This window comes from Brevundimonas sp., assembly GCF_051858995.1.
GTDB lineage: Bacteria > Pseudomonadota > Alphaproteobacteria > Caulobacterales > Caulobacteraceae > Brevundimonas.
This window is the reverse complement of the sequence record NZ_JBHYGN010000013.1, coordinates 55,207-217,943: the sequence shown is the minus strand read 5'-3', so window position 1 is coordinate 217,943 and position 162,737 is coordinate 55,207. Positions and strand designations below refer to the sequence as shown.

The following is a 162,737-nucleotide window of genomic DNA, read 5'->3' as shown; positions in this document are numbered from 1 at the left end:
CCTACTGCCTACTGCCTACTGCCTACTGCCTACTGCCTACTGCCTACTGCCTACTCCCTACTCCCCCCCTGCTGCATTCCGCCGCGCCCACTGTCACAGAACCCTGACCGACACCCGCCATAAGCGCCGCAGTTTCCCGCCTCCGGAGTGCCTCCCCATGCGTCTGAACCGTCGTAACCTCATGGGAACGGGCGGCGCCGCCCTCGCCTTCACGGGTCTGGCCCGCCACGCCTCGGCGCAAGCCGCCGCCCCGGGCGAAGAAACCTACGTCAACCAGATCCACGGCTACGGCCCGCTGAAGGAAGACCCCAACAAGCTGCTCGATCTGCCCGAGGGTTTCACCTACCAGGTCATCGCCCAGGGCGGCGACACCATGGACGACGGCCTGTTCGTCCCCGGCCAGCCGGACGGCATGGCCTGCTTCCCCCTGACCGGCACGCAGGTGGCGCTGGTCATGAACCATGAGCTCAAGGGCTCCAGCAGCCTGCACCGCAACCTCGGCCCCGGCGGCCTGCATCAGGAGCGGCTGGGCCGGCTCGACGCCTCAAAGGCCTTCGACACCTACAAGGACGGTCGTCCCCTGCCCGGCGGCTGCTCGACCCTGATCTACGATCTGGCCACGCGCCAGTCGGTCAGCCATCGCCTGACTCTCGCCGGCACCTCGACCAACTGCTGCGGCGGCCCGACGCCCTGGGGCAGCTGGCTCAGCTGCGAGGAGACCATCGAGACCCCCGCCGACGCCGACGTCACCAAGGCCCACGGCTGGGTCTTCGAGGTCCCCGCCACCGCCACCGGCCCGGTCGATCCCGTGCCGCTCAAGGCCATGGGCCGCTTCGACCACGAGGCCGTCTGCATCGATCCGCGCACCGGCGTCGCCTATCTGACCGAGGATGTGAACGACAGCCTCTTCTACCGCTTCATCCCCAACGTCCCGGGCAAGCTCATCGAGGGCGGCAGGCTGCAGGCCATGGCGTGGAAGGGCGCCCCCTCCGCCGACACCCGCAACCAGGACGGCCAGCGCAGCTGGGCCGTCGGCGACTGGCGCGAGGTCGAGTGGATCGACCTGCAGGATGTCGAGGACCCCGCCGGCGACCTGCGTCAGCGCGGCCACCGCGCCGGCGCCGCCCTGATCGCCCGCGGCGAGGGCATCTGGTGGGGCGACGACGAGATGTATTTCACCGCCACCTCGGGCGGCCCGATCCGCGCCGGTCAGGTGATGCGTCTGGTCCCGGGCCTGAACGGCGCCGCCGACCGCCTTCAGCTGTTCGTCGAGAGCACGGACAAGAAGGTCGCCAACATGGCCGACAACATCACCATCGCGCCCTGGGGCCACCTGATCCTGTGCGAGGACAACTACTCGTCAGAAGTCCGCAACCACCTCAAGGGCGTCACCCCCGAGGGCCAGATCTATGTGATCGCCCGCAACGTCTTCCGCGGCAACTCCGAGTTCGCGGGCGCCTGCTTCTCGCCCGACGGCGAGGTGCTGTTCGTCAACATCATGTACCCCGGCATGACCCTGGCCATCCGGGGACCGTGGGAGACTGTGCGGGGGTGAGCTAAAGCCCTCCCCCCTCGAGGGGGGAGGGTTGGGTGGGGGTGGAGGCAGGCCAGCTCAGGACGACCTCGCAAGGCTCCATCGACCTCTCCCAACGCGCCTCTCACCTCAACACCGCTCCCTCACCCCCATCCCCGACCCTTCCCCCTCGAGGGGGAAGGGAGACGATCCGATCTAGAACAACCCCCGCACCCGCGGCCCCGACATGAACAGTCGGGGCTGCGACCGGCGGACCAGCCACAGGTTCACGGTCGCCAGCGCCAGCACCACGGCGGCGCCCGCCTGATGCAGCCCGCCCAGCCACAGCGGCACGGCATGCATGAGGGTCACCACCCCCAGCACCGCCTGCAGCCACAGGGCCACGGCGACCATCACCGCGCTCGCGCCCAGCCCCTCGGCCAGCCGCCAGCGCCAGGCCTGCACCGCATAGGCCGTGCCGCCGATCAGCAGGCCATAGGCCCAGATGCGGTGATTGAACTGCACCAGCGCCTGGTCATGCAGGAAGGCCAGCGCGCCCTTGCCCCACTCCACCGGCGGGAAGACGCCGCCGTTCATCAGCGGCCAGTCGGTATAGACGAAGCCCGCCTTGGCGCCGGCCACCAGCCCGCCCAGCAGGCATTGGATGAAGACCGCGCCCAGCAGGATCGCCGCGCCCCGGCTCCAGCCCTGCGGCGAGCGCGAATGCTCCTCGCCGTTCCAGGCCTCCAGCCCGGTCCAGATCAGGCCCATGAAGATGATCAGGGCCAGGCCCAGATGGGTCGCCAGCCGCTCGGGGGCCACATCGACCCGCTCGCTCAGCCCGCTGGTCACCATCCACCAGCCGATCAGCCCCTGCAGGCCGCCCAGCGCCAGCAGGATCACGCAACGCACGATCAGCCGACGCGGGATCTTCCGCAGCACCAGGAAGACCGCGAACGGCACGGCGAAGGCCAGGCCGATCACCCGCCCCAGCAGCCGGTGGAACCACTCCCAGAAGAAGATGCCCTGGAACTCGGCCAGGCTCATGCCCGCGTTGATCTGCTGGTACTGCGGGATGGCCTTGTACTTTTCGAAGGCGTCCATCCAGTCGGCGTGGTTCATCGGCGGCAGCGCGCCCATGATCGGCTTCCACTCGGTGATCGACAGGCCCGAGCCCGTCAGGCGGGTCACGCCCCCGACCACCACCATGGCGAAGACCAGCGTCGCCGCTGTCCAGAGCCAGATCGCCACCGACCGGCTTTGATCCCTGCCGCCCAAACGCTTCATTCGACGCCTGCCGTTCCGACCGTTACACTACCGTTCACGATACTCGTCGCGCCCGGACCTGTGCGGTATGCCCGTGCAGGACGGCGAGAGCGAGTCGCTTTTCGGCGTCCCGACGCCGCACGTTGGAGAGGCCGTTGCAGTACGCCGACATCGTCACCGCCGTTCTGGGCGCCTTCGTGCTGGCCTGGCTGGCCGATCAGATCACCGGCCGTCGCGGCCTGTTCGCCACCAGCCTCGTATCCGGCGTCGGCGCCGTCGCCGGCTGGTTCCTGGCCGTGCGCGTCTTCGCCGTCTCGACCATGGATGAATGGGGCTGGGTGCTGTGGGCCATGGTCGCCTCGGTCCTCGCCCTGGGCGCCTTCTTCCTGTTCCGCAGCAAGCGCTGATGGGCAACCGCACCCGTCGCTTCCTCGCCATGATCGGCGTGCTGGTCTTCCTCGCCGTCTGGATCTGGGCCGTCATCGCCCTGCGCGGCCTGTTCGGCCCGAACATGCTGCTGGACCTGCTCTTCTTCGCCGTCGGCGGCATCGGCTGGGGCGTGCCCCTCTACCCGCTGTTCAAATGGGCCGAAGCCGGCAGGGACTGACGGATAGCCCAAATGCAAAGGGGCCGTCCGAAGACGACCCCTTCAACCAACCGTTTTCTTTCGAAAATGGTCGGAGCGACAGGATTCGAACCTGCGACCCCTTGACCCCCAGCGGCCTCCAATGCCTTTTCAGGACTGTTCAGGACTGTGCTAACGCGCTGTTTTTAGAAAGTTTTTGAATTCACCGCTCATCATCGCTATGCTCCGAGTTGCTGCAATTTGCTCCCCATTTGCTCCCCAAAATCGGGGCGCTTCGAACGAGGATTCAGATGGGCGCGACACGACTGACAGACCGGAGCGTCGCCGCGCTCAGACCGACTGACGAGCATCGTCTTGAGCTCTGGGATACGGACCTGAAGGGCCTCTATCTGCGGGTTTCGGGGCACTCGAAAGTCTGGGGCTTTCGTTATCGACGGCTGGATGGAAGTCAGCCGAGAGTTCGGCTCGGTCGCTATGTTCCGCCGGATCAGGCGCTGGGCGACGCCGCGGCGCTGACGGTCGCGGGGGCCCGCGCGAAGGCGAGGAAACTTCAAACCGATATCGACGCCGGCCGCGATCCGGCGACCGAAATGCAGGTCATCAAGGCCGAAGCCAGGGCGCAACCGCTGAGGACGTTCGACGACATGGCCGAGGGCTACTTCAAGGCCACCGAGAGCGGAGAATATCGCCCGAGCAAAAAGCGCAAGCGCGCGCCGACCATCCTGTCCGAACGAAATCTCTACCGGAAGCATCTCCGCCAGATTGCGGGCTTGCGCATCGAAGCGGTGACCAAGGACGTGGTCCGCAAACGCCTTCGGGAAATCCTGCAGGAAGGCAAGGGCGTCACGTCCAATCGCGCCCGGAGCCTGATCAGCCAGATTTTCGCGTGGGGTATTTCGGAGGACCGGGTGCTCAAGAACCCGGCCCAGCAGCTCGACGATCTCGCGGAGGAAACCCCGCGGACGCGCGTCCTCAACGATGTCGAGCTACGGGCGCTCTGGCGCGCCCTTGAGGACACGACCGGCTACCGTCGTCCCTTGCCGAAAGGCCGGGACGAGGCGCTGATGGTGGGGCGTCCGATCCGGATCGCCATCCAGTTGGCGGCGCTTCTTCTGCAGCGACGCGCGGAGATCGCGGAGATGCGCGTCGCCGAACTCGATTTCACCGAGCGCACCTGGACGATCCCCGCCGGTCGCACCAAGGCGGGACGCACCACCGTCGTTCCCTTGGGCGAGTTCTCGATCTTCCTCATCAAGGAAGCCCTGGCGCTCCGGTCGAAGCCGGCGGAGGGCGCGGAGCCCTCGCCGTTTGTATTCGTCGGTCGCGGCGAAGTCCCCGGCGCCATCCATCCCTCGGCGATCAGCCACGCCATGCGCGACATCAGGGCCGCGATCGACATTCCGGACATCACGGTCCACGACCTGCGCCGCAGCGGGGCGACCCGACTGGCGCGAGCCAGGACAAGCCCCTTCATCCTATCCAAGCTGCTCAACCACGCGAACGAGCTGGGCGGCGGATCGTCCATCACCATGTCGGTCTATGTCCAGCACGACTATCTCGAGGAGAAGCGGGAAGCGATCGAATGCCTGGAGCGACTGATCCTCGCGGCGGTTCATCCCGGCACTGAACTCCGGCCTCCCCCTCCCCCGGCCCTGCCCGCTCCCGCCAGATTGCTCTTCCACGAGCCCGCTTGACTGTGGAGGGGCCAGGATAGTGTCGGGCAAGCCGTCGACCTGTGCGATGGACGGCCAAGAGCCGGAGACCGGGGAACGCCAAGCCTGCGGGTCCAATCCGTGATAGACCGGTCGGCGAGCCGCCGCACTCGCAATCCGGAGGCCGGGAAGGTGATCCGGCGCGACCATCTCAGCTCCACGCTGGAGCATCGGCGCCGCTTGATCAGACGACGCCGTAGTCGAGGACCGTCGATGACCTTCCCACCTGCCGAATGGCATCCGCAGCGCCATCCCGACTTCGACGACCGAATGGCCGTCGAAAGCGCGACGCTTTTCGAAAGGCTGCGGACGGACCCCATCTATCGGAGGGCCTGCCTGGACGATCCGCGCGGTCTTCATCGAGACCTCTACTCCGCCTTCGCCCCGCCAACCCATCCGGAATACGCCGGCGGCTATCGCGGCGTCCCCGGCACATCCCTCGCGCGGCGTGTCATGGGCGGTCCGAGCGTCATCGTCGAGGGTCAGACGTTCACTTTCATGGACCCGCCGGACGTCCCTTCGGCCATGCAAAGCCTCGTCGGGACCGTACGCGCGCGAATCGACACCTTCGTCGAGCCGTGGGACCAGTTGGTGACGCTCTCTTATCTCTTCAGCCAGTTCGGCTTCATCCATCCCTTCCTGGATGGAAACGGGCATGTGCAACGGTCACTCTTCGCGGCTGCGGCCCTGGAGATGAACCTGCCGCTCTCCAACAGGTTCGCGATCCATCCACGACCGTACGACTTCCTGCTCGCCCATACGCTTGAAAACTACAGTCGCCGCCCCGCCCAGCGACCGCAATGGTTGAGCGCCGTGGCGGAGTATCTGGTTCAGTGGCTCCAGGGACCGTTCGACGCGCCGGGCATGGGCATGGCGCCCTTGGACCGGGAGGATGGCTGACGGAGCCGAAGGGCGTCCATCTGGCCCGGCCGCCGCCCCGGCGCACTGTTCCGATCGCCGTCCAACCCCGCAGCCTGTCTCCTGGCTCCGTCATTCGCTGTCTGCGACGCAGGAATGAACTGGCGGGCTAAGGTCGCCGTCTTCCGCCTGCCTCACTGCGGCGGCGAACGCGCCGGCGCGCCTGCAGGGCCTCCAGCAGGGTTCCAGGGTTGCCTTTTCAGACCTCATCTTGGCAGGTTCCGACGACCAAGGTCGTAAGCTGTCCGCAGAGGTCGCGGCATAGCGCGCAGCATCTCCGCCCGGACGGCGTAGATGCAGTAGCGGGTCTGTCCGCGTCGTTCGTAAGGCACGATCAGTGATCCGTATCTTGCACAGTGAGCGGCCGCGGTGAGGTCCACACGCTCGACCAGCGCCCGCAGACCGGCCGGGGTGTCGAGCGCCAAGTCACGATAAGCCAACCGGATCTCGGGGAACCGCTCCTCGTCTGCGGCCGACACCGGAGCGGCGAAGCCGAAGGCGAAGAACAAGACGACCGCCAGACCGGATCGGCGTGGGGCGCGTCGGGGAGCCAGGGTGAAAGGGGGCGTCATGATCTTCTCCCGTGTGTGAAGGGGAAGACGGGGCGTTCGGCCCCGTTGGATGCAGCCAAAAAATATTCTGGACGGGCGCCTCCAAGACCGCCGCGGCAGGCGTCCTATCAGGTGACGCCATGAGAGCGGGATGAATCTGACCGTGCTGCTGTTCCTGTTGTTCCTCACCATCGTCGCCCTGTCGGCCACCTGGTCCGACTATCTTTCCCGTCAGGCGGCCGAGACCACGATCCGGCGCGCGATCGACCAAGGGGTACTTCTTGACGCCGAGCTGATCACGCGTCTCCGCGCGCCGTACAGGCCGCGGTGGCATGTCCGTCTGGTGGTGGGCGGGCTGATCATCACCTTCGTCGGCGCAGGCGTCGGCCTGTTCGGCGTCCTGTTAGGCGTCGACAGCCCCAAGGCGCTTTTTCCGGTCCTGGCGATCGGCGGCGGGACGTTCGTCATCGGGCTCGGCGTTCTTCTCGGCGGCCTCTGCATACAGCGCTTTCCGATCAACTGACGGTCGTCGTGGGACCGCGACCGTGACCGATCCGGCCGATGAGCAGATCGTCCTGCTCGCCATGACCGGCCACGAGACCAGCTTTGCGGAACTGGTGCTCAGACATCAGGGCTGGGTCCGAAGTCTGGTCCGCCGCAGTCTCCCGAGCGCGACTGCCGCCGCGGACGACGTGGCGCAGGAGGTCTTTATCAAGGCCTGGCGAAAACTTCCCGGGCTGCGCGACGCGCGCGCCTTTCACGGATGGCTGAGACGGATCGCCGTTCACGCCATTGTCGACCAGGTTCGGCTGCGCCATGATCTGGAAGACGCGGCCACAGACGACGAGGCGGAGACGCCAGTCGACTTGCGAGCGGAAGACCGGATAGACCTTCAGGCCTGTCTGTCCCGTCTGACGCCGGGTCAGCGGCTCTGCGTGCTGCTCGTCCATGGCGAAGGCCTGACCCATCGGGAGGCCGCGGAGGAAACCGGCCTGCCGATCGGCACTGTAAAGTCCCACCTGGCGCGGGCGACGCCCCTGCTCAGAACCTGGCTCGCTGCATCGGACCCCTGCCCATGACCCCTCTCCCTGACCAGAACCTGCGCGACCGCCTTGCGACCCCGACCGTACCCGAGCGAGACTTGGCGTTCTCGAGACCTGTGCTCGGCAGACTCGGGAGAGACCGGCGGCGAGGCCTTGGCGCGTCTCTCGCGTGGGCGATGTTCATCGCCGCCGTCGCAGGCCTGCTCGCGGCCGCAGCCTACATGGGCGGGGAGTTCATCATCGAGCTGACCATTCGCGCTATGGCCGCCGGATAAGCGCATCGCCGAGACCTTCGACCGTTAGAGCATCACCCATCTTGTGAGGTCGCATACGACCCCGAGACTGTCGACCCGATGGGATAGGCGCCAGCACCCGCGCGGAGATCGGGCTACGCGCCACTGGCCGGGTCCGACGTTCGATCCTCTGGCTGTGCGATAGGCCGGGATATCCAGAAGATGGGCGTCGCCGTCCGTTCGAGCCCCCGCGACGATCACCACGCCGTCGCCGAACTCGATCACTCAGTTCGATCCCTGCGGCGGGTCGTCAATCACCGAGACAACCGCGCCCGGATTAGGATGGCTCCTGGAGAAGCGAAAGCGCACTCGCCGTCTACGCCCGCCGCGCCGTGCGGTTCCCGAACCCTGAACTTAGGGATATGGCCGCGTGCTCGCGGCCTGAGCCCGACGATTGACCGATCGGGCATCTGATCGGCGAACAGCCGAGCCGCGCCCAGTTGCACATAGATCGGTGATGCGCCCTTCAGGCGACCGGGCGATCGGAACTCACGCCCGGCTGCGCCGGGGGTCGCCGCGGCGGATTGAGCCAAGCTTGCACCGGTCCGTCGAAGCCGTATCGGAACACCGCCGCCGCCGCAAAGGCGGAGGCCACACCCAGCGCCCAGACGCCCCAGCGAACGGTCGCCGGCCAGGCCGCCTGGCCAATGGCGTCGAACGCGCCAAACCAGACGATCCGGGTCACTTCGTTGGTCAGGAACATGGCGAAGGACATAAGACCAAGCTGCTCGACCAGCCGCGAGGGCCGCGCCACGGGCAGGGCTCCGGCGGCCCAGATCATGACGGTGAGCAGGAGAAGCGAAATCAGGGCGAGATCGGACACGGCCTGGGCCGCGATCAGACCCGCGAAGGCGGCGAGCCCCATCCATGCCGCACGGACCGGCGGGACCCAGACGCGCGCGCCCAGGATCGCGGCCGCGACGCCCAGCAGGAACAGGGGCAGCGCCCGGATGAACCCGTGACGGAGCGGAAGCCGGTAGAGGGGGTCGCCCAACCATGCCCGGCTCGCGCCATCCGCCGCTAGGAGTAGGACTACGACGCCCGCAACCACGAGCCACGGCCGGACGCGCCAGAGCGCCCTGCAGATCCACGGCAAGGCCAGGTAGCAGCCCAGCAGGGCGGACAGCGTCCAGGTCGGGGCGTTCCAGCCCTGCCCGCCCGGGACGCCGTACGCCTGGACGAGGAAGACCTGGGCCGGAAGCTCGGGCCAGGCGAACCATTGCGGGTTGCTCGGACGGATGCCGACGGCGGCGGCGGTCGCGACGAGCAGCGCGAGCGCGGCGATGACGACGAGATGAGAGGGCGCGACGCGGAGAAGCCGCTGGCGCGCATAGCCTGGAAACGGAAGAGTGCGATTGGCGAAGCCCTCCCCGTAGATGCGCGCGAGGACGTAGCCCGAGTCGATGATGAAGAAATTCGTCAACAGGTAGCCCCGGTCGAAGACTGGATGAACCGCGCCGAGCGCCACCGGGGCGGCCTCGCGGAAATGGTAAAGGATGATCAGGGCGGCCGCCACGAAACGTAGAATGTCGAGCCATCCCCCCCGCGCGATCCGGACGGGAACCCGCGCAGTGGCCTCCCCGGCCGTCATTGGCCGGGCCTGACGGAAGCGGCGGCGTCTGGAACGGCGTGCCTGTGGGGCGGCGTGAGCTTGATCTGATCGCGTCCGACGTACAAGGCGGCGGTCCCGAGAACGCACACCAGCGCCAGGATGGCGGCCAACATCCGGCCGGCTGGGTCCTTCGCCGCCATCCGGAAGGTCAAGGCGGTCAACAGCAGCATCAACCCGCCGAACGCACCGTACAGGGGAATCCGGTAGGTCGTCGCCAAGGGCGCCGCCACGCAGAAGACGACGAACGCGGCCGCGAGGCCGGCCCCGACTGCAATCAGGGTGTCCCGAACCGGCCGGAACGGCGCCGGCGGACGCGGGCGCCGGGACCGGCCCCGGGCGCGGTATTTGCCGTGACGCCAGCGGGGCGCCCGGCTGTGGATCGTGGACCGCTTCGAGCCCATCGGCCTAGTTCGGCCGGCTCTCGCGGGTGGCCAGCCACACCCGCATGCGGACGATCTCCGCCTCCTGGGTCCGGATGACCTCCTGGGCGAGGCCGCGTACCTCCGGATCGGAGCCGTGCTCGAGCGCGATCCTGGCCATGGCGACCGCGCCCTCGTGGTGGGCGATCATGCCCCGCATGAAGTCGACGTCGGCGTCGCCGCTGTACTCGATCTCCATGGCCGAATGCATCCGTGCGTTGGCCTCCTTGTAGGACCGGGTCGCCGGGCTGTCGGCCGCCGCGTCGCTGTGGCCGGCGTGTTGATCGATCGGCCGGGCATCGACCACCGGGGTCGCGGACGGTCTCGCGGCCTGGCGGGACAACACGCCGAAGCCGAACACCGAGACGAGAAGGAAGAGCGCGATCACGCTGACCCATCCGATGCGTTTCATAGGGGTTCTCCTGTGCTTGGGGTTTGCGAGTTCACGCAGCCTCTCGCGGGCTACGCCAGGCGAGCAGACGCAGCGCATTGAAGACGACCAGCAGCGTCGACCCCTCGTGGAGGGCCACCGCCGGACCGATGCCGAGCCCGAAGATCGTCGCCGGAACGAGGAAGGCCACCACGCCGAGGCTGACGAACAGATTCTGACGGATGATGCGTCGGGTCTGCCGGCTGAGGCCGACGGTGAACGGCAGCTTGGACAGGTCGTCGGCCATCAGGGCGACGTCGGCCGTCTCCAGGGCGACGTCCGAACCGGCCGCCCCCATGGCGACGCCCACGGTCGCCGTCGCCATCGCCGGGGCGTCGTTGACCCCGTCCCCGACCATGGCGACCTTGGCCTCCGCCCGCAGTTTCTTGATGGCCTCGACCTTGTCCTCCGGCATCAGGTCGCCCCAGGCCTCGGTCAGGCCGACCTGCCCGGCGACCGCCTGGGCGGCCTTCTGATGATCGCCCGAGATCATGATCATCCGGCGGATGCCGAGCGCGCGCAGCGCCGTCAGCGTCTCGCGCGCCGTCGCCCGGGGCGTGTCCAGAAGCCCGATGACGCCGAGGTCCTTGTTCCCCTGCCGCACCACCATGAGGGTGCGGCCCTCGTTGCGCAGGGCGGCGACGGCGATCTCCGTATCGGGGCCGAGCGGCGCGATGCCGTCGGTGCCGAACATCTCCGGCTTGCCGATCCAGATCTCCTCCCCCTCCAGCCGGGCGGTGACCCCCTTCCCCGTCAGGCTGCGCAGATCGGTCGCGGTTCGCGCGGGCGCGGTCGCCAGGCGCTGGCTCCCATCCCGGACGATCGCCTCCGCGAGCGGATGGTCGCTGAGCCGTTCGACGGCGACGGCGATCTTCAGCAGTTCGTCTTCGGTCGTCTGGCCGAAGGGCACGACATCGGTGATCCGCGGCTTGCCTTCGGTGAGGGTTCCGGTCTTGTCGAAGGCGATGGCGTCCAGCGCGCCCAGGTTCTCCAGCGGCGCTCCGCCCTTGACCAGGACCCCGGCCCGGGCCGCCCGCGCCACGCCGGACAGAACCGCGCTGGGCGTGGCGATGGCCAGGGCGCAGGGGCTCGCCGCCACCAGCACGGCCATGGCCCGGTAGAAGCTGTCGCGGAACGGCTCGTCGACGACCACCCAGGCGAACAGGAGGACGAAGGCCAGACCGAGGACCAGCGGGACGAAAACGCGCTCGAAGCGATCGGTGAAGCGCTGGGTTGGCGACTTCTGGGTCTCGGCCTCGCTGACCATCCGGACGACCTTGGCCAGGGTCGTGTCATTGGAGCGCCGCGTCGTCTCGATCTCGATCGCGCCGCCGCCGTTGATCGTGCCGGCGAAGACCACCGACGCCGCCGCGACCGATGCGGGCCGGGCCCGCGCCTCCTCGGCGTCCGCGACCGGCTGCTTGTCGACCGGGATGCTCTCGCCGGTGACCGGCGCCTGGTTGACGCTGGACGTGCCCTTTATCACGAAGCCGTCGGCCGGAAGCCGCTCGTTCGGGCGGACGACGACCAGGTCGCCGATCTCCAGCTGCTCCACGGGCAGTTCGACGACCTGATCGCCGCGCCGCACATGGGCGGTGCGCGGCGCCAGGGCGGCCAGCGCCTCGATCGCCTTCTTGGCGCGGCCCATGGCGTAATGCTCGAGCGCGTGCCCCAGGCTGAACAGGAACAATAGCAGCGCCCCCTCCGCCCAGGCGCCCAGCGCGGCCGCGCCGGCGGCCGCCACCAGCATCAGGGTGTCGATCTCGAACCGCTTGCGCCGCAGGTTGCCGATGGCTTCGCCGACGGTGAACCAGCCGCCTAGGCCGTAGGCGATCAGGAAGAGCGCGAAAGGAAGCCATTCCGGCAGGCCCGGGACGAATTTCTCGATCAGCCAGCCGACCGTCAGGGCGACGCCGCTCCCCACGGCGAAGATCAGCTCCGTGTTCGGCCCCAGCACCCCGCCATGGCTATGGTCATGGCCGTCGCCTTCGGAATGGCCGTGGTCGTGTCCATCGCCCTCGGCGTGTCCGTGATCGTGGCCGTCGTCCGGACCATGACCCGACGCCGCGTTGGGGGCCGCTTGCGGCGCCGGACCCACAGCCGTCGATGGGCCGGCGACGGCCGACGTCTCTGTCAACGTGAGACCAAGAGACGCCAGGCGCTCGACCAATCTCTCGCGGCTCGTGGCCTGACGGTCGAACTCCAGACGCAAGGCGCCCGCCGGATCCAGCGCGGCTTCGATGACGCCGGCTTCATCGCCCAGCTCGGCCGCGAGCGTGCGGGCGTGGCGCGCGTGCCGGACGCCGTCCGCCCGTCCCGTCAGGTGGCCGAACCGCTCGCTGACCTGCGCGCCCGCCTGACGGGCCCGGCGGCGAACCTGGGCGAGAGACAGGACCTCGGGGTCATAGTGGATGCACAGCTCCGGCCCGTCCTCGCCCTCCGCCAGATGGACTTCGGACACGCCCGGTTCGGCGCGCACCAGCGCCACCAACCGGCCGACGCAGCCGTCCTGGGCGTCAGGCGCATGGGGAAGCAGAACCGGAATATTCAGTCTGACGGTCTTGGGCATGATCGGGGTCCTCAGGAGAGGTCACGGGTAAAATCGGAGCGATCCGGGATTAAGACGCCGGCGCGCTGGGCGACGACGCCCGCCGCGAAGGCGGCCAGGGCGAGGATCGCGCTGAGCAGGGTGACCAGGCGTTTGCGATCCATGGCGGCGCTCCCTCAGGGCAGGGAGATGACGGCGTCGAGCCAGCCGAGGTTCTGGAGATGCTCCAGACCCTCGAACACCGGCAGGGCGAGGAGGAAGACGAGCCCGTCGCGCACGGTTCGCAGGAAGAACGCGGGGCGGATCGAGAGCTCCGTCTCGTCGCGCCACAGTCGCGGATCCGGCAGGAAGCGCGGGGTGCGTTGGAAATACGTCCTGTAGGTCTCGCCGAAGGCGGTCCCCAGATAGGTCTCCTCGCGTCTCGCGACGATGAGGAAGACCAGCCAGCACGCCAGGGCGAACGCGAGGCCGACGCTGAGGCTTCCGGTCTGGGCGCCGACGCCGAAGGCTCCGATGAAGCTGAAGACGTAGAGCGGATTGCGGCACAGCGAATAGGGTCCGCTGGTGACGATCTCCTGCTTTTTGCGTCCGCCGATGTAGAGCGAGCACCAGGCCCGTCCGAGGACGCAGGCCATGATGGCCACCAGGCCGAGGTGTTCGACGGGATGTTCGAGCCAGGGCTGGGCCTTGACCAGGGCGGTCCAGGCCAGCAGCGCGAACAGGCCGGCGGCGATGAAGAGCTTGCGCCACTGCTGGACGGACGCGATGTCGATCGGGTTGGGGCTCATGGATTTGTGTCCGTGGCGGCGCGCCGGGCGTCCCGGGCGTCGCGAAGAATGTCGAGGCCGCCCTTGGCGGCGATGGCGGCGACCAGAACCCCGACCAGCAGGTCGGGCCAGGACTGGTCGAGCCACATCACCAGACCGCCGGCGACGAGGATGCCGCCGTTGGAGGCGAAGTCGTTGAGGCTGAAGGTCTCCGCAGCCTTCATGTTGACGTCGCCGCTGTGCTGGCGACGGATGAGCAGAAGACAGATCAGGTTGATGACCGCCGCCACGACGGCGAGGACCATCATGGTCGGACCGACCGGCTCGGTCCCGGTCAGCGTCCGACGCAGGGCGTCGAGCAGGACCAGGACCGAGAAGATCAGCAGCATCACGCCGGAGGCCTGTGCGGCGCGGGTCTTCCAGATCAGCGCCCGCCCGACGGCGAGGAAGCTGATCAGATAGACGGCCGCGTCCGACCCGTTGTCTACGGCGTTGGCCAGCAGAGCGCTGGAGTCGGCGGCGAGGCCGCCGACTCCGAGGCCCACGAACAGCAGAGCGTTCAGAACCAGCACCACAAGCAGGAGACGGCGCTGGATCTGCTCCGTGTCGTGGGCCCCGCTCATTCCTCCAGTCCTTCCGCGGTGCGGTGCTTCACGGCCTTGGCCGCGAAGGTGGGCAGGACCAGGAGGGTGAGGGCCGTGGCGGTCAGAAGACCGCCGATGACCACGGTCGCCAGAGGCTTCTGCACCTCCGCGCCGGCCCCGTGGGCGATCGCCATCGGAATGAAGCCAACGATCGCCACCAGGGCCGTGGTCAGAACCGCGCGAAGACGGCTGGAGGCGCCCTCAATGGCGGCGACCATGGGTTCCGCCCCGCCCTGGAGCCGTTCGCGGATCGCCTGCATCAGGACCAGCCCGTTCAATGTCGCCACGCCGGAGACGGCGATGAAACCGACCGCCGCGGACACCGAGAAGGGCATGCCCCTCAACAGCAGGGCCAGCGCTCCTCCGACCAGGGCCAGAGGCACGCAGGCGAAGACCAGTCCGGCCTCCGCGAACGAGCCCAGGGCCATGAACAGCAGGATGCCGATCAGGATGAAGACGACCGGGATCACCAGACCCAGCCGCTGCTCGGCCCGCTTCAGGTTCTCGAACTGGCCGCCCCAGGTCAGGGAATAGCCGGCCGGAAGTTGGACCTGCTCCTGAACGCGCGCCTGGGCGTCCGTGACGAAACCGCCCAGATCGCGTCCGCGCACATTGGCCTGGACAACCATGCGCCGGCTGCCGTCGTTGCGGCTGATCTGGTTCTGACCTTCCGCGATCTGGATGCGGGCGACCGAGGACAGAGGCACGGTGATGCCGGTCGTCGTCGTAATCGGGAGCGCGGCGAGCGCCGCCGGATCGTTGCGGGTTTCATCCGCCAAACGAACCACCACGTCGAAGCGACGGTCTCCCTCGAAGATCTGCCCCGCCTCGGCGCCGCCGATGGCTGCGGAGACGGCGTTGGACACGTCCGCTGCTGACAGGCCGTAGTTGGCCGCAGCGAACCGATCGACGCTGACCGTCAGGGTCGGCAGACCGGAGGCCTGTTCCACCCGCACATCGGCTGAACCTTCGGTGTTACGCAGGACATTGGCTACCTGGTCGGCCGTGGCCTGCAACTGGGTGAAGTCATCGCCGTAGACCATGACCGCCAGATCGGTCCGGACGCCCGAGATCAGTTCGTTGAACCGGAGCTCGATGGGCTGACTGAACTCGAAGCTGTTGCCGAGCTGGGCCGAGGCCAGTTCCTCGAACCGGGCGATCAACTCCTCCTTCTCCAGCCGCGGATCCGGCCATTCCTTGCGGTCCTTCAGGATGATGACCGCGTCGGAGATGTTCGGCGGCATGGGATCGACGGCCGCTTCGGCCGTGCCGGTCCGGGCGAAGATGGTCTCCACCTCCGGCTGGGCCGCGATGGCGCGCTCGATCGCCATCTGCATGGCGAGGGATTGTTCGAGCGAGGCCGACGGAACGCGCAGCGCCTGCATGGCGATGTCGCCCTCGTCCAGGGTCGGGATGAACTCCCGGCCCAGGGTGGTGAAGGCGACGCCGCCCACCGCCAGCGCGCCCAGCGCCGCGATCAGAACGATCTTGGGACGGCCGACCGCCGCCCGGATCGCCGGTTCGGCCCAGCGGCGGACCCAGCGGATGATGAAGGTCTCGTGCTCGTGCGCGTGACCGTGCTCGTCCACGTCGATCTTCTTCGGCTCGCGCACCAGCAGCGCCGTCATCGCCGGCACGAAGGTGAAGGAGAAGATGAAGGCGCCGACCAGGGCCAGCATGACGGTGGCGCCCATGGGGATGAAGGTCTTGCCCTCGACCCCTTCGAGCATCAGCAGCGGGGTGAAGACCAGCAGGATGATCAGCTGACCGAACGCCGCCGGCTTGACCATCTTCATCGCTGCGGCCGCGGCGACGCTCAGGCGCTCCTTGCGCGTCAGCGCCCGACCGACCTCGATGCGCTTCTGCGACAGCATCAGCAAAGTGCTTTCAACGACAATGACCGCGCCATCGACCAGAAGGCCGAAGTCCAGCGCGCCCAAGCTCATCAGGTTACCGCTGATCCCGAACCGGTTCATGCCGATAATGGCGAACAGGAAGCTGATCGGGATCATCAGCGCGGTGATGCTGGCGGCGCGAATATTCCCGAGCAGCAGGAACAGCACCACGATCACCAGCAGCGCGCCCTCGGTCAGGTTCCGAGCCACAGTCGCGATGGTCTTGTTGACCAGGGCGCTGCGGTTCAGGACCGGCTCGGCGACAATGCTCGGCGGCAGGCTGGCGCCGACTTCCTCAAGACGTTCGGCGGCGGCCTGGGCGACCGTGCGGCTGTTGCCGCCCGCCAGCATCAGGGCCGTGCCGATAACCGCTTCGTGGCCGTCGCGGCTTGCGCCGCCGAGACGGGGCGCCTGCCCCACCTCGACGGTGGCGACATCGGCGACGCGGACGACCAGACCGTTACGGTTGACGACAGGGGCCTGGGCCAGATCCGGAATGGTCTGTGCCAGGGCGTCGGTGCGGACGGTCAGGGCTTCACCCGAGCGCTGGACATAGCCGGCGCCCGCCTGGGTGTTGGCGTTCTCCAGCGCCAGGATCAGATCGCTGAGCCCCAGACCATAGCTGGCCAGCTTCGCCGCGTCGGGACGGACCGCGAACTCCTTCACATAGCCGCCGTTGACGTCCACGCCGGCCAGACCAGCCGCCGTGCGCATGCGCGGGGCGATGATCCAGTCCTGAACGGTCCGCAGATAGGTCGCCCGCCCCTGCGGTGTAGTCAGCAGCTCGCCTTCCGGCGTCAGATAGGCGCCGCCGGCCTGCCAGCCGGGCTGGCCCGGTTTGGCGAGGTTCTGGGAGTTGAACGGCTTGTAATCGACCGTCCACATCAGCACCTCGCCGAGACCCGTGGTGATCGGAGCCAGACCCGGCTCGACCCCTTCGGGGAGATTCTCACGGGCCTGGGCCATCCGTTCGGCCACCTGTTGGCGGGCGAAGTAGATGTCCGTCTGGTCGGTGAAGATGACCGTGACCTGGCTGAAGCCGTTGCGGCTCAGGGACCGGGTGCTCTGCAGGCCGGGGATGCCGGCCATGGCGGTTTCGATGGGATAGGTGACCTGCCTTTCCATCTGCTCGGGCGCGAGCGCCGGGGCGATGGTGTTGATCTGGACCTGCCGGTTGGTGATGTCCGGCACGGCGTCGATGGGCAGCTTGGTCAGCTGGAACAGACCCCAGGCCGAGACGAGGGCCGTGGCGAGGACCACGAACCATCGGAATTTGACCGAGGCTTCGATGATGAATTTGAACATGCGATCGCCCCCTTAGTGACCGTGCTCGGCCTCGCCCTTGGCCAGTTCGGCCTTGAGCAGGAAGGCGTTGGCGGAGGCGATGCGTTCAGAGCCGGTCAGGCCGCGCAGGATTTCGGTGCGCCCGGCGGCCTGACGGCCGGCGAGCACCTGGGTGGCCTGGAAGCCGCCCTGGACCTGCACGAAGACCACGGTATTGCCGTCGACGGTCTGGACCGCTTCGGACGGCACGGTCATGCCGCCCGAGGTCGCCTGACCGGTCACCACCGAGCCGGACACGGCGGACCCGGCGGGCGGCAGGGTTCCCGAAGACGGACGGGCGCGGATGACGGTCGCTCCGCTCTCGTTCAGACCGGCGTCCGCGGCGACCCCGGTGACGACCGCGTCGAACTCGCCGGACGGCCCGGTAACCCGCATCGTCGCACCTGGACGGACGTTGGCGGCTAGGGCCGGCGGCGCGTTGAACACCATTTCGACGCGGGCTGGATTGGACACCTCGGCGACCACGCCGCCCTGGGCGACGAAGCCGCCCGGTCCGACCTGCACATTGCTGACCACGCCCGAGATGGGGCTGGTCACGCTGAGCCGGCCTGACGCGTTCGGCGAGCCCGCGGCCGCAGAGCGCGCCCGCGCGGCGCGGGTCGCCGCCTCTGCGCTGAGCAGTTCAGCCCGGGAGGCCTCGACCTCCTGTCGGGCGACCACCCCCTGTTCGGACAGGTTGCGGTTCCGCTGATAGGCCTGACGCGCGGCCTCGGCGGAGGCCGCCGCCGCATCGGCGTCGGCGCGGAAGGTTGCGGCTTCGCCGCTGACGACGCTGACGAGCGGCTGTCCGGCGCGAACCGACTGACCGGGCGCCACAAGCACCCGCTCGACCCGGCCGCCGACCGCGGCGGCGACGGCGGCGCGGGAATCAACCATCGGCTCGACCCGCCCGGCGAGGCGCGTCTCGGCCCCGCCGCCGGCGGTGACCCCGACGACCGAGATGCCGGCCGCCTGGATCTGCGCGGCGGTCAGTTCGACGCGGCCTTCTTCGGCCTCGCCCTCCTCGGCATGACCGGCCTCGCCTTCCGCATGCCCGCCTTCCTCCTCGGCATGGCCGGCTTCGCCCTCGGCGGCCGCCGGGGCCGGCGGCGCGTCGGAGCCTCGCGTGGCGAGATAGAGCCCGCCGCCGCCAAGGACGACGAGGGCGGCGACGCCGCCGATCAACAGGGTCTTGTTGGATGTGCGCTTGCGCATCACTGGGCTCCTTGGAAGGGGGCGCGGCCGTCCAGGCGCGCGAGATCGATTTCGGCGCGGACGCGCGCGAGGCGGGCGTCGACGGCGGCGGACCGCGCGTTGACGAGGGCGGTTCGGGTGACGCGCAGCTCGACCTGGGAGATGCGACCGGCCTCGAAGCCGATGCGCGACAGCCGGTAGGCCTCCTCGGCCGCGGTGACGCCGGCGTCGGCGGCGGACACGCGGCTCACCGAGGCGGCCAGGCGCGCCACCGCGGCGGCCCGGTCGGCCTGGGCCTCCTGCCGCGCCGACATCAGGCGGGCGTCGGCCGCCCTGAACTCGGCCTGCGCCGCCTCGATGTTTCCCCGGTTCCGGTCGAACAGCGGCAGCGGCATGCTGATCCCGAAGGTAAGCGCGGTGGCGTCCTCCGCCTCGAAGCGGCGAATGCCCACGCTGGCGCTGATGTCCGGGCGGGCCTGGACACGTTGCACGTCGATCCGGCGTTCGGCGGCCGTGCGCTCGGCCTCGGCCACGCGCACGGTGGGCGCGTCGTTGATCGCGGAGCCCACCCCGGACGGCGCCTCGTCCAGCAGACTGACGTCGATGCGCGTCACGGGCGACGGGATCATCGCCACGGCGGTGAGGCGAGCGTAGGCGGCGTCCCGTTCGGCGACGGCTTCGTCGAGGGTCGCCCGGGCCGACGCGGCTTCGGCCTCGCCCTGGATGCCGCGCAGGAGCGGCTCGCGCCCCTCCTCCACCAGCGCCAAGGCGGCGCGGGCGTCGGCCAGGGTCAGGGTCAGGACTTCGTCCGCCAAGGCCGCGCGGCGCTGCGCCGCCTCGGCTTCGGAATAGACCAGGGCCAGGCGACCGGCGGCGTCGATCACCGCAAGATCGCGCTGCAGGCCGACGGCGCCGGCCTCGGCGCGCGCGGCGGCGATGCGGCTCGCGCGACGTCCCCACAATTCGAGGTCCGTGCTCAACGCGAGGGTCGTATCGGCGTTGTCCATCCCCGAGAAGGGGCCGGAGCCGTACGCGTTCTCGACATCGAGCCCGAGCACGGGGTTGGGACGCACACGGGCCTGACGCACGCGGGCTTCCGCGGCGTCGAGGTTCGCGCCCGCCTCCAGGGTGGCGGGCGTCTGGCCGAGCTGCGCGAGCAGTTGGGCGTAGGTCGGGGCGGGGTCAGCCCAGGCGGGACTGACCAGAGTCGCTGCGATCGCAGCAACCGCGCAGCCGACCGCGAGACGCGGTCGCCGGCGAGATGTGGGAGACATGTTCCATTTCCAGATTTCTGATCACGAAGAGGCGCCCGCAAGGGCGCAGGCCTTCGGTCAGACTCTGGGCGGTCGCTTCAGGCCGTCGGGCGTGACCGAGGCCAGGACGTCGTCGTGGCGGCCGCTTTGCAGCAGCAGTTCGCCGAACGCGGGTGCGATGGCGTCGACGCCGTGAGTGCGTGCCGTGGAGGTATGGTGGCAGTGTCCGTGCGCGCAGATGCCATGGCTTCCGGACGGGTCGCCGTGGTCGCCGTCGTCGGGATTGTGATCGACGAACGCGTGCGCTGCTGGGGGCTCCGGCATGCAGGTCGCGGCGTCGACGGCGGGCGCAAAGAAGAAGGCGGCGAAGACAAGTGTCATCACCGCGATCAGCTTGGCCCATGTCGTCATCGACGAGGTCATCGCGCGTTCGTTACTTCCGTTCTGCGGAGGTGGCAATCTGTTACAAAGTCCACGGGCCTGCCAACCACCCTGCCAGCGGCGACGTGTCGCGTGCGCGGAGCCGGCGTGCTGCTAGGATCAGGTCCGTCCGCCGGAGCCGTCATGTCCTCTCCTCGTCTCACCCGCCGCGCCGCGCTTGTCACCGGCCTGGCGACCGCCGCCCTCCCGCCCCTCGCCCAGGCGCAGACCGCCGGCCGGGGCGCGCGGCGTATCACCGTCTACAAGACGCCCTGGTGCGGCTGCTGCGGCGGCTGGGTCGCGCACATGCGCGACGCAGGCTGGACGGCGCGGGTGGTCGATCTTGATGACCTCGCCCCGATCCGGGCCCGTCACGGGATACCGGACCGCCTCGCGTCGTGCCACACCGGCGTGGTCGGCCGCTACGCGATCGAAGGCCATGTGCCCGCGTCGGATGTCGAACGGCTTGTGCGTGAAGCGCCCACCGCGCGCGCCCTGACCGCACCCGGCATGCCGGCCGGATCGCCCGGCATGGAGGCCGCCGGCCGAGAGCCCTATGTCACTCTCCTGATCCTCGCGGATGGCTCGACGCGCCCCTTCGGACGACACAACGGCGCTTAAGGCGGCCGCGCCACCCGATCCCATCCGACCAAGCGGGATCAGCTTCACGGGGCGGACAGGGAGACCCAGCTCGAGCCGTCACCTGGAGGCGCTCTCAGGGCGTCGAGGACGCAGCAGGCTTCGACCGTCGTCCGCCCACACTGGTCGAGCACCGAGACAAGGGTCTTTTCCAACCGCCGAAGATCCGAGATCTTGACCCGCACCGCATCCAGATGCGCCGCCGCCACGTGATCGACCGCCTGGCACGGACCGGCGGCAGGCCCGGTGGACAGCGTCAACAGGCTGCGGATGTCGTCATGCGAGAAGCCGAGATCGCGGGCGCGCCGGATGAAGAACAGCCGGTCCAGATGCGCCCGTTCATAGACCCGGTGGCCGCCCTCCCCGCGTTCCGGCGCGTCCAGCAGACCGATCTGCTCGTAGTAGCGGATGGTGACCACCTTGCAGCCGGCGCGCCGCCCCAACTCGCCGATAGAAAATCTCTCTGTCAAAGGCCTTGAACCTATAGGGACTATAGATCGTATATCGGCGGCCGACACGTTTCCGGCAAGGCTCGCTCCGATGAAAGACTGCTGCTCCCCTCCGACGTCCGACGAGGTCGGACCGACCTGTTCAAGCCGGAACGTCCTGGAGCCGGTGGCCGCCCCGGCAGAGGCGGGGTGCTGCGCCGGACCGAGCCCCTGCGCCTCCAAGCCGTCCTTCGTCACGACCGCGCCCATCGTCCCGGCCCATACCCACTTCGCGGGCGATGACTGCTGTTCCGCCAAGGGCGACGAGATCGCCGCGCTGGGTGAGCACGCCGACGTCCGGCGCGTGCTGGTCATCGTACTGACGATCAATCTGCTGATGTTCTTCGCCGAGTTCGGGGCGGGTCTGTTCGCGCGGTCCACTGCCCTGATGGCCGATTCCGTCGACATGCTCGGCGACGCCCTCGTCTACGGACTGAGCCTCTACGCCCTGAAGCGCAGCCTGCGCTGGCGCGCCGGAGCGGCGCTCGTGAAGGCCGCCGTCATCGCCGCCTTCGGCGTCTGGGTCTTCCTGGAAGTGGTCCGCAAGCTGATGGGCGACATCACCCCGACCGCCGAGACCATGGGCGTGTTCGGCGCGATCGCCCTGGTCGCGAACCTCGCCTGCCTCGCCATGCTCTACCGGTTCCGGAACCGCGACGTGAACCTGTCGAGCACCTTCGAGTGCTCCCGCAACGACGTCATCGCCAACACCGGCGTGCTCATCGCGGCGGGCGGGGTGGCCTGGTCCGACGCCGGCTGGCCCGACATCCTCGTCGGCGGCGTCATCGCCCTCCTGTTCTTCCGCTCGGCAATCAAGGTGCTCGGCGAAGCCTGGCCCCAGTTCCGCGCCGCGCGGCCGCAGGCCGTCGCGCTCGACTAGAGCGGATCGCGCGCAGCCGAGGCGGCGCAGTTGGAAACGACGAACCCGCTGTCTGAAAGCGCCAGTCGCAGGTCAGGACCCCGGCGAGGTCTCGGGGTCGTCGCCGGCCTCCCGGCCGAAGCTTGTCTGCAAGGCCCGAAGCCGGCTGGCGATCTCCTCGTCTGAAACTTCCACCTTGAGGTGGTCCTGGATGTACTGGAGCCGGGCGTCGCATTCGCGGAGGATTTCGCCCCAGCATCGCACCCACACCGTATAGTTGGGCTGTCGCACCGCGATGCCGATCTCGCGTCCTTCCTGGGTGATCGCCTGTCCGACGATGTCGTCGTATTCGCCCACGACCAGGAAGAAGTTCCACCGCGTGTCGGTGTGCCGGAAGTCGGGCGCGCCGGCCAGGGCCAGGGCGTAGTCGGAAATCTGGTTGAGCATCTTGCGATCGGCCTTGGCCGAGGGCCGCTTGAGCTCCACGATCAGATACTCCCGCTTCTCTTGATGGGGCCCGGGGATGCTGCGGCCGAGCAACTGGTCGACCCGGCCGGTGCGACCGTCCGGCTTGGTGACCCGCCCGCCGGCGCGCTTCCCGCCCAGGTCCTCCGAGACCCGTTGCATCACCTTGGTCAAGCCCGCTTCGGGAACCGCGAGGTGAAACTGCTCGCCGAAGATCCAGGTGTTGTCCCGCACCAGCAGGTCCAGGCCGCCGCGTTCGCGGATGACCTTCTTGCCGTCCGTGTCGAACACCGCCTGGCGCAGCGTCTGGAGGAAGGCGATCCGGTCCGCGATCAGGCTGGACGCCGCGATGATGTTGGACAGCTCGGTCTTCTTGAGCAGGGCCGAGAACTGGTTCTGCCGCTCCTTGGGGAGCCCCACCACGGCGTGCAGGATCTGGGTGAGCGAGTCCGGATTGTGCCGCAGCGCCTCACGCAGCAGGGTCAGGGTCATCCGCTTCAGGCCGGTGTCGGCTTTGCGGAACTCCTTGGAGTAGTTGGACACGGCGTAGGTCGCCATGTCGAACACGTCCCGCTCCCGCTGCTGAAGCGTATCGGTCGGGTCCCCCTCGTAAGGATAGGCTCCCGCGGCCTTGAGCTCCTCGATCAGGCGTCCGGCCCGCTCGTGGCCGCGTCGGCGGAAGTGCGCCTGCGACTGATCGCGGACCGCCTCGACGACCTTGGCGAAATCGCCGTCGGTCAGCTCCAGTTCGAGCAGGTTGTCGGCGGCGAGTTCGACGAAGAAGCTGGAGGTCGCGTAGATCGAGAAGGCGAAGTCGGGCGCATTGATCCGCGCCGGCTGCGAGCCGAGTACAATGCCATTGTCGCCGCAGAAGTGGATCTTGCGGCTGTCGATCGGCGTCGACCATTCGACGATGTCGAGCTTCACGTCGCGGATCGTCCGGTCCTTGCCGACGATGGGCGGCAGGACGACGGAGACGGCGTCGGCGATCGCCGTCGACGGATCGATCCGAGCGCCGTCGTACCACAGCTCCAGCTGCGGGTAGAGCTTCAGATACTGGGCGAAGATGGCGGTGAACTGCCGGCGCTGCTCGTCGGTGATTAGGGCGTCGAGGTTCTGCTTCAGCGGATGCAGCGACACCGAAACGCCCGGGGCGCCGATCGCCGGCTCCGGATCGCCGATCTCGGCGGTCTCGATGGCTTCGGCGCGGATGTCGATCGACAGCTGTTTGAGACCGTCCTCGCTCGCGTACCGCGAGGTCCAGCGGGCGCGGTCGGCCAGGGAGAAGAACCGCAGCCGACCCCGTCCCTCCTTGCCGTGGTAGGCGCGGCCGCTCGGCGCGGCGGAGCGTTTCCAGGATTCGCCGAGTTGTCCGAAGTCCCGGTCCGCCCGGTCCGCGCTGATCCCCTCCCCGTCGTCGTTGACGATGATCTCGTCGACGCCGCCCAGCGCCGTGCGCCGAAATTCGACATGGACGCGCGTGGCGCCCGCGTCGAAGCCGTTCCACACCAGTTCGGCGATCGCGCGCAGCGGCTCCGTCGTGCGGACGACGGTCTCGATATGGTCCTGCTTGGCCTGAAGCTGAACGCGATGGGTCGCCATCAGGCCGCCAGCGGCCGCGACGCCAACCAGCCCTTGTCCTGCAGGACGTCATAGGCCAGTCGCACCTGCTCGGGCGAGAACTGACGCTTGCGCTCGCCCCAGGCGTAGGTCTCGGACACCGCCGCGTCCGCGCTCCCGGCGTCCAGACGGGTCGCGACCCAGTGCACGGTCGCCAGAAGCTCCAGGCCGAACGGCGACTCGAAGCCCCCGACCAGGTCGGTCACGCGCTCGAAGCGCGCCTGGGTCTCGGGGGCGTCCTTGAGCTTGGCCTGGGCGTCGACGACCGCGCCGGGCACCAGCTCCAGCCGCTTGGTGGGCGCGTCGCCGCCATCGGCGTAGCCGGACAGATAGTGGCTTTCGACCTCGCGCAGGACATGCCGGAGGTTCTCGGCGTAGGGCCCGTAAAAGGCCTGGGCGTAGCGCAGCTTCAGCGGTTCGCCGGCCTCCTGCATGAAGTACATCAGCTTGTGAACCTCGAGCAGGCTGACGAACGGGTCCAGCAGGCCGTTGAGATATCGGTCGACCAGCCCGACCAGCGCCGCGCGGCCCGGCGACATCGCGGGCGCCGCGCGCGCCCTCGACATCGCGTCGGCCGCGGGCGCGCCGCCCGGCTCATAGACGATGACCTCGACATCCGGGACTGCCTCCAGGGCTTGCTCGATGCGCGGCCGCACCTGACGCCAATCCAGCCCGCCCAGGCCGCTGCCGAGCGGCGGAATGGCGATCGACCGGATCTTCCGCTCGCGGATCACGCGAACCAGGTCGATCAGGCCGGCGTCGATGTCCTCCATCCGGCTCTTGCCGCGCCAGTGGCGTTTGGTCGGGAAATTGATGATGAAGCGCGGCGTATCCAGGCGATGACGCTCATAGACGAACATCCGGCCCGGCTGGACCTCCTGCGCTTCGCACGCCCGCGCATAGGCCTCATAATTATCCTGGAACGCGTTCTTGAATTGCAGCGCGACGCCCCGGCCCATGACGCCGACGCAGTTGACGGTGTTGACGAGCGCCTCGGCGCCCGACTTCAGGATGTCGCCGCTGGTGAATGTGATCATCGCTCCCCCCTAGTAATACCACGTCGGCTGCAGATCGACGCGCGGCGCGTGGGCGGCGCCCCGCAGCCCGGCCTCCACCGCCAGCTTGACCGGCTGGTTCAACACCCCGATCCGCTCCACGAGGTCCCACGGGACGCTGTCGTGCAGGAGGAACTCGGCCTGCTTGCCCTCCCGGACCTCGGCGGCGGACCAGGCGTTGGACATCACCGCGTCCCACCGGATTTCGTCGAGCGCCTCGAGGCTGTCGCGAAACTCCGCATAGTAGGCGCCTGCATTCGACAAGGTGAACGCCCAGCGCCGCCCGTGAGCCTGCGCCCAATCCACCACCGTGCGAAGGTCGGCCTCCAAGTGGACGATTGGTTCCTGGCCGCCGCGGTAGTTGACCTCGGGATGATTGCCCCGGTGTAGCAGATAGAGCATCACCGATCTAGAACAAAAATAGAACGGGACATACTGGCCGACCGTATCGCCCGGATGGCAGCGCACCGGAGGTCCAGGCGCCGCGCCTTGATCGAGGCCATGCCGATGGCGGTGACCGGGCCGCCGGCGGCGATCATCCGGGCGTCGCTGAACAGCCCGCCCTGGCCGATGATCGTCGGCAGGTTGTCCATGTGGGTGATGTGATAGATTTTCGGGCGTGCCGGCGCAGGCATGGCGTGCGTGGTTCCCCCCGAGAAATGCGGCAAGTCCTTTGTCTGCCTGATTCGGACGATTGTCGTGCAGAAGCCGCCAGGGAGCAATGCGCGACCCCTTGCAAAACGCCGGCAAGCCTGCCGACCTGCCTGATCGGTCGCCCCCTCGACCGGACGGGCAGGCGCTGCCGGTCAAGCGCGTCTCAGAACCCGAAGTCGATCTGGGCCCCGGGGTCAGCCGGCCGACGCCGTGGCTTCCTGGGCGCAAGCGCAGGGGCCGCGACCGGGAGGCTCGGCGTGGGCTCCGGTCCGGAACTCGGACGCGGCATGGAGCGCGGCATGCCCGGCAACCTCGGCGCGCGGGCGCCCTTGCGCGGCGGGGGCGGCGGGACCTCGCCTGACCGGCTCCGCTTCCACTGGGTCAGTTCGCTCTCCCACCAACCCACGCGGCCCGGCGACACGCGGACGCGGCGCGGGAACGCGCCATCGCGCTCCATGCGCCAGGCGGTCGACCGGCTGATGCTGGCGATCCGTTCCACCTGATCCCAGGACAAAAGACGGTCGTCCCTGCCGCCGACGTCCGGCGCGCCCTCATCCACGGTCATCACAGATCCCCGCAAGCCTCTGGTCCGCCTCGTCTTCCAGGAGATCCCGCAGCAAGCGGGCGTCGTTCGCCGCGTCGATCGGGTCCCGCCGTCGCCAGGCCATCAGGACGGCTTTCAGGGCGAAACTCGCCGCAGGGTCGGCGAGACCCTGCGCCGCTGTGACATCGGCCCTAGCCACGACGCCGCCCCCGAGCGGCCGTCGGCGCCCCGGTTCGAACGTCGGTGATCTGGCTGCACGCCCAGTCGCGCAGCAGCCCGCGGGGATAAAACGGCTTGGAACGGATATGGCGGCATGGCGGTCCGTTCGACCCCGTCGACCAGAGCCGCGCGAGGCTCGCCGGCTTCAGCTGGATGCCGAGCTGCGACAGGAAGGCGGAGGCTTCAGCGCGCGTCAAAAGGTCGTCCGCGTCACCGGCGGCGCCCGCCTCCTGCCCGACCCCGAGCCCGATCATGGGTGTACACGCGGGCGGCAATGGCGGCTGTTGCGCGGGGCCTGCCCCGCCGTCAGCGCCAGGTAACAATCGATGACCGCGATCACATACGCCTGGGTCTCGGCGATGTCCGGAACCCGGCCGAGCCGCGCGACGCGGCCGGGCCCGGCGTTGTAGGCGCCGAGCGCGAGGCGCAGATCGCCGAAGCGCAACAGTTGTCGGGCGAGGTAGTCCGCGCCCCCGCGAAGGTTCTGGATCGGGTCGAAGCGATCGTCCACCCCGAGCTCGCGCGCCGTATCGGGCATAAGCTGGGTCAGTCCGCCCGCGCCCGCCGGGGACAGGGCCGCGGGTTGGTAGGCGGACTCGGTCAGGACCAGGGCGTGCAGCAGCTTCTCGTCCAGTCCGTGCGCCGCCGCCGCTCGCGCGATCTCGGCCTGGAAGGGCTGGCTGAGCGCGGCCAGGCGGGGCACATCCCCCTCCCCGGCGTCGGCCGGCGCCGATCCGGCCTCCGCCGTCGCTCGGCCGAACAGATCGCCGCCCGCCGCGCGCCAGTCGACGGTTTGGGCGGAAGCCGGCGCGCCCAGGGCGAGGAGCGCCGCCGCCCAAAGGATCGATCTCACCATCTCAGCACCTCCTGATAGACGCCCAGCACCTCAGAGCGCGCCACGGGCCCGAAATACCGGCTGTCGAAACTCCCGGCCGTGTCGCCGAGCAAAAAGAGTTCGTCCGGCGCGAGCCGTCGGCATCCGGACCAGCGCGGCAGGATTGCGCCGCCCCGATCACGGGAGCGGACCGTCCAGACGCCGTCTGGCGTCAGCACTTGCGCCCCTTCCACGCAGACGCGGTCGCCGCCCGCCGCGGCGACCCGTTTGATCAGCGCCACGTCCCCCGGCATGCCCAGATCCCCGAGATAGGCCCGCGCGGCGGCCGGTTGGGGGATGGCCACGACGACGCCGCGCTCGATCTCGGCGCCGAACCGCCGGGCGTACAGCCCCTCGGGCAGGCTCGGGCTTTCGTTGACGAGGGCCAGCGCCGGGACGTGTTGAGCGACCAGCGCCAGGCAGCCGAGGGCGAAGACGGCGACGCCTGTTACGCACCAGCGGTTTCCATTATCGAGCGGGCTCATGGCTGGTACGGCTCAAGGATAAGGTCACGGGTGATCATCACCCGCACGGGCGCGCCCGCTCGCAGCCGGATGGACGGGCGGACCTCCAGCTCCCGGTCGATCAGCCGGCCGCCGACGCGGGCGCCCTCGATGGCCGCCGCGTCGCCGGCGTCGCCGAGAAGGCCGCCGCCGCCCTCATCGTCGCGGGCGATCTGCCCGAGCGTGGTGATGGCCCCGGCGAACAGCGTCCCGACCAGCAGGGGAAACAGACGACGATCGACCGAACCCCGAACGCCGACGGCGCCCTGGGCGTCGACGCCGGGCTCGCCGGTGAGGACCAGGCTCTTGCCGTTGGGCAGGATGAGCCGGTCCCACGTCAGGAAGGCGCGCCGGTCTCCGTAGGCGCTCTCGCCCTCATGCCGCCCGATCAGCCGCGTTCCCTGCGGAAGCACCAGGTGGCGGCCGCTGACCGTGTCGTAGACGTTCTGGGTGACCGTGGCGATCACCGGGCCCGCGCGGGCAGTGTCGACCGCCGTCAGCAGGGCGGCGGGGATGATCGCGCCGGCCTTCAGTTCATACGGCGACAGGGGCGCGGTCAGGACGTGGCCATTGTAGGTGGCGCCGTAGTCCGCGCTGGCCGGAGGGACGCCGGTCGGAGCCCGGCGCTCGGCGCCCGCCGGGACCGCGGCGGCCGCCGCACCGTCGCGAACCTCGGCGAAGAACAGGCCGGACCGGCGCGCCAGATCTCCGGGCGCGGGTCCCCGCGGTTCAGACACGGGGCGATAGACGGGCGGGGCCGCCCGAGGCGGCGGTTCGGAAAGCTCGGCCGGCGCGTCGTCGACCTCGCTCGGCTCCGCCGATGAACGCGGCTCCGGCAGGCGGTCATAGGTGGCCGGCTGCTCGGTGACGACCTCGGCCGGGCGGACCACGCCGCGGGCCTCGTCCTCGCGTGCGGCCTCGGCGCGGGCGCGAGCGCCCTGCCGCAGTTCCGGCTGTACGACGAACGCCCAGGCCAGAGACCCGGAGATCAGGACCACGCCGCCGATGACGATGATCTGGACGACGGATTTGCGCAGACGCACCGCGCTCGGACGAGGCGCCCGGCTGGCGAGCTCCGGGGCCGGAGACTTGGGCGCGCGGGGCCCGGCGCCGTCGCCCGGCGTCAGCCCGGGGGCGGGTTGCGGGGGCGTCTCGATCATGGGCGGACTCCTTGAAGACGACGAATGCGGACCACCTGCGGCCTGCGATCGCCCAGTCGCAGTTCGGCGCGATCAAGCACGCGATCGACGATGAACAGGCCGCCGGCCTGCCGGTAGTTGACCAGCTGCGCCTCGCCGTCGGGCGCGATGGCGAACAGGGCGGGCGCCTCGTCGACCTGGAGGTCGGCGGGGAAGGCGATGAAGGTGCGCCGGCCGTCGTGGAACACGGCCGAGGGGGTCCATCTCGGACGCCGTCCCTGGGGTTCGAGCCGGTAGCGGGCGTCGAGCGGTCCGTCCGGCATTACGACCGGGTCAGGCACCCGCACGGCCGGTTGCAAGGCGACAGCGGCCGGCCCTGCGTCGACGCCCCCGGTCGGCGCGCTGTCCCAGGCGACGGCGGCGTTGAAGGCGTCGGCGGCTCCGCTGCGCAGATCCACCAGGTAGACGCGCTGGTTGGTGGTCAGGACCAGGTTGGTCTCCAGGCCGCGTTCGAGCGGCTTGATCAGGACATGGACGCGACGGTCCGGCCCCTCCCCCGACGCGACCTCGCCGATCTGCCAGCGGACGGTGTCTCCCGCCGCCTTGGCGATCAGGCTTTCCCCCGCGCCGAGCGTCAGGGTCGTCACCCGGAGCGGCGCGGTCCACACCTCGAACACCCGGCCGGGCTCCCAGGCGAAGATCTGGACGCCGCCCTGGAAGCGGTCGGACCGGGACGGCGCGCTCGCCGCGCTGTTGGCTTCGGCGATCGCCCTGCGGCCGGTCAGCGCCGGGAGCGCCGGCGCCGCGTCCACGGCCGGTCGCGGCGCCGTTTCCATGAGATAGGGCCGCGCCGCGTTCGCCTCCGGCGCCAACGCCAACGCCGCCGGCTCCGGCTCCGGCTCCGGCTCCGGCTCGTCCGCCGTGGTCGGCGCCGGCCCGTCCAGAGCGATCGGAGCCAGCGGCAGGGCGGACGCCTGGCTCAGGCTTGCGGTGGACGCCGCATTCGGCGCGACCGCGTCTCGCAGGATCGCGCAGCCGGACAGCAGGGCGCTCGAAAGCGCCAGGATCAGGACGCGTCGGGGGTCCATGACACATCCTCGATCTTCAATCCCAGGGGATTGCGCAGGAGTTCGGCCTCCGTGCGCGGCGGTTGCAGGGTGGTGGTGATCAGCGCGCGCCAGCGCTCCGAGCCGGCGGCCTGGCCGTTGACGAAACGGGTTTCGCGCCATTGCAGATCGAAGGTGCGGCCGGAGCGGCGCACCACATTGAGGATCTCGACGTTGACGGCCTCGCGCCCCGCCTCGGCGAAGGGGTCATGGGTCTGCGCCCAGGCGTTCAGGAAGCCCGCCGCCTTCGGCGTCAGAAGATCGTAGGCCCGCAGCCAGTTCTGCCGGATGACGATCGGATCGATCGACTTGGAGCGGACGTCCCGGACCCAGCCGGCGAGAGCGTGGGCGATCTGCGCCTCGTTGGGCTCGTACCGGCCGCCGATGGCGGTGATCCGCTGGGTCTCGCCATAGTCCGACACCTCCACCACGAACGGCTTCACCACGGCCCGCTCGGCCTGGACCCACCACCCCGCGCCGAGGAAGCCGGCCAGGGCCAGGTTGGCGACGGCGATCCGACGCCAGTTTCGGGCATGGGCCAGCGACAGGCCCATGCGGTCGTCCCACATCTGGCCGGCGCGACGCCACGGGGTCGCCTCCGGCGCGGCCGCCAGGGCCCGCTTCGGTCGGAAGAACGGATGCATCTCAGGTCTCCTCTGTGCGGAGGTTGGGGGACAGGACGCCGCTGGTCTCGCCCGCGGGCATCAAGGTTCGTCCGGCGTTGGCGACGAAGAAGGCCTGGAGCGCCGCCGCCCGCCCCGGCCGCCGCCCCTGTGCGGACGCGGAATCCGAGACGGCGATGGCGCGCTGGAAGTCCGACCGGGCGGCCCGGGTCTCGGCGTCGCGGACCGAGGCGGGCCGGCTGGCTCCGCCGCCCGGCGTTGCATCGCCCGACGCTGGATGGTCGGAGCCGATCTCGGCCTCGGCGGCGCCCGGGTGATGGGACCACGCCCGGGCCGGCTCCGCGACCCCCGGCCCGGAAGACGGAGTCGTGCCCGCCGGACGGACCGTCCCGGCGCTGCGCCGCGTCGATCCGTTGTCGTTCGAGGCCGGCGGCGTCGACGGCCCGCCGCTCCCTGGACCCGGCCCGACCGGTGGCGACGAGGGCGGCGCCCGTCCGCCGGTCGCACCGGCGGCGGCGCGCGCCGGTCCCGCAAGCCGCGCGGCGCCGCCGCCGATCAGGGCTCCGGCGCCCGCGATCCCGGCCGCGCCCAGGGCCCCGGCCCCACCCACGGCGAGCGCGCCGGTCAGGGCGCCGCCCGCCCCCAGAGCCGGGCCCCCGGTCACGAGGGCGGAAGCGAGGTTCGGGATGAACATCGCCAGCATCGCCAGGAGCATCGAGGCGACGAGGATGGTGAGGGCCTCGTAGATGTCCGGGTTGGTCGAGGGCTGGAGCTGATCGAACACGGTCCGCGCCCCCGAAACGACGATGGCGAGGGCCAGGACCTTGAGACCGGATGAGACGACGTAGCCGAGCGGCCTTTCAGCCAGGAAGGCGGATTTCGACCAGATGCCGAACGGCAGGAGGATGAAGCCGCCCAGGGTGACGATCTTGAACTCCAGCAGGGAGACGATGATCTGCAGCGCAAGGATGGCGAAGGCGAGCAGGATGCCGATCATGGCCAAGCCCAGGATCAGGGCGTCGGCCATGTTGCCGACCACGTCCAGGGGGTTGTCGACCGGCGCCGGGGTCTCGCCCAACGCCTTGACGATCTCCCAGCCCTGCTGGAGCACGGCCCCGGGGTTGAGGAACTCGGCCCGAGACAGCGAACCGCCTCCGGCGATGAGGCCCAGCTCCAGGAAGCCGGCGTAGATCGTCTCCGATAAGGCCTGCCAGTCGTTGATCAGCCAGGCGAAGACGCCGATGAGCAGCACCTTGCCGAAGCCGGCGGCCAGCACCTCCCGGTTGGAGGAGAGCGCCCACTGGATTCCGGTGAGGGCCACGACCAGCACGATCAACAGGCCGAACACGCCGTTGACGGCACCGGACAGGGCGTCGAAGCCCGCCGAGACGGTGTTCGAGAACACCACCATCAGATCGTTGGGCGTGTCCATGCTGACCGGGGCCATGACGATCAGTGCCGGGCGCGGGCGAACGGGTCGAAGGACGGCGCGCCGGGGACCGCGCCCGCGCCGGCCCAGCGTTGGCGGCGGGCCGCGTCGCCGGAGGCGCGGTCGGCCGCCTCCCGCGCCGTGGCCTCCGCCATCAGCCGCGACTGGGCCAGCATCAGGGTCCGCAGGGTCGCCAGGTCCTCGGCCAGAACCGCGAGCAGCTGATTGGTCGACTGCACGGCCGCGGTCTGTCCCGCAGCCGACTGGCTGGCGCCGAGCGCACCGGCCACCCGGGCGTCGCGGGTCCCGCCCAGCCGTTCCAGTTCCGCCGCCGTCCGCGCCAGATCCTCGGCGGTCCGCCGGGCGTTCGCGGTGCGCGCCCCGCTCTGCTCCAGCAGGCGCAGAACGTCCGCGCCGGCCAGATCGTCGGGATAGTAGGTCTCGAACTGGCGCTCCAGACCGCTGACCGAGGTCGCCAGCCCGCGCGCCGTGCGCGCCAGCTCGGCCATATCCCGCAGCGACTGGCTGCTGCCCGCCAGATGGCTGTAGGGCGAGGCGGCCAGGCTGCGGGCCTCGTTGGCGAGGCTCTCCAGCTGGCGGGCGGCCTGCAGCGCGTTCTCCAGGTGATTGCGGGGGTCGAACACCACCTGCTGGGCGCCGGCCGGAACCGGCGCCGCCAGGGCGAGGAAACCGGCGACGGCCAGGCCGGTCGCCCTATTCCGCCGCGAGCGGCGGGTCGAAGGCGTCGAAAACGGAATCCACATTCTGCACTCCCTTGGCTTTGAGGAATTCGCGGGCGAAGGCGGCCTCGCCGGATCGGGCCAGGACGTCGTCGATGAGGGTCTGGTCCTCGGGCGTCCCGGCGCCGCACAGAGCCAGGGCCACGCCCGTCAGGCGCAGGTCGAACAGCCGACGGCCCCGAGGCTGCCGCCAGTAGTAGGACCGCTTGGGCGGGGCGAAGGCGATCAGCTCCAGCTGGCGCCGGTTCAATCCGAAGCCCCGGTAGAGCGCGGCCGAAGACGGCTCCATCGCACGCGGGTTCGGCAGGAACACCTGGGTCGGGCAGCTCTCGATCAGGCTGGCGGCGATGGCGGAGGCGGCCACGTCGTCGAGGCTCTGGGTGGCGAACATCACCGCCACCCGCTTCTTCCGCAGGGTCTTCAGCCACTCCCGCATCTTCGCCGCGAAGGCCGTCTCGCCCAGGAACAGCCAGGCTTCGTCCAGGATCAGCAGGGTCGGCCGGCCGTCGAACCCCTGCTCCAGCTCGCGGAACAGGGCCGAGAGCACCGGGGCCACCGCTGACGGCGTGGCCATCAGCGTCTCGAGCTCGAAGGTGTCGAACCGGCTGGTTCCCAGCGCCGCCCCCTCCCCGTCCAGCAAGGCGCCGTGCGGTCCCTTCAGGGTGAGGGGTTCGAGGGCGGCGGCGACGGCGCGATCCTGCACCAGGGCGCAGAACACCGTCAGGGTCCGTTGAGACACCGGCGCCTCGGCGAGGGCCGCGAGGGCCGCCCAGATTTCCTCGCGCACGCGGGGCGTGGGTTCCAGCCCGGCCAGCCGCACCGTTTCGGCGAGCCATTCCGAGGCCCAGGCGCGCGCGTCGTCGCGATCGATACCCGCCAGCGGCTGGAGCGAGAGGCCCGCGCCCGGCTCCATGGCGCGCCACCGCCCGCCCGCCGCCAGGGTCGCGGCCCGCGCGGAGCGGCCCTTGTCGAAAAAGACCACGCGCGCGTCCGGATACCGGAACCATTGCAGGGCGAGGAAGGCCAGCAGCGCGGACTTTCCCGAGCCGGTCGGTCCCACGACCATCGCATGACCGACGTCGCCGACATGAAGCGCGAGGCGGAACGGCGTCGATCCGGTTGTGCGCGCCGTGGCCAGGGGTGGGCCGTCGAGGCAGGCGTCCTCTGACGGCCCCGCCCAGACCGCCGAGACCGGCAGCAGGTCGGCCAGGTTGAGGGTGGACACCAGCGGCCGGCGGATGTCCGCATAGGGTTCGCCCGGCATCGATCCGAGCCAGGCTTCCACGGCGTTGAGGTCTTCGATGCGCGCCATCAGACCCTGGGCGTTGAGCGCGGCTTCGATCGCGCGGGCCTTGGCCGTCGCGCCCTCCTCGGTCGCATCGAGGACGGAGACCGTCAGCGTCAGATAGCCAAAGGCGCAGCTTTCCGCGCCCAGCGCGGCGAGCGCGCCGTCGCACTCTTCGGTCTTGGACGCGGCGTCGGTGTCGAGGAGCGGCACCTCCTCCTTGGTGATGGCCTCGCGCAGCAGCACGCCGACGCCCTTGCGCTTGGCGAACCAGCGCTTTCGCAGTTTGACGATCTCGCGCTCGGCCTCGGGCTTGTCGAGCCCGATCCAGCGCGCGGTCCAGCGGTAGTCGAACGGGAGGGCGCCCAGGGCGTCGAGCAGACCCGGCCGGGTGACGGACGGCAGCCCGCGCACCGAGACCACCTTGAGCCACCGATCGCCGAGCCTGGGCGCAATTCCCCCGGTCAGGTCCGCGTCCGCCAGCCAGCCGTCCAGGAACATCGGCGTCTCCGGCGGGCGGACCTCGAAGGACCGGGGGGACACGCAGTCATGGAGCCAGGAGAGAAGACCGGCGTCGTCGAGCCGGCGGATCTCCGGCAGGCCGTCCGACAGCAGGTCGAAGACCGCGTGTGCCTCCCGGGTGAAGGCGTCGAGCGCCACCCGCCAGTCGGCGCCGCTCCTGGCCAGACCGTCGAACAGCCAGCGCTCAAGGCGTCGGGTCTCATCGGCGGGCGGCAGCCAGGTCAGCGCCAGCCGGTGGTCGGTCTCGAAGGCCGGATCGGCGGTTTCGAACCGGCTGCGGCGTTCCTCGTCGAGCAGCCAGGCGACGCCGAGGTCGAAGTCGCTTTGCGGATAGGGCGCTGCGGCCCGGCGGTGCGCCTCGACGTGAAGGCACCAGCCGGTGCCCAGCCGGCGCAGGGCGTTGTTCAGGCGCGCGCGGACCGCCATCAACTCCTCCTCGGTGGAGGATTCCAGGTCCGGCCCGCGGAAGCGGAAGCCCGCCAGGAAGGAGCCGTCCTTGTTCAGGACGACGCCGGGGGCGACGAGGGCCGCCCAGGGCAGGTGGTCCGCGAGGGCTGCGGGCCGGCGCCGGTATTCGTCGAGAAACCGCATCGCCCCTCACCCGTCCAGATGGCCCGGCAGGGCCAGATGGCGCCGCAGAACGTCGAAGAAGCGCCGATCCGACCGCGCGGCCCAGAGGCCGATGGCGTGGGCGACCGCCCACCACAGAAGACCGAGCCACCAGATGCGCAGCGCCAGACCCAGCACGACGGCGATGGTGCCCATGGCGATGGCGTAGTCCCGCGGCATGCCAGCCATCAGGACCGGCTCCGCCAGCGCCTGGGCCACGGGCAGGTCCCAACCCTCGGGGCGGTCTTCGGACCACGACGCCATCACCCGATCTCCACCCCTCCGGCGAAGCCGAAGAAGTCGAGGAAGAAGGTGGAGGCGGCGAAGGCGATCGACAGGCCGAACATGATGCCAAGCCCCCGGCGCATCGAGGAGCCGTTCTCGCTCATGGCGATTCCGGCGCCGAAAATCACCACGGCGACGACGGCCGCCGCCTGGACCACGGGTCCGGTGATCGACTGGACCACCTGCTGGAGCGGCCCTTCCCAGGGCATGCCCGATCCGCCGGCCAGCGCTGGTCCGGCGACCGCCAGGCCGAGCATCATCGTCGCGCCGAACAGGCGGCGCCCAAGTCTCCGTCGCATGATTTGCCTTCCTTGTGTTCAGCGCGTTTCACCGCGCTTCGACTCATTGCAAGCAAAACTATCCAGCGACTGTCAACAGTAAAATACACAAATAATTCACGACTTAACAATGACTATACATTAACTCAGACTGACTTAAATAGTAACTTGGAACGACTTACTGTGCTGACGCCGCGACGACTTGGTTTGACTTAAGACAAGTCGTCACAACCCCCTGATTTATCTCCACTTTTCCGAATCCGTCATTGGTGACGCCGTTCGAGGCGCCGTCATGCCAGACCTTCGACGGCGTAGCCCGTGTCCGAAGCGCCGTGCACCGCGATCACGGCCTCAAGCCGCCGCCCCGCCGTCGAGCGACGGATATGGGCGATGACGTCCACCGCCTGGCCGATGGTGCGACGCGGCGGCGCCGCGGCGATCTCAAGCGCGAGATCCTCGATCCGGCGCAGCGCCTCCTCGGCGGAGTTGGCGTGGAGGGTCGACAGGCCGCCCGGATGGCCCGTGTTCCAGCTCTTCAGCGTTTCGAGGGCGGCCGCGCCGTCGCGCATCTCCCCCACGACGATCCGGTCCGGACGCATCCGCAAGGCGTTCCGCACGAGCTCGGCGACGCCGATGGCGACGGGGGCCCGGCGCGTCAGGACCGACACCGTGTCCCAGGCCGAACATTGCAGCTCGGCGGTGTCTTCGATGAGAAACACCCGGTCGTCGGCGAAGGCCGGCTCGGCCAGGATGGCGTTGGCCAGGGTGGTCTTCCCTGACCCCGTGCCGCCGGAGATGAGGATGTTACGCCGCTCGCGGGCGGCCTGGGCGAGGACATCGGCCTGACGGGCCGTCATGACGCCGTCGCGGACATAATCCCCCAGGGTCCAGATCACGGCCGGACGCTTGCGGATGGAGAAGGCCGGCGCCGGCGACACTGGCGGAAGCAGGCCCTGGAAGCGTTCGCCGGTGGCCGGCAGCACGCCCGACAGGCGCGGATCGTCCCGGGTGACCACTTCACCGACATAGTCGGCGATCAGACGAATGGCGCGTTCGCGCCCTTCCACCGACAGACGCGCCCCGGTGTCGGCGCGGCCTCGGCCGGCGCGATCCAGAACGATCCGGCCATCGGGGTTGGCGAGGATTTCCACCACCTCCGGATCGACGAGCGCCGCCAGCACCACCTCGCCCAGGGCGTGACGCAGCGCCTCCAGCTTGCGTTCCGCGATCAGGGGATGAGCCGTCATGTCAGTTCGCCGCCCCGAACGACCGCTCCTCAGCCTCCCGGCCGTGAGGGTCGTGCTCGGCCCGGCCCGAGACGATCCGCGCCGCGGTGTCGTCGAGCATCCGCTCGATGCGCCGGTCGACGGCGGCCTGCACCGTGGGATCCTGGTCGCCGACGCCATCCGGGAGCCGGACGAACAGCGCCCGCGCGACCTCCACCACCAACTCCTGAATGATCTGCATGTCCTGCCGGGTCGACCGCATATGGCCCTTCAGGGATTGCTCGAGCGCCAGGAGCCGGTCGTCGGGGTCCGCCCTCGGGTTTCCCTGAAGGCCCCGCGCGATGGCGTGTCCGGCGGCCTGACTGATCGACACGCGGCCGGATCTCGCCTCACGGCTGAGACCGGCGATGATCTTGGGATCGCTGAGATAGACCTGAACGCGGCAGGTCTGCACCGGCGCGCGCCTAACCATCGCCCTGGCCTTTCAGATGATCCAGGACGGCGTCCTGCGCCGCCATCTCCTGAGCCACGCGGCCGTAGATGTCCGCAGCGCGCGCGGCGACCTTCTTGTCGTCCATCGCCGCAACGATCTCCTTGAACAACGGGAGGGCGGCTTCGGCGTCCACGCCGAGGCTGCGACGGCCGGCCCACGGATGGGGCGCGGGCGTCGGCGCGTCGACGCCGGCGGCCTGATCGGGCGGCGGCGCAGCGGCTCTCTCCCGGAATGGCCGGCGGCGATCATACTGGAGCTTGCGGGTGCGCAGTGGGCGTTGGCCCGCCGCGAAAATGAGCTGGAGGTCGTCGGGCAGAGCGCGCACCTCGCCCGGCTCGAGCAAGGGGCGGTCAATCTGGGACCGTGATACGGTGCTTCGTCCTGCCGCCAGGCCGGCGGGCGCGCTGCGGCTCTCACGGGTCTCTCCGATCGTGCCGGTGAGTTTGGAGACCTTGTCCTGGGTCAGCGGATCCAGCGCCGAAAAGGCTGTGTAGATGGCGCAGTTGTCGAGGATCGTGTTGTTGGCGCCGTAAGTCTCAATGATGTCGTTCAGCGACTGGGCGACGAACATCACCTTCACCCCATAGCCGCTTAGCAGCCGCAAGGATTTCTCGAAGAAGCTGACGCGCCCCAGCAGGGGAAACTCGTCCATCAGCATCAGGAGCCGGCGGCGCTTCGGCCGCCCCGCCGCATCCCGGGCCTCGTCCACGGTGAGGGCCTGGGCGGCGGCGTAGAACAGGAGCCGCACCAGAGGCCGAAGCGCGGCCGCATCCGCTGGCGCCACCTGGATGTATAGCGAGACCGGCGCCTCGGCGCACATCAGGTCGCCCAGGTTGAAGTCCGAAGCCGAGAGCGCGCGCTCGACGTCGTCGCCCGCGAGCCACTTCAGATAGGATCGGGCCGTGCCCTGCACCGATGTCCGGAACCGATCGTGCATGGCGGCATAGCCCCGCACGGCCGTTCGGATGAAGGGGTGGGTTTCAGGCTCGCCGTTCGGACCTGGCCGGTGCAGCGCCTTGACCATCACCTCGGCCGTGTCGTCGAGGTCGGCGAGCAGTTCGCGCGCCTTCAGCAGCGTCTTCTCGGAATCCTCGGCCGTGTAGAGGACATGCAGGATCACCGCCTCCAGGATTTCGGAGGCCGCCTTGTCCCAGATGGCCTCGTCATCCCGAACGCCCCCGGGGTCGGCGAGGATCGAAACCAGCCGCTGGACCTGGGCGAGTTCTCCCGGGCCGGGTCGGATTTCCGCGAGGGGATTCCAGCGGGCGGATGCCGGATCGCGCGGGTCAAAATAGAGCGCGTGGGAGAAGCCCGACCGCCAGCCGGCCGTCTCGCGCCAGAGCTCCCGCTTGGGATCATGGACCAGCACGCTCTCGCTCCACAGCAACAGCGTCGGCGTGACATGGCCCCTCCCCTTTCCCGAGCGCGTGCCGCCCGTCACCAGGGTCGGCCGCATGTCGACGGTGGCGAGAAGCCGCCCCTTCAGTTCCCCGAGAGCGCATCCCGCGCCGGCGAGCAGGCCGGCGGCCCGGGCCTCGGCCAAGCCGCCCCATCCCCGGATGCGGCGACGCTGTCCCTCCCCACGCGCGAGCATGCCTGCGCCCAACCCGCCCATCACCCCGAGCAGGATCAGGAAGGCGCTCGACGAGAAGGCCTCCGGCTCGGCCCCGCCGAACTGCCGTCGCCAGCTGAGAATGCGCCACGGCGGATAGATCCGGACGTCTTCGGACACTGTCCATCCGTCGCCCAGGACGGGATCGTGGCGATAGGTCCAGGCGAAGGTCTGGGTGGCCAGCTGCAGGCCGGCCGCCAACCCCGCCAGGAGCAGGATCAGGCGAAGGATCATGGTCGCTCGTCCTCGCCGCCCTCCCCGCCCGGATGACCCGCGACATCCATCGACAGGAGCGCCGCGGAGCGGCCGCGGCGAAAATGGTAAGCCCGCAGGCCCTCGCGCAAATCGCCATTGGTCCGGGTCGCGGCCAGCTCAAGAAGATCGTCCGCCTCGGCGTCGAGGTCCGCGAAAATCCGGCGCTCTGCGCTCCGGAACGGCGTCAGCTGGCCGTCGACGCGATGATAGGCGTCGAGCAGGGCGCCGTTGCCGGTCCGGCGCACCAGGCTCTCGAACAAATCCACCAGGTCGGTGACGGCCGCCCCGTCGCGCGGGGGCGATCGTCCGTAGGCGGGCAACCCAGCGGTCAGATCGAGTGCGGCCGACAGATAGGCCAGGCGCAGATCGTAGCGATCCCGCACCGCCCCGGCGTCCAGACGGGCAGCGAGAAACCCGCCCGCCGGTCCCCGCTCGATCAACCCTTCCCCGCAGAGCCAAGCCAGCGCCTCACGCACCGGCGTCGTCGACAGGTCGAGACGACGCGCCTCCTCGACGATGACGATCGACTGACCTGGCGCGTAGCCGCCGGCCCGCGCTCGCTCCCGAATGTTGTCGAGGGCCTTGAAGAAGGGGTCGCGACTTTTCGCCATGACGGTCTCCGGCTCCCGCGCGCCCGACGCACGCGGCATATAACCGCTCGCCAACAAGTTGCGTGGTGTACGGATGCAGACTCGCCCCATATCGGCGGTCTCGCCGCCGCAAAGCGGCGGAATTTACATTGGAACAGACAGGTGATCGCCGTTCCCTCGGCGACGGGATACGCTCAGCATACGGAAAGGTCAGGCCAGTGAAGTCCAGGCGTGTGCAGCCGCAGCGCGATAACGATGTGCTCTCCCAGGCGCTGAAACTAGTTCGGCGCCATCGTGGCATGACCGCCGCTGCGGTCGCCGATGCGATGCGCATGGCGCTGCGCACCTACCAGCGCTTCGAGGCCGGCGGCAGAAGCCTGAACCTCGACTACATCCACCGGTTCGCCGCCGCGACCCGAAGCGACCCACAAGCGATCATCATGGCGGTGGCCATCGGCTCGCCCGATCTCGCGTGGCGCTGCGCCGACAACAAGCTGGTCACCGCCCTGACCATCGGGGGACAGCGCTTCAACGCCCTGCTCGGCGACGATATCGCCGGGCTCGAGGCGCGGCCCATCATCCTCGCGGTCTGCGCCATGTACGACGCCTTGCTGGCCGAGAGCGACCGGCAGCAGGCCGCCACACGCTGGCTGGAGAACGGCGTCACCGACCTCGCGCAAGTCCGCCCCACGCCCGGCCGGTAGAAATATATTTCGAATATAGTTTTGAGACTTCGGCATCCGGGCGCTGACTGTGTTCGCCACACTCGTGGCGAACACTTGATGGAGAGACTGAGATGAAGAAGACCACTCTGCGCCTCGTCACCTTCGGCAATGCGAAGACGCTCACGCGTGACGGGCTCGGCACCATGTTCGAAGAGGCTGGCGTGAAGATCGGCCGCTACCCTTCCGAGGGCTGAGCGAAGGCGGGCGGCTGGTGACAGCCGCCCGCCGTTCGTTTCGGCGACGTTTATGACCCAACTCCTGTGGTGTGCGCCTGGCGTCTTCATGAGCCGTGTGGATGACGACGTGGTCATTCTTGATGTCGAGAGCGACGCCTACCACTGTCTTATAGGGGGTGGAGCAGAAGTTCACTTCGCTCCTCAAGGCTCGCTTCGAATTACCGACCCCGATCTCGCCACTGAGCTTCAACTCGCTGGCCTGGTCAAACCAGATAGACCGCCGCGACTTCCTTCCTCTCCAATTGCAGCAACGAGAGAACTGCCACTTCCAGCACGAACGTCGGCATCTGAAGTTCTTTCGACCGGCTTCAGTTGGGCTATCGCTGCCGTGAGATTTCAACGGAAGTCGTTAAGGCAACTGCTTGCGATTGAGCAGGCCGATGGGCTTCAGCGGTATAGCGAAGACAGGCTTTCCCTGCTGGTGGGTGCGACACGGATCTCGCGCACATGGGTTCCGGGCGAAGGCGAATGTCTCCAGCGTTCGTTTCAGCTCCGGCACGTGCTCGCCGCGCGGGGCGTCCGTGCAGATTGGGTATTCGGCGTACGGACCTGGCCCTTCAATGCGCATTGCTGGCTTCAGATCGGCGATCTCGTCGTTGGCGACAGGCTAGCCCGCGTGCGCCGCTACACACCAATCATGCGGTCTTGAGGATGGGCGATTATCTGCTGATCTGCCGCGCGCCCAGCGACCCCCGAGCCTCAAGGCTCTTCACCGATCTGCGGGCCAGGGCATCGGCAGAGGGATATGTTGTCACTCCGATCAATGCCCACGCTTGGCTAGGTGTCCGCGGCCCCTGTCCGCCAAAGCGTGTGGACATTGGAGGTTGGGTGCTCATTGGAGATGTATTTGATCGCCGGTCACCCCGTCTCCCCTACGTTGACCCACAAGATCAGTGGGCTTTCGAGCGAAAGCTCGTCGCCCGCGTGTGGGGACGGTATGCAGGAGTTCTCTTTGGCCCCAAGGACCAACCGGCAGCCTTTATCAGAGACCCGTCCGGCGCCCTGGAATGCGTCGCTTGGACCCAATGCGGATTGACCGTGGCGTGCTCGGCGGCCGACGACTGGCTCGTCCGTTGTCTTCGTCCCCGCTGGCGCATCGACTACGACCGCGTCGCCGAGGCGTTGCATAGTTTGGTTGCGGGAACCGGCGCGTTGCTCCTTGACGGCCCGCACGCCCTTGAGCCCGGCACGGTGCAGCCGACGCCGCTGACGGTCCCCCCGATAGCTGTGTGGACCCCGCGCCAGATCGCGATGCAGAGCCTTGACCAGCCCCCCGCAGCCCAGGCGGAAGTCAGCATTCGCTCGGCGGTGGACGAGGCCGTGTCCCGCCTTTCAAACCTCGCCGGGCCGCTCGCGGCCGAGGTGTCGGGCGGTCTGGATTCCAGCATCGTCGCCGCCGCTCTCGCGAAGGTCGCGTTGGAACCTGTCAGCTTGTGGATCAATGCTTACGGCGCCACGCCAGAGTCCGATGAGCGGTCCTATGTTGAAATCCTTGGCGATGCTCTCGGCTTCAAGCCTTACTGCACCCCCCATGCCGTCGGTCCCCTGACATCGGATTGGCTCACCGCGCTCGCGGGTGGGTTCCGCCCGGGGTTGAACGCGCTCGATCATCCTCAAAACCTGCGCTGGGCCAGCCTTCTACACGACCACGGAGCTAAGGCGGTGATGACGGGAAAAGGGGGTGACAGCATCCTGTTTCAAGCCGCCACGACGGACGTCTTCACGGATCAATGGCTGGCGCAAGGATGGCGAGCACTGACCTGGCCCGATCTCACCGAGCTCGCCGCCGCCAATGAGCTCTCGGTCTGGTCAATGGTTCGGACCGCCCGCCGATATGAACCTGGGAAACCCGATCCCCTCCTCCGCGATCATCCCATTCTCGGATCGCTTGATCGACAGCCTCCGCCACATCCTTGGCTCAGAGACCTTGAGGGCTTCGGACCGGCCAAATGCTTTCACATCGCAGGGGTCGCGGACAGCATTTCCCATCACAACCCCTCGTCGCTCACGCAGGCGGTCGACGTTCGCCATCCCCTGTGCGCGCAGCCCGTCGTCGAGGCCTGCCTCGCCCTTCCCACCGCTCAGCTCTCGGTCGGCGGCAGAGACCGGGGCCTGGCGCGAAGGGCGTTTCGCAACCGATTGCCGACCGCGATCGTCGATCGCCGGACGAAGGGCGAGATGACCCGGATTTACGGACGAATGGTGTCGGAAAATCTGGACACCCTCCGACCGTGGCTGGCCGATGGCCGGTTGGCGTCTTGCGGGATTATCGATCGGGAGAGAGTCTTGGCCGAGCTATCTCCGGAAGTCTTGATCTGGCGCGGGCAGCACGCGGCTGTCCTCACGGCGGCGGCGTTTGAAGGATGGGTTCGCCTTTGGGAGCGTCGGCTGACGTAGTCTCAGAACCAGCATCATCGAGTGTGAGCGCCAACCAATCGAAAATCTGCTGGTAGCGATCGCGGATGTTGGCCGGGCTCCATGTCAGATGCTTCTCGCCCCAATAGGTCACGATGCGGGCGTGTCCGTGGTTGCGAAGAATGGCGCTAAACATTCTCTCGGCTTGTGTGGCCGGCGTGAAGTCGAGATCAGCCGTCAGGAACAGGATCGGCCTCGTTATGTGATCGGCCCGAAGAAATGGACTGGAGGCGGCGTAATCTTCCGGCGCACGCCACGGCGGATCTTGGAGCGCCCCCTGACCGGTCTCGGTCCAACCCTGGTTGAACCTGAAGAACATGCCGTTTTCCGGCTGTATGCGCCCTAAGGCGTCGAACTCCCCCCAGACACCAAGCATGTCACTGTAGGCGGACGAAGCGATGTAGGATCTGAACCGGCCCGAGCGCGTCGCGATCTCGAGGGCTGCATAACCGCCAAAGCTGTGTCCCCAAAGGACCATCCTGTCTGAAGGAAGCTCCGGAAAGGCGGCCAACGCCGCATCGACGGCGAGATCGACGCTTCGGGCATAAGCATCGCCACGCTCCCTGACGGGTAGATCCCCAGGGACGGATGGGCTCAGGACGGCATAGCCGGCTCCAACGAACACCTCCGGCCGAAAACTGTACGTCATGGTGAGCGGGTCCAGCCGCGCCAGATTGTCAGCCCAGCCCGGGTAAGGGTTCACGATGACGCCTCGGGGTTCGCCGTTCGGCAGAAACAGCCAGCTTTCCGTTTCGCGACCGTCGAACCCCAAGTGGCGGATCGGCCTGGGCTCGGTGACGAACATGTTCGCAAGGGTCGAGTTGACCTCGGCTATCGCTTCAGTCGATCCCAGTCTGTGATGCAAAAGGGTATCTGCGAGCCCGCGCGGACGGAGTGTCAGCACGGCCTCCGGAGAAACGGCAAGTGTCTTGTCGAGGTCAGCGCCGCCGCCCCCCAACGTCGGCGCCGCGCCGTCCCTCACCAACCTCACCTGGCCTTCGCCATCAATGGCGATCGACCAATCTCTGCGCGGCGCCTCGTTGCTTTTCGGGCGACGTCCCATGGTGAGGTCGAAGATCATGGCCTCCCGGAGGTTAAGGTTGGGTGGCGAGAGCGCATGGGCTCCGTGCGCTGTGATTTCCCAGTAGCGGCCGTCCGCGAAGGCGAGCAGGCCCTCCGGCCCGGATGCAGCGATGCGCGTCGGAGCCACAACCAAATCGCCCGTCAGGGATTCTGGGAGACCGTGCTGAGACAGCAGATACCAGTCCCCGCGCTCACCCTCCGTCGGTCGTGCGTACATGACCGGGGTGAGACCCAGCCAGTCGGCTTGCACGCCGGCGACAACAACGCTGGCTGACGCGCCGGCACGCAACCCGCCGCGGTTGAATGGGTCGGTCGACTCAAAACTGGCGCTCACCAGCGTTCCCTCGTCCCACCGAGCGCCGTCTGGGCGGGCCCAAACGAGGACGGCCGTCGAGTCGGGTGACCATCGAAGAAGGTGGGGCGCGATGTCCAGCCCATCGACTCGCAGAGGCACGCGCCCTGTCCTGAGATCGATCAGAACAAGCCGGCGCCTTCGATCATCCTCCATGTGGAGAAGCTGCGGATCTCCCAATGGGATCGACTCCTCCCTCATGACCACGGCGACGCTTCCGCCGTCAGGCGAGACGGTGAAGTCGGCAAGCCATCCCTCTTGCAAGGTCGTGATCTGCAGCGTGTCCCGTTCCAGCCGAACCAAGGCTTGGCGGGGCTCGGGGCGCTCCGGAACGAGCACGCCCCCCCGTGCGTCGATGACGGTCCTGGAGGGTTCGCGCCCTTCGGCGGTCCGCTCCCACGCCTCGGCGCGACGTCTCGTGCTTGTACGATCGTACCCGAGAGCCAGCGGAAGACTGTGGTCGGGGCGCGCTGGCAGCAGCAGCGTGTTTGCAGACGCCCATGTCGCAATCGCTCCGCCCAGGGGAAGATCGGGCGTCAGGCCGGTCCATCGGACGGATCGGTCGACTAAGGACACGATCCCGTATTCGAATCCGTCGCCTTGAAGCCTCGTGATGAGGAGATGATCCGAGGACGGCGACCAGGCGGCGAACTGCAGCCCCAAGCCTTCGTGGGGAAGTAACCTTTCCTCGGGAGAGGTTGGATCGCTGAGATCAACAATCCAGAGCTCCATGATTTGCCAGGTGGAACGGCCATTCGCTTCGATCCGGGGCATGGTGTCGTAAGGACCGCGCCTCTCGTAAATCGCCCAGCGGCCGTCCGGAGAGATGGCCGCTCTTCCGAACGCCTCCAACCCCAGCAAATCATCAACCGTAAGCGATCGATCCGCCTCGAGACCTTGGCCGTGCGCGGCCCCCGCCAAGCAAGCCGCTGCGATCGCCGTTCCGACGACGCGACAGATAAGCGTCCACATTTCGGATACTCACCAGCGTCGCGTCAGTTGCAGGGAGATCACGCGTCCCAAGATGCTGGCTTGACCGGGATCGAACCCCAAACCAGTCGGGGCGTCGTAGAACGGCGGCGCTTCGTTGAGCAGATTTTGGACGGCAAGCTGAACCTGGAAGCCGGGCGCGCCGGCCAGGTCCGAAGTCCACCCGGCCGTTGCGTCAATCGTATTCCAGGCCGAGAGGCGGTTGCCGGCCCGATCTATGCTGCCGGCCACGTGGTTCCAGTGAAGCCCGACCGCGACGCCGTCATGCGACCAAGTCGCACCGGTCCGCGCTCTCAGGTCCGTCGGGTAACCTACGAGACCGGCGACCTCCTCAATGGGCGCTGTCGGCGTCGTCTGGCTTTCGTAGTCCAAAATCCAGGACGCTGTCAGGTCGAGCGCGAGACGACCGTTGCTGATCTCCCAACCGTGACCTGCCTGTACGTCCAGACCGCTGACACGCACCGCGCCTGTGTTGACCCAGCGTGTATCCACCACAGCGCCGTACGCTGTGACCGGGAAGAGGCTGGAAAATCCGGGAGCGTCCGAGAAGCTCTCGATGAGTGCGCGGTCGGCGGAGCTGTTGACCGGATCGACGAAGGTCACGAAGGGACGGAGCGTGGGGTCGATGAGCGCCCCGTCGAAGTTGGCGTTCACGGGCTGCGCGATGCGGTCATCGAAGCTGGTCGTGAAAAAGTTGACCCCGAGCCTCGGCCCTCTGGTGGGGCGATAGTCGAAGCCGAGCGTAAAGGTTTCGGAGGTCTCAGGCTGCAGATCGGGGTTGCCACCGTACAGCATGAGGATCAACGCCTCCGACCCATCGGCCCGATCCAAAAAGGCCGGGGACACGCCGAACTGGTCGAACAGCTGCGTGAGCGCTGCGGCGCGGAAGGACGTCCCCCAAGATGTCCGCATGGTGATCTGCTCGTCCGGCGACCAGATCAAGCCAAGCTTCGGATTGGTTGTCGAGCCGAAATCATCGTAGTCCTCGAACCGGGTCGCGACAGAAAGCTCCAGGCGCCGGATCCCGGCTCTTTCATTGTCCGGTCCCACAATCGGAATGCGCGCCTCGGCGAACACTGCGGAGATCGCTCGAGATCGGTCGGGGCTGGAGATAAAACGGGGCGCGGCTGCCGTCAGGAAGGTCTCGCCCTCGGTCTCAAAGGCCTCTCGTCTCGCCTGGCCTCCGACAGCCAACGAGATTTCACCTCCCGGAAGACGCCAAAGAGGTCCCTGCACAAGCAAGTTCGCCGAACTCGCGCGGCTACGATTCCGGACAAGCCCGTAGCCGCTGCCGATGAAGTCCAACACAGCCTGGGCGTTGGCGCTGCCGTCTCCGAAGAGGTTGAAGTAACCATCTACCGCAGCACGGAAGGGCGTTGCCGGGTCGTCTGGGATGTTCCCCAAGGCTTCCGACAGGAACCGCGTGTTGACGCGGTTGCTTACGCCGAAGTCCGCCAGTTCCCAAGCGTCGGCCACGTAGACCTCGACCGACCAAGTCGGCGAAACGTCGTAACGCGCACCGATAGTCAAGCCCAAGCTCTCGGATTCGGTCGAGCTCCGCGCTGGCCCTATATCCCGAAGGAAAGAATACGCCACGGTATGCGATGAAGCGCCGTTCGGCGACACGAACCACGGATTGGCTTGTGTGACATTGAAGATCCCCGCGGCGGCCGCCGTTGCCGACTCCGTCGTTCGAAGGCTGTAACGGACGTCCCCGGTCAACTCGAGCCGTTCGCCTATCGATTGCCGGATGCGCGCGTACGCGCTGTGGCGTTCGAGTGCAGGCAGAAGATCGATACCGGCGAGCGGGGATTGAAGATTGCTCTGGCCTGCCGCGAAGTCGCCGGGGGTCTGCGCCGTTCCACCGGTCGGTGGGCGGATCGCAAACTGGACTTCGAACGCAGATGTCGCGGGGTTGAGCGCGAGAATATTGCCGGGCGCGCTGTAGAAACCACGGCGGTCACTCCCACCGAAGGGTCGCAGATCTCCATCCGCCGTGACGCTTCGGTCCGAACCGCTCAATGCGTTGGCGGATTGATATTCATAGGCCAGGTACGCTGCGCCCGATCCCCAGTTACGACCTATGAGGTGCGAGACTTGGACGTCCTCTGCACCGCCTTCCGCAGCCGAGACGCGTGCTCGTGTCTCCTGTCCGTCCACGGATCGCCGCATGATCACGTTCACAACGCCCGCGACCGCATCGGATCCATAAAGCGCGGATGCGCCGTCCAGAAGTACATCGACTCTGTCGACGGCCGCCGACGGAAGGGCCGAGACGTCGGCGAACTCCGCACGAGACCCGGTTCCTGCGAGGCGACGACCATTAACGAGAACCAGCGTGGACGCCGCCCCGAGACCGCGAAGGTTCACCCCGGTGGCGTAGACATCGTTCGAGGTGCCGGCATCGGCGAGCGTGGCTTGGCTCACCGGCGTGGATGTGCCGGCGTAATTCTGAGGTAAGGAAACGAGAATGTCGGCGACAGTCCCACGGCCGGTTCCATCCAGCGCATCCCGGTCCAGTTGCACCACGGGCGATGCCAAATCTCCCGACGACCGCAGCAAAGTTCCCGTAACGATGACCTCATCGATCTCGACCGCCTCGTCGATACTCGCCATGCTGGCCCGCTGCACCGCAAACACGCCCGGCCGGCTCTGCGTCCAGGTCAGGCCGGACCCGGACAGAAGCCGGTCCAAGGCCGCCCCTGGCTCCAGCCGACCGCTGACGCCGGGCGACCGCAGGCCCGCCACGGTGTCGGAGGTGAAGAAGATCTGGTGACCGGACTGCCGCCCGAAGGCCGTCAACGCCTCGCTCATCGGTCCGGGCGGAATCCGAAACTCCCGCACGGACTGAGCGCACGCGGGCGAGCTGGCGGCGACGATGCAGGCGACCGCGGCGGCGCCGGACAGCAGATAGGAACGGCTCATAGACTGGTTTCCCCTCGACGCCCCCAGTGGCGCTGAAGAGAGAGACCATCGAGACCGGGGCTAACCCTCTCGGCGTCCCGAATTAATTTCTGCGCCGGGAGAGCCCGACCGATCCGTCCGCCTTTGGAACAGCCCGTAATCCCATGACATCCGAAGACGCGGCCACGAAGGCGTCGCGGTCGCCGGTGCGGAAAACGCCGTTGACGGCCACCGACCGGATGGCGGGGTCGTCGATCTCGAGCTTTTCGGTCAGGTAGCGGTTCATCTCCGCCACCGCCTGCGCCAGCGGGATGTCGGTGAAGACCAGTTGGCCTGTCGCCCAGCTGGTCTCCGCCTCGACGTCCACCGCGCGCGTGTCGACCTCCCCGCCGGAGACCCGCGCCTGCTGGCCGGCGGCGATCCGACGTGGCGGCGACGACGCCTCGCTGGACTGGACGTCGATCGCGCCGGACACGAGCGTGACGCGCACCCCCTCCCCTGCCCTGCGAACGTCGAAAACCGTTCCCACGGCCGTGACCCGGGTCTCGCCGGCGTAGACCACGAAGGGCCGCACGGCATCGTGCGCCACATTGAAGAGCGCCTGACCTTCCACAAGATCGATCCGACGCTGACGGTCCGTGAAGCGGACGCGCACCCGTGAATCCGTGTCGAGGCTCAGACTCGATCCGTCGGCGAGCGGGATCAACCGCTGCTCGCCGACCCGGGTGGCGAAAGCGTTCCTGTCGTTCCAGAACCAGGAACCGCCCACCATCAAGGCCACCGCCGTCGCCACGGCTAGACCGCCAAACAGAACGGACCGCCGACCGGACGCCGGGCTCACCCGGCTTCGGCGACGGGCTCCCTCCAGGGCGTCGGCGAGCGCGGGGTCGGGTCCAAGACCTTGGCTCTCGCGCCAGACACGGTCGACCCGGCTGTACGCGTCGGCGTTGCCGGGCTTGGCCCGCCACTCGAAGAATTCCTCGATGGTGCGTGTTTCGATCGAGGTCGTGCCGAGGCGGACGTGCCACGCCGCCGCCTCCTTCTCCGCCGCTTCAACCCGCATCGTCGGGTTGGCCATGTCGCGCCCCATCCTAGCGCCGGAGCTGGGCGGCGCAGTGGGCCAAGGCCCGGGTCATGCGCCCTTCCACAGTCTTGGGGGAAATCCCCAGTCTGTCGGCGATCTGGGCGTTCGTCAGACCGTCGATCCGGGACAATAAAAAGACATCTCTCACGGATTCTGGCAAGCTGAGAACGATCTGGGCGAGCATCACGTGGGCGGTTTGATTGGCGTCGATGCGATCTTGGCTTGCCGCAGCTGCAGTTTCGGCCCTCATCGCCAGTTCACGCCGCCGGCGTCGATTAGACACAAGGTTCATCGCGATCTTCAGGAGGAAGGCCTTCGGATGACGAACCTCGCCGAGGGACTTTGTCGATGTCATCCGTAGCCACGTGTCTTGAACTATCTCCTCGGCATCTTCACGACCGTACCGACGCTCGATGCGCTCTTTGAGCCATCCAGCATGTTCATCGTAGAACAGGTCCAAGCTAGGCAGTTGGATGAGATCATCGGTCTTGTTGGACAACTGAAACGCCCGCCTGCGAAATCACCTGGCAAATCACTGCCAAGAAAAATGACACGTCTAGGGGACAGCGAAAAGTTCGCGAGGGCGGCTTTGTGCTGCGATGGACATTGTCGTTCGTCTCGGAAAACGTGTGCGGGAGCTTCGGATTGCAGCCGGCTTTTCCCAGGAAGAACTCGCGTTCCGAGCTGACATGAAGCGTAGCTACGTCAGCGACTTAGAGCGAGGAACGAGAAATCCGAGCGTCCGGGCGCTCGAACGATTGGCGATCGCGCTCGGTGTCGCCGCATCGGCGCTTCTCGAAGATTAGCTGCCCCCTCGACCGGCTCCCCAACGTCAACAAAATCCGCGACCACGGCAAAAATGACACGATTAGGGGGCGGTCATTTGGGCCGATATGTCCGTCTTAGAGGGGGATGGACGTTGTCATCCTCTTTGGAAAGAACGTACGCGCGTTGCGTGACGAAGCGGACCTCTCTCAAGAGGAGCTCGCGTTTCGCGCTGGTATGAAACGGGGATACTTGAGCGACTTGGAACGCGGCACGCGAAATCCGACTGTTCGCTGCCTCGGTCGACTGGCAAAGGCGTTGAACGTGCCGCCGGGCCGCCTTCTAGAATAGGCACTCGGCACAACTGGACGTGTCGCGTGATCAGTTGCCATGGACCTGAACGTCCCGTTCTCCGACAAGGATGAGGCCAAGCGACTTGGCGCTCGATGGAATCCGGCCCGGCGGACCTGGTACATCCCGCAAGGGCGCGACCCCCAGCCCTTCGCCAAGTGGCTGCCCGGAGGCGAGGTCCAGCGCCCCTACGGCGTGTTCGCGTATGAAGGCTACCTCGTAACCGCACAGGAGTTTTGCTGGCGGTGCAGAGATCCATTCAAAGCCATCGGTTTCCTGTTGGCTCCCGGTCTCGTCATAGACGACGGCCCGGAGAGGGGGCGGGAAACCCTGAAGGATTGGGCCTTCATCGAATATGCCACGAGGCTCTCGCAGGACGTCGCGCGCTTCGCCCAGCAGGTTCAGCCTGCGTATCGCGAAGGCTACAGCCGCACCACGAACAGCCGTTACTGGGCCAATCATTGCCCCTCGTGCCAAGCGCTCCAAGGCGACTTCCACCTCTATTCGGAGCCGGATGGAGCTTTCTGGCTCGCCGACCGCGACGACGCGGCGCGGATGCGCGCCCAGCGCCTTCCCTGCAACTTCGCAGCGGATGGACAGATCGCAATGGGCTCGGGCCCGGCTTGGGCGATCGCCGGCGTCCGTCAGACAGAAACGCCCAGCCGCGCGACGTCTCCGTCCACTCAGACGTCCCCGCTTCAAGCGCTCTGCCCGGATGGTTGCGATGGCTCAGGGGCCGTTCGTAGTCCGTCAGGCGACTGGGCCACGAACGGCTAACCGGTTGTCGTCACTCCGTCTCGGGGCGACTGGACATCGCTGCCGACCGTGGGAGCAGACAACGCAACAAGTCCCGGATCAGCCGCTGTTGATCCGGACCCAGGTGCGCGGCCAGGCGCTCGATCGACAGGGTGAGCCTCGTGGCGGGAGGCCCCCTCGTCTCCGCTGTCGCCCCATCGGTCTGCGCCAGGCCTTCAAAGAAATAGCCCACCGGCACCCCAAGGAAGCCCGCCGTTTCCCAGAGCTTGGACGCGGAGACGCGATTGGCGCCGCGCTCGTATTTCTGGATCTGCTGAAACGAGAGGTCGAGCGCCCGAGCAAGGTGGCTCTGGCTGAGCCCCAGACTGCGCCGGCGATAAGCGATCCGGCCGCCGACGTGAACATCCACGGGGTTGGTCCGGCGATCGCCGTCGCCCCTCTCCAGAAATTCCCTATCGAACATCAGGCTCCCCGGTGTTCGCGCTCGAAACTCACAGCTCCATCCATCCCGCAGCGACACGGAGTGACCCGACAGCGTTCGGGATCATCATGTCAGCGTTCGAGGGCTATGCAAGCCATCAGCCCAGGCCGGAGCATCGCCGGCAAAGCCATCACAGCCCAGAACGCGGACGGCCGCGGCCACTCAGGCGGCCTTGTCCAGCAACGCCGTCACCTTGTGCGCAGTCGCCTTCGCCGATCCCGGGTTCTGACCTGTGACCAGCAAGCCGTCCGCGACCACATGAGGCCCGAAGGGCAGCAGTCCCTTCAGGTAGATCGCGCCCCGCCGCCTCATCTCGGCTTCGGCGTTGTAGGGCATCCGGCCCGCGACGCCGGCCAACACCTCCTCAGCCCACGAGAAGCCAGTGACCATGCGATCCATGACCAGCAGTCTGCCGGTCGTCAGGCGCGTATTGAGCAGCGCGCAATAGCCATGACAGACGGCCGCGACGATCCCGCCGCGCTCCCACACGGCGCGCGTCAGAGTCTGCAAGCCCGGACTGTCCGGAAAGTCCCACATCACCCCGTGACCGCCGGTGAAGAAAAGCACGTCGCAGTCCAGCGGATCGATGTCTTCGGGCCGCTGCGTCGTCTCCAGCCGCGCCATCTGTCGAGGATCACGCAGCCAGGCGTTCGCCGAGCGGTCCAACAGAGGCCACTTCAACGCGCGCGGCTCCAGCGGCGACCGGCCTCCGACGGGACTGATGATGCGCTGATCCAAGCCGCGCTCCGCGAAATGATCCCAGGCATGGGTCAGTTCGGAGAGCCAAAGTCCGGTGGGCGCGCCATCCTCATAGTGGTCGACATTGGTGACGACGTGAACAACGCGCTTGTCCATTACCGGAGCACTTCGGTCGTCAGTTCACAGCGCTGGTTAATACAACTCAACGCGACGGATAACACAACCGGAACGGTCACCGTTCCAGCCCGGTCCCGCGCCCGCTCATCACCTGCGCCACGCCGGCGCCGGTCGGGGCCAGCACCACGGTCTTGCCGACCTCCAGTCTGATCGTCCCTACGCGTAGCCGTGCATAGTGTTCGGCGCCGTCGCCGTCCCGCACGATCACGAACGGATGTGCGCCCAGCTCGTCGTGGAACCCGGTCCTCACCACCCGTCCCTTCACCGGCGACGCCCCCATGGGTTTCACGTCCCGCCCGGCCTCAAGACGCCGCTGGTTCAGGGTGCGGATGATGTCGCGGCGCGCCTGGAGCGTGCGGAGCTTCGTCTCCATCTCGGGATCAAGCCGGTAACGCCGCCCGGCGCGGACCGCGAGACCCAAGCCTTCCAGATGACGGAGGCGGCCTCGGGTCAGGGCGTTCCAGGCGTCGCTCCGTCCCACGCCGTCTTCAACCATCCCGCCCGGCTCCGCCGCCGCCAGGAGCCTGCGATCAAGGCCTGTGAAGCGATCCGCCGACGTCTCGCGCCAAACACGCTTTTCGGCGTCGACCCGGGCCAGGTCGCCGAGTCTCTCCTGTGCGACCTCCTGGGCGCGGGCGCGGAAACCGTAGGCGATATAGTCGCGCGGGATCACCAGGTCCCGCCCGTCCCCACGGCGGCCGCGCACGAGCACATGCGCGTGCGGCTGGTCCGTGTCGTAATGACAGGTCGCGATCCAGGTCAGCTGCGGCTCGCCCAGATCCGCCGAGACCCGCGCCATGACCTCGCGGACATAGCTGCGCAGGTCGTCGATCCGGTCACCGTGCTCGGGCGAGAGGATGAAGCGGAAGTGGTGCCGATCGTCGCTCCAGCCCCTCGTTTCGACGGCCGCCTGAACGCCGTCCTGATCCCGTTCAAAGAACTCGGGTCGGGCGCCGTCCGCACCGGCGCCGGAGCGACCGAGATAGGCGACGTGCGCCGCGAGCGCCGCGCCGCGCTCGGCGCCCTTGCCGGCGTGGCGGGACACCAGAGCCTTGACGATGACGCGCTGCCGCACATCGAGGCGGAAGGCTCGTCCCGACCGGTTCTGCGCCGCGCGAAGAACGCCAGACCGATTTCCGAGGGCGAACATCCGGGAGCTGGCGAGGCGCTTCATCATGCCGAGACGGACCGGATCGCGGTCGGTCTTCAGTCGCGTCGGAAGCCTCACGCCGACCGGGGCGTCCTCGACGCCGCCGCGTGTCGACAGCCTGGTTTGAATAGCCTGGTGAACAGACATGATCCGCGCTCCGGCCCCGGAAGATCCGCCGAGGAACGACAACTCAAAGCAAGTCGTCGATCCGGGTCGACCTCTCCTCCAAGATGCTGAAAGCATAAAGAAAGCCGGCCAAGCCCAACACTCCCTTTTATCTTGCCCTCAGCCGAAATTTGAAGATTTCCGAACAGCGGCATCATACTTGATCTAACCCGATCAACAGTCGCCAAAGGTCGGAAGGCCGGCCGGACGACAGAAAAAATCCCGCCCGGCCGAAGCCGAGCGGGTCCAGTGTTGAGGCGGGTCTCAGGCGGCGCGGGCGCGGATGGCGACGTGCCGGACGCCGTGCTCCATCGCCTTCTCGCCGAGGTTCATCGCCGGGCCGAACGGACGATCGCCCGAACCCCTGCCCTCGCCCAGGGAATGCGCCAGGGTCAGGCAGCAGGTCGGCTCGAGCGCGATCAAGTCATCGTTCGCTCGGAAGGGAGCCGCCTTGCCGTGGGCGTCGAAGTCCGCCCGCGCCAGGATCAGCTTCACGCCCTTCTGCTGGGACCATTTGATCGCCAGCTTTTCGGAGCCCTTCGCCCCGGTCGTGGCGAGCGCCATGTCGGGCCATTCCGCCAGCGCCCAGTTCAGGGCGTCGAAAATCCGTCCGGCGTCCTCCGCGGTATCGGCCGAGGGCGCGCCCCGGAAAGCGATCACCGGTCCGCCCGGATCCGCCTCGCCGGACTTCCGCGCGCGGAGACTGCGGATCGCCTGCTTCGCCTCCAGCTGGGCCGCCGTCAGGAAGTTGCCCCGGCGGCTGCCGCGCCAGGCCGTCCAGACCTCGCCGGTCGAGACCGTCCAGCAGTGGGCCGCCGCGTCGCGCACCAGCTCCGTCGCCAGGGCGGCGGCGTCTCCCGCGCGGGCCTTGGCCGTCGCCTCCTGAAGCTCGACATCGGCCGCCTCGGAGCCGTCGAAGTCGCGGTCCAGGGCGCGCATCGTGTCCCGGGCCCGGTCGGCGTCGCGCTCGATCCGCCCCGCCGCCGAATGAAAGGCGCCGATGAGCGCCTCGCCCAGGATGGTCTGGTAGTCTTCCAGAGCGGTGTCGGCGATCACGTCGAGCAGCTCGGTCATCAGGGCGTGCCCCAGCTGGAGCAGCGCCTCTTCCGTCGGGTGCGGGCGAACCTCGCCGAGGGCGGCCGTCTGGTCGTCGAAGGCGGAGGCGGACTTGATGAAGGAAGAAGAAGTGAAGGGTCGCATCGGGAACATCCTTGAAGATGTCGAAGCGCCCCATGCGCAACGACCCCGCTCTTGGCCACGTCGGGGTCCCCGGCAGTCACCGGAGCGGAGGACCGCTTGTCCTGCGCGGAGGGGAACGGCGAAGCCGTTGACTTCCGGGGTGACGTGACAAGATCGGAGGGCGTTGTGTGGGGGCATGTCCTCGCCCCCTTCGGGCGAGGACCCAATTCGGCGCCGTCGCGCCGAGACCGCCTGAAGAGACGGTCGCCGCCCGTCCCGTCGTCGTCGGCGGAGCCGGCGACGGTCTCTGACGTCGTGTCCAGCCGGTCGTCAGGCCAGGCCGGCGAGCTGCATCAGCGCCTCGGCCGACTGCGGCCTGCGCTGGTAGGCGATCTCCGCGTGCGCGGCGCAGAAGACGCCGCGCGCGACCGGACGGCCACAGAGGCGGAACGCCGGCGCGCCGGGTTCGCCGTAAGGGAAACGGCAGTCGCAACGGCGGACGCTCAGGATGGTGGCGAGGCCGAACGCCGGCGCCTCTGGCGCGACGCCGGACCGGGCGCTGGTCCGCACGGGCGCCGGCCGGCCGGAACGCCCCGACGCGCGGCGCGGACCTTCCGGCGCCGCCACAGCCGGCCCCGCCGGCGAGACCGGCGACCGGCCGACGGACAGTTTCATTCGATGCACCTTGCCGAGCACGGCGCTGCGGGTCACGTCCTCGCCCAGGGTGTCGGCGATCCGCTGGGCGCTCCACCCCAGAGACCAGAGCGTCTTGAGTCTCGCGATACGGTCTTCGGTCCAGACAGACATGGTCAGGCTCCCTCGCCTTTCGAGCCCCATCGGCTCGCCTGTCCGTCCCCGCCTTCTCCTCCCGGTCTCAGCACAAGAAGGGCCCGGCGCGCGAAGCGTCCGGGCCCTCCCGCCTGTCGCGACCTCCCCGCTCAGAACGGGATGTCGTCGTTCAGATCGTAGCCGCCGTCGCCTTCCGGCGACCCGTCCGCCACGCCGCCGACGGACGCCTCCATCGCGGCGCGGCGGTTCTTCAACCGGATGTCGCTGACGACCAGGCGCAGGTCGTAGTGTTCGACGCCGTCCTTGCCCGTCCAGGTGTCGTTCTCGACATGGCCTTGAATCACGACGCGGCTGCCCTTGCGCGCGTAGGGCTGCAGGTAGTTCTCGGTCGTGGCCTCGTTGAAGCAGATGCAGTTGAAGCCGGTCGTCCGTTCGCCGGGCGTGCCGTCGGCGCGCCGGAAGCGCGTGGTCTCCAGCACGCGGAAGCTCGCGCGCTTCTTGCCGCTGCCCTGGGCCGACAGGATCGAGGGATCGGCGGCCAGATAGCCTTCAAGGGTCAGGGTCTGCATGGTTCAATCTCCTAGGAATGAGGGGTTGATGGATGTGCGGATCAGGCCGCGACGCGGTCTTCCGCGACCTGGTCCTGCCGGTCTTCCGCCCAGTCGAGAACGGTCAGCCGGTTCACCACCAGCTCCTTGGCGGTGCGCTCCTGGCCATCCCGTGTGGCGTAGGCGGTGTCGATGAAGGCGCCGACGACCACGGCCTCGCAGCCCTGCGCCAGGCCGCGGGCGATGACCTTCTCGTTCAGGCCCTTCGACCAGCTGACGCAGTTGACGCCGACCAGCCGGGGCTTGCCGGCGCTGTCGGTCCCGCGTTGCTCGAGCAGCCGGAAGACGGCCTTGCCGAAATCGTCGCTGATCTGGGGATCGGCCGCGAGGCGGCCCGTGAACACCATGGTCTGCATGTCAGTCTCCTGTTGATCCGAAGCCGTCCGGGGAGACGATCTCCCCGATCCCGCTTCATCCGAGACCTCCCTTCCTCCCGACTTCCTCCGGTCGGGCCTCCGCCCGACCGGGACGCGGATCACGCAGCTGCGCCGTCGAGGACGGACTGCACGGGGTGACGCCGCAGCACCGCCTCCACCACATCGGGCCGATCCACCGGCACGAAGAGCCTCGGGGTATAGGCGATGATCTCGACGAAGCAGCCGAGCGCCACGAGCGCGTCCCGGTCCATCCGTCCGCCCACCACCTCCAGCCGCCAGCGATCCATCACCCGGGCGCGCTTCAGCCACAGTCCCCCCGCCAGCGCGAGTTGCACGTTGCGGTCCAGGAGCGCGGCCGCCGATCGCGCGCCGTCGGCCCAGGCGTCGCCTAGGGACGTGAGGCCGAGCGCGGCCTTCAGGGACGACGCCTGGACCTCGTCCAACACCCGGCCGAGCCAGCGCCGACCGTCCGGCGCGTGGACACGGCGCACGGCGCAACCCTTGGCCGGCAGCCGTCCCCAGATCGGCAGGAGAAGTCCGGTGGCGAGCGTCAGCCGGCGCGTCCGCCACGGATCCGCCGCGGCCACCTCGGCGTCCCAGATCGTCCGCCACGTCGCCGCGTCCGCCTCGGTCCAGGCGGATTCCGCGAACGCCTTTTCCAGCATGACCCCGCGTTGGTCGGGCCGCACCAGTCGCACGGCGGGCACGAGACGATCGTCGTCGGTCGTCGTGGTCAGGCCAAGTTCCGCCACCGCCGCCCGGCCCGAGCGCGGGTTGACGACGAACCGGCAGGCTCCCGCCTCCGCCCCAGCGGACGCCGCGTCGGCGGAGAGCAGCTCCCGCGCGACCTTCAGGTCGAAGGTGACGAGCGCCGTCTCGGCGCCGGTGGCGACGTCGGTGCGGATGGTTTCGGCGTCGATCACCTCCAGCGCCTCCGCCTCTATGTCTTCCAGTCCGCGATCGAGCTCACCCGACGCCGCGGCCCGCTCCAGAATGCCGGAGAGGATCGCGTCGAAGTCCGCGAACAGGGCGTTCTGGTCGGCGATCCGCAGGGCCAGAAGTCGGTTGAGGAAGGTGTGGATCGGCGGCAGGTCGTCCGACGGCTTCAGGCCGCCGTCGGCGTCGCGCAGCTTTAACCCGGTCTTGCTCTCGAACGTCTCCAGGTCCATCGCCGCCAATTCCCCGAAGCCGAGCGCGCCGTAGAACACCAGCAGGGCCCGACGCGCCCACGGGCTTTCCAGATTGTCCTCGGCCCGGAACAGGCCGGCGCCGGCCGTGCGGCGTTCGCCCTGCGTCAGCGCGCCCAGAGAGTCGAGCCGTCGTGCGATGGTCGAGGTGAAGCGCTTCTCGCCGTGGATGTCGGTGACCACGGGCCTGAACAGCGGCGCCGAGGCCTGGTGCGTCCGGTGGCTCCGCCCCAGCCCCTGGATGGCGGCGTCGGCGCGCCAGCCCGGCTCGACGAGATAATGGACGCGACGTTGCTGGTTCTTGGCCGACAGGTCGGCATGGTAGCTCCGCCCCGTGCCCCCGGCCTCGGAGAAGACCAGCACCCGTTTGCGGCCCGACATGAAGGCGTCCGTCTCGGCGCGCGCGGCCGACGCACCGCGGCGCTCAACGACGCGACGACCCTCCCGTCGCACCACGCGGCGCGACCGTCCGGTGATCTCCGCCACATGGTCGGTCCCGAACGCGTCCAGCAACGCATCCAGCGCGCCGGGCGCCGCGGGCAGGCCGGCCAGACGGCCGATCAGGAAGGCGCGGCGCTGGAGCGCCTCCTGGCTGACGGCGGACCGCCCATCAACCAGGACCGGGACCAGCGTCACGCCGCCCTCCCCGTCGTCGATCGCCTCCATCAGATGCACGGGAAAGGCCTCGCGCAGATAGTCCAGGACGTATTCGCGCGGCGTGAGGTCGATCGAGAGGTTGTTCCACTCCTCTGGCGGAACGGACGCCAGGCGGCGTTCCATCACCGCCTCGTTGGTCGATACGATCTGGACGACGGCGGATCGCCCCTCGGCGAGGTCTGTCCGGATGGCGGCGGCCAAGGTCGGCGCCTTCAACCCGGCCAGCAGATGACCGAAGAAGCGCAGCTTCGCCCCCTCGAACGCCGAGTGGGCCGCCGATGCGGCCATCGGGCTTTTGGCCTTGCCGTCCGCATCCGCCAGGCCGGTCGCCTTCAGCGCTTCGGCGAGATGAGCGTGGATCATCTCGAAGGCGTCGGCCCAGGCGTCCCAGATAGCGACGTCGTCCTCGGTCAGGGTGTGGGCGAGCGGCGCGTATTCGACGCCCTCGAACGACAGGCTGCGCGCCACATAGAGGCCGAGGGCCTTGAGCTCGCGCGCGACCAACTCCATGGCCGCGACGCCGCCCTTGTCCATGGCGTCGAGGAAGTCCTCGCGGGTCGTGAACGGCGCCGCCGGTCCGCCCCACAGGCCCAAGCGGGACGCATAGGCCAGGTTCTCGGCGGTCGTGGCGCCGGTCGCCGAAACATAGAGTATGCGGGCGTTCGGAAGGCGGTTCTGCAGAGCCAGGCCCGCCATGCCCTGCAACGACGCCTTCTTGGCGCCGCGCGCGCCCTTGCCGCCCCCGGCGGCGTTGGCCATGGCGTGGGCCTCGTCGAAGGCGATGACACCGTCGAAATCCTCGCCCAGCCAGGCGACGATCTGGTCCAGCCGCGACATCTTCGCGCCGCGCGCGGGTTGCCGCAGGGTGGCGTAGGTGGTGAAGACCACGCCACGATCGAGCCGAACGGTCTCCCCGAGCTTCCAGCTGTTCAGCGGCGTGAGATCCGAAGCGACCCCGCCGATGGCCGTCCAGTCCCGGCGGGCGTCCTCCAGCAGAGCGTCGCTGCGGGACAGCCAGAGCGCGCGCATGCGGCCCTGGGCCATGTTGTCGGCGATCACGGCGGCGATCTGGCGGCCCTTGCCGCAGCCCGTGCCGTCGCCCAGGAAGAAGCCGCGGCGAAGCTGAACGGCGCCGGGCGCGTCCTCACGGGACAGGACCAGCCGATGGGCCGCCTCGCCGGGCGTCCACCAGGCCGGCAACAGGCCGGAATGCGCCTCGCCCGCGTAGATGACGGTTTCGGTCTGGGCGTCGGAGATCCGCCCTTCGTCGCGCAGCGCCCGGGGCAGCGTCGGTCGGTAGGTCGGCGCGGGCGGGGGTACGGAGGCCATAGGCCCGGACTCCACCAGCGGCGACGGGTGAGCCCGAGGGTCCGGCAGGACGATGCGCGCCAGCCCATGGGCCTGATAGAGGCCGACGTCGCGACCTTCGCCCGTCCAGGCGCGCGTCTCGTAGTCCACGGCGGTCGCGCCCGCCAGGAAGGCGAGGCGCGCCGACGCGCGCGCGCCGGCGCGACGTCCGGGCGCCAGAAGCGAGGCGGGAGACGCTTCAAGTCGAACGCGCGGCCGGGCTCCCGCGCGCGCCGGCACGGCGGCGGCCAGCGTCGCGGCGGTCGCCAGGTCGTCCGCCCCGACGAGCGGTGCGACATCCGCGCCGGCCTCGGCCCGATCCAGCACAAGCAGACCGGTCTCCACCGACGTGCCGTGCCGGGCGAAAGCGCGCGGCGGAAACAGAATCCGGGCGACGATGCGGCCCATGTCCGACAGCCGCCGCAGGCCGACCTCGTCCGACAGGGCCGAAGCCGGCGCGATCGCCGCGAGACGTCCGCCGTCGGCGAGTGCGCCCAGCGCCGCCGTCAGATGGCGCTCCAGGTCCGTGAACGGCGGATTGCAAACCGCGACGTCGAACCGACCCGCAGCGTCCAGCAGGTCGTGGCTGTGGCGGCCGTCGAGGCGCGATCGACGCGCCGCGGGAAACAGGCCGTCGAGCAGGGCGGCGCGGCCGTCCGCCGGCTCATTGAGCCACAAGGCCCCGCCGCAGGCCTCCGCTACAGCCGCGATCAGACCTGTGCCGGCCGACGGCTCCAGGACGCGGTCGCCGGGACGGATCTGGACCGCGAGCACCGCGATCGCCGCCAGCTCCGGTGGGGTGGAGAACTGATCCAGGGCGACCTGGTCCTCGCTGCGCCGGCTGTGCGTCAGGCCGAGCGCGGAGACCGCCGCCAGCAGGGCGGCGATCTCCGCTGGCGCGTCCTCGAGGCGGGCGACCTGGGGGGCCAGGCGCCGGATCTGAAGCACCGTCGCCGCCTCGATCGCCTCGTAGGCGTCGCGCCAGAGCCATCTGCCCTCTGTGTCGGCGCCGCCGAAGAGGGTGGTCATCACCTCCGAGACCAGGCGGCGATCCAGCGGCCGGGATCGGGCGAGATGGCCCGCCAGCGCCCGGGCGGCGGCCAGCATATTGGCGGCGTGGGGCGCGTCGGTCGCGGGAGGGAAGAGGGACAGGGTCGAGATCGAGGACATGGTCGCGGCTCCGCTGCCGGGAGCGGAGGGCGCATCCCCCACGGTCCTCCAGGCTCGCCGCGCCTGGCCCTCCTTTCCCTTTCGACAGGATCGGCGCGCACAAAACCCGCCCCGCCGAAGGGCGGAGCGGGTTCGGGGCGCGGCGGCGGTCTCAGGCGGTCTGCTGGAGGGCCGCCTCCCCCGCCTCGGTGACGACGAAGGCGCCGGCGCCGTCCTCCTCGGCCGAGGCGGTCTCTTCGGCGGCGGCATCCGATGGGTCCCGCCCGTCCATGACCGCGGCATCCGGATCGTCGTCCGGCGGATCGACCGTCCACGACAGACCGGCCGGAGCCCAGGCGCGGTCGGCCGCCCGCTCCGCGATCCAGTCGACCAGCTCCGTCTTCTTCAGCCCGCCGACGCGGGGATCGCTCGGCTCTCCCATCGCGTCGAGCATGCCGAGCAGGAGCATCTTGGAGTGCGGCTTGAGGAAGTCGGCGTCCGGCGTCCAGTGCAAGGTGATGTCGGCGCCGCAGAGCGCGGCCAGTTCCGCCGCCTCCGCGCGCGCGGACCGCCGGATCAGGCTGGTCCGCTCTTCGCGCAGATCGAGCGTCAGGGCCGTCAGCTCGGCGAGCAGACTCATCTTGTCGCCATGCGCGAGGGCGTGGACCCAGGCGATCACCGTCTGGTCCGACCCCTCCCAGGCCGCGCGCCGCTCATCGAGCCTTCGGCGGACGTCGCCATCAAGCGGCTCGATGATCCGTCCGCCGGTGGGATTGAAGGCCGTGGCCGTCAGGGCGAAGGCGGATTCGGATCGTACGCCGAACCGGCGGACGGCGACCTGGACGAACAGGCGCGCGATCAGCGCTGTGAGCGCCGCTCCTGGATCGTCGGCCAGCGCACGGATCAGGCCGCGGGTCGCGACATCGGTCCGCACAGCGTGCAGGGCGTGCGTGATCCCCTCCGTCTCAGGCTCCGGTGCCTCCACCTCCGGCGCCCGATAGGGTTCACCGTTCGCCGGCGACAGATCCTGGGCGTCGTCGGTTCCGTCGCGGGCGTCGCGGGAGTCCTCGCTCTCCTCGAGCTCCGGCTCGACGGGGGTGAAGCAGCGGACGTCGAGCCCCGCCCGGGGGGAAGGGAAGAAGACCAAGCTCGTGGCGACCCGGCCGCCCCAGCTGATCTGGTCCATCGCGAGGCGCGCCCGCGCCATGGCGATCAGGAGGGGATCGACGACCGCCGGGTCCGTGGTTTCGGCGAGCCGGTCCCCGACCGCCTCGCCGGCGGCGTTGAAGACTTCGCGCGCAGCGCGATAGGCGTCCAGCTCGGCGGTCGGCAGCATGCCGCCATAGGCGTAGCGGGCCGGCTCCAGGTCGTCAGGAAGCTCAAGATCCGCGCTCGCCGACACATGGACGGCAAGGCCTTCCGCCTCGAACACCAGCGCGACCTCTCGCGCGCGGCTCGTCCAGACGTCGGTCAGGATCGCCGGATCGAGAAGCATCGGCGCGCGCTCTCCGAAGAGATCGACGACGGTGCGGCCGCCGGCTGCGGCATAGCGCTCGGCGCCGACCAGGACGCAGCGCGCATCGCCCGCCGTGACCTGGTCCTCGTCCAGCTTCTCGGTGATCCGCCAGTCCTGGAAGCCGTGGCCGTCCAGCGCCATTTGCGCATATTCGGCCTGTTCGGCCTTGTCAGGCAGGCGGGCCAGCAGGCGGGCCTGGCGCAGATTAAGCCGACCGCGCCGCAAGGCATCGAGAGCCGCCTGCGGCAGGGCTGACAGGGCGGCGAGCCGCTTCACGTCGATCTCGGCATAGCCCAAGGCCTTGGCGATGCCGGGCACGGCGAGCCGACTTTTGAGCATCCGGCCGATCGCGGCGATGACGTCGGCGACGTGAACCGGGGCGGCGGTGTTGGTGAGCAGGACGGCGGCGGCCTGGCGCGCGGGATCCGTCTCCACCACCACATCCACGAGGAAGCCGTCGTCGATGCGGCCGCCCTCCAGCAGATGGCGCAGGGCGAGAAGGCGACGACGACCGTCCAGGGCCATGTGCGCCTGCTCCTTTCGCCGTCCGGGCCGCACGGTGAGGGGTTCGAGCTGGCCGGCCGCGAAGAGCGTTTCCGCCAGCAGCGGAATGTCGTCGTCCGGCGGTTCGCCGAAGCGCAGGTTCTCAGGGGCGATATCCAGGTCGCGGAGGGGAACCCGCAGGCGGGTGCGGGACGCGGCGATGTCGAACGGGGTCTCGACGACCGCGAGGGCGGCTGAGGCGGATTTGGGCATGGTGGAGCTCCTGCCGGCGGCCGGGCCTATCCCCGCCGTTCCGGCGCCCCCCTCACCCTTCCTTTTCCCCTTCGGCCGTCGTGCGGATGGCGTCGTTCCAATCGCCACAGCCCTGCGGCGGCAGACGCATCTCCGCCGCAAGGCCGAGCGCCGCAAGGCGATGCTTCAGCCGGCGGGCGGCGGCCTCGCCGGCGAGACCGCGGTCCGCGGCGATCATCACGCTCCGGACTTCGGGCGGCGGCGTCCAGACCGCCAGATTGCCGGCGGAGAGCAGCGCCCAGCCGGGCAGATCGAACCCGCGCATGGCCGACAGGGTGGTGACGACCCCTTCGGCCACCAGCATTCTGGGGCCGGCGACGGACAGACGGACGGCCGCGCCCGGGGGAACACAGCCCACGGTCTTGCGCGACACCGCCAGGTGAAGCGCTTGACGCGCCGCGGCGTCCAGATAGGTCAACTCCACCCCGGTCGTGCGCCCGGCCGGGTCGCTGATGCGGGCCATCACAGCCCGCAGGGTCCGCCCGCCGGCCCGGTAGACGGAAACCGGCGCGGCGGGGTGTTCGAGGAGGTCGCAGAGTCCGACCGGCCAGGGAACGCCGCGCCGCTGCAGGTGACGAGCGGCCAAGCCGGAGGAGCCGATCTTCACACCCTGCGACCAGAGCCGCTCGGCCGTCTGCCGACGGACGCGCGTGCCCGGACGTGCGGCGGACCCGGCGTCCGACAGAGGCGCGCCCGTCGGTCGGCCCGCCGCGTCCACGAGGCCGCGACGGCGCAGATCCGCCATCACCGCGCGCCAGTCCGACGCTCCGAACGAATGGGCCACCACGCGTCCTCCCGTCAGCCACAGGGACACCGAGCGATCCGCGCCGGAATGGCCCGGCCCGGGCACGTTGGCGCGCGCGCCGTTGTGATACAGATCGCCGCCGAGGGCGGCGACGATGAGGCGCAGACTCATGGAAGCAGCCCCATCGCCCGGAAGCTCGCCGTACCCGCCCGCCCAACCACGAGATGGTCGTGCACCGGGATGTCGAACACCCGCGCCGCCTCGACCACCTTGCGCGTCATGGCGATGTCGGCCTGGGACGGCTGGGGATCGCCGGACGGATGGTTGTGGAGGAGGATAAGGGCGGAGGCGCCGGCCTCAAGCGCTCGGCGCACCACCTCGCGCGGATAAACCGGGGCATGGTCCACAGAGCCATCCGCCGCCGCTTCGTCGCAGAGCAGGCGGTTCTTCTTGTCGAGGTACAAAACCCGGAACTGCTCGCGGGGTCGATGCGCGAGGGTGACGCGCGCATAGGCCACAAGGCTGGACCACGACGTAATCACCGGCTGGCGGCTCGCCGTCTCGCGCGCGAGGTGCTCGGTCAGTTCCGCCAGACGTTTGACCTTGTCGATCGCCGCCTGGTCCAGGCCTTGGCGCCTCAGTTCCGCAGGTTCGGCGTGAAGGAAGGCGCCGACGGTGTCGAACCGGCGTTGAAGGGCGGCGCCCAGCGGGTCGCCATCGGCGAGATCGAGATCAGTGAGAAGCCGGCGCAGCCACGCGCAACCGCCGCCGTCGGCGTCGGCGCGATGGGCCTGGGACAGCCGTCCAGACGTGGGCGCTGCGATGAGGGCGAGAGACATGACGAGCTCCGATCTGCGCTCCGAAGCGGAGCACTCCTCCCCGCCCTCTCTCTTTCCTTTCGCCGCCCGCCGGGCGTGATCCTGAGCCCTCCTCAGTTGCCGGGCGTCGATCCGCCTCCCGCCCCTGAAGGGGGCGCCGGAGGGGTGGCTGATCCATCAGCCTCCCTCCAAGCCCTGACCACACCGTGGATGCGTGAGGCCACATCGCTCTCTGCGCCCCGGGCGTCGATCACCCGACATCGGTCGGGCTCCAAGATTCCGATCGTCTGAAATCCGCGCCGGATGCGGGAGAAGTCCCGGTGACGTTCGAGCGGATCATCGCCGATGCGTTCCCCCCTGCGTATCGCGGCGATCTCCGGATCCAGATCGAGAATAAGGGTGAGATCGGGCTTCAATCCCTCCGTCACCGCATCCCGCAGCGCGTCGAACAGCGACAGAGGCAGGCCCGATTCGAACACCTGGAGGGCGAAGGTCGAGTCGTAGAAGCGATCGCTCAGCACCCAGTCTCCCCGAGCCACCGCAGGCCGTATGACGGACCGGACATGGTCGACCCGGGCGGCATTGATCAGGAGCATCTGCTCCAGCGCCGACATCGGAGGCCCGTTCTTGCGTCGGAAGATGTCGCCTACAGGACCACCCAACTGACCTCCACCCGGCTCGCGGGTGCGCACCACCGTCTCGCCCTGACCTTCGAGCCAGTCCGCGAGCCGCGCGAGTTGCGTGGACTTTCCGCATCCGTCGATACCCTCGAAGCTTACAAACGGCACGGCGAGCCCTTACTTGCAGTTGTTCAACCTATACATTTCTCCCATGCCGACCACGATGCAACCCTCGCCTGTCCTGTTCGTCTCTGCGGGGCTTTTGAGTCCCAAGAAGCGAGACCACGCGCTGGCGCGCCGCCAACAGTATCTGAACTACGGCGCCCTCACCCTGGCCACGGCGCTCTCGAATGCCGGACAACCGGCGCGCCTGGTGCATGGGGGGCATGACCTCCCCGAGACTGTGATCGCGCGACTGGAGGCGGCCGGCGCCCTGCCCTCGCAGCAGCCGATCATGCTGTCCCTGCCCAGCTTCTACGCCCTCGCCTGGGCGCAGGCCTTCACCATGCAGTTGCGCATCCGGCACCCCGAGGCCCGGATCATCGTGGGCGGCCGATGGGTGACAGGGCCTGACCCGGACTGGCTGCACGGCCTCCTTCCCCATGTAGACCAAATCGTCCCGGGCCTGGCGGACGGATTGATCCATCATCTCGTCGACCCCGCCGTCGACCGTGTCCCTTCGCCCGGATTGCCCGACGCCGGACTGGATCACACGCTCGTCGAAGCGTTCGGAACCTTCCAGCCGAGCATCGAGACCTCGCGGGGATGCGGCATGGGGTGCGTCTTCTGCGAGGAACGCGACATCAGGCTTTCGGCCCTGCGACCGGCCGAGCGTCTGGCCGATCTGCTGGCGGAGACCCAGGCGCAGTACGGCGGCGAGGACATCCATCCCTATCTGCAATCCTCCTTCTTCCTGCCCAATCCGCGGTGGGCCGAGCGGCTGGCCCGGGAGGTCGAGGACCGCAAACTGGCCATTCCGTGGCGATGTGAGACCCGGGTCGACGCCATGAAGCCGGACACCGTCGCGGCGCTGGCGAAAGCGGGCCTGAAGGTGATTGATCTGGGCCTGGAAAGCGCCTCCCCGACGCAGATCGTCGCGATGAACAAGGCGTCCGATGCAGACCGCTATCTCCGCGCGGCGTCCGAACTGGTGGAGGCATGCCGCGCCAACGGGGTATGGGTGAAGGCCAACATCCTGTTGTATGCTGGCGAGACCGCCCGAACCGTGTCCGAGACGCAGGACTGGCTCGACGCCCATGCCCACGCCATCAAAGGCGTGTCCGTCGGTCCGGTGGTGGTCTTCGGACCGCCGTCCACCGTCGGCGGCTTCGTCAGCGATCTTGAGCGCCGGGGCGCCCGGCCCGTCGATCCGACCAGCGCGGCGCGGTCGGGCATCACTCAAATCCATCCCAGCCGCGAGATCGATGCGGCGTCGGCCGAGGCGGCCAGCCTCGCCCTGTCGCGGCGTCACATGACCCGGGACGACTATTTCGACCTGAAAGGCTTCTCCTACTATCCACGCGGTTACACCCGGGAGGACTTCGACGCGGACGTGGCCGCATCCGATACGGCTCGACTGCCTTTCCGCAGCGCATGAGGCTCTTTCACGGCGTGCAGGACTGCGGCGGGCCAACCGCTTGACGCAGGCCGGCGGATGGAGACCGTGTCAGCGGGGCCCCGGTCCGCGACAAGGACGGGAGGTTTCGCTATGGTCCGGACGTGTTGAAGTCCGACCTCATCCAGAGACTGGCTACGGAAAACCCGCATCTCAGGCCGGTCGACCTCGTGCGTGCGGTCGAGGCGGTTCTCCAGACTCTTCATAGAGGCCTTTCCGAGGGACGAAGGATCGAGCTGAGGGGGTTCGGCTCCTTCGCCCCGACCGTGCGTCGAGCCTACGTCGGTCGCAATCCGAAGAGCGGCGAGCGCGTCGAGGTGCCGGATCGGCTCCGGCTCGGGTTCCGAGCCGGTCGCGCCCTGCGCCAGCGGCTCAATCCGGCGCCGCGAAGCCCTACGCCCCCGCCCTCGCCGGGTTGATCCCGTTCCAACGTCGCAGCGGTCGTTCCCTGCGGCGCCGTCGCTGCGGGCGCGCAACTCATGGCTGGGCATCCGGCGGGCATCGCGCGATGATGTCCCTCATGTCGAATCGGCCTGTCTACATGGACTATCAGGCGACCACCCCGGTCGATCCCGCGGCGGCGTCCGCGATGTGGCCCTACTTCGTCGACACATTCGGCAACCCCCATTCCGAGGATCACGCCTTCGCCGCGGAGGCCGCCGCCGCCGTGGAGACGGCCCGAAGACAGGTGGCGGCGCTGATCGGCGCATCGGCGCGCGAGGTCGTCTTCACCTCGGGGGCCACGGAAGCCAACAATCTTCTGATCGCCGGCACGGCGCGCAGCGCCCGGCGTGAGGGTCGAACGCGGATCGTGACCACGCCGACCGAACACAAGTCGGTTCTGGCCACGGTCGCTGCGCTTGAGGGCGAAGGATTCGAGGCCGTCTATGTTCCGGTGGGGCCGGACGGTCTGATCGACCTTGACCGGCTCATGGCCGCGCTGACCGAAAAGACGGCGCTCGTCAGCGTCATGACGGCCAACAACGAGATCGGCGTCCTTCAGCCGATAACGGAGATCGCGGCGGCCTGCCGCGCCGTCGGCGCGGTCTTCCACACCGACGCCGCCCAGGCGGCAGGCAAGATCTCCCTGGACGTCGTCGCCCAGGGCGTCGACCTGATGAGCGTGTCTGCGCACAAGCTGTACGGACCGAAGGGGATCGGGGCCGCCTTCGTCAGCCGCCGGACGCCCTTCCGGCCGCTCCCCATTCTGCACGGGGGCGGACAGGAGGGGGGGCTTCGGCCCGGCACCCTGCCCACCGGACTGTGCGTCGGCTTTGGCGCGGCGTGCGACATCGCCGCGGATCGGATGCGCCAGGATGCGGAGCGCCTGCTCGGGTTGCGCGGTCGGTTTCTCGCCAGCCTCGACGCGGCCGGCCTGGTCTATGCTGTGAACGGAAGCCTTGAGAACCGTCTGCCGGGCAATCTCAATCTCAGCTTCGACGACGTCGACGCCGAAGCGCTTCTGATGACGATCCGTCCCCACGTCGCCGCCGCTTCGGGCTCCGCCTGCACAGCGCAATCGCTCGAACCCAGCTACGTCGTCGAGGCGCTCGGTTTCGGCCGGGGCCGGTCCGAGCGCGCAGTCAGGTTCGGTTTCGGTCGACCGACGACAATCGCGGAGGTGGACCGCGCCGCCTCTGCCATCATAGATGCCGTCAAACGATTACGCGGGGTCAGTTATCGTCCGCTCGCGGCGATGAATGGATGATCATGGACACAGTTATCGAAACCGTCGGCCTGGATCAGAAGATCGTCGCCATCCAGGCGGACCTGCTCGATGAGTACGCATCGGCGCACGATCACCCCTGGATCATCGGGTTCTCGGGCGGCAAGGACAGCACCCTGGTCACGCAGTTGGTGCTGGAGATGCTCCTGACCCTGCCGCCCCGTCAGCGGGTCCGACCGGTCCACATCGTCGCCAATGACACCCTCGTCGAAGCCCCCCTGGTCGCCCAGCACCTGGACCGCATGCTCGATCGCATCCGGTCCGCCAGCGAAACCCTCCGCCTGCCTGTCACGGTCGTGAAGACCATGCCGAAGACGGACCAGACCTTCTGGGTCAATCTGATCGGGCGGGGCTATCCTTCGCCGTCCCGCACCTTCCGCTGGTGCACCGACCGGATGAAGATCCAGCCGACCTCGCACTACATTCGCGAACAGGTGGCCAGCAACGGTAAGGTCGTTCTTCTGCTGGGCGTGCGTCGCGAGGAGTCGGCCACGCGGGCCGTGAGCGTCAATCGCTACTCGAACGGCGAGCGACTGAATGATCACAACACGCTGGCGGGTTGTCTCGTTTACCGCCCGATCGTGGACATAACCACCGAAGAGGTCTGGCAGATTTTGCTGCAGCGTCGTCCGCCGTGGGGCGGGTCGCATCGCGAACTCGTCACCCTCTACCGCAACGGTCAGGGCGGGGAATGCCCACTGGTCCTCGATAAGGACGATGCGCCGTCCTGCGGCACCTCGTCTTCCCGGTTCGGATGCTGGACCTGCACCGTGGTGGCCAAGGATCGCAGCATGGAGGGCTTCATCGACGCGGGGTATGCGCACCTGGAGCCGCTGATGGAGTTCCGGGACTGGCTGGCGGAGATCCGCAACGATCCGTCCCGGCGGGCCGCACATCGTCGCACGGGCAAGGTGACCCATCTGGCGGACGGCTCGCTTGTCCCGGGCCCCTTCACCCTCTCCGCACGACAGGAAATCCTGGAGATCCTGCTGCGCACCCAGGACCGGGTCGGCGAACCCCTGATCTCGCCTGAGGAGATCCGGGTCATTCAGGACATCTGGGCGGAGGACGCGGTTCGCGGCCTGTCGCAAATCGCGGAGACCCCGGGCCCGTTGGAGACTGAGCAATGACCGTCCAACTGCTTCTCGACAGCGAGGTGGGCCGGGACGGTCTGGAGCGGCTTTGCGAACCCGAGGCGTTGTCGAGCCCGATCGCCCGGGCCCTGGTGGACGCCGTAAGGGAGAGAGCGGGCCAAGCGCGCCGGCGCGGGCTCTTTGACGCCTTTGACGCGATCTTGGCCGACGATGAATAGACTTCGCCTATCGGAAATCCGGCTGACGAACTGGAAGGCCTATCGTCAGGCGACCCTTTTGCTGCCGGATGACGACGGCGGTCGGGTCGTCGTGGTCGGCGGGGCGAACGGGGCGGGCAAGACCAGCCTGCTCGAAGCGCTGGCCTTGGGTCTGTACGGTCGCGACGGCCTCAGTCTTGTGGCGCGCGCGTCGGATCGGCGGCGGGGCGAGGCGTCCTACGACGGCTTTCTGGAGCGGGCTCTGAATCGGGGGGCCGCTGGGGATGGCCGCATGAGCGTCGAACTCGTCTTCACGGGCGGGCCGCGTCAGCGCGTAAGCTTGCTCAGGGTCTGGTATTTCTCGCAAGGCGGCAAACATCACCGGGACGACGAGGACGTCCGCATTTTCGAGGGCGAGGACGACGATCTGCTCGCCATTCCGGCGGAGGGTCGCGAAGCCTTCATCCAGACCTATGTCGCTGAGACCCTGCTGCCGGTGAACCTGGCGGCGTTTCTGATCTTCGACGGCGAGCACGTCGACCGTCTCGCCGGACAGGATCTTGAGGGCCAGGTCCGCAGCGCCGTGGAAGCCGTCATGGGGGTGCCGCTGATCAGGCAGACGGCGCAGGACCTTCGCACCTACGCCCGGGAGCGACGACGGGAGTCGCGCGAGGCCGACGGCTCCGCGCTGGGCATTCTGAAGACGGTGGTCAGCACGCTGGAGGCGCGCGAGGACGCGCACAAGAGCGCGCTGGAGGCGATCAACGACCAGCTGTCGCCCTTGAGAGCCGAGCGGGATGCGCTGGTCGGCCGGATCGGCGCTCTGCATGGGGACAGCTACGCCAGTTTCAAAGGCCTGTTCGAGACGCGCGAACATCTCACGCGTGATCGGGCGGACCGCCAGGAGGCGCTGCGCCGCGCCTTGTCGGTGGACCTCGCGTTCGCCCTGACCGGCGAGGGTCTGCGTTCGTCGGTGCGATCACGCCTCGCCGCCGAGGCGCTCCGCGATCAATGGCAGTCAGGTCTCCAGACCAGCGAGGAACGCTATGCCAAATTCGCCCGTCTGCTGGTCGTCGATCTGGACGACGACGCCCTCAAGGGCCGCGTCCGGTCGGCTTGGGAGACGGTCTGGAACAGTCCGCCCGCCGGCGCCGCCGCCGCGTTCCGGCACAGCCATCTCGGGGACCCGGAACGTCAGCTCGCGGCCGACCTGCTGGACCGGGTGACGCACACGGCCGGGGCGAAGATCTCCGACCTCGCCCGCGCGGTGCGGAGCACCGAGGCGGCCATTCAGGAAATCGAAGGCCAGATCGCCCGAGAGAAAGGGGTCGATGCGCAGTCGCAGACCCTGGCGGATGATCTGCGGGCGGTCCAGCAGACCATCGCCACCCTCGAGGCGCGGCGTCAGACCGACGTGGAGGCTCTGGACGGCATCCGGGGCGAACTGGCTCCGAGGAAGCAGGACCTCGGCCAGCTGATCCAGCAGCATGCCGCCGTCGCCCCCGTCCTGAGGCGGGCCGAAAAGGCGGAAGCCTATGCGGGCGTGCTCGACGATCTTGTCGAGTCGGCCCTTCCAGGCCGCATGGCGCTCCTGTCCGAGGACGTGACCGCAGCCTATCGCGCGATGGCGCACAAGGACGAGGTCGAGCGCATCGAGATCACCCTGGCGGGGGAGGTTCGACTGCTCAACGCAGCGGGCGAGGACCTCCGGGCGCGAGACGCCAGCGCCGGCGAGACGCAGATCTTCGCGCTCGCCCTGATGGCGGCGATCGGGCGCACCTCGCCCGACTTCCCGCTGATCATGGATACCCCGTTCGCCCGCCTGGATCCTCAGCACCGGCGCAACGTGCTTCGGCATTTCGCCAGTCTCGGGTCACAGCTGATCCTGCTCGCCCACCCCGCGGAGATCGCGACCGAGGACCTGGCGGATCTGGGTGGCGTGGTGGCGTCGCCGATCGAGATCGTTCAGGCCCCGGAGGGCGGGGAGCGGGTCAGCCGTATCGCCCCCAGCCGTGAGAGCCGCCAATGAGCCTCAGCCTCCTCGAACTGGCGAGGACCGACTATCGGACCTCCCGCGCCGCCGACGACACCAACTCCCGGTTCCAGACCCTGCTGGGCCTCCCCCATCGCTACGGCCCCGCCCGGCTGGCCCTGGGACGCTCCCTGGGCGTCGCCTCCATGCCCCAGCTGGACCTGACCGTGTACGGACACGGCCGGCCGATCAAGGGCGAGAACCTCTTCGGCCATGGGATCGAACTGGCGGCCTGGGTCAGCCTGATCGTCGAGCATGCCGGTCAGGATGACCTCGACCGGCGCGAGTTCCAGCAGCTTGTGGGGGCGCACTGGCAACGCGGCCTGACCCTGCTGTGGGACGACTGGAAGACGGCCGGCAACGACTTCGAGCGCTTCGTGGCGCGGCTGGCCCGGCACAGCCAGCGCGCCCGCAAGACCCCGGCCGAGGCCGAGTGACGCCGTCCGTCCGGCGACCCGGCAGTCCCCGGCTGGACCGCCCCGAATGGATCCTGCTCCTCGACCTCTATCTCCGGCGACGCCCGGGGTCGGTGACGGCGCGCGACCCGGATCTGCAAGCGCTCAGCGCGCTTCTGTCCAGGCGTCTTCAGGCGCCTGGCGCAGAGGTGACAGGCTGGCGTACGCCCGACGGCCTGCGCGCGCGGATGTCGGTGTTCAGGGTTTTGGACCCGGATGTGGATACGCCCGACACCAAACATGCCGACGCCGCAGAGGCGGTGTGGTTACAATATTGGCAGGACCCCATCGCCCTGCGGGCAGCGGTCGAGGCGGCGCGGATGCAGATCCAGGCGGAAAGCGTGCGACCGGGCGTGCGCCCCAGCCGGGGTCCCGTGGCCTGGTCGGGCGGCGGGCGGTTCGAGCGCCCGGACGGCGACTGCTGGGTCTATGTCATGGTGCTCGACACGGTGCCCGGCCTGTCGCCGCCGGATCTGCCCGGCGCGCCCTATATCAAGGTCGGACGCTCCAATGACGTGGATCGGCGGGCCCGCGAGTTCAACGCCGGCCTTCCGCCCGCCCTGGGCCTCGCCTGGCGGGTGGTGGACGCGGTCCTGACAGCCAGCACCGCAGAGGCCGACGACCTGGAACAGCGTCTTTTTGGACAGCTGCGGGATATGGGCGTCACGATCGGCGGCGAGTTCGTCCGCGCCGATCCCGCGATCGTCGTCGGCCGGCTCTACGACCTCGCCTGATCAGGCCGCCAGATCCGCGAACCGCTCTCCGGCGGTCTGCAGCATGGTCAGGAACTCGGCCGGCTTGAGCGCCCGTTCCTTCATCAGCACGGCCAGGGCGTGGTGAGCGTCGGTGTTGAGGCCCAGCCGATGCTCAAGTCGGGCCAGCAGGCGCCGCGTATCGACGTAGCGCAGGTAGTAGAGCAGCCGGTCCGCCTCGTCAGCCGGCGCCGCGGTCCGCAGATCCGTCACATGGGCGTTGATCGCCTCGGCGAGGCGTTGGCGTTCCGGGGACGCCGCCTCCAGGGCGACGCGACACGATTGGCGGATGTGATCGGCCTTGTCGCTGAAGAAATAGCGATCGACGAACGACTGGCCCGCGGCGTGGCCGGACGACAGGAACGGCGTCGCGTCCAGCAGGGCCTCGCATTCCTCGACGGCCCGGGCCAGGGCGGTGTCTCGTTCGCGAATCGTGGCGGGTTGGGGGTTGCGCTGCACGCCCACCCAGAGGTTCATCAGTTCCGGCGCGAGGAGGTAGGCCTCGATCTCCCACAGGGATGCGATCTTGACGTCGGGATCCTCGCTGGCCTCGGCGATCGCTTCGGGATCGGCGGCGAACAGGAGGGCCCAGCGGTGAGACCTGTGCAGATAGTCCCGGTCCACGATGCCGAGCGCGGGAATGTCCTGGTCCCAACTCGCCCGCACCGCCGGCTGCACTGCGGTGCAACCTCCGCCCCGCCCCAGATCCTCCGCCGCGATGAAATCGAACTCCGACTGCAGGTCCTCGAACCAGGACTTGAACAGCTCGACATCGGACCGCCCCTCGAGGATGACGCGCGGAAGCCCCCGGGCGTGGGCGAGGAATTGGTCTGCGGACGAAAAGGCCTCAAGTTCGGCGACGTTCACTTGGAGACCCGGAACCGGGGCTTGATCAGGGCCGCGCCCTTCGACAGGAGCGGCTCGGGCTTCAGCGGGCTGATGAACCGGAAGATTTCCTTCTGGTGGCTCGTCATGAAGAAGGCGAGGCCCGGATACTCCCGCGCCCATTGCTTGAGTACGCTCGCCAGCCGCCGCTGCAGGACGGTGTGAAGGTGCTGCTCCACTTCGTCGATCAGGACGATCGTGGATCCCGACATGTGGCTGGCGATGCGCACGACCAGCTGGACGAGCTGCCTTTCGCCGCTGCTCAGTTCGTGCAGCCGGTGCTCCTCGCCGGTGTCACGCAGCCGCACCGGCACGAAGAGACGCTCGCGATCCACAGGCAGAAGCTGCTTCTTGTCCTGGAACACGAGGCGGGTGACCAGGTCGCGACATCTTACGTCTCGCTTGTCATCCGCCCCGGCGAGCCAGGCGAACCACACGAACAGATTGTCGAGAGACTCCGACCAAAGGCCGCCGTCCGTGTCGAACCGTCTCGCCGGCGCATAGGCGAGCGTTTCCGGCCGCAGCACCGATTCCTCCGCCGGCGGTCGCCCGATGCCGCGGTTGGAGGGAAAATACAGCACCGTCGGGTAGCCCGCGGCGCCTTCGAACAGATCCTTCGGGGCTTCCCCCACGTGCCGGATGACGGCGTCATGGAAGGCGGCCGCGAAGCGATGCGAGGTCGGCGTTCGCGCCACCGCATCGCCGATGCCGGTCTTGTGGAAGTGCAGGACGATGTGTTCGTCCGCCTCCGCGCGCCGGATGGCCTCCTCCGACGGAACGTGCAGCAAGCCCGGCGCTCCGGCGACGATGGACAGGAGATAGGGACGCGCCCTTAATCCGTCATCCAGCACGACCCGGGCGTCCAGCTGAACGCCGCCCGCGCCGCTGTCGAGCGCGGCCATGCCGTACCCGCCGCGATGGACCTGATGCTCCAGCAGGGCCATGACGCGGAAGATCGCCTCCAGGATCGTCGTCTTGCCCGCGCCGTTCGGCCCCATCATCAGATAGAGGTCGTTCGGCACGCCGTCGGCGTCCAGGAAGCCGAGCGAGGTCGTGCCGCGCAGCGGACCGACATCGGCCAGGTGCAGGCCGACCAGGGAGAACAGGGTCGGGCGGAGGTCGAGATCCGCGGCCAGGGGGTCGGTCATAGGGTGTTCACCGCGGCGACGGCGGACCGGACATCCTGGGCGGTCACCTGCGCGCCGTGGACCCGGACGGGATCCCGCCCCGCGAGCTTGACCAGCATGTCGCCCCTCATCAGCAGAGTCTCCGCCCCGGCTTCGTCCAGGATGATTCGACTGTCGGTCGCCTTCTGCACGGTCAGGGCGATGCGGCTCGGAATATTGGACCTCAGCAGACCCTTGAAGGTGGCCGCCTCCGGTCTCTGGGTGGCCAGAACCAGATGAATGCCCACGGCGCGGGCCTTCTGAGCCAGCCGGACGAGCGCGTCCTCGGCCGCTGGACGATCCATAAGGAAATCGGCCAGTTCGTCGATCACCACCACCAGTCGCCGCATCTCCGACCCTGCGGCGAGGGCCTCGCCGATGTTGCGGGCGCCGAACTCGCGCAGCGCGACCTGGCGCGCCTCCATCTCCTGCACCAGCGTCCTCAGCACCTCGGCGCCTTCGGCCATGTCCGTAACGACCTTGCGGTCGCGCAGGCGGGCGCAGCCCTCGTAATCCACGAAATCCACGCCCTTGGGATCGATGATGACCAGTTCGGGCGCCTCGCGGCTCTGGAGAAGCGAGAGGAGGATCGCGTTCAGGCAGACGCTCTTGCCGCTGCCGGTGGCGCCGGCGACGAACAGATGCGGCGCCTCGGTGAGGTCGAACACGAACGGATCGTTGAGAATATCGACGCCCGGCGCCACGGGAAGCCCGCGCGACGAGGTCTTCAACGCCGACCGCAAGCTCGTCCAGGTCGCCGTTTTCCAAGTGGCGCTGGGACGGGGTACATCCAGCACCACGCGCCGCTCGCCGGCCTCGCGGGTCAGCGACAGGGCCCCGGAGGCGATGCCGACCGCGAAGGCGAGGTCGCCGAGGCGTTTGCGGAGGCGATCGTAGTCCTCCACCCCGTTCAGGATCAGAGGATAGCGTGTCAGCCGCGGCCCCGCGATGGGCTCGGCGGTCGGTTCGGCCTTGACCCCGATCTGAGCCAGCCCCCGCTCGATCGCCGGCCAGCCGGCGATCCAGACCTCGTCCGACGGATCGGCGTCGCCGACGGCCACGCCTTCGAACAGCTCCTGCAGGAGCCAGTCGTGGAAGCTGCGGCCGGGAGCCCAGCTCGCCCCGATCAGCTCCAGGCCGCGGCGGGCGTGGCGCTGCAGCAGATCCACGTAGCGATCATCATCGGCGAAGACGTCCTCGCCGTGCCGGACCGCGATGAGGAGCCGGATGGCGTCGTCATAGTCCGGATCCTTCGGCCAGGGGGTCAGCGGATCCGGACGCTGGCCGCGCCCCGTGACCTGGATCATATGAAGTTCGCTCTCGCGGTCCTTGGTCGGGGGCGTCCGAAAACGCTCGCCCGGCGGCTCCTCCAGCCTCAGGGACTTGGCCACCGCCAGTCTGACCGGCCACCACATGTAGTGGGTCTTCTGGCCGAACCCTTCCTCGTTGATCCGGACGAACAGTTCGCGTTCCGTGCGGGTGAAGTGCAGCCTATCCATGGGCGCCCCCTGCCCGCTGACCGCGCGGAGCGACCGGCTCGATCTTCGAGCGGATGCCTTCGTCGTTGCGGATTTCGTAGCGCATGGCGATGTGCGGTTCGAGCAGGGCGAGATCGTCCGCGCTCATCTCCGTATTGGTCGGCAGGACCACCAGCGGCATGCCCGCCGCCGGGAAATACTCGTGCATGAGGATTTCCCGGTTCTCGCGATCGATCCGACCGAGCGGGGTGTCGATGACGACCGGCAGGGGCCGTTTCGTCTCGTCCTTGAGAGCCCAGAGCATGCTCATGGCGGCCAGTTGCCGCATGCCGGCCGACAGACTGTACCGGGCGACGGGCTCCCCCAGGGCGTCGAGATAGGTCATCAGAAAATTGTCGTCGAGCCGGACGGATTTGACGAGCTGGGTCGGGCCCATCAGGATCTCGATCCGGCTGCGCAGGCGCGCTTCCAGAGAGGCCCGGATCAGTCTGCGCCGCTCGGCGCGGTAGGCCTCGAGCGCTCGCTTCGTCTTCAGGGCGAGCTGGTAGGCCGCGTTGAGCGCCACGACCTCGGGGAAGCTGGCGTAGAGCCTTCGGGCGTCTTCGGCGTGCTGGGCCTGCGCCTTGCGGGCCCGGGTCTCGTCGGCCTGCTGCAGGGCCGCCTGCCCCGTCTTCTCCCGCACGACATCGTCCAGCCGCTTGAGCTCGGCCGTCAACTCGGCGTAGCGCGCGCGGGATTCCTCACTCGTCAGCTCGGACTCTTCCAGTTCCTGCACCAGCGCGGCCTCTTCATGCGCGATCTGACGCATCCTCTGGAGCTGGGCCGCCTGGGTGGACGCGAGGGTTTCGCCGCTGTCGGTCCAGACGAGAAACCGGTCCCTCAGCGCGCGCAGCTTGCGGGGGCTCAGGGACGCGAACAGAGGGTTTTCGGCCTGCCCTTCGTCGAGGCCGCTGTCGGACAACGCCTTACGGACCGCTTTCCGGACGGCGACCTGTCGGTCATCCCCGGAGACGAGGCGCTCATCTAGGGCGGCCAGTGCGGCGACGACGGCGTCCGGCGCCGCCTTATGGACGCGCGCCGCGACGCCGGCGTTGGCGCCGCCGTCCAACTGCGTCTCGAGCAGGCCAAACGCCTGGCGCGCCAGCGGAAGGTTCGCAACGGCGGGGGCTTCAACCGGAAGCACCGTCGCGATCTTCGCGCCGAGTTCGGCGGCCTCCTCTCTCAAAACGGCGATGCGCCCCTCGAGCCGCTGACGCTCCTCCTCGGACAAGCCGTTGCGCAGGGCCGCTCGCTCCTTGTCCAGCGCCACGCGCTCGCGATCGAGGTCGGCGATCTCCTCCTCGAGCTCGACGCGCGCACGCTCGGCGGCGTCGCCGGTCAGCCTTGCGGTCCGTTCCAGTCCCTCGGCTTGCGCGATCTGCAGCTGGGCGTCCTCGGGCAATCCCGCCTTGCGCTTCTCCTTGGCGTAGGCGTCGATCTCGGGGGTCAGGTGCGATACGAAGTACAGACCCAGCAGCCGTTCGATCTCCGCCTTTTCCCGCGCCACTTCGGCGTCGGCGAGCGATTGGATCTCCTCGCCGTCGAAGAAGAAGAACGGCACGACTTCGCGCGGGAGCAGGCCCTGCAGATACTGACGCGCTTCCGAGCCCTCAAGGGTGCGGTGGCCCAGGGCGACGGTGAGCTGTTCCCGGTAGTCGACGCCACCGCGCAGGGGAAAGAAGATCCGTTCCGCACGACAGGCCCCGTCCTCGTCGGACTCCCAGGTTAGGGCGACGCGGGCGGGCAGTTCGCTCTCGCGTGCGATGCGGTTGAAGACGCCGTCCCATCGTCCCTGCTGCCCCACCACGAACTGCTTGGGCGTCAGGGCGACCTGCCCGAAGCCCACCTTCAGCAGACGCTTGTCCGTCGCCCCGACGAACAGCAGCTTGACGGCGTTCAGCAAGCTGGTCTTCCCGTGACCGTTGCGTCCCTGCACGATCACCAGGTTGCGCTCGGGCGTGCACTGGGACAGGTCGATGACGCTCTTGCCGCGGTAGACGAAGATGTCCTCCAGCTCGATCGAGAGAAGCTTCACGCAGGCGTCTCCCCGGCGACGGACGTGGCCGCGGCGTTCAGAATCTCCGTGATGCGTCGGGTCAGTCGCGTGCGCTCGCCCGGAATCGTCAGGTCGGGAAACGCCTGCTCCAGGTCGAGCAGGGCTGTCAGCAGCGCCGGCGGCACATCCTCCCGCCCTGCGGCGCGCGCCACCAGCGCCGCCATTTCCTCATCGTCCGCCAATCCGCCGCCCCATTCTCCCGTTCGTTCAACGCTATAGCCTACCGGACGTTGAAGCCAAAGCGACCGGGCGACCGACGGGGTTCTTTTCTGCCACAGGGGCCTGCTTTCGGCGGAGGTATGCGATGGGGCGGAGGCGAACGGTCGTCGGCCCAGAACGCCCCGCGGCGAAGCGTCTTGAGGCGATCGGGCTCTGCCCTCACCGTGAGAGGGCTGCGCCGCCCCGCACCCGGTTTCCCATCCGTCGGTTGTCCCTTGGCGCGGCGGCCAAGGGCGCGAGCCGCCCGAGACACGGACGCCTGCCTGTTCTTGACAACCGTCGGTCACAACGGTGACGGTTTCCCCTGGACGGCCGGAGCAGTTGCTGAATGGATGCCTTTCTCGAAGATCTGTCGGGCCACGGGCTGAGAATCATCCGCTGTGTCCCCTATCCCGACAGATGGACGAACTTTTCGGCCAGCCACGCTCTGACCTGGCAATTCTGCGATTTCAAGAAGGGCGGCCACACCGTGGTTCCCCCTCAGCCCGGGTACTATTGCTTCTTCATCGGTCCGGCCGCAGGGGCGCTGCCCCCGGCCGGTTACCCCCTGTATGCCGGCGAGACCAAGGATCTGCGGCAACGCTACCAGACCTATCTCACGGAAATGAACGCCAAATACGGACGCACGCACGTGAAGAAGTTCCTCAAGGTCTTCTGGGGTGAGGTGCGCTTCGCCTACTCGCCCATCCCCGCGACCGCGCCCTCGGACGTGAAGTTGCGGCGCCAGGTGGAGAAGGACCTCAACGACGCCCTGATGCCCTTCTACAGCCACAAGGACTTTTCCGCGGGCGTCAAGGCGGCGATCGGAGCCTGGTGATGTCGAAAACCCTCCTCCTCCCCGCCCTGCAGGGCCAGTTCGGCGACTGGCTGTACTACGCAACGACCATGCCGTTGTCCGAACTGCGCGATCGCGTGCATTATGCGCGGGAGATTCATCAGAACGCCAAGCTCAGCGACATGATCCAGCGGCGCCTGGATGATGAGGATCGCGCGCGCGACATCGCCGAGTATCTGCTCGAGACCAAGGACCGGTTCTTCGGAAGCCTCGTCGTGGGGGTCATGGGCGGCGAGCCGCAATGGCATCCGTTCGACGTCGAACCCCGCCGCGAAGACCACGTCGGCGCGCTCAGCGAGACCAGTCGAGACCAGATCGGCTACCTCGAACTCAGCGGAGGCGAGCGCCTGTTCGCCCTCGACGGCCAGCATCGGCTTGCCGGCATCCGTCGCGCGCTGGAAACGGACGCCGAGCTGGGAGTGGAACGCGTCTCGGTTCTGTTCGTGCCGCACCAGGACACCGCCGCGGGTCTGAAGAAGACCAGGGGCCTGTTCATCGCCCTGAACAAGAAGGCGGTGCAGGTCAAGAAGCGCGATATTATCGCGCTGGATGAGGTGGATCCCAGCGCGATCATCGCCCGGATGCTGGTCGACGCCCACCCCGCCTTTTCCAGAGGGCAGATCGATGTCGAGCGGTTCACCAACAGCCTCCCGGCTGCGACGCCGGCCCTGACCACCATTTCGAACTTCTACGACCTCATCAATGTGGCGCTGCCCAAGATCATGGCCAAGGACCTGGCGGGCGAACTTACGCGCGGAAAGCGGCTGCGGCTCGCGGACGACCGTATCGCGTTCTTCACCGCCCGCGTGGTCGAATATTTCGACTTCCTGGCCGAACGCGAGCCCCTCCTGAAGGCCGTGTTCGACGGTCGCAAGCTCGACGCCGCCGTTGCGGCGGGCAGACATCCTGACAACCCGCGCCTCCTGTTCCGGCCCCTCGGACTGACGATCGCCACGAACGTGATTGTGCAATTGCGCCGGAAACACGCACTGGCGGACGCCCTGAAACTGTTCGCGAAGGCCCCGCTCAGTCTGGCCGAAGCGCCGTTCCGGGGCGTGATCTGGAACCCTGATCGCGGGACGATGAACACAAAAGGCGCTTCACTCGCCACGCGTCTGCTGCTTCACATGCTGGGCGAAGGCGGTCCGGAGGACCGGCTTCGCCGGTCCCTCGCCGACTGGCACGGCATTCCCCTTTCGGACGTCCAGCTCCCCGACAGGCTCGTCTGATCGGGTTCACGCCGGACTCAGGGGCCGTCCTGTGGCGAAGGCCACGCGGACCGGACGCCGCGTCCGCTTCGGGTCGTCGTTCGGTGACACCGCCCCGCGCATCCCGGCTGACGGTCCGGTCTGATCCGCTCACATCTCGGGTCCGGAGCGGCTCTCGGCTCGATTCGGACGGCCTGCTGGGGCCGTCTGCGCGGACGCGCGCGACGACGGGCGGCCGCGGCAGGACAAGCCCCCTCCCTGCGCTGCCCCCCTGACCGCCCCTTCAACTGTCCTCGGTAATCTGGCCCGCGGCCTTGCGCAGAGGTTTGAGGAAGGTTTGCCGCCATGCCCTTTGAAGTCGGCGTTCCAGCTTGTCCGCCAGCTCGTCCTGATCGAGGAACCAGGCCTCCACCTTGGCGGCGACCTCGCCGCGATAGTCCTGCCGACCGTATCCGTACATCCCCTCTACAGCGCTCCACAGGGCGTCATCGGCCTTCAGCTTCGGGCGATAGATGGCGATCGCATGGTGGCGGACCGCTTCCACAAATTCGGATTCCCAGCCCTCAAGGTCGGCCAGCAACTGCCCGACGAAGGCGTGGGCATTGACCATGTCCGGATCGGCCAAACGGTTCTGCAGCAATTCCTGCAGACCGGCGACCGCGCCTTCAGCGCGCTTCTTGGCCGCTTCCGCGGCCCCGGCGCCCAGATGCTGGTAGACGTCGAAATTCCAGTAGGCGCCCGCCCGTCGCGTCGCCGCCCAGATCTGCCGGGGATGATAGGTTCTCAAGGCCGCTATCAGGCGTCGCTGCACCACGTGCGCCTGGCCGCCCAGGGCGGCGCGGCGTTCCGCATAGACCGACAGATCATGGTTGACGGTCTCCAGCACCGCCAGGGCCTGGGCCTTGGCGACGTTGTCGAGCATGGCGTCGACCGCCGCGATGGAGGTTCCGAGAGCGTCCGCCTGGGCTTCACGCAACATCTTCGCCTTACGGATCAGGTCGGCGGTCAAGGCCCGGGCGTCATCCGCCGCGGAATCAAAGAACTGCACTTCCACGCCTGCCGCGCCGATCTTGCCCAGCGCATCCTCCACATGGCCGCGCTTGATATCGTAGCCGTCTTCGACGTCTTCAGCGCCCTGCCCGCTATCGTCGCGCATGGCGAGCGCCTCTCCTGCCCGGGCAAGGACAAGCAGAATGACCCGGTTGCGCAGGCCAGGATCGACCTCGGTCTCGATAAGGTGCTGCAAAAGGTTCTGCAGCGTCACATCCGGAGCGCTGTTGAAGCGCGAACAGAGCACGGAAACCGTTCTTCGATCGTTCAGGCGGGCCACGATATCGGGGCGCACCGCCGAGCCGTCGACCCCTCGGGTGTCGACCATGTCGAGATCATAGGACGCGCCGCCGAACACGGCGAAGGGGACCGTCACCGTCATGCGCGCGGGCAGAGAGAAGTCCGGATGTCGACCGTTGTTGATGGCGGCGAAGGTCTCCTTCAGCCACACCCGGCCTGCGGCGTCATCGGTCCCGTCATAGGTCGCCTGGCGCCCGGTCCGCCGCCACAGCGCCAGTCGCGCGGCTAGTTCGGCCTTGAACTCGTCCGGAGTGGCGAAGGTCTCGAGCAGGGTCACGGCCGGATCGGAGTCCGGCGGCGCGCCCTTTCGGCGCGGAGGCCGCATCAGCCCGGCCATATTGCGCAGCGCGCGTTCGATCTCCTCGGCCGGGCGGTAATCGACTAGGGGGGCGGCGTCGCCCGCATGGGTCCTGAGCGTCCACAGCGCGCGGCTGAAGTCGGCTGCGATGCGATAGACCTCCTCGTCGGGAAGAGGCTCGACGGCGATGCCGTATGTGGATCCCGAAGCGACCGAGACCTCGCAGAGCGTCACCCGCCCGCCGCCCGTATCCAGCAGCACGCCGCGGAGATCTTCCGGTCGGTTCGGTTCGACGACAAGCCCGGCCTGGCGGCAGGCGGCCGTGGTCTTGCCGACGCCGATGTCGCCGACCCAAGCCACGGTGTGACGCAGGTTGCGCAGGAATTCGCCGAACCCCTGGATGCGTCGCGACAACAGTTCCGCCTGGCCCGCGACCGCCCGGGGCGTATCCGGCGCCGCCAGGAAGGTCCTCAGTCGATCCAGCGCGCCCTCGGCTGCCAGAAGACGATCAATATCGGGATGGTCGAGCGGCGGTGGCGGCAGATGACGCCAATCCGTGTCGAGGAGGCGCGAGAGACGGCCTGCATCGGGCGTCGAGAGATGGCTCAGATAAGCCAGATGATCGCTCAGACCAAACCCCTCGCCGCCGGCCTCCAGTCTCGAAATCTGCGGTTGGCTCACCCCCATGGCGGCCGCCATCGCGGCCTGGGTCACCCGGGCCGCCTCGCGCAAGGCCGCAAGCTTGGCCCCGACTTCCGCGTTTCGCGATCCAAATCTCATTCGAAAGCCTCTTGCATATATTCTGAGGCTATCGCATAAGGGGGAAAGATTGGCAACTGGGCTCCTTGGGAATCCTTTTGCAGTTCTGACCGCGCTTTGATATCGATTTTCAGCGCCACGCATCGATTTTCAGAATCGAGGCGCGAGACGTCGTTTTCAGACTTTCCCTTTCTTTTGAATCCGAATTCAGTTCACGAATGCGATAATCAGATGGTCCTGCCGGAAATCCTGCCGGGCGTCCCGGCGCTCTGGCCCGCGCCGCCGCCGCACACCCGCCTCGCCGGATACGCGGCCCTGGCGTCGGCTTTCGACCTTGCCGCCCCCCGCCCCGAAACCCTGGTGGTCGTCGGCGAGCGGCACACCTATCGCGAGGAGCCCGGCTGGCGTGTGCTTACGCCCCGCTATTGGCCCGGGGACGAGGTTCACGACCATCTGGAATTCGCCCTGCGTTACGAGGGCGTCGATCTGGCGCTTCTTGATCAACTGTTTCGGACACTTCCGCATGGCGTCGTCGAGGCCTGGGTGCGCGCCCAACCCACCGGCCAGTACGCCCGCCGCGTCTGGTTCCTCCTGGAATGGTTGACCGGCGACCGTCTGGATCTTCCGGATGCAGCGGCCGGCGTCTACGCCGACGTGCTCGACCCGGATCAATACTATGCCGTTCGGGGCGAGACCAGCACGCGACATCGTGTTCGCAACAACCTGCCGGGCGGTCCCGACTTCTGCCCCCTGGTCCGACGAACCGAACGTCTGGAAACCCTGCTGGGCGAGGATCTGGCTGAAGAAGCGCGGGCTGTGGTTCGCCGCACGGCTCCGGACCTCATGGCCCGCGCGGCCGCCTTCCTTCTGCTGGAGGACTCCAAGGCCTCGTATGTGATCGAGGGCGAGCGTCCGCCGCAGAACCGCATCCAGCGTTGGGGCCAGGCGATCGGAGAGGCCGGCCAGGCCCCGCTCACAGGCGAGCAACTGCTGCGCCTGCAGCGGCTGGTGATCGATGACCCCCGCTTCACCCGCATGGGCTGGCGCGTCGAGGGCGGCTTCGTCGGCGGTCGGGACCGGCGGACCAACGCTCCCCTGCCCGACCACGTCAGCGCGCGCGTGGAAGACCTCGCCCGCCTCATCGACGGCGTCATCGCCTACGCCGACCGCAGCGAGCGTCCGAACGGCCCGCTGGATCCGGTCGTGGCCGCGGCGGCCGTGGCGTTCGGCTTCGTCTTCATCCATCCCTTCGAGGACGGCAACGGCCGAATCCATCGCTGGCTGGTCCATCACGTGCTGGGACGGCGGGGCTTCAACCCGCCCGGCGTCGTCTTTCCCGTCTCCTCGGTCTTCCTGGACCGGATCGAGGCCTACAAGACGGTGCTCGAAGCCTATTCCCGTCCGCGACTGGCGCTGACCGACTGGACGACGACGCCCAAGCTCAACGTGGAGGTCCACAACGACACGCTGGATAATTTCCGGTTCTTCGACGCCACCGCGCAGGCGGAGTTCCTCGCCGCCGCCGTGGTCGAGACCATCCGCGAGACGCTCCCGCGCGAGATCGACTATCTGCGCCGCTACGATCAGGCCCGCGAGCGAGTGGAGGCCTTCCTCCAACTCCCGGACGCCCGCTTCGATCTGATGATGGGCTTCCTGCGTCAGAACGAGGGGCGTTTCTCCCAACGCGCCCGGCGGCATGAGTTCGCCGCCCTGACCGACGCGGAGGCCGATGCTGTCGAAGCCGTTTTCCAGGACCTGCTGCTCGAGGCTCCGGCGCCCGCGGCAGACGCCTGATGAGCCGCGTCCGGTCATGGGACCTATTCCGCAGCCACGGGACGGGCGGCCAAGGCGTTGGCCGGGGTTCTTTCGAAGACCCGCCGATCCCGTGGCAGCGCATAAGGAGGCGTCGATCCAGCGGACACGCCCTCGGGTTCAGGCTTGGGCCGTGCCGGGGAAACCTTCTCGACGTCGCCCCTCCGGACTGGCGACACCTGCAGGGGCAGGACAAGGCATGTCCGATAAAGCTCTCGAACGACCACACTGTGGTCGACATCCGCTAAGGTCTAGCGCCCCCCAGATGACGCCCGGCTGCATGAGCGTGTCGGCGTCAACAGAGCCGTCAGCCCGCCATGCATCGCAAAGCCTTCGCCCGCGCCGTCAATCGCCTCTCGCCCACGGATGCCATCGCCGCCCTGGGGCCGGCGGATGAAGCGTTTGACGTCGAGGAGATGGCCGGACTTCTCCAACGCGCCGGCGCCCTAGTGTTCCGGATGGCGAATACCGACCGCGAAGCCAGGCGCGACGCCCTCATCGACGCCCTGGCGACAGCGGTCGCCGCCCGCCTCGGGACGGCGGCCGGGGATCGGATCGCCGGCGTCGGCGATTTGATGCAGGAACTGGAAGCGGGCTACCGGGACGTCGCGCACGGTCTTGCGACCGCCGCCGTCTCGTCATTGCCCCTGGATCGCCAGATCCTGGCGGTCCTTCACAGGACGGCGCTGGAAGCCGACGACATCCGGCGGGACGTCGACGCCGCGCTGGCGAAGGCGGAATCGATCGTCCCGGGTCAACCGCTCCTCGTTATGACCGAGGACGGCGCCGTCTACGAGGCCAACGCCGGCTTGCAGTTCCACGTCTCGAACCTCGGCTCGTGCCTGAAGCTCCTCGTCGGACGCCTGGACGAAGAACGCTCCCGCGGTCCCGTCGTGCTTCCGCCGCTGGCGGAGACAACGGAGGCGGAACGGTTCAAGGCGGGGACCAGCGGCTTGCTGGCGACGGCCCTGCGCCGCTGGCGCCGCCTGGAGGAACGTCGCCGGTTCTGGGGCGGCGACCTCATCGTCCATCGTCCGCCCGATCTCCCCGCTGGCGTCGCCCCGACGTTCGAGGTCATCCGCGAGCACCGCCGGCCGGTCGATGACCTTTGGGACATCATCGCCAACGAACGCCAGAAGGATGTCTTTCAACGGCAGGCCGACGACGTGGCGCTCAAACTGGCCGACTTCGACTATGGCGGGCTTGATCGGCCGACAGGACTGGCGCCCGACGCGCTGTTCTCCCTGGGAGAGGCCGCCGCCTTGCAGGCGCTATGGGGGCTGCTGTTCGCCCCGGCCTTCGAAGCGGACCAGCGGTTTCAGGGCCTGACGCTCCGGGAATGGGTCCGAGGCTATGCGGTTCTGCAGGCGCTCGGCGAGCGCGCGGTCGAGACGGAGACGACGGCCTGTGGTCGGAGCCTTGCGCCCTTCCGGCCCGGCCAGCTGGACGCGATGCTCGTCGCCGCCGGACTGACGGCGTCGACGGCGGCCCGGTTCATCGCCTTCGCGACGCTGTCGGATCATTCGGACGACATCTTCGACTGCCCGCTGTTGCGCATGTCCGACGGCGGCAGCCTGCTGTTCACGCCCGCTGTCACCAAGACCGTCATCGCGCGCGTGGTCCTCTCAAACCTCGCCGCGCTCGGGGAGCGGTTCGAAAACAAGGGCGACTGGTTCGAAGCCGAGGTGCTGGCCTTTTTCAGGAGCCACGGCTTTTCCGCCTTCACGATCAAGACGACCCTGATCGCCGGCGAGCCCTATCAACTCGACGTGCTGGTCCCTTGGGACGACCACCTTTTCGTCTTCGAGTGCAAGAACGAAGCCCTGTCTGGCGGCGATCCGGTCGCCGCCTACAACTTCGAGCGCGGCCGGCAAGGTCATGTCGCCCAGATCCAGCGGCAGGTCGGTGGCCTCAGGACCCATCCGGAGCTCGCCCTAAAGGCTGGCGGGCCTGACCCCCGCACATCGACGATCATCCCCGTGGTTCTCTACGCCTTCCCCTACGCCCGCCCGTCCGACGAAGAGGAAGTCGCGATCGCCGACTGGTCTGGCGTCACGCGCTTCTTCCGCAATCCGACGCTCGGCTTCACCACGCGCCACGCGCTCGGCGACGGCGATGTGCTCGCCCGCCACCACGAAACCACGAGGCTGTGGCAGGGGGATGCCCCGACCGTCGCTGACTTCATCGCTCACCTTCGCGCGCCCAGCCAGGTGACCTTGAAGGCTGAGGCGCTGGATGTCGTGCCCGGCGATTTCCTCCTTTGTGACCACCGGGGCGCACGAACCACCGAGGTTGTGGCGGGAAACCCGCGGTCAGCGGCGACGCCACGCGCCGAACGGGCGCTTCGGGCGAGCATCGCGCGGGCCGAGCGGGAGGCGCGGGCCATCACCCGGCGAAAGCTTGAGCACGAGTTGCGTCAGAGCGCCCGACGGGCCCGAAGGTCGCGATAGGGCGGAATACCGCCGTCGGCGGGACATCGGACGCCGTCGGCTGGATTTTTAGAGCGGCTCCGTGTGCCCAGGTGAACCTGAGGCGATACCTCACCTTCTTTCCCTCGCGTGCGACGGCGCCGGGATCCCTTAGCCGCGACCATGGGGTTCTAACAGCCAGTCGTTTCCGATGAGGAACGCGATGCGCAGCCACGCACAGCGGTGACGCCCGAATCAGGCCTGTGCCCCATATGTGCCCCAACTCGGAATTGCGAAGGGGCCGCCCAAAGGCAGCCCCTTCAAAACCATCCCAAATCAATGATTTAGATGGTCGGAGCGACAGGATTCGAACCTGCGACCCCTTGACCCCCAGTCAAGTGCGCTACCAGGCTGCGCCACGCTCCGAGAGGCGCTCCCTATAAACGGGGTCGCGCCCGGCGCAAACCAAAAAAGCAGGCTTCAGGCGGATCGCGACAGAGTGGCTTCCAGACGGGCCCGCGCGCCCTCCAGTTCAGCCAGAACCTGACGCAGGCGGACCGACGATACGCCGGCCGGCGCGGAGGCCGCGGCGGGCGCCGGAGCCGGCGCCGACTCGGCCACGGGCGTCGCGCCCTCGGGCTCGAACGACACCAGGCCGTCCGGATCGCCCCAGGCGGCGATGCGCTTGATGCCCTGTTCCTTGTACAGGCGCTGCACGCCCTTGATGGTCAGACCCTCGTCATGCAGCAGCCTCTTGACCGCCTTCAGCACCACCAGGTCCTGCGGGCGATAGAAGCGCCGTCCGCCCGCGCGCTTCAGCGGCGAGACGAAGGTGAATTTGGTCTCCCAGAAGCGCAGGACGTGCTGGGGCGCGCCGACTTCATCGGCGGCCTCCGAGATGGTCCGGAATGCGTTGGCGCTCTTGGCCATACGTCAGATCAGGCCGAGACGACCGCGTCGTGCACCCGGCCCTTCATGATCTGCGAGGCGCGGAAGCTGATCACCCGGCGCGGGTTGATCGCCGCCGGTTCGCCGGTCTTGGGGTTGCGGCCCATGCGGGCGCGCTTTTCGCGGACCTGGAAGACGCCGAAGCCCGACAGTTTGACCGTCTCGCCGCGCTCCAGCGACTCGACGATCAGTTCGAGCGTGCGCTCGACCATCTGCGAGCACTCCTGCCGCGACAGGCCCACTTCTTCATGGACGGCTTCGCACAGGTCGGCCCGGGTCAGGGTCTGCGTCACTGATCAATCCCCTCAGTCGTCAATGCGTCGCATAAGAGGGCAAGAGCCCTGAAATGAAAAGACGAAATGCGCGCTACAGACGAATCGCGCAGGCGCCCCAGGTCAGGCCTCCGCCCATGGCTTCCATCACCACCAGATCGCCGCGCTTGATGCGGCCGTCCTTGATAGCGGCGTCCAGCGCCAGCGGGATAGAGGCGGCCGACGTGTTGGCGTGCAGGGCCACGGTCGAGATGACCTTGTCCTCATCCAGCCCCAGACGCTCGCCGACGCCCCGTATGATACGCTGGTTGGCCTGGTGGGGCACGAACCAGTCGACCTCGGGGATCTCGATGTTCGAGGCCTCGCAGGCCGCGACGATGGCCTCGGCGATGTTGACCACGGCGTGGCGGAACACCTGATTGCCGGCCATGCGTAGATGGCCGACCGTGCCGGTCGTGGCCGGGCCTCCGTCGACGTACAGCATGTCCGTCTTGGAGCCGTCGCAGCGCAGGGCGAAGCCCAGCAGGCCGGTGTCGGCCTTGGTCCCCTCGCCTTCCCGCGGCTCGACCACCAGAGCGCCCGCGCCGTCGCCGAACAGGACGCAGGTCGTGCGGTCGGTCCAGTCCATCAGCCGGGTCATCTCCTCGGCGCCGATGACCAGGGCGCATTTGGCCAGGCCACGCGCGACGAAGCCGTCGGCGACGCTCAGCGCATAGACGAAGCCCGAGCAGACCGCCTGGACGTCGAAGGCGATGCCCACCGGGGCGCCCAGCTTGCGCTGGACGATGGAGGCCGTGGCCGGGAAGGTCATGTCAGGCGTGGTCGTCGCCACGATGATCAGGTCAACGTCGGCGGCGCTCTTGCCCGCGTCGATCAGGGCCCGCTTGGCCGCCTCGACCGCCAGATCGCTGGTCGGCTGGTCGTCGCGCGCCTTGTGGCGCTGCTTGATGCCGGTGCGCTCCTGGATCCACTCGTCCGAGGTGTCCACGATGGCGGCCAGATCGGCGTTGGTGACGATCTGCTCGGGAAGAAACGAACCGACGCCGGTCACGGCGCTACGGGTGACGCTCACTGGGAAGTCTCCTTGGCCAAGTCCGCTTCGGGCGCGGGCGGCTGTTCCAGCACGGCGGTCAGCTTCTGCAGGCTGGCCCCAACCTTGGCCATGTAGTCACTGCGCGCCAGATCGACAGCAATGCGGATCGCCGCGCCGAAGCCGCCCGCCGTCGCCCCGCCGTGGCTCTTCACCACAATGCCGTTCAGGCCCAGCAGCGGCCCGCCGTTGATCACATTGGGATCGATCCGGGCGCTCATCTTCTTCAGCGCCGGATAGGCCAGCGCCGCCCCGATCTTGGACAGCAGGCTGGAGGTCAGGGCCTCCCTGGTCATGCCGCCGATGAACCTGGCCACGCCCTCAGCCGTCTTCAGGGCGATATTGCCGGTAAAGCCGTCCGTGACGACGACATCGACCGTGCCCTTGGCGATGTCATCGCCCTCGACGAAGCCGTGATAGGCCAGACCGAAGCCGCCCTCGCGCAGCAGGCGCGCGGCCTCGCGGACCTCCTCGTGGCCCTTCATGTCCTCGGAGCCGACGTTCAGGATGCCGACCGTCGGCTTGGCCACCCCGTGGACGGCGGTCATGAAGGCCTCGCCCATGATGGCGAACTCGACCAGCTGGGCCGCGTCGCTCTCAACGTTGGCGCCGACGTCCAGCACGGCGGTGATGCCGCGCGTGGTCGGCCAGCCGGCCACAATGGCGGGCCGCTCCAGCCCCGGCGCGGACATGCGCAGGATCAGCTTGGAAATGGCCATCAGGGCGCCGGTGTTGCCCGCCGACACGACCGCTGCGGCCTCGCCGGTCTTGGTCGCCTCGATGGCGTTCCACAGGCTGGAGCCCTTGCCCCGGCGCATGGCCGTGGCGGGCTTCTCGTCCATGGCCACCACCTTATCGGTGTGGCGCACCTCGCACAGGTCGTCGCCCAGCCCTTGCCGGGCCATCTCGGCGCGCACCGCAGGCTCGTCTCCATGCAGCAGGAAGCGAACGCCTTCGCCGCCGAACCGCTTGCGGTATTCGGAAATGCCGCCGACCACGACCGACGGGCCGTGATCCCCGCCCATGGCGTCAAGCGAGATCAAAATGGGGGAAGGCAAGCCGTTTCGACTCCGTCGCGCCGCTCAGGCGGCGCTGGGCTGGGTGCGACGATAACGCCGCACCCGGGGGATGCAACCGAGTGGACGCCGCGTCAACCTTCGTCGGTCGGACGAAGTTGCTTCAGGACCGCGAAAGGCGAGATTTCGGCGGGCTCGGGCGGCTGCACGAACTCCGCGCCGGGCTTGCGCGGGAACGGGTCGAGATGCAGCGCCAGTTGCTCGACGACGTACTGGCCCAGGTCGATCTGGCCGTCCTCGACCACGTCCGGCGATTCGTCCTCGAGGGTGATCACAATCTCGTCGGATTCCTCGTCGACCGGCTCGGCCAGTTGGACGGTGAAGCCATCGTCGATCCGCAGCGGCAGGGGCTCCAGCGTGATGCCGCAGGTCTGGGCCAGATCGGCGCGGACGCGGCCCGTCAGGGTCCAGCCCGCCGCCGAGGGCGTCAGCTCCACATCGGCCTCGAACAGATCCAGCGACGCCAGGCCCAGCGCCTTGGCGATTCGGGCCAGGGCGGCGGCGTCCGGCGTCAGGGTGCGTTTCACCCCGGCCCCAATCTGATGCAGGCGGACAGGCTCGCTATAGGGAAGTTGGGGGATGCTCATGCCTTCACCTCGGCCCACGCCGGGGCCTTCAGAACGTCATCAAAGGGCTGGGCCGCCAGCCGAGCCCGGCTGGACAGCGCATAGGTCGCCAGGGCGGCGCCGTCCGCGGCGGTCTCGCTCTCCAGCACATTGCGCGACAGGGCCGCGCTCAGGGCGTCGGCGTCGCCGTCCCGCAGCGGCTGCTCATAGGCGGTCATCCGTCCGTAGAGCGACTCACCCAGCTTGCGCATCTTCTTGCCGACCGAGACGTCGCCCACGCCCAGCTCCCGCAGGGTGTGATCCAAGGCCGAGACATAGGTGTCGAACACCTGCTGGCCCGCGTCGCCGCCGCGCTCGGTCCCCTCGTCCTTCAGCCGCATGGTCAGCAGCAGGACATGCAGGGTGTACAGCTCGAACCGCGCATCGATGCGATCTGCGACGCCCAGCGAGGTATAGAAGCGCGGATCGCGGGCCTGACGGACCGCAATCTCATACAGGCTGTCGCCGAAGCGTTCGCGCCGGAAGGTTTTGAGAAGATTCTGAAGCATGTTTCACGGCCCCTTTTCCGCCGCGCCGTTGAACTAAGGCTCGGGTCCGGTTAGGTCAAAGACCTTGTTCTGTCGCAGGCGCCGCAAATGCTCCGTACGAAACTCCTGATCGCCGCCCTGTCGGTCGCCGCCCTGACCTCGGCCTGTGCACCGATGGTCGGCCAGAACGGCTTCCAGGCCATCGACGCCAAACCGACGGACATCGTCGCCGGGACGGACACGCGCCAGACCGTGCTGACCAAGCTGGGCTCGCCCTCGACCACCTCGGCCTTCGAGAGCGAGACGATCTGGTACTACATCAGCCAGGTCACCGAGAAATACACCTACAACCTGCCGCAGGTGACCCAGCGCAGCGTCACCGAGATCACCTTCAACAACGATGGTCAGGTCGCCGGCGTCCGCACGCTGGGCCTGGAGGACGGCGAGCGCATCTCGATGAACGGTCGTGAAACCCCGACCCGCGGTCGCCAGCTGACCATCCTCGAACAGCTGCTGGGCAACGTCGCCCGCGGCCAGCTGCCCCGCACCGACGAAGACGTCCCCGGCCAACGCCGCCCGGACTAACGGCGACCTCCACGGCTCCATCTTACCGAAACGCCCCGGAGATCGCTCTCCGGGGGGTTTCTCGTTGCGGCACCAAGCGAGTGGCGAGTGGCTGGTGGCGCATTGCCCCACAACCTGGCCTTCGCGACTCAAGGTCGAACCGGCCTACCCGCCAGTCACTAGCCACCAGTCACTTGCCAACCCGACGGCCGAAAGAGGCGGCGCCGTCGCCAGCGCCGCCCCCAACCGCATCAGCCGATCTTGCCGCTCGCCAGCACCGCCAGCAGAAGCAGGGCGACGATGTTGGTGATCTTGATCATCGGGTTCACCGCCGGGCCGGAGGTGTCCTTGTAGGGATCGCCCACGGTGTCGCCCGTGACGGCGGCCTTGTGCGCCTCGGAGCCCTTGCCGTGGACGACGCCGTTCTTGTCGGTGAAGCCTTCTTCAATGACCTTCTTGGCGTTGTCCCAGGCCCCGCCGCCCGAGGTCATCGAGACGGCCACGAACAGGCCGGTCACGATCACGCCCATCAGCATGGCGCCCAGGGCGGCGAAGGCGTTGGCTTTCTCCGGCTGGATAAACAGGATGACCGTGAACAGCACGATCGGCGACAGCACCGGCAGCAGCGACGGCACGATCATCTCCTTGATCGCCGCGCTGGTCAGGATGTCGACGGCCTTGCCGTACTCGGGTTTCACCTCGCCGGTCATGATGCCGGGGTTCTCGCGGAACTGACGGCGCACCTCTGCCACGACCGACTCGGCGGCGCGACCGACGGCGGTCATCGACATGCCGCCGAACAGGAAGGGCAGCAGCCCCCCGAACAGCAGGCCGACGACGACGTAGGGGTTGGTGAGGTCGAAGGCGACCGTGCCCAGACCTTCGAAGAAGCTTCCCGGCACAGCCTCGGCCGCGAAGTATTTCAGGTCCTCGGTATAGGCGGCGAAGAGCACCAGAGCCCCAAGGCCAGCCGAACCGATGGCGTAGCCCTTGGTCACGGCCTTGGTGGTGTTGCCCACGGCGTCCAGGGCGTCGGTCGAGTGACGGACTTCCGGCGGAAGACCAGCCATCTCGGCGATGCCGCCGGCGTTGTCGGTGACCGGACCGAAGGCGTCCAGCGCCACGATCATCCCCGCCACGCCCAGCATGGTGGTGGTGGCGATGGCGATGCCGAACAGGCCCGCCAGCTGGAAGCTGACGACGATGCCGACGATGATGGCCAGAGCCGGAAGCGCGGTGGCCTCCAGCGACACGGCCAGACCCTGGATCACATTGGTGCCGTGGCCCGAGACCGAGGCGTTGGCGACCGACCGCACCGGCCGGAAGTTGGAGCCGGTGTAGTATTCGGTGATGACCACGATCGCTGCCGTGACCACCAGACCGACCACGCCGGACCAGAAGAGCTGCATCGAGGTGATGACCAGCCCGCCGGAGGTGGTGACCGTCGCCGGGGCGATGGTGTCGATGATCCACCAGACCGCGCCGATGGACAGCACGCCGGTGACGATCAGGCCCTGATAGAGGGCGCCCATGATGTTGTTCGACTTGCCGAGGCGGACGAAGAAGCTGCCGATGATCGAGGTGACGATGCAGATGGCGCAGATGGCCAGCGGCAGCAGCATCATCGCCCCGACGTAATCCGTGCCGCGGAAGAAGATGGCGGCCAGCACCATCGTCGCCACGGTGGAGACGGCGTAGGTCTCGAACAGGTCGGCGGCCATGCCGGCGCAGTCGCCGACGTTGTCGCCCACGTTGTCGGCGATGGTGGCGGCGTTGCGGGGGTCATCCTCGGGGATGCCGGCCTCGACCTTGCCCACCATGTCGCCGCCGACGTCGGCGCCCTTGGTGAAGATGCCGCCGCCCAGACGGGCGAAGATGGAGATCAGCGAGGCGCCGAAGCCCAGCGCGACCAGACCGTCGATGACCTCGCGGCTGGTGTTCTCCAGCCCCAGACCGGTGGTCAGGAAGGCGTAATAGCCCGCGACGCCCAGCAGGGCCCCGCCCGCGACGAACATGCCGGTGATGGCGCCCGAGCGGAAGGCGAGGTCCAGCCCCTTGGACAGACCTTCGGAAGCGGCCTGGGCGGTGCGGACGTTGGCGCGGACCGAGATCAGCATGCCCGCGAAACCGGCCGCGCCCGACAGGACAGCGCCGATCAGGAAGCCGATGGCGGCCCATTGGCCGATCAGCAGGTAGGCGGCGATCAGGATGACGACGCCGACCATGCCGATGGTCATGTACTGGCGACGCAGATAGGCGGAGGCCCCCTCCTGGATGGCCGCCGCGATCTCACGCATGCGGTCGTTGCCGGTGGGAGCTTTCATCAAGGCGGCCGTCTGGATCGCTCCGTAGAGAATCCCGAGACCGCCTGCGGCTATGACAAGCCACAGATAGTTAGACATGGCGTTTCCAAACCCTGTGTGTAGGGCGCCCGGACCCTTGGCGCGGCGGGCGTTTTCGCCTCTCTCCGCCTTCCGGTCCCCCCGTGCGCAACGGCGGCCTCAAGGGCTGCCCTTGGGGATAACGGAAGGAGCCTGCCAAATGCGTCGGAGTGACGCAACAGGGTAAGGTGAACGCCGTTAGCCTGCGCGCAGGCCGGTGCGCCAGCGCGGGGCCTGGCTGATGACCTCGACGCGGGCGATGGCGCCGCGACCGCAGATGGCGGCGGCGGAGCGCAGCAGGCTGGCCGACATCAGGTTGGTGTCGATGCGGGTCCAGTCGTTGGGCACGATGAAGGGCGTGCGGTGACCGGCGCGGACCAGGGCGTCGCGCAGATAGGCCTCCTTGCCGCGCATGGTCTCGACCGTGGCCGAGGCGCCCAGGTGCAGGCGCATGGAGACGAAGACGTAGTTGCGCAGGCGACCCTCGGCGATGACCGGCAGGCCGACCCCCGAGATGTTCAGCGCCGCGCCGCCCGAGGACGGCGCGTCCTCGGCGACGGCGGGGGCGGCGACCGCCGCGGCGGGCAGGACGGCGGCTGCTGAGATGAGGTCACGACGGCGCATGGCGTTATCCCTAGCCGGGACGCCTTGAGATTTCGTTGCGGGCTCAGCGGTGGCTGAAGCCGGGGGCGGCGATCTGGACCGGCTTGCCGGCGAAGCGGGCGTTGACGCCCCTGCCCTCGGTCACGCGGCCGAGACAGGTCAGCCAGATATGGCGGCGCTCGGCCTCCCGACGCAGAGCGGGCTCGTCCTTGGCGGCGGCGGTGAAGGCGATCTCATAGTCGTCGCCGCCGGTGGCCAGCTTTTCCAGAGCCGCCTCCTCATCGACGCGGGTGGCGAACCAGGCCTGACCGGCGGGCGAGCGGGGCGTGACCTCCAGATCGATGTCGAGCCCGACCCGGCTGGCCTCGGCGATGTGGCCAAGGTCGGCGATCAGGCCATCGGAGACGTCGACGGAGGCGGTGGCCATGTCGCGGATGACATCGGCGAAGATCAGGCGCGGGAGCGGCCGGCGATAGTGTTCGACCAGGGCGGCGATGCGCTCGGGCTCGAGGGACAGCTTCTCCTGCGCCGCCTGCAGGCCCAGCCAGCCGTCGCCGATGAAGCCGGTGACGAAGACGAGGTCGCCCGGGCGGGCGCCGCCCCGGCTGACGGTGCGGCCCTTGGGCGACCAGCCCATCAGGGTGGCGGAGAAGGTCGCGGGACCCGGCGTGACGACGGTGTCGCCGCCCAGCAGGCTGACGCCGAAGGCCTTCTGGTCGGCGGCCAGACCTTCGGCGAAGGCCTCGCGCTCGGGCCAGCCGCAGCGTTCGGACCAGGCGCAGGACAGCAGGTAGCCGAAGGACTCGGCGCCCTTGGCGGCGAGGTCGGACAGGTTCACCCGCAGCAGTTTCTGGGCGACCGTGTCCAGCGGATCGGTCGGCAGGAAGTGGACGCCCTCGACGATGGTGTCCTTGGTCAGGACCAGGTCGTAGCCGGGGCGGCTGGGGACCACGGCGACGTCGTCGCGCAGATCCCTGCCCCATTCGGGATGGGCCAGCGGCGCGAAGAGCCGCCGGATCGTCTCGAACTCACCGGCGACGTCGATCCCCGCCATGATGGATCAGCCGCGGACGTCCCGGGCGACGCCGTCCAGCGCCGCGTTGACGAACTTGGCCTCGGCGTCGTCGAAGAAGGCCTTGGCCAGCTCGACGTACTCGTCGATGACGATCTCCTTGGGCACGTCCTTGCGGTCGCGGAGCTCCCAGGCGCCGGCGCGCAGCAGGGCGCGCAGGGTCGAGTCGAGACGCTCCATCCGCCAGTTGGAAGCCAGACGCGCCTTCACGGCCTCGTCGATGCTGCGCTGCTGACCGACCACGCCGCGCACGATGTCGGCGAAATAGGCTTCATCGGCCTCGGCGAGGGGTTCGCCCTCGATGTCGGCGTCGAAGCGGTGGTTCGAGAACTCGGTGATGACGGTGTCGACCCCCTCGCCGGCCAGCTCCATCTGGTAGAGCGCCTGGACGGCGGCGAGGCGGGCGACAGTGCGCGCCCGGCGCTGACGCGAGGTCAGGGCCGGTTCGGCGCGGGACTTTTCGGCCTCGGCGAGTTGCTCGAGGACGGACTTGAGGCTGTTCGGTTCGGTCACGAGCCCAGTCCTACGCGCAGGCGCTTGCGCAAGGCAATGAGGTCGAGCGCGGCGCGCGCGGCGCCGCCGCCCTTGTCGCCCTCGCTACGGCGGGCGCGGGCCCAGGCCTGATCCTCGTCTTCGGTGGTCAGGATGCCGTTGCCGATGGCCAGACCCTTGAGGCCCAGTTGGGTGATCCCGGCGGCCGACTGATCCGAGACGATCTCGAAATGGTAGGTCTCGCCGCGGATGATCGTGCCGAGGGCGACGTAGCCGTCATAGCGCGGCGCGGTCGGATAGCGGCCGGCCTCGTCGGCCATGGCGATCACGGTCGGCACTTCCAGCGCGCCCGGAACGGACACCACGTCGAATTCAACGCCTTGCGCGCGCAGGGCGTCCTTCGCCCCGTCCAGCAGGGCGTCGGCCAGGTCATCATAGAAGCGCGCCTCGACGATGAGAACGCGGGTGGGGATCGTTACGATTGGTCTTCTCCGTCCATGTCGCGCCAGCCGACGATGCGGAGGCCGTAGCCTTCGAGCGCGGTGGGATTGGGGCGGGTCGAGGACATGACGATCATGTCCCGAACGCCGAGATCCAGCAGGATCTGGGCGCCGACGCCGTAGTTCTTGAGCGAGCGGTCCACCGCCTTGGGCTTTTCGACGCCCGCCAGACGCTCGGCCAACCCCTGCAGGTCCGGGTCGCGCAGGAAGACGGTGACGCCCGCGCCGTTGTGGCCGCTGACGGCCTTGAGCGCCTGCGGGATGTAGCTCTGGCGCGCCTCGACATGGCCCAGCAGGTCGGCGGCGAAGTCGACCTGGTGCATGCGCACGAGGGTCGGCTTGCCCGGCTCGATCTTGCCATGGACGAGGGCGACGTGCTCGTTCCCCTCGATGGTGTTCCGGTAGAGCATCAGGCGGAACGGGCCGCCGTGGACGCTCTCGAAGGGGGTGTCCATGACCCGCTCGACGAAGCGCTCGGTGCGGCGGCGGTAGGCGATCAGGTCGGCGATGGTGCCGATCTTGAGGCCGTGCAGCTGGGCGAAGGCGACCAGGTCCGGCATGCGGGCCATCTCGCCGTCATCCTTGATGATCTCGCAGATCACCGCGGCGGGGGTCAGGCCGGCCATGCGGCTGATGTCCACCGAGGCCTCCGTGTGGCCGGCGCGGACCAGCACGCCGCCGTCGCGGGCGACCAGCGGGAAGATGTGCCCCGGGGTGACGATATCATCGACGCCCTTGGTCGGGTCGGTGGCGACCTGGATGGTGCGCGAACGGTCGGCGGCGGAGATACCGGTGGTGACGCCGTCCCTGGCCTCGATGGAGACGGTGAAGGCCGTCTTCATGCTCTCGCGGTTGTCGGCGGCCATGGGCGGCAGGCGCAGCTGGCGGGCGCGGTCGCCGGTCAGAGCCAGACAGACCAGTCCGCGCGCCTGTTTGATCATGAAGTTGATCTGGTCCGGCGTGGCGAACTGGGCCGGAATGATGATGTCGCCCTCGTTCTCACGATCCTCGGCGTCGACGAGGATGTAGGGCTTGCCGTTGCGGGCGTCCTCGAGGATGTCCTCGATCGGGCTGATAGGGCTGTCGTTCATGTTACTGGCTGCGAGCTGCATCAGGCTGTCTCCTGCCACCGCGCGAGGTATCGCGCCAGCATATCAATCTCGAGATTCACAGCATCGCCGGCCTTCAGGCCGCCGAGCGTCGTCGCTTCCCAGGTGTGGGGAATGATGTTGAGGCCGAAAACCTGCCCCTGAACCGCGTTCACGGTCAGGGAGACCCCATCGACGGTGATCGAGCCCTTGGGCGCGATGAAACGGTGCAGCGGGGCCGGAGCCTCGATATCGATGCGGTGCGAGCCGCCTTCGGGGGTGACCGAGATCACCTTGCCGAGCCCGTCGACGTGGCCTGAGACGATGTGGCCGCCCAGTTCATCGCCGAGCTTGGCGGCGCGCTCCAGATTGACCCGGTGGCCCTCGATCCAGTCGCCGAGATTGGTCTTGGACAGGGTTTCGCCCGAGACCTCGACCGCGAACCAGCCAGGTCCTTTCTCGGTGACGGTCAGGCAGCAGCCCGCGTGGCTGATGGAGGCGCCCAGGTCGATGCTCGCCGTGTCCCAGACGGTCTCGACCTCATAGCGGCGGTCGCGCGCGGTCTGTTCGACCTTACGGACACGACCGATGTCGGTGACGATTCCGGTGAACATTCAGGCGGCCTTGGACGACGAAAAACAGGGTGTGAAGAGTGTAATCAGTGTGATCCGCGCAGGACGTCGTAGCGTTCCCACAGATCATCGCCGACCGGCTCGACGGACAGACGCCGGAACTTGGGGGCGTCAGCCAGCTTCGCAAGGGCCAGCGCAGCCACGCAGGGCAATCCGTCCCCACCCAGAAGGACCGGCGCGCGGAACCACTCGATACGATCCACCAGACCGGCGCGCAGGAAGGCGGCGGCGACCTGCCCTCCCCCTTCGATCAGGACCGATTTGGCCCCGGCCTTTTCGATAGCGGCCAGAGCGGCGCGGGGCGACGGGCGACCGTCCTCGGCGGCGATGCGCTCGACACGCGCCGAGCCGACGGGTCTGGGCTCAGCCACAGTGAGGATCAGGGTGTCGCCGGAGGCGAGTTTGGCCGTCGCGGGCGTACGCAGATTGCTGTCCAGCACCACGCGCAGGGGCTGATCCACCGAACGGCCCGGCAGGCGGGCGGTCAGTTCGGGATCGTCGGCCAGAACCGTGCCGACGCCGACAAGGATGGCGTCATGGGCGGCGCGCAGGCGATGGCCTTCCAGCCGCGCCGCTTCGCCGGTGATCCATTGGCTTTCGCCCGACGCCGTGGCGATCCGCCCGTCGAGGGAGGTCGCGAGCTTTAAAGTGACCCTGACGACCATCAGCGGCCGCCGGTTTCGTCGTCCAGACCCTCGTCGCCGAGGAAGCGGGCGAAGTCGCCGGTGTGGCGGAAGTCCTTGTAGACCGAGGCGTAGCGGACGTAGGCCACCTCATCGACCGACTTCAGCGCCTTCATGATGAAGTCGCCGACGGTCGAGGACTGGATCTCGGTCTCGCCCAGGCTTTCCAGCTGACGGGTGATGCGGCTGACCAGTTGTTCGATCTGCTCGGGCTGGACCGGACGCTTGCGCAGGGCGATGCCCAGCGAGCGTTCCAGCTTGTCCCGGTCGAAGGGCGTACGGCGGCCGTTGCGCTTCAGGATGACCAGTTCGCGCAACTGGACCCGCTCGAAGGTGGTGAAGCGCCCGTTGCACTGCGGGCAGGACCGGCGGCGACGGATGGCCGCGCCGTCATCCGACGGGCGGCTGTCCTTCACCTGGGTGTCCGGGTTTCCGCAGAAGGGGCACTTCATCGGCGCATCATCCGTAGATCGGGAAGCGGTGGGTCAGTTCACGCACCTGGGCCGCGACCGCCGCGACGACGGCCGGATCGGCCTCATCGCCGCCGTTCATCGAGGAGACGACGTCGGCGATCCAGTGGCCGATCTGCTGGAACTCGGCCTCGCCGAAGCCGCGCGTGGTGCCCGCCGGAGTGCCCAGACGGACGCCCGAGGTGATGGTGAAGGGCGCGGTGTCGAAGGGGACGCCGTTCTTGTTGCAGGTCATCAGCGCCTTCTCGAGCTCATGCTCGGTGGCCTTGCCGGTGACGCCCTTGGGCCGCAGGTCGACCAGCATCAGGTGGCTGTCGGTGCCGCCCGAGACGATGGCCAGGCCGCGGTCGATCAGGACAGCCGACAGGGCCTGGGCGTTCTTCACGACCTGCTGGGCGTAGAGCTTGAACTCGGGCTTGAGGGCTTCACCGAAGGCCACGGCCTTGGCGGCGATGACATGCTCCAGCGGGCCGCCCTGCAGGCCGGGGAAGACCGCCGAGTTGATCTTCTTGCCGAGGTCGGCGTCGCGCGACAGGATCATGCCGCCGCGCGGACCACGCAGGGTCTTGTGGGTGGTGGTGGTGACCACATCGGCGTGCGGGATCGGGTCCGGATAGACGCCGCCGGCGATCAGGCCCGCATAGTGGGCCATGTCCACCATCAGATAGGCGCCGACGCTGTCGGCGATCTCGCGGAAGCGCTTGAAGTCGATGTGACGGCTGTAGGCCGAGGCGCCGGCGAGGATCAGCTTGGGCTTCTCGCGCTCAGCCATCTCGGCGACGTGGTCGTAGTCGATCAGGTGATCGTCTTCGCGGACCTTGTAGGTGACGGGACGGAACCACTTGCCCGACTGGTTGGCGGGCGAGCCGTGGGTCAGGTGACCGCCGCAGGCCAGATCCATGCCCAGGAAGGTGTCGCCCGGCTGGAGCAGGGTGAAGAAGACGGCCTGGTTGGCCTGGGCGCCCGAGTGCGGCTGGACGTTGGCGAAGGCGGCGCCGAACAGTTCCTTGGCGCGCTCGCGGGCCAGATCCTCGGTGATGTCCACGAACTCGCAACCGCCGTAGTAGCGGCGACCGGGGTAGCCCTCGGCGTATTTGTTGGTCAGGACGGACCCTTGCGCGTCCAGCACCGCCTTCGAGACGATGTTCTCGGACGCGATCAGCTCGATCTGTTCCTGCTGACGGCCCAGCTCGCCCTGGATGCCGTTGAAGATATCCGGATCGGCGTCCGCGAGGGATTTCGAGAAGTAGTCGGCGTGGGTGTAGGCGGTCACTGGGAATCCCCGAAAATGGCGGCGCTCCATTTAGGCCCCGAAGGCTCCGACCACAACATCTAGTGGTTCACCCGGCGGCGAGCGCCCGTTTCAGCTTGGCCAGCGCCACGCGTTTGAGGCCCTCCGGCTCATGCACCGGCCCCATGGCGGAGACCTCCTTGCCGGTGGCGACGTGGATTGCCGAACATTTCAGATAGGGGCCGTTGCGGGTCAGCTCGAAGATGACTTCGCCCGGATCGTTGCTCATGCCCCTGCCCTTTCGTTCGGCGCCAGTCTGAAGGGTGACGGCCCAGCGTCAACCGCGCGCATCGCTGCGCAATTCATAGACGCCCGCCGGGCGCGGGGTCGGCTCGCCGAAGTCCGGCACGTCCATGGCGGCGATCCGGGTCAGGCGGGTGCGCGGCAGGCTGGCCCGGCCGGGGTCGCCGATCAGGACCGACAGGCCCGCGTCCCGGCAGCGGCGCAGGAAGGGCAGCGACCGGCGGGCGAGCGCGCGGCTGTAGAAGACGTCCCCGGCCAGCACCACCTCGACGGCGGGCGGCGGGCCGTCCAGCAGGTCGGCGCACATCGTCTCGACGGCGACGCCGTTGGCTTCGGCGTTCAGCTGCGTGGCGACCACGGCGTGGGGGTCGATATCGACAGCCAGCACCAAGGCGGCGCCCGCCTTCATGGCCGCGACGCCGACGAGACCAGAGCCGCAGCCGAGGTCCAGCACGCGCCTGCCCGCGACGGCTTCGGGATGCTCCTGCAGATAAAACGCCAGCGCGGCCCCGCCGCCCCAGCCGTAGGCCCAGTAGGGCGCGGGCGCGTCGTCAGCGGCGGACAGACGATCCAGCCCGCTGGCCGCATGGGCCGCGTACAGGCGGATATCCGGCCGCGAGGGCGCGGGCGTCAGGTGTAGGTTGTCGAGGATGAAGCGCCGCATGGCGCTTCCGTCAGCCTCAGGCGACGGCAGGGAGGCGCACCACGTTGCAGTGGGTCCACAGGGCGTCCATCGCCTTGACCAGATCGTCCATCATCGCGTCGGTGTGGTTCGGCGACGGGGTGAAGCGCAGGCGCTCCGTGCCCTTGGGGACGGTCGGATAGTTGATCGGCTGGACGTAGACCCCGTACTGCTCCAGCAGCATGTCCGAGATCATCTTGCAGTGCACGGGGTTGCCCACGTGCACCGGGACGATGTGGCTGACCGAGTCCATCACCGGGATGCCGGCGGCGGCGAAGCGGGCCTTGAGGGTGGCGGCGCGCTCCTGATGGGCGTCGCGCAGCTCCGGATGGGCCTTGAGGTGACGGACCGAGGCCAGCGCCCCGGCGGTCAGGGCCGGCGGCAGGCTGGTGGTGAAGATGAAGCCCGAGGCCCAGCTGCGCACGGCGTCGACGATCACCGCGTCGGCGGCGATGTAGCCGCCCATGACGCCAATGGCCTTGCCGAGGGTGCACTCGATGATGTCGATGTCGGCCAGCACGCCGTCACGCTCGGCCACGCCGGCGCCGGTCTGGCCGTAGAGGCCGACCGCGTGGACTTCGTCCAGATAGGTCAGGGCGTTGTACTTCTTGGCCAGGGCGATGGTGCCGGCCAGGTCGGCGATGTCGCCGTCCATCGAATAGACGCTCTCGAAGGCGATCAGCTTGGGCGCGTCGGCGGGCGCGGCCTGCAGCAGGGCTTCGAGATGTTCCAGATCGTTGTGCGCGAAGATGTGGCGCTCGCCGCCGCCGTGGCGGATGCCCGCGATCATCGAGGCGTGGTTCAGCGAGTCGGAGAAGGTGATCAGGCCCGGCAGTATCTTCTGCAGGGTCGACAGGGCGGCCTCGTTGGCGACATAGCCCGAGGTGAACAGCAGGGCCGCGTCCTTCTGGTGCCAGCTGGCCAGCTCGGCTTCCAGATCGACCGCCGAACGGGTGGTGCCCGAGATGTTGCGGGTGCCGCCAGCGCCGGCGCCGACCTCGTCGATCTCGACCTGCATGGCCTCGAGCACCGCCGGGTGCTGGCCCATGCCGAGGTAGTCGTTCGAGCACCAGACCACGACGTCCTGCTCGGACCCGTCCTCGCGGCGACGCTTGGCGAGCGGGAACTGGCCGCGCACGCGCTTCAGGTCGGCGAAAACGCGGTAGCGCCCCTCGCTCTTGACCTGCTCAACGGCGGTTTCGAATGCGGCCTTGTAGTCGAACAAAACGGAGCTTCTGGCGCAGTGTGTAAAGTCCGGCCTTATTGCTCCGGCGCTCCGTCAATGTCCATGACTCCGACATGGACAAAACGTCCAAGTCTCTAATTGATAACGGTTCTCAGTATTGATCGCATCGCGCTGAAACCATCAGCCCTTCGGCAATTCATCCAGCTTGCCGCGCAGCATCTGGAGGATGGCCGAGAAGTCGCGGCCACCGTAGCCGAGGCCGTTGAACATCTGGAACAGGGCCTCGGTCTGGGCCCCCAGCGGGGTCGAGGCGCCCGATTTGGCGGCGGCGTCCTGGGCCAGCTTGAGGTCCTTCAGCATCATGGCGGCGGCGAACCCGCCCTCATAGTTGCGGTTGGCGGGCGAAGTCGGCACCGGGCCGGGCCAGGGATAGTAGGTGGTCGTGGACCAGCTCTGGCCCGAGGATTTGGCGACGATGTCGAACATTTTGACCGGGTCGAGGCCCAGCTTCTCGGCGAGGCCGATGGCCTCGCAGGTGCCCAGCATGGTGATGCCGAGGATCATGTTGTTGCAGATCTTGGCCGCCTGCCCCGCCCCGTGGTCGCCGGCGCGGAAGGTCGCGCGGCTCATCGGCTCCAGCGCCGCCTCGATGCGGGCGAACTCGGGCTCGTCGCAGCCGACCATGAAGGCCAGGGTCCCGGCGTCGGCCGCCATGGTGCCGCCCGAGACGGGGGCGTCGGCGAAGGCGTAGCCCGCCTCCCTGGCCAGCCCGGCGACCTTGCGCGCGGTGTCCACGTCGATGGTCGAGCAGTCCAGCAGCAGGGCCGAGGACGGCGCGGCGCCGATGATCTGCTCGGAATAGACCTTCAGCACATGCGGCCCGGCGGGCAGCATGGTGATGATGATGTCGGCGTTCTTGACGGCCTCGGTGACCGAGGCGACCGGGGTGCAACCGGCGGCGGCGGCGCGATCCAGCGCGGCCTGCGACAGGTCGAAGGCCAGGACGGTGTGACCTGCCTTGGCCTGATTGGCGGCCATGCCCCCGCCCATGTTGCCCAGACCGATGAAGGCGATGGTGGTGGTCATGGCGCGTCTCCCTTTTTGATTTTGCGGGAGGGTTAGCGGGGGTGGCGGCGGAAGGCCAGCGTTGCGTTAGCCCGGCTTCCGGAACCGCAGCACGAACTGGCTCGTATGCCCCCGGATCGAGGGATCGAAGACGTTGGCGGTGCGGGGGTCGGCGTCGTTCCAGAGGGCGGCGGCGGCGCTGTCGAAGACGAAGCCGGCGGCCTCGACCTCCTGAATCACCGTGTTGGAATCGATCCGGTGCAGGGTGTGGGCGACCGAAAGGTCCGCGCCCTCAACCGCCTGATGGTCGATGATGACGTAGTAGCCGCCCGGCTTGAGGGCCGCGAAGACCGCCGCATTGACCGTGGCCGCCGTATCCGTCGGGAACGGCTGGAGATGCAGGTCGTGGTAGTTCTGGGCGGTGAAGACCAGATCCAGCCCTGCGGGGAAGGCCGGGGCGCCGATGGCGCTGTGGACGCCGTCGACATTGGGCAGGGCGTCAGCGGTGGTGAGAGCCTCGCCATAGGAGGCCTGGAAGCCGATGAACTCGTCCGGCTGCCAGGCGGTGACATGGCCCCGCGGCCCGACGGCGGCGGAGAAGGTCCGGGTGAAATAGCCGCCGCCGATGATCATGTCGGCGACCTTCCAGCCCGGGCGGACGCCGGTGAAGTCGAGGATGATCGCCGTCTGCCGGGCGGCGTCGCGGGCGCGGTCCTCGTCGGTGCGGATCGGCGAGGCCAAGACGGCGGCGTAGTCAGGCGCGCCGCTGGAGGGGAGGATCTGCACCGGCGGCGGGATCGGAACGGGCTGGGTCTGGGCCAGCGCCGGGCCAGCCAGGATCAGGGCCGTCGCGGCGGCCAGCATCAGGGAACGGCGCATGGTCTCTCTCCCGATTTGCGCCCCGCCTTAGAGGGGCTTTCTGAAGCGGTAGACGAAGCGGTCGGTCTTGCCCCGGATCGAGGCGTCGAAGACCGACAGGGTGTGGTCGTCGGACGGGACGCGGACGGCGCCGGACTCGCCGTCGAAGATGAAGCCCGCGGCCTCGACCTGACGACGCAGTTCGGCGGCCTCGATGCGGTGCAGGGTGCCCGAGACGGAGATGCCGGCGCCCGGCGCCGCCTGATGGTCGAGGATGACGTAGAGGCCGCCCGGCTTGAGCACCTCGAACACCCGGCGGTTCATGGCCGCGACGTCGACGTTGAACCGGGGGATGGTGAAGTCGTGGTACTCCTCGCCCATGAAAACCACGTCCAGCGGCTGGTCGAAGGTCATGGTCTCGAGCTGGCCGGTGACGCGGCTGGTGTTGGAATAGGTCGAGGCCAGGGTGTCGGCGAAGGCGTTCTCGCGGCCCGCGGTCTGGTTGGGCACGAAGGCGTAGACGTGGCCGCCGGCGCCGACGACGGGCGCGAACAGGCGGGTGAAATAGCCTTCCTCGGGCCGGATGTCGGCGATCACATGCCCCGGCTGGAGGTTCATCATGGCCAGCATGTCGGCGGGCTTGCGCAGCGGGTCGCGGGCGACCTCCTCCGGCAGGCGGCGGCTGTCCGACAGGGCGGCGGCGTAGCGGCTCTCGGGTGTGGCCTGAACCGAGGGGCTGGTCGCCGGGGCGATGATCGTCCGCTCGGCGGTGTCGCTGGCGATGATGACGCAGCCCGACAGGGCGACGGCGCAGACGGTGGCGAGGACGGCGGTACGCAGCATGGGAACCCCTGTTTTTCCGGGGGCGAAGCTACGCTCCGCCGGGGCGGATGCAAGGGCGATTCCGGCTCAGGCGAGCGGCGTCCACGCTTCTTCGTCCGGCAACGGCGCGAACAGGGCGTCGAGGGTCTCGTCGGTGACGCCCAGGAGGTCGGCGGGCGACCATTTCGGCGCGTTGTCCTTGTCGATGATGACGGCGCGGACGCCTTCCTGGAAGTCGTGGGTCGAGACCACGCGACCGCCCAGGGCGTACTCCATCGCCATATTGTCGGCGAAGGTCTCCAGCTTGGCGCCGGTGCGCAGCTGGCGCAAGGACACCTTCAGCGACTGGGGCGACTTGCTCTTCAGCATCGCCAGCTGGGCCAAGGCCCAGTCGGTGCCGTCGGCTTCCAGAGCGGCGAAGATCTCCTCGACCGTGTCGAAGGCGAACAGGCGGTCGATGGCTTCCAGCTGCGCCTCGATGGGCGCCTCCCCCGGATCGTCCTCCAGCCCGTCGGCGACGTCGATCGGATAGGCCGGGTCGGCCGACAGGATGGCGCGGAAGGCCTCCAGCGCGTCGGTCGGCAGATAGTGGGTGTGGATGCCGAGGAAGACGGTGTCCGCCGCCTTCAGTCGGGCGCCGGTCAGGGCCAGCCAGACGCCGGTCTGGCCCGGCAGGCGCGGCAGGAACCAGCCGCCGCCGACATCGGGGAACAGGCCGATGCCGGTCTCGGGCATGGCGTAGGTGGTGCGCTCGGTGGCGATGCGGACGTCCGCGGGCTCGGAGATGCCGACGCCGCCGCCCATGACGATGCCGTCCACGATGGCGGTGACCGCCTTGGAGTATTCGAACAGCAGGTGGTTCAGCTGGTACTCGGTCTTGAAAAAGGCCTTTGCCTCGGACGCGTCCCCCGCCCCGCTCTCGGCGATCATGCGGATGTCGCCGCCCGCGCAGAAGCCGCGCTCACCCGAGTGGTCGATCAGGACCGACTGGACCGACTCATCGTCCCGCCACGCCTGCAGGGCCTCGATCATCGCCTCGCACATGGCCCGGTTCAGGGCGTGCAGGGCCTTGGGACGGTTCAGGGTGATGACGCCGACACCGGAGACGACGCGGGCGAGGATTTCGGGCTCTTGGGTCATGCGGGCCGACTTAGTCGGCTGCGGTCGCCTCGTCCACCTGCCACTCCGGTCGCGGACAGACGTTCGCGCTCATCCCGGAGCTCGGCGGGCAGACCCAGACGTCGAGGGTGAAGGTGTCGCCGGGCCGGACCTCGCCGGGTGCCAGCCGCGAAGCGGGCATGGCGCGCAGCAGGCGGGTCCCCAGCCGGGTGTCCTCGGGCTGACGCCGTTCGATCTCGCAATTGGCGGGCCGACCGCCCTCGCCCACCCCGCACTTCAAGCGAACCATGGGCACGCCCCGCTCACGATCCGGATAGGAGACATGGGGCGGCGTGGCGAAGGTGACCGCGTTCCAGTGCCGGGGCTCCGCCGGCGCCTCCTGCATCCCCATCACCGACGCCAGCAACAGTGCACTCAACATGACTTGCTCCCCCGCCCCTCGTCACGAGAGGTCGGGCAAGGTGGCCACGAGCGGGCGGGCCGGGTCAACTCCGGGCGGCGGCGCCTACTGCCGCATCATCTCCCGCGCGGTGATCACGCGCATGATCTCGTTGGTGCCTTCGAGGATGCGGTGGACGCGCAGATCCCGGACGATGCGCTCCAGCGGATAGTCCTTCAGATAGCCGTAGCCGCCGTGCAGTTGCAGGGCCTCGTCGGCGATCTGGAAGCAGGCATCGGTGGTGAAGCGCTTGGCCATGGCGCACCATTTGGTCTTCTCCGGGTGGCCGGTGTCGATGGCCCAGGCGCCGCGCAGGACCATCAGGCGGCAGGCGTCCAGCTGGGTCGCCATGTCAGCCAGCTTGAACTGGGTGTTCTGGAACTCGGCCAGGGCCTTGCCGAACTGCTTGCGGGTCGAGACGTAGTCCTGGGCCGTCTCCAGCGCGAGACGGGCGCCGCCCAGCGAGCAGGCGGCGATGTTCAGGCGACCGCCGTCGAGACCCATCATGGCGTAGCGGAAGCCGTCGCCTTCCTTGCCCAGCAGGTTCTCCGCCGGGATGCGGCAGTCGTCGAAGCTGACGATGGCGGTGGGCTGGGAGTTCCAGCCCATCTTCTTCTCCTCCGCGCCGAAGCTGAGGCCCGGCGTGCCGAGGTCGACCACGAAAGCCGAGATGCCCTTGGCGCCCGGCTCGCCCGTGCGGGCCATGACCACATAGACGTCCGAGGTCCCGGCGCCCGAGATGAAGGCCTTGGAGCCGTTCAGGACCCAGTGATCGCCGTCACGCACAGCGGTGGTGCGCATGGCGGCGGCGTCGGAGCCCGAGCCCGGCTCGGTCAGGCAGTAGCTGGCGATCTTCTCCATCGTCACCAGCGACGGCACATAGCGGGCGCGCAGATCGGCCGAGCCGAAGCTGTCGATCATCCAGGTCGCCATGTTGTGGATCGAGATGAAGGCGGCGGTGGAGACGTCGCCGCGCGACAGCTCCTCGAAGATCAGCGCCGCCTCGACGCGGCCCAACGCCATGCCGCCGTGCTCCTCGCCGGTATAGATGCCGCAGAAGCCCATCTCGGCGGCGTGGCGCATGACGTCCACGGGGAAGGTCTTGGTCTCGTCCCACTCGGCGCTGTGCGGGGCCAGTTCCGCCTCGGCGAAGGCGCGGGCGGCGTCCTGAATGGCGCGCTGATCGTCAGTGAGGGCGAAGTCCATGGTGTTTCCTCGAGTCTTTCGCGGGCTTCTAGCGGGTCGCCGCTCTCGTGGGGAGAGGCGGGAGTGAAGAGTGCTAGTGAGCAAGGGGGGAGCGGAGAGACGACCTCCGCGTCCGCGCGCTCACTTCTCGCTCACCAGCACTCTTCACTGAAGCAGCCACCGCCTTCACCCGCCGGAGCAACGGGTTTAAGACGCGCCCCATGACCCAGCCCTTCCCGCCCGCCGCCTTTCCCTACGCCCGTCCGCGTCGCCTGCGCTCCAGCCCGTGGGTACGCAAGCTCGTCGCCGAGACCACGCTGACGCCCGCCGATCTGGTGTGGCCGCTGATCGTGCACGACGGGAAGGAAGACCGGGCGCCGGTGGCCTCGATGCCGGGCGTGTCGCGCCTGTCGCCCAAGGCCGCCGCGGAGGCCGCGAAGGAAGCCCATGCGCTGGGCATTCCGCTGCTGGCCCTGTTCCCCAATGTGGACGGCGCGATCAAGGACGGCGTCGGCACCGGCGCGACCGATCCGGACGGCCTGATCCCCGACTGCATCAAGGCGATCAAGGACGCCGTGCCGGACATCGGCGTCATGACCGACGTGGCGCTGGACTGCTACACCGACCACGGCCACGACGGCGTGGTCGAGGGCGACCGGATCCTGAACGACGCGACGCTGGAGCGTCTGGCCGAACAGGCCTTCATCCACGCCCACGCCGGAGCCGACATCGTGGCGCCGTCCGACATGATGGACGGCCGGGTGCAGGCGATCCGCGAGGCGCTGGAGGCCAACGGCTATTCGGACACCCTGATCCTGTCCTATGCGGCCAAATACGCCTCGGCCTTCTATGGCCCGTATCGCGACGCGGTGGGCTCGTCGAAGGCCCTGCGCGGCGACAAGAAGACCTATCAGATGGACTACGCCAACACCGAGGAGGCCCTGCGCGAGGTGGCGATGGACATCTCGGAAGGCGCCGACGCGGTGATGGTCAAGCCGGGGATGCTGTACCTCGACATCGTGCGCCGGGTGTCCGAGACGTTCGGCCTGCCGACCTTCGCCTACCAGGTGTCCGGCGAATATTCGATGATGCGCGCCTCCATGGCCAACGGCTGGCTGGACGAGGACCGGGCCATTCTGGAGAGCCTGCATGCCTTCAAGCGGGCGGGTGCGGCGGGCGTCCTGACCTATTTCGCCCCGCAGGCCGCGCGCCTTCTGGGCGCCTGAGCAAACTTCATCGAAGCGTCACCGCATTCCCCTTGACGGCGAATACCTGCGTTCTCCAGAAAGATTAACGGAAGAGCGCGCTCGGGGGAGTTGGGGCTATGGGGTTTCTTTGGTTCGGCCGGAAGAAGCCCCGGCGTGAGGCTGTCGTCACGCCCGTGGTCGAGCCCGAGGTTCTGGCCGCGCAGGAGGCCGTGGCCGAGGCGCCGGTCGTCGAGGCCGAGCCTGAGGTCGAACTGGTCGCCGAGCCGACGCCTGAGCCGGAAGTTCCGCCGACGCCCGCAGAGGCCCTGGCCCAGCTGAAGGCCGGAAACGCCGCCTTCCTGAGCGGCGACACCCGGCTGGGCCACGTCACCGCCCAGGATCTGGAGCCGCTGCAGGGCGGCCAGCATCCGATCGCCACCATCGTGGGCTGCGCCGACAGCCGGACGCCGCCGACCATCCTGTTCAACCAGGGCCTGGGCCGACTGTTCATCATCCGCGTGGCGGGAAACACCGTGGACCGGCGCGGCCTGGCCTCCATCGTCTATGCGGTGAAGCACCTGCACTGTCCGCTGGTGGTGGTGATGGGCCACACCGGCTGCGGCGCCGTGGCGGCGGCCGAGGCCGTGGTGGACGGGCGCGCCGAACTGGACCCGTCGCTGGAAGAGATGATCGTGCCGATCCTGCCCGCCGTCCTGTCAGCGCGGCACATGGGCGGACCGGATCAGGCCCGGCTGGCGGTCGAGGAGAACGCCCGCCGCGTGGTCGCCCGCCTGCTGACCGCCGACACGGCCTTGGCCGAGGCGGTGAACACCGGCCAGATCATGGTGGTGGCGGCGGTGAAGGACATGTCCACGGGGCGGGTCTACTTCCTCGACGAGGACGCTCCGGCGCCGAGCGAGCCTGCCGAGGCCCACGCCGACGACCATTCAGACCACGGGCATGATCACGCGGAAGCCCATGAGCATGCCCACGCCTGAGGCCGCTTCTCAGAGCGGCAGGCGGGCGCTCCAGCCGTCGTAGGCGACCTCGACGTTATCCGGAACAACGGCCGACAAGGCGTTGTAATCCAGATCGATATGCAGGTTCGTCAGCACCGCGCGCTTGACCTTCGCCCGCGCGATCCAGTCCAGCGCCTTGTCGACATGGGCGTGGGTCGGATGGGCGGTCCAGCGCAGGGCGTCGACGATCCACAGCTCGCAGCCGCGCACGGCCTCCATGGCCGCCTCGTCCAGATCGGAGACGTCGCTGGAATAGGCGATCCCGCCCATGCGATAGCCGACCGAGCGGATCGGGCCATGGGCCTGATCGAAGGTGACCACGGGAACAGCCCCGCCCGCCCCGCTCACGGACCAGGGCGAGCCATGCGCCGGGATGTCATGCAGCTCGAGAATCGGCGGATAACCCTCTACCATTTCGAAGATATACCCGAACCGGTCGGTCAGGGCCGCGCGGGTGGCGGCGTCCATGAAGGCCGGGATGCGCTGGCGCGCCCGCATGGCGAAGACGCGCAGGTCGTCGATGCCGTGGGTCTGGTCGGCGTGGTCGTGGGTGTAGAGGACGGCGTCCACATGCTTCACCTGCGCCATCAGCATCTGGGCGCGCAGATCGGGCGAGGTGTCGATCAGGACGCTGGTCACCCCGTCCGGCCCATGACGACGGATCAGGGCCGAGCAGCGGGTGCGGGCGTTCCTCGGCTCGGCCGGATCACAGGCGCCCCAGTCGCCGTCGCCGCGCGGCACGCCCCCGGAGGAGCCGCTGCCCAGGATGACGACTTCCAGCGCGTCCATCAGGCGCCCTCTGGCCGGGGGATGCGGTCGAACAGGGCGAAGAAGGCGTCGGTGGTCCGGGCCTCGGCCTCGTCGCGCGACCAGCCCCGGATCTCGGCCAGCTTGTCCAGCACATGGCCGACATAGGCGGGCTCGTTGCGGCGCCCCCGGTGCGGGATGGGCGCCAGATAGGGGCAGTCGGTCTCGACGATGATCCGATCGGCGGGCATGACGGCGACGATGTCGCGCACCTCCTGAGCCGCCTTGAAGGTGGCGATGCCGGACACCGAGAACCACGCCCCCAGTTTCGCAGCCCGTTCCGCCAGTTCCGGGCCGCTGGTGTAGCAGTGCATGAGGAATTTGAACGGCGCCTTCGCCTGTTCTTCCTCGAGGATGGCGGCCATGACCTCATCGGCCTCGCGCGTGTGCACCACCAGCGGCAGGCTGGTCAGGCGCGCCGCCTCGATATGCTGGCGGAAGACCGACGCCTGTTCCTCGCGCGGGCTGAGGTCGTAGTGGAAATCCAGCCCGCACTCGCCGATGCCGACCACGCGCGGCCGCTGGGCCAGCTCGACCAGCCGGGCGGCGGTCAGGTCGGTATGGTCCTTGGCCTCGTGCGGATGGACGCCGACCGTGCACCAGATGTCGTCATGGGCCATGGCCAGGCCGTGCGTGGCCTCGAAGGTCGACAGCTTGTCCGAAATCTCGACCATCATCCGCACCCCGGCCTCGCGGGCGCGGGCGATCACGTCGTCCCGATCCGCGTCGAACTGGGGGGCGTGCAGGTTGACGTGGCTGTCGATGATCATCCGCGGGCGGCCTTGGTGCGTTGCAGGTCGGCCAGCGCCCCGGCCAGCACGTCGGCGCGGTCCAGGTTGATGGCGGCGGTGCGGTCCGGCAGTTCGGACAGGCGGGTCCACAGGTCGGCCCATTTGGCGCCCGATGCGCCCTCTTCCAAGGCCCGGACCTTCACCGCCGCGATCAGCCGCTCCATGAGGGTCTCGAACCGTTCCTGCCCCTCGGCGCCGCGGAATTTGTCGGCGATGGAGAGGGCTTCGGCGCGGTCCAGCTGGTCGGCGTTGACCCAGTCCTGGGCGATCTGGTCGGCCTCCAAAGTGGCGCCGGAGGCCAGCGCCAGCGCCAGACCGGGCGAGCCCCCGGCCATGTTGGCGATGCGCGCGGCCTCGCCCGACGACACGCCCGTGCGGTTGCGCACCAGCTCCTCCAGCGCATGCCCCGGCCAGACCGGGAAGGCCAGGCGGCGGCAGCGCGAGCGGATGGTGGCCAGCAGCCGCCCCGGCGCATGGGTGACGAGGAACAGCACGCCCCGCTCAGGCGGCTCCTCAAGTACCTTCAGCAAGGCGTTGGCGGCGTTCAGGTTCAGATCGTCGGCGGCATCGATGATGGCGACGCGATAGTGGGCCTGGGACGGGCTCTTGGAGAAGAACTCCGGCAGGTCGCGGGCCTGATCGACCGAGATCGACTTCTTGGTCTTGCCGCCCTCGACCAGCCGTTCCAGCACCAGCAGGTCCGGATGCGACTGGGCCGCGATCTGGCGCGAGACGGGATCATAGGGGGCGGCGCCCAGCAGGCCGCGCGAGGGATCAGGCGCGGCGCCCAGCAGGCGGCGGGCGGCGCGATAGGCGAAGGTGGCCTTGCCCGAGCCCTCGACCCCGCACAGCAGCCAGGCGTGATGCAGGCGGCCCTTGGCCTGGGCGTCGATGAAGGCGGCCTCGGCGGCGGCGTCCGGGATCAGGTCGAACCGGTCGCGCGGATGCTCGCTCACAGCAGTCGGCCTTCCAGCGCGGCCCAGACGCGGGCGGCGACGGCCTCCTCATCGCCCGTAGCGTCGATCACCACGCAACGATCCGACTTTTCCTTAGCAATTTCAAGGAAACGGCGACGGAGTCTCTCATGGAACTCCAGCCCCTTGGACTCGAACCGGGTCTCGAACAGCCCCCGTCCGAAAGCCCGCTCCAGCCCCACCTCGACCGGCAGGTCGAAGATCAGGGTCAGGTCCGGCTGGGTCTCGCCGACGATGGCGGCGTCCAGGGTCTCGATGAAGGCGGCGGGCGCGCCCCCGCCCGCGCCCTGATAGGCCCGGCTGGAATCGGCGAAGCGGTCGCAGACCACCCAGCGTCCGGCCTCCAGCGCCGGCCGGATGGTCTTCTCCAGATGGTCGCTGCGGGCGGCGAACATCAGCAGGGTCTCGGTCAGGGGCGACCAGCGGCCCGCGTCGCCGTTGAGGGCGATGTTGCGGATCTCCTCGGCGCCGGTCGAGCCGCCGGGCTCGCGCGTGCGCACCACATCGATGTCGAGCTCGCGCAGCCGGTCGACCAGCCGGGCGACCTGCGTGGACTTGCCGGCGCCTTCGCCGCCTTCGAAAGTAATGAATCTGCCGTGGGTCACCGGCGCACAATGGCGGCGCCGGCCAGCGAAACAACCCTTAGCGGGCCGATATCAACAGGGCGTCGGCGTAGCCCCGCGCGACCACGGCCTGACGGGCCGTTTCGGCGGCGTTCGGATCGGGCCAGGGACCGACCAGAACGCGATACAGGGGCGAATCGCCCTGCCCCGCCACATCGACGGTGGCCCGGTCGCCCAGCCGGTCGGCGACCCGGCGGGCGGCGCGGCGGTCGCTGAACGATCCGGCCTGGATCCAGTAGCGCCCCGCCTCGGCGGCGGGAGCCGGACGGGCGGGTGCCGGCGCCGGGGCGACGCCGGCGGCGTACTGCAGCGGCTGGGCCGAGCCGAGGCGCGGCGCGGGGCCCAGATAGCGCACCCTCACCTCGCCCACGCCCCGCTGCAGCATGCCCAGCTGGTCCGCCGCCCCGCGCGACAGGTCGATGATCCGCCCATCGACGAACGGCCCGCGATCATTGATGCGCACCACGATGCTGCGCCCGTTGGCCAGGTTGGTGACCTCGACCAGACCCGGCAGCGGCAGGGTCTTGTGGGCGGCGGTCAGGGCGTACATGTCGAATCGCTCGCCGGTCGCCGTGGGACGGCCGTTGAACTGGTCGCCGTACCAGGAGGCCGTGCCGGTCTCGTCATAATTGGGCTGTTCGGCCGGACGGTACCACCGCCCGCGGATCTGATAGGGCCGCATGGTGCCGGACACGATGGGCGCCGGATCGTTGACCACCGGAATCCGCGCCGCGCCCGTCGTCCGCGCCCCCGTGGCGCAGGCCGCCATCAGTGGCAGCAGCGCCACCAGACAGGCGCCCTTGAGAAGTCTTGCCGTCATCATCCCGATCCTTGTGGAGATCGACATGCCATGCGGACATTTCCGGTTTGGTTAACGGGACGTTTGAGGGTATGCGGCGTGTCCGCTCACGGGGCACGGACAGGTGGCCGAGTGGTTTAAGGCAGCGGTCTTGAAAACCGCCGTAGGTGGAAGCCTACCGTGGGTTCGAATCCCACCCTGTCCGCCATGGCCCGGCATGCTTGATCGGCACCCGCCTACCCTCTCCTCCTTTTAACTTGCCGCCCGTCGAGAACGCCCCCTAGTGTGCGCACCGGCCGTCGGGGGACGGATCGGGGGGAGTAGCGTTTGTCGCTTGTCGCTGGAGTTCTGTCCGCAATTCTGATCGCGACGCCGCAGGCGGCGCCGATCTTCCAGCCGGGTCCGCCGGGCGCGCCGTCGCAGCGGATCACCGCTGATCGGGCGCTGGAACTGGCCCGGACCTCCTTCACCGAGGACGATGTGCGCTTCATGCAGCACATGATCGTCCACCACGCCCAGGCCGTGGAGATGGTCGGCCTGCTGGAGATGCACGGGGCGAACGCCCGGGTGAAGCTGCTGGGGCGGCGCATCGCCCTGTCGCAGGAAGCCGAGATGGAGCTGATGCGCAGCTGGCTGATCGCGCGGGACCAGTCGACCGAGATGGCGATGGATCACGGCGGCATGGACCACGGCGCGATGGATCATTCCGCCCACGCCGGTCATGCGGGCCACGCCATGGCGCCGTCGGAGACGCCGATCATGCCCGGCATGCTGTCGCCGGCCCAGATGCATGCCCTGACCAATGCGCGCGGCGAAGCGTTCGACCGGCTGTTCCTGACCGGCATGATCCAGCATCACCAGGGCGCGCTCGACATGGTCGCGGACCTCATGGAGCACCCGGACGCCGCCCAGGACACCCTGCTGTCCGACTTCACCAGCTCCGTGGTCGCGGATCAGTCGACCGAAATCCTGCGCATGCAGTCCCTGTTGTCCGAACTCTGAACCTTAAAATTCCAACTGAAAGACCGGCCATGACTATTCGCAAGACCCTGCTTTCGTCCGTCGCCGTCCTCGGCGTCCTGCTGGGCGCCTCCGCCGCGTCGGCGCAGGAGGCCTCGGGCCACGGCGTGACCCAGACCATCACCGCCGACGGCCGCAGCGCCCTGTCGGCGGGCCTGAACGACGCCGGTCAACTGGCCTCGGGCATGGTGCTGGAGCACACCCTGGGCAAGGCGCCGGGCTTCGTCGATCCGGACATCGGCTTCTCGCCGCCGACCAGCGAGGCGGAAGGCCAGGCCCTGATGGCTCGCGCCCGCGGCAACCCCAATTTCAGCGTCCTGGGCATGGCGAACACCGACATGGCCCTGTCGAACGGCAAGCTGTTCGTCGGCAATTTCAACGGCTTCAACGCCTATGACATCTCGACCGGCGGCGCGCCGCAGCTGGTGATGTCGGTGGTCTGCCCCGGCGGCCAGGGCGATGTCTCGGTGCGCGGCAACCTGCTGTTCATGTCGGTCGAGGAAGGCCGCGGCCGTCTGGACTGCAGCGCCCCGACCGCGGGCGGCGAGGTGGTGCCGGAGCGCTTCCGCGGCGTGCGCATCTTCGACATCAGCGACCTGAACGCCCCGCGCCAGATCGCCGCCATCCAGACCTGCCGTGGGTCGCACACCCACACCCTGGTGCCGCACCCGACCGATCCGGACGTGCTGTATGTCTACGGCCAGGGCACCTCGGGCGTGCGCAAGACCGCGGAACTGGCCATCTGCACCGACGGCCAGCCGGACCAGAACCCGGAAACCGCCCTGTTCTCGATCGACGTGATCAAGGTGAACCTGAGCCATCCGCAGGACGCCGCCATCGTCGGCCGCCCGCGCATCTTCGCTGACGGCTCGGGCCGGGTCGCCGGCCTGTGGCGCGGCGGTCGCGCCGGCATCGCCAGCCAGGACACCGCCCAGACCAACCAGTGCCACGACATCACCGTCTTCCCGGAAATCGGCCTGGCCGGCGGCGCCTGCAGCGGCAACGGCATCCTGCTGGACATCACCGATCCGGAACACCCGACCCGCGTGTCGGACATGTTCGATCCGGACATGGCCTACTGGCACTCGGCGACGTTCAGCAACGCCGGCGACAAGGTCGTGTTCACCGACGAGTGGGGCGGCGGCATCGGCGCGCGCTGCCGCGCTGAAGACCCGGCGACCTGGGGCGCCAACATGGTCGCCACCATCGAGAACCGCACCCTGACCGGCCGCAGCTTCCACAAGCTGCCCTCGGCGCAAGGGTCGACCGAGAATTGCGTGGCCCACAACGGCAACATCGTGCCGGTCCCGGGGCGCGACCTGATGGTGCAGGCCTGGTACCAGGGCGGCATCTCGATCATGGACTTCACCGATCCGAGCAAGCCGACCGAGATCGCCTATTTCGACCGCGGTCCGATCAGCGCCGACCGTCTGTTCGTCGGCGGTTCGTGGTCGGCCTACTGGCTGAACGGCCGCATCTACTCCAGCGAGATCGCACGTGGTCTGGACGTCCTGCGTCTGGTCCCCAACGACAAGCTGTCGGCGGCCGAGATCGCGGCGGCTGAAGCCATCATGGCCGAGGAGATCAATCCGCAGCTGCAGACCCGCGTCAGCTGGTCGGACACGCCGGACGTGGCCCAGTCCTATCTGGACCAGCTGGCCCGCAGCAGCGCGCTGGAGGCTGACGTCGCCACCCGCGCCGGCGCGGTGGTGACCGGCTGGCGTGGCGGTTCGGTGGACAAGCGCGCGGCGGGCCGACTGGTCGCCACCCTGCGCACGGCCGCCGAGAAGGCCCAGCCGGTCGAACGCGCCCGGATGACCGCACTGGCCGACCTGTTCGGCCGCATCTCGGCCTGATGAAGACGGGGCGGTCCGCGCGAACGGGCCGCCCCGATCCTTCTCCTGCGTCAAGCGGCGTTCCTGATAGTCTGGGGCGAAACAGACCGGGACGAGACGCCATGACCGACGCGAACAACCGCCTGATGACCCGCAAGGCGGATCTCGGGGACACCCTGAAGGCCGCGATCCCGGACCACGCCGCCCTCGCCGAGGGCGAAGTCGTGCTGGCGCTGGACCGGTTCTCCCTGACCACCAACAACATCACCTATGCGGCCTATGGCGACGCCATCGGCTACTGGACCGTGTTTCCCACCGGGCGGGACGATTACGGCCTGATGCCCGTCTGGGGCTTCGCCGACGTGGCCGCGTCGCGGGCCGAGGGGGTCGAGGTCGGGGCCCGGGTGTTCGGCTATTTCCCGATGGCGGATACGCTGGTCGTGCAGGCCGAGAAGGTGTCGCGCGGCGGGTTCGCCGACGCCTCGCCCTGGCGCAAGGGCGTGCCGGACATCTACAACCGCTATGTCCTGTGCGCGGCGGACCGCCATTATGACCCGGCGCTGGAGAACAGCGAGGCGCTGTTCCGGCCGCTATTCGTGACCTCCTACACCGCCGTCGACTTCCTGCGGGACGCCGACTTCTTCGGGGCGAAGCGGATCGTGGTGTCGAGCGCCTCGTCCAAGACCGCCTACGGCGCCGCCTGGTGCCTGGAGCAGGACGACATCGAGGTGGTGGCCCTGACCGGCGAGCGGAACCGGGCCTTCGTCGAGAGCCTGGGCGCCTATGACGCCGTGCACGGCTACGATGCGCTTGAGAGCCTGCCGGCGGACAAGCCGGCCCTGTATCTCGATCTGGCGGGCGACCCGGCGTTGCGGCGGCGGGTGCATGCGCATTACGGCGCGCAGTTGACCTACGACTGTCTGGTGGGCTCGACCCGCAGCGACAGCTTCACCCAGAACGATCCGGAACTGGTCGGACCGAAGCCGGTCTTCTTCTTCGCCGCGACCTGTCTGGACCAGCACCGGGAGCGTGGGACTCTACACACCTTCTATGAGCGGTTCCTGACCGACCAGAAGACCTTCTTCCAGCGGGTGGTCGATCCGGCCTCGCCGTGGATCCGAATCGTCGAGCACCGGGGGCTGGATGCGGCGGCCAAGGTCGTGCGGGCGCTGGCGGATGGCGCCTCGGATCCCGCCGAGGGCGCCGTCGTCAGGATCAGCCGCTAGGCTTTCGGCGGGCGCGGGAAGAAGCGACTGGTGCGGGCGGCGTAGGCGGCGAAGGCCTCGGGCCGGGTGCGCTGCATATGCGCCTCCAGCGGCGGCACGCCCGAGACGCGGGTCAGCAGCCAGTAGACGTAGACCGGGGCGGTCAGGGCCAGCCAGCCCCACGGCCACTGGCCCGTCAGGTCGATGGCCATGACCGGCCAGGCGCACCAGCCCAGCCATTCGAAGAAGTAGTTCGGATGGCGCGACCAGGCCCACAGCCCGGTGTCGCAGATGCGGCCCTTGTTGGCGGGATCGGCCTTGAAGGCGGCCAGCTGGCGGTCGGCGGTGGCCTCGCCTCCCAGGGCGACGAGCATGATCAGGACGGCGAGCAGGTCCTGCGGCGTCGGCCCGGGCGTCGGATGACGGGCGGCGACCAGCAGGCTGACGACCAGGAGCGCGCCCGCCCCCGCCTGCAGCAACAGGAAGCCGAACATGAGCGGCTGGGCCTTGGCGCCCCACTGGCGTTTCAGCGCCTCATAGCGTTCGTCGGGCTGTCCCTTCAGCGCGCGCTCGACCAGATGACCGCCGAGACGCAGGCTCCACAGGGCGATCAGCCCGGCCACCGCGCCCTGACGGAAATGGATGTCGCCGGGGGTGAGCGGCCAGAGGGCGACCAGCAGGCCTGCGAGCCCGATGCCGAAGGTCCAGAAGACGTCCACCCACGCGCCCTGCCCCGTCCGCCACTGGACGGCCCAGGCGACGGTCATGACCCCGGCGAGCAAAAGCGCCGCGGCGCCCCAGAGCATCAGTTCAGGCATTGTCTAGAGGCGCACGAAGGGCTGGATGAGGCGACCGAACCAGCCGTCGAGGACGATCTGGCCATCGAGGGCGGCGACGCAAAGGCAGGGTTCGTCCGAGATCACGCGAGGCTGGTGCAGTACATCCTGATCAGCCTCCTCGAAGTCACCGGGAAAATACGCCTGATTCTCCGTGGCATAGGCGCCTGAAATAACGCAGGTCAGTTCAACGCCGCCGTGAGTGTGTTTGGGCGTCGCCTGCCCGGGAGCGATCTTCAGCAGGATGACCCGAGTGGCGCCGTCGCGCGGAGCCAGCACCTCGCGCACCGAAACGCCGCCCGGCATGTGACGCCACCTGCCCAGCGGATAGCGGCGCAGGGGCTCGGGCAGTTCGGGCATATCGTTCAGCGGCGGCTCGACAACCACCTCGCCCGTGTCGGCGTCGACACGCGCCAGGGCGCGGGCCAGGGCGTCCTCCTTGAGCGGCGTGGGATCGAGGTCGTTCAACACGACGCCGCCGACGCCCTGAAGCCGATGGACCCACCCCTCAACGTCCGGCCGCATGGCCAGACAGGCGGAGACGACCACGGCCTCTGGGGCGCTGAGCGTGCCGGCGGCATAGGCCAGCAGGCGTTCCTCGGACGGAGACGGGCGCCCGGTCATCGGCCGCCCTCCTGTTCCAGCATGACGCGAAGTTTCAGCATCGCCTTTCGGATTCTGGATTTGACCGTCCCGAGCGGCAGGGAAAGACGCTCGGAAATGGCGGAGTGGGGTTGGTCGAGGAAGAAGGCCAGATGCACGACCTGCGCCTGTTCGGGCGTCAGGGCGGCCATGGCCTCACGGATGCGGGCGGCGTCCTGACGGCCTTCGAGCAGGTCGTCGGGGCGATCCGGATCAAGGCCGGGCGGGAGAAGATCGACCGGTGCGACGCGCGCATCCTTGCGCAGGGCGTCCAGCCGCCGGTTGCGGGCGATAGTGAAGATCCAGGTCGAGGCCTGAGCCATGCGGGCGTCGAACAGCTCGGCCTTGCGCCAGACGGTCAGCATGGCCTCCTGGGCGAACTCCTCGGCCGCCGCGTCGGCCGCGCCGCCCTTGATCAGCCAAGCCTTCAGGCGCGGAGCGAAATGCTGGAACAGGCGCGCGAAGGCGTCCCGGTCGCGCGTCTGCGCCACCGCCACGATCAACTGATCGTAGTCCTCGCCCCCGTCAATCATGCGCGACGAGCGGGCGGGACGGGTGTTGGGCGCTGAAACTGAGCCATACATCGATCCTGATACGTCTTGTGCCCGCGCTTGGATCACCCGTCATCCAGAATGCGTTCAACGACGTAACAAGGACACCGGGCCCGCGGGCCGTCCTGCCGAGATCAATGTCCTTGCCCCTCGCCGCCTCCAACCCTCGCCCTCTCCGCATCGCCGTGGTCGGCTCAGGCATCTCGGCCCTGTCCTGCGCCTGGCTGCTGAACACCCGGCACGAGGTGGTGCTGTATGAGCGCGACGGTCGACTGGGCGGGCATTCCAACACCGTCACGGCGCGTATGCCGGGCGGCGAGGTCGGGGTGGACACCGGCTTCATCGTCTTCAACGGCGCGACCTATCCGAACCTGTGCGCCCTGCTGGAGCATCTGCAGGTCCCGACGCGCGAGACGGACATGTCGTTCGCCGTGTCGCTGGAAGGCGGCGAGTTCGAATATGCGGCCCCGGCCCTGTTCGCCCAGCGCCGCAATGTCTTCCGCCCGCGCTTCTGGAAGATGCTGGCCGAACTGGTCCGCTTCTATCGCCGCGCGCCGGGCGACATCGCCGCCCTGAAGGACCCGAACCTGAGCCTGGGCGACTATCTGAAGTCCCAGAAATTCGGCGCGGCTTTCCGCGATGATCACCTGCTGCCGATGGCGGCGGCGATCTGGTCCTCGCCCGCCCAGACCATCAACGACTATCCCGCCGAGGCCTTCGTGCGCTTCTGCAGCAACCACGGCCTGCTGCAGTTCCTGAACCGGCCGATGTGGCGCACCATCATCGGCGGCAGCCGCATCTATGTGGAGAAGCTGGCCCGGTCGCTGGGCGACTGCGTGCGGCTGAGCCGCGAGGTGACGTCGATCCGCCGGGTGGCCGACGGTGTCATCGTACGCGACGCGCGGGGCGACGAGGAGCAGTTCGATCACGTGGTCATCGGTGCCCATGCCGATCAGGCCCTGGCCATGCTGGCCGAGCCCACGGCGGACGAGCAGCGACTGCTGGGCGCCTTCCGTTACAGCCGCAACCTGACCATCCTGCACTCGGACGCCGGGCTGATGCCGAAGCGTCGCCGGGCCTGGGCCAGCTGGAACTATATGGGCACCGAAAACGGCCTGTGCGTCAGTTACTGGATGAACAAGCTTCAGGGCCTGCCCGGCCAGGACCTGTTCGTGACCCTGAACCCGCCGCACCCGCCGCGTCCCGAGACCCTGCTGCGGACCGAGATGTACGAGCACCCGATCTTCGACACCGCCGCCGTCGCCGCCCAGAAAGAGCTGTGGAGCCTGCAGGGCCGGGGCGGTGTCTGGTTCTGCGGCGCCCATTTCGGCGCGGGCTTCCACGAGGACGGGTTGCAATCCGGGCTGGCCGTGGCCGAGCAGTTGGGCGGGGTGCGTCGTCCATGGGAGGTCGCCGACGAGAGCGGTCGCATCCACCTGACGTCCGTCCCCGAGAGCGAGCGTCTGGACGCATGAGCGAGGCCGGAAGCCTGTATCGCGGCGTGGTGATGCACCGAAGGGTGCGTCCACGGGTGCATGGCTTCCGCTACCGGCTGTTCTGGCTGCTGCTCGATATCGACCGGCTCGACGAGGCGGCCGCGCGGACGCGCTGGCTCTCGATCGGGCGGTTCAACCTGCTGTCCTTCCACCCGCGCGACCATGGCGACGGGTCAGGCGCGCATCTGAGGACCCAGGCGCTGGCGAAGCTGGCCGAGGCCGGGATCGAGGGGGTGGACGGGCCGATCCGCCTGCTGACCCTGCCCCGGCTGCTGGGCTTCGTCTTCAATCCGATCAGCGTCTACTACTGCCACCGCGCCGACGGCGGGCTGGCGGCGGTGATCTATGAGGTGTCCAGCACATTCGGCGAGCGGCGGTCCTATGTGCTGGCCAGCGAGGGCGAGCGGTTCGAGCAGAGCTGCGACAAGGCCCTGCACGTCTCGCCCTTCATGCGGATGGACATGACCTACGCCTTCCGGGGTCGGGCTCCGGACGACCGGCTGACCCTGGCCATCGATGGGTATGAGGCCGACGGGCTGGTGATCGCCACCGCCATGACCGGCGAGCGGCGGGCGCTGACGGACGGCGAAATCCTCAGGGCCGCGCTGGCCGTGCCGTTCGAGACGCTGAAGGTGGTCGCCGCGATCCACTGGGAGGCGCTGCGTCTTTTCCTCAAGGGCGTGCCGCCCCAGCCCGGACCGGCGAAGGCCTCAGCCGGCTGAGGCGCAGCCGCCCCGCCCCAGCGCCCCGTCGATGTTCAGGGTCGCGTCGGCGTTCTCCATGACCCCGAGCGCGCAGACCTTGATCCCGTGATCGACCTCCAGCGCGGCCAGCCAGGCAAAGGTCTCGCGACCCGGAGCCTGGGACATCTGGATGCCCAGACCGCCGCCGGGAGCCATGGTGGTGACCACGGTCAGGCCTGCGGCCTCGGCGGTGCGGCGGACGAGAGGCTCCAGCCCTTCGGTGGAGGTTGACGTCGCGGCGGTCGAGGACGGGGCGACGATGCGCAGCCCGGCACGAACCTCGGCCAGGGTCTGTTCGGCCTCGAAGCGGCGGTCGGCGGCGGCGCCCTGCCAGGCCTGGACCGGGCGGACCACCAGCAGCCAGATCAGCACGGCGGCGACCAGCACGAACATCACCGCCAGCAGGCGGCGTTCGCGCACGGTGCGGCCGTCCCACCAGCCGTGGACGCGGGCGAGAAGAGCGGTCATCGGGCGGCTCCGATCGTGATGTCGCTGACCACGCGGCCGGCGTCGTCCTGGGTTCCGGTCTCGGTGACGCTGAGGCCCGAGGCGCGCATGGCCTCATCGATCACCTTGACGTCGCCATAGTCGGGATGGGTGACGGCGGCCTTCATCCCGTCCTCGGGATCGACCACCAGCATGTCCAGCTCGGCGTCCGGCACGGCTTCAACCGCGCTGAACAGGGCGGCGGTGGCGGCCATGACCCCGCCCGGCGGCGGGGCGGCGCGCACCCGACCACGCAGGGCGGCGACGGGGTCCGGCGTTCGCGCCAGTTCCGGGTCGACGCGGGCGATCTCAGCCTGGGCCTGATCCTGCGCGCGGGCGGCGGCCAGTTCGTCACGACCGGCCCCGGCGATCATCAGGATCAGGGGCGAGACCAGGGCGACGCCCGCCAGCACGGCAGCGCGGCCCCAGCCCCGACGGGCGGCGGCCTGTTCGCGCACGCGGGCGGAGGTGAGGTCCAGCAAGGGCCCGGCGGCCGCCTGCACCAGGGCGCGCTCGACGGAGGCCGGATCGTCCACCGGCTCAACCACCCGACCTGCCGCGACCAGATCGACCAGATCCGGCTGAACCGAGGCGGCGAAGCGGCGTCCACGCAGGGCCACCGACGGCCCGAAGGCGACGGCGGTCAGGCTTTCGTCCAGCGGCTCGGTCAGGGTCAGGACATCGGGGAGCAGCACGTCGGCGCGCACGCCCAGCGTCTCCAGATAGTCGCTCCACGCCTCCAGCAGCGACAGACCGACGACGGCGACCAGACGCGGCTCGCCCGCGACCGGGACCGGGCCGAGCGACACCGACAGCCGGTCGGCGGGCGCGGCCAGATCGTCCTTTAGCGCCCACAGGGCGGCGGCCCGCTGCTGGGCGACGCTGCCGGGCGGCAGGTCGAGCCAGCGGATCAGCACGTCGGCGCCCGGCGCGACGGCGACCGTGCGCATGGCCTCGGGCCGCTCGACCGCATCGAGGGCCAGGGTCCCGCGCTCCAGCACATAGCCGCCTGCCCCGATAATCAGATAGGGCGCGGGCTCTCCCGCCAGGGCGGGGATCAGGATCAGACGTGTCGGCTTCATTCTTCGGGGGTCCAACGCTGGATGACGGTGCGGACGGCGCCGTCCTGACGGGCCTCCAGCAGGGCGGTGCGAACGGCGCGGACGCCGGCGTATTCCACGTCCACCCGCAGGCGGAAGAAGCGGGTCAGGACGGTGGCCTGCTCGCGGGTGTCCTCATCGGGCGTGAAACCCTGCAGGCCGGAGGCGGCCCAGAAGGCCTCGCCAGTGGCCCAGCCGTCGCGCGGGCGGGCGGCGATCACGGCGCGGGCCCGCTCCGGAGCGATGACGCCGCCGGTCAGCATGGTGATCAGGGGAGCCTGCTCGGGGGTCAGGGTGTTGACGTTCAGCGGGGACAGACGGCTGGTCGGCAGGGCGCAGACATAGGGGCGCAGACGGCGGTAGGCGTCGGCGTCCACGCCCTTGACGGCGCGCAGTTCGCTGACCTCGGCCAGCATGACGCCGGCGGTGCGATAGGGCGTCGACAGGCCCGCATAGGCCCCATCCTCGGCGCCCAGAGGCAGGGCCTCGGCGTCCGCGTCCAGCCAGTCGGTCAGGCCGTCGGCGATGGCGCGCATGCGGCTGTCCGGCACGCCCACGGCGCGGCCGAGCGCGCGGAACTGCATCGCTCCCTGCGGGCGCGCGACCAGATCCTCGCCGACGCCCAGCACGACGCTGTTCAGATTGAAGCAGGCCTGGCCGTCGGCGACGGTGGCGCTGATGGTCCCGTTCTCGACCGGGAAGTCGAGGCGGCGACCGTTCCAGTCGGGCTGCAGGGGTGTACGGGTCGGGCTGCTCTGGACCAGCCGCTTGATCCGGTTGCGGGCCAGCAGTTCGGCGCCGGAGGCCAGCCACTGGGCCTGCGCGCCGATCTCGGCGTTGGTGGTGCGGCGGACCGAGAAGCGGACATCGTCCAGCAGGGCCACGGCGACGACCGACATCACCGCCACCAGCAGCAGGACGGTCAGCAGGGCCATGCCCTCGCGCTCCGGACGGCGGCTCATCGCCCGCCTCCGACGAGGAAGAGCTGTTCGACCGCGCCGTAGCCCTCCAGCGTCATGGTGATGCGCACCGCGTCCGGCAGGGGGCGGTCGAGGGTGGAAGTATAGGCGGGCGACGCCTGGCCATCGATGATGAAGGCGACCACCACGTCGCGCACGCCGCGATACAGCACCTGCGGCGGGCCCGGGCGGGCGCCGTCCAGCTGGCTGGCGACCCGGCGCTCCAGCCGGTCGTCGACGAGCCGATATTCGACGCGCTGCAGCGACGGGCGGGCCTGTTCGCCGGGGTTGGTCCAGCCGGCGCGGGTCAGGGTCAGGATGGGATCGGCGGGCGACATCGGCCCGACCATGGCCTGAGGGGCCGGACGTCCGGTGGCGCCCCGTGCGCGGCGGCCCGTGGCCTGCCCCAGATCGGCGCGCAGCAGGCTGCGCATGCGCTGAAGGTCGCCGACGCGGTCGCTCTGCGCCTTGACGGCGAAACGGTTGTCGATGGTCACGCCCAGCACCGCCGCGCCCGCCGCCGCCAGCATGGCGAAGATCAACAGCGAGATCAGCACCTCGACCAGGGTGAAGCCGGACCGGTTCACAGCGACCGCCTGCGGAACAGGGTGCGGTCGGCGGCCTGCCCTTCCTCGTCGCGGACGCGGACGTCGATGCGCAGCAGATCGGGATCGGCGGTGGCCGTCACGGCGCGGGTCCAGACCCAGCGGCGACCGCCCAGATCGGAGCGGCCCGAGGCCTCGCCCTCGCCCATCGTGGGCGCGACGGCGGCCTCGACGGCGACATTCTCGGCCACCATGCCGCCGAGGGTGCGGACCTCGACGCGCTGGGCCGAGCGAGTGTTCTCCCCCGACAGATTGAGCAGGGCCATGGCGGCGAGGCTGAACACCGCCAGCGCCACCAGCATCTCGATCAGGGTGAAGCCGCCGCGTTCAGCCATCGACGCGCACCTCGCCCGCCCCGTCCACGGCGATGGTGCGGCTGCGCCCGTCGCGCGTGAGGGTCAGGGTCGCCGGATCGGCGACGCCGGAAGGGTCGAAGACCACACGCACCGGCGCCTGGGCCGAGGACAGGATCGAGCCTTCGGCCCAGGTCTCGGGGCCGAAGGGACCGTCGGTCAGCGGCGTCCACTCGACGCCGTCGAAGCTGGAGAAGTCATAGCCGCGCGCCGTGGCCTCGACCGCCACCGGCCGGGCGCCCAGCACCGCCTCCTCGCGCGCGCGGACCAGCCGGGCGGCGAACCGCTCGGCCTCCTCGGCCACGGCGGGCCTGGGGTCCGGCACGGACAGCACCACGGCCCCCGCCGCCAGCCCGATGATGGCCACGACCATCAGCAGTTCGACCAGCGTGAAGCCTTGTCTCTTTGCACGGCGCGACGCTGCTTGAGGGCGCAGGACGCTCAAGCAGCGAACGACCGCGTCGTGAGCGTTAGCGCCCGACAGGGTGTCAGCCCTGCCAGTTGCCGAGGTCGGCGTCATTGCCCTCGCCCCCTTCGCGGCCGTCGGCGCCGAACGACCAGATGTCGAACTGGCCGCCGTGCTGGCTGGGACGGCGATACTGATAGTCGTTGCCCCACGGATCCTTGGGCAGGCGACGGACGTAGCCGCCTTCGCGATAGCGTTCCGGATTGGCCAGGCCCGCGGGCGCGGCGGCCAACGCCTGCAGGGTGTCGGGGAAGGTCAGGTTGTCGAGGCGATAGGTCTCGATGGCCTGCTCCAGCGTCGCGATGTCCGCCTTGGCCTTGCCGACCATGGCCTTGTCCTGGCTCGGCAGGACGTTGATGGCGACCACGGTGGCGAGCAGGCCAATGATCACGATCACCACCATCAGCTCCACGAGCGTAAAGCCCGAGCGCTTGCGCCGCTGTTCGATTTTCTTTTCGAAATCAGTCATTTCAATACTCATCTTCAACCCATCGCTAGGGTGTTGATTTGCAGAATGGGCAGCAGGATCGACAGGACGATCACCGCCACGACGCCGCCCATGACCACGATGATCGCCGGCTCCAGCAGGCTCAGCATCACGGCGGTGAAGGTGGAGAACTCGCGCTCCAGATAGTCGGCGGCGCGCTCCATCATCGGCTCCAACCGACCGCTGCTCTCGCCCGAGGCGGTCATGTAGACGAGGATCGGCGGGAAGACGTCGGCGCGGCGCATGGCGGCGGACAGGCCGCCCCCTTCCCTCACCGCCTCGGCCATGGTCTCGGTCGCCCTGCGCAGGCGACGGTTGGACACGGTTCGGGCGGTGATGGTCAGCCCCTCCAGCACCGGCAGCCCTGCCGCGATCATGGTCGACAGGGTGCGCGCCATCTTGGCCCCGTGCAGGTCGCGGGTCAGGCGGCCGACCAGCGGCAGCTTCAGGATCAGGGTGTCGGCCTTCAGCCGGATCGCCGGATTGCGAAGGGCGACGGCGCCCAGGCCGATCCCCGCCACGATCAGCAGGATCATCAGCCAGCCCCAGTCGCGCATCAGGTCGGACACGCCGATGACGATGCGGGTCAGCAGCGGCAGGGTCTGGTGCATGCTGTCGAACTGGTCGACCACCTTGGGCACCACGAAGGCCATCAGGGCGGTGATAACGCCCAGGGCCACAACCGCCAGCACCGACGGATAGACCAGGGCGGTGACCACCTTGCCCTGCACCTGCTGGTCGCGTTCCAGCCCGTCGGCGAGGCGTTCCAGAATGGGCTGCAGCGCGCCCGAGGCCTCGCCCGCCGAGACCATGGCGCGGTACAGCGGCGGGAAGGCCTGTCCCTGCAGCCCCATGGCGTCGGAAAGGCGACGCCCCTCCATGACCCCGGCGTGGACGCCTTCCAGCACTCGACGGACGGCGGGTCGGTCGGCCTGCAGGGCGATGGTGCGCAGCGCCTCCTCGATCGGCGCGACCGAGACCAGGGTCGCCAGTTGGCGGGTGGTCAGGGCCAGGGTGCGGGCGTCCAGCTTGCCGCCCTTGGCGGACGGCGCGGCGGCGCGAGCGGCGCCGGTGCGCGCCGGCGACACCTCCAGCGGCATCAGGCGGCGCTTGCCCAGAGCGGCGCGCGCGGCGGTCTCGTCGGCGGCGGTCAGGGCGCCGGAGACGGTTCGTCCGCCCGCGTCCACCGCCACATAGTCGAAGGCCGCCATCAGGCCGCGACCTCGGACGATGCGGGCTCATGCGCCTCGCTGGTCTCCTGACGGGTGACGCGCACAGCCTCCTCGACCGAGGTGACGCCCTCCATCACCAGCTCACGCGCGCGCTGCGACAAGGTCCCGCCGGTCTCGAAGGCGGCGGCGGCGATGGCGTCCTCGCCCGCTTCAGAGGCGATCAGGCGGCGCACCCGGTCATCAACGCGGATGGTCTCGTACAGGCCGACGCGACCGACGTAACCGGTGTTCTGGCAGTGGGGGCAGCCGTGGGGTCGCCAGACGGTGTCGCCCTTCTTCACCCCGGCCAGTCTGGCGGTGGCCTTGTCGGCGGGCTCGGCCACGCGGCATTCGCCACAAAGGCGGCGCACCAGCCGCTGGGCCACGATCAGGCGCAGGGTCGAGGCCAGCAGGAAGGGCTCAACGCCCATGTCGCGCAGGCGGGTTACGGCGCCGACGGCGTCATTGGTGTGCACGGTGGACAGGACCAGGTGGCCGGTCAGCGAGGCCTGAACGGCGATGCCCGCCGTCTCGACATCGCGGATTTCGCCGACCATGACCACGTCCGGGTCCTGACGCAGGATGGCGCGCAGACCGGCCGCGAAGGTCATGCCGACCTTGGTGTTCACCTGGGTCTGGCCGATGCCATCGATGGCGTATTCGACCGGGTCCTCGACCGTCAGGATGTTGCGGGTCGCGTCGTTCAACAGGCTCAGCCCCGCATAGAGCGAGGTGGTCTTGCCCGAGCCGGTCGGGCCGGTGACCAGGATGATGCCGTTGGGCTCGTTCAGCGCGCCCCTGAAGGCCTCGAAGGCGTCCGGCGACATGCCGAGCCGGTCCAGCGTCAGCCCGGCCTGATCCTTGTCGAGAATCCGCAGCACGACCCGCTCTCCCGCGCGGGACGGCAGGGTCGAGACACGCACGTCCAGCGTCTTGCCGCCGAGCGCCAGCGGAATGCGCCCATCCTGCGGCACCCGTTTCTCGGCGATGTCGAGACGGGCCATGACCTTGATGCGCGAGACCAGCAGCGGGGTGATGCGCGGGCTCAGCGTCAGGGCCTCGCGCAGCACGCCGTCCACCCGCATGCGCACGACCAGGGCGCTTTCGAACGGCTCGAGGTGGATGTCGGAGGCGCCGGTGCGCACGGCCTCGGCGATGACGCCGTTGATCAGGCGGATGACCGGGGCGTCATCGGCTGTGTCCAGCAGGTCGGCGGCGGCGGGGATGTCGTCGATCAGCCCCTCGAGCCCGGCGGGCATGTCGAGGTCGTCGCCGTCGGCGGCGTTGAGGTGATCGCCGGCATAGACTTCCGACAGCTGGCGATCGAAGGCGGCCTGCGACAGCGGCTCGATGCGCAGCGGTCGGCCCAGCACCCGTCGCGTCTCGATCAGCGCCGACGGGTCGGCGCCCTCGCGCAGGCCGATGACGGCGATCTCGCCCGCGTCGAGCAGGATCACGCCATGCCGCTTGGCGAAGCCGTAGGGCAGCGTCGGATTGACGAGGGTGATCACCCGATCACTCCTGCGGAGCCGCGGGCGGCAGGGGCGAGATCACCACCTCGCCGGGCGTCAGATCAGCGGTCGGGGCGGTGGGCGGCTGGGTGCGCATGTAGTCGCGCAGCATCTCGTCCAGGCTCGGCTCACGGGTCGGATCCGTGACCAGCTGCTGGTTGCGCATATAGCCCCAGCGGTCGGCGGCCAGTTGCTGGGCGTCGGCGGCCGAGCGGATGATGGTCGGGCGCAGGAAGACCATCAGATTGGTGCGTCCGCGCTGGCGGCTGGTCGAGCGGAACAGGCCGCCGATGCCCGGCAGGTCGCCGAGGCCCGGAATCTTGTCGACCGCCAGACGATCGTTCTGGTCCAGCAGGCCGCCGGCCACGGCGATGTCCCCGTCATCGACCACCAGCGTCGTCTCCAGCTCGCGCTTGTTCAGCACCAGATCGCTGGCCGAGTTGGTCAGGACGCCGTTGATGCTCGACACCTCCTGACGCAGGTGCAGGGTGATGGAGCCGCCCGCGTTGATCTGGGGCCGGACCACCAGCTTGACGCCGATGTCCTGACGCTGGGTCGTGCGGAAGGGGTTGGAGTTTCCGTCCAGCAGGGCCTCGCCGGTCGTGATCGGCACTTCCTGCCCGACCAGGATCGTCGCCTCCTCGTTGTCGAGGGTCATCAGCGACGGGGTCTGCAGCAGGTTGGAGCCATTGTCCGACTTGGCCGCGTTGATGATGAAGCCGAACAGGCCGTCGCCGATGGTCCCGCCGCCGCCGCCCACGAAGCCGTTGGCGCCCAGCAGGGAGTTCAGCGCGAGGTTCTGCAGCCGCTCGCGCATGGGGTCGTCAGGGTCTAGCTGGCCCGCCGCCGCGCCGCCCGCGATGGGAAGCAGGGGAACCGAGCTGTCGGAATAGTTGGTCAGGCCGATGGGGTTGCCGTCCTGGCCGGCGAGCAGCCACTGGACGCCCAGTTCGCGCACGGCGGTGTCGCTGAGCTCGACCACGATGGCCTCGATCAGGACCTGCTGGCGACGCTGATCGAGCTGGCGGATGACCTCGGCCAGCATGCGCTGGGTGTCGGCCGAGGCTGAGATGACCAGCGCGTTGGCGCCGGGGAAGCGGGCGATGGTGGCGCGCTGGCCGGGCGCGGCGGGCGCGACGGCGGCGGCGGGCTGGACCACGGGCGTCGCGGCGTCGGATGCCCCGCGCGCGGCGGCAGGCGTCGCATTGGCCTGGGCCGGGGTGATCGGCTGGCCGACGATCTGCTGCAGCACGGGCAGCAGTTGCTCGGCGTTGGCGTGCTCCAGGAAGACGACCTTGATGTCGTCCGCCGACTGGGCGCGACGGTCGAGGTCCTCGACCAGCGGACGGACGCGGGCCACGGCGGCGGGGTCGCCGCGCAGGACGATGGAGTTGGAGCTGTCGACCGGGGTCACCGAGACCATACCCTGCCCCGGCTGGCCGCCCGGAGGGGCCAGGACCGACTGCAGGACGGCGGCGATCTCGCGGGCGGAGGAGTTCTCCAGCGTGATCACCTCGAAGCTGGCGCGGTCCACATCGATGCGGGCGATCAGGGCGCGGATGCGGCCCAGATTGTCGGCGAAGTCGGCGACCACGACGCTGTTGGCGCCGGGATTGGCGAGCACCTGCCCCTGCGCGCCGACCAGCGGACGGATGGTCTCGGCGGCCGAGGCGGCGTCGATGTTGCGCAGCTGGAAGACTTCGGTGGTGAAGCGTTCGGCGCCGACGGTGGCCGGGCCCTGCGCCGCGCCCTGGGCCGGGCTGATGCGATAGGCGCCGGACGTGGTTTGGGTGACCACCAGACCGTTGGCGCGCAGGGTCGACAGAAAGACCTCGAACAGCTCCGAGCGCGACAGGGCGCGTTCGCTGGTCACGGTGACCGTGCCCGTCACCGCCGGATCGACGATGAAGGTGCGGCCGGTCATCCGGGCCACGTCCTGGATGAAGGCGCGGATGTCGGCGCCCTGCACGTTCAGGGTCTGGCGCGCGCCCGATTGGGCCATGGCGGGCGCGGCGGCCAGCGGCCCCTGCGCGATCATCAGTCCGGCCAGCACGGTGCAGACGGTGTTACGGCTCATGCGGTTCACCGGGCGGTCCTTATGGTGGTCGTGCGTTCCTGCCCTGCGCGCTCGAAGCGGATTTCGGCGGACGGGCTGTTGGCGAGGTCGCGACGCAGATCGGAGATCCGCCCCGCGCTGTTCAGTTCGATGCCGTTGACGGCCAGGATGACGTCGCCGGACTGCAGCCCGGCGGCGCGCAGGGCGCTGCCGTCGCCGCCCGCGGAGACGGTGAAGCCGTTCACGGCCAGGCCGCGCATTCGGGGACGCAGCGAGGCCTGGGCCATCAGTTGGGCGGCATCGACGACGGCGCCGGCGGGCGCGGCGGCCGGGCTCGGCGTCGGCGGGGCGACGACCTGGGGCGTGGCGGGCGGCGGCGGCGGGGCGGCGGCCCCGACCGGCGTCTCGGCGAAGATCAGGCGGCTGAGGGCGCCGTTGCGGGACAGGACCACGTAATCCTCGCCCACCGACTGCAGGGTCAGGCCGGGCTCGACCTCCTCGCCGACGCCGACCGAGATCTGGCGACCATCGGCCAGGCCGATGATGGCCGAACCGCCGCCGGCGCCGTCGGCGCGCACGCCGAACAGACGCATCTGGCTGCTGCCCGCGGCGGTGTCTTCCGCCATGCTGGACTGGCCGCCGGTTCGGAAGAAGGCGTCGAAGCGCTGGAAGACAGAGGTGTCGACGGGCCGGGCCGCGCCCGGGGCGTCGATCGAGGCGACCGGCGACGGCTCTACGAACAGCCAGACCAGGCGCCCCGCTTGCACCAGCAGAACCGCGACCAGCACGCCCTCGACGAAGGGGCGGAGGCGGACGGGACGCGCGGCGACATCCTGCGCGAATTCGCGCGCCGAGGCGGTCCAGTTGCGGAGAACAGCAATCACGAGAGGACGCCCGTCAGAGGCCCCGACGGCCCGCAGCGTTCCTAACTCAATCGTCCGGGTTCGGGCTTCACGCGTCCATGACGGAGGCGCGAACTTGTCATGACAAACAGGCCGCTTGCGGATGAAATTTTTATACCGCCTCCGCATAGAAAAAGGCCGGCTCCTGACGAGCCGGCCTCAATCATTTCAACAGGATCAGAAGCGGGCGGTCAGGCTGACCGAGCCGCTGGCGCCCAGTTCATAGCCGTTGATGATCACCCGATTGCCCAGTTCCTGGTACTCGAGGAACTCTTCACCCAGCAGGTTGCGGAACTCGACCGCCACGCCGTATTCGCGGCCCGCGTAGTCGAAGTCCTTGCGGAAGACGAAGTCGAGCGAGACGCCCGGCTCCTGGATCAGGTCCGGCTCGCCCGGGCGGCCGCGCGCCGAGGTGCGCTCCGAGACGTAGTTGGCGATCAGGGTCGCCTGCGAGCGGGCCGTGTCGTCTTCCCAACCCAGTTGCAGGTTGGCGACGTGCTCGGACTGGCCTTGCAGACGGCTGCCGTCGATCACGTAGAACGAAGCCGGTTGGGCGACGCCCAGGCTGTTCTGGGTGATGACGGTGTCACCGGCGTCCACGTTCACCTCGGACTTCGAGTAGGTGTAGTTGGCCTGGACCAGCCACCGCTTGTTGGCGATGAAGTCCATGTCCGAACCAAACTCGAAATACTTCTTCACCTCGACCTCGGCGCCCTGGATGGTGGCGTTCGGCGCGTTGAGGAAGGTCTGCGAGATCGACGAGCCCTGGTCGACGACGCTCGACTCGATGGGCTTCTCCAGATCCTTGTAGAACAGACCGGCGGTCACATACTGGTCGCGGGCGAAGTACCACTCCCAGCGGGCGTCGATGTTCAGGATCTCGGTATCGACCAGGTAGGGGTTGCCGATGAAGGTCCGGTCGCTTTCGACGTCCGTATACTGCTGCGGCGCCAGCTCGCGGAACTGCGGGCGACCGATGGTCTTGGACGCGCCGAAGCGGAGCTGCATGTCCTCGGCGAAGTTCCAGGTGATGGTGCCCGCCGGCAGGACGTACTCTTCCTCGATCCGGGTCGGCAGGAAGCCGGTCGAACCGCCGAAGAGATCGCGCGGGGTCACTGTCTGCTCACCCTGCTCGACGCGCACGCCGATGTTCAGGTTGACCAGCGGGATGATCTCGGCGGCGACCTGGGCGTAGGCGGCCTTGACGGTCAGCTGACCGTCGAAGGCGGCGGCGCCGTTGGTGCCGGTGATCTCTTCCAGCTGCAGATACGGCCCGATGTTGATGTCCGAGAACAGGTAGTCGACGCGCGACTCCAGCTGGTCTGAGGTCAGGCCGTTCGGCGCGATGAAGCGCAGGGTGCGCTGCTCGGATTCACGGTTGTTGTCAGAATAGGCGACGCCGAACGAGAAAACGGCTTCGCGGGCGTCGGACAGCGGCAGGGTGTAGTGCACATCCGCGCCGCCCGAAACGATGTCGTCATCCAGTTCGCTGAACGAGATGGCATTGGTCTCGATGTCGTGGATCCAGTCGCCGGCGACGTTCTGGCCGTAGCCGAAACGGGTCTCGTACGGCGCATCGCGCGAGGTCTTGGCGTAGGCCGCGCGCCAGTCGAACTCCCACTCGCCCTCGGCGCCGAAGGTGTGCTCGCCGGCCAGCTGGGTCGAGTAGAGCTGACGGACGAACCACTCGGTGTTATCGGTGCGACGCTGACCGCCCGAGCCGTCGTCGAAGCCGGCTTCCGAGCGGGCTTCCTTGGTGACGTTGCGGACGTAGAGGTTGGTCCACTTCAGGGTGTTGGTGTCGCTGGTCAGGCTGAGCGCGCCCAGGAAGTTCAGCGTCAGGTCGTTCTGGTTCGACTGGAAGGCGTAGTTGTTGGCGGTGATCAGTTCGCCCGCGTCGATGCGGCCCGACTGACGCACGCCGCGACGGCCCGTCCACTTGTTGTCGTACGAGGCGACGAAGACGCCGCCCAGGGTGCCCATCCCGGTTTCCATGTTCGTACCGCCGGTGAAGCGGAAGCCGAAGTTGGCCGGGGTGGTCTCGCGCTGCAGCAGGCGCAGCGGCGCGTTGACCAGCGACTGGCCCATGCGGCGCAGTTCGCTGGCGGTGAAGTTGGCGGCCGAGATGCGGTCGCCGCTGCCGAAGGCCAGCTGGATCGGCCCCGGAACGTCGCGGGTGCCGTCATCGAAGCCGGTGAAGTCTGTGCGCGAGCCGTAATAGATCAGCGACTCCTTGCCCGAGGTTTCGGTGTTGCCGCTGACCGAGGCCTGCATGCTGAAGAAGGGCTGGCTCGGGGTGTCGATGGTCTGCAGATCGACGACGCCGCCGCCGAACTCGCCGGGGAAGGCGACCGAATAGGTCTTCTGGACGGTCAGGCCCGCCAGGATTTCCGACGGGAAGAGGTCCAGCGGAACGACGCGTTGCAGCGGCTCGGGGCTGGGCAGCGGCGAGCCGTTCAGCAGGGCCGACGAGTAGCGCTCGCCAAGGCCGCGCACGTAGATGAAGCGGCCTTCAACGACCGACAGGCCCGTCACGCGGGCCAGGGCGCCGGCGGCGTCGGCGTCGCCGGTGCGCTGCAGGTCTTCGGCGGTCAGGAAGGCGGCCACTTCCGGGCTTTCCCGGTTCGGCTGCGGAATATAGCGGCCCAGAACGACGATCTCGCCGAGATCGGTTTCCGGATCGACCTGCGGCTCGGCCTGCGCGGCCGGCGTCTGGGTCGTGGGCGGGGTCTGGGCCAGGGCGGCGCCCGGCGCGACCAGAGCGGTGGTGGCGAGCAGAAGCCCGCCCAGGGACATTTTCACGGTCTTCATGGTCTGCGCCTCGAAGGAATCAACGGAAGGGTTCGGTAGTCGGGCGGCGGCGCGAGCCGCCGCCCGTCCATCCGTCATCAGCAGGTCGAGCCGGCTTGCAGGCCGCAGGTCCAGCCCTGGAACCAGGTGTCCGTCGCGTTACGGACGGCCCCGATGTAGGTCACGGTCTGGAACCAGCTGTAGACCGCCGGAGCGTTGGTCACGGTCACGGCGTTCTCGTTGGCGCCGTTGATGAAGGCCAGGCTCTGGGCCGTCAGGGTCGCGCCGGCCGGAGCCGTCATCGTCGAGGTCCCGGCCGCCGTGTTGTTGACGTTCGTCGCGCTGATGAACACCGCCTCGGTCGCCGCGGCGTTGACGTTCGAGTCGTTCTCGTACGGACGCGAGCAGGAGAAGTAGACCGAGCGGAAGACCGGGTTGTTGGCGACGGTCTGGGCGTCGTCGATGTCGAGGCAGGCCGCGGCCGAGGTCGACGGGTTGGTGACCACCGAGTTGATGATGGTCGGCTGGGTCCCGGTGTTCAGCGTCAGCAGGGCGTCGGCGGCCACGGCGGCGTTGCGGCCGACGAGGGTGAAGTTCGACACCTTCGGCTGGGCGTAGAAGGTGGTGCCCGACGGGGCGGCCGACCATTCGAAGCCGCGGCTGCCGTTGGTCACGGCGGTCGGGCGCTGGGTGATGATGCCGAACTGGGCGCCACCGCGCCAGCCGGTGTCGGTGTCCAGACCGTCGTCGTCAGCGCCGTTGATCACGATGTGGCTCAGGTTGACGGTGCCGCCGAAGATTTCGATGCCGTCGTCCGAGCTGTTGTAGGCCTGGACGTACTCAACGGTGGTGCCGTTGCCGACGCCGGCCAGCGTCAGGGCCTGCAGCTCGTTGTTCGGCGAGATTTCGAAGCCCGAGTAGCGAATCTGGACGTAGCGCAGACGGCCCGAGTTGTCCGACGTGCTGTTGCCGCCGTAGTTGGCGCTGGTGCCTTCAACCTGACCGACGCAGGCGATGTTCGGCGCGGTGACGCCGACCGGGCAGACCGCCGTCGGCGCGCGGCCGGCGATCACGACGCCGCCCCACTGGCCCTGCGAGTTCTCGGTGGTGGCGCCGTCGATGTTGTTGCGGCTGGTGAAGATGATCGGGTTGGTCGCGGTGCCTTCAGCGAAGATTTGCGAACCGCGGTTGACCAGCAGATAGTCCGAACCGCCCGAGCCGTAGATGCGCACACCGGCCTGGATGGTCAGGATGCCTTGCTGCGAACCGGCGACCGGGGCAGCCGCGTCGGCGCCCATGTCGGTGCCGACCTGGGTGCGGCCCGAGATGGCGTAGACGGTGCCGGCGCGGAGCGGCACGACCAGGTTGCCGGTGATGGTGGTCGGAAGCTGGCAGGCGCGCAGCGTGCCGGCGGCCACGACGCCGACGTCGGCGAAGCCGGTCGGGCAGTCAGCGGCCGGGGTGCCCGGGGTCACCGGAGGGGTGGTCGGGGTGGTGCCGCCACCGCCGCCGCCGAAATCACCTTCGCCCGGCGAAGCGACTTCAGCCGAGCCACAGGCGGCGAGGGTCAGGGCGCTGGCCGACAGGGCCAGGAGGGTGGTCAGTTTGAAGCCGTTCATCGTTTTCACCGTGTCTGGTCCAGAGGAACTCACGGCAGGTGAGACCGAACGCCCATGCGTCCGGTCGTGACGAAGCATCGCCCCCGCCTGCCCTGTCCGTGGTTAGGAGCCGGATATGACAGCGGGTACGCCGAACCATGACGGTTCACCGTTGCTTCTGTGAAGTTGTCGCATCGGCTTCGTGAAAGACCGTCCCAACCCGTCGCAACCTTCACAATCCCAGCAGCGACAGAAGCCTTGCAGGGACTGGATGAGCCGCCTATCGCAGCCCTCGAGAGGTCGGGCGGAGGGCTTGTGGACATTGTCACTGTCACAGTGATCTTCGCCATCGCGGGGTCGGCGGTCGGCCTTGCTTTGGCCTGGATAAGCGTGCGCCTGCCCCGCTCCGAGCCGGAGCCCGGCGCGCGTCGAACCGTAAGATTCGCCGGTTTCGCGGTCGGTGGCGCAATCATCGGCGGCTGGGCCGCCCTGTCACGGGACACGGTGTCGGCCAGCCTGCTGACGGCGGTGCTGGGCTGGTTCCTGCTGCTGATCGCCGTCGTTGACGCCGAGCATTTCTGGCTTCCGGATGAACTGACCCTGCCTCTAGGCGCCGCCGGTCTGGGCGCGGCCATCCTGCCGAACGGGACCGGCCTGTTGAACGCCGCCATCGGCGCGGCGGCCGGGTTCGCCGCCCTTTGGCTGCTGGCCTTCGCTTATCGGCGGCTGAGAGGCCGTGACGGACTGGGCGGCGGCGATCCCTTCCTGCTGGCGGCGGGCGGCGCCTGGGTCGGCTGGACCGGCCTGCCCTCGGTTCTGTTGTGGGCGGCGGCGGGCGGCCTCAGCCTCGTGCTCGCGCGCGCGCTTCTGAAGAAGCCCATGACCGGCGGCGACAAACTGGCCTTCGGGGTCTTCCTTGCAGGCGGCATCTGGATGACCTGGCTGTTCGGTCCCCTCGGCCTCTGAACCGGGGTTATGCTGGCCGCATGAATCAGAACAGCGGATTGCACGGCTGGCGCTTCTGGATTGATCGCGGCGGCACCTTCACCGACGTGGTCGCCCGCGCGCCCGACGGCGCCCTGACCACGCGCAAGCTGTTGTCGGTCAACCCCGAGCAGTACGCCGACGCGGCCGTCGAGGGCGTGCGCCGGGTGCTGGGGGCCGCGCCGGGTCCCCTGCCCTCCGGTCTGGTCGATGCCGTCCGCATGGGCACCACCGTCGCCACCAACGCCCTGCTGGAGCGTAAGGGCGAGCCGACGGTGCTGGCCATCACCCGCGGTTTCGGCGACGGCCTGCGCATCGGCTGGCAGAGCCGCCCGGACCTGTTCGCCCGCCACATCCGGCTGAACGAGCAGCTCTATAGTCGTGTGGTCGAGATCGACGAACGGGTCCGCGCCGACGGGGCTGTGGACAGGCCTGTGGATATCGAGGGGACAAGGCGGGGATTACGGGCCGCGCGCGAGGCGGGTTTCCGCGCCGTCGCCATCGCCCTGGTGCACGGCTGGCGGTTCACCGATCACGAGCGTCAGGTGGCCGAGATCGCCCGCGAGCTGGGCTTTGAGCAGCTCTCGGTCAGCCATGAGGTCGGCGCCCTGATCAAGCTGGTCGGACGCGGCGACACCACCGTGGCCGACGCCTACCTCTCGCCGATCCTGCGCGCCTATGTGGACAAGGTCGGCGGCGAGCTCGGCGAGGCCACGCCCCTGCTGTTCATGCAGTCGAACGGCGGACTGACGGCGGCGGGCGCCTTCCGGGGCAAGGACGCCATCCTGTCGGGCCCGGCGGGCGGCGTGGTCGGCATGGCTGAGACAGCCAGGGCGGCGGGCTTCGACCGCGTCATCGGCTTCGACATGGGCGGCACCTCGACCGACGTCTCCCACTTCGCCGGAGAGTACGAACGCACGTCCGACGCCGTGGTCGCCGGAGTGCGACTGCGCGCGCCCATGCTGTCGATCCATACGGTGGCGGCGGGCGGCGGCTCGATCTGCCGGTTCGACGGCGCGCGCCTGAGGGTCGGGCCGGAATCCGCCGGGGCCGTGCCGGGTCCCCGCGCCTATCGCCGGGGCGGCCCGCTGACGGTGACGGACTGCAACGTCCTGCTGGGCAAGCTGAAGCCGGAGTTCTTCCCGGCGGTGTTCGGACCGGGCGCGGACCAGCCGCTAGACGCCGATACCGTGCACGCGGGCTTCGCCGAACTGGCCGCGGAGGTTCAGGCGGCGACCGGGCGCGCCACGACGCCGGAAGCGCTGGCCGAGGGCTTTGTCACCATCGCGGTCCAGAACATGGCCGAGGCGATCAAGTCGATCTCGATCCAGCGCGGCTATGACGTGACCCGCTATGTCCTGAACTGCTTCGGCGGCGCGGGCGGGCAGCACGCCTGCCTGGTCGCCGATGCGCTGGGCATGACCACAGTGATGCTGCACCCGTTCGCGGGCGTGCTGTCGGCCTATGGGATGGGACTGGCCGAGGTGCGGGCCATCCGGCAGGCGACGGCGGCGATCCCGCTGGAAGCCGGAGCCGACGGCGACATGGCCGCGCGGATCGCGGCGCTGAGCGAACAGGCGCGCGCCGAGCTGACGGCGCAGGGCTTCGGCGGCGACCGCATCGCCGTCACGGTCCGGGCCGAAATCAAGTTCGCGGGCTCGGACACGCCCCTGACCGTGCCCTTCGGTCCCGCCGATGAAATGATCGCCGCCTTCGAGGCCTTGCACCGCCGCCGCTTCGGCTTCTTCGCCGAGGGCAAGGCGCTGGTGGTCGAGACGCTGGAGGCCGAGGCCGTGGGCCTGTCCGGCCAGACGGGGGATGCGGACGGCGACCTGTCGGCCCGCACGCCGGAGGTCGTCACCCGCGCCCCGGTCTGGATGGCCGGTGCGAGCCATGACACCCCAGCCTATCGCCGTGAGGCCTTCGGGCCGGGCGCGGCGATCGAGGGTCCGGCCATCATTCTGGAAGACACCGGCACCACCGTGGTCGAGCCCGGCTGGCGCGCCGAGGCCGACGCTGGACTCAATCTGATCCTGAAGCGGATCGTCCCCCTGCCCGCCCGCACGGCCATCGGAACCCACGCCGACCCGATCCTGCTGGAGGTGTTCAACAGCCGCTTCATGGCCGCCGCCGAACAGATGGGCGAGGCGCTGCGGGCCACCGCCTATTCGGTGAACATCAAGGAGCGGCTGGATTTCTCCTGCGCCGTCTTCGATGCGACGGGCGCCCTGATCGCCAACGCGCCGCACATTCCGGTGCATCTGGGCTCGATGGGCGAGAGCATCCGGACCGTTATCACCTCGCGCGGGGACGCCCGTGACGGACGCGGCATGAGGCGGGGAGACGTCTATATGCTGAACGCGCCCTACAACGGCGGGACGCATCTGCCGGACATCACCGTCATCACCCCGGTCTTCCTGGAGGCGGACGACAGCCCCGCCTTCTTCGTCGCCGCGCGCGGCCACCACGCCGACGTGGGCGGGATCACGCCGGGCTCCATGCCGCCGACCTCGAAGACCGTCGAGGACGAGGGCGTGCTGATCGACGACTTCCTGCTGGTCGACAGGGGAGCGCTGCGGGACGCCGAGACCCGCGCCCTGTTCGCCTCGGGTCCGCATCCGTCGCGCAACGTCGATCAGAACATGGCCGACCTGAAGGCCCAGATCGCGTCCTGCGCGCGCGGGGCCGAGGAACTGGTCCGCATGGTCGGCGAGTTCGGCCGTGAAGTCGTCGCGGCCTATATGGGCCACATTCAGGACAATGCCGAGGAAGCCGTCCGCCGCGCCATCGCCGCTCTGAAGCCCGGCGCCTTCGAGCTGGAGATGGATGACGGCACCATCATCCGTGTACGGATTGACGTAGACACGGAGGCCCGCAGCGCCGTCGTGGACTTCACTGGAACCAGCGATCAGCGGCCCAACAACTTCAACGCCCCACTGTCGATCACGCGGGCCGCGACCCTGTATGTCTTCCGGACGCTGGTGGACGACGCCATTCCGCTGAACGAAGGCTGTCTGAAGCCGGTCAGCCTGATCGTGCCGGAGGGCTCAATGCTGAACCCCCGCTATCCCGCCGCCGTGGTGGCCGGGAATGTCGAGACCAGCCAGGCCGTGGTGGACGCCCTGTACGGCGCGCTGGGGGTGCTGGCGGCCAGCCAGGGGACGATGAACAACTTCACCTTCGGCGACGCGACCCGACAGTACTATGAGACCATCGCCGGCGGCTCGGGCGCCGGACCGGACTTCGACGGCAGGGCGGCGGTGCAGACGCACATGACCAACAGCCGCCTGACCGACCCGGAGGTGCTGGAGACCCGCTTCCCCGTCCTGCTGGAGGAATTTTCGATCCGCCACGGTTCCGGCGGCGCGGGCGCGCACCGTGGCGGCGACGGGGCCGTGCGGCGGGTGCGGTTCCTGGAGCCCCTGACCGCCGCCATCCTGTCCAACCACCGCCGCACCCCGCCCTTCGGCGCGGCAGGCGGCGAACCGGGCGCCGTGGGGGTGAACCGGATCGAGCGGGCGGACGGGACAGTCGAACCGCTGGGCTCGACGGCGGAGGTGCAGATGGCGCCGGGGGATGTCTTCGTGATTGAGACGCCGGGGGGCGGCGGGTTCGGCTCACCCTGATTGCTATCGTCATCCCGGGGGCGCGGAGCGAACCCTGGGACCCAGCGCCGATGAAGCGATAGCGAAGGCGATGACGCAGCCGCGCTCTCGAAAGCTTCGGGCTCTCGCGCGCCGCTGGGTCCCGACTTTCGTCGGGATGACGATAGCAACGGGGTTGGGGTTTCACTCCCTTGCGAACCGCGCAACTGTCCGCACCGGGACGGAGGGCAGGATTCCATGCTGGTGCTTCTGGGGATCGCGGTGGTGGTCGCGGGCTTTGTCGCCCGGATCAATCCGCTGCTGGTGATACTGGTCGCCGCCGTCGTCACTGGCGTGCTGGCGGCGGTCGGGTCCGATCTGGATCTGCGGGGCCTGTTCGAGGCGGGTGTGGCGACGCTGGCGCGGTTTGGGGACGCCTTCAACGACAATCGCTATTTCCACATCACCTGGCTGATCCTGCCGGTGATCGGGGTGCTGGAGCGGGCGGGTCTGCAGGAGCGGGCGCGGCAGTTGATCGCCAATGTTCGCGCCGCCACCGCCGGGCGGCTGCTGCTGGTCTATCTGTTCGTGCGCCAGGCGACGTCGGCGCTGGGCCTGACCTCGCTGGGCGGCCATCCGCAGATGGTGCGCCCGCTGGTGGCCCCCATGGCCGAGGGCGCGGCGGAGGCCGAGCACGGCCCCCTGCCCGACAAGGTCCGCTTCCGCATTCGCGGCATGAGCGCCGCCACCGACAACATCGGCCTGTTCTTCGGCGAGGATATCTTCATCGCCATCGGCTCCATCGTGCTGATGGTCGGCTTCCTCGAGCAGGCCGGTCTGAAGGTCGAGGCGCTGCACATCTCCCTGTGGGCCATCCCCACCGCCATCGCGGCCTTCATCGTCCACGGCCTGCGTCTGTGGCTGCTCGACCGGGCGCTGAAGCGTGACCTGGCCGCGCCCTCCTCGGAGATGGAGGCGGCCCGATGATCACCCTGCAGCACGCCTATGTCGTCACCGGCCTGATGTTCCTGGCCTTCGCTGTCTTCACGGCCATGGACCGGACGCATCCGACCCGCATCCGCAACACCCTGTTCTGGGGGCTGATCGCGACCTCCCTGCTGTTCGGCGACCTGCTGGGCGGTCTGGGCAACGGCCTGCTGGTGGTGGCGCTGGTCATCGTCGGCGCGGTGGGGAAGATGGGCGTCGGCCAGCCCTCGACCACGACGCTGAAACAGCGGCGCGAGGGCGCGGCCCGGCGGGGCAACGCCCTGTTCATCCCGGCCCTGATCATCCCTCTGGTCGCGGTGGGCGGAACCCTGCTGGCCAAATACACCGACGCGGGCGCCTGGCTGATTTCAGACAGGCAGACGACGCTGATCGCGCTGGGTCTCGGTTGCCTCCTCGCCCTGTTCGCGGCCATGGCCTGGTTTCGGCCGCCCGCCCTCGCCCCCGTGCAGGAGGGACGTCGCCTGATGGACTCCATCGGCTGGGCCAGCCTGCTGCCCCAGATGCTGGCCTCGCTGGGCGCGGTCTTCCTCGCGGCGGACGTCGGCGGGGTGGTCGGCCAGCTGGTCAGCCAGACCGTGCCCCTGACCACGCCCCTGCTGGCGGTGACGGCCTACTGCCTCGGCATGGCCCTGTTCACCGTGGTGATGGGCAACGCCTTCGCCGCCTTCCCGGTGATGACCGCCGCCATCGGCCTGCCCATCGTGGTGCACCAGTTCGGCGGCGACCCGGCCATCGTCTGCGCCATCGGCATGCTGGCCGGCTTCTGCGGAACGCTGATGACGCCCATGGCGGCCAACTTCAACGTCGTGCCCGCCAACCTGCTGGAGCTGCCCGATCGCAACGCCGCCCTGAACGGAGTGATCCGGGCCCAGCTGCCGACCGCCCTGATCCTGCTGGTGGTCAATATCGGCCTGATGTACGCCCTCGCCTTCCGCTTCTGAGTGCCGCTGATGACGCATGCCCCGCCTTCGGCCCTCGACGCGGCCACAGCCTCCCGTTTCGCCTCGGCGGCGCTGGGCCACGTCACCCGCGAATATCCGAACAAGCTGGATCACGTCATGACCGGTCGGCGCGACGTGAAGGGCCCCCGCGACCTGCATCCGATCTTCTTCGGCAGCTTTGACTGGCACTCCTGCGTCCACGGCTGGTGGACCCTGTTCACCCTGCTGCGGCTCTATCCGGACAACCCCGAGGCCCCGCGTATCTGGGCGCTGGCCAATGAGCTGTTCACGCCGGAGAACGTCGCCGCCGAGGTCGCTTATCTGGAGCAGCCGTCCAGCCGGGGCTTCGAGCGCCCCTACGGCTGGGGCTGGCTGCTGATGCTGGCGGCGGAGATGGATCGGCATGACAGCGAGGACGGCCGCCGGCGCGCCGCCACCCTGCGCCCGCTGGCCCGCGCCTTCGCCGACCGCTTCCACGTCTATCTGCCGCTGGCCGCCTATCCGGTGCGGGTCGGGACCCACTACAACACCGCCTTCGCCCTGCGGCTGACGCTGGATTGGGCCGAGGCCAATGATCCGGTGCTGGCTGCGCTGTGCCGCGAGAAGGCGGTGGCCTGGCATGGCGCAGACCGCGACTGTCAGGCCTGGGAGCCGTCGCAGGACGAGTTCCTGTCACCCGCCCTGATAGAGGCCGCCCTGATGCGGCGGGTGCTGCACCCGCTCGACTTCCAGGACTGGTTCAAGGCGTTCCTGCCCCGCGTCGGCTCACAGAAGCCCGCCACCCTGTTTACCCCCGCCAGCGTCAGCGACCGGTCGGACGGCAAGATCGCCCATCTGGACGGCCTGAACCTCAGCCGCGCCTGGTGCTGGCGCGAGATCGCCTCGGCCCTGCCCGAGGGCGATATCCGCGCGGTCATCGCGCGCAAGGCGGCGGACGTCCATCTGGACGCCGCCCTGCCCCATGTGACCGGCGACTATATGGGCGAGCACTGGCTGGCCAGTTTCGCCCTGCTGGCCCTGCTGACCGACTAGAGCCAGTCGTGGAGCGGCAGTCGCCCGACGTGCGGCTCCTCGACCCGCGGCAGATGCAGGTCGTGCGGTCCGGCGAACGAGGTGTCGATCTCCAGAACCACCGGCCCGAAATCGAAGACCCGCCCCGTGACATCGACAGTCGCGAAGTCATCCGCCAGCCCCGGCAGCACCAGAGGCGCATCCCCGACCGTGGGCAGGGCCAGGAAGGCGTCGTCCGCGAACGGCAGGACCTGCGGCCCGGGCTCGGCGGTCGCCAGCGCCGACAGGGCCAGGGGCTGTGTCTCGAAGGCCGGACCGGCCTTGGCCGACATGACCGGCGCCGGGGTCAGGCCCAGATCGGCGAGCGTCAGGGTCGTGCCGTCCTTGAACCGGACCTTCTCGATGCCGATCAACTGATCGACCCCGTCGTCGCCGTCCACGCCCGCGGCGTTGTCAGTGATCTGATAGCCGTTGGCCGTGGCGATAATGGTGTAGGAGGAGCGCAGCCCGGCGAACAGGGCGATGTCCTCGCCCAGCCCGCCGATCAGGGTGTCATTGCCGCCTCCCCCGCGCAGCAGATCGTCGCCGCCGCCGCCGCCGGTGATGACATTGGCCAGGGCGTTGCCCGTCCCGCTGAAGGCGCTGGATCCCGTGTGGGTCAGGTTCTCCAGGTTGGCGCCGAGGGTCCATGCGCTGAGCGCGGTCTGGACGGTGTCGATACCCTCATTGGCCAGTTCGACCACCGAGTCCCCGGCCACGGAGACGATGTAGAGGTCGTTGCCGGTTCCGCCCTGTAGGGTGTTGGCCTGGCCCTCGCCGCCGATCAGGGTGTCGTCTCCGCCCATGCCCAGCAGGGTGTCGCGCCCGGCTCCGCCGATCAGGGTGTTGCCCAGACCGTCGCCGATCAGCAGGTCGTCGAAGTCCGTGCCGATCACCCGCTCGATGCCGGTCAGCATGTCAACGCCGCCCTGGCCGTCGTTCTGGGTGATGCCGCCATTCAGCTTGACCGTCACCGCCGATCCGACCGCGCTATAGTCGACGGTGTCGAAGCCCGCGCCGCCGTTGAACGCATCATTGCCCAGACCGGCGATGAAGGTATCGTCGCCGATCCCGCCGGTGATGACGTTGTTGGCGGCGTTGCCGATGCCGGTGAAGGCAACGGTTCCCGTGTAGACGAGGTTCTCCAGCCCATCGGCGAGGGTGTAGCTGGCCAGGGTGGTCTCGACCGTGTCGGTTCCCTGCCCGGCCAGTTCGATGATCTGGTCGCCGAGACTGTCGATCACATAGCGGTCGTCGCCGAGGCCGCCGGTCAGGATATCGTCGCCCGCGCCGCCGTTGAGGACGTCATTGCCCGCCTCGCCATACAGGGTGTCCGCCCCCTGACCACCGATCAGGATGTCGGCGCCGCCGCCGCCCCAGAGGATGTCGTCGCCCGCGCCGCCGTCCAGCTGGTCGCTGGAGGCCCCGCCGGTGATGGTGTTCGCCGTGCTGTTGCCGAAGCCGTAGAAGACGCCGGCGCCGGTGAAGAGCAGGATCTCCAGATTGGCCGCGAGCGTGAAGCTGTTCAGGGTCGTCTCGACCGTGTCCGTCCCCTCGCCCGCCGCCTCGATGATGGTGTCGGCGGCGGTAACGATATAGCGGTCGTCGCCCAGCCCGCCCTGCAGCTGGTTGGCCGCGCCGGATCCACCGATCAGGATGTCGTTGCCGCCCAGCCCCAGCAGGACATCGGCACCGGCGCCGCCGATCAGGATGTTGTCCGCACTGTTGCCGAACAGGACGTCGTTGAAGGCCGAGCCGGTGACATTCTCCATGCCCGAGAAGGTGTCGGTCGCGCCGTCGCCATCATTGGTGGTGCGGTTCAGGTCCATGCGAACCACGACGCCCGCCGCGGCGAGGCTGTAGTCCAGCAGGTCCACGCCCGCGCCGCCGGTCAGGATATCAACGCCTGCGCCACCGCGCAGGACGTCGTCGCCGTCGCCGCCGATCAGCGTGTCCGCCCCGGCGCCGCCGGACAGCAGATCCGCCGCCGCGCCGCCGGTGATGACGTTGTCCGACCCGTTGCCCGTGCCGGTGAAGGCGCCGGTCCCGGTGAAGATCAGGTTCTCGACATTGGCCGCGAGGGTGAACTGGTTGAGGTTGGTCTCGACCGTGTCGATCCCCTCGCCCGCCAGCTCAACGATGGAATCCCCCGCCGCCGTCACGATGTAGCGGTCATTGCCCTGGCCGCCCTGCAGCTGGTTGGCCACGCCGTCGCCACCGATGAGGATGTCGTCGCCGCCCAGCCCCAGCAGGGTGTCGCGCCCGAGGCCGCCACGCAGGACGTTGGCCCCGGCGTTGCCGAAGATCAGGTCGTTGAAGGCCGAGCCGTCGACGTCCTCGATCGAGGACAGGGTGTCGCTGCCGCCGTCGCCGTCATTGGTGGTGCGGTTCAGGTCCAGCCGGACCGTGACCCCCGCGGCTGCGGCGGTGTAGTCCACCCGGTCAACGCCGTCGCCGCCATTCAGGATGTCCAGCCCCGCGCCGCCAACCAGCACGTCGGCGCCGTCACCGCCGTTCAGCGTGTCAGCGCCCGCGCCGCCCAGCAGCAGGTCATTGCCCGCCGCCCCGCTCAGCACATCGTCGCTGGCCCCGCCGGTGATCCGGTTGTCCTGTCCGTTGCCCGTGCCCGCGAAGGCGCCGGTCCCGATGAACTCCAGATCCTCGACCCAGTCACTCAGGGTCACCGCGCCGTAGGTCGAGCGGATGGTGTCGTGCCCTTGGCCCTCGAACTCCTCGACAACATCGCCGGCGTTATCAACGTAGTAGATGTCGTTGCCCCACGAGGCGCGCATGAAGTCGGCGCCGAGTCCGCCGTCGAAAATGTCGTCCTCGTTTCCAAAGCCCAAAATGGTGTTGTTGAGGGCGTTGCCGGTCAGGTGGAAGGCGCGGAAGGTGGCGACGTAGAGGTTCTCGACGTTGTCAGCCAGAGTATAGGCGTAGCCGATATCACCCTCGATATAGATGGTGTCGTTGCCCTCACCGGCCAGCTCGACAATGACGTCAGAGGCGTCTGTGAGGCTGTAGACGTCATCGCCCAGCCCGCCGATCATCGTGTCCGCGCCGCCGTAACCCGCCAGCAAGTCGCTGCCGTCGCCGCCGGTCAGAATGTTGTCCAGCGCGTTGCCGATGCCAGTGAACCGACCGCTGGCGTAGTCCCCAGCATAGCTCAGGTTCTCGACATTCGCGCCGAGGATGTACTGGTTCAGGCTGGTGATGACGCTGTCATTGCCTTCGCCGCCCAGCTCAATGACCTGATCGGTTTCATCCTCGACGATGTAGACGTCATCGCCCGTGCCGCCCCGAATGATGTCGGCGCCCAGGCCGCCGTACAGCACGTCGTTCCCGGCATGCCCGGTGAGGTCGTCATCACCGTCGCCGCCGGACAGGATATTGTCCCCGTCATTGCCGACGCCGGTGAAGTTTTCGGTCCCCATGTAGAAAACCGCCTCGACATGGGCGCCCAGGGTGAAGCTCGTCAGGCTGGTCTGGACGCCGTCGAAGCCGCCGTCCTCTTCCTCGATCACCTGATCATCGGCGTCATCGACCTCATAGAGGTCGTCGCCGTCGCCGCCGGTCATGATGTCGGCGCCCAGGCCGCCGATCAGCAGGTCCTGTCCCGCGCCGCCGTTCAGGATGTCGTTGGCCGCCCCGCCGACCAGCAGGTCATCGCCGTCCAGCCCCTCCAGATTGTCCTCGCCGTCCCCGCCGAAGATCTCGTTGTCCGAGGCGTTGCCCGTGCCGTTGAAGTTGCCGGTCCCCGTGAAATACAGGTCCTCCAGCCCCGCGCCGAGCGTGTAGTTCAGCAGGGTGGTGTCCACCGCGTCATAGCCGCCGGCGTCGATGATGATGTCGCCCGCGTCGTCGACGAAATAGAGGTCGTCGCCCCAGCCGCCGTCCATCACGTCCGCGCCCAGCCCCCCGTCCAGCCAGTCGTCGCCGTCCAGCCCGATCACGGTGTCGTCGCCATCACCGCCGTAGAGGTCGTTGTCGCCGTCATTGCCCGTGCCGTGGAACGGCCCCACGCCGGTGAAGATCAGCACCTCCAGGTCGTCGGACAGTACGTAGACGCTCAGCGTCGTCTCAACCGTGTCCCAACCGTCAACGTCGGTGATCACGTCGTCCGCGTCATCGACCACATAGGTGTCGTCGCCCCAGCCCCCGTCCATCAGGTCGGCGCCCGCGCCGCCGTCCAGCCGGTCGTCGCCATAGCCGCCGCCGAGACTGTTTGCCGACGCATTACCCGTGCCGGTGAAGTCGCCGGCGCCGATGAAGACCAGTCCCTCGATATCGGTTCCGATCAGGCTGTAGCTGTTCAGCGTGGTCCAGATGGCGTCCGTGCCTTCATCCGGATGCTCCTGGATCACGTCGTTGACGTCGTCGATGACATAGACGTCGTCGCCCAACCCGCCGATCAGCAGGTCCGCGCCCGCGCGACCGTCGAGGATGTCGTTGCCGGCGCCGCCGACGATCAGATTGTCCGAGGCGTTCCCCGTGCCCTCGAAATCGCCCGTGCCGTTGTAGAACAGCGTCTCGATGTTGGCGAACAGGGTGAAGGCGCCGATGTCGGTCAGGACGGTGTCCTGCCCCTCGTCCTCTTCCTCGTAGAGGATGCTGTCCCAGTCGCTGACGACATAGGTGTCGTCGCCCGTCCCGCCGATCAGGAAGTTGACGCCGTAGCCGCCGTACAGGGTGTCGTTGCCGCCATACCCACGCAGGGTGTCGTCATCGTCCCCGCCGCGGATGACATTGGCGAGATCATTGCCGTAGCCCGCGAAGTCTCCCGTCCCCATGAAGGTCAGGTTCTCGACGTGCTCGGACAGGACGTAGAGGGAGGCGGTCGCATAGACCAGATCCGTGCCCTCACCGTCTTGCTCGACGATCACGTCATTGGCGCTGTCGACCCAGTAGTTGTCGTCCCCCAGCCCGCCGATCAGGGTGTCGTCGCCGCCGTGGCCGTCGAGGGTGTCGTTGTGGTCGCTGCCCTCCAGCTCGTTGGCATTGGCGTCGCCGTCGAAATAGACCGGGCCCGAGCCCGCCGCTGCGCGCACATTCTCGACGCCGCTGCTCCAGATCGAGAAGTCCAGCGAGGTGATGACCGTATCGATCCCGCCGGTGTCGATCACCTGATCGTTGGCGTCATCCAGATAGTATGTGTCGTCGCCCAGCCCGCCGCGCAGGATGTCGGCCCCGGCGCCGCCATCCAGCATGTCCGCGGAGTCGCCGGCGATGATCTCGTTGTCCAGCCCGTTACCGGTCAGCACCGCGCCGCCGACACCGACCCAGACCAGGTTCTCGACATGGGCGCCCAGCACCCAGCCGCTGACCGAGGTGCGGACCGTGTCTGTCCCCTCGCCGTCCAGTTCGATGGTCTGGTCAACCAGATCATCGACGATGTATGTGTCATCGCCCAGACCGCCGATCAGCGTGTCCGCGCCCGCCGCGCCGTCCAGAATATCGTCGCGGTCGCCGCCTGTGATGATATTCGACAGGGCGTTTCCCGTCCCCCAAAAATCGCCATTGCCCGTGTAGGTAAGATTCTCGACGTTCACCCTGAGCGTCAGGGCGCTCACCGTGGTCAGGACCAGATCGGTCCCCTCGCCCGCTGCTTCGATGTAGCTGTCGCCCACATTGGACACGACGAAGGTGTCGTCGCCCGTGCCGCCGATCAGGGTGTTGGCCGCGCCCGCGCCGCCGATCAGGATGTCATTCCCGGCGCCGCCGCTCAGGGTGTCCGCCCCCAGCCCGCCGCGGATCACATTGTCCAGGGCGTTGCCGATGCCGACGAAATTGCCCGAGCCGGTGTAGGTCAGGTTCTCGACATTGTTGCGCTGGTTGAACGAGGCGAGGTCGGTCTCGACCGTGTCGATGCCCTCGTCCGCGTTCTCGAAGATGGTGTCGCCGCTGTCGGAGACCACATAGGTGTCGTCGCCGGTTCCACCGAACATCTCGTCCAGCGCCCCCGCGCCGCCTATCAGCCGGTCGTTGCCGCCGAGGCCCAGCAGGACGTCATGCCCGGCGCCGCCATAGATCACGTCGTCAAACGCGGTCCCCAGCAGGGTGCCGTCGCCGCTGATGATCGTGCCGGATTGGCCGTAGATGGTGATGTGAAGGGTCGCGGTGTCCGACACCCCATTCTGGTCGGTGACGGTGTAGGTGAAAGTCTCGATCCGAGTCTGGCCCTGAATGAGGGCGGCGGTCGAGGGATCGGCGACGTAGGTGTAGCTGCCGTCCGCGTTGATGGTGATCGAGCCGTAGGTCCCCGCCACCGGCTGGCCGATATTGGAGCCCTGCTCGGCGACGGCGGTGAGGGTCAACGAGACACCGGCCGCCGACACCGTGTCATTGCCCAGCAGGCCCTGAGCCGCGTTGACGGTGAGCGTCCCCGCCTCATCCACCGAGACGACGTCACTGATCGCATTGGTGATCGGCGCGAACAGGATTTCGATGGTCTGTTCGGCGCTGGTCGTCTGACCATCCGAGACCACATAGCGGAACGAGGCCGGGCCGTCGTAGTCCGGGTTCGGCGTGAAGGTCCAGGCGCCGGTCTGCGGGTCGATGACGACGATGCCGTTCTCGGCCGAACCGGGCACCAGCAGATAGGTCAGGCTGTCGCCGTCGCTGTCGGTCGCCGGGGCCAGGGTTCCACTGACCGGCGTCCCCGCATCGCCCGCACCGTCGCTGTCGGATCCGGCCACGGGCGCGTCATTGACCGGCGACGGCTGGCCGATGGTCCATGCGGCGATCATCGCGTCCAGCACGGTGATCTGGGCCGGCGTCAGCCCCGCCTGATCCGCCGCCTGTTGCTGGTTGAAGATCAGCAGGTTGTCGAACTGGTTGACGGTCGGCGGGAACGGGGGTCCGCCATCGTACTTCAGCGCCACGCCCAGCCAGAAATAGGCGTCCTCGGCCGAGAAGGCGACGCCCTCGCCCATCAGATAGCGGCGGCCGAGCGTGTACATCGCATCGGCGTTGCCCATCCGCGAGGCTTCGAGGAAGCCTTCGACCGCCCGGGCGTGATCGACCGGCGCGCCGAAACCGAGATCATCCAGGATCGCCAACCGGTAGATGGCGCTGGCGTTCGACGGATGCAGCTCCAGCACCAGCCGCGCCATGGCCGGGTCCCGCGCAACGCCGTCGCCTGTCAGATACATGTCGGCCAGTTGCAGCGCCGCATCCGGCACCGTCGCCGCCGCGAGGCTGAGATATTGGGCCGCCAGTTGCGTATCGCGAGCCACGTACAGGCCCGAGTGCAGCCAGCTGCCGTAGTGATAGGCCGCGTTGCTGTCCCCGGCGTCCGCCAGCAGCACCGTGAAGCGATGGAAGCCCTGCAGGTCGCCCGCCAGCAGGTAGTTCTCCACCACCTGATCGAAGGTCGGCAGGGCCGGGTCATCGCCCGCCGCATGGACGTTCAGGGTGATGGTCGCGGGCGCGCTGTTCAGCTGGCCGTCGCTGACGACGTACTGGAAGCTGGCGGGACCGGTGTAGCCGGTGTTGGGGGTGAAGACGTAGCGCCCGCTGTCGGGATCGAGGATCACCGTGCCGTTCTGCTCAGACCCGGGGACCAGCATATAGGTCAGGTGATCGCCGTCGATGTCCGAGGCGCCGAAGACGGTGTAGGCGAACGGCTGATCGTGGGCGATCTCCATGGTCACATCGACGGTGGAGGCCACGGGGGCGTCATTGATCGGGCCGACGAAGACCACGACCGTCTTGACCGCCGAGGTGTTGGTCCCGTCGGTTACCGTGTAGCGGAAGGTCGCCGCCCCGACGAAGTCCGTGGGACCGTAGAAATTGGCGTTGGGCGTGAACACGAAGGCGCCCGTCACCGGATCGATGACCACCGTGCCGTTGGTCGCGGACCCGGCCACGACATGGAAGCTCGCCAGCCCCGGATCGATCCCGGCGTCCCCGGCCAGAACGCCCGAGGCGTCCTGATCCTCAAGCCCATAGAAGCTCTGGTATTCCAACGCGCCCACGCCCGTGGGAACCGCCGGGGTCTGGGTGCGCACGGTGATGTTCGCGATGTCGAGGAAGCCGCTCGGCGCCTGATCGGACTCATCGGACACCATGACCAGATGCAGGGTCGCATCGACCTGGCCCAGGGTCCCGGTCAAATCGAACGGTTGGTAGCGATCGGCCCAGTCGCCCTGGGTCGAGACCGCGTTCCCGGCATAGGTCCAGTCGGCCGGATCGCTGCTCAGTTGGACCGTCAGCGTCTGCCATTCGTCGGTCAGCTGGGAGGCCAGATCATTCCCTGTATTGGCCCAGTTGGTGACCTGCAGACCGACATAATAGTTCCGCAGCACCCCTTCCTCGGGGATGTAGCGGCAGACCCAGACCATCAGCTTGCCGCCATTGGCCTGGAAGTCCGTGCCCTTGATGGTGATCTCGAACTCTGAATCCACCAGATTCAGAATGCCCGCCGAACCGACCGTCGGGATCGACAGGTGGGCCAGCAGAAACAGCGAGCCGATTCCATCAATGTGGTTCGGATCGACCTTCCCGGGGGCGTGAAAACGGGTGAAGGCGGTGACGTCACCACCGGGATCCTGAACAACCGAAGGTGCGAACCACGACGTCCAAGCACCGGGTCCAGTAGAAAAATCCCAGGAGTACTCGTGCGTGGGCGTCGGCATAAACTAATGACCGCAAGTTGTATGCGGTCTCTCCCTCACGGACGCCCTGCGTCGTCCCCCGTTAACGAATAAGCACAAAATCGCGCAGTTTACGACCTCAGATTTCGCCGCTACTCGGATCATTAAGCAAAGGAAATTATTGTTTTTCTTGCTTTCAAACTCCCAATGGAACATTGTTCTTTCTTGGGGAGACAAGTTAATGCTCAAATCGTTCCGTTGCTTCCGAAAAGGCCACCTGTTCGTCGACAGCCGCAGTGAGGCCGGCGTCCAGGTTTGCGTCCGCTGCCGCCATCGCCAGCCGTTCGAGGGATTGCAGTCCTTGGGCCCGCGAGAGACCCGCGAACCGGACTACCACCAAGCGTCGTAACGGCGCCCGCGATCCGAAATGTCCGAGTACTAACCGGCGGGGGTTATCCCCCGCCGTCATCGTCTTTACTGGAAGCCCCAGTGATCAATGCGGTGATCGAGGCCCGGCAGGACCAGCGGCGTCTGGTCGTACCCACCCTTGTGATCACCCGGACCGTCGGCCAACAACGCCTGCAGCGCCGCGGGCGCGGCGGACGGGGCGAGCTCCAGCACCGAACCATCGCTGAACCGGATGCGCTCCACGCCATAGAGGGTGTCGTGACCATCCCGCCCGGTCGTGTTGTCCAGCACGGACACCGCCCCGTCGCTGTAGGTGATGGTATAGTCGGCCTGCACGCCTGACACTACGAACAGGTCGGTCCCGCCGCCGCCGTTGACGATGTCATCGCCGCCGCCTCCGGTGAACACATCCGCTCCCGCGCCGCCGGTCAGCACATTGGCCAGACCGTTGCCGGTCCCGGTGAAATCGCCCGAGCCCGTGTAGATCAGGTTCTCGACATTGGCGCCGAGAGCGAAGCTGGCGAGGATCGTCTCAACCGTGTCATAGCCCTGCCCGCCCCCCTCGACGACGGTGTCGCCCGCGGCGGTGACGATATAGCGGTCATCACCCTGACCGCCCGCCAGCTCATTCGCCGCGCCGTCGCCGCCGACGAGAATGTCGTCGCCGATGCCGCCGGACAGCCTGTCCGCGCCGGTCCCGCCGGTGATCCGGTTGCTCAGGTCATTGCCCGTTCCGGTGAAGGCGCCGGTCCCGGTGTAGGTCAGGTTCTCGATGTTGTTGCGCAGGGTGAAGGCCGACAGCGCGGTCAGGACAATGTCCGTCCCCTGCCCGGCCTCCTCGACGAGCGAGTCGCCCGCGACGGACACGATGTAGGTATCGTCGCCCGATCCGCCGATCAGGGTGTTGGCCGCGCCGCTTCCCCCTTCCAGCACGTCATTCCCCCCCATGCCGGTCAGCGTATCGGCGCCCAGGCCGCCGACCAGCCGGTTCGCGCCGACATCACCGATCAACAGATCATCAAAGGCCGTGCCGATGATGTTCTCTATGTTCACCAGCGTATCGACGCCGCCCTGACCATCGTTGGACTGGCCACTGACGCGAAGGGTCACGCCGACGCCGACCTCGGAATAGTCCGCCGTGTCCACGCCCGCGCCGCCATCCAGCAGGTCAGCGCCGAGGCCGCCGCGCAGGAGGTCGTCGCCGTTGCCGCCGTACAGCCGGTCTGCTCCGGCAAGCCCCGCCAGCACATCATTGCCCGCGCCGCCGTACAGGTCGTTGTTGGCGCTGTTGCCCGCGCCGTTGAACGTGGCTGATCCCGTGTAACGCAGAATCTCCAGATGATCGCGCAAGGCATAGGCGCCCAACACCGTCTCGACCGTATCGGTCCCCTCGCCCGCATACTCCACGATGGTGTCGCCCACCGCGGAGACCCGATAGGTGTCGTCGCCCAGGCCGCCGATCAGGGTGTTGGCCGCCCCGGCGCCGCCCGCGAGGACGTCGTTGCCGCCGTAGCCGGCCAGCACATCACTGCCCAGACCACCGTCCAGAACATCGCCCCCGGCTCCGCCCAGCAGGGTGTCGTTGAAGGCCGTGCCGATGAAGCCCTCGATGCTGATCAGGGTGTCGGAGGTGACATTGATATCGCTGGAGCTGACCACGCCGTTGACGACGGTGATGCTGGCGAGGGCGTCGCTGTAGTCGGCGATATCGAAACCGCCGCCGCCGTGCAGGATGTCGGCGCCCAGGCCGCCGCGCAGGATGTCGTTGCCCGCCAGCCCCTCCAGCGCATCATCCCCGGCCATGCCGATCAGGGTGTCGCCGCCCGAGCTGCCGCGGATGTTGTTGGCCTGACTGTTGCCCGTGCCGACGTATCCGGCCGAGCCAAGGAAATGCAGATCCTCGAAATTGTCCCGCAGGGTGACGTTGGCGTAGGCGTCGACCCGGTCGTAACCCTCGCCCGCCAGCTCGATCAGGGTGTCGCCCGAGTTGTAGACCACATAGACGTCGTCACCGACCCCGCCGATCAGGGTGCTGGGCGCGGTGCTGCCGGTGCTGAGGTAGTCGTTGCCCTCATAGCCGAGCAGGGTCGAGCCGGCGCCCCCGCCGATGATCCGGTTGTCCGCCGCATTGCCCAGCCCCGCGAAGGCGCCGTTTCCGGTGTAGGTCAGGTTCTCGAAATGGGTTCCCAGCCGGAAGACGCCCAGCGTCGTCTGGACCGTGTCGATCCCCTCGCCCGCGAACTCGATCAGCGAGTCACCGCTGGCCCGCACGATATAAAGGTCATCGCCCAGCCCGCCCTGAAGGCTGTTGGCCGCGCCGGTTCCGCCGTCCAGGGTGTCGTTTCCGGCCAGACCGATCAGATAGTCCGCGCCTTCGCCGCCGATCAGGATGTTGTCCGCGCCCTGGCCGATCAGCACGTCATTGAACGCCCCGCCGGTCAGGTTCTCGATGCCGATCAGGGTATCGACCTGGCCGTAGCCGTTGTTGGTCACCGTGCCGTCGTTCAGATCGATGCGAACGCCCTGGGTGGCCCCGCTGTAGTCAGCGGTGTCGCTACCCGCGCCGCCGTTCAGGACGTTCGTTCCGGCGCCGCCGATCAGCCAGTCATTGCCGTCACCGCCCGACAGGGTGTCGTTGCCCCTGCCCGCCCAGAGGCGATCCGCGCCGGTCCCGCCGACGGCGTTGATCTGGTTGATGGCGGTCAGGGCGTCGAGCCAGTCGTTGTCCGCGCCCCCGTCGAACTCGATCAGGCCGGTCATGTCGGTGCCGCTGAGGTCGCCCACCGTCAGCCGATCCTCGCCGGACGGGCGGACCAGGGTGTCGCCGCCGCCGACAGAATAGGGATCGGCTGCGGGGGTCGAGGAGCCGGTGAAGCGGAAGGTCTCGACACGCGTTGTCGTGGCGATGTCTTCCCGCACATAGGGCGAGCCGTTGTCGTTCTGGATGGTGCGGGACTGGGTGAAGCGAGCCGTCCCGCCCGCGGCCGCCGTCAAACTGTAGCTCGCCGGACCGTAGTCGGTGACCCCCACCTGCCACACGCTGCCTGTGCTGGCGGCGTCGACCTGCAACCGATCCACGCCCGAACCGCCGTCGATGCTGTCGTTGCCATCGCCGGAGGTCATGTAACCGCCCGCCGTCACGACAAAGACGTCGTCTCCATCGCCGCCCGACAGATCGTCATCGCCCCCGCCGCCCGCCAGCCGGTCATTGCCGGAACCCGTATGCAGATAGTCGTTCCCGGTCCCGCCCAAGGCGTTGATCTGGTTGATCGCCGCGCTCGCGTCCAGCCAGTCGTCGGCCGCCTGGCCGTCGAACTCGATCAGGCCGGTCATGGCCGTACCGCTGAGATCGCCGATGGTCAGCCGGTCCTCGTTGACCTGGGTCCGACTGGACGGCGACGGGACGCCGGTCCATGCGGCGTAGCGGAAGGTCTCCACGCCCTGGGCGGTCACGGTCGAGCGGGCATTGGTGACCTGCAGCCCCTGGGTGGTCACCTGATCCATGGCGAAGACCACCGCGCCTCCGGCGCCGGCGGTCAGGGAGAAGGTCGGGCGCGAGACCGTGGTGTCGGTGATGGGATCATAGGTGGTGGCGATGTTGTCGCCGTCGATCCGCAGCAGGTCGGTCCCCGCCCCGCCGTCGATCAGATCATTGCCGTCGCTCAGGGCCACCGTGGTTCGGGTGCGGTAGTTGAAGAGGTCGTCACCACCCGCGCCGTTCAGGGTGTCATTGCCCCGCCCGCCCGTGATCACGTCCGCGCCCGCGGTGCCGTTGTAGGTGTCGTTTCCGTCGGTGCCGGTATAGGTCGCCATGCCGTCCTCCCAAGCGTGAAGGCGCCAGCCGCTCCTTGCAGCTCGCGCCCCTCCGGGACGTCATTGAACACCGGTTAACAAGTTACGCAAGTCTACGTATTTACTAACTTTTCAACCCATCCGGGAACAAATCCCCAAGTCGGCTGAACAACTCTGATCAGACCAGACGGCTCTGCACCAGCGCCGCCGCGATAAAGCCCGCGAACAGGGGGTGCGGGGCGAACGGACGGCTCTTCAGCTCCGGATGGTACTGCACGCCGATAAACCATGGGTGGTCCGGACGCTCGACCGTTTCGGGCAGCACGCCGTCCGGAGAAAGACCGGCGAAGACCAGCCCGCCCTTCTCCTCGATGGCCTCACGGTAGTTGATGTTGACCTCATAGCGGTGGCGGTGCCGCTCGCTGATCTCGGTCGAGCCGTACAGTTCGGCGATCTTCGAGCCTTCCTTCAGGACCGAGTCATAAGCGCCCAGACGCATGGTGCCGCCCAGGTCTCCGCCCTGCTGGCGCAGGACGCGCTGGTTGCCCTGGGTCCATTCGGTCATCAGGCCGACCACCGGCTCGCCGGTCGGGCCGAATTCGGTGGACGAGGCCTTGGGGAAGCCCGCCAGGTTCCGCGCCGCCTCGATCACCGCCATCTGCATGCCGAAGCAGATGCCGAAGTACGGGATGCGGTTTTCGCGGGCGAAGCGGGCCGCCTCGATCTTGCCTTCCGAGCCGCGCTCGCCGAAGCCGCCGGGCACCAGAATGGCGTGAGCGCCTTGTAGACGGGCGTTGCAGGCGTCGCGGTCGCCCTCGAAGGTCTCGGCCTCGACCCAGTCGATGTTGACCTTCACCCGATTGGCGACGCCGCCGTGGTGCAGGGCCTCGATCAGGGATTTGTAGGCGTCCTTCAGCACCGTGTATTTGCCGACCACGGCCACGGTGACCTCGCCGTCCGGGTTCAGGCGGCGATCGACGATGTCGGTCCAGCGCGACAGGTCCGGCGCGGGGGCGTCGGTGATCCCGAAGTGGGCCAGCACTTCACTGTCCAGCCCCTCGCGGTGATAGTCCAGCGGCACGGCGTAGATGTCCGCCGAGTCCATCGCCTGGATGACGCCGCTTTCGCGCACGTTGCAGAACAGGCCGATCTTGCGCTTCTCGTCCGACGGGATCGGCTGTTCGCAACGGCACAGCAGGATGTCCGGCTGGATGCCGATGGAGCGCAGTTCCTTGACCGAGTGCTGGGTCGGCTTGGTCTTCATCTCCCCGGCCGTCTTGATGAACGGCAGCAGGGTCAGGTGGACGAAGCAGGACTGGCCACGCGGCAGGTCCTGGCCCAGTTGGCGGATGGCCTCGAAGAAGGGCAGGCCCTCGATGTCGCCGACGGTGCCGCCGATCTCGACCAGCACGAAGTCCACGTCCTGGCCGTCGTCGGTCAGGGCCTGGCTCAGGCAGAAGGATTTGATCTGGTCGGTGACGTGCGGGATTACCTGCACCGTCGCGCCCAGATAGTCGCCGCGACGCTCCTTCTCGAGGATCGTCGAATAGATGCGGCCGGTGGTGATGTTGTCCGACTTGGCCGCCGAGACGCCGGTGAAGCGCTCGTAGTGGCCCAGGTCGAGATCGGTCTCGGCCCCGTCGTCGGTCACGAAGACCTCGCCGTGCTGGTACGGGCTCATCGTGCCCGGATCGACGTTCAGATAGGGGTCAAGCTTACGAAGGCGAACCTTGTAGCCGCGCGCTTGCAGAAGCGCGCCGAGAGCGGCGGAAGCGAGGCCTTTTCCCAATGAGGAAACCACGCCGCCAGTGATGAACACGTAACGGGCCATGGGGGATCACCTTACCGCTGATTCGGCCCGCCGGATGACCGGAGGCCGAGCAAACATGTGGAAGAAGGGGCGCGTGAGACGCGCCCCTGAACTGCGAAGACTTTGAGGGCGGGAGAGGAAGGCGGGGGTGAAGTCCCCGCCCACTCTTATTGGGCCGGAGCGGGCTGGGCCGGAGCCGGGGCCGGAGCGGCCGAGGCGCCCGACAGGCTCGACTCGAGGTCCTGCATCGACGGGGTCGCCGGTTGCGCCGGAGCGGCCGGATCGGCGGCGGGCGCTTCCTGCTGGGCCGACGGCGGCGGGGCGGCCAGTTCACCGATCGAGTCGGCGTCGACGATCGAACGGTTGGCCCGCTCGACGTTGCCCAGGATGGTCAGCGACAGGGCGCAGACGAAGAAGACGATCGCCAGACCCCAGGTGGTCTTGGTCAGTAGATTGCCTGCCCCGCGCGCGGTCATGAAGCCCGAGGGACCTCCGCCCATGCCCAGCGCGCCGCCTTCGGAGCGCTGCAGCAGGACCACGCCCGAGAGCGCGAGCGAGACGAGGATCATGACGACGAGGAGAATGATCTGGAGCATGGCAGCCGATATGTGTGGCGCGGACCCGCGCCGATCAAGCGGCGGCGTCTATCATCGAGGA

The 162,737-nt window shown here is 68.6% G+C and carries 144 protein-coding genes, 2 tRNA genes and 2 pseudogenes; 42 read left to right on the top strand and 106 right to left on the bottom strand.

Annotated features, from left to right (window positions below):
• The first annotated feature begins 157 nt into the window (after positions 1–157).
• Positions 158–1,555, top strand: coding sequence for an alkaline phosphatase PhoX (locus ACTIEF_RS15965; RefSeq protein WP_439473118.1), 1,398 nt, complete (start codon positions 158–160; stop codon positions 1,553–1,555).
• A gap of 174 nt (positions 1,556–1,729) precedes the next feature.
• Here the strand turns inward: ACTIEF_RS15965 and ACTIEF_RS15960 are convergent, their stop codons facing one another.
• A complete protein-coding gene (locus tag ACTIEF_RS15960) occupies positions 1,730–2,800 on the bottom strand; it encodes a COX15/CtaA family protein (RefSeq protein WP_439473117.1) in 1,071 nt (356 codons plus the stop codon).
• Between the two features lie 134 nt (positions 2,801–2,934).
• Between ACTIEF_RS15960 and ACTIEF_RS15955 the strand changes: the two genes are divergently transcribed.
• From ACTIEF_RS15955 to ACTIEF_RS15940, 4 genes are all read left to right on the top strand, one after another.
• The gene (locus ACTIEF_RS15955) at positions 2,935–3,186 is read left to right on the top strand and encodes a transglycosylase (protein WP_439473116.1); all 252 of its coding nucleotides are present in this window, start codon (positions 2,935–2,937) and stop codon (positions 3,184–3,186) included.
• Positions 3,186–3,386 carry a DUF2842 domain-containing protein gene (locus ACTIEF_RS15950; RefSeq protein ID WP_439473115.1) on the top strand — a complete coding sequence of 67 codons (201 nt, stop codon included), beginning with the start codon at positions 3,186–3,188 and terminating at the stop codon, positions 3,384–3,386. Before ACTIEF_RS15955 ends, ACTIEF_RS15950 begins: the two co-directional genes overlap by 1 nt.
• Before the next feature lie 269 nt (positions 3,387–3,655).
• Positions 3,656–5,059, top strand: coding sequence for a tyrosine-type recombinase/integrase (locus tag ACTIEF_RS15945; protein ID WP_439473114.1), 1,404 nt, complete (start codon positions 3,656–3,658; stop codon positions 5,057–5,059).
• A gap of 231 nt (positions 5,060–5,290) precedes the next feature.
• On the top strand, positions 5,291–5,977 hold the full coding sequence (locus ACTIEF_RS15940) for a Fic family protein (protein ID WP_439473113.1): 687 nt from the start codon (positions 5,291–5,293) through the stop codon (positions 5,975–5,977).
• A 224-nt stretch (positions 5,978–6,201) separates the two neighbouring features.
• On the opposite strand, the gene ACTIEF_RS15935 is transcribed toward ACTIEF_RS15940, so the two are convergent.
• On the bottom strand, positions 6,202–6,567 hold the full coding sequence (locus ACTIEF_RS15935; RefSeq protein WP_439473112.1) for a UrcA family protein: 366 nt from the start codon (positions 6,565–6,567) through the stop codon (positions 6,202–6,204).
• Positions 6,568–6,697: 130 nt separating this feature from the next.
• Here ACTIEF_RS15935 and ACTIEF_RS15930 point away from each other — a divergent pair, with 130 nt between their 5' ends.
• Positions 6,698–7,069: a hypothetical protein gene (locus ACTIEF_RS15930; protein WP_439473111.1), complete on the top strand. Its 372-nt coding sequence runs from the start codon at positions 6,698–6,700 to the stop codon at positions 7,067–7,069.
• 22 nt (positions 7,070–7,091) lie between these two features.
• Complete coding sequence (locus tag ACTIEF_RS15925) at positions 7,092–7,625, top strand: RNA polymerase sigma factor (RefSeq protein ID WP_439473110.1); 534 nt, start codon at positions 7,092–7,094, stop codon at positions 7,623–7,625.
• A 723-nt stretch (positions 7,626–8,348) separates the two neighbouring features.
• Here ACTIEF_RS15925 and ACTIEF_RS15920 read toward each other — a convergent pair.
• The 11 genes from ACTIEF_RS15920 to ACTIEF_RS15870 form a co-directional block, all read right to left on the bottom strand.
• Entirely contained in the window at positions 8,349–9,473 is a 1,125-nt protein-coding gene (locus ACTIEF_RS15920; RefSeq protein ID WP_439473109.1) for an acyltransferase family protein, read from the bottom strand.
• A complete protein-coding gene (locus ACTIEF_RS15915) occupies positions 9,470–9,712 on the bottom strand; it encodes a hypothetical protein (protein WP_439473108.1) in 243 nt (80 codons plus the stop codon). The genes ACTIEF_RS15920 and ACTIEF_RS15915 overlap by 4 nt, the downstream gene beginning before the upstream one ends.
• A 187-nt stretch (positions 9,713–9,899) precedes the next feature.
• Positions 9,900–10,325, bottom strand: coding sequence for a CopM family metallochaperone (gene copM / locus ACTIEF_RS15910; protein WP_439473107.1), 426 nt, complete (start codon positions 10,323–10,325; stop codon positions 9,900–9,902).
• A gap of 31 nt (positions 10,326–10,356) precedes the next feature.
• Positions 10,357–12,912, bottom strand: coding sequence for a heavy metal translocating P-type ATPase (locus ACTIEF_RS15905; RefSeq protein ID WP_439473106.1), 2,556 nt, complete (start codon positions 12,910–12,912; stop codon positions 10,357–10,359).
• 11 nt (positions 12,913–12,923) lie between these two features.
• Positions 12,924–13,055: a hypothetical protein gene (locus ACTIEF_RS15900; protein WP_439473105.1), complete on the bottom strand. Its 132-nt coding sequence runs from the start codon at positions 13,053–13,055 to the stop codon at positions 12,924–12,926.
• A 12-nt stretch (positions 13,056–13,067) separates the two neighbouring features.
• Positions 13,068–13,679, bottom strand: a complete 612-nt coding sequence (locus tag ACTIEF_RS15895) for a methyltransferase family protein (RefSeq protein ID WP_439473104.1) — start codon at positions 13,677–13,679, stop codon at positions 13,068–13,070.
• Positions 13,676–14,281 carry a cation transporter gene (locus tag ACTIEF_RS15890; RefSeq protein WP_439473103.1) on the bottom strand — a complete coding sequence of 202 codons (606 nt, stop codon included), beginning with the start codon at positions 14,279–14,281 and terminating at the stop codon, positions 13,676–13,678. The genes ACTIEF_RS15895 and ACTIEF_RS15890 overlap by 4 nt, the downstream gene beginning before the upstream one ends.
• Positions 14,278–17,502: an efflux RND transporter permease subunit gene (locus ACTIEF_RS15885; protein WP_439473102.1), complete on the bottom strand. Its 3,225-nt coding sequence runs from the start codon at positions 17,500–17,502 to the stop codon at positions 14,278–14,280. Before ACTIEF_RS15885 ends, ACTIEF_RS15890 begins: the two co-directional genes overlap by 4 nt.
• 12 nt (positions 17,503–17,514) lie before the next feature.
• Positions 17,515–18,735: an efflux RND transporter periplasmic adaptor subunit gene (locus ACTIEF_RS15880; protein ID WP_439473101.1), complete on the bottom strand. Its 1,221-nt coding sequence runs from the start codon at positions 18,733–18,735 to the stop codon at positions 17,515–17,517.
• Positions 18,735–19,988, bottom strand: coding sequence for a TolC family protein (locus ACTIEF_RS15875; RefSeq protein ID WP_439473100.1), 1,254 nt, complete (start codon positions 19,986–19,988; stop codon positions 18,735–18,737). The genes ACTIEF_RS15880 and ACTIEF_RS15875 overlap by 1 nt, the downstream gene beginning before the upstream one ends.
• 57 nt (positions 19,989–20,045) lie before the next feature.
• Positions 20,046–20,390, bottom strand: coding sequence for a hypothetical protein (locus ACTIEF_RS15870; RefSeq protein ID WP_045811744.1), 345 nt, complete (start codon positions 20,388–20,390; stop codon positions 20,046–20,048).
• Positions 20,391–20,531: 141 nt separating this feature from the next.
• Here ACTIEF_RS15870 and ACTIEF_RS15865 point away from each other — a divergent pair, with 141 nt between their 5' ends.
• A complete protein-coding gene (locus ACTIEF_RS15865; RefSeq protein ID WP_439473099.1) occupies positions 20,532–21,008 on the top strand; it encodes a DUF411 domain-containing protein in 477 nt (158 codons plus the stop codon).
• A 44-nt stretch (positions 21,009–21,052) separates the two neighbouring features.
• On the opposite strand, the gene ACTIEF_RS15860 is transcribed toward ACTIEF_RS15865, so the two are convergent.
• Positions 21,053–21,496: a MerR family transcriptional regulator gene (locus ACTIEF_RS15860; RefSeq protein ID WP_439473098.1), complete on the bottom strand. Its 444-nt coding sequence runs from the start codon at positions 21,494–21,496 to the stop codon at positions 21,053–21,055.
• Between the two features lie 145 nt (positions 21,497–21,641).
• On the opposite strand from ACTIEF_RS15860, the gene ACTIEF_RS15855 reads away from it, so the two are divergent.
• Complete coding sequence (locus tag ACTIEF_RS15855; protein WP_439473097.1) at positions 21,642–22,394, top strand: cation transporter; 753 nt, start codon at positions 21,642–21,644, stop codon at positions 22,392–22,394.
• Positions 22,395–22,466: 72 nt separating this feature from the next.
• Here ACTIEF_RS15855 and ACTIEF_RS15850 read toward each other — a convergent pair whose 3' ends face one another.
• The 19 genes and pseudogenes from ACTIEF_RS15850 to ACTIEF_RS15760 all read right to left on the bottom strand — a co-directional run bounded on the left by ACTIEF_RS15850 (position 22,467) and on the right by ACTIEF_RS15760 (position 40,520).
• Positions 22,467–24,440: an ATP-binding protein gene (locus tag ACTIEF_RS15850; RefSeq protein WP_439473096.1), complete on the bottom strand. Its 1,974-nt coding sequence runs from the start codon at positions 24,438–24,440 to the stop codon at positions 22,467–22,469.
• Entirely contained in the window at positions 24,440–25,495 is a 1,056-nt protein-coding gene (darG, locus tag ACTIEF_RS15845; RefSeq protein WP_439473095.1) for a type II toxin-antitoxin system antitoxin DNA ADP-ribosyl glycohydrolase DarG, read from the bottom strand. The genes ACTIEF_RS15850 and darG overlap by 1 nt, the downstream gene beginning before the upstream one ends.
• 9 nt (positions 25,496–25,504) lie before the next feature.
• A pseudogene (darT, locus tag ACTIEF_RS15840) lies at positions 25,505–26,106 on the bottom strand (type II toxin-antitoxin system toxin DNA ADP-ribosyl transferase DarT).
• A 224-nt stretch (positions 26,107–26,330) separates the two neighbouring features.
• Positions 26,331–26,732: a helix-turn-helix transcriptional regulator gene (locus ACTIEF_RS15835; RefSeq protein WP_045811749.1), complete on the bottom strand. Its 402-nt coding sequence runs from the start codon at positions 26,730–26,732 to the stop codon at positions 26,331–26,333.
• Between the two features lie 170 nt (positions 26,733–26,902).
• Complete coding sequence (locus tag ACTIEF_RS15830) at positions 26,903–27,184, bottom strand: hypothetical protein (RefSeq protein ID WP_045811751.1); 282 nt, start codon at positions 27,182–27,184, stop codon at positions 26,903–26,905.
• Positions 27,181–27,786 (bottom strand): lytic transglycosylase domain-containing protein, encoded by a 606-nt coding sequence (locus ACTIEF_RS15825; RefSeq protein WP_185224142.1) that lies wholly within the window; start codon positions 27,784–27,786, stop codon positions 27,181–27,183. Before ACTIEF_RS15825 ends, ACTIEF_RS15830 begins: the two co-directional genes overlap by 4 nt.
• Entirely contained in the window at positions 27,780–28,289 is a 510-nt protein-coding gene (locus tag ACTIEF_RS15820) for a S26 family signal peptidase (protein WP_185224143.1), read from the bottom strand. The genes ACTIEF_RS15825 and ACTIEF_RS15820 overlap by 7 nt, the downstream gene beginning before the upstream one ends.
• Positions 28,286–29,467 (bottom strand): TrbI/VirB10 family protein, encoded by a 1,182-nt coding sequence (locus tag ACTIEF_RS15815; RefSeq protein WP_439473094.1) that lies wholly within the window; start codon positions 29,465–29,467, stop codon positions 28,286–28,288. The genes ACTIEF_RS15820 and ACTIEF_RS15815 overlap by 4 nt, the downstream gene beginning before the upstream one ends.
• Positions 29,464–30,534: a TrbG/VirB9 family P-type conjugative transfer protein gene (locus ACTIEF_RS15810; protein ID WP_439473093.1), complete on the bottom strand. Its 1,071-nt coding sequence runs from the start codon at positions 30,532–30,534 to the stop codon at positions 29,464–29,466. The genes ACTIEF_RS15815 and ACTIEF_RS15810 overlap by 4 nt, the downstream gene beginning before the upstream one ends.
• On the bottom strand, positions 30,513–31,196 hold the full coding sequence (trbF, locus tag ACTIEF_RS15805; RefSeq protein ID WP_185224146.1) for a conjugal transfer protein TrbF: 684 nt from the start codon (positions 31,194–31,196) through the stop codon (positions 30,513–30,515). The genes ACTIEF_RS15810 and trbF overlap by 22 nt, the downstream gene beginning before the upstream one ends.
• Position 31,197: 1 nt before the next feature.
• Positions 31,198–32,622, bottom strand: coding sequence for a P-type conjugative transfer protein TrbL (gene trbL, locus ACTIEF_RS15800; RefSeq protein WP_439473092.1), 1,425 nt, complete (start codon positions 32,620–32,622; stop codon positions 31,198–31,200).
• Between the two features lie 5 nt (positions 32,623–32,627).
• A complete protein-coding gene (locus tag ACTIEF_RS15795; RefSeq protein ID WP_439473091.1) occupies positions 32,628–33,368 on the bottom strand; it encodes a conjugal transfer protein TrbJ in 741 nt (246 codons plus the stop codon).
• Positions 33,319–35,742 (bottom strand): conjugal transfer protein TrbE, encoded by a 2,424-nt coding sequence (trbE, locus tag ACTIEF_RS15790; RefSeq protein ID WP_439473090.1) that lies wholly within the window; start codon positions 35,740–35,742, stop codon positions 33,319–33,321. The genes ACTIEF_RS15795 and trbE overlap by 50 nt, the downstream gene beginning before the upstream one ends.
• 6 nt (positions 35,743–35,748) lie before the next feature.
• A complete protein-coding gene (locus ACTIEF_RS15785; protein ID WP_439473089.1) occupies positions 35,749–36,024 on the bottom strand; it encodes a VirB3 family type IV secretion system protein in 276 nt (91 codons plus the stop codon).
• A complete protein-coding gene (locus ACTIEF_RS15780) occupies positions 36,024–36,344 on the bottom strand; it encodes a TrbC/VirB2 family protein (RefSeq protein ID WP_439473088.1) in 321 nt (106 codons plus the stop codon). The genes ACTIEF_RS15785 and ACTIEF_RS15780 overlap by 1 nt, the downstream gene beginning before the upstream one ends.
• 269 nt (positions 36,345–36,613) lie before the next feature.
• Positions 36,614–37,570: a P-type conjugative transfer ATPase TrbB gene (gene trbB, locus ACTIEF_RS15775; protein WP_439473087.1), complete on the bottom strand. Its 957-nt coding sequence runs from the start codon at positions 37,568–37,570 to the stop codon at positions 36,614–36,616.
• Between the two features lies 1 nt (position 37,571).
• Positions 37,572–38,003 carry a hypothetical protein gene (locus tag ACTIEF_RS15770; RefSeq protein ID WP_439473086.1) on the bottom strand — a complete coding sequence of 144 codons (432 nt, stop codon included), beginning with the start codon at positions 38,001–38,003 and terminating at the stop codon, positions 37,572–37,574.
• Between the two features lie 10 nt (positions 38,004–38,013).
• Positions 38,014–39,888 carry a type IV secretory system conjugative DNA transfer family protein gene (locus tag ACTIEF_RS15765; protein WP_439473085.1) on the bottom strand — a complete coding sequence of 625 codons (1,875 nt, stop codon included), beginning with the start codon at positions 39,886–39,888 and terminating at the stop codon, positions 38,014–38,016.
• On the bottom strand, positions 39,885–40,520 hold the full coding sequence (locus ACTIEF_RS15760; protein WP_439473084.1) for a GntR family transcriptional regulator: 636 nt from the start codon (positions 40,518–40,520) through the stop codon (positions 39,885–39,887). The genes ACTIEF_RS15765 and ACTIEF_RS15760 overlap by 4 nt, the downstream gene beginning before the upstream one ends.
• Before the next feature lie 62 nt (positions 40,521–40,582).
• Here ACTIEF_RS15760 and ACTIEF_RS15755 point away from each other — a divergent pair, with 62 nt between their 5' ends.
• The 4 genes from ACTIEF_RS15755 to ACTIEF_RS15740 all read left to right on the top strand — a co-directional run bounded on the left by ACTIEF_RS15755 (position 40,583) and on the right by ACTIEF_RS15740 (position 43,857).
• Positions 40,583–41,203: a helix-turn-helix domain-containing protein gene (locus ACTIEF_RS15755; protein WP_439473083.1), complete on the top strand. Its 621-nt coding sequence runs from the start codon at positions 40,583–40,585 to the stop codon at positions 41,201–41,203.
• Between the two features lie 92 nt (positions 41,204–41,295).
• A complete protein-coding gene (locus ACTIEF_RS15750) occupies positions 41,296–41,418 on the top strand; it encodes a hypothetical protein (protein WP_255360441.1) in 123 nt (40 codons plus the stop codon).
• Positions 41,419–41,470: 52 nt separating this feature from the next.
• The gene (locus ACTIEF_RS15745) at positions 41,471–42,109 is read left to right on the top strand and encodes a lasso peptide biosynthesis B2 protein (protein ID WP_439473082.1); all 639 of its coding nucleotides are present in this window, start codon (positions 41,471–41,473) and stop codon (positions 42,107–42,109) included.
• A 389-nt stretch (positions 42,110–42,498) separates the two neighbouring features.
• Entirely contained in the window at positions 42,499–43,857 is a 1,359-nt protein-coding gene (locus ACTIEF_RS15740; RefSeq protein WP_439473124.1) for an asparagine synthase-related protein, read from the top strand.
• Here the strand turns inward: ACTIEF_RS15740 and ACTIEF_RS15735 are convergent.
• The 4 genes from ACTIEF_RS15735 to ACTIEF_RS15720 all read right to left on the bottom strand — a co-directional run bounded on the left by ACTIEF_RS15735 (position 43,802) and on the right by ACTIEF_RS15720 (position 50,787).
• A complete protein-coding gene (locus ACTIEF_RS15735; RefSeq protein ID WP_439473081.1) occupies positions 43,802–46,282 on the bottom strand; it encodes a prolyl oligopeptidase family serine peptidase in 2,481 nt (826 codons plus the stop codon). The genes ACTIEF_RS15740 and ACTIEF_RS15735 overlap by 56 nt on opposite strands.
• 9 nt (positions 46,283–46,291) lie before the next feature.
• Entirely contained in the window at positions 46,292–49,225 is a 2,934-nt protein-coding gene (locus ACTIEF_RS15730) for a TonB-dependent receptor domain-containing protein (RefSeq protein ID WP_439473080.1), read from the bottom strand.
• An 82-nt stretch (positions 49,226–49,307) separates the two neighbouring features.
• Positions 49,308–50,282 carry a FecR family protein gene (locus ACTIEF_RS15725; RefSeq protein ID WP_439473079.1) on the bottom strand — a complete coding sequence of 325 codons (975 nt, stop codon included), beginning with the start codon at positions 50,280–50,282 and terminating at the stop codon, positions 49,308–49,310.
• Positions 50,283–50,295: 13 nt separating this feature from the next.
• Positions 50,296–50,787 (bottom strand): RNA polymerase sigma factor, encoded by a 492-nt coding sequence (locus ACTIEF_RS15720; RefSeq protein WP_439473078.1) that lies wholly within the window; start codon positions 50,785–50,787, stop codon positions 50,296–50,298.
• A gap of 100 nt (positions 50,788–50,887) precedes the next feature.
• Between ACTIEF_RS15720 and ACTIEF_RS15715 the strand changes: the two genes are divergently transcribed.
• The 3 genes from ACTIEF_RS15715 (at position 50,888) to ACTIEF_RS15705 (ending at position 52,181) form a co-directional block, all read left to right on the top strand.
• Positions 50,888–51,094: a helix-turn-helix domain-containing protein gene (locus ACTIEF_RS15715; protein ID WP_185224159.1), complete on the top strand. Its 207-nt coding sequence runs from the start codon at positions 50,888–50,890 to the stop codon at positions 51,092–51,094.
• 106 nt (positions 51,095–51,200) lie between these two features.
• Positions 51,201–51,404, top strand: a complete 204-nt coding sequence (locus ACTIEF_RS15710; protein WP_185224160.1) for a helix-turn-helix domain-containing protein — start codon at positions 51,201–51,203, stop codon at positions 51,402–51,404.
• 39 nt (positions 51,405–51,443) lie between these two features.
• A complete protein-coding gene (locus ACTIEF_RS15705; RefSeq protein WP_439473077.1) occupies positions 51,444–52,181 on the top strand; it encodes a DUF5710 domain-containing protein in 738 nt (245 codons plus the stop codon).
• A gap of 10 nt (positions 52,182–52,191) precedes the next feature.
• Here the strand turns inward: ACTIEF_RS15705 and ACTIEF_RS15700 are convergent, their stop codons facing one another.
• From ACTIEF_RS15700 to tmk (ACTIEF_RS15645), 12 genes are all read right to left on the bottom strand, one after another.
• Positions 52,192–52,623: a helix-turn-helix domain-containing protein gene (locus ACTIEF_RS15700; RefSeq protein WP_439473076.1), complete on the bottom strand. Its 432-nt coding sequence runs from the start codon at positions 52,621–52,623 to the stop codon at positions 52,192–52,194.
• Positions 52,624–52,803: 180 nt separating this feature from the next.
• Complete coding sequence (locus tag ACTIEF_RS15695; protein WP_439473075.1) at positions 52,804–53,496, bottom strand: type 1 glutamine amidotransferase domain-containing protein; 693 nt, start codon at positions 53,494–53,496, stop codon at positions 52,804–52,806.
• 76 nt (positions 53,497–53,572) lie between these two features.
• The gene (locus tag ACTIEF_RS15690; protein WP_439473074.1) at positions 53,573–54,814 is read right to left on the bottom strand and encodes a DUF3363 domain-containing protein; all 1,242 of its coding nucleotides are present in this window, start codon (positions 54,812–54,814) and stop codon (positions 53,573–53,575) included.
• Positions 54,815–55,096: 282 nt separating this feature from the next.
• Complete coding sequence (locus ACTIEF_RS15685; protein ID WP_439473073.1) at positions 55,097–56,041, bottom strand: DUF2493 domain-containing protein; 945 nt, start codon at positions 56,039–56,041, stop codon at positions 55,097–55,099.
• Between the two features lie 300 nt (positions 56,042–56,341).
• A complete protein-coding gene (locus ACTIEF_RS15680; RefSeq protein WP_439473072.1) occupies positions 56,342–56,818 on the bottom strand; it encodes a GcrA family cell cycle regulator in 477 nt (158 codons plus the stop codon).
• A gap of 131 nt (positions 56,819–56,949) precedes the next feature.
• Positions 56,950–57,369 (bottom strand): single-stranded DNA-binding protein, encoded by a 420-nt coding sequence (locus tag ACTIEF_RS15675; RefSeq protein ID WP_185224167.1) that lies wholly within the window; start codon positions 57,367–57,369, stop codon positions 56,950–56,952.
• A gap of 41 nt (positions 57,370–57,410) precedes the next feature.
• Positions 57,411–57,764, bottom strand: a complete 354-nt coding sequence (locus tag ACTIEF_RS15670; RefSeq protein ID WP_439473071.1) for a single-stranded DNA-binding protein — start codon at positions 57,762–57,764, stop codon at positions 57,411–57,413.
• Positions 57,765–57,883: 119 nt separating this feature from the next.
• Positions 57,884–62,146, bottom strand: a complete 4,263-nt coding sequence (locus tag ACTIEF_RS15665) for a strawberry notch-like NTP hydrolase domain-containing protein (protein WP_439473070.1) — start codon at positions 62,144–62,146, stop codon at positions 57,884–57,886.
• 151 nt (positions 62,147–62,297) lie between these two features.
• Positions 62,298–64,397, bottom strand: a complete 2,100-nt coding sequence (locus ACTIEF_RS15660) for a ParB/RepB/Spo0J family partition protein (RefSeq protein WP_439473069.1) — start codon at positions 64,395–64,397, stop codon at positions 62,298–62,300.
• Between the two features lie 52 nt (positions 64,398–64,449).
• The gene (locus tag ACTIEF_RS15655) at positions 64,450–65,352 is read right to left on the bottom strand and encodes a toprim domain-containing protein (protein ID WP_439473068.1); all 903 of its coding nucleotides are present in this window, start codon (positions 65,350–65,352) and stop codon (positions 64,450–64,452) included.
• A complete protein-coding gene (locus tag ACTIEF_RS15650; protein ID WP_439473067.1) occupies positions 65,349–66,020 on the bottom strand; it encodes a JAB domain-containing protein in 672 nt (223 codons plus the stop codon). The genes ACTIEF_RS15655 and ACTIEF_RS15650 overlap by 4 nt, the downstream gene beginning before the upstream one ends.
• A gap of 92 nt (positions 66,021–66,112) precedes the next feature.
• Positions 66,113–66,787, bottom strand: coding sequence for a dTMP kinase (tmk, locus tag ACTIEF_RS15645; RefSeq protein ID WP_439473066.1), 675 nt, complete (start codon positions 66,785–66,787; stop codon positions 66,113–66,115).
• Here tmk (ACTIEF_RS15645) and ACTIEF_RS15640 point away from each other — a divergent pair.
• From ACTIEF_RS15640 to ACTIEF_RS15605, 8 genes are all read left to right on the top strand, one after another.
• On the top strand, positions 66,741–68,216 hold the full coding sequence (locus tag ACTIEF_RS15640; protein ID WP_439473065.1) for a B12-binding domain-containing radical SAM protein: 1,476 nt from the start codon (positions 66,741–66,743) through the stop codon (positions 68,214–68,216). The genes tmk (ACTIEF_RS15645) and ACTIEF_RS15640 overlap by 47 nt on opposite strands.
• A gap of 122 nt (positions 68,217–68,338) precedes the next feature.
• Entirely contained in the window at positions 68,339–68,653 is a 315-nt protein-coding gene (locus ACTIEF_RS15635; protein ID WP_439473064.1) for an HU family DNA-binding protein, read from the top strand.
• Between the two features lie 122 nt (positions 68,654–68,775).
• On the top strand, positions 68,776–69,942 hold the full coding sequence (locus tag ACTIEF_RS15630; protein WP_439473063.1) for a cysteine desulfurase family protein: 1,167 nt from the start codon (positions 68,776–68,778) through the stop codon (positions 69,940–69,942).
• A gap of 2 nt (positions 69,943–69,944) precedes the next feature.
• The gene (dndC, locus tag ACTIEF_RS15625; RefSeq protein WP_439473062.1) at positions 69,945–71,090 is read left to right on the top strand and encodes a DNA phosphorothioation system sulfurtransferase DndC; all 1,146 of its coding nucleotides are present in this window, start codon (positions 69,945–69,947) and stop codon (positions 71,088–71,090) included.
• Positions 71,087–71,272, top strand: coding sequence for a hypothetical protein (locus ACTIEF_RS15620; RefSeq protein ID WP_439473061.1), 186 nt, complete (start codon positions 71,087–71,089; stop codon positions 71,270–71,272). Before dndC ends, ACTIEF_RS15620 begins: the two co-directional genes overlap by 4 nt.
• Positions 71,265–73,280: an AAA family ATPase gene (locus ACTIEF_RS15615; RefSeq protein WP_439473060.1), complete on the top strand. Its 2,016-nt coding sequence runs from the start codon at positions 71,265–71,267 to the stop codon at positions 73,278–73,280. Before ACTIEF_RS15620 ends, ACTIEF_RS15615 begins: the two co-directional genes overlap by 8 nt.
• Positions 73,277–73,720 carry a hypothetical protein gene (locus ACTIEF_RS15610; RefSeq protein ID WP_439473059.1) on the top strand — a complete coding sequence of 148 codons (444 nt, stop codon included), beginning with the start codon at positions 73,277–73,279 and terminating at the stop codon, positions 73,718–73,720. The genes ACTIEF_RS15615 and ACTIEF_RS15610 overlap by 4 nt, the downstream gene beginning before the upstream one ends.
• Before the next feature lie 167 nt (positions 73,721–73,887).
• A complete protein-coding gene (locus ACTIEF_RS15605; protein WP_439473058.1) occupies positions 73,888–74,472 on the top strand; it encodes a GIY-YIG nuclease family protein in 585 nt (194 codons plus the stop codon).
• Here ACTIEF_RS15605 and ACTIEF_RS15600 read toward each other — a convergent pair whose 3' ends face one another.
• The 5 genes from ACTIEF_RS15600 to ACTIEF_RS15580 are packed head-to-tail and all read right to left on the bottom strand — an operon-like array spanning position 74,473 to position 80,296.
• Positions 74,473–75,357 (bottom strand): hypothetical protein, encoded by an 885-nt coding sequence (locus ACTIEF_RS15600; RefSeq protein ID WP_439473057.1) that lies wholly within the window; start codon positions 75,355–75,357, stop codon positions 74,473–74,475.
• Positions 75,354–76,523, bottom strand: a complete 1,170-nt coding sequence (locus tag ACTIEF_RS15595) for an AAA family ATPase (protein ID WP_439473056.1) — start codon at positions 76,521–76,523, stop codon at positions 75,354–75,356. The genes ACTIEF_RS15600 and ACTIEF_RS15595 overlap by 4 nt, the downstream gene beginning before the upstream one ends.
• Entirely contained in the window at positions 76,520–78,040 is a 1,521-nt protein-coding gene (locus ACTIEF_RS15590; RefSeq protein ID WP_439473055.1) for an FtsK/SpoIIIE domain-containing protein, read from the bottom strand. Before ACTIEF_RS15590 ends, ACTIEF_RS15595 begins: the two co-directional genes overlap by 4 nt.
• Positions 78,033–80,093 carry an AAA family ATPase gene (locus ACTIEF_RS15585; RefSeq protein ID WP_439473054.1) on the bottom strand — a complete coding sequence of 687 codons (2,061 nt, stop codon included), beginning with the start codon at positions 80,091–80,093 and terminating at the stop codon, positions 78,033–78,035. Before ACTIEF_RS15585 ends, ACTIEF_RS15590 begins: the two co-directional genes overlap by 8 nt.
• On the bottom strand, positions 80,090–80,296 hold the full coding sequence (locus ACTIEF_RS15580; protein ID WP_439473053.1) for a hypothetical protein: 207 nt from the start codon (positions 80,294–80,296) through the stop codon (positions 80,090–80,092). Before ACTIEF_RS15580 ends, ACTIEF_RS15585 begins: the two co-directional genes overlap by 4 nt.
• 365 nt (positions 80,297–80,661) lie before the next feature.
• On the opposite strand from ACTIEF_RS15580, the gene ACTIEF_RS15575 reads away from it, so the two are divergent.
• Both ACTIEF_RS15575 and ACTIEF_RS15570 read left to right on the top strand, forming a co-directional pair.
• Positions 80,662–81,150 carry a hypothetical protein gene (locus tag ACTIEF_RS15575; protein WP_439473052.1) on the top strand — a complete coding sequence of 163 codons (489 nt, stop codon included), beginning with the start codon at positions 80,662–80,664 and terminating at the stop codon, positions 81,148–81,150.
• Complete coding sequence (locus ACTIEF_RS15570; RefSeq protein WP_439473051.1) at positions 81,150–82,397, top strand: DNA sulfur modification protein DndB; 1,248 nt, start codon at positions 81,150–81,152, stop codon at positions 82,395–82,397. The genes ACTIEF_RS15575 and ACTIEF_RS15570 overlap by 1 nt, the downstream gene beginning before the upstream one ends.
• 262 nt (positions 82,398–82,659) lie before the next feature.
• Here the strand turns inward: ACTIEF_RS15570 and ACTIEF_RS15565 are convergent, their stop codons facing one another.
• Positions 82,660–84,927 (bottom strand): helix-turn-helix domain-containing protein, encoded by a 2,268-nt coding sequence (locus ACTIEF_RS15565; RefSeq protein ID WP_439473050.1) that lies wholly within the window; start codon positions 84,925–84,927, stop codon positions 82,660–82,662.
• A gap of 87 nt (positions 84,928–85,014) precedes the next feature.
• Between ACTIEF_RS15565 and ACTIEF_RS15560 the strand changes: the two genes are divergently transcribed.
• Together ACTIEF_RS15560 and ACTIEF_RS15555 are read left to right on the top strand one after the other, a co-directional pair.
• On the top strand, positions 85,015–86,577 hold the full coding sequence (locus ACTIEF_RS15560; protein ID WP_439473049.1) for a Fic family protein: 1,563 nt from the start codon (positions 85,015–85,017) through the stop codon (positions 86,575–86,577).
• Between the two features lie 335 nt (positions 86,578–86,912).
• Positions 86,913–89,045 carry a hypothetical protein gene (locus tag ACTIEF_RS15555; protein WP_439473048.1) on the top strand — a complete coding sequence of 711 codons (2,133 nt, stop codon included), beginning with the start codon at positions 86,913–86,915 and terminating at the stop codon, positions 89,043–89,045.
• A 307-nt stretch (positions 89,046–89,352) separates the two neighbouring features.
• Here the strand turns inward: ACTIEF_RS15555 and ACTIEF_RS15550 are convergent.
• The 7 genes from ACTIEF_RS15550 to ACTIEF_RS15520 form a co-directional block, all read right to left on the bottom strand.
• A tRNA-Pro gene (locus ACTIEF_RS15550) sits at positions 89,353–89,429 on the bottom strand.
• 54 nt (positions 89,430–89,483) lie between these two features.
• A complete protein-coding gene (locus ACTIEF_RS15545; protein WP_439473047.1) occupies positions 89,484–89,933 on the bottom strand; it encodes a MerR family transcriptional regulator in 450 nt (149 codons plus the stop codon).
• 8 nt (positions 89,934–89,941) lie between these two features.
• Positions 89,942–90,244: an integration host factor subunit alpha gene (locus tag ACTIEF_RS15540; RefSeq protein WP_439473046.1), complete on the bottom strand. Its 303-nt coding sequence runs from the start codon at positions 90,242–90,244 to the stop codon at positions 89,942–89,944.
• A gap of 73 nt (positions 90,245–90,317) precedes the next feature.
• A complete protein-coding gene (locus ACTIEF_RS15535; protein WP_439473045.1) occupies positions 90,318–91,295 on the bottom strand; it encodes a beta-ketoacyl-ACP synthase III in 978 nt (325 codons plus the stop codon).
• Entirely contained in the window at positions 91,292–92,338 is a 1,047-nt protein-coding gene (gene plsX, locus ACTIEF_RS15530) for a phosphate acyltransferase PlsX (protein ID WP_439473123.1), read from the bottom strand. Before plsX ends, ACTIEF_RS15535 begins: the two co-directional genes overlap by 4 nt.
• A 125-nt stretch (positions 92,339–92,463) precedes the next feature.
• Complete coding sequence (locus tag ACTIEF_RS15525) at positions 92,464–92,976, bottom strand: YceD family protein (RefSeq protein ID WP_439473044.1); 513 nt, start codon at positions 92,974–92,976, stop codon at positions 92,464–92,466.
• Positions 92,973–93,503 (bottom strand): ubiquinol-cytochrome C chaperone family protein, encoded by a 531-nt coding sequence (locus ACTIEF_RS15520; RefSeq protein ID WP_439473043.1) that lies wholly within the window; start codon positions 93,501–93,503, stop codon positions 92,973–92,975. Before ACTIEF_RS15520 ends, ACTIEF_RS15525 begins: the two co-directional genes overlap by 4 nt.
• Positions 93,504–93,590: 87 nt before the next feature.
• Here ACTIEF_RS15520 and ACTIEF_RS15515 point away from each other — a divergent pair, with 87 nt between their 5' ends.
• Complete coding sequence (locus ACTIEF_RS15515) at positions 93,591–94,067, top strand: outer membrane protein assembly factor BamE (protein WP_439473042.1); 477 nt, start codon at positions 93,591–93,593, stop codon at positions 94,065–94,067.
• 230 nt (positions 94,068–94,297) lie between these two features.
• Here the strand turns inward: ACTIEF_RS15515 and ACTIEF_RS15510 are convergent, their stop codons facing one another.
• The 19 genes and pseudogenes from ACTIEF_RS15510 to ACTIEF_RS15420 form a co-directional block, all read right to left on the bottom strand.
• Positions 94,298–96,448, bottom strand: a complete 2,151-nt coding sequence (locus ACTIEF_RS15510; protein WP_439473041.1) for a sodium-translocating pyrophosphatase — start codon at positions 96,446–96,448, stop codon at positions 94,298–94,300.
• 177 nt (positions 96,449–96,625) lie between these two features.
• Positions 96,626–97,051, bottom strand: coding sequence for a hypothetical protein (locus ACTIEF_RS15505; RefSeq protein WP_439473040.1), 426 nt, complete (start codon positions 97,049–97,051; stop codon positions 96,626–96,628).
• A 43-nt stretch (positions 97,052–97,094) separates the two neighbouring features.
• The gene (gene thiL, locus ACTIEF_RS15500) at positions 97,095–98,084 is read right to left on the bottom strand and encodes a thiamine-phosphate kinase (protein ID WP_439473039.1); all 990 of its coding nucleotides are present in this window, start codon (positions 98,082–98,084) and stop codon (positions 97,095–97,097) included.
• 6 nt (positions 98,085–98,090) lie between these two features.
• Complete coding sequence (gene nusB / locus ACTIEF_RS15495) at positions 98,091–98,615, bottom strand: transcription antitermination factor NusB (RefSeq protein ID WP_439473038.1); 525 nt, start codon at positions 98,613–98,615, stop codon at positions 98,091–98,093.
• Positions 98,612–99,076 (bottom strand): 6,7-dimethyl-8-ribityllumazine synthase, encoded by a 465-nt coding sequence (gene ribH / locus ACTIEF_RS15490; protein ID WP_439473122.1) that lies wholly within the window; start codon positions 99,074–99,076, stop codon positions 98,612–98,614. Before ribH ends, nusB begins: the two co-directional genes overlap by 4 nt.
• Positions 99,070–100,206: a 3,4-dihydroxy-2-butanone-4-phosphate synthase gene (gene ribB, locus ACTIEF_RS15485; RefSeq protein WP_439473037.1), complete on the bottom strand. Its 1,137-nt coding sequence runs from the start codon at positions 100,204–100,206 to the stop codon at positions 99,070–99,072. The genes ribH and ribB overlap by 7 nt, the downstream gene beginning before the upstream one ends.
• The gene (locus ACTIEF_RS15480; protein WP_439473036.1) at positions 100,206–100,796 is read right to left on the bottom strand and encodes a riboflavin synthase; all 591 of its coding nucleotides are present in this window, start codon (positions 100,794–100,796) and stop codon (positions 100,206–100,208) included. The genes ribB and ACTIEF_RS15480 overlap by 1 nt, the downstream gene beginning before the upstream one ends.
• Before the next feature lie 44 nt (positions 100,797–100,840).
• Entirely contained in the window at positions 100,841–101,479 is a 639-nt protein-coding gene (locus tag ACTIEF_RS15475; RefSeq protein WP_439473035.1) for a RibD family protein, read from the bottom strand.
• Positions 101,479–101,949 (bottom strand): transcriptional regulator NrdR, encoded by a 471-nt coding sequence (gene nrdR, locus ACTIEF_RS15470; protein WP_420469826.1) that lies wholly within the window; start codon positions 101,947–101,949, stop codon positions 101,479–101,481. Before nrdR ends, ACTIEF_RS15475 begins: the two co-directional genes overlap by 1 nt.
• Before the next feature lie 7 nt (positions 101,950–101,956).
• Complete coding sequence (gene glyA / locus ACTIEF_RS15465) at positions 101,957–103,270, bottom strand: serine hydroxymethyltransferase (protein WP_439473034.1); 1,314 nt, start codon at positions 103,268–103,270, stop codon at positions 101,957–101,959.
• A gap of 37 nt (positions 103,271–103,307) precedes the next feature.
• Positions 103,308–103,487: a DUF6898 family protein gene (locus ACTIEF_RS15460; protein ID WP_439473033.1), complete on the bottom strand. Its 180-nt coding sequence runs from the start codon at positions 103,485–103,487 to the stop codon at positions 103,308–103,310.
• A gap of 48 nt (positions 103,488–103,535) precedes the next feature.
• Positions 103,536–104,165, bottom strand: a complete 630-nt coding sequence (locus ACTIEF_RS15455; RefSeq protein WP_439473032.1) for a class I SAM-dependent methyltransferase — start codon at positions 104,163–104,165, stop codon at positions 103,536–103,538.
• A 16-nt stretch (positions 104,166–104,181) separates the two neighbouring features.
• A complete protein-coding gene (gene hemA, locus ACTIEF_RS15450) occupies positions 104,182–105,408 on the bottom strand; it encodes a 5-aminolevulinate synthase (protein ID WP_439473031.1) in 1,227 nt (408 codons plus the stop codon).
• Between the two features lie 141 nt (positions 105,409–105,549).
• A pseudogene (gene mmsB, locus ACTIEF_RS15445) lies at positions 105,550–106,467 on the bottom strand (3-hydroxyisobutyrate dehydrogenase); the annotation flags it as partial.
• Positions 106,468–106,521: 54 nt separating this feature from the next.
• The gene (locus ACTIEF_RS15440; RefSeq protein WP_439473030.1) at positions 106,522–107,313 is read right to left on the bottom strand and encodes a class I SAM-dependent methyltransferase; all 792 of its coding nucleotides are present in this window, start codon (positions 107,311–107,313) and stop codon (positions 106,522–106,524) included.
• Between the two features lie 27 nt (positions 107,314–107,340).
• Positions 107,341–108,135, bottom strand: coding sequence for a class I SAM-dependent methyltransferase (locus ACTIEF_RS15435; RefSeq protein ID WP_439473029.1), 795 nt, complete (start codon positions 108,133–108,135; stop codon positions 107,341–107,343).
• A 66-nt stretch (positions 108,136–108,201) separates the two neighbouring features.
• Positions 108,202–109,254: an enoyl-CoA hydratase/isomerase family protein gene (locus ACTIEF_RS15430; RefSeq protein ID WP_439473028.1), complete on the bottom strand. Its 1,053-nt coding sequence runs from the start codon at positions 109,252–109,254 to the stop codon at positions 108,202–108,204.
• A 10-nt stretch (positions 109,255–109,264) separates the two neighbouring features.
• Positions 109,265–109,654 carry a hypothetical protein gene (locus ACTIEF_RS15425; RefSeq protein ID WP_439473027.1) on the bottom strand — a complete coding sequence of 130 codons (390 nt, stop codon included), beginning with the start codon at positions 109,652–109,654 and terminating at the stop codon, positions 109,265–109,267.
• Positions 109,655–109,738: 84 nt separating this feature from the next.
• Positions 109,739–110,878: an isobutyryl-CoA dehydrogenase gene (locus tag ACTIEF_RS15420; protein WP_439473026.1), complete on the bottom strand. Its 1,140-nt coding sequence runs from the start codon at positions 110,876–110,878 to the stop codon at positions 109,739–109,741.
• A gap of 200 nt (positions 110,879–111,078) precedes the next feature.
• On the opposite strand from ACTIEF_RS15420, the gene hemB reads away from it, so the two are divergent.
• Together hemB and ACTIEF_RS15410 are read left to right on the top strand one after the other, a co-directional pair.
• Positions 111,079–112,083, top strand: coding sequence for a porphobilinogen synthase (gene hemB, locus ACTIEF_RS15415; protein WP_439473025.1), 1,005 nt, complete (start codon positions 111,079–111,081; stop codon positions 112,081–112,083).
• A 98-nt stretch (positions 112,084–112,181) separates the two neighbouring features.
• The gene (locus ACTIEF_RS15410) at positions 112,182–113,042 is read left to right on the top strand and encodes a carbonic anhydrase (RefSeq protein ID WP_439473024.1); all 861 of its coding nucleotides are present in this window, start codon (positions 112,182–112,184) and stop codon (positions 113,040–113,042) included.
• 9 nt (positions 113,043–113,051) lie between these two features.
• Here the strand turns inward: ACTIEF_RS15410 and ACTIEF_RS15405 are convergent, their stop codons facing one another.
• From ACTIEF_RS15405 to ACTIEF_RS15385, 5 genes are read right to left on the bottom strand one after another with little or no spacing between them, the layout of a single operon-like run.
• Positions 113,052–113,852, bottom strand: coding sequence for an MBL fold metallo-hydrolase (locus ACTIEF_RS15405; RefSeq protein WP_439473023.1), 801 nt, complete (start codon positions 113,850–113,852; stop codon positions 113,052–113,054).
• Positions 113,852–114,640 (bottom strand): TatD family hydrolase, encoded by a 789-nt coding sequence (locus ACTIEF_RS15400; RefSeq protein ID WP_439473022.1) that lies wholly within the window; start codon positions 114,638–114,640, stop codon positions 113,852–113,854. The genes ACTIEF_RS15405 and ACTIEF_RS15400 overlap by 1 nt, the downstream gene beginning before the upstream one ends.
• On the bottom strand, positions 114,637–115,617 hold the full coding sequence (locus tag ACTIEF_RS15395) for a DNA polymerase III subunit delta' (protein WP_439473021.1): 981 nt from the start codon (positions 115,615–115,617) through the stop codon (positions 114,637–114,639). The genes ACTIEF_RS15400 and ACTIEF_RS15395 overlap by 4 nt, the downstream gene beginning before the upstream one ends.
• A complete protein-coding gene (gene tmk / locus ACTIEF_RS15390) occupies positions 115,614–116,240 on the bottom strand; it encodes a dTMP kinase (RefSeq protein WP_439473020.1) in 627 nt (208 codons plus the stop codon). Before tmk (ACTIEF_RS15390) ends, ACTIEF_RS15395 begins: the two co-directional genes overlap by 4 nt.
• Before the next feature lie 37 nt (positions 116,241–116,277).
• Positions 116,278–117,078: a septal ring lytic transglycosylase RlpA family protein gene (locus tag ACTIEF_RS15385; RefSeq protein ID WP_439473019.1), complete on the bottom strand. Its 801-nt coding sequence runs from the start codon at positions 117,076–117,078 to the stop codon at positions 116,278–116,280.
• A 97-nt stretch (positions 117,079–117,175) separates the two neighbouring features.
• Here ACTIEF_RS15385 and ACTIEF_RS15380 point away from each other — a divergent pair.
• The 4 genes from ACTIEF_RS15380 (at position 117,176) to ACTIEF_RS15365 (ending at position 121,138) form a co-directional block, all read left to right on the top strand.
• A tRNA-Ser gene (locus ACTIEF_RS15380) sits at positions 117,176–117,265 on the top strand.
• Between the two features lie 119 nt (positions 117,266–117,384).
• The gene (locus tag ACTIEF_RS15375; protein ID WP_439473018.1) at positions 117,385–118,059 is read left to right on the top strand and encodes a DUF305 domain-containing protein; all 675 of its coding nucleotides are present in this window, start codon (positions 117,385–117,387) and stop codon (positions 118,057–118,059) included.
• A gap of 29 nt (positions 118,060–118,088) precedes the next feature.
• Complete coding sequence (locus tag ACTIEF_RS15370; RefSeq protein WP_439473017.1) at positions 118,089–119,933, top strand: LVIVD repeat-containing protein; 1,845 nt, start codon at positions 118,089–118,091, stop codon at positions 119,931–119,933.
• A gap of 101 nt (positions 119,934–120,034) precedes the next feature.
• On the top strand, positions 120,035–121,138 hold the full coding sequence (locus tag ACTIEF_RS15365) for a DUF2855 family protein (RefSeq protein WP_439473016.1): 1,104 nt from the start codon (positions 120,035–120,037) through the stop codon (positions 121,136–121,138).
• On the opposite strand, the gene ACTIEF_RS15360 is transcribed toward ACTIEF_RS15365, so the two are convergent.
• Genes ACTIEF_RS15360 through ACTIEF_RS15350 form a run of 3 tightly spaced genes read right to left on the bottom strand, consistent with a single transcriptional unit; the run spans position 121,135 to position 123,128 of the window.
• Entirely contained in the window at positions 121,135–121,935 is an 801-nt protein-coding gene (locus tag ACTIEF_RS15360) for a DUF1295 domain-containing protein (RefSeq protein ID WP_439473015.1), read from the bottom strand. The genes ACTIEF_RS15365 and ACTIEF_RS15360 overlap by 4 nt on opposite strands.
• Before the next feature lie 3 nt (positions 121,936–121,938).
• A complete protein-coding gene (gene chrR / locus ACTIEF_RS15355) occupies positions 121,939–122,577 on the bottom strand; it encodes a cadmium/peroxide/UV radiation responsive anti-sigma factor ChrR (RefSeq protein WP_439473014.1) in 639 nt (212 codons plus the stop codon).
• Positions 122,574–123,128 (bottom strand): sigma-70 family RNA polymerase sigma factor, encoded by a 555-nt coding sequence (locus ACTIEF_RS15350; protein ID WP_439473013.1) that lies wholly within the window; start codon positions 123,126–123,128, stop codon positions 122,574–122,576. Before ACTIEF_RS15350 ends, chrR begins: the two co-directional genes overlap by 4 nt.
• Before the next feature lie 155 nt (positions 123,129–123,283).
• On the opposite strand from ACTIEF_RS15350, the gene ACTIEF_RS15345 reads away from it, so the two are divergent.
• Together ACTIEF_RS15345 and ACTIEF_RS15340 are read left to right on the top strand one after the other, a co-directional pair.
• Complete coding sequence (locus tag ACTIEF_RS15345; protein ID WP_439473012.1) at positions 123,284–124,621, top strand: NAD(P)/FAD-dependent oxidoreductase; 1,338 nt, start codon at positions 123,284–123,286, stop codon at positions 124,619–124,621.
• The gene (locus ACTIEF_RS15340) at positions 124,618–125,364 is read left to right on the top strand and encodes a DUF1365 domain-containing protein (RefSeq protein ID WP_439473011.1); all 747 of its coding nucleotides are present in this window, start codon (positions 124,618–124,620) and stop codon (positions 125,362–125,364) included. Before ACTIEF_RS15345 ends, ACTIEF_RS15340 begins: the two co-directional genes overlap by 4 nt.
• Here ACTIEF_RS15340 and gspM read toward each other — a convergent pair.
• The 13 genes from gspM to ACTIEF_RS15275 all read right to left on the bottom strand — a co-directional run bounded on the left by gspM (position 125,353) and on the right by ACTIEF_RS15275 (position 139,930).
• On the bottom strand, positions 125,353–125,853 hold the full coding sequence (gene gspM, locus ACTIEF_RS15335) for a type II secretion system protein GspM (protein WP_439473010.1): 501 nt from the start codon (positions 125,851–125,853) through the stop codon (positions 125,353–125,355). The two genes, ACTIEF_RS15340 and gspM, sit on opposite strands and share 12 nt — an antisense overlap.
• Positions 125,850–126,953: a type II secretion system protein GspL gene (gene gspL / locus ACTIEF_RS15330; protein WP_439473009.1), complete on the bottom strand. Its 1,104-nt coding sequence runs from the start codon at positions 126,951–126,953 to the stop codon at positions 125,850–125,852. The genes gspM and gspL overlap by 4 nt, the downstream gene beginning before the upstream one ends.
• Positions 126,950–127,933 carry a type II secretion system minor pseudopilin GspK gene (gene gspK, locus ACTIEF_RS15325; RefSeq protein ID WP_439473008.1) on the bottom strand — a complete coding sequence of 328 codons (984 nt, stop codon included), beginning with the start codon at positions 127,931–127,933 and terminating at the stop codon, positions 126,950–126,952. The genes gspL and gspK overlap by 4 nt, the downstream gene beginning before the upstream one ends.
• Positions 127,930–128,517, bottom strand: coding sequence for a type II secretion system minor pseudopilin GspJ (gene gspJ / locus ACTIEF_RS15320; protein WP_439473007.1), 588 nt, complete (start codon positions 128,515–128,517; stop codon positions 127,930–127,932). The genes gspK and gspJ overlap by 4 nt, the downstream gene beginning before the upstream one ends.
• On the bottom strand, positions 128,514–128,870 hold the full coding sequence (gene gspI / locus ACTIEF_RS15315; protein WP_439473006.1) for a type II secretion system minor pseudopilin GspI: 357 nt from the start codon (positions 128,868–128,870) through the stop codon (positions 128,514–128,516). The genes gspJ and gspI overlap by 4 nt, the downstream gene beginning before the upstream one ends.
• The gene (locus ACTIEF_RS15310) at positions 128,863–129,333 is read right to left on the bottom strand and encodes a GspH/FimT family pseudopilin (protein ID WP_439473005.1); all 471 of its coding nucleotides are present in this window, start codon (positions 129,331–129,333) and stop codon (positions 128,863–128,865) included. Before ACTIEF_RS15310 ends, gspI begins: the two co-directional genes overlap by 8 nt.
• Before the next feature lie 43 nt (positions 129,334–129,376).
• Entirely contained in the window at positions 129,377–129,823 is a 447-nt protein-coding gene (gene gspG / locus ACTIEF_RS15305) for a type II secretion system major pseudopilin GspG (protein ID WP_439473004.1), read from the bottom strand.
• Between the two features lie 14 nt (positions 129,824–129,837).
• Complete coding sequence (gene gspF / locus ACTIEF_RS15300) at positions 129,838–131,052, bottom strand: type II secretion system inner membrane protein GspF (RefSeq protein ID WP_439473003.1); 1,215 nt, start codon at positions 131,050–131,052, stop codon at positions 129,838–129,840.
• Positions 131,052–132,563 carry a type II secretion system ATPase GspE gene (gene gspE, locus ACTIEF_RS15295; RefSeq protein ID WP_439473002.1) on the bottom strand — a complete coding sequence of 504 codons (1,512 nt, stop codon included), beginning with the start codon at positions 132,561–132,563 and terminating at the stop codon, positions 131,052–131,054. Before gspE ends, gspF begins: the two co-directional genes overlap by 1 nt.
• A gap of 4 nt (positions 132,564–132,567) precedes the next feature.
• Entirely contained in the window at positions 132,568–134,640 is a 2,073-nt protein-coding gene (gspD, locus tag ACTIEF_RS15290; protein WP_439473001.1) for a type II secretion system secretin GspD, read from the bottom strand.
• 5 nt (positions 134,641–134,645) lie between these two features.
• Positions 134,646–135,503 carry a type II secretion system protein N gene (locus tag ACTIEF_RS15285; protein WP_439473000.1) on the bottom strand — a complete coding sequence of 286 codons (858 nt, stop codon included), beginning with the start codon at positions 135,501–135,503 and terminating at the stop codon, positions 134,646–134,648.
• Between the two features lie 195 nt (positions 135,504–135,698).
• A complete protein-coding gene (locus tag ACTIEF_RS15280; protein ID WP_439472999.1) occupies positions 135,699–138,332 on the bottom strand; it encodes a TonB-dependent receptor domain-containing protein in 2,634 nt (877 codons plus the stop codon).
• 77 nt (positions 138,333–138,409) lie between these two features.
• Positions 138,410–139,930: a hypothetical protein gene (locus ACTIEF_RS15275; protein WP_439472998.1), complete on the bottom strand. Its 1,521-nt coding sequence runs from the start codon at positions 139,928–139,930 to the stop codon at positions 138,410–138,412.
• Between the two features lie 294 nt (positions 139,931–140,224).
• On the opposite strand from ACTIEF_RS15275, the gene ACTIEF_RS15270 reads away from it, so the two are divergent.
• The 5 genes from ACTIEF_RS15270 to ACTIEF_RS15250 all read left to right on the top strand — a co-directional run bounded on the left by ACTIEF_RS15270 (position 140,225) and on the right by ACTIEF_RS15250 (position 147,458).
• Positions 140,225–140,875: a prepilin peptidase gene (locus ACTIEF_RS15270; RefSeq protein WP_439472997.1), complete on the top strand. Its 651-nt coding sequence runs from the start codon at positions 140,225–140,227 to the stop codon at positions 140,873–140,875.
• Between the two features lie 20 nt (positions 140,876–140,895).
• The gene (locus tag ACTIEF_RS15265) at positions 140,896–144,519 is read left to right on the top strand and encodes a hydantoinase B/oxoprolinase family protein (RefSeq protein ID WP_439472996.1); all 3,624 of its coding nucleotides are present in this window, start codon (positions 140,896–140,898) and stop codon (positions 144,517–144,519) included.
• 216 nt (positions 144,520–144,735) lie between these two features.
• A complete protein-coding gene (locus ACTIEF_RS15260; RefSeq protein ID WP_439472995.1) occupies positions 144,736–145,464 on the top strand; it encodes a DUF969 domain-containing protein in 729 nt (242 codons plus the stop codon).
• Entirely contained in the window at positions 145,461–146,426 is a 966-nt protein-coding gene (locus ACTIEF_RS15255) for a DUF979 domain-containing protein (RefSeq protein ID WP_439472994.1), read from the top strand. Before ACTIEF_RS15260 ends, ACTIEF_RS15255 begins: the two co-directional genes overlap by 4 nt.
• 9 nt (positions 146,427–146,435) lie before the next feature.
• Positions 146,436–147,458 carry a DUF2891 domain-containing protein gene (locus ACTIEF_RS15250; protein WP_439472993.1) on the top strand — a complete coding sequence of 341 codons (1,023 nt, stop codon included), beginning with the start codon at positions 146,436–146,438 and terminating at the stop codon, positions 147,456–147,458.
• On the opposite strand, the gene ACTIEF_RS15245 is transcribed toward ACTIEF_RS15250, so the two are convergent.
• From ACTIEF_RS15245 to secG, 4 genes are all read right to left on the bottom strand, one after another.
• The gene (locus ACTIEF_RS15245; protein ID WP_439472992.1) at positions 147,455–156,112 is read right to left on the bottom strand and encodes a tandem-95 repeat protein; all 8,658 of its coding nucleotides are present in this window, start codon (positions 156,110–156,112) and stop codon (positions 147,455–147,457) included. The genes ACTIEF_RS15250 and ACTIEF_RS15245 overlap by 4 nt on opposite strands.
• 432 nt (positions 156,113–156,544) lie before the next feature.
• Positions 156,545–160,291, bottom strand: a complete 3,747-nt coding sequence (locus ACTIEF_RS15240) for a beta strand repeat-containing protein (protein WP_439472991.1) — start codon at positions 160,289–160,291, stop codon at positions 156,545–156,547.
• Between the two features lie 157 nt (positions 160,292–160,448).
• Positions 160,449–162,101, bottom strand: a complete 1,653-nt coding sequence (locus ACTIEF_RS15235) for a CTP synthase (RefSeq protein WP_439472990.1) — start codon at positions 162,099–162,101, stop codon at positions 160,449–160,451.
• A gap of 146 nt (positions 162,102–162,247) precedes the next feature.
• A complete protein-coding gene (gene secG / locus ACTIEF_RS15230; RefSeq protein WP_439472989.1) occupies positions 162,248–162,676 on the bottom strand; it encodes a preprotein translocase subunit SecG in 429 nt (142 codons plus the stop codon).
• Positions 162,677–162,737: the final 61 nt, after the last annotated feature.

Bases quoted from the DNA above. Each gene is read 5' to 3' on its own strand.
- gspF (WP_439473003.1), bottom strand. From the start codon at position 131,052: ATGGCGGCCTTCGACTATGTGGCGGTGGACGCGGGCGGACGAACCGTC.
- ACTIEF_RS15365 (WP_439473016.1), top strand. From the start codon at position 120,035: ATGACCGACGCGAACAACCGCCTGATGACCCGCAAGGCGGATCTCGGG.
- ACTIEF_RS15830 (WP_045811751.1), bottom strand. From the start codon at position 27,184: ATGATCGGGCTCGGGGTCGGGCAGGAGGCGGGCGCCGCCGGTGACGCG.
- ACTIEF_RS15425 (WP_439473027.1), bottom strand. From the start codon at position 109,654: ATGTTGAGTGCACTGTTGCTGGCGTCGGTGATGGGGATGCAGGAGGCG.
- ACTIEF_RS15570 (WP_439473051.1), top strand. From the start codon at position 81,150: ATGTCGAAAACCCTCCTCCTCCCCGCCCTGCAGGGCCAGTTCGGCGAC.
- gspL (WP_439473009.1), bottom strand. From the start codon at position 126,953: ATGAAGCCGACACGTCTGATCCTGATCCCCGCCCTGGCGGGAGAGCCC.
- ACTIEF_RS15560 (WP_439473049.1), top strand. From the start codon at position 85,015: ATGGTCCTGCCGGAAATCCTGCCGGGCGTCCCGGCGCTCTGGCCCGCG.
- ACTIEF_RS15420 (WP_439473026.1), bottom strand. From the start codon at position 110,878: ATGGACTTCGCCCTCACTGACGATCAGCGCGCCATTCAGGACGCCGCC.
- ACTIEF_RS15460 (WP_439473033.1), bottom strand. From the start codon at position 103,487: ATGAGCAACGATCCGGGCGAAGTCATCTTCGAGCTGACCCGCAACGGC.
- copM (WP_439473107.1), bottom strand. From the start codon at position 10,325: ATGAAACGCATCGGATGGGTCAGCGTGATCGCGCTCTTCCTTCTCGTC.
- ACTIEF_RS15815 (WP_439473094.1), bottom strand. From the start codon at position 29,467: ATGATCGAGACGCCCCCGCAACCCGCCCCCGGGCTGACGCCGGGCGAC.
- trbE (WP_439473090.1), bottom strand. From the start codon at position 35,742: ATGCGGTTTCTCGACGAATACCGGCGCCGGCCCGCAGCCCTCGCGGAC.
- ACTIEF_RS15610 (WP_439473059.1), top strand. From the start codon at position 73,277: ATGAGCCTCAGCCTCCTCGAACTGGCGAGGACCGACTATCGGACCTCC.
- ACTIEF_RS15725 (WP_439473079.1), bottom strand. From the start codon at position 50,282: ATGGCCAACCCGACGATGCGGGTTGAAGCGGCGGAGAAGGAGGCGGCG.
- ACTIEF_RS15515 (WP_439473042.1), top strand. From the start codon at position 93,591: ATGCTCCGTACGAAACTCCTGATCGCCGCCCTGTCGGTCGCCGCCCTG.
- ACTIEF_RS15340 (WP_439473011.1), top strand. From the start codon at position 124,618: ATGAGCGAGGCCGGAAGCCTGTATCGCGGCGTGGTGATGCACCGAAGG.
- ACTIEF_RS15870 (WP_045811744.1), bottom strand. From the start codon at position 20,390: ATGACCTCGTCGATGACGACATGGGCCAAGCTGATCGCGGTGATGACA.
- ACTIEF_RS15260 (WP_439472995.1), top strand. From the start codon at position 144,736: ATGCTGGTGCTTCTGGGGATCGCGGTGGTGGTCGCGGGCTTTGTCGCC.
- ACTIEF_RS15895 (WP_439473104.1), bottom strand. From the start codon at position 13,679: ATGAGCCCCAACCCGATCGACATCGCGTCCGTCCAGCAGTGGCGCAAG.
- ACTIEF_RS15660 (WP_439473069.1), bottom strand. From the start codon at position 64,397: ATGCCCAAATCCGCCTCAGCCGCCCTCGCGGTCGTCGAGACCCCGTTC.
- gspI (WP_439473006.1), bottom strand. From the start codon at position 128,870: ATGGCTGAACGCGGCGGCTTCACCCTGATCGAGATGCTGGTGGCGCTG.
- ACTIEF_RS15965 (WP_439473118.1), top strand. From the start codon at position 158: ATGCGTCTGAACCGTCGTAACCTCATGGGAACGGGCGGCGCCGCCCTC.
- darG (WP_439473095.1), bottom strand. From the start codon at position 25,495: ATGATCACATTCACCAGCGGCGACATCCTGAAGTCGGGCGCCGAGGCG.
- ACTIEF_RS15400 (WP_439473022.1), bottom strand. From the start codon at position 114,640: ATGATCATCGACAGCCACGTCAACCTGCACGCCCCCCAGTTCGACGCG.
- trbF (WP_185224146.1), bottom strand. From the start codon at position 31,196: ATGCATCCGTTCTTCCGACCGAAGCGGGCCCTGGCGGCCGCGCCGGAG.
- ACTIEF_RS15825 (WP_185224142.1), bottom strand. From the start codon at position 27,786: ATGGTGAGATCGATCCTTTGGGCGGCGGCGCTCCTCGCCCTGGGCGCG.
- ACTIEF_RS15440 (WP_439473030.1), bottom strand. From the start codon at position 107,313: ATGCGCCGTTCCCTGATGCTGGCCGCCGCGACGGCCCTGATCCTGGCT.
- ACTIEF_RS15875 (WP_439473100.1), bottom strand. From the start codon at position 19,988: ATGTCTCCCACATCTCGCCGGCGACCGCGTCTCGCGGTCGGCTGCGCG.
- ACTIEF_RS15555 (WP_439473048.1), top strand. From the start codon at position 86,913: ATGCATCGCAAAGCCTTCGCCCGCGCCGTCAATCGCCTCTCGCCCACG.
- ACTIEF_RS15880 (WP_439473101.1), bottom strand. From the start codon at position 18,735: ATGCGCAAGCGCACATCCAACAAGACCCTGTTGATCGGCGGCGTCGCC.
- ACTIEF_RS15620 (WP_439473061.1), top strand. From the start codon at position 71,087: ATGACCGTCCAACTGCTTCTCGACAGCGAGGTGGGCCGGGACGGTCTG.
- ACTIEF_RS15545 (WP_439473047.1), bottom strand. From the start codon at position 89,933: ATGGCCAAGAGCGCCAACGCATTCCGGACCATCTCGGAGGCCGCCGAT.
- ACTIEF_RS15950 (WP_439473115.1), top strand. From the start codon at position 3,186: ATGGGCAACCGCACCCGTCGCTTCCTCGCCATGATCGGCGTGCTGGTC.
- chrR (WP_439473014.1), bottom strand. From the start codon at position 122,577: ATGACCGGGCGCCCGTCTCCGTCCGAGGAACGCCTGCTGGCCTATGCC.
- ACTIEF_RS15630 (WP_439473063.1), top strand. From the start codon at position 68,776: ATGGACTATCAGGCGACCACCCCGGTCGATCCCGCGGCGGCGTCCGCG.
- dndC (WP_439473062.1), top strand. From the start codon at position 69,945: ATGGACACAGTTATCGAAACCGTCGGCCTGGATCAGAAGATCGTCGCC.
- ACTIEF_RS15250 (WP_439472993.1), top strand. From the start codon at position 146,436: ATGACGCATGCCCCGCCTTCGGCCCTCGACGCGGCCACAGCCTCCCGT.
- ACTIEF_RS15280 (WP_439472999.1), bottom strand. From the start codon at position 138,332: ATGAAGACCGTGAAAATGTCCCTGGGCGGGCTTCTGCTCGCCACCACC.
- ACTIEF_RS15675 (WP_185224167.1), bottom strand. From the start codon at position 57,369: ATGCAGACCCTGACCCTTGAAGGCTATCTGGCCGCCGATCCCTCGATC.
- ACTIEF_RS15785 (WP_439473089.1), bottom strand. From the start codon at position 36,024: ATGGCGTCGTGGTCCGAAGACCGCCCCGAGGGTTGGGACCTGCCCGTG.
- ACTIEF_RS15695 (WP_439473075.1), bottom strand. From the start codon at position 53,496: ATGGACAAGCGCGTTGTTCACGTCGTCACCAATGTCGACCACTATGAG.
- ACTIEF_RS15275 (WP_439472998.1), bottom strand. From the start codon at position 139,930: ATGAACGGCTTCAAACTGACCACCCTCCTGGCCCTGTCGGCCAGCGCC.
- ACTIEF_RS15430 (WP_439473028.1), bottom strand. From the start codon at position 109,254: ATGACCCAAGAGCCCGAAATCCTCGCCCGCGTCGTCTCCGGTGTCGGC.
- gspK (WP_439473008.1), bottom strand. From the start codon at position 127,933: ATGAGCCGCCGTCCGGAGCGCGAGGGCATGGCCCTGCTGACCGTCCTG.
- trbL (WP_439473092.1), bottom strand. From the start codon at position 32,622: ATGGCCCCGGTCAGCATGGACACGCCCAACGATCTGATGGTGGTGTTC.
- ACTIEF_RS15765 (WP_439473085.1), bottom strand. From the start codon at position 39,888: ATGATCCTTCGCCTGATCCTGCTCCTGGCGGGGTTGGCGGCCGGCCTG.
- ACTIEF_RS15705 (WP_439473077.1), top strand. From the start codon at position 51,444: ATGGACCTGAACGTCCCGTTCTCCGACAAGGATGAGGCCAAGCGACTT.
- ACTIEF_RS15930 (WP_439473111.1), top strand. From the start codon at position 6,698: ATGAATCTGACCGTGCTGCTGTTCCTGTTGTTCCTCACCATCGTCGCC.
- ACTIEF_RS15360 (WP_439473015.1), bottom strand. From the start codon at position 121,935: ATGCCTGAACTGATGCTCTGGGGCGCCGCGGCGCTTTTGCTCGCCGGG.
- trbB (WP_439473087.1), bottom strand. From the start codon at position 37,570: ATGACGGCTCATCCCCTGATCGCGGAACGCAAGCTGGAGGCGCTGCGT.
- thiL (WP_439473039.1), bottom strand. From the start codon at position 98,084: ATGGCGGGGATCGACGTCGCCGGTGAGTTCGAGACGATCCGGCGGCTC.
- ACTIEF_RS15240 (WP_439472991.1), bottom strand. From the start codon at position 160,291: ATGGCGACCTATACCGGCACCGACGGAAACGACACCTACAACGGCACC.
- gspM (WP_439473010.1), bottom strand. From the start codon at position 125,853: ATGACCGCTCTTCTCGCCCGCGTCCACGGCTGGTGGGACGGCCGCACC.
- ACTIEF_RS15435 (WP_439473029.1), bottom strand. From the start codon at position 108,135: ATGCTGCGTACCGCCGTCCTCGCCACCGTCTGCGCCGTCGCCCTGTCG.
- ACTIEF_RS15480 (WP_439473036.1), bottom strand. From the start codon at position 100,796: ATGTTCACCGGAATCGTCACCGACATCGGTCGTGTCCGTAAGGTCGAA.
- ACTIEF_RS15810 (WP_439473093.1), bottom strand. From the start codon at position 30,534: ATGGACCCCCGACGCGTCCTGATCCTGGCGCTTTCGAGCGCCCTGCTG.
- ACTIEF_RS15265 (WP_439472996.1), top strand. From the start codon at position 140,896: ATGAATCAGAACAGCGGATTGCACGGCTGGCGCTTCTGGATTGATCGC.
- ACTIEF_RS15780 (WP_439473088.1), bottom strand. From the start codon at position 36,344: ATGCGACGGAGACTTGGGCGCCGCCTGTTCGGCGCGACGATGATGCTC.
- ACTIEF_RS15730 (WP_439473080.1), bottom strand. From the start codon at position 49,225: ATGAGCCGTTCCTATCTGCTGTCCGGCGCCGCCGCGGTCGCCTGCATC.
- ACTIEF_RS15670 (WP_439473071.1), bottom strand. From the start codon at position 57,764: ATGCAGACCATGGTGTTCACGGGCCGCCTCGCGGCCGATCCCCAGATC.
- ACTIEF_RS15505 (WP_439473040.1), bottom strand. From the start codon at position 97,051: ATGCGCCGTCGTGACCTCATCTCAGCAGCCGCCGTCCTGCCCGCCGCG.
- ACTIEF_RS15235 (WP_439472990.1), bottom strand. From the start codon at position 162,101: ATGGCCCGTTACGTGTTCATCACTGGCGGCGTGGTTTCCTCATTGGGA.
- ACTIEF_RS15590 (WP_439473055.1), bottom strand. From the start codon at position 78,040: ATGGATAGGCTGCACTTCACCCGCACGGAACGCGAACTGTTCGTCCGG.
- ACTIEF_RS15850 (WP_439473096.1), bottom strand. From the start codon at position 24,440: ATGGCGACCCATCGCGTTCAGCTTCAGGCCAAGCAGGACCATATCGAG.
- ACTIEF_RS15940 (WP_439473113.1), top strand. From the start codon at position 5,291: ATGACCTTCCCACCTGCCGAATGGCATCCGCAGCGCCATCCCGACTTC.
- ACTIEF_RS15885 (WP_439473102.1), bottom strand. From the start codon at position 17,502: ATGTTCAAATTCATCATCGAAGCCTCGGTCAAATTCCGATGGTTCGTG.
- gspD (WP_439473001.1), bottom strand. From the start codon at position 134,640: ATGAGCCGTAACACCGTCTGCACCGTGCTGGCCGGACTGATGATCGCG.
- ACTIEF_RS15690 (WP_439473074.1), bottom strand. From the start codon at position 54,814: ATGTCTGTTCACCAGGCTATTCAAACCAGGCTGTCGACACGCGGCGGC.
- ACTIEF_RS15650 (WP_439473067.1), bottom strand. From the start codon at position 66,020: ATGTCTCTCGCCCTCATCGCAGCGCCCACGTCTGGACGGCTGTCCCAG.
- ACTIEF_RS15510 (WP_439473041.1), bottom strand. From the start codon at position 96,448: ATGTCTAACTATCTGTGGCTTGTCATAGCCGCAGGCGGTCTCGGGATT.
- ACTIEF_RS15405 (WP_439473023.1), bottom strand. From the start codon at position 113,852: ATGGACGCGCTGGAAGTCGTCATCCTGGGCAGCGGCTCCTCCGGGGGC.
- ACTIEF_RS15655 (WP_439473068.1), bottom strand. From the start codon at position 65,352: ATGAGTCTGCGCCTCATCGTCGCCGCCCTCGGCGGCGATCTGTATCAC.
- ACTIEF_RS15905 (WP_439473106.1), bottom strand. From the start codon at position 12,912: ATGCCCAAGACCGTCAGACTGAATATTCCGGTTCTGCTTCCCCATGCG.
- ACTIEF_RS15700 (WP_439473076.1), bottom strand. From the start codon at position 52,623: ATGTTCGATAGGGAATTTCTGGAGAGGGGCGACGGCGATCGCCGGACC.
- ACTIEF_RS15255 (WP_439472994.1), top strand. From the start codon at position 145,461: ATGATCACCCTGCAGCACGCCTATGTCGTCACCGGCCTGATGTTCCTG.
- ACTIEF_RS15575 (WP_439473052.1), top strand. From the start codon at position 80,662: ATGGATGCCTTTCTCGAAGATCTGTCGGGCCACGGGCTGAGAATCATC.
- ACTIEF_RS15345 (WP_439473012.1), top strand. From the start codon at position 123,284: ATGTCCTTGCCCCTCGCCGCCTCCAACCCTCGCCCTCTCCGCATCGCC.
- ACTIEF_RS15820 (WP_185224143.1), bottom strand. From the start codon at position 28,289: ATGAGCCCGCTCGATAATGGAAACCGCTGGTGCGTAACAGGCGTCGCC.
- glyA (WP_439473034.1), bottom strand. From the start codon at position 103,270: ATGGAGCGCCGCCATTTTCGGGGATTCCCAGTGACCGCCTACACCCAC.
- ACTIEF_RS15935 (WP_439473112.1), bottom strand. From the start codon at position 6,567: ATGACGCCCCCTTTCACCCTGGCTCCCCGACGCGCCCCACGCCGATCC.
- ACTIEF_RS15410 (WP_439473024.1), top strand. From the start codon at position 112,182: ATGGGGTTTCTTTGGTTCGGCCGGAAGAAGCCCCGGCGTGAGGCTGTC.
- ACTIEF_RS15735 (WP_439473081.1), bottom strand. From the start codon at position 46,282: ATGTGGACGCTTATCTGTCGCGTCGTCGGAACGGCGATCGCAGCGGCT.
- nrdR (WP_420469826.1), bottom strand. From the start codon at position 101,949: ATGAAGTGCCCCTTCTGCGGAAACCCGGACACCCAGGTGAAGGACAGC.
- ACTIEF_RS15520 (WP_439473043.1), bottom strand. From the start codon at position 93,503: ATGCTTCAGAATCTTCTCAAAACCTTCCGGCGCGAACGCTTCGGCGAC.
- ACTIEF_RS15370 (WP_439473017.1), top strand. From the start codon at position 118,089: ATGACTATTCGCAAGACCCTGCTTTCGTCCGTCGCCGTCCTCGGCGTC.
- ACTIEF_RS15615 (WP_439473060.1), top strand. From the start codon at position 71,265: ATGAATAGACTTCGCCTATCGGAAATCCGGCTGACGAACTGGAAGGCC.
- ACTIEF_RS15760 (WP_439473084.1), bottom strand. From the start codon at position 40,520: ATGGCGAAAAGTCGCGACCCCTTCTTCAAGGCCCTCGACAACATTCGG.
- ACTIEF_RS15455 (WP_439473032.1), bottom strand. From the start codon at position 104,165: ATGCGGCGCTTCATCCTCGACAACCTACACCTGACGCCCGCGCCCTCG.
- ACTIEF_RS15920 (WP_439473109.1), bottom strand. From the start codon at position 9,473: ATGACGGCCGGGGAGGCCACTGCGCGGGTTCCCGTCCGGATCGCGCGG.
- ACTIEF_RS15385 (WP_439473019.1), bottom strand. From the start codon at position 117,078: ATGACGGCAAGACTTCTCAAGGGCGCCTGTCTGGTGGCGCTGCTGCCA.
- ACTIEF_RS15835 (WP_045811749.1), bottom strand. From the start codon at position 26,732: ATGACCGTGGATGAGGGCGCGCCGGACGTCGGCGGCAGGGACGACCGT.
- plsX (WP_439473123.1), bottom strand. From the start codon at position 92,338: ATGGGCGGGGATCACGGCCCGTCGGTCGTGGTCGGCGGCATTTCCGAA.
- ACTIEF_RS15680 (WP_439473072.1), bottom strand. From the start codon at position 56,818: ATGTCTGTCTGGACCGAAGACCGTATCGCGAGACTCAAGACGCTCTGG.
- hemB (WP_439473025.1), top strand. From the start codon at position 111,079: ATGACCCAGCCCTTCCCGCCCGCCGCCTTTCCCTACGCCCGTCCGCGT.
- ACTIEF_RS15960 (WP_439473117.1), bottom strand. From the start codon at position 2,800: ATGAAGCGTTTGGGCGGCAGGGATCAAAGCCGGTCGGTGGCGATCTGG.
- ACTIEF_RS15945 (WP_439473114.1), top strand. From the start codon at position 3,656: ATGGGCGCGACACGACTGACAGACCGGAGCGTCGCCGCGCTCAGACCG.
- ACTIEF_RS15890 (WP_439473103.1), bottom strand. From the start codon at position 14,281: ATGAGCGGGGCCCACGACACGGAGCAGATCCAGCGCCGTCTCCTGCTT.
- ACTIEF_RS15900 (WP_439473105.1), bottom strand. From the start codon at position 13,055: ATGGATCGCAAACGCCTGGTCACCCTGCTCAGCGCGATCCTCGCCCTG.
- ACTIEF_RS15525 (WP_439473044.1), bottom strand. From the start codon at position 92,976: ATGAGCATCCCCCAACTTCCCTATAGCGAGCCTGTCCGCCTGCATCAG.
- ACTIEF_RS15710 (WP_185224160.1), top strand. From the start codon at position 51,201: ATGGACGTTGTCATCCTCTTTGGAAAGAACGTACGCGCGTTGCGTGAC.
- ACTIEF_RS15595 (WP_439473056.1), bottom strand. From the start codon at position 76,523: ATGACCGACCCCCTGGCCGCGGATCTCGACCTCCGCCCGACCCTGTTC.
- ACTIEF_RS15245 (WP_439472992.1), bottom strand. From the start codon at position 156,112: ATGCCGACGCCCACGCACGAGTACTCCTGGGATTTTTCTACTGGACCC.
- ACTIEF_RS15795 (WP_439473091.1), bottom strand. From the start codon at position 33,368: ATGTGGATTCCGTTTTCGACGCCTTCGACCCGCCGCTCGCGGCGGAAT.
- ACTIEF_RS15350 (WP_439473013.1), bottom strand. From the start codon at position 123,128: ATGATTGACGGGGGCGAGGACTACGATCAGTTGATCGTGGCGGTGGCG.
- ACTIEF_RS15665 (WP_439473070.1), bottom strand. From the start codon at position 62,146: ATGTCCTCGATCTCGACCCTGTCCCTCTTCCCTCCCGCGACCGACGCG.
- ACTIEF_RS15565 (WP_439473050.1), bottom strand. From the start codon at position 84,927: ATGCGTGGCGCTGAAAATCGATATCAAAGCGCGGTCAGAACTGCAAAA.
- ACTIEF_RS15715 (WP_185224159.1), top strand. From the start codon at position 50,888: ATGGACATTGTCGTTCGTCTCGGAAAACGTGTGCGGGAGCTTCGGATT.
- gspG (WP_439473004.1), bottom strand. From the start codon at position 129,823: ATGACTGATTTCGAAAAGAAAATCGAACAGCGGCGCAAGCGCTCGGGC.
- ACTIEF_RS15865 (WP_439473099.1), top strand. From the start codon at position 20,532: ATGTCCTCTCCTCGTCTCACCCGCCGCGCCGCGCTTGTCACCGGCCTG.
- ACTIEF_RS15750 (WP_255360441.1), top strand. From the start codon at position 41,296: ATGAAGAAGACCACTCTGCGCCTCGTCACCTTCGGCAATGCGAAGACG.
- secG (WP_439472989.1), bottom strand. From the start codon at position 162,676: ATGCTCCAGATCATTCTCCTCGTCGTCATGATCCTCGTCTCGCTCGCG.
- ACTIEF_RS15685 (WP_439473073.1), bottom strand. From the start codon at position 56,041: ATGTTCCCGATGCGACCCTTCACTTCTTCTTCCTTCATCAAGTCCGCC.
- ribB (WP_439473037.1), bottom strand. From the start codon at position 100,206: ATGCAGCTCGCAGCCAGTAACATGAACGACAGCCCTATCAGCCCGATC.
- ACTIEF_RS15475 (WP_439473035.1), bottom strand. From the start codon at position 101,479: ATGGTCGTCAGGGTCACTTTAAAGCTCGCGACCTCCCTCGACGGGCGG.
- ACTIEF_RS15745 (WP_439473082.1), top strand. From the start codon at position 41,471: ATGACCCAACTCCTGTGGTGTGCGCCTGGCGTCTTCATGAGCCGTGTG.